The sequence below is a fragment of the Pedobacter sp. PF22-3 genome, from assembly GCF_026239555.1.
Classification (GTDB): Bacteria; Bacteroidota; Bacteroidia; order Sphingobacteriales; family Sphingobacteriaceae; genus Pedobacter.
In genome coordinates, this window is the sequence record NZ_JAPIVP010000001.1 from 115,344 (window position 1) to 346,029 (window position 230,686).

The 230,686-nt window shown below is 37.3% G+C and carries 202 protein-coding genes, 1 other RNA gene and 2 riboswitches (2 of these 205 only partly in view); of the genes, 92 read left to right on the forward strand and 111 right to left on the reverse strand.

Annotated elements, in window-relative coordinates; genetic code table 11:
• A protein-coding gene (locus tag OQX63_RS00510; RefSeq protein ID WP_265848937.1) for a GNAT family N-acetyltransferase crosses the window boundary here: on the reverse strand, positions 1-27 show its start. The gene continues 420 nt to the left of window position 1, outside the view; the window shows 27 of its 447 coding nt (coding positions 1-27); the start codon lies at positions 25-27; its stop codon lies beyond the left edge, outside the window.
• A gap of 128 nt (positions 28-155) precedes the next feature.
• Positions 156-647: a YajQ family cyclic di-GMP-binding protein gene (locus OQX63_RS00515; protein WP_265848938.1), complete on the reverse strand. Its 492-nt coding sequence runs from the start codon at positions 645-647 to the stop codon at positions 156-158.
• Between the two features lie 75 nt (positions 648-722).
• Between OQX63_RS00515 and OQX63_RS00520 the strand changes: the two genes are divergently transcribed.
• The 3 genes from OQX63_RS00520 (at position 723) to OQX63_RS00530 (ending at position 4,335) form a co-directional block, all read left to right on the forward strand.
• Positions 723-1,292 (forward strand): hypothetical protein, encoded by a 570-nt coding sequence (locus tag OQX63_RS00520; protein ID WP_265848939.1) that lies wholly within the window; start codon positions 723-725, stop codon positions 1,290-1,292.
• Between the two features lie 101 nt (positions 1,293-1,393).
• Complete coding sequence (ppk1, locus tag OQX63_RS00525; RefSeq protein ID WP_265848940.1) at positions 1,394-3,454, forward strand: polyphosphate kinase 1; 2,061 nt, start codon at positions 1,394-1,396, stop codon at positions 3,452-3,454.
• Positions 3,454-4,335 (forward strand): exopolyphosphatase, encoded by an 882-nt coding sequence (locus tag OQX63_RS00530; RefSeq protein WP_265848941.1) that lies wholly within the window; start codon positions 3,454-3,456, stop codon positions 4,333-4,335. Before ppk1 ends, OQX63_RS00530 begins: the two co-directional genes overlap by 1 nt.
• 376 nt (positions 4,336-4,711) lie before the next feature.
• Here OQX63_RS00530 and pgl read toward each other — a convergent pair whose 3' ends face one another.
• The 4 genes from pgl to OQX63_RS00550 all read right to left on the reverse strand — a co-directional run bounded on the left by pgl (position 4,712) and on the right by OQX63_RS00550 (position 9,338).
• The gene (gene pgl / locus OQX63_RS00535; RefSeq protein ID WP_265848942.1) at positions 4,712-5,437 is read right to left on the reverse strand and encodes a 6-phosphogluconolactonase; all 726 of its coding nucleotides are present in this window, start codon (positions 5,435-5,437) and stop codon (positions 4,712-4,714) included.
• 95 nt (positions 5,438-5,532) lie between these two features.
• On the reverse strand, positions 5,533-7,047 hold the full coding sequence (gene zwf, locus OQX63_RS00540; protein WP_265848943.1) for a glucose-6-phosphate dehydrogenase: 1,515 nt from the start codon (positions 7,045-7,047) through the stop codon (positions 5,533-5,535).
• A gap of 29 nt (positions 7,048-7,076) precedes the next feature.
• Positions 7,077-8,492: an NADP-dependent phosphogluconate dehydrogenase gene (gene gndA, locus OQX63_RS00545; RefSeq protein WP_265848944.1), complete on the reverse strand. Its 1,416-nt coding sequence runs from the start codon at positions 8,490-8,492 to the stop codon at positions 7,077-7,079.
• Positions 8,493-8,576: 84 nt separating this feature from the next.
• Positions 8,577-9,338 (reverse strand): ROK family protein, encoded by a 762-nt coding sequence (locus OQX63_RS00550; RefSeq protein WP_265848945.1) that lies wholly within the window; start codon positions 9,336-9,338, stop codon positions 8,577-8,579.
• A 164-nt stretch (positions 9,339-9,502) separates the two neighbouring features.
• Between OQX63_RS00550 and OQX63_RS00555 the strand changes: the two genes are divergently transcribed.
• The 9 genes from OQX63_RS00555 to OQX63_RS00595 all read left to right on the forward strand — a co-directional run bounded on the left by OQX63_RS00555 (position 9,503) and on the right by OQX63_RS00595 (position 22,933).
• Positions 9,503-10,738 (forward strand): sterol desaturase family protein, encoded by a 1,236-nt coding sequence (locus tag OQX63_RS00555; protein ID WP_265848946.1) that lies wholly within the window; start codon positions 9,503-9,505, stop codon positions 10,736-10,738.
• Positions 10,739-10,802: 64 nt separating this feature from the next.
• Positions 10,803-11,369 carry an RNA polymerase sigma factor gene (locus OQX63_RS00560; protein ID WP_265848947.1) on the forward strand — a complete coding sequence of 189 codons (567 nt, stop codon included), beginning with the start codon at positions 10,803-10,805 and terminating at the stop codon, positions 11,367-11,369.
• Between the two features lie 507 nt (positions 11,370-11,876).
• On the forward strand, positions 11,877-12,881 hold the full coding sequence (locus OQX63_RS00565) for a FecR family protein (RefSeq protein WP_265848948.1): 1,005 nt from the start codon (positions 11,877-11,879) through the stop codon (positions 12,879-12,881).
• 118 nt (positions 12,882-12,999) lie between these two features.
• On the forward strand, positions 13,000-16,503 hold the full coding sequence (locus OQX63_RS00570) for a SusC/RagA family TonB-linked outer membrane protein (protein WP_265848949.1): 3,504 nt from the start codon (positions 13,000-13,002) through the stop codon (positions 16,501-16,503).
• A 7-nt stretch (positions 16,504-16,510) separates the two neighbouring features.
• A complete protein-coding gene (locus tag OQX63_RS00575) occupies positions 16,511-18,091 on the forward strand; it encodes a SusD/RagB family nutrient-binding outer membrane lipoprotein (protein ID WP_265848950.1) in 1,581 nt (526 codons plus the stop codon).
• Positions 18,092-18,099: 8 nt separating this feature from the next.
• Positions 18,100-19,638: a DUF5689 domain-containing protein gene (locus OQX63_RS00580; protein ID WP_265848951.1), complete on the forward strand. Its 1,539-nt coding sequence runs from the start codon at positions 18,100-18,102 to the stop codon at positions 19,636-19,638.
• A gap of 83 nt (positions 19,639-19,721) precedes the next feature.
• Positions 19,722-21,131: a calcineurin-like phosphoesterase family protein gene (locus OQX63_RS00585; RefSeq protein WP_265848952.1), complete on the forward strand. Its 1,410-nt coding sequence runs from the start codon at positions 19,722-19,724 to the stop codon at positions 21,129-21,131.
• A 181-nt stretch (positions 21,132-21,312) separates the two neighbouring features.
• Positions 21,313-22,212, forward strand: a complete 900-nt coding sequence (locus OQX63_RS00590) for a glycerophosphodiester phosphodiesterase family protein (protein WP_265848953.1) — start codon at positions 21,313-21,315, stop codon at positions 22,210-22,212.
• 25 nt (positions 22,213-22,237) lie between these two features.
• Entirely contained in the window at positions 22,238-22,933 is a 696-nt protein-coding gene (locus OQX63_RS00595; RefSeq protein ID WP_265848954.1) for a GDSL-type esterase/lipase family protein, read from the forward strand.
• Positions 22,934-22,984: 51 nt separating this feature from the next.
• Here the strand turns inward: OQX63_RS00595 and bioD are convergent, their stop codons facing one another.
• The 4 genes from bioD to OQX63_RS00615 all read right to left on the reverse strand — a co-directional run bounded on the left by bioD (position 22,985) and on the right by OQX63_RS00615 (position 26,097).
• A complete protein-coding gene (gene bioD / locus OQX63_RS00600; RefSeq protein WP_265848955.1) occupies positions 22,985-23,593 on the reverse strand; it encodes a dethiobiotin synthase in 609 nt (202 codons plus the stop codon).
• Positions 23,593-24,714 carry an aminotransferase class I/II-fold pyridoxal phosphate-dependent enzyme gene (locus tag OQX63_RS00605; protein ID WP_265848956.1) on the reverse strand — a complete coding sequence of 374 codons (1,122 nt, stop codon included), beginning with the start codon at positions 24,712-24,714 and terminating at the stop codon, positions 23,593-23,595. The genes bioD and OQX63_RS00605 overlap by 1 nt, the downstream gene beginning before the upstream one ends.
• Positions 24,715-24,787: 73 nt before the next feature.
• The gene (locus tag OQX63_RS00610; RefSeq protein ID WP_265848957.1) at positions 24,788-25,240 is read right to left on the reverse strand and encodes a hypothetical protein; all 453 of its coding nucleotides are present in this window, start codon (positions 25,238-25,240) and stop codon (positions 24,788-24,790) included.
• Between the two features lie 80 nt (positions 25,241-25,320).
• Positions 25,321-26,097 (reverse strand): XRE family transcriptional regulator, encoded by a 777-nt coding sequence (locus OQX63_RS00615; RefSeq protein ID WP_265848958.1) that lies wholly within the window; start codon positions 26,095-26,097, stop codon positions 25,321-25,323.
• A 133-nt stretch (positions 26,098-26,230) separates the two neighbouring features.
• On the opposite strand from OQX63_RS00615, the gene OQX63_RS00620 reads away from it, so the two are divergent.
• Positions 26,231-26,581 (forward strand): GIY-YIG nuclease family protein, encoded by a 351-nt coding sequence (locus OQX63_RS00620; protein ID WP_090496344.1) that lies wholly within the window; start codon positions 26,231-26,233, stop codon positions 26,579-26,581.
• Positions 26,582-26,743: 162 nt separating this feature from the next.
• Here the strand turns inward: OQX63_RS00620 and OQX63_RS00625 are convergent, their stop codons facing one another.
• Together OQX63_RS00625 and OQX63_RS00630 are read right to left on the reverse strand one after the other, a co-directional pair.
• Complete coding sequence (locus tag OQX63_RS00625) at positions 26,744-29,917, reverse strand: peptidase MA family metallohydrolase (RefSeq protein WP_265848959.1); 3,174 nt, start codon at positions 29,915-29,917, stop codon at positions 26,744-26,746.
• A gap of 174 nt (positions 29,918-30,091) precedes the next feature.
• The gene (locus tag OQX63_RS00630; protein ID WP_265848960.1) at positions 30,092-32,548 is read right to left on the reverse strand and encodes a transglycosylase domain-containing protein; all 2,457 of its coding nucleotides are present in this window, start codon (positions 32,546-32,548) and stop codon (positions 30,092-30,094) included.
• A 141-nt stretch (positions 32,549-32,689) separates the two neighbouring features.
• Here OQX63_RS00630 and OQX63_RS00635 point away from each other — a divergent pair, with 141 nt between their 5' ends.
• Positions 32,690-33,571: a polyphosphate kinase 2 family protein gene (locus OQX63_RS00635; RefSeq protein WP_265848961.1), complete on the forward strand. Its 882-nt coding sequence runs from the start codon at positions 32,690-32,692 to the stop codon at positions 33,569-33,571.
• On the opposite strand, the gene rnpB is transcribed toward OQX63_RS00635, so the two are convergent.
• The 9 genes from rnpB to OQX63_RS00680 form a co-directional block, all read right to left on the reverse strand.
• Positions 33,571-33,952, reverse strand: an RNA gene (rnpB, locus tag OQX63_RS00640) — RNase P RNA component class A. The genes OQX63_RS00635 and rnpB overlap by 1 nt on opposite strands.
• A gap of 170 nt (positions 33,953-34,122) precedes the next feature.
• A complete protein-coding gene (locus OQX63_RS00645) occupies positions 34,123-34,545 on the reverse strand; it encodes a c-type cytochrome (RefSeq protein ID WP_265848962.1) in 423 nt (140 codons plus the stop codon).
• Positions 34,546-34,626: 81 nt separating this feature from the next.
• Positions 34,627-35,277, reverse strand: coding sequence for an SCO family protein (locus tag OQX63_RS00650; protein ID WP_265848963.1), 651 nt, complete (start codon positions 35,275-35,277; stop codon positions 34,627-34,629).
• A gap of 133 nt (positions 35,278-35,410) precedes the next feature.
• Positions 35,411-35,671: a YHS domain-containing protein gene (locus tag OQX63_RS00655; protein WP_265848964.1), complete on the reverse strand. Its 261-nt coding sequence runs from the start codon at positions 35,669-35,671 to the stop codon at positions 35,411-35,413.
• Between the two features lie 86 nt (positions 35,672-35,757).
• On the reverse strand, positions 35,758-36,189 hold the full coding sequence (locus tag OQX63_RS00660) for a hypothetical protein (RefSeq protein WP_265848965.1): 432 nt from the start codon (positions 36,187-36,189) through the stop codon (positions 35,758-35,760).
• A 10-nt stretch (positions 36,190-36,199) separates the two neighbouring features.
• Positions 36,200-37,153 (reverse strand): transporter, encoded by a 954-nt coding sequence (locus OQX63_RS00665; protein ID WP_265848966.1) that lies wholly within the window; start codon positions 37,151-37,153, stop codon positions 36,200-36,202.
• Entirely contained in the window at positions 37,140-38,150 is a 1,011-nt protein-coding gene (locus tag OQX63_RS00670; RefSeq protein ID WP_265848967.1) for a cytochrome-c peroxidase, read from the reverse strand. Before OQX63_RS00670 ends, OQX63_RS00665 begins: the two co-directional genes overlap by 14 nt.
• A 27-nt stretch (positions 38,151-38,177) precedes the next feature.
• Entirely contained in the window at positions 38,178-38,948 is a 771-nt protein-coding gene (locus tag OQX63_RS00675; protein WP_265848968.1) for an MbnP family protein, read from the reverse strand.
• A 200-nt stretch (positions 38,949-39,148) separates the two neighbouring features.
• On the reverse strand, positions 39,149-39,433 hold the full coding sequence (locus OQX63_RS00680; protein ID WP_265848969.1) for a hypothetical protein: 285 nt from the start codon (positions 39,431-39,433) through the stop codon (positions 39,149-39,151).
• 280 nt (positions 39,434-39,713) lie between these two features.
• Between OQX63_RS00680 and OQX63_RS00685 the strand changes: the two genes are divergently transcribed.
• Positions 39,714-40,451, forward strand: coding sequence for a hypothetical protein (locus OQX63_RS00685; RefSeq protein WP_265848970.1), 738 nt, complete (start codon positions 39,714-39,716; stop codon positions 40,449-40,451).
• Between the two features lie 122 nt (positions 40,452-40,573).
• Here OQX63_RS00685 and OQX63_RS00690 read toward each other — a convergent pair whose 3' ends face one another.
• A complete protein-coding gene (locus tag OQX63_RS00690; RefSeq protein ID WP_265848971.1) occupies positions 40,574-42,310 on the reverse strand; it encodes a phospho-sugar mutase in 1,737 nt (578 codons plus the stop codon).
• A 343-nt stretch (positions 42,311-42,653) separates the two neighbouring features.
• On the opposite strand from OQX63_RS00690, the gene OQX63_RS00695 reads away from it, so the two are divergent.
• Both OQX63_RS00695 and lysA read left to right on the forward strand, forming a co-directional pair.
• Positions 42,654-43,967, forward strand: a complete 1,314-nt coding sequence (locus tag OQX63_RS00695) for an aspartate kinase (protein ID WP_265848972.1) — start codon at positions 42,654-42,656, stop codon at positions 43,965-43,967.
• Between the two features lie 318 nt (positions 43,968-44,285).
• Positions 44,286-45,452, forward strand: a complete 1,167-nt coding sequence (gene lysA, locus OQX63_RS00700; protein WP_265848973.1) for a diaminopimelate decarboxylase — start codon at positions 44,286-44,288, stop codon at positions 45,450-45,452.
• A 295-nt stretch (positions 45,453-45,747) separates the two neighbouring features.
• Here the strand turns inward: lysA and OQX63_RS00705 are convergent, their stop codons facing one another.
• The 3 genes from OQX63_RS00705 to OQX63_RS00715 are packed head-to-tail and all read right to left on the reverse strand — an operon-like array spanning position 45,748 to position 50,894.
• Entirely contained in the window at positions 45,748-48,003 is a 2,256-nt protein-coding gene (locus OQX63_RS00705; protein WP_265848974.1) for a TonB-dependent siderophore receptor, read from the reverse strand.
• A 34-nt stretch (positions 48,004-48,037) separates the two neighbouring features.
• Positions 48,038-49,462, reverse strand: a complete 1,425-nt coding sequence (locus tag OQX63_RS00710; protein WP_265848975.1) for a DUF3526 domain-containing protein — start codon at positions 49,460-49,462, stop codon at positions 48,038-48,040.
• Positions 49,449-50,894: an ABC transporter permease subunit gene (locus OQX63_RS00715; RefSeq protein ID WP_265848976.1), complete on the reverse strand. Its 1,446-nt coding sequence runs from the start codon at positions 50,892-50,894 to the stop codon at positions 49,449-49,451. Before OQX63_RS00715 ends, OQX63_RS00710 begins: the two co-directional genes overlap by 14 nt.
• Before the next feature lie 88 nt (positions 50,895-50,982).
• Here OQX63_RS00715 and OQX63_RS00720 point away from each other — a divergent pair, with 88 nt between their 5' ends.
• From OQX63_RS00720 to OQX63_RS00735, 4 genes are read left to right on the forward strand one after another with little or no spacing between them, the layout of a single operon-like run.
• Positions 50,983-53,184, forward strand: a complete 2,202-nt coding sequence (locus OQX63_RS00720) for a peptidase domain-containing ABC transporter (RefSeq protein ID WP_265848977.1) — start codon at positions 50,983-50,985, stop codon at positions 53,182-53,184.
• A gap of 8 nt (positions 53,185-53,192) precedes the next feature.
• Complete coding sequence (locus tag OQX63_RS00725; protein WP_265848978.1) at positions 53,193-55,826, forward strand: lantibiotic dehydratase; 2,634 nt, start codon at positions 53,193-53,195, stop codon at positions 55,824-55,826.
• Positions 55,827-55,833: 7 nt separating this feature from the next.
• Positions 55,834-56,661 (forward strand): thiopeptide-type bacteriocin biosynthesis protein, encoded by an 828-nt coding sequence (locus OQX63_RS00730; RefSeq protein ID WP_265848979.1) that lies wholly within the window; start codon positions 55,834-55,836, stop codon positions 56,659-56,661.
• An 8-nt stretch (positions 56,662-56,669) separates the two neighbouring features.
• Entirely contained in the window at positions 56,670-58,544 is a 1,875-nt protein-coding gene (locus tag OQX63_RS00735; RefSeq protein WP_265848980.1) for a lanthionine synthetase LanC family protein, read from the forward strand.
• A 242-nt stretch (positions 58,545-58,786) separates the two neighbouring features.
• Here OQX63_RS00735 and OQX63_RS00740 read toward each other — a convergent pair whose 3' ends face one another.
• The 6 genes from OQX63_RS00740 to OQX63_RS00765 all read right to left on the reverse strand — a co-directional run bounded on the left by OQX63_RS00740 (position 58,787) and on the right by OQX63_RS00765 (position 64,525).
• Positions 58,787-58,978: a pinensin family lanthipeptide gene (locus tag OQX63_RS00740; RefSeq protein ID WP_265848981.1), complete on the reverse strand. Its 192-nt coding sequence runs from the start codon at positions 58,976-58,978 to the stop codon at positions 58,787-58,789.
• A 242-nt stretch (positions 58,979-59,220) separates the two neighbouring features.
• Positions 59,221-59,436, reverse strand: coding sequence for a hypothetical protein (locus OQX63_RS00745; protein ID WP_265848982.1), 216 nt, complete (start codon positions 59,434-59,436; stop codon positions 59,221-59,223).
• A gap of 49 nt (positions 59,437-59,485) precedes the next feature.
• Positions 59,486-60,298 (reverse strand): hypothetical protein, encoded by an 813-nt coding sequence (locus tag OQX63_RS00750; RefSeq protein WP_265848983.1) that lies wholly within the window; start codon positions 60,296-60,298, stop codon positions 59,486-59,488.
• A 12-nt stretch (positions 60,299-60,310) separates the two neighbouring features.
• A complete protein-coding gene (locus tag OQX63_RS00755) occupies positions 60,311-60,691 on the reverse strand; it encodes an SRPBCC domain-containing protein (protein ID WP_265848984.1) in 381 nt (126 codons plus the stop codon).
• Positions 60,678-63,332 carry a DUF3857 domain-containing protein gene (locus OQX63_RS00760; RefSeq protein WP_265848985.1) on the reverse strand — a complete coding sequence of 885 codons (2,655 nt, stop codon included), beginning with the start codon at positions 63,330-63,332 and terminating at the stop codon, positions 60,678-60,680. The genes OQX63_RS00755 and OQX63_RS00760 overlap by 14 nt, the downstream gene beginning before the upstream one ends.
• Positions 63,333-63,334: 2 nt before the next feature.
• Positions 63,335-64,525 (reverse strand): acyl-CoA dehydrogenase family protein, encoded by a 1,191-nt coding sequence (locus OQX63_RS00765; RefSeq protein WP_265848986.1) that lies wholly within the window; start codon positions 64,523-64,525, stop codon positions 63,335-63,337.
• A 114-nt stretch (positions 64,526-64,639) separates the two neighbouring features.
• Here OQX63_RS00765 and folB point away from each other — a divergent pair, with 114 nt between their 5' ends.
• Both folB and OQX63_RS00775 read left to right on the forward strand, forming a co-directional pair.
• Positions 64,640-65,008, forward strand: a complete 369-nt coding sequence (gene folB / locus OQX63_RS00770; protein WP_265848987.1) for a dihydroneopterin aldolase — start codon at positions 64,640-64,642, stop codon at positions 65,006-65,008.
• Between the two features lies 1 nt (position 65,009).
• Complete coding sequence (locus OQX63_RS00775; protein ID WP_265848988.1) at positions 65,010-66,413, forward strand: FAD-binding oxidoreductase; 1,404 nt, start codon at positions 65,010-65,012, stop codon at positions 66,411-66,413.
• 93 nt (positions 66,414-66,506) lie between these two features.
• Here OQX63_RS00775 and OQX63_RS00780 read toward each other — a convergent pair whose 3' ends face one another.
• Positions 66,507-66,992 carry an acyl-CoA thioesterase gene (locus OQX63_RS00780; RefSeq protein ID WP_265848989.1) on the reverse strand — a complete coding sequence of 162 codons (486 nt, stop codon included), beginning with the start codon at positions 66,990-66,992 and terminating at the stop codon, positions 66,507-66,509.
• A 77-nt stretch (positions 66,993-67,069) separates the two neighbouring features.
• On the opposite strand from OQX63_RS00780, the gene OQX63_RS00785 reads away from it, so the two are divergent.
• Complete coding sequence (locus tag OQX63_RS00785; RefSeq protein WP_265848990.1) at positions 67,070-67,504, forward strand: Hsp20/alpha crystallin family protein; 435 nt, start codon at positions 67,070-67,072, stop codon at positions 67,502-67,504.
• A gap of 278 nt (positions 67,505-67,782) precedes the next feature.
• Positions 67,783-69,099, forward strand: coding sequence for a nicotinamide mononucleotide adenylyltransferase (locus OQX63_RS00790; protein WP_265848991.1), 1,317 nt, complete (start codon positions 67,783-67,785; stop codon positions 69,097-69,099).
• Between the two features lie 90 nt (positions 69,100-69,189).
• Here OQX63_RS00790 and OQX63_RS23340 read toward each other — a convergent pair whose 3' ends face one another.
• The 4 genes from OQX63_RS23340 to OQX63_RS00810 form a co-directional block, all read right to left on the reverse strand.
• A complete protein-coding gene (locus OQX63_RS23340; protein ID WP_323670615.1) occupies positions 69,190-69,372 on the reverse strand; it encodes a Txe/YoeB family addiction module toxin in 183 nt (60 codons plus the stop codon).
• Between the two features lie 81 nt (positions 69,373-69,453).
• Positions 69,454-69,663, reverse strand: a complete 210-nt coding sequence (locus OQX63_RS00800; RefSeq protein ID WP_265848992.1) for a DUF2683 family protein — start codon at positions 69,661-69,663, stop codon at positions 69,454-69,456.
• 92 nt (positions 69,664-69,755) lie between these two features.
• A complete protein-coding gene (locus tag OQX63_RS00805) occupies positions 69,756-70,772 on the reverse strand; it encodes a S66 peptidase family protein (RefSeq protein ID WP_265848993.1) in 1,017 nt (338 codons plus the stop codon).
• Between the two features lie 834 nt (positions 70,773-71,606).
• Positions 71,607-71,768, reverse strand: coding sequence for a hypothetical protein (locus tag OQX63_RS00810; RefSeq protein WP_265848994.1), 162 nt, complete (start codon positions 71,766-71,768; stop codon positions 71,607-71,609).
• Between the two features lie 333 nt (positions 71,769-72,101).
• Between OQX63_RS00810 and OQX63_RS00815 the strand changes: the two genes are divergently transcribed.
• Positions 72,102-73,403: a DEAD/DEAH box helicase gene (locus OQX63_RS00815; protein WP_265848995.1), complete on the forward strand. Its 1,302-nt coding sequence runs from the start codon at positions 72,102-72,104 to the stop codon at positions 73,401-73,403.
• Between the two features lie 144 nt (positions 73,404-73,547).
• Here the strand turns inward: OQX63_RS00815 and OQX63_RS00820 are convergent, their stop codons facing one another.
• From OQX63_RS00820 to OQX63_RS00830, 3 genes are all read right to left on the reverse strand, one after another.
• Entirely contained in the window at positions 73,548-74,888 is a 1,341-nt protein-coding gene (locus OQX63_RS00820; RefSeq protein WP_265848996.1) for an OmpA family protein, read from the reverse strand.
• 311 nt (positions 74,889-75,199) lie between these two features.
• Entirely contained in the window at positions 75,200-75,730 is a 531-nt protein-coding gene (locus OQX63_RS00825; RefSeq protein ID WP_265848997.1) for an RNA methyltransferase, read from the reverse strand.
• A gap of 77 nt (positions 75,731-75,807) precedes the next feature.
• Entirely contained in the window at positions 75,808-76,959 is a 1,152-nt protein-coding gene (locus OQX63_RS00830) for a galactokinase (protein WP_265848998.1), read from the reverse strand.
• A gap of 76 nt (positions 76,960-77,035) precedes the next feature.
• Between OQX63_RS00830 and OQX63_RS00835 the strand changes: the two genes are divergently transcribed.
• Together OQX63_RS00835 and OQX63_RS00840 are read left to right on the forward strand one after the other, a co-directional pair.
• Positions 77,036-78,085, forward strand: a complete 1,050-nt coding sequence (locus OQX63_RS00835) for an aldose epimerase family protein (protein ID WP_265848999.1) — start codon at positions 77,036-77,038, stop codon at positions 78,083-78,085.
• Between the two features lie 3 nt (positions 78,086-78,088).
• A complete protein-coding gene (locus OQX63_RS00840) occupies positions 78,089-78,484 on the forward strand; it encodes a DUF1398 domain-containing protein (RefSeq protein WP_265849000.1) in 396 nt (131 codons plus the stop codon).
• Positions 78,485-78,672: 188 nt separating this feature from the next.
• Here OQX63_RS00840 and OQX63_RS00845 read toward each other — a convergent pair whose 3' ends face one another.
• The 4 genes from OQX63_RS00845 to ribD all read right to left on the reverse strand — a co-directional run bounded on the left by OQX63_RS00845 (position 78,673) and on the right by ribD (position 82,210).
• A complete protein-coding gene (locus tag OQX63_RS00845; RefSeq protein WP_265849001.1) occupies positions 78,673-79,533 on the reverse strand; it encodes a nucleoside phosphorylase in 861 nt (286 codons plus the stop codon).
• A gap of 154 nt (positions 79,534-79,687) precedes the next feature.
• The gene (locus OQX63_RS00850) at positions 79,688-80,302 is read right to left on the reverse strand and encodes an IMPACT family protein (RefSeq protein WP_265849002.1); all 615 of its coding nucleotides are present in this window, start codon (positions 80,300-80,302) and stop codon (positions 79,688-79,690) included.
• The gene (locus OQX63_RS00855; RefSeq protein ID WP_265849003.1) at positions 80,289-81,158 is read right to left on the reverse strand and encodes a DMT family transporter; all 870 of its coding nucleotides are present in this window, start codon (positions 81,156-81,158) and stop codon (positions 80,289-80,291) included. Before OQX63_RS00855 ends, OQX63_RS00850 begins: the two co-directional genes overlap by 14 nt.
• Positions 81,155-82,210: a bifunctional diaminohydroxyphosphoribosylaminopyrimidine deaminase/5-amino-6-(5-phosphoribosylamino)uracil reductase RibD gene (ribD, locus tag OQX63_RS00860; RefSeq protein WP_265849004.1), complete on the reverse strand. Its 1,056-nt coding sequence runs from the start codon at positions 82,208-82,210 to the stop codon at positions 81,155-81,157. Before ribD ends, OQX63_RS00855 begins: the two co-directional genes overlap by 4 nt.
• Positions 82,211-82,291: 81 nt before the next feature.
• Between ribD and prmC the strand changes: the two genes are divergently transcribed.
• A complete protein-coding gene (gene prmC, locus OQX63_RS00865) occupies positions 82,292-83,176 on the forward strand; it encodes a peptide chain release factor N(5)-glutamine methyltransferase (RefSeq protein WP_265849005.1) in 885 nt (294 codons plus the stop codon).
• A 173-nt stretch (positions 83,177-83,349) separates the two neighbouring features.
• Here the strand turns inward: prmC and xerD are convergent, their stop codons facing one another.
• Complete coding sequence (gene xerD, locus OQX63_RS00870; RefSeq protein WP_265849006.1) at positions 83,350-84,249, reverse strand: site-specific tyrosine recombinase XerD; 900 nt, start codon at positions 84,247-84,249, stop codon at positions 83,350-83,352.
• 49 nt (positions 84,250-84,298) lie between these two features.
• On the opposite strand from xerD, the gene aroQ reads away from it, so the two are divergent.
• Entirely contained in the window at positions 84,299-84,715 is a 417-nt protein-coding gene (aroQ, locus tag OQX63_RS00875) for a type II 3-dehydroquinate dehydratase (RefSeq protein WP_265849007.1), read from the forward strand.
• A 116-nt stretch (positions 84,716-84,831) separates the two neighbouring features.
• On the opposite strand, the gene OQX63_RS00880 is transcribed toward aroQ, so the two are convergent.
• Positions 84,832-85,845 carry a glycosyltransferase family 2 protein gene (locus OQX63_RS00880; protein WP_265849008.1) on the reverse strand — a complete coding sequence of 338 codons (1,014 nt, stop codon included), beginning with the start codon at positions 85,843-85,845 and terminating at the stop codon, positions 84,832-84,834.
• Positions 85,846-85,851: 6 nt separating this feature from the next.
• Complete coding sequence (locus OQX63_RS00885) at positions 85,852-86,724, reverse strand: lysophospholipid acyltransferase family protein (RefSeq protein ID WP_265849009.1); 873 nt, start codon at positions 86,722-86,724, stop codon at positions 85,852-85,854.
• Positions 86,725-86,763: 39 nt separating this feature from the next.
• Between OQX63_RS00885 and OQX63_RS00890 the strand changes: the two genes are divergently transcribed.
• The 6 genes from OQX63_RS00890 to bioB all read left to right on the forward strand — a co-directional run bounded on the left by OQX63_RS00890 (position 86,764) and on the right by bioB (position 91,602).
• Complete coding sequence (locus OQX63_RS00890; protein WP_265849010.1) at positions 86,764-87,375, forward strand: WbqC family protein; 612 nt, start codon at positions 86,764-86,766, stop codon at positions 87,373-87,375.
• 3 nt (positions 87,376-87,378) lie between these two features.
• Positions 87,379-88,500 (forward strand): magnesium/cobalt transporter CorA, encoded by a 1,122-nt coding sequence (corA, locus tag OQX63_RS00895; RefSeq protein WP_265849011.1) that lies wholly within the window; start codon positions 87,379-87,381, stop codon positions 88,498-88,500.
• Positions 88,501-88,551: 51 nt separating this feature from the next.
• The gene (locus OQX63_RS00900; RefSeq protein WP_193420728.1) at positions 88,552-88,794 is read left to right on the forward strand and encodes a type II toxin-antitoxin system ParD family antitoxin; all 243 of its coding nucleotides are present in this window, start codon (positions 88,552-88,554) and stop codon (positions 88,792-88,794) included.
• Positions 88,794-89,090, forward strand: coding sequence for a type II toxin-antitoxin system RelE/ParE family toxin (locus OQX63_RS23435; RefSeq protein WP_416276522.1), 297 nt, complete (start codon positions 88,794-88,796; stop codon positions 89,088-89,090). Before OQX63_RS00900 ends, OQX63_RS23435 begins: the two co-directional genes overlap by 1 nt.
• A gap of 51 nt (positions 89,091-89,141) precedes the next feature.
• Positions 89,142-90,491 (forward strand): magnesium transporter, encoded by a 1,350-nt coding sequence (gene mgtE, locus OQX63_RS00905; protein WP_265849012.1) that lies wholly within the window; start codon positions 89,142-89,144, stop codon positions 90,489-90,491.
• A 109-nt stretch (positions 90,492-90,600) separates the two neighbouring features.
• Entirely contained in the window at positions 90,601-91,602 is a 1,002-nt protein-coding gene (bioB, locus tag OQX63_RS00910) for a biotin synthase BioB (protein WP_265849013.1), read from the forward strand.
• 174 nt (positions 91,603-91,776) lie between these two features.
• Here the strand turns inward: bioB and OQX63_RS00915 are convergent, their stop codons facing one another.
• Both OQX63_RS00915 and OQX63_RS00920 read right to left on the reverse strand, forming a co-directional pair.
• Positions 91,777-92,187, reverse strand: a complete 411-nt coding sequence (locus OQX63_RS00915) for an organic hydroperoxide resistance protein (protein ID WP_132397738.1) — start codon at positions 92,185-92,187, stop codon at positions 91,777-91,779.
• A 212-nt stretch (positions 92,188-92,399) separates the two neighbouring features.
• Positions 92,400-94,559 (reverse strand): FUSC family protein, encoded by a 2,160-nt coding sequence (locus OQX63_RS00920; RefSeq protein ID WP_265849014.1) that lies wholly within the window; start codon positions 94,557-94,559, stop codon positions 92,400-92,402.
• A 753-nt stretch (positions 94,560-95,312) separates the two neighbouring features.
• Between OQX63_RS00920 and OQX63_RS00925 the strand changes: the two genes are divergently transcribed.
• Entirely contained in the window at positions 95,313-96,665 is a 1,353-nt protein-coding gene (locus tag OQX63_RS00925) for a PhoH family protein (protein WP_265849015.1), read from the forward strand.
• 181 nt (positions 96,666-96,846) lie between these two features.
• Here the strand turns inward: OQX63_RS00925 and OQX63_RS00930 are convergent, their stop codons facing one another.
• Positions 96,847-98,058, reverse strand: coding sequence for a TCR/Tet family MFS transporter (locus OQX63_RS00930; protein ID WP_265849016.1), 1,212 nt, complete (start codon positions 98,056-98,058; stop codon positions 96,847-96,849).
• A 513-nt stretch (positions 98,059-98,571) separates the two neighbouring features.
• On the opposite strand from OQX63_RS00930, the gene gyrA reads away from it, so the two are divergent.
• The 7 genes from gyrA to OQX63_RS00965 all read left to right on the forward strand — a co-directional run bounded on the left by gyrA (position 98,572) and on the right by OQX63_RS00965 (position 107,413).
• Entirely contained in the window at positions 98,572-101,166 is a 2,595-nt protein-coding gene (gene gyrA / locus OQX63_RS00935) for a DNA gyrase subunit A (protein WP_265849017.1), read from the forward strand.
• Positions 101,167-101,192: 26 nt separating this feature from the next.
• The gene (locus OQX63_RS00940) at positions 101,193-102,281 is read left to right on the forward strand and encodes a tetratricopeptide repeat protein (RefSeq protein WP_265849018.1); all 1,089 of its coding nucleotides are present in this window, start codon (positions 101,193-101,195) and stop codon (positions 102,279-102,281) included.
• A gap of 97 nt (positions 102,282-102,378) precedes the next feature.
• Complete coding sequence (locus OQX63_RS00945; RefSeq protein WP_265849019.1) at positions 102,379-103,524, forward strand: tetratricopeptide repeat protein; 1,146 nt, start codon at positions 102,379-102,381, stop codon at positions 103,522-103,524.
• A gap of 128 nt (positions 103,525-103,652) precedes the next feature.
• Positions 103,653-104,666: an AraC family transcriptional regulator gene (locus OQX63_RS00950; RefSeq protein WP_265849020.1), complete on the forward strand. Its 1,014-nt coding sequence runs from the start codon at positions 103,653-103,655 to the stop codon at positions 104,664-104,666.
• Positions 104,667-104,845: 179 nt separating this feature from the next.
• On the forward strand, positions 104,846-105,700 hold the full coding sequence (locus OQX63_RS00955; protein WP_265849021.1) for an alpha/beta hydrolase family protein: 855 nt from the start codon (positions 104,846-104,848) through the stop codon (positions 105,698-105,700).
• Positions 105,701-105,839: 139 nt separating this feature from the next.
• Positions 105,840-106,277: a hypothetical protein gene (locus OQX63_RS00960; RefSeq protein WP_265849022.1), complete on the forward strand. Its 438-nt coding sequence runs from the start codon at positions 105,840-105,842 to the stop codon at positions 106,275-106,277.
• A gap of 437 nt (positions 106,278-106,714) precedes the next feature.
• Positions 106,715-107,413, forward strand: coding sequence for an endonuclease V (locus OQX63_RS00965; protein ID WP_265849023.1), 699 nt, complete (start codon positions 106,715-106,717; stop codon positions 107,411-107,413).
• A 145-nt stretch (positions 107,414-107,558) separates the two neighbouring features.
• Here the strand turns inward: OQX63_RS00965 and hemF are convergent, their stop codons facing one another.
• The 3 genes from hemF to OQX63_RS00980 form a co-directional block, all read right to left on the reverse strand.
• The gene (hemF, locus tag OQX63_RS00970) at positions 107,559-108,473 is read right to left on the reverse strand and encodes an oxygen-dependent coproporphyrinogen oxidase (RefSeq protein WP_322974191.1); all 915 of its coding nucleotides are present in this window, start codon (positions 108,471-108,473) and stop codon (positions 107,559-107,561) included.
• 109 nt (positions 108,474-108,582) lie between these two features.
• On the reverse strand, positions 108,583-109,815 hold the full coding sequence (locus OQX63_RS00975; protein WP_265849024.1) for an MFS transporter: 1,233 nt from the start codon (positions 109,813-109,815) through the stop codon (positions 108,583-108,585).
• Between the two features lie 102 nt (positions 109,816-109,917).
• Positions 109,918-110,127 (reverse strand): coproporphyrinogen III oxidase, encoded by a 210-nt coding sequence (locus OQX63_RS00980; protein WP_265849025.1) that lies wholly within the window; start codon positions 110,125-110,127, stop codon positions 109,918-109,920.
• Positions 110,128-110,474: 347 nt separating this feature from the next.
• Between OQX63_RS00980 and OQX63_RS00985 the strand changes: the two genes are divergently transcribed.
• From OQX63_RS00985 to OQX63_RS01000, 4 genes are all read left to right on the forward strand, one after another.
• Positions 110,475-110,960 (forward strand): DUF4442 domain-containing protein, encoded by a 486-nt coding sequence (locus OQX63_RS00985; protein WP_265849026.1) that lies wholly within the window; start codon positions 110,475-110,477, stop codon positions 110,958-110,960.
• A gap of 10 nt (positions 110,961-110,970) precedes the next feature.
• Positions 110,971-111,600, forward strand: coding sequence for a helix-turn-helix domain-containing protein (locus OQX63_RS00990; RefSeq protein ID WP_265849027.1), 630 nt, complete (start codon positions 110,971-110,973; stop codon positions 111,598-111,600).
• Between the two features lie 15 nt (positions 111,601-111,615).
• Positions 111,616-112,812 carry a serine hydrolase domain-containing protein gene (locus OQX63_RS00995; RefSeq protein WP_265849028.1) on the forward strand — a complete coding sequence of 399 codons (1,197 nt, stop codon included), beginning with the start codon at positions 111,616-111,618 and terminating at the stop codon, positions 112,810-112,812.
• 211 nt (positions 112,813-113,023) lie between these two features.
• Positions 113,024-114,382 (forward strand): MATE family efflux transporter, encoded by a 1,359-nt coding sequence (locus OQX63_RS01000; RefSeq protein WP_265849029.1) that lies wholly within the window; start codon positions 113,024-113,026, stop codon positions 114,380-114,382.
• Positions 114,383-114,523: 141 nt separating this feature from the next.
• On the opposite strand, the gene OQX63_RS01005 is transcribed toward OQX63_RS01000, so the two are convergent.
• The 8 genes from OQX63_RS01005 to OQX63_RS01040 all read right to left on the reverse strand — a co-directional run bounded on the left by OQX63_RS01005 (position 114,524) and on the right by OQX63_RS01040 (position 120,794).
• A complete protein-coding gene (locus tag OQX63_RS01005; RefSeq protein WP_265849030.1) occupies positions 114,524-115,258 on the reverse strand; it encodes a hypothetical protein in 735 nt (244 codons plus the stop codon).
• 38 nt (positions 115,259-115,296) lie between these two features.
• Entirely contained in the window at positions 115,297-115,980 is a 684-nt protein-coding gene (locus OQX63_RS01010) for a pseudouridine synthase (RefSeq protein WP_265849031.1), read from the reverse strand.
• 41 nt (positions 115,981-116,021) lie between these two features.
• Positions 116,022-116,924, reverse strand: coding sequence for a histone deacetylase (locus OQX63_RS01015; RefSeq protein ID WP_265849032.1), 903 nt, complete (start codon positions 116,922-116,924; stop codon positions 116,022-116,024).
• The gene (locus OQX63_RS01020) at positions 116,924-117,784 is read right to left on the reverse strand and encodes a bestrophin family protein (protein ID WP_265849033.1); all 861 of its coding nucleotides are present in this window, start codon (positions 117,782-117,784) and stop codon (positions 116,924-116,926) included. Before OQX63_RS01020 ends, OQX63_RS01015 begins: the two co-directional genes overlap by 1 nt.
• Before the next feature lie 13 nt (positions 117,785-117,797).
• Complete coding sequence (gene kynU / locus OQX63_RS01025; RefSeq protein ID WP_265849034.1) at positions 117,798-119,087, reverse strand: kynureninase; 1,290 nt, start codon at positions 119,085-119,087, stop codon at positions 117,798-117,800.
• Between the two features lie 65 nt (positions 119,088-119,152).
• Positions 119,153-119,641 carry a pyridoxamine 5'-phosphate oxidase family protein gene (locus OQX63_RS01030; RefSeq protein WP_265849035.1) on the reverse strand — a complete coding sequence of 163 codons (489 nt, stop codon included), beginning with the start codon at positions 119,639-119,641 and terminating at the stop codon, positions 119,153-119,155.
• A 54-nt stretch (positions 119,642-119,695) separates the two neighbouring features.
• Positions 119,696-120,301 (reverse strand): DNA-3-methyladenine glycosylase, encoded by a 606-nt coding sequence (locus OQX63_RS01035; RefSeq protein WP_265849036.1) that lies wholly within the window; start codon positions 120,299-120,301, stop codon positions 119,696-119,698.
• 13 nt (positions 120,302-120,314) lie between these two features.
• A complete protein-coding gene (locus tag OQX63_RS01040) occupies positions 120,315-120,794 on the reverse strand; it encodes a GAF domain-containing protein (protein ID WP_265849037.1) in 480 nt (159 codons plus the stop codon).
• A 129-nt stretch (positions 120,795-120,923) separates the two neighbouring features.
• Here OQX63_RS01040 and OQX63_RS01045 point away from each other — a divergent pair, with 129 nt between their 5' ends.
• Both OQX63_RS01045 and OQX63_RS01050 read left to right on the forward strand, forming a co-directional pair.
• Positions 120,924-121,613 carry a DUF3291 domain-containing protein gene (locus OQX63_RS01045; RefSeq protein ID WP_265849038.1) on the forward strand — a complete coding sequence of 230 codons (690 nt, stop codon included), beginning with the start codon at positions 120,924-120,926 and terminating at the stop codon, positions 121,611-121,613.
• 16 nt (positions 121,614-121,629) lie between these two features.
• A complete protein-coding gene (locus OQX63_RS01050) occupies positions 121,630-121,881 on the forward strand; it encodes a hypothetical protein (protein ID WP_265849039.1) in 252 nt (83 codons plus the stop codon).
• Between the two features lie 534 nt (positions 121,882-122,415).
• Here OQX63_RS01050 and OQX63_RS01055 read toward each other — a convergent pair.
• The 10 genes from OQX63_RS01055 to OQX63_RS01100 form a co-directional block, all read right to left on the reverse strand.
• A complete protein-coding gene (locus OQX63_RS01055; protein ID WP_265849040.1) occupies positions 122,416-122,754 on the reverse strand; it encodes a Dabb family protein in 339 nt (112 codons plus the stop codon).
• 94 nt (positions 122,755-122,848) lie between these two features.
• Positions 122,849-123,346 carry a YMGG-like glycine zipper-containing protein gene (locus tag OQX63_RS01060; RefSeq protein WP_265849041.1) on the reverse strand — a complete coding sequence of 166 codons (498 nt, stop codon included), beginning with the start codon at positions 123,344-123,346 and terminating at the stop codon, positions 122,849-122,851.
• Positions 123,347-123,477: 131 nt separating this feature from the next.
• The gene (locus OQX63_RS01065; protein WP_265849042.1) at positions 123,478-124,200 is read right to left on the reverse strand and encodes a diphthine--ammonia ligase; all 723 of its coding nucleotides are present in this window, start codon (positions 124,198-124,200) and stop codon (positions 123,478-123,480) included.
• On the reverse strand, positions 124,193-124,876 hold the full coding sequence (locus OQX63_RS01070) for an SIR2 family NAD-dependent protein deacylase (protein WP_265849043.1): 684 nt from the start codon (positions 124,874-124,876) through the stop codon (positions 124,193-124,195). The genes OQX63_RS01065 and OQX63_RS01070 overlap by 8 nt, the downstream gene beginning before the upstream one ends.
• A 6-nt stretch (positions 124,877-124,882) precedes the next feature.
• Positions 124,883-125,824, reverse strand: coding sequence for an ABC transporter substrate-binding protein (locus OQX63_RS01075; RefSeq protein ID WP_265849044.1), 942 nt, complete (start codon positions 125,822-125,824; stop codon positions 124,883-124,885).
• A 122-nt stretch (positions 125,825-125,946) separates the two neighbouring features.
• A complete protein-coding gene (locus tag OQX63_RS01080) occupies positions 125,947-126,537 on the reverse strand; it encodes a DUF6580 family putative transport protein (RefSeq protein WP_265849045.1) in 591 nt (196 codons plus the stop codon).
• A 40-nt stretch (positions 126,538-126,577) separates the two neighbouring features.
• Complete coding sequence (locus OQX63_RS01085) at positions 126,578-128,446, reverse strand: TonB-dependent receptor plug domain-containing protein (RefSeq protein WP_265849046.1); 1,869 nt, start codon at positions 128,444-128,446, stop codon at positions 126,578-126,580.
• Between the two features lie 97 nt (positions 128,447-128,543).
• A riboswitch (cobalamin riboswitch) is annotated at positions 128,544-128,740 on the reverse strand.
• Between the two features lie 140 nt (positions 128,741-128,880).
• A complete protein-coding gene (locus tag OQX63_RS01090) occupies positions 128,881-130,002 on the reverse strand; it encodes a PKD domain-containing protein (RefSeq protein WP_265849047.1) in 1,122 nt (373 codons plus the stop codon).
• An 18-nt stretch (positions 130,003-130,020) separates the two neighbouring features.
• Positions 130,021-131,124: a YncE family protein gene (locus OQX63_RS01095; RefSeq protein ID WP_265849048.1), complete on the reverse strand. Its 1,104-nt coding sequence runs from the start codon at positions 131,122-131,124 to the stop codon at positions 130,021-130,023.
• Positions 131,125-131,143: 19 nt separating this feature from the next.
• Positions 131,144-133,177 (reverse strand): TonB-dependent receptor plug domain-containing protein, encoded by a 2,034-nt coding sequence (locus tag OQX63_RS01100; protein WP_265849049.1) that lies wholly within the window; start codon positions 133,175-133,177, stop codon positions 131,144-131,146.
• 94 nt (positions 133,178-133,271) lie between these two features.
• Positions 133,272-133,467, reverse strand: a riboswitch (cobalamin riboswitch).
• A 434-nt stretch (positions 133,468-133,901) separates the two neighbouring features.
• Between OQX63_RS01100 and OQX63_RS01105 the strand changes: the two genes are divergently transcribed.
• Positions 133,902-135,308 carry a sigma-54-dependent transcriptional regulator gene (locus tag OQX63_RS01105; RefSeq protein ID WP_265849050.1) on the forward strand — a complete coding sequence of 469 codons (1,407 nt, stop codon included), beginning with the start codon at positions 133,902-133,904 and terminating at the stop codon, positions 135,306-135,308.
• Between the two features lie 203 nt (positions 135,309-135,511).
• Here OQX63_RS01105 and OQX63_RS01110 read toward each other — a convergent pair whose 3' ends face one another.
• The 5 genes from OQX63_RS01110 to gatB form a co-directional block, all read right to left on the reverse strand.
• Complete coding sequence (locus tag OQX63_RS01110) at positions 135,512-137,302, reverse strand: chloride channel protein (protein ID WP_265849051.1); 1,791 nt, start codon at positions 137,300-137,302, stop codon at positions 135,512-135,514.
• Between the two features lie 76 nt (positions 137,303-137,378).
• Positions 137,379-138,101, reverse strand: coding sequence for an RluA family pseudouridine synthase (locus OQX63_RS01115; RefSeq protein ID WP_265849052.1), 723 nt, complete (start codon positions 138,099-138,101; stop codon positions 137,379-137,381).
• Positions 138,102-138,325: 224 nt separating this feature from the next.
• The gene (locus OQX63_RS01120; RefSeq protein ID WP_029274338.1) at positions 138,326-139,015 is read right to left on the reverse strand and encodes a response regulator transcription factor; all 690 of its coding nucleotides are present in this window, start codon (positions 139,013-139,015) and stop codon (positions 138,326-138,328) included.
• Positions 139,016-139,118: 103 nt separating this feature from the next.
• Entirely contained in the window at positions 139,119-140,231 is a 1,113-nt protein-coding gene (locus tag OQX63_RS01125; RefSeq protein WP_265849053.1) for a TlpA disulfide reductase family protein, read from the reverse strand.
• The gene (gene gatB / locus OQX63_RS01130) at positions 140,231-141,694 is read right to left on the reverse strand and encodes an Asp-tRNA(Asn)/Glu-tRNA(Gln) amidotransferase subunit GatB (RefSeq protein ID WP_265849054.1); all 1,464 of its coding nucleotides are present in this window, start codon (positions 141,692-141,694) and stop codon (positions 140,231-140,233) included. The genes OQX63_RS01125 and gatB overlap by 1 nt, the downstream gene beginning before the upstream one ends.
• Positions 141,695-142,205: 511 nt before the next feature.
• On the opposite strand from gatB, the gene OQX63_RS01135 reads away from it, so the two are divergent.
• Together OQX63_RS01135 and OQX63_RS01140 are read left to right on the forward strand one after the other, a co-directional pair.
• Complete coding sequence (locus tag OQX63_RS01135; protein WP_265849055.1) at positions 142,206-142,799, forward strand: hypothetical protein; 594 nt, start codon at positions 142,206-142,208, stop codon at positions 142,797-142,799.
• A 123-nt stretch (positions 142,800-142,922) separates the two neighbouring features.
• Complete coding sequence (locus OQX63_RS01140; protein WP_265849056.1) at positions 142,923-143,429, forward strand: hypothetical protein; 507 nt, start codon at positions 142,923-142,925, stop codon at positions 143,427-143,429.
• 79 nt (positions 143,430-143,508) lie between these two features.
• On the opposite strand, the gene alaS is transcribed toward OQX63_RS01140, so the two are convergent.
• Positions 143,509-146,127, reverse strand: a complete 2,619-nt coding sequence (gene alaS / locus OQX63_RS01145) for an alanine--tRNA ligase (protein ID WP_265849057.1) — start codon at positions 146,125-146,127, stop codon at positions 143,509-143,511.
• 116 nt (positions 146,128-146,243) lie between these two features.
• Between alaS and OQX63_RS01150 the strand changes: the two genes are divergently transcribed.
• The 6 genes from OQX63_RS01150 (at position 146,244) to OQX63_RS01175 (ending at position 154,763) form a co-directional block, all read left to right on the forward strand.
• Positions 146,244-146,579 (forward strand): MerR family transcriptional regulator, encoded by a 336-nt coding sequence (locus OQX63_RS01150; protein WP_029274329.1) that lies wholly within the window; start codon positions 146,244-146,246, stop codon positions 146,577-146,579.
• Positions 146,580-146,725: 146 nt separating this feature from the next.
• The gene (locus tag OQX63_RS01155) at positions 146,726-148,957 is read left to right on the forward strand and encodes a helix-hairpin-helix domain-containing protein (RefSeq protein WP_265849059.1); all 2,232 of its coding nucleotides are present in this window, start codon (positions 146,726-146,728) and stop codon (positions 148,955-148,957) included.
• Positions 148,958-148,960: 3 nt separating this feature from the next.
• Positions 148,961-151,048, forward strand: a complete 2,088-nt coding sequence (locus OQX63_RS01160) for a ComEC/Rec2 family competence protein (protein ID WP_265849060.1) — start codon at positions 148,961-148,963, stop codon at positions 151,046-151,048.
• A gap of 1 nt (position 151,049) precedes the next feature.
• On the forward strand, positions 151,050-151,826 hold the full coding sequence (locus OQX63_RS01165; protein ID WP_265849061.1) for an enoyl-CoA hydratase/isomerase family protein: 777 nt from the start codon (positions 151,050-151,052) through the stop codon (positions 151,824-151,826).
• A 22-nt stretch (positions 151,827-151,848) separates the two neighbouring features.
• Complete coding sequence (locus tag OQX63_RS01170) at positions 151,849-152,496, forward strand: DUF4412 domain-containing protein (RefSeq protein ID WP_265849062.1); 648 nt, start codon at positions 151,849-151,851, stop codon at positions 152,494-152,496.
• 98 nt (positions 152,497-152,594) lie between these two features.
• Complete coding sequence (locus OQX63_RS01175) at positions 152,595-154,763, forward strand: S9 family peptidase (RefSeq protein ID WP_265849063.1); 2,169 nt, start codon at positions 152,595-152,597, stop codon at positions 154,761-154,763.
• A gap of 138 nt (positions 154,764-154,901) precedes the next feature.
• Here the strand turns inward: OQX63_RS01175 and OQX63_RS01180 are convergent, their stop codons facing one another.
• Positions 154,902-155,615: a DUF3307 domain-containing protein gene (locus OQX63_RS01180; protein WP_265849064.1), complete on the reverse strand. Its 714-nt coding sequence runs from the start codon at positions 155,613-155,615 to the stop codon at positions 154,902-154,904.
• Entirely contained in the window at positions 155,615-156,226 is a 612-nt protein-coding gene (locus OQX63_RS01185) for a SatD family protein (protein WP_265849065.1), read from the reverse strand. The genes OQX63_RS01180 and OQX63_RS01185 overlap by 1 nt, the downstream gene beginning before the upstream one ends.
• Before the next feature lie 155 nt (positions 156,227-156,381).
• Here OQX63_RS01185 and OQX63_RS01190 point away from each other — a divergent pair, with 155 nt between their 5' ends.
• The 4 genes from OQX63_RS01190 (at position 156,382) to pdeM (ending at position 162,384) form a co-directional block, all read left to right on the forward strand.
• Positions 156,382-157,410 (forward strand): ligase-associated DNA damage response exonuclease, encoded by a 1,029-nt coding sequence (locus tag OQX63_RS01190; RefSeq protein WP_265849066.1) that lies wholly within the window; start codon positions 156,382-156,384, stop codon positions 157,408-157,410.
• Positions 157,411-157,412: 2 nt separating this feature from the next.
• The gene (locus OQX63_RS01195; RefSeq protein WP_265849067.1) at positions 157,413-159,002 is read left to right on the forward strand and encodes an ATP-dependent DNA ligase; all 1,590 of its coding nucleotides are present in this window, start codon (positions 157,413-157,415) and stop codon (positions 159,000-159,002) included.
• Positions 159,003-159,193: 191 nt separating this feature from the next.
• A complete protein-coding gene (locus OQX63_RS01200; protein WP_265849068.1) occupies positions 159,194-161,671 on the forward strand; it encodes a ligase-associated DNA damage response DEXH box helicase in 2,478 nt (825 codons plus the stop codon).
• 74 nt (positions 161,672-161,745) lie between these two features.
• On the forward strand, positions 161,746-162,384 hold the full coding sequence (gene pdeM / locus OQX63_RS01205) for a ligase-associated DNA damage response endonuclease PdeM (protein WP_265849069.1): 639 nt from the start codon (positions 161,746-161,748) through the stop codon (positions 162,382-162,384).
• Here the strand turns inward: pdeM and trxA are convergent.
• The 5 genes from trxA to OQX63_RS01230 all read right to left on the reverse strand — a co-directional run bounded on the left by trxA (position 162,381) and on the right by OQX63_RS01230 (position 169,376).
• Positions 162,381-162,677, reverse strand: a complete 297-nt coding sequence (gene trxA / locus OQX63_RS01210; protein WP_265849070.1) for a thioredoxin — start codon at positions 162,675-162,677, stop codon at positions 162,381-162,383. The two genes, pdeM and trxA, sit on opposite strands and share 4 nt — an antisense overlap.
• Before the next feature lie 695 nt (positions 162,678-163,372).
• Complete coding sequence (locus OQX63_RS01215) at positions 163,373-163,987, reverse strand: hypothetical protein (protein ID WP_265849071.1); 615 nt, start codon at positions 163,985-163,987, stop codon at positions 163,373-163,375.
• A gap of 76 nt (positions 163,988-164,063) precedes the next feature.
• Positions 164,064-165,419 carry a dihydrolipoamide acetyltransferase family protein gene (locus OQX63_RS01220; protein ID WP_265849072.1) on the reverse strand — a complete coding sequence of 452 codons (1,356 nt, stop codon included), beginning with the start codon at positions 165,417-165,419 and terminating at the stop codon, positions 164,064-164,066.
• 56 nt (positions 165,420-165,475) lie between these two features.
• Positions 165,476-166,720 carry a competence/damage-inducible protein A gene (locus OQX63_RS01225; protein WP_265849073.1) on the reverse strand — a complete coding sequence of 415 codons (1,245 nt, stop codon included), beginning with the start codon at positions 166,718-166,720 and terminating at the stop codon, positions 165,476-165,478.
• Between the two features lie 4 nt (positions 166,721-166,724).
• Entirely contained in the window at positions 166,725-169,376 is a 2,652-nt protein-coding gene (locus OQX63_RS01230) for a putative LPS assembly protein LptD (protein ID WP_265849074.1), read from the reverse strand.
• A gap of 74 nt (positions 169,377-169,450) precedes the next feature.
• Between OQX63_RS01230 and OQX63_RS01235 the strand changes: the two genes are divergently transcribed.
• The 3 genes from OQX63_RS01235 to OQX63_RS01245 all read left to right on the forward strand — a co-directional run bounded on the left by OQX63_RS01235 (position 169,451) and on the right by OQX63_RS01245 (position 172,227).
• A complete protein-coding gene (locus tag OQX63_RS01235) occupies positions 169,451-170,314 on the forward strand; it encodes an N-acetylmuramoyl-L-alanine amidase family protein (RefSeq protein ID WP_265849075.1) in 864 nt (287 codons plus the stop codon).
• Positions 170,315-170,326: 12 nt separating this feature from the next.
• Entirely contained in the window at positions 170,327-171,103 is a 777-nt protein-coding gene (locus tag OQX63_RS01240) for an N-acetylmuramoyl-L-alanine amidase family protein (protein WP_265849076.1), read from the forward strand.
• A 170-nt stretch (positions 171,104-171,273) separates the two neighbouring features.
• On the forward strand, positions 171,274-172,227 hold the full coding sequence (locus OQX63_RS01245) for an MlaD family protein (RefSeq protein ID WP_265849077.1): 954 nt from the start codon (positions 171,274-171,276) through the stop codon (positions 172,225-172,227).
• A gap of 446 nt (positions 172,228-172,673) precedes the next feature.
• On the opposite strand, the gene OQX63_RS01250 is transcribed toward OQX63_RS01245, so the two are convergent.
• The 4 genes from OQX63_RS01250 to OQX63_RS01265 form a co-directional block, all read right to left on the reverse strand.
• A complete protein-coding gene (locus OQX63_RS01250) occupies positions 172,674-173,579 on the reverse strand; it encodes a ribonuclease Z (RefSeq protein WP_265849429.1) in 906 nt (301 codons plus the stop codon).
• A 69-nt stretch (positions 173,580-173,648) separates the two neighbouring features.
• Entirely contained in the window at positions 173,649-174,026 is a 378-nt protein-coding gene (locus OQX63_RS01255; protein WP_265849078.1) for an STAS domain-containing protein, read from the reverse strand.
• A gap of 43 nt (positions 174,027-174,069) precedes the next feature.
• On the reverse strand, positions 174,070-175,014 hold the full coding sequence (locus OQX63_RS01260) for a phosphoribosylaminoimidazolesuccinocarboxamide synthase (RefSeq protein ID WP_265849079.1): 945 nt from the start codon (positions 175,012-175,014) through the stop codon (positions 174,070-174,072).
• A gap of 96 nt (positions 175,015-175,110) precedes the next feature.
• On the reverse strand, positions 175,111-176,070 hold the full coding sequence (locus tag OQX63_RS01265) for a PhoH family protein (RefSeq protein WP_265849080.1): 960 nt from the start codon (positions 176,068-176,070) through the stop codon (positions 175,111-175,113).
• A 103-nt stretch (positions 176,071-176,173) separates the two neighbouring features.
• Here OQX63_RS01265 and OQX63_RS01270 point away from each other — a divergent pair, with 103 nt between their 5' ends.
• Together OQX63_RS01270 and OQX63_RS01275 are read left to right on the forward strand one after the other, a co-directional pair.
• A complete protein-coding gene (locus tag OQX63_RS01270) occupies positions 176,174-176,953 on the forward strand; it encodes an SAM hydrolase/SAM-dependent halogenase family protein (protein WP_265849430.1) in 780 nt (259 codons plus the stop codon).
• Between the two features lie 290 nt (positions 176,954-177,243).
• The gene (locus tag OQX63_RS01275) at positions 177,244-177,762 is read left to right on the forward strand and encodes a hypothetical protein (RefSeq protein ID WP_265849081.1); all 519 of its coding nucleotides are present in this window, start codon (positions 177,244-177,246) and stop codon (positions 177,760-177,762) included.
• Between the two features lie 303 nt (positions 177,763-178,065).
• Here the strand turns inward: OQX63_RS01275 and OQX63_RS01280 are convergent, their stop codons facing one another.
• The 4 genes from OQX63_RS01280 to rpe form a co-directional block, all read right to left on the reverse strand.
• Positions 178,066-179,016, reverse strand: a complete 951-nt coding sequence (locus OQX63_RS01280; protein WP_265849082.1) for a D-2-hydroxyacid dehydrogenase — start codon at positions 179,014-179,016, stop codon at positions 178,066-178,068.
• A gap of 76 nt (positions 179,017-179,092) precedes the next feature.
• Positions 179,093-180,166 (reverse strand): 3-phosphoserine/phosphohydroxythreonine transaminase, encoded by a 1,074-nt coding sequence (gene serC, locus OQX63_RS01285; protein WP_265849083.1) that lies wholly within the window; start codon positions 180,164-180,166, stop codon positions 179,093-179,095.
• A gap of 217 nt (positions 180,167-180,383) precedes the next feature.
• Positions 180,384-182,804 (reverse strand): TonB-dependent receptor, encoded by a 2,421-nt coding sequence (locus OQX63_RS01290; RefSeq protein WP_265849084.1) that lies wholly within the window; start codon positions 182,802-182,804, stop codon positions 180,384-180,386.
• 100 nt (positions 182,805-182,904) lie between these two features.
• Positions 182,905-183,576, reverse strand: coding sequence for a ribulose-phosphate 3-epimerase (gene rpe / locus OQX63_RS01295; RefSeq protein ID WP_265849085.1), 672 nt, complete (start codon positions 183,574-183,576; stop codon positions 182,905-182,907).
• A gap of 359 nt (positions 183,577-183,935) precedes the next feature.
• On the opposite strand from rpe, the gene OQX63_RS01300 reads away from it, so the two are divergent.
• Positions 183,936-184,301, forward strand: coding sequence for a hypothetical protein (locus tag OQX63_RS01300; RefSeq protein ID WP_265849086.1), 366 nt, complete (start codon positions 183,936-183,938; stop codon positions 184,299-184,301).
• A gap of 131 nt (positions 184,302-184,432) precedes the next feature.
• Here OQX63_RS01300 and pnp read toward each other — a convergent pair whose 3' ends face one another.
• The 3 genes from pnp to OQX63_RS01315 all read right to left on the reverse strand — a co-directional run bounded on the left by pnp (position 184,433) and on the right by OQX63_RS01315 (position 187,369).
• Complete coding sequence (gene pnp / locus OQX63_RS01305) at positions 184,433-186,568, reverse strand: polyribonucleotide nucleotidyltransferase (protein WP_265849087.1); 2,136 nt, start codon at positions 186,566-186,568, stop codon at positions 184,433-184,435.
• Positions 186,569-186,743: 175 nt separating this feature from the next.
• Positions 186,744-187,028 (reverse strand): 30S ribosomal protein S15, encoded by a 285-nt coding sequence (rpsO, locus tag OQX63_RS01310; protein WP_025146265.1) that lies wholly within the window; start codon positions 187,026-187,028, stop codon positions 186,744-186,746.
• Between the two features lie 137 nt (positions 187,029-187,165).
• Positions 187,166-187,369, reverse strand: a complete 204-nt coding sequence (locus OQX63_RS01315) for a hypothetical protein (protein WP_265849088.1) — start codon at positions 187,367-187,369, stop codon at positions 187,166-187,168.
• Between the two features lie 114 nt (positions 187,370-187,483).
• Here OQX63_RS01315 and OQX63_RS01320 point away from each other — a divergent pair, with 114 nt between their 5' ends.
• The 6 genes from OQX63_RS01320 to OQX63_RS23440 all read left to right on the forward strand — a co-directional run bounded on the left by OQX63_RS01320 (position 187,484) and on the right by OQX63_RS23440 (position 193,537).
• Positions 187,484-187,903 (forward strand): acyl-CoA thioesterase, encoded by a 420-nt coding sequence (locus OQX63_RS01320; RefSeq protein ID WP_265849089.1) that lies wholly within the window; start codon positions 187,484-187,486, stop codon positions 187,901-187,903.
• Positions 187,904-188,147: 244 nt separating this feature from the next.
• Positions 188,148-189,572, forward strand: coding sequence for an MATE family efflux transporter (locus OQX63_RS01325; RefSeq protein WP_265849090.1), 1,425 nt, complete (start codon positions 188,148-188,150; stop codon positions 189,570-189,572).
• A 390-nt stretch (positions 189,573-189,962) separates the two neighbouring features.
• Complete coding sequence (gene lepA, locus OQX63_RS01330) at positions 189,963-191,750, forward strand: translation elongation factor 4 (RefSeq protein ID WP_265849091.1); 1,788 nt, start codon at positions 189,963-189,965, stop codon at positions 191,748-191,750.
• An 83-nt stretch (positions 191,751-191,833) separates the two neighbouring features.
• A complete protein-coding gene (locus OQX63_RS01335; RefSeq protein ID WP_265849092.1) occupies positions 191,834-192,715 on the forward strand; it encodes a bifunctional 5,10-methylenetetrahydrofolate dehydrogenase/5,10-methenyltetrahydrofolate cyclohydrolase in 882 nt (293 codons plus the stop codon).
• A 137-nt stretch (positions 192,716-192,852) separates the two neighbouring features.
• Positions 192,853-193,113: a DUF6364 family protein gene (locus tag OQX63_RS01340; RefSeq protein ID WP_265849093.1), complete on the forward strand. Its 261-nt coding sequence runs from the start codon at positions 192,853-192,855 to the stop codon at positions 193,111-193,113.
• A gap of 115 nt (positions 193,114-193,228) precedes the next feature.
• Positions 193,229-193,537, forward strand: coding sequence for a hypothetical protein (locus OQX63_RS23440; RefSeq protein ID WP_416276524.1), 309 nt, complete (start codon positions 193,229-193,231; stop codon positions 193,535-193,537).
• Between the two features lie 230 nt (positions 193,538-193,767).
• Here OQX63_RS23440 and OQX63_RS01345 read toward each other — a convergent pair whose 3' ends face one another.
• Positions 193,768-194,106, reverse strand: coding sequence for a Rieske (2Fe-2S) protein (locus OQX63_RS01345; protein WP_265849094.1), 339 nt, complete (start codon positions 194,104-194,106; stop codon positions 193,768-193,770).
• Positions 194,107-194,212: 106 nt separating this feature from the next.
• On the opposite strand from OQX63_RS01345, the gene OQX63_RS01350 reads away from it, so the two are divergent.
• The 3 genes from OQX63_RS01350 (at position 194,213) to OQX63_RS01360 (ending at position 197,623) form a co-directional block, all read left to right on the forward strand.
• The gene (locus OQX63_RS01350; protein ID WP_265849095.1) at positions 194,213-194,836 is read left to right on the forward strand and encodes a 7-carboxy-7-deazaguanine synthase QueE; all 624 of its coding nucleotides are present in this window, start codon (positions 194,213-194,215) and stop codon (positions 194,834-194,836) included.
• A gap of 38 nt (positions 194,837-194,874) precedes the next feature.
• The gene (locus OQX63_RS01355) at positions 194,875-196,761 is read left to right on the forward strand and encodes an OmpA family protein (RefSeq protein WP_265849096.1); all 1,887 of its coding nucleotides are present in this window, start codon (positions 194,875-194,877) and stop codon (positions 196,759-196,761) included.
• A gap of 217 nt (positions 196,762-196,978) precedes the next feature.
• Entirely contained in the window at positions 196,979-197,623 is a 645-nt protein-coding gene (locus OQX63_RS01360; protein WP_265849097.1) for a YceH family protein, read from the forward strand.
• 594 nt (positions 197,624-198,217) lie between these two features.
• Here OQX63_RS01360 and fabF read toward each other — a convergent pair.
• From fabF to OQX63_RS01375, 3 genes are all read right to left on the reverse strand, one after another.
• Positions 198,218-199,468, reverse strand: coding sequence for a beta-ketoacyl-ACP synthase II (fabF, locus tag OQX63_RS01365; RefSeq protein WP_265849098.1), 1,251 nt, complete (start codon positions 199,466-199,468; stop codon positions 198,218-198,220).
• Positions 199,469-199,685: 217 nt separating this feature from the next.
• Positions 199,686-200,456, reverse strand: a complete 771-nt coding sequence (locus tag OQX63_RS01370; RefSeq protein WP_265849099.1) for an SDR family oxidoreductase — start codon at positions 200,454-200,456, stop codon at positions 199,686-199,688.
• Positions 200,457-200,543: 87 nt separating this feature from the next.
• Positions 200,544-201,131, reverse strand: coding sequence for a TetR/AcrR family transcriptional regulator (locus OQX63_RS01375; RefSeq protein ID WP_265849100.1), 588 nt, complete (start codon positions 201,129-201,131; stop codon positions 200,544-200,546).
• Positions 201,132-201,278: 147 nt separating this feature from the next.
• On the opposite strand from OQX63_RS01375, the gene OQX63_RS01380 reads away from it, so the two are divergent.
• The 3 genes from OQX63_RS01380 (at position 201,279) to OQX63_RS01390 (ending at position 204,061) form a co-directional block, all read left to right on the forward strand.
• Complete coding sequence (locus tag OQX63_RS01380; protein WP_265849101.1) at positions 201,279-202,190, forward strand: helix-turn-helix domain-containing protein; 912 nt, start codon at positions 201,279-201,281, stop codon at positions 202,188-202,190.
• 88 nt (positions 202,191-202,278) lie between these two features.
• A complete protein-coding gene (locus OQX63_RS01385; RefSeq protein ID WP_322974200.1) occupies positions 202,279-203,112 on the forward strand; it encodes an SDR family NAD(P)-dependent oxidoreductase in 834 nt (277 codons plus the stop codon).
• Positions 203,113-203,209: 97 nt separating this feature from the next.
• Entirely contained in the window at positions 203,210-204,061 is an 852-nt protein-coding gene (locus OQX63_RS01390) for an SDR family oxidoreductase (RefSeq protein ID WP_265849103.1), read from the forward strand.
• A 627-nt stretch (positions 204,062-204,688) separates the two neighbouring features.
• On the opposite strand, the gene OQX63_RS23445 is transcribed toward OQX63_RS01390, so the two are convergent.
• From OQX63_RS23445 to OQX63_RS01415, 6 genes are all read right to left on the reverse strand, one after another.
• Complete coding sequence (locus tag OQX63_RS23445) at positions 204,689-205,009, reverse strand: DUF5763 domain-containing protein (protein WP_416276523.1); 321 nt, start codon at positions 205,007-205,009, stop codon at positions 204,689-204,691.
• 85 nt (positions 205,010-205,094) lie between these two features.
• Entirely contained in the window at positions 205,095-206,159 is a 1,065-nt protein-coding gene (arsB, locus tag OQX63_RS01395) for an ACR3 family arsenite efflux transporter (protein WP_265849104.1), read from the reverse strand.
• Between the two features lies 1 nt (position 206,160).
• Complete coding sequence (locus OQX63_RS01400) at positions 206,161-206,580, reverse strand: arsenate reductase ArsC (protein ID WP_265849105.1); 420 nt, start codon at positions 206,578-206,580, stop codon at positions 206,161-206,163.
• Between the two features lie 17 nt (positions 206,581-206,597).
• Positions 206,598-207,164, reverse strand: coding sequence for a DUF6428 family protein (locus tag OQX63_RS01405; RefSeq protein WP_265849106.1), 567 nt, complete (start codon positions 207,162-207,164; stop codon positions 206,598-206,600).
• A gap of 36 nt (positions 207,165-207,200) precedes the next feature.
• Positions 207,201-207,530: an ArsR/SmtB family transcription factor gene (locus OQX63_RS01410; RefSeq protein WP_265849107.1), complete on the reverse strand. Its 330-nt coding sequence runs from the start codon at positions 207,528-207,530 to the stop codon at positions 207,201-207,203.
• Positions 207,531-207,943: 413 nt separating this feature from the next.
• The gene (locus OQX63_RS01415) at positions 207,944-210,229 is read right to left on the reverse strand and encodes a GH92 family glycosyl hydrolase (protein ID WP_265849108.1); all 2,286 of its coding nucleotides are present in this window, start codon (positions 210,227-210,229) and stop codon (positions 207,944-207,946) included.
• Positions 210,230-210,669: 440 nt separating this feature from the next.
• On the opposite strand from OQX63_RS01415, the gene mnmA reads away from it, so the two are divergent.
• The gene (mnmA, locus tag OQX63_RS01420; RefSeq protein WP_265849109.1) at positions 210,670-211,761 is read left to right on the forward strand and encodes a tRNA 2-thiouridine(34) synthase MnmA; all 1,092 of its coding nucleotides are present in this window, start codon (positions 210,670-210,672) and stop codon (positions 211,759-211,761) included.
• A 201-nt stretch (positions 211,762-211,962) separates the two neighbouring features.
• Here mnmA and OQX63_RS01425 read toward each other — a convergent pair whose 3' ends face one another.
• Positions 211,963-212,277: a hypothetical protein gene (locus OQX63_RS01425; RefSeq protein ID WP_265849110.1), complete on the reverse strand. Its 315-nt coding sequence runs from the start codon at positions 212,275-212,277 to the stop codon at positions 211,963-211,965.
• A gap of 291 nt (positions 212,278-212,568) precedes the next feature.
• On the opposite strand from OQX63_RS01425, the gene OQX63_RS01430 reads away from it, so the two are divergent.
• Positions 212,569-212,931: a response regulator transcription factor gene (locus OQX63_RS01430; RefSeq protein ID WP_265849111.1), complete on the forward strand. Its 363-nt coding sequence runs from the start codon at positions 212,569-212,571 to the stop codon at positions 212,929-212,931.
• 104 nt (positions 212,932-213,035) lie between these two features.
• Here the strand turns inward: OQX63_RS01430 and OQX63_RS01435 are convergent, their stop codons facing one another.
• From OQX63_RS01435 to OQX63_RS01445, 3 genes are all read right to left on the reverse strand, one after another.
• On the reverse strand, positions 213,036-213,632 hold the full coding sequence (locus OQX63_RS01435) for an FMN-dependent NADH-azoreductase (RefSeq protein WP_265849112.1): 597 nt from the start codon (positions 213,630-213,632) through the stop codon (positions 213,036-213,038).
• 243 nt (positions 213,633-213,875) lie between these two features.
• Positions 213,876-215,780 carry a glycoside hydrolase family 97 protein gene (locus tag OQX63_RS01440; RefSeq protein WP_265849113.1) on the reverse strand — a complete coding sequence of 635 codons (1,905 nt, stop codon included), beginning with the start codon at positions 215,778-215,780 and terminating at the stop codon, positions 213,876-213,878.
• A 243-nt stretch (positions 215,781-216,023) separates the two neighbouring features.
• A complete protein-coding gene (locus OQX63_RS01445) occupies positions 216,024-216,710 on the reverse strand; it encodes a DUF4142 domain-containing protein (RefSeq protein WP_265849114.1) in 687 nt (228 codons plus the stop codon).
• A gap of 167 nt (positions 216,711-216,877) precedes the next feature.
• Between OQX63_RS01445 and OQX63_RS01450 the strand changes: the two genes are divergently transcribed.
• A complete protein-coding gene (locus OQX63_RS01450) occupies positions 216,878-217,189 on the forward strand; it encodes a hypothetical protein (RefSeq protein WP_265849115.1) in 312 nt (103 codons plus the stop codon).
• Positions 217,190-217,240: 51 nt separating this feature from the next.
• Here OQX63_RS01450 and OQX63_RS01455 read toward each other — a convergent pair whose 3' ends face one another.
• Together OQX63_RS01455 and OQX63_RS01460 are read right to left on the reverse strand one after the other, a co-directional pair.
• A complete protein-coding gene (locus OQX63_RS01455; protein ID WP_265849116.1) occupies positions 217,241-218,065 on the reverse strand; it encodes an ion transporter in 825 nt (274 codons plus the stop codon).
• 32 nt (positions 218,066-218,097) lie between these two features.
• Positions 218,098-218,949, reverse strand: a complete 852-nt coding sequence (locus OQX63_RS01460; protein ID WP_265849117.1) for an SDR family oxidoreductase — start codon at positions 218,947-218,949, stop codon at positions 218,098-218,100.
• Positions 218,950-219,139: 190 nt separating this feature from the next.
• Between OQX63_RS01460 and OQX63_RS01465 the strand changes: the two genes are divergently transcribed.
• The 3 genes from OQX63_RS01465 (at position 219,140) to OQX63_RS01475 (ending at position 221,636) form a co-directional block, all read left to right on the forward strand.
• Positions 219,140-220,489: an alpha-L-fucosidase gene (locus tag OQX63_RS01465; RefSeq protein ID WP_265849118.1), complete on the forward strand. Its 1,350-nt coding sequence runs from the start codon at positions 219,140-219,142 to the stop codon at positions 220,487-220,489.
• A 132-nt stretch (positions 220,490-220,621) separates the two neighbouring features.
• On the forward strand, positions 220,622-220,873 hold the full coding sequence (locus OQX63_RS01470) for a hypothetical protein (RefSeq protein WP_265849119.1): 252 nt from the start codon (positions 220,622-220,624) through the stop codon (positions 220,871-220,873).
• A gap of 43 nt (positions 220,874-220,916) precedes the next feature.
• Positions 220,917-221,636, forward strand: a complete 720-nt coding sequence (locus tag OQX63_RS01475) for a DUF481 domain-containing protein (protein WP_265849120.1) — start codon at positions 220,917-220,919, stop codon at positions 221,634-221,636.
• A gap of 249 nt (positions 221,637-221,885) precedes the next feature.
• Here the strand turns inward: OQX63_RS01475 and cobA are convergent, their stop codons facing one another.
• Positions 221,886-222,650 (reverse strand): uroporphyrinogen-III C-methyltransferase, encoded by a 765-nt coding sequence (cobA, locus tag OQX63_RS01480; protein WP_265849121.1) that lies wholly within the window; start codon positions 222,648-222,650, stop codon positions 221,886-221,888.
• Positions 222,651-222,882: 232 nt separating this feature from the next.
• On the opposite strand from cobA, the gene nirB reads away from it, so the two are divergent.
• The 5 genes in view from nirB to OQX63_RS01505 are tightly spaced (at most 58 nt apart) and all read left to right on the forward strand, a layout consistent with a single transcriptional unit that may run on beyond the window.
• Positions 222,883-225,396 (forward strand): nitrite reductase large subunit NirB, encoded by a 2,514-nt coding sequence (gene nirB / locus OQX63_RS01485; protein WP_265849122.1) that lies wholly within the window; start codon positions 222,883-222,885, stop codon positions 225,394-225,396.
• 33 nt (positions 225,397-225,429) lie between these two features.
• Complete coding sequence (gene nirD, locus OQX63_RS01490; protein ID WP_265849123.1) at positions 225,430-225,780, forward strand: nitrite reductase small subunit NirD; 351 nt, start codon at positions 225,430-225,432, stop codon at positions 225,778-225,780.
• Between the two features lie 58 nt (positions 225,781-225,838).
• Positions 225,839-226,234 carry a hypothetical protein gene (locus tag OQX63_RS01495; protein ID WP_265849124.1) on the forward strand — a complete coding sequence of 132 codons (396 nt, stop codon included), beginning with the start codon at positions 225,839-225,841 and terminating at the stop codon, positions 226,232-226,234.
• 34 nt (positions 226,235-226,268) lie between these two features.
• On the forward strand, positions 226,269-227,636 hold the full coding sequence (locus OQX63_RS01500; protein ID WP_265849125.1) for an MFS transporter: 1,368 nt from the start codon (positions 226,269-226,271) through the stop codon (positions 227,634-227,636).
• Positions 227,637-227,672: 36 nt separating this feature from the next.
• Positions 227,673-230,686, forward strand: the 5' portion of a protein-coding gene (locus OQX63_RS01505; RefSeq protein ID WP_265849126.1) for a nitrate reductase. 535 nt of this gene lie beyond the right edge of the window; 3,014 of the gene's 3,549 nt are visible here — the first part of the coding sequence; it begins with the start codon at positions 227,673-227,675; the stop codon falls past the right edge of the window.

The following is a 230,686-nucleotide window of genomic DNA, read 5'->3' on the forward strand; positions in this document are numbered from 1 at the left end:
TATAAAACCGTTTTCGCTGATTTCCATTTTGATTAATGATTGAATTTTGAATGATAAATGAGTGAATTCTTTCAAAACTCATTTAAAGAATTAGCTAAGTTTTCTAAGCCCCTTCCGCAGTTAACCGATTAACCAGTTCAGATAGTTAAGCCTTTCTAGTTACGCATATTAATAAACTGCAACGGCTGATCGAAATCTTCATTTCTACAAAGGCTGATCACAGCTTGTAAATCATCAATTTTCTTTGCAGTAACCCGAACCTGATCATCCATAATAGCGGGCTGCACTTTTAAGCCGCTGGCTTTGATTTTTGCCACCACTTTTTTCGCTGCTTCTTTATCCAAACCTTCTTTAATGCTGATTTCTTTTCTGATCATGTTGCCAGAGGCCTGATGCTCATCACCAAAATTTAAACTTTTCGGATCTAAGTTCTGCTTCATCATCCGGGAAATGATAGAACCTTCGATAGCTTTTAAACGCATATCGTCTTCAGTAACAATGGTTATTACATTTGTTTTTTTATCCAGATCGATCGTGCTTTTTGATCCGTTAAAGTCGAATCGGTTAAGGATTTCTTTTTTAGCGTTGTTAACGGCGTTGTCTAATGTTTGCGCATCAACTTTACTTACAATATCAAAAGAAGGCATGGTTTTAGCTTTAAAGTAAAAAAATAAGTAGATTTAATAGAAATTAATCCAGTCTCACAAAAAAACGAAAATAATATGAAAACCACTAAGCCCAAGTCTGAAAAAAAGATCATAAAAAAAGAAGCTAAAAAACAACTTGAACAGTCAATTACCACTCAATTCTTAGATGTAATTAAAAGTTTAGGCCATGATGTATCTGAAATTAGCACAGAGGTGGGTAAAGCCAGTAAGCGGGTAGCTAAAAAATTAACCAAAAAATTTACCGTTGTAAAAGCTGATGTGGGGCAGAAAATTGACGATTTATTACATGCATCTAAAGAGAAAGCAAAAGAAGTAAAAAAACCTGTTGCCAAAGCGTTAAGTAAATCTGAAAAATCTGCTGAAAAAGTCGTTAAAAAAGCATTAGCAAAATCAAAACCAGTAGTACAGAGTATTAAAGTTGCAACAATAGAAACGGAAGAAAAAGCCGAGAAAGTATTGGCAAAACCGGTGGCTATAGCAAAAGAAACTGTAAATCAGGTAGCTAAAACAACTAAAAAAGCCATAAGTAAGGCGCCAGACAAAGCAACTGAGACTGTTAAAAAAACAGTTGCAAAAGCAACTCCTGCTGTTAAGAAAATTGTAAAAACACCGGCTAAAAAATAAATTTGTTAACGTTAACGTGTAAATGAATTAACATCGATTTAACAAATTAATGTGCAGTTTTGAACATCCCTGTTTTGGCAGGGATTTTTTATTTTTTTTAAATGACCAGTAAGAAACCCCCATTTTTTAACCGTGAAATTAGTTGGCTTTACTTTAATGAACGTGTACTACAAGAGGCGGCTGATGAAACTGTTCCACTGATTGAACGGATTAAATTTCTATCTATATTTTCTTCCAATTTAGAAGAGTTTTATCGGGTAAGAGTAGCCACCATAACCCGGTTAACCAATCTGAATGATAAGGCGAAGGCACTTTTGGGCTTTAATCCTAAAAAAATCCTTAATGAGATTAAAAACATTGTTGTAAAACAGGAAAGAAAGTTCGATCAGCTTTTTCAGGCTACTTTAATTAACGAACTCGCTCAAAACAGGATTTTTATTTTAAACGATACTCAACTGAATGTAAGCAGGGGAGAATTCGTAAAAAATCATTTCAGGGATAAGATTTTATCTAACCTGGTGCCTATTATGCTGGATATGGATAAACCCTTTCCAGAATTGAAAGACCGGTATCTTTACTTCTTTGTTAAACTTTCCAAAAAGGATACAAAAGTTAAAGAGAAATATGCGCTTATTGAAATCCCACCAAATTTGCCACGGTTTTTGGTGCTGCCCGAAACAAACGACTTAAAGTTTATTATTCTTGCAGAAGATATCATCAGGTATTGCCTGGACGATATATTTTACGTTTTTACTTACGATAATTTAGAGGCTTATTCCATTCAGTTAACTCGAGATGCAGAACTGGATATTGATAAAAACATCAATGATAAATTTATTGATGATTTAAAAAACAGTTTAGAAAAGCGCAAAAAAGGGAAACCCATGCGTTTGCTTTACGATTCGGCCATGCCCCTGAACATGCTTACGGTACTGGTAAATAAGCTCAAGCTGGAAGCTGAAAGTTTAATTCCGGGAAACCGCTACCACAAGTTCGGCGATTTTATTGCCTTCCCAAATGTGGGTAAAAAGGAATTGGAATATGCGCCGAATATACCGCTTAAGGTTCATGATCTGCATAGGACGCAAAGCATGTTCAATAAAGTTGCAAAGCGCGATTATTTGGTAAATCTGCCGTATCAATCTTACGATTACATTATTTTGTTCTTGCGCGAGGCGGCAATTGATCCGAAAGTAACCGAAATACAGATTACTTTATATCGGTTAGCAGAAAACTCAAAGGTAATCAACGCCTTAATCAACGCCGCCAAAAATGGTAAAGCCGTTTCTGTTTTATTAGAACTTAAAGCCCGTTTTGATGAACAGGCTAACATTTACTGGACAAGTCGCTTAATGGAAGAAGGTGTTAAAGTAAATTATGGTTTAACGGATTACAAAGTGCATTCTAAAATTTGCCTGGTTAAACGGATCGAAAAAGATAAACCTGTATACTACGCAAACCTGGCCACAGGAAATTTTAATGAAAAAACTGCAGGTTTATACTGCGATCATAGCATTTTCACGGCAAAGAAAGAGATTACTAACGATCTGGTTAAACTTTTTGATGCGTTGAGCAAGCGTACCGTAACCAAGGGCTTCAAGCACCTGATCGTTTCTCCACTGGAGAGCCGCTCTAAACTGGTTAATTTTATTAACCGCGAAATCAGAAATGCCAAGCAGGGTAAACTTGCTTATATCATGTTAAAAGTAAACAGTTTAGCTGATGAAGGTATTATTTCCAAACTTTATGATGCGAGCAATGCCGGAGTTAAAATTCAACTCATTATCCGCGGGATCTGCTGTTTGGTGCCTGGTGTAAAGGGATTTAGTGAAAATATTACGGCTATTAGTATTATCGATAAGTTTTTGGAGCATGCCCGGGTTTATATCTTCGGTAACAATGGCAAAAACGATATGTATTTATCATCTGCAGATTTAATGAGCAGGAATTTCGAACACCGCGTTGAAGTTGGTTTTCCAGTGCTGGATCATGATGTGAAACAGGAGATCCAAGACATTATCGACCTACAGCTACAAGATAACACCAAATCGAGGCAAATTAATGCCTTAAACAATAACAAATACCATAAAAACAGATTAAGTAAAAAGATAAGGGCGCAGGTAGACATCTACAACTATTTAAAAACCAAGCATCAATTATAATGTTAAGATACGCAGCTATAGATATCGGTTCGAATGCCGTGAGGTTACTCATCGCTGATATTAGCAAACAAGACGGGAAATATAAATACAAAAAAAACACCCTTATCCGTGTGCCGCTCCGATTGGGAGATGATGCATTCCTGGATCAATATATTTCCGAGAAAAAATCTGCAGACCTGGTAAAAACCATGACTGCTTTTAAAAATTTAATGGATGTTTATCATGTTTCTGAATATCTGGCTTGTGCAACATCTGCCATGCGTGAGGCCCGAAACGGAGAAGATATTGTGAAACTGATTAAAAAAGAAGCCGATATTACCTTAGAAATTATTGAGGGGCAGCGCGAAGCCAATATTATTTATGCCAATCATATAGAAGAAGCATTAGATGAAAATAAAACTTACCTGTACATTGATGTGGGTGGTGGTAGTACGGAGTTATCTGTTTTTGTAAAAGGTACGCCCGAAGCATCAAGATCTTTTAATATCGGTACTATCAGAATGCTTGATAACCAGGATAAGGAAGAAACCTGGGAAGAGATGAAAGATTGGGTAAAAGAGCATACGAAAGCCTATAAACATTTGGCTGGCATAGGTACTGGCGGCAATATCAATAAATTATTCCGCATGTCTGACGAGAAGGAAAATGCGCCATTATCTTTGCAGAAGCTAAACTCGATGTATAACAAATTAACCAGTTATTCATTAAAAGAAAGGATTAATACGTTGGGGTTAAATCCCGATCGTGCTGATGTAATTATCCCTGCCTGTGAGATTTATTTGACCTTAATGAAGTGGACCGGTATAAAGCAGATTTATGTACCTAAAGTGGGTATGGCTGATGGGATTATTAAATTATTGATAGAAGAGAAGTTAGACTAAGGCAATTTTCTCCATCAGACCCGTCATTTCGACGGTAGCAGATAAATCTATCACATAATCTTTGCTGTAAAGATTGCTTCGTCGGCTGAAAAAGCCTTCTCGCAATGACGAATTTGGTGTAGAACGATAACACCTGAAGAAAATTCTCTCCGCCTCGTCATCCTGAACTTGTTTCAGGATCTTTCTGGTCTAGAAATGCGTTATGTATACGAAGGGCATTTTAGATTCGATGGCCATCATCGATTTAGTAGCATGGAAGTTAATTTCCGCCGATTTCGATCAATTGCTCCATAAAAAAACGGAATAACACTATGGTATATTCCGTTTTTTCATTTAAAAAGTCTGATAATTATTTTTCTTCAGACAACATCATCTCTTAGTCTTCAAGCAATTTCGTTGCCGCTACGTCGGTAAACCAGGTTAATTTACCTTCAATAGGATCAATTAGCTGAGAAGGGTACAGATCAGGATTTTTTTCTGTATCGCCAATTACGTGTTTAAGTGCTTCAGCTTTATTCTCACCGAATACCAAAAAGGCTACATTATCTGCTTTGTTAATTAATGGTGCCGTAAAACTAATGCGATACGTATCTAGTTTTTCAACATAAACAGCCGCTACATTTGCTTCTTCATCCTTCACCAAAGTAGTATGCGGAAAAATTGAAGCAGTATGTGCATCATCGCCCATGCCCAACAGGATTAGATCGAAAACAATGTCTTCACCATCAAAATGTTTGTCAATTGCTTTTTTATATTCAATAGCTGCTTTTTCTGGTGCCAGGGTTGTATCTACATAAAAGATATGATCTTCCTTAACACCTAACGGATCTAAAATGGTTTTCTTGGCCATTAATCCATTATAGTTATCATCATCGGCCGGAACATTACGCTCATCGCCAAAAAAGAAGTATACTTTTTCCCAATCAATTCTGTGCTGCCCTTCGGTAGCCAGAAGGTTGTAAAGTGCTTTAGGAGAACTACCGCCCGTTAGCACGAAATTAAAGCGATCGTTTTCTTCAATAGACATTTCTGCAATTTTAATTACATAATCTGCCAGGTCCTGGTTTAGTTCTTCTAATGTTTTGTATATGAGTAGATTCATTCTGTCAATAATAAAATTCGTCATGCTGAATTTATTTCAGCATCTATTTTGATAAGACCCTGAAATAAATTCAGGGTGACGACTGGATAAAAATTTTATTCCTTATTCTTTAACGGCAGGTTAAACCAGTGGAAACCATCTCTCGCAATAAGCGCTTCAGCTTCTTCTGGTCCCCAGCTATCCGCAGGGTAATTAGGGAAGTTGATTGATTTTTTGCTTTCCCATGTATTTAAAATAGGCATCACCAACTCCCAGGCTGCTTCTACCTGATCGCCACGCATAAATAAGGTTTGATCACCCATCATGGCATCCAATAATAAGGTTTCATAAGCTTCTGGCGTATCGCCCTCATAAGTTCCTTTATAATCAAATACCATATCCACAGGGTTTAATACCATATCTAATCCAGGTCTTTTGGCCTGTACCTGCATGCGGATACTCATTTCTGGCTGTATACTGATAACCAACCTGTTTTGTTGCCAATTTTCAGTTACATCTGAGGAGAAAATCTGATGTGGCACATCTCTAAACTGGATGGTAATCAACGATGAAGTTTGGTTCAAGCGTTTTCCTGTTCTTAAATAGAAAGGAATACCCTGCCATCTCCAGTTATCGATATGGAATTTAACTGCTGCAAAAGTTTCAGTATTAGAGTGAGGATCAACACCTTTTTCCTGGCGGTATCCCGGAACTTCTTTGCCTTCAACCCAGCCTTTGCTATATTGGCCGCGAACGGTGTGAAAACGGATATCTTCTGCAGAAAAAGGACGCATTGCTCTTAAAACCTCCACCTTACGGTTTCTGATTTCATCGGCATCAAAATTAATAGGTGCTTCCATTCCCACCAAACAAAGTAATTGCAAGAGGTGATTCTGAATCATATCTCTTAGCGCACCAGAACCTTCATAATAACCTCCGCGATCGCCCACACCTAATTGTTCGGTTACCGAAATCTGAACGTGATCGATATAAGACCTGTTCCATAATGGCTCGAACAAAGCATTGGCAAAACGGAAAGCCATCATATTTTGTACCGTTTCTTTACCCAGGTAATGATCAATACGATAGATCTGCTTTTCGGTAAAAATGGTGCTCAACAGTGCATTCAGTTCTTTTGCTGATTCTAAATCATGGCCAAAAGGTTTTTCGATAACAATACGGCTATTGTCTTCATCTTGCGTCAATTTATATTTCTGCAAACATTCTGCAATAATTGGAAAGAAATTAGGCGCTACTGCAAGGTAAAAAATCACCTGTGTACCTGCACCAAACTCTTTTTGATATTTTTCTACAGCCGCTTTTAGGTTTTCGAAAGTTTTTGGCTGTGCAAAATCAGTAGGGCAGTAGTGAATTGTATTTCCAAAATTTTCCCATTTATCTTTTTTAACTTTTCCGGTACGCGAAAACTCGTTCACCGCTTCTTCCAATGCCGTTTTGTAACTATCATCGGTAAATTCGGTTCTTCCTGTTCCTATAATGGCAAATTGATCAGGCATGTAGCCCTCCATAAACAGGTTATACAGCGCAGGTGCTAATTTTCTTTTATTTAAATCGCCTGTTCCACCAAATATTACAAAAATGGTCGGGTTTAATGCGGTTTTGGCTTTCATTTTATGTTTTTGTTCGTGAGTGTAATAGGTTAAGATAATTTATTCCAATCGGCATGGAACACGCCTTCTTTATCAATACGCTCAAAAGTATGTGCGCCAAAGAAGTCTCTTTGTGCCTGAATTAAATTAGAAGGCATTCTGCCGGTAGTAATCGTATCGAAATAGGTTAGGGTAGAAGCAAACGCAGGGATACCTAAGCCTGAAGTAATACAGGCACTAATGGTTTTCCGCGTGCCAGCTAAAGTTCCTTTAATGATGTTCTGAATAGCTGCATCACCAAATAGATGCTCAAGAGCATTGTTTTTTTCATAAGCCTGATAAATATCTTCTAAGAATTTAGCCCTGATGATACAGCCACCACGCCAGATTTTGGCAATTTCCTGCAACTGTAAATCGTATTGATATTCTTTTGATGCCTGAACCAATAAATGCATTCCTTGTGCATAAGCACTGATCATCGAGAAGTAAAATGCATCTTCCAGCTCCTCAATAGTAACCTCAATTTTAGCATCTTTTTTGCCAAAGGCTTCCTCTAGTGAAACCCTAAGGGCTTTAAATTTAGATAAATCGCGGTTAGAAACGGCTTCATTAATGGTTGGTATAGGTAACTGAAGTTCCATTGAAACTTCCGAAGTCCATTTTCCGGTACCTTTTGAACGCGCTTCATCTTTAATCTGATCTAAAAGATCGTTTTGTGTTTCGGTATCTTTAAATAAAAAGATTTCTGCAGTAATCTCCAGTAAGAATGATTGCAGCCTGCCTTCATTCCATTTTTTGAATACTTTATAAATTTCTTCGTTTGAATAACCTAAGCCATTTTTTAGGATGCCATATACCTCTGCAATAAGCTCCATAATAGCATATTCAATACCATTGTGTACCATTTTAACAAAATGACCAGAAGCACCCGGACCAATATAAGTTACACAAGGATCTGTTCCAACTTTTGCAGCAACAGCATCAAAAACATCTTTTACTACATTGTATGCTTGTTTATCGCCACCGGGCATCATACTCGGACCAAAACGTGCACCTTCTTCGCCACCAGAAATGCCCATTCCGAAGAAGTGTAGGCCATCTTTTTCTAACTCGTCAACACGGCGGTTGGTATCGGTAAAATGAGAGTTTCCGCTATCAATAATGATGTCGCCTTTGCTTAAAAGTGGCTTTAATTCGGCAATAACGCTATCTACAATCGGGCCTGCAGGTACCAATAAAATCAGGGTACGCGGAGTTTGTAAGCTGGAAATAAAGCTTTCAATATCGTTAAAGCCTTCCAAATGATGTGCTTTGCCTTCTTCTTCAAGCTTAGCAATCATTTTGGTATCTTTATCGTAACCGGTTACCGAGAAGCCTTTATCAGCCATGTTTAATAAAAGGTTTCGGCCCATAGTGCCTAACCCGATCATTCCCAATTTATATTTTTCAGAATCGTTATTTGCCATTTTTTATGTTTTAGAATATACCCAAAATTAGGGTTTACAAATTAATATTGGAGTTATTGTTGTTAAATGATTGTAATAAAAAGATCAATTATTTTTTGGTTCAACGGTGAAAATATTATACTTATCGGCCAGTTTCCAAAGCTTTGCGCCGCCTTTAATCCCGTCTCTGTTGGTTACGATTTTAATATTGTCTTCCAGCTTAAAATTGATCTGTTTCGAATTTCCGCCACCTATATATAAGGTATCGTAATTGAAAACCGTTTTATAAATTTCGATTACCTTTCTTAACCTTTTGTTCCAGCGTTCCGTACCAATTTTTTCGAATGCCTTGTTACCGATATAATCGTCGTAATCTTCCTCTTTATTGATTGGGAAATGCGCCAGTTCCAGGTGAGGAAGCAGTTCTCCATCAAACAATAGCGCTGTACCAAAGCCTGTACCCACTGTAAAAACAATTTCGAAGCCCTTGCCATCAACAACCCCTAAGCCTTGCTGGTCGGCATCATTTACCAAACGCACAGGCTTACCAAGCTCGTTGGCCACGCGTTGTGCAAGATCTACATCGGCCCATTTATTTTTAGCCAGGTTGGGAGCAGTTTTTACAATCCCATTTTTAACGTAACCCGGAAATCCGATTGATATACGATTATAACTGTCAGGAAAAGGCTTAATTAGTTCTACAATACCTGTTACAATATCTTTTGGCGTAGCTTCTGGCGGGGTTTTGCTTTTTAAATATTCGGTAATCATATTTCCGCTTTCATCTAAAAGAACCGTTTTAATACTGGTACCGCCAATATCTATAGATAATATATTGTTGTTTTCAGCTTTTTTCTCTGTAGCCATAATTCTGTATTTATAATTCCGAAGTTCTGCAAATAAATTAAAACAACAAACATTAAATGAATATGGAAGTAATTTAGGTGTAATAATATATTCTATAAAATCTATATATTTAGTAGAATATATTTAAGTTTGTTCCGTTAAAGTTAAAAAAGATATAAATTGTTATGACGGTAAACTACCTTGCATTTGCTATACCAGCATTTTTTATTTTTGTATTTATTGAATTTAAGATTGCCCAACACCAAAAGAAGGCTAAAATCTTTAAATATGAGAGTACAGTTGCAAATTTTAGTGTAGGTATTGCCGAAAGGTTGCTCAATTTATTCATTGCGGCAAGTTTTTACCAGGTGTACCACTGGGTATATGCCAACTATGCTATTTTCGATATTTCTACTCAATGGTATGTTTGGATCTTGTTGTTGCTCTCCACCGATTTCGTCTGGTATTGGTACCATAGACTAGGACATGAAATCAATTTTTTGTGGGCTGCACATATTGTGCATCACCAGAGCGAAGAGTTTAATTTATCAGCAGCAGCCCGGATTACTACTATTCAGGCTATTTTGCGTAATGTTTTCTGGTGTACCCTACCATTGCTAGGTTTTCATCCCAACATGATCATTACCATCCTTTTGGCCCATGGTGCTTATTCGTTTTTTACGCATACGCAATTGATAGGCAAATTGGGCTGGCTCGAAAATATATTGATTACGCCTTCGCTGCATGGGGTCCATCATGCATCAGATGAGAAATACCTCGATAAAAACTATGGTGACGTTTTTGTTTTCTGGGACAAATTATTCGGCACTTTCCAGGCGGAAGAAGAGGCTCCTAAATATGGCTTAACACATCCTATTAAGAGTTATAGTTTCCTTTGGCAGCACTTTCATTATTATTTAGAAATAGGAGAGGCCTATAGGCGCGCAAATGGATTTAAGGCCAAATGGGATGCTATTTTCGGGAGTCCGGCTTTAATGGATCAAAACATCAGGCCGATTTTAGAAGAACGTTATTATCAAAATAAATTACAACATGATGCGAAACCTAAGCCCAGGTTTAAAATTTATCTGAATATCCAGCTCATTATGGTGGTATCGATGCTTACAGGCACAACCATGTTTTACGAATCGTTAACTTTAGTACATAAAGTAGCGATATTGATTTTTATCCTGGTTACCCTGATCAATATCGGCGCCCTGTTAGAGCAGCGCAAGTGGATTTATTACCTCGAATGTTTCAGGTTGATATTGGTATTCGGTTACCTCTTCTATAGTTTTAATATTATTGAATTTTTAATATTCCCTGTTGTAGGATTGATCATTCTCGAACGTAACTTTTCTTTGAATAGCTTGTATAAGAAACACGTTTTAAACTACCAATCCAACACAATTAATACATAGGTAACCTAAATGAAAAGATTATTTAATATTACCGTAACGTTGCCGGGCTACTTTTGCTGGCAAGATGATGGATGTATATTTAAGTAAAAGTGATGAAGACTTAATGTCTTTAGTGGCAAATCGGGACAGCCTGGCATTGGAAACACTTTTTAACCGGTATTATCCTGCTTTATGCAAATTTACCTCTATTTACATTAAAGATTATAACAAGTCTGAAGAACTTATTGCTGATCTTTTTATGAAGCTTTGGGATAAAAGAAACGAACTTCAGATAAAATCGATCAAAAAATACCTGTTTACTGCAGCTAAAAACTTGGCCTTTAATGAAATTCAACGTGTAAAACTCCATATTTTAAGCATCAATGATCGTGAAGATACACTTGATTACCCGGATACTTATTTAAATCCCCAAGAACAGCTTACCAGCAGGGAATCCTATGCTGAAATTATGGATCTCATAAACCTTTTACCCGATCGGCAGCGGGAAGTGCTTTTAATGAGCCGCATCGATATGCTGGAGAAAAACATTATTGCCGATTTATTGGGCATTTCGGTAAGAACGGTAGAAACTTTACTCTATCAGGCGGTGAAAAACTTTAGATCGCTCACAACTGACCGATTGGAAATCTAATTCAATTTCTTCTTTTGCTTGAAAGGACACTTAATTAACTCTCATTTTCCTTGAGAAGATCATTTATCGAAATATTACTTACATTAGTTTTTGGAAAGGCAGGTTCAGTTTTCCATCTGTGTTTTCACCCCGCTTTTTGGTACGAGTTCCGATGAAGGATCGGGTTTATTTAACCCAGGCAGGTGCTCAGAAACCTAAATTCATTTGTACCGGAAATCAGGATAATTTGATTTTGCTATAGGCTGTTGTACCTATACCTGACAGGAGCGGATCCCGGTTTTTTCAATCTGGATGTAGTGGGTGCCGGGGCTGTAGTACCTATGAAATACTGGCCTTTCATTTCCAAATCAAAAGAATTTATATTTTTCCATAATGAAACAAGGCTTCAATATTATTGATTTATTTAAGTCGCTCTTTATGCTTAACAATTTGTTAACAATAACTTGATCTTTTTCGATACGTATCGGCATCCGATAATCTGTCTTACACACAGAACAGCATGACTAAATGGACCAACGTTATTACAAACTAATAGAAGATTACAGCAAGAAAACCATAGGCAGTGAAGATTTAACTGATTTATTGATGTGGGTGGGCAGCAGCCAGGAGAACCAGCAGATTTTCAGGGAAACCTTACAGGCTTTTGAAGCAGCAGATTATTCCTTTAATAAACCTGTTAATCAGCAAAAAAGCTGGTCGGCCATTCAACAGCATATTGAAAATAATGCTGAACACTCGCAAATTATAAAAAAAATCAATTACCGCAGGTATTTTACAATAGCAGCTGCTATCATGGTGATCGCTTTGTTGCCAATACTTTACTTTAATAATTTTCATTCAAAAGCAAAAGAAGTTATTGCTTATAACGAAATTTACAATCCGCGTGGACAGAAAAGACTGGTAACCATGCCCGATGGTTCTAACATCTATTTAAACGGCGACAGTAAAATCCGCTACGCGCTAAATTTCAATACAGGCAAACGTGTTGTTTATTTATCAGGAGAAGCTTTTTTTGATGTGCAGCACCGCAGCAAACAGCCTTTTATAGTAAATACAGGAAAAGTAAGCACCACCGTGCTGGGTACGTCATTTAATATTAATGCTTATCCATCTTTAAAAGATATTACCGTTACGGTACAGACCGGAAAAGTTGGGGTAATATTCTCAAAAAACGGTAAAAACAGCCTAGTGCGGTTTTTACTGCCGAATGAACAGCTCACCATCGATAAAAACAGTGGCAAGCTTAACAAAATGCAGGTAAATGCCACCGATTTTAACGGTTGGAGGGAGTATAAGCTTTTTTTCTATGACAAACCTTTAAGTGAAATCGCCGAGGTAATTGCCCGTGAATATGATCTTGATATTGAAATTAAAACCGAAGCTTTAAAAGGTATTAAGCTTACGGCAAAATTTGATAAATGTTCGGTAAAGCAGATTATGGATGTAATTGCTAAGCTATCTAACTCAAAATATACAATCTATGAAAATAAAGTAATCATTTATGAACGATAAATTATAAAGATAGATATGATATAAAATTACTAATCCGAAAAAATGGCTCGAAATGCTGGACACATTTCAAGCCTTGAAAACTGTATACTCATTTGACAAAGTAAAACTTAGTAAAGTTATGAAAATTAATACCAGGTGGATTAAAAATTTCCATCAGTATCCCTCAAAAATTATGGTTTTTATCACCATAATTATGTTGAATATGCTCTCTTTCTCCTTATATACCTATGCACAAAGCGACAGGAAAATCCTCTTCGAAGCTGATGGCATTACCCTTAAAAAAGCTTTCGAAAATTTGGAAAAGCTTAGTGGAAACAGTATTGCCTATAACAATAATCAGCTTAACGACCAGAGAAAAGTATATGTACCGCGCGGACAGCGATCGGTTAGCGAGATACTGGATCTGCTGTTAAAAGGATTGCCTTTTAACTATAAATTAAGTGGAGCGGGTAATATCCTGATTACGGCAAAAAATACTAATGCAGGTAAACTTAGTGGTAAGGTGGTAGATGAAAATAACCAGCCGATTCCGGCAGCAACCATAAAAATAGTTGAGTTAAGCCGCGTTACACAAACCGATAATGAGGGTAATTTTAACATTTCTGTGGTGCCTGGAACATACACTATTGAAGTAAGCTTTATTACTTACCAAACTAACAGGGTTCAGAATTTACTGGTAACCAACAATAATATAACCAAAGTGGGAACCATTAAACTTAAGTCATCTGATAACTCGTTAGATGATGTTGTGGTTACAGCTTTAGGGATTAAACGTTCGGAACGCGCTTTGGGCTATGCCATTGCCTCTTTAGATAGTTCTGCATTTACCAACGCAGTTGCAACCAACTGGACAGATGCATTATCAGGAAAAGTTGCAGGTTTGAACCTGGTTCGTAACAGTGGCCTCGCCGGATCTAATAAAATCATCCTTCGTGGAGAAAATAATTTAACCGGCGACAATGAAGCTTTAATTGTTATTGATGGTGTTGTGGCCAGCAGTAGTGCAAAACGTACTGCAGGCACAGGTGGTGGCGTGTACGGAACATCTGGAGATATTTTGCCGACAGATTTTGGAAGTGCACTTAACGACTTAAATTCAGAGGATATTGAAAATGTTACGGTATTGAAAGGCCCGGCAGCATCAGCCCTTTATGGTCAGCGTGGTGCCAACGGAGCCATTGTAATAACCACTAAATCGGCCGGTAGCAAAAAGAGAAAATTCAACATCACATATACTTCCAATACAGCTTTTGAACAGATCAACAGAGGACCGGATATTCAGCAAGAGTATGGTGCAGGTGTTGGCGGTGCAAGTTATTACAGTTTCGGAACAAATGCCGATGGTGCAGATACACATGCAACCAGTTCTACTTATGGGCCCAGGTTTGATGGTACGAGTATGTTTTTTCAATATGATCCTACTACACAAAAAGGAGGAACTGTACGCACCCCCTGGGTTGCTTACCCAAATGCACTGGACGCATTTTTTAAAACAGGTGTTGAAACCACCAATTCGGTAAGCCTGGATGGCAACGCCGGAAAAGTAGGTTTACGTTTTATGGCAAGCCACGGCAACAACGACTGGATTGTTCCGAATACCAGTTTGGAACGCACATCTGTTTCTTTATCAGGCAACAGCAATGTAACCAAAAAACTGAGCATTGTTTTTAAAGCCAGTTATAATAACAGGCATAGTGATAACTTACCTGCCACAGGTTATGGTAATCAGTCGTTGATGTACTGGTTTATGTTTGCACATCCAAATATGAATCTCGACTGGTTTAAAAACTATTGGGTTGCCGGACAGGAGCAACGAAAATTTCTTGACTTAACTTCCAGCTTCCCCGAAGGCCCGTATGCCATTTCTGAACAATATCTGAACGGACAAAGAAGAAATGGTATTCTTGGGAATATTCAGGCTACTTATAAGTTTACCAATGATTTAACTTTGCTGGTACGTTCATCTATTGATTATAATCGCGATATCCGCGAAACAAGTCGCCCTTGGGACGCCGCAGGCGCAAAATTTGCACAGGGATCTTATCGTGTACAGTATATTAATTCGTACGAAGTAAATGCCGATTTCCTATTAAGGTACAACAAGGACTTGAGCAGAGACCTTAAACTTTCTGCAACAGTGGGCGGTAGCCAGTTAAGAAACCGTTATTATAAATCGGAGTTACGTGCCGATGGATTGATTATTCCGGGATATTATAGCTTGGATAATAATCAGAATCCACTGATCTCGGTGCCTGACACTGCACGTTATAACATCAACAGTTTGTATGGCACCATGTCGCTATCGTTAAAAAACTACCTTTATCTGGATTTAACGGGCAGACAGGATTGGAACAGTACTTTGGCATCGCCGTTGCGTACTGATAATGTTGGCTTTTTCTATCCATCAGCAAGTTTATCTTTTATTGCTTCCGATTTTTGGAAAATGCCTTCTGCCATCAGTTATTTCAAACTGCGCGGATCGATTGCTCAAGTGGGTAGCGGCGGTACAACACCATACCGAACAGCATATAACTATACTTTGGCTGCAAACGGAATTTATCCGGGTGGGGCAATGACAAACCCAGGTATACTTCCAAACAATAACTTAAAGCCGTTATCTACTACCACCATTGAGGTAGGTGCAGAATTAAGATTATTTAAAAGCAGGTTAAATTTTGACTTTGCTGCATATACCGGAAGTACGAAAAACCAGATATTAAGCCGGTCGATAGATCGGGCCACAGGTTATTCGGTTGCTATATTCAACGCCGGCCGTGTAGATAATAAAGGTTTGGAAATGTCGGTAAACGCAACACCTTTACAAACCCGCTCATTCAAATGGACCGTTAACGGAACCTTTTCTGCAAATAGAAATACCATTAAAGAACTCGCGGATAGCGCTGTTATATTGCGAACTGGTCCTATTGGCGGAACGCAGATTGTAGCAAATATTGGAGGTAGTTTGGGCGACATGTACGGTTTCGGACTGAAACGTTCGCCTGACGGACAGGTGATATTCGATAATACCGGTAAAGCTATTCCCGATCAAACGCAGTTAAAATACCTTGGAAATACCATGCCTAAATTCAGGTTCAGCTTTGGCACGGGTGTAACTTACAAAGGGTTTGCTGCCAATGTGTTATTTGATGCACAATTGGGTGCTGTAGCCCACTCGTTAACATTTGCAAGGATGGCTGGTTTGGGTAAATTGAAGCTAACCTTGCCGGGAAGATATGGAGGGCTCATTGGAGAGGGTGTAGTATTGAACCCTGATGGCGTTACCTACAGTCCAAATAAAACAGTAGCAACTGATATCGGTGCGTTTTACGAAGCCATGTACGGCTCAAACAATGCCGAAGGAAGTACTTTCAGAACCGATTACCTGAAATTCAGAGAGGCCAACATCAATTATACCTTCTCTAAGAGATTGGTTTCGAGTTTAGGATTAAGCCGCATCACCATCGGCGTGTACGGACGTAACCTCTATACCTGGTCGCCATGGCCAGCCTTCGATCCTGAATTTGGTACACTATCCGGTAGCGATATTGTAACCGGTTTTGAAGTAGGGCAGCTGCCATCAACCAGAACCTTTGGTGCACGTTTAGTAGTGGGTATAAACTAATAAGAAAATGAAAAAGATTAAAAATATTACAGGCTACGCTTTCTTACTGGTACTGGGGACCTCTTTTTTCTCCTGTAAGAAAGATTTCGATAAAATTAATACGGATCCGATAGGTGTACCCAAAGTAACAGCTGATAAGCTGCTGGCACCTACTTTAACCAACGTTTTGGGAGCCAACCTGATCCGTAACCGAAGCATTAACAACGAACTGATGCAGGTTACCGTTTCTACATTGGATGAGGTACTGGAAGGCAGGATTTACAGGTACGATATCAGACGTCAGTTATCTGATGCGATGTGGAATTCGTGGTATTCGGAGCTTACCAATATCAAGGATATCAATACCGTGGCCAGCGGAACCGATTCAGTTAGTGCTTCCTACAGGGCAATTTCGAAAATTGCCGAAGCCTGGACCATGCAATTGCTTACCGATACCTACGGCGACGTGCCTTACACACAGGCCAATCAGGGTAAATTCGGTGTGCTTGAACCCGCTTTTGATAAGCAGAAAGACATTTACATGTCGCTGCTAAGTAAACTGGAAGAGGCAAATACCTTGTTAGCTTCCGGAAAAAATATTGTAGCCAGTAGCGATCCGGTATATAATGGTGATATCAATAAATGGCGCAGGTTTGGTAATTCGTTGTATTTAAGATTATTGTTGCGTATCTCTGGCAAGGCCGAGGTAAGTGCACAGGTAATTGCCAAAATCAAAGAAATCGTTGATACCAACCCTGGCAAGTATCCGATTATGATGGATAACAGCCATACCGCCCGCATTCTTTGGAACGGTACAAACAGCAGTACCGCGGTATATTCATCGCCGTTTATGGTAAACGTTAGGCCGGCTGATTTCAGGGCCTCTGCCATTGTCGACTTTTTTATCAATAACCTGACTAGCTGGGGCGATCCACGTATCAATCCTGCTTATGGAAAGAACGGGATAAACAGATGGGGTATTGCTGCTGGCCCGGCCGGATATGTTGGCATACAGAGTGCTTATCCGATAGGAAGTGGGGCACCGATAAAACAGGCATATTTTTATTCTGATGCACAATCAGGTAATCCGGCAAGCCTGCAGACCGATGCTTCAACAGGTGTGATGATGGATGTGGCCGAAGTCGACTTTATCTTGGCAGAAGCAGCTGCCAGAGGCTGGATAAGCGGCACAGGCGAAAATTATTATTATAAAGGTATAGCAGATGGAATCAATTACTGGATACCAAGCTTGTACGCAAACGGTAATGATGCCGCAGTAAGGGATTATGCATTGAAAGGCGATTTTGCCTGGAATAATGCATTGCCTTTGGACAGTAAAGTTGTAGGGGCCAACAGTAAAATGGAACAGATTCACCTGCAGAAATATTATGCTTTGTTTTTGGTCGATTTTCAGCAATGGTTTGAGTACAGAAGAACCGGTCACCCTTTACTTCCAAAAGGATCAAGTTTGTTAAACGGTGGAAAAATGCCGGTGCGTTTGTACTATCCGATACTTGCCCAGTCAACAAACCCGACAAATTATAAAAATGTGCTGGTAGCGCAGGGACCAGACGATGTGAATACATTAATGTGGTGGCAAAAACCTTAAATAAATTGATGATGAAAACTAAATTAAAATATTTTCTTTTGTTTGCCCTTGTTGTAGCGATTTACACAAGTTGCAAACGGGATGACGACTATCGCTATAAATTTTCGGAAAGTGGCTTCATTTCCAACTTCGATTTGAGAAGATACTATAAAGGAGGAGAGCTTGCACTCAATCCGGAGGCTATCGGCGGTGCCACAAGCATCAGGGGAGTAGTAGTGTCAGACTTTAGATCGGGCAATTCGATACCCGGATTAATAGCTTTACAGAACAGCCGGATTAACGGTACCGCAGATTCGCTCAGGGGAATCTCTTTCAATATCGGAACTGCCGCTTCAAATTATGTGCCCGGCGATTCGTTGCACATCAAGCTTAATGGCGGTGTATTAAAAAGGGTTGACGGAATTTTACAGATTACCGGTTTAACAGATTTATCCATAACCAAAGTTGCGTCCGGAAGAATAATCAAATTGCAGGCCGCCAATACCAATACCATTTTAACCAATCCAGACCGTTACGAAAGCACATTGGTGGCCATCAACAACGCGGTATACGATCCAGAACCTGCTGCTGGCAGTGTGTATGCCGGAGATAAGATCCTGAACGACGGTTTCGGTTTGGCCACCCTGCGTACCAGCGCCAATGCCACTTTTAGCAACACGGCTATACAACCATCAGGTAATTTTACCGGAATTGTATATGTTACCGGTAGCGGAAATACAAAAAAGATTGAATATAGGATGCGGGCAGCAGATGACTTTTTCTATGTTCCGATGCCCAAACTGTCTCCTGCAATTATCTCGGGGTTCCTTGTCGATCCCAATAGTACTGACGGAAATTACGAATACATTCAGTTTTTGGCCACAAGAGATATCAATTTTGCAGCCACACCTTTTTCGGTTTACACTAACAACAATGCAGGTGCAACTTCTTTTCCTACATTAGGCTGGAATACCGGTGCACTCAGAACCTATAAATTCAACCTTACTTCCGGATCAGTGAAAAGAGGCGAGTTCTTCTATGTAGGAGGTGCCGGTGGGCGCATTAATGGTTCTGCTTCTACAGTTATAGCCGCATCGAAATGGATATCGCCTGTAGATTATACCAAAGTACCTGGCGCAAACGGCGTGGGTGATGTAACCGGTAACCTCTTGGCCAACAGCGGAAACGTTGCCGGTATCGCCATATTTGAAGGCACAAACGTTACACCGAACACCATACCTTTGGATGTAATTTTTTATGGTGGTGCTGGTGGAAGTTTTTATACTGCAGGGCCTCCAGAGTATGGACTAAGGGTTACCATTACCGACAAATTTGCGACATACGCAGGAAAAATCCCACAGGAATATTATGGAAAAGGAACAAATGATATTTCCAAACGTTTTGCGGGTTTTCCAACAGCTACAAGTTTTGCAAAGCTCGGCGGTATTTATAAAGCAACCAAAGGCGGATGGGATGCGGTAAGAACCATGACTAGTGTACAGTTAACCAATACTTCGGTACTCGGCGATATTGAAACAGGAGGTGTAACCACCCTGATCGATAAATAGAACAGCTACATGAAGGCCGGTTAAAACCGGTCTTCATGATTCGACACGTAATTAAACACAATGATTGACTCCCAATTAAAATCATGAACAGAAGATCTTTTATACAAAAATCAACTTTATTAACCTCTACCTTATTTATTAGCTTAAAATCCTTTCCTTCATCCTTATTTTCTATTGATGGACTGGTAAGCGGTACCGTAACCAGCAAAGGCAAAGCCGTGGCTGGTGCTGTCATTTCTGATGGCTACAGCGTAGTACAGACTGATAAAAATGGGAATTATGAGATTAAACTCAACGAAATGGCCCGTTTTGTTTGGATCAGTACACCTTCTGGTTATGAGTTCAAAACTGAAAGCAGCATTGCGCGCCACTATCATAAACCGGATACAGCAGGTAAACTGAACTTCGACCTTAAACCATTAAAACAGAACGACAATAAACATAACTTTATCATTTGGGCCGACCCGCAGGTGAAGAATAAAAAAGATGTTCAACAGATGATGAAAACTTCAGTGCCAGATACGCGTGAGGTAATAAAAGGAATGGGCAAAACACCTGTTCATGGCATTGGTGTGGGTGATCTGGTATGGGATAACTTAGCACTTTTTCCAGCTTATGACGAAGCTATTGCGCAAATCGGAATTCCTTTTTTCCAATGCCTTGGCAACCACGATATGGACTACCGCATGGGTGGCGATGATACCTCTGATCGTACTTTTCAGGCACATTATGGGCCAACATATTATTCTTTCAACAGGGGTAAGGCACATTATGTAATTTTAGATGATGTACGTTACCTGGGTGTAGAGCGTACTTATGACGGATACATTACGCCAACACAGTTAGAATGGCTGGCCAAAGATTTACAGCTGGTACCAAAAGATGCCCTGCTAATCATTTGCCTGCATATTCCTGTACATAATTCCGTAAAAAACAATGATGATTTCTACGCTGTTTTGAAAGATTTCAAAAACGTGCATATTATGTCTGGCCATACCCATTTTAATAAAAACGTGATTAAAAATGGCATTTATGAGCATAACCATGGTACAGTATGTGGTGGTTGGTGGACAGGTCCCATTTGCGGCGACGGAACCCCGCGCGGTTATGGCGTTTACGAGGTAAATGGAACAGATTTAAAGTGGTATTATAAATCAACTGGCGAAGACCGGAAAAAACAGTTGAGCATTTATGTAGATACCCTAACCAATCAGAAAAGATTGATCGCCAATGTTTGGAATTATGATCCAAAATGGAAAGTAGAATATTTTTTAGATGGTAAAGCGATGGGCACTTTGGCTATCCAAGATGGATTTGATCCTTTAGCAGTAAAATTGTACAAAGGCGATAAATTGCCAAACCCCAGGTCATTTGTTGAACCTGAATCTACAGATCACTTATTTTTGGCACACTTTGAACCTTCAGTTAAAAAAGTAAAAGTTGTAGCCACTGATCGTTTCGGAGAAAAATTTGAAGCGGAAATGAATACGTAACATGCTGTTACAGAATGTAATTACAAAATTTACTATCTGCTGTTGGATGTGACTATCCGACGGTGAGCGAAATGAGACAAATACTTTTAAACGTCAGGTGGTAACACCTGACGTCACAAAGTAAGGTGACAACACCCGACATTATGATTTCTAAAGACTTTTATAAAATCCCTATTTTGATATGAAATTTAAAAAAACAGCAGTGATTATTCTTTTGGCTTCATTTGCGATAAAATCGCAAAGTCAGGAAGTTAAATTCCCTGCGTTTAGTGCAGAAGCACACCGTGGCGGACGTGGTTTAATGCCTGAGAATAGTATTGAGGCCATGTTAAATACCATAAAAATTGATGGCATCACCACTTTGGAAATGGATACACATATTTCAAAAGATGGTAAAGTAGTCGTAACCCATGATGATTACCTGAGTCCAGCTTTTATGCTTACACCTGATGGAAAGGATATTCCCTTAACTGATGCTAAGAAATATCCGATTTTCGGAATGGATTATGCTGAAATTAAACAATTTGATTTAGGAACAAAATATTATGATCTTTTTCCTCAGCAAGTAAAAGTAAAAACGCATTTACCTTTACTTGCTGATTTGATCGATGCCGTACAGCGCGATATAAAAAAAAATAAACGTAAGCAGTTTTTCTATAACATCGAAACTAAATGCAGCGAAAGCGGTGACGGGATTACCAATCCTAAACCTGAAAAATTTGTTAAACTCTTGATGGATGTAATTTTGAAGAAAAGGGTTGCAGATTTTGTGGTGATCCAATCTTTCGATAAAAGGACTATCCAGATTATCCATGAGAAATACCCCGAAATGAAAACTTCTTTTTTGGTGGCCAATAAAAAAACATACGAAGAGAATATGGCTGATCTGGGTTTTAAGCCATTTATTTTGAGCCCGGTTTGGCAAATGGTTAATGAAGAACTGGTTAAAAAGGCACATGCCGATGGTGTAAAGGTTATTCCATGGACAGCTAATACCTTAGCCGACATTCAAAAACTAAAAACTTTAAATGTAGATGGGATTATTTCCGATTATCCTGATATTTTAGTTCAGGCAAAATAGTATTTAGACTTTATAGAAACACAACATGAAAGCACTTTTAAATAGATTACTAATCACCAATATTTTATTTATTTTTATTTTCACAGCAGCTTCTGCCCAGGTGGTTAAATGGGACAGTACCTATCGTCCGGGAAAATATATTGAGTTGGTGGCTAAATTTAAAGCGGATACAAAATCAAAAAAAGACATTATTTTTTTAGGCAACAGCATAACTGCCGGAGGAGACTGGGCTAAACTTTTAGATCTTCCACAGGCAAAAAACAGGGGAATTTCTGGCGATATTACTTTTGGTGTGTTGGAGCGTTTGCAAGATGTGATTGATGGTAAGCCAGCAAAAATTTTTATTTTAATCGGTATTAACGACATATCCAGGAACATTCCGGATAGTGTGATCTTAAGGAATTATAAAACCATGATTGCCAGAATCAGAAAAGGATCGAAGAAAACAAAAATTTACTTTAATACACTTTTGCCTGTTAATACGGCTTTCGAAAAGTTCAAAAAACATTATGGTAAAGATGAGCACATTCTTTGGTTGAATAATGAAATCAGAAAATTTGAAGCTAAAAATGTAACCGTGATCGATTTATACCCAAATTTTACCGATGAGGACAAACATTTAAAAGCAGAGCTTACTAAAGATGGTTTACATCTTCTTCCGGCCGGATACCAGATTTGGGCTGATTTTCTTAAAAAAAGCGGATATTTAACAGAACGTTAATTTAGATTTCTCAGGTTTTAAACCTGAGAAGTCTTTTAATTTTTTGCGTTTTTAAAGCGAAATATACTCGCCAGCAATTGTTACCTGATCCTTATCAAGATGGCTTAATTGAGGTACATGGCCCAATGTTTTTACCTTGCTGTACTGCTGGATATATCTTTCGGTCTCCGTATTTTCATCGCCGTTAAAAATGATACCCTTAATCGGGATTTGGTACTGTTTAAGCAGGTTGACCGATAACAGTGTATGGTTAATACTGCCCAGATAATTTTGTGAAACTAATATCACTTCTACTTCCAGTTTCTTGATCAGGTCTACAATTAGTTCGTTTTCGTTTAAGGGTACCATCAAACCGCCAGCGCCTTCAATAATTAAGTTATTATCAGTTAAGGGAATCTGGATTTTATCCAGATCAATGTCAACACCATCTAAACTGGCCGATAAATGCGGCGATAAGGGTTTTGTTAACCTATAACTTTCCGGATGAATAACGGTTTGTGTGTTACCAATTAAATTACCTATTGTGATACTATCGCTGGTATCTAAATCTCCTGATTGGATCGGTTTCCAATAATCGGCCTTTAACTTTTCGGTTAAAATAGCGCTCACCAATGTTTTTCCGATACCTGTTCCTATGCCTGTTATAAAATATTTATCCATTAATTTAATTCTTTAAGGTGATTAACCAATGAGACCATTTCTTCGCTGGTATTAAAAGTGTGAAGGCAGATTCTGAGCCTTTCTTTGCCTAGTGCTACTGTTGGGCTTAATATTGCCCGTACATCAAAACCTTTGCTTTGCAAGTTGGCAGCAGCCTGTTTGGTTGCTTCGTTTGATGAAAACAAAATACCCTGGATGGTACTTTCACTGTCAAGCGCCTTGATCTGATATTTTTTTAATGCTTTTCTGAATAATGCAATTTTTTGATGGATGAGCTGCTGGTCAACTTGATATAAGTATTGATATGCACAATTAACTGCAACAATATTATGAATCGGGGCCGCAGTGGTATAAATGAATGATCTGGCAAAATTAATAAGATAATGGCGCAGATTTCTACTGCCCAAAACAATAGCTCCATGCATGCCCAAGGCTTTTCCAAAAGTTACAATGCGTGCAAATACCCGATCATTTAAGTTAAGTTGATTGATTAATCCTCGTCCGTTTTCACCAAAAATGCCTGTAGCATGGGCTTCATCCACAATCAAATTGGCAGAATAACGCTCGCAAAGATCAGATACCGTTAATAAAGGTGCTATATCTCCATCCATTGAATAAACGCTTTCTACCACCACAAATATGTTCCCTTTGGCGAGTTTAAGCTTATCCTCCAGATCGTTTATATCGTTATGGTGAAATTTAAAACGCGTAGCATGGCTTAATCTACAGCCATCTATAATACTCGCATGAATCAACTCATCAGTAATAATGGTGTCGCCACGTTGCGGCACGCTAGATAAGAGCCCAACATTGGCATCATAACCTGAGTTAAAGATTAATCCACTTTCAGCCATATGAAAATCGGCAATAAACTGTTCAGTTTCTTCTGTAAAATGTGTATTTCCGCTTAATAGCCTCGAACCACCAGCGCCATTCAGATAATCGGGCATTGACGCCAGGGTAGCGTCAATCAAATGCTTTAATTCACCAGATCTCGCAAAACCTAAATAATCATTAGAACAAAAATCAACAGGAGGGGTGTTTGTGGATAAATTCCTGATCGAAAGCTTATCTTTCCGTTCCTGAAGCTTACTGCCAATAAACTGTTCAATTTTACACATCGCTCAAAAGTAAAAAAAGCGTCCCGAATAATCGAAACGCTTTCAAAAATATAATTAATTACTGTTTTACTATTTATCCTTGCGCAGGAGGATTAGACACTACCGGTGCTTTGTCTTTTCTACCGCTGTTACCCATACCTTTTCTCATTTTTTCACCTCTCTCTTTGGCTTCGGCACGGAAAGCGTCCATTTTAGTTTTTTGATCTGCAGTTAAAACAGCATCTATTTTAGCTTTTTGCTCATCCATTGCTGCTTTCCGTTCTTTCATCTTGCCTTTCATATCGCCTTTATCAGCAGATCTCCAGGCTTCCATTTTCTTTGCATTTTCTAACTCAATGGCGTAAATCTTGCTTTTTTGATCAGTAGTTAAGCTAAGTTGTTTCTCCATTCTGGAAGTTACCTTTTCTGCTCTTTGCTCGGCAGTCATTTTAGGCATTGCCCTTCTTGCATGTTTTGTTGTGTCTTGAGCAAATGCAGCGGTTAAGCCCATTACTGCAATTGCTACTGTTAAAATCGCCTTTTTCATGTTATGTGTTTTTTATGTGTTTGTTATATCAATAGATAGATAAAAACACAAACGGTTTAATCGGCACTTGTTAAAAAATGTTAATTTTTATTCAATTGGGAAATTGATTTCTGCATCTGCGCCATCATTTGCGTCAATGTTTCCATAGTTGGGTCTGGTGTAGGTTCAGGTAATGATGTCGATATATAGGCTTTAGCTTTCCAGATTTCGAGGATATCGTCAGCAGCTATCGTATAAGCATCGTATACTTTATTATCTGATATCAATTTCAAATCTTTATTTTCCCTGAAACGATTGCCTGCTCTTTTATATACTACACCTTCATTTTTACTAATCACAATATAAGTTTCGCCAGTTTTTACTTCATTCCAGTTATCCATATACTCACCGATAATTACACTCCCTGGCTGAACTGGTAACATACTATCGCCCATGATTTCGAAAGCCCTGAAAGTGCCTTGTCTTAATGCAGCCAAAGGCAGTTGAAATTTAGGCAAATCGCTAATATATTGAGGATCTGAGAAACCGTTCAAATAACCAGCACTGGCTTTAACCGGAACCAGTTCGATGTTTTCGCGATCGTTCTGATCAACAGAAATACTCAACACCCTTAGGTTAGATCCCTGGCTTTTTGGTTTGGGTTTCCAGCTGTCAGATATTTTTTCATTGATGAATTCATCAATGGTAAGATCAAAGTATTCGGCTATTTTTTTTAGTAAATCATATTTAGGTTCCGCACGGTCTTCCTCGTAAGCCCCGATAAGCGATCTCTTGATTTCCATAATATCAGCGAAATTCTGCTGTGTATGGCCTTTTTTCTTTCTGAGGTACTTTAAATTATTTGAAATATTTGACATAAAAATAAATTTTAAAATAAATTTGGAATTGCTAAAATAGTTAGTAATTTTATGCTCATAAAGTTAGTAATATTATTTTGATTTGCAAGAGTACATACTAAATAGTTTAGTTTTAAATTTTAAACATAAAATCATGAAAAAGTTTGTTTATATCGTTACCGACAGAAATCGTACAAGTATGCACGTGGGCATGAGCTCAGATTTAATAAAGACCCTGGATTTCTACAAACAGATGCCAAACTTATTTTTTGATAATGGGCAGCAGTTAACCCGCCTGGTTTATTTTGAAGAATTTAAAACAGAAGCACAGGCTTTGGTGCGCTTTAAGTCAATTAGCCGGTTTACACGCATGCAGAAGGAACGCCTGGTAAGATCGTGTAATCCAGATTGGATTGATTTAACTATAGGCCTTGATTTCGAAAATATTCTTTTACATCGGAATATCAATAATCAGGTTAAGCTATCATTTACAAGCCTGTCTTAGTCAGTTTTAAGCTTTGATGTTTACAGATTGAATTTTATTAGAAATCATGATTTATAAATATGCGTTTAAAAAAATGCTTGAATGAAAAGGATTTTTGAGCCTCATCATTCAAGCAGTAATTATATTTATGATCTATTTATTTAATCAGTCATGATTCAATTCTTACCATCCTGGTGCAAAAGTTAAACCAAATACTCCGGTTTTAACATCTTTTCTTTGAAAAGGAATTGCATAATAAGGTTCTAATACAAAATAACCAAAAACATTCACCCTTAAGGATATACCAACACTCATTGCCGGTACCCGCTCTGTTGTAGCCTGATAGGTAACCGGGTTTCCTTTGTCATCAACAACGGGTTGTTTATTTGCATCTAAAACAGGTTCAGTAGTGTAAGTTGGCTCACTTTTAAATTTCACTTTAGTATCGTTGGTCCAGGCCAATCCTGCATCGAAGAATAAATTCAGGTCAGAGAACAAAAACTTAGAAGGTATAGCAGCCAATTTTTTAGGTCCTGTAAATGGCAAACGAACTTCAAAATTAAATACAGCTATTTTACTTCCTGTTAACTGGTTGATATCAAAAGATCCTGTTGATCGAGCGGAAGTGCTTTTGTAAATGGAGTTTGATTCATAACCCCTTATCAGATAAGGATAACCCAGATACATGGGATAAAGCCTATCTGCATCTTTACCGATTCTTAAGGTATTATAGCTTCTTACCGCAAATGTTACCGGCTTAGCCCTCCAATATTTACGAAGATCTGCCGTTACACCCGCAAAATTATAAGTACCAAAATATTTTTCACCACTTACACGATATCTGAAACCATCTAATGGACCGGTAAGGCCAAATATTGAATTATCACCTACAAAGCCTGCATTTAATTGATATAGCGTAAACGAGTTGAATGGAATACCGTAGTCATTAGAAGCTACATCGTTAGAAATTCTGCTACGGTCTGAACCAATGTAGTTACCGGCCGAATTATAAAAATTACTATATCGATCTACCCTGTAACTATAATGAGAAAATGCACCGCCCAACTCAAACCGGTGTATTTTACTAAAGGGATAGGCCCCATAAACCTGCAGCTGATCTTCGAAGGTTCTAATAATGTCGGTTCTGTCTGCCAGGGCATTAATAGTCGTATTATCGCCTGTGGGTATATTTTGATAACCATAAGATCTGAAACCAGAAACGTATGGAATATGCGAAACGGCGGCACCCCAGTTTATTCTGCTTTTCTGATTAATATAACCCACCAAGCCGCCAAAATCGTAGATTTCTCCATTTACCGATAAATTAGCTATAATCTGGTTCGTACCCAATATATCGCTGAACATGCCTACGATACCACCAGAAACACCAGTTCCAAAACGGCTGGTTGAAACACCTACACCGCTATTCGCTAAATAATCTAACCGAAATTTTGGTTTGTAAGGCACAGTTTTCATCGAATCGGCCACTATTTTTTCGAAACGGTCAAAGTTATTTAAATTGGAATTGATAATGTTTACACCAATATTTTCCATTGGAGGTAGTATAGCCGCATCAAAATTTTCTTCCTGATTACCAATCCTTTTTGCCTTGAAACTGCTTAGCTTAGCATTATACAAGGTATAACGTTGGTAGCGATAATAGCTGTATACAATATCATCTGTTGCAGAGACAGAAATTGCAGGCGAAAATTCGGTAATTCCACTAATTCCTGTAAAATAATCCGTTAATTGATCAACAGTGTTATCTGCAAAGTTGTATTTGTATAAATTTCTAAAGCCATCTCTGTTAGACAGGAAATAGATGTTCTGACTGTTAGCAGAAAATTGTGCATTTAAGTTATTCGCTCCTGGAAAAACGTCCAAATTGCTTACCGTTTTAGCTGCAATATCATAAACGGCGAGGTTTATTGGCAATACGGCATTATTAACATTGGCCTGAATGGCTGCTCGATCTGATGAAAACACCAATTTTTTACCATCTGGAGAGTAATTTGGCGCATAATCAGAATACACATCATTAGTAATCTGAGTAACGGCTTTGGTATCCAGATTATAAGAGAAGATATCACTCTGTCCTTCAACCATACCAGAAAAAGCGATATCTTTTCCATTTGGCGACCAAGTTAAATTACCAAATTGTTGTACCTGACCCATTGCTGTTTGAGAAACTGTAGTTCCGTTTGAAACATTGATGATCATCATCTGGTTTTTACCATGACTGAAGATACTAAAGGCAAATTGTTTACTATCCGGCGACCACGCACCGGCTGATTCTATAAAGTTGAAATCATCAATATGGCCATTGGAGATCTGGCTGCTGAGTTTTCTGATAATCCTACCGGTTTTAGCATCTGCGAGAAATAAATCAATGCCAAAAAGGTCTTTCTCCGACATAAATGCTAAATATTTTCCGTCCGGACTTAGGGCAGGGGCAACGTTCATATTGCCTGCATTTTTATTGTCGATAATTTTTGTACCTGTAATTTTAATCTGCGAACTATCTGCTTTCAGCATCGGCTTGTAATGTGCATCGATTGAATTTTTCCATAAGCCCGATAGTGTTTTATCATCATAACCGAAAGTGTACCTGATGGCATTTTCATAACCATATTTTGCTGTATTCTTAAACAGCGGAACAATGGTCGTATCGCCATACTGCGAACCGATGTAAGTCCAAAATGCCTGACCATAACGGTAAGGAAAATATTTATTAGAATTGGTTAAATCTTTTAATGAAGGAATATCACGGTTCAACATGGCATCTCTCATCCACATGGAAGTAAATGCGTCTTTCTTTCCGATTGATAAATACTCGGCCATCCCTTCAACCATCCATAGTGGTGTTTGTCCAACGTTTTCTAAACTAATCGAATCTTTTTCGAGTAGGAGATGGTATTGAAAAGCATGAACAAGCTCATGGCCTAAAACGTGCCTTGTTTGGCTATTTAACTCCATAACAGGCATAATTACCCGATTTTTTAATGCCTCGGTTACTCCACCGGTACCAATTCCAATTTCGCCGTTAAGCACAGTTGTCTGTTGAAAATCGGGGTGGTTATTATATAGGATTATAGGGTTTTTCTTTAAAAAAGTATCTCTAAAAACTTCCTGATGCATTTTGTACCAGGTTTCGGCATCTTGCGAAAAACGTTTTAAAAGTTTATCATTTTTGATATAATAATAGATTTCAAAATGGGGTGTTTGCAACACCTTAAAGTCTAGTTTTTTATATCTTACCTTATTTTGTCCGAAGTATTGGGCTTTAACTGAAAAAGAAAGAATAAGCAGGAGCAATAAAGAAAAATATCGCCTTAATAAAGTAGAGCCTATTTTCATATATGTGTTTTTAGTAATAATTGTTCAAAATTTACAAAAATGAAATGGTAATAAATCTGGAAATAAAAGTAATAATTGTTTAAAAGAGTATTAAAAATTTAACACTTTTTTAAAATCCTATTATCTAATTCACATATATAGCGAACTATTTCTACTTGTTTCGATCCAAAAAAACTATTGCTGATTGGTTTCTTCGTTTTTCTTTTTTTCCTTTTCTTCCTGACGTTGTTTTCTTCTCAGTTCTCGTTCTTCTTTTCTGGTAAGTGGAACCGTAGGGGTAACGGGACTTTGAGCAGGCTCTGCCTTCTTTTCCTCTTTTTTAACTTCAGGTTCATTGTTTACCGGTTCAGTAGTAACTGGTATTTCGGTGGGAACAGTAAAATCAGTAGAATCAACAGCTACACTATCGGTTGATGTCGTATCTCTAATAATTCGTGGGCTAGGGCAGTTGTAGGTTCTGGTAATATTAACTGTTGCTTTTGGAAATGGACCATAAGTATACCCTGAATTTGGATCGAGGTATACTTTTTCCATAAACTTAGCAAAAATAGGTAGCGCCGTTCTTGATCCTTCTCCTTGTTCGCCATTTTTAAAGTGTGCCGTCCTTTCATCGCAACCTACCCAAACACCGGTTACCAAATCTTTGGTTAGCCCCATATACCAGGCATCTACATAATCAGATGAGGTACCTGTTTTACCACCAATCTGATTGTTTTTTCTAAAGAGATCCGGCCATTCCCAAAGTGCTTGTGAGGTACCTTCCGGCTCTTCCATACCACCACGGAACATATAAGTCATTAACCAGGCAATTTCTTCTGTTAAAACCCTTTTTGTTTTAGGCTTAAATTCATCTATTAAATTATTGTCCTGATCGGTAATTTTTTCTACTAAAATAGGGTCTGTTTTAATCCCCTTATTCATAAAGGTAGCGTAGGCTTTTACCATTTCGTAAACAGTAACATCATTTGAGCCTAAACTTACAGATGGTACAGACTCTAAATGGCTATCAATGCCACATTCATGCGCATACTTTACTACATTATCCCAGCCCACCTTTTCGGTTACCTGTGCAGTAATGGTATTTACTGATTTTGCCATTGCCCAGCGTAAACTCATTTCGCGGTAAGAAACACTGTAATCGGCATTTTTAGGCTCCCAATATTTTGTTTCACCCTTATCCTGATAAGCTATTTTAACTGGTTTATCGGTAAATTTATCGCAAGGACTCATTCCTTGTTCTAAAGCCGTTAGATAAGCAAATGGTTTAAAGGTTGAACCTGCCTGGCGTTTAGATTGATTAACGTGATCGTACTTGAAAAATTTGTGGTCTATACCACCCACCCAAACTTTAATTTTACCACTTGCAGGCTCCATGGTCATCATTCCGGTATTCATGATTTTTCCGTAATAACGGATCGAATCTAAGGTAGAGAATAAAGTATCGCGATCGCCTTTATAGGTAAAAATCTGCATCCTTTTCTTTTTATTGAAATAGGCGGCAACAGAATCTGGATGATTAGGAAACTTCTTTTGCAAAAGCGTATAAATCGGCAGATTTTTCATCGCTCTGTCCGGATAATCCACTTTTTGTTTTTCCGAATCGTACCAGGGATCTTCGTTCCCCCAAACGCTATAAAACCTGCGCTGCAAAATTCTCATCTGATCTGCAACGGCTTCTTCTGCATATTTTTGGAGCTTAGAATCGATGGTGGTGTAAATTTTTAGTCCATCCTCATAAAGATCATAACCATTATCAGTACACCATTTCTCCAAATATTTTGCCACAGCTGCCCTTAAATAAGAATCGCCATCGCTACCATCCTGCATTTTACCTTCTTTTAGCTTAATAGGCTCCTTTGATAGTTGTGTTAAGCTATCTTTGCTAAGGTAATTGTACTTGTTCATCTGCGCAAGCACCACATTTCTTCTTTCTAAGGCTTTTACAGGATTTTTGGTTGGATTATATAATGTTGTTCCCTTTAACATGCCCACCAGCATAGCCGCATCTGTAGTAGCCAAATCTTTTGTTTCTTTATCAAAGTAAATCCGGCTGGCGGTTTTTATGCCATAAGTATTGTTACCGAAAGATACGGTATTCAGATACATGGTAATGATATCATTTTTAGAGTAGTTAGCTTCTAACTTTACGGCTGTCATCCACTCCTTTAGCTTTACAATTAATGTTCTTACCAAAGGGATTTTAATTAATAAGCCCTGCGATTTGTTATAACGTGTACGGTAAAGATTTTTGGCCAATTGCTGAGTAATGGTACTCGCACCGCCATCTTTTCCTAAACCTATAACAGCGCGGCCAACGGCCTGAACATCAATACCCCAATGTTTGTAAAAACGCACATCTTCGGTAGCAACCAGTGCATGTATTACGCTAGGTGCAATATCACTATAATTTACAGGCGTTCTGTTTTCTTTAAAGTATCTTCCAATCAGTTTTCCATCGGCTGTGTAAAGCTCTGAACCCACACGCAGGGTAGGTGCTTTTATATCACGAACACTTGGTGAATAACCAAATAACCATAAAAAGTTTAATTGCAGGGCAGAAAAGAAAATTATTATAAAAAATAAAACGATTGCAAAATAACGTAAGTACTTGTTTTTTATCTCTTTAAACATATTGGATAAGATAATCTTTAGGTAAAAGCTGTGGCGTTAAATATAAAAAACTCTATATGCAAATTAACGTATTTAATTTACTTATTTTTTAGTTCTATATTTAAATTATCGACGCATCGATTTAGCTAAAAATAATATATAATGATGAAAAACGAATTTAAAGGATTAATTATACAAGGAGATAAGAAATTTTCTTTAAAAAACCATAAAACTGATTTTACTGGCAGTTATAATAAAGAAAAAGCTAAAGATGCATTGGTGAATTCGAAAATAGAGCTGAACCACTTACAGGAGAAATTATATGCTTCTGGTAAACATTCTGTTCTGATTATTTTTCAGGCAATGGATGCCGCTGGTAAAGACAGTGCCATTGAACATGTAATGAGCGGACTAAACCCTCAGGGATGCCAGGTATACACTTTTAAAGTGCCCACATCAGAGGAATACGAGCATGATTTTTTGTGGAGACATTATAAAGCCTTGCCTGAACGCGGTAGGATAGGGATCCATAACCGTTCTCATTATGAAAACGTTTTGGTCTGCAAGGTGCATCCCGAATATATTTTAAGCGAAAATATTCCGGGTTTTCAAGATGTTAAGAAGATCAACAAAAGCTTTTGGCAACAGCGTTATAAGAGTATCAAAAATTTTGAAGAACATTTAACAGACAATGGAACGGTAATTTTAAAGTTCTTTTTAAATGTGAGCCGGGATGAACAAAAAAAACGTTTTTTAGAACGTATTGATGATCCTACTAAAAACTGGAAATTTTCTTCGGGAGATATTAAAGAAAGAGCTTTGTGGGATAAATATATGGATGCATATGAGGATGCAATTAACGAAACCAGTACAACAGCATCTCCCTGGCACATCATACCTGCAGATAAAAAATGGTTTACAAGGCTCGCCATAAGCGAAATTATTGAACATAAGTTAAAAAGCCTTGATCTGAAATTTCCTGTATTAGATGAGGAGGAGGAAGCTAAGCTTGGCGAAACCAAACGTATTCTATTAGACGAATAAAAAAATGCAGGTCTATAAGCCGGGTTCTGTTTCCTGATTGCTCAGGATTTCTATCATTTATCTACTATAAACGTTGCCGTTTATCTCTAACGACCTACCCACTAACATCGGACGGGCAGCCCTACGTACGTTAGCCTATTTGGTCTTTCAACTCCCGGGGTTTACAAACCACTACAGTCGCCTGCAATGCTCGTGCGCTCTTACCGCACGTTTTCACCCTTATCCCGATGTAAAATCGGGACGGTATATTTTCTGTTGCACTAATCCGTGGCTCAGGTTTTCATTCCTGAACCCCTTTCCGTTAGAAAGCGGGATGCCCTGCGTTGCCCGGACTTTCCTCTCTTCCGATTTATTCGAAACAGCGATAGAACAACCTGCATTTTGTGCAAAGATGGTTTTTTTTGATCAGAAAGACATAAAGAAACTATAAGATTTTATCTCTTGATATCGTCATGCTGAATTTATTTCAGCATCTTTATTGTACATAAGACCCTGAAATAAATTCAGGGTGACGACCGTGATGATGAATATCTAATTGATCATCAACCTTGCTATTTACAATTCTGCAAATCTTTTGAAACCTGCGAATAAGGAACAAAGCCCTGCCTGTTGCCAAATGAATTGGTTACAAAAACCATTACCTGTGCTACATCTATATCTGCCAGTTCGGGGAAAGCAGGCATTTTTTCCTTGTATTCTTTACCGTGGATGATCAAAGTTTCATTTGCACCGTTTTTGATGAAGCAGGCCAAACGAGATTTGTTTGCCTTTAAAAATACAGAATCAGTTAACGGAGGTGCCAGCTGACCTAAACCTTCACCATTTTCACCATGGCAATTCTGACATTTAGTTTTGTAGATATCTTTTCCATTCGACATATAATTTTGCAGATCGATGGTTTCCTGATTTTGGCAGGAAATGATTACAACAATAATTGAAAGTAAAAAAAATGAACTGGTGATATATTTGCGCATGGGTTTGTTAGATTAGCTTTGACAACTTTAATGGCAAATTTGCTATTAAAGTTGTCAAAGTTTTATAATGCTAATAAAAATCTATTTTTTATACTCCGCTAATAAAACCGGAATATCTTTTTTCAACTGCGCCACCTGTTCTTCCTTGGTACCATCATAAGCGCCGCGGATCCGTCTGTCTTTATCAATCAAAACCAGATATCCCTGGTGGATATAACCATCTTTAGCAGTGCTGTCTTCACCCACAGCTACCAAGTAGTTCTTTTCAGCCAAAGTATATACACTATCTTTGGTACCGTAAAGAAACTGCCATTTCGGACCATCTACGCCTAGTTTTTGAGCATATTTTTTCAAAACATGAGGCTTATCATATTTAAAATCAATCGTGTGTGATACAAACATGATATCTGGATTGGTTTTAAAGTCATTGTAAACTGTCATTAAATTACGGTGCATGGTAGGGCAGATGGTTGTACATGAGGTAAAGAAGAAATCGGCTACATAAATTTTGCCATCTGTTGCTTTATTGGTTGTTACAACACTATCCTGGTTTAAGAAAGACCAAGCAGGAATGGTTTGGTAAACCGTATCAATTTTTTCTACGCCTGCAGCATCTTTAACGGTTTCAGCATGGCGCTCCCCATAAAATGGAAGTTTTCTTTCTTGTTTGCATGCAGTAAATATAGAAACAGCTAGTAGAGATGTAGCTAAATAAGCAGTGATTTTATTCATGATGTTATTTTAAAGTGTAAATATACAAGGTAATTTTGTGTCGAGACATCGTCATACTGAATTTATTTCAGCATCTATCTAGCATCAAAGACCCTTATAATAAATTCAGAGTGATAAACACTAGACTTCAGAATTATTTTTTTATGTATTTAGATGGTTCCGCTACAAACTTTTGCTTACAGCTTTCTGAACAAAAACCATATGTAATTTTATTATAAACCGCATTTTTTGATGTACCAGCCTTCACCTTCATTTTGCAAACAGGATCTGTTACTACTTTTTTTGCTGAATCGATCAGGCTTGTTTTTGGCTGGTCGATTATGTTATTAGCATTTGATTTGATTACTATTGTAATTAATCCAATTAGGATTATTATAAAATTTAATTTTTTCATTTCGATTTTCTTAAAGTTTGTGATCAAAAAATTGAAATTAGGACATCTTATATATCCTAATTCATAACTTCATGATCCCCAACTACTTATTTAACATTATATATTCTTAGCAATGAATCAGATGCTTTGGTTACTTTGATATAACTATCTTCAACTGCTCTTATTTTCACCATTTCTGCTTTATAATAGTCAAGATCTTCCTGTGCGGTTTTTCCTTTAAAATCATCTTTAAAGAAATGCATCCAATCCATCATTTTTTCATCAGCAGCATTTAATTGTGTGATTAAGTCTGCAATTTTTTGTTTTAGTATAGCCGAATCTGCCGAAAGTTTAATCTGGTCTGAAACCAAAAGCGTATCTAACTTCATTTTATTCTTAATTACCTTTTCGCCATCAATCATCAATTTATCATGGATATTTAATACTTCCTGGCGAACTGCTTTAGCGTCTGGTTCAGTTTTGCATGAAATAAACAAAACGTTTAGCAAACCTAGTAGTGCAATATTTAATTTATTCATATTCTTTAATTTAAAAATTGTAAGAAATTCCAACGTATACTTTACCAGCACTCATCGGGTGATCGGTTTCTGCTTCCCAGATATTCTTTTGTAATCCGGCATTTAACGACATATTTTTATAAAAAACATCAATACCTGCACCCCCCATCAGGTTATTCATTACATGTTCACCTGTTTTTTGGCCTTTATACTTTTCGCCACCAGAATACTCGTAAAAAAACTGCGCAGATGGCATGATCTGAACATCTTTACCAATTCTTTGGACGTAAAAGATATTTAAGAAACTGGTCGTACTGTTCGCAATGCCTTCATCGCGACTATTGGTTCCGTTAACCTTATATGATGTGTTCAGGCTTGCACCAAATTTGCCCAATCCAACCATATAATTCAGATACACAAAACCATCAGTACTTCCCGTTCCAGCCTGCATCAGCGAAGAATAGCGGATCCCCGCTGTATTTTTGAGATCATTTTTACCAGTAGGTAATTTTATTCCTGCACCGGCAATTAATTGTTGTTTGAAATTATCTTCCAGTTTCTGCACAAGGTGATAGCCCGCATATAAATTGACATCACCAACACTTGAGATAGAAGAGGTATATCCGTTATAGCGCTCACTATTGGAAACATAGGGTAAAATGGCGTTGATTTCGAGTTTACTATTGATGAAATATTTACCCCTGATTTCTAAAGAGCGGTAAAGTTCATAGTCACTGGGATTGCCATCATGATCGGTTAATGGTGAATCCTGGCTTCTGGCCGGTATAAAGAAACTTCCACCATTTGGGAATAAGGAATGTGATTGCCCTTCATAACCATTGAAGGAACGGTAACGGTATAAAAGGCTGATGCTGTTTCGATTATAATAGGGCGTGATACCCATAAAACAGCCGCAGATATCGCAGGCAATTACCTGGCTGCTCGTGAGTAATAAAATTATAATTAATAATTTACGACTCAGCATATAATTTATTTTTGATAAATTCATTATCTGTTAGTGTTTTTAAAAATGCTTTAATCTGTTCTTTTTCTGTTATACTTAAAGGGATGCCTGTTTTCAATTGTACATCAAGATTGGCTGATGCTTTTACGCCAGAATTATAATGCTCCAAAACTTCATCCAAACTGTAAAAACGGCCATCGTGCATATAAGGACTGGTATATTCGATGTTGCGCAAAGTAGGTACACGAAACTTTCCAAAATCTGAAGCTACACCTGTAATGTGTGAACGTCCTTCATCACTACTCATTAAATCCAATCCGTTACTTCGGTAAGAAAAATCAGTAAAAAACGGCTCTGCATGGCAGGAGGTACATTTATCTTTAAATAGATTATAACCAGCCTGCTCTGTTGAAGTGAAAGAAATGCCAGCTTCTTTACGCATTACTTTATCGTATTTCGAATTACCCGATACCAATACCGCTGTAAACTGGGCAATCGACTTTAAAACCAGCTGTGAGTTAATTTCTGTTGAACCAAAAGCCTGTTTAAATAAATCGGGATAGGGTGCAGTATTTTTTAGAAATGCAATTATAGTCTGTATATCTGTACCCATTTCACAGGCATCGGTAATGGCATTTAATGGTGAGGTTTCGATGTTTTTTACTCCACCATCCCAAAAGAATGCTTTTTGCCAGGCCAGGTTAAAAAGTGGCGGGGTATTACGCTTTCCCTGACAGTTGTTTACACCATGGCTTACCTTATGATCTAGTTGTGTAAAGGCTGCAAATTGCTGATGGCAACTTCCACAAGAAACGCTTTTATCTGCAGATAATCTGGCATCATAAAATAATTTTTTACCTAATGCAAATCCCGCATTACTTAATTTATTGTCTTCAAAATTATATACCGGAGCTGGAAAGTTGGAAGGAACCGAGAAAGTAATTTTCTTTTCTTCCGGTGTTACCTCATCTTCACTTTTACTACAGGCATACATCAACGCAATGCTTAATAGAAGCATTGCGAAGACAGTTATTTTCCTTGGCATTTAATTGTGAATGTGATCTAAACGAAACAGGCCGTCTGCGTAGTTATTGGCTACGATTACTGAATTTGCTCCCCCCATTGTGAAGTACAAGGTAGAGAAACTAATATCTGTTTTACCTGTAAATAACGCAGCTGCATTTACAATAAAATGCATGTTTGGTTTGCCATCTGTACGTACACGAAGTGGATTTGCTGCATTAATCTCAGTAGCAAATGTTCTGATCGTATTGTTTGGATCGGTAACACCTCCAATATGAAAAGTAAGTGCATTTGCGGTTGCCGGCGATTGTGGCGATGTTCCTTCAAATTTAACGAAAATATAGCCGCTGTTCCATGTCCAGAACATGCCATTGATCGGGTCCAAAGCCCCTGTTTGTGCACCAGCAAAATTACGGGCATAATCTACACCAATCGTGTATTCAATTTTGGTATAATCACCTACAGGCACATCCTTTAATGTAATATTTGTCGATTCTGCTTTTGAAGCATCAATTAAAAAATAGCTCTCTGGTATGAGGTAAGTCGTTCCATCGGCTTTGCTTAATTTGATATTACTTACATAATATTTAAATACGTTGATTTTGAAATCTTCGCCTTTGGCATTTTGGTAAGTGTTGGTATTCAAAACTAAAGGGCTTCCGTTTACCTGATTTTCAAACTCGATCGAGAATGTAGATTTAGCATCTGCAGTAACTTCATTGCTGTCTTTTTTGCAGGAAGATAATAGTATTATAGGGCATAACAATGCCAAAAAGTATGGTGATAATTTCATTTTGAGAAAATTGGATAAGTAAAAAATAATTTACTGTTATTCTGAATGCAATGAAGAATCTTTCACATTGAATAGAAATTAGCAGTAAAAAAAATAAAAGATCGTTGTTTTTACGTAACGGGTTCATAGCCACGCTCAGCACGACAAATAGTCAAAACTGTACGAGACCGACACCAACGTGTTAAAACAAAAGAATTTACTTAAACCGTTTTCGGTGGATGAAAAATAGAAATAGAAAGATCTTTAACCGGTTTTTCGATGTAAAGATTTTCTGGAGTGATAATGAAATAAGGTAGATAGTGATTTAGTGCTACTGTTTGAAGTTTAGGTTCGGCCTCTACAACTCTTTTAAGGTTTTCTTGTACCTGTTTGTTTTTGCCGTCTAAATCTTTCAACTTTTTAGCCAGGAAACACTGTCCGTCACAATGCAGCTCAGGATGAGCTTTATTAACACAAAATACGCTGGTAATATATTCTTTGTTCATTTGATAACCTGAATAAATTACCAGTTGCATGAAACCGTTGCTAACAGTACATGTAATGATCAGATATATTAAGATTTTTTTGAACATGATATTGAGCTGCAAAAGTATTAAAGAAATTGATTGCAGCAAAGAAAAGTTATGCAATTGTTTTCACTCACTCGTCTTAGCTTTTCTTTAAGAATGAATTAAGCAAAATTTGAAAACTTCGTTATAATTAACTCCCTGTGTTTTTAGTTTAAACGTAAATTTACTTATCTTGCCATACACAAAAATGAAACCTATGAAATTATTTAAAACTATCGCGGTAATGATGGTATTGTCATCATGCGCCAAAAAAGAAATTCCAGATGTACCTCCAGCCTTTAGTGATCCAGATTGGACCAGGCTCGAGATTGCTGATGGGAGAGAAGCCCATGCTGTTTACGGGAATATTGATGATACATTAATGGTATCTACCCTAACTGAAATTTATCAAACTACTGATAAGGGCAAGACCTGGAAAAAAACAAAAGTAAATAATCAACCGATTTATGGTTTTCTATCTGTAAAGGATACTATTTTTGGCTTACAGTCTAATAATTTACGAAAAAACAACCTGCAATTGGCAACTTTTAGTCAGTATTTTAGTCTGGATAAAGGATTTACATGGAACTGGTGCAGAAAATTCGGTATTTCTGAGCAAAGGTCTCAAGAATTTGCCACTATTTATTTAGATAATAACCTGAAAATTAAGCTGAAAGAAAACATAGAAGCTTTTGACGGTGGTCCAACCAATGGCTCAGGTTATGTTTTAAAAAGTGATATTGAAATTTTTAAAAACGGAACTTCAAAAATACTTCCTGTTCCTTTTGATAATCAGATTACCAATTTGCATATAGATCAATCGGGAAGATTGTATGTTTCTGCTACAAGGGCTATCCACGATAAAAAAACAGGAAAATATGCTTCTACAGAAAAGAATCAACCTGCGATTATTTACATTTCTAAGAAAAATGTTAGGGAATTGATTAATAAATAATCAAAATAAAACAGCGTCCGTATCTCGATCCGATCGCTATCGGATCGAGATACGGACGCTAAGCAAAAAACACAGATGAAGGTCATTCACCTGTATTTATCCTTTTTATTTGCTATTAAAAACTAGGCTTGCAAATCAGCCATAACTGCTTTGATTTTATCTTCAAGCTGCGCATTAACAGAATCAAAATCTTTTCTATCTGCTAAAGGTGCATTTACGCTGCAATAGAATTTAATCTTAGGCTCTGTACCACTCGGACGTGCTGAAACAATACTACCATCTTCGGTAATAAACTGTAAAACATCCGAGGTAGGATAATCTAGTTTGGTTACTTTTCCAGTTGCCAAATCTGTTTCTTGTCCCAATTCGTAATCTTTTAATACCGATACTTTAGAGCCGCCCAATGTTGCAGGAGGATTTTCTCTAAATTTAACCATCATGGCTTTGATTTCTTCGGCACCAGATTTACCTTTTTTGGTCAGCGAAACCAGATCTTCTTTATAAAGGCCATATTCTACATACATATCCAATAGGGCATTGTATAAACTAGCGCCTTTATCTTTATAGTATGCCGTCATTTCAGAAATGAAAGCGGCAGAAACCACTGCATCTTTATCGCGTACCAAGTCGCCGATCAGGTAACCGTAGCTCTCTTCACCACCACCTATAAAGTATTTCTTACCTTCCAGCTCCGTCATTAACTGACCAATGTATTTAAATCCGGTTAAGGTATTGTAGTATTCTACATTTTTCTTTTTGGCAATTTCTTCGATCAGGTTTGAGGTTACGATGGTTTTTACAATAAACTGTTTACCATCTAATTTACCGCTGTTTTGCCATACCGAGAGCAAATAATTAATTAACAAGCTACCCGTTTGGTTACCGTTAAGCAATACCCATTCACCTTCATTATCCTTTACGGCGATACCCACACGGTCAGCATCAGGATCAGTTGCCAAAACTAAATCAGCATCAATTTCCTTTGCTTTATTCATCGCTAAAGTTAATGCGTCTTTTTCTTCAGGGTTAGGGTATACTACCGTTGGGAAATTCCCATCAGGTGTACTTTGCTCTTCAACAATGGTAACATTCGTAAAGCCAAACTGCGCTAAGGCTTTAGGGACTAATGTAATTCCTGTTCCGTGGATAGGAGAGTACACGATTTTTAGATCGTGCTGTCTTTTTATTGCTTCAGGGGAGATTGAAAGTGCAGTAATACCATCTAAATACAATTTATCAACATCTTCACCAATCAGTTGGATATTTGCATCAACACGGTCGAATTTTACTTCATCTATGCTTTTAATTTTATTTACTTCATCAATTACCAACTTATCATCGGGAGAGGTGAACTGGCCACCATCAGCACCATAAGCTTTATAACCATTATATTCTTTAGGGTTATGTGAAGCAGTTAACATTACCCCACTTTTGCAGCCGAAATGGCGCACAGCGAAAGAAAGCTCCGGGGTTGGTCTTAATGCAGAGAAGAAGTATACATATATGCCGTTTGCTGAAAAAACATCTGCAGTAATTTTTGCAAAATAATCAGAGTTGTTGCGGCTATCATGTGCAATGACAACTTTAATTTTTTCGTTCGGATATTTATTGTTTAAATAATTGGCTAATCCTTGTGTAGCCGTTCCGATGGTATATTTATTTATACGGTTAGAACCTGCACCCATGATACCCCTTAAACCGCCTGTTCCAAATTCTAAACTTCTATAAAATGCATCTGTTAATTCGGTAGTTGCATTTTTATCTACTAGGGCCTGAATTTCTGCCTTGGTATTTTCATCATAATTTCCACTCAACCACTGATTAATGGTGGCCTGTGTTGATTGGTCAATTGCTTGCATTGAACTGTTTTTTTAATTTAATATCTGGTGTTGAACAAATTTTAATGGATGAAGTTTGGTATAAACATGTTTATTTCAACTCATCCAAATTTTATTTTGTTGAGGGTGTTGCTTTTAAGCTGCTTTTGTTTAATTTCACGCCCCGATACAATAATAAAGAAAATCCAGTATTAATGTTAGGCGATTGTAACTTTTTTAAAATAGTTGCAAAACCAGCGAGGTTACCGCTGTTTGATCACGGATTATAAATAGTTTATAAATCAATGAAACATCATAATTTTTAAACCACATGGTGGAATAAAGGCATAATGGTTCATTACCTTTTAAAACAATTGGCAAGTAAATGAAAATATTAAAATTTGGGGGTACTTCTGTAGGTAGTCCTGAGCGCATGACGAAGTTATTGGATATCATTAATCCAAACGAAGAGCAGATTGTAGTTTTATCGGCTGTGTCTGGTACTACAAATAGTTTAGTAGAAATTGCAACACATTTTTTAGCTGGAGATAAGAAGAAGGGGAGCGTTGCGATCGAAAATCTATATCAGAAATATAAGTCGTTCGTGATTGAGTTATTACCTGCTGCAGAATTTCAGGAACAGGGTAATGAAGTAATTGATTATCATTTCAGTTTCTTATCTGGCTTAGCAAATGATATTTTCACTTCAATTGAGGAAAAAGTTGTATTGGCCCAAGGTGAGCTATTATCTACCACTTTATATCATATTTATTTAAAATCTATTGGCGTACCATCGGTATTGTTGCCTGCTTTGGATTTCATGAAAACGGATGAAGATAATGAACCTGACATTCCATTTACCACAAAGCACTTAATGCCGTTGTTGGAGCAGCATAAAGACAATAAATTATTCATTACACAAGGCTACATCTGTCGCAATAGTTTTGGCGAGGTAGATAACCTACGTCGTGGCGGAAGTGATTACACAGCATCTTTATTGGGCGCTGCAATTCTGGCTGAAGAAGTTCAGATCTGGACAGATATAGACGGCATGCACAACAACGATCCGCGCATTGTTAAGGGCACTAAACCAATCGCCCAGTTATCATTTGATGAAGCAGCAGAGCTGGCTTATTTTGGTGCAAAAATTTTACACCCTCAATCTGTTTTCCCTGCCCAAAAGTATAAAATTCCGGTTCGTTTATTAAATACGATGGAACCTTCAGCTGCTGGTACTTTAATTACTCATGATAGCGAAAAAGGCAGGATTAAATCAATAGCTGCCAAAGATGGTATTACGGCAATCCGCATTCAATCAAGCCGTATGTTGCTGGCTTATGGTTTCTTACGCAGGGTTTTCGAGGTTTTTGAACGCTATAAAACTCCAATTGATATGATTACCACATCCGAGGTGGCCGTATCGTTAACCATTGATGAAACAGCCCATTTGCCACAGATTATCGAAGAATTGGAAAGTTTTGGAACCGTTGAGGTAGATACTAACCATAGCATTGTGTGTGTAGTGGGCGATTTCGGTTCAGAGAAACATGGTTTCGCGAGCAGGGTTTTAGAAGGTTTAAAACATATCCCGATCCGCATGATTTCTTATGGTGGAAGTAACTATAATGTTTCGCTTTTAATTTTAAGTGAATATAAGACAGAGGCACTACGAAGCTTACACAATAGATTATTCGAATAAGAGGAAAAAAGCACCTATTAAAACCAGCAATCCGATAAGGCAATGAAAAGCCAGAAAGTTTGCTGGTAATAACCCGTTTTTATATTTTTTGTAAGAATTATACAATCCTGCAGAAAGAATAAGAACGATAAATATGGCTGCTGCTATCTTCATTTTTTGATAAATAAGAGAAACAATATTAGGAGAAGTAGTACGATAAAAAATCGGATTTTTCCATTGTATTGTTTCTGGGTAATTCTTCCATGCTTTAAATCCAGGTAGTTACCCAAATAAATTAGCCCAAAGAATAAAATTAAAATTATAATAAGGAATTTGAACATGTTCGCCGATAAAGATATATCAAAGTTTAACAATATTGAAACGCCTTTTTACTACTACGATACCGATTTGTTGCAAAAAACCTTGCACACCTGTGCAGATGCAGCAGCTCCATATCAATTTCATATCCATTATGCATTAAAGGCAAATTTCAATCCTGTACTGTTAAACCAGGTCAAAGAAATTGGTTTTGGTGCAGATTGTGTGAGTGCTGGCGAGGTAAGAAGAGCTGTTGAAGTAGGTTTCGACAATAAAAAAATCGTTTTTGCCGGTGTTGGTAAATCTGATAAAGAAATTAATGAAGCGCTTGATCTTGATATCTTCTGTTTTAACGTAGAATCTATCCAGGAATTAGAGGTATTAAATGAACTTGCAGTTAAAAAAGGTAAAACTGCTCAGGTAGCCATCCGTATTAACCCAAATGTTGATGCGCATACACACCATAATATTACAACAGGTTTAGATGAAAATAAATTCGGGATCAATTCATGGGATCTACCTGAATGTGCCGATACCTTAAAAGCTTCTCCAAACCTTAAATTTATTGGTATTCATTTTCATATCGGCTCACAGATTACCAATCTGGATGTTTATAAAAACCTGTGTGTTCGTGTAAATGAATTTGCTGCATGGTTTGAAGATAAGGGATTTAAACTTCAGGTATTGAATGTAGGCGGTGGTTTAGGGATCGATTACTACAATCCCGATCATCAAATTCCTGATTTCGGATCTTACTTTAAAATTTTCAATGAATTCTTAACCATTAAACCGGGTCAGGAAGTGCATTTCGAATTGGGTAGGGCCCTGGTTGGTCAATCAGCATCGTTAATTACCCGTGTATTGTATATTAAAAACGGAAAGAAGAAAAACTTTGTGGTTTTAGATGCAGGAATGACCGAATTGATGCGTCCAGCACTATATCAAGCCTATCATAAAATAGAAAATTTATCTCGAATCTCAAATCTCAGATCTCAAACGCCAATCAAATACGATATCGTTGGACCGATTTGCGAGAGTACCGATTGTTTTGGTAAAGAGGTGGAACAACCAGAATCTTTTAGGGGCGATATTTTTGCCATCAGAAGCGCTGGTGCTTACGGAGAGGTAATGGCATCGAAGTATAATTTAAGGGATGCGATAAGATCGGTGTATAGTTACGAGATCTAGTTTTTTCGTCATTGCGAAGTATAAATACAGTCGTCACCCTGAATTTATTTCAGGGTCTTCATACATAAGTTATTTCGCAATGACGATTATTATTTTAAATCTTCTACAGATACAACTGCTGAAGATCAAATGCCAAAATATCCCCGGCATCCAAAGTATGTATAAGAGTTTCCTTTCCCATAATTCCAATCCTGGTCCCTAAATTAAGCGTATCAAAAATATCGTGGGTGGTGATAAAAACACTACGTTCCCCGTGTTTTTTGGATAATCCAATAGCTTCTAGCTTAATGTAAGATTAAAATTTCACGCCTAATGAAAGCCTGATGGTAAAAGGTTCTCCTTCAACAAAGAAATAATTATTGCCAGCATATGGAAAATCAGTTGTAATATCACCAGATGCCATATAGCGTTTGTTGGTTAAATTATCTGCAATTAACCTGAACATATATTTGGGGCTGCTAAAACTTAAACCAGCATCAAATTTGGTGTAGTTGGGTAGGTAGGTATCCCTTTGGCTGATTGCGGAAAGCTTGTTGATGGTGGTTTGCCCTGCACTGATGGAGATTTTATGGTAACCGCTCAAAGGTATGCTATATTGTAACCAGGTATTAAATACTTGCTGAGGTACATCCGGCATCTTTTGCCCTACGATAGATGGATCATCGGCTGTTGGATTAAGATTATTGTCTTTTGTTATTTTGGCATCCACGTAGGTGTAATTCGTGATCACTGAAAGTCGATCGGTAATGTTTCCGATTACGTCTACCTCAAAACCATTGCTTACTACCTCGCCCAATTGAAGATAATAGGCTATTGCCCCCGCAGCAGCCGCATAACTTCTAAAGTCTCTTGCCGCTACATTCCTTTTTACAGTATGGAAGCCATTTACAGTAGTTAACAAACGTCCATTAAACCAGTTCTTTTTTATACCGATTTCAAAATTATTACCCAGTTCGGGTTCAACAGGCTTTGATGCGGTAACAGTTTTTTGTCCCGCCTGGGGTCCATCAACCGTTTCGGTTACTACCTGACCTGTTTTAGGCACAAATGATTGATCGTAAAGCAAATAAACAGATGATGTAGAATCAGGCATAAAACTTAGTGCTACACGGGGAGAAAAAGCATCTTGCTTGTAATAATCTGGTGTACGTGGGCCTTTTGTAGTGGTTAGCATATTGCGGTTGCGGTAATCGGTATAACGCCCGCCAACGGTTAGCAAAAATTTATCAAAAGCTATATTATCATAAAAATAGGCCGCTGAGTAGTGAATGTGATTTTCTTGTCTGATCGACCTTTTAGTTATACCCACGGTATTCGCATCTACATAAAAGATTGGATTATTCCTTTCAAAAGGGAAAGAGTTGATCCCGTAATAGGTTGACAGTGAATCTTTACCTGTGGTATAATCGCTTCCGATTAACAAAGTGTGTTTTAATGCACCTGTTTTAAATTTGCCTGACAGAAATAGGTTGGTGTTATAGGTTTCGCCCAATATATTTGAGTTGCTCGCAATACGGTTGGTTTTGCCCTGAGTGTTTAAGCTAATCGATGTCCTGTTATTTGCCGATACCATGTACCATTGGTTGGCAGGTGCCTTAACAAAGTTAGATTGTGAAGTAAGCTGCCAGTTTTCATTAAATTTATGAACGGCACTGAATCTGAATGTATGTGTTTGCGAAACACTTAAAGGCAAACCGATCCCGGCACTGAAATTTAAGCTGATCGGATCTTGCAGCACATCTTTATCCTGACGCAATTTATTGATTGAAGAACCATTTTTAACCTCTCCACGGATGTAATTGTATTCTGCTATTAAAAATGTACCTGGACTAAAATTATACTGTAAAACTGGGGCAATTACATACTTGGTGGTTTTCATAAAATTGAGATACGAATCCTGGTGCTGAAAAGCCGTATTGAAACGATATGAAAAGCCCTTACTTTTTAAGGCGCTACCAATATCTGCAGTAGCGCGAAAAAAATTATAATTGCCTCCTGTAACCATTATATTTAGCAGTTTTTCTTTAGGCGATTTTGTTACGATATTTAGTGTTCCGCCCGGCTCACCCAATGCACTGATAAATCCTGCCGGCCCTTTAACAAATTCAAGGCTTTCGATGATAGCCTCATCATCAAGCGTTGCGCCTAAAACCAATCGGTTTGGCATCCCATTAATGGTCGTCGAGGCATTAAATCCCCTTACTTTTATAGATGCCGAATTATCGAAAGGCGAACTGTTATATCCAAAATATACACCACTGGCATTTCTGGCCATATCCTTCAACTGCAAACCACCTTGCTGCTGTATCAGGGCAGAGGAAATACTAATAATATTTTGTGGCATCTGTAATAACGGAACCTGCATCCTCAAACCATTAGACAAGGTATCCTTTTTGAGTTTGACTGCTTTCTGACCGTCGATATGGATTTCATTAAGCTGGCGTACTTTGGTAGTAGAATCCTGTACAGATTTGCTCCGCTTTTCCTGCTGGGCATAAACCTGTTGTATAGAAATTAATAAAAATAAGATAAGGTAAAATTTTTTGTTCATTTTTTTGTGCGTGATTGATATATGGTTGTTTGATTTAAATTTTGATGCGGAGTTTTAGAGCAATTAAGATGATCAATAAACTGAAACCGAATAAGTATGAAATATCCCGCAGAATTTGCTGATTTTTATTTGTTATTGGCTTAAGTTTAAATTCAGGTAGTTTTTTTAAGTCACTTATAATTAACTTTTTATCAGATATGATATAGTCGCTCATAAAATCTACCCAGGTTTTTTGAAAAGCATTTACCTGATCCTGATAAGAGAGGTAATCTTTCAGTCCGGTTTCAGCAATTCCATTTAGTATATATTGAGTTTTCATTGCCGGATTAATCCAACTTGCATTATTGACAGCAGCATTTTGTTTTTCAGGATATTGGTTATAATGTTTAACAACTTGTGTCATTCGACGTCCTAAAAGATCATAATACGCTGCAAAACGCTTGTTACTGTTTTCACTCGTGTCTGACGCTACCCTTAAATGTTTGTATTTAGGGTTGTTCAGGTAAAAGGTATCAATGAGGAGTTTGCGTGGCAATGCCCATATCGCTTCACTATTTTCTCTTAATGCAACAGCTGCGTCGGTTTTTAGCGGAATGGGATAATATAAACGTACCATGGCATTACACAACGCGGGCAGAAGCATTAAGAAAAAGCACCACATACCTAAGAGATAAAGGGCATTTTGGGCAGAACTTTGACTCCATCTGATGATGAAAAAAATAACCGCAAACCAAAAGAAAAGATAAGCACTAATGCTCAGCATCCATAATATAGCCGCTAGCGGATCAAAAGAAATCAGTAATGCCGAACAGATAAAACCGATTGTACTGAGCAGCCAGGCCATTACACCAATCAGTATAAACCTAAAAACAAGTTTATAGCTCATTATCCTGCCAAAATAAAGGCCTTGAACGGAAAGTAATCTATCCGTTTGCTGCTCCCTCTCCTTGGATAAGACATTATAACATAATGCGATAGCTAGTAGGGGAAGCAGATAGACAACAACATAAGCCAGATCGAAATTGCCTGATGCAAGCAGCTCGGGATTAGAAATTTCGGCATTTGAGTCTTGCACAAAATTGCGTCTGCGGGTTATCACATCATAATAGGGCGTTAAATCCCGTTGCCCGATGGATAACATACTTAATGAATGAGGTTTATGAATGGCATATAAAGGATTTTTATATTCAATTACTGATGGTATCCCTGCCTGATTAAATAAAGTTTTTCCCTTTGCAGTAGTCGTATCTGCAGAAAAACTGGCCACAGCTTCCTGATACTTTTTTTGATACCCTTGTTTAAGGCTATCAATAGCCAGTAATTGTTTTTGAGTAAAACGATAACCATCATAAATGCTATAAAGCCCTGCTACAAAGAAAAAACCGATTAAAACCAGCATAATTTTTTGTCTGGCCAACAGCCTGAACTCGAATAAGAATATGGTTTTAAACAGCTGCATAATTAAGGGCTAAAGAACGTGAAGTAATAAAATGAAGCAAAAGAATGAGCAGGAGTATCCATCCAATTAAAGAAAGTATCGCAATTTTCTCTAACTGTAATACGGTGGAAAGTTTTGGTAATTGATAGCTGAAATCTTTCATTTGAGCGAAATATTTAGGCCCGACCAAATATTCACCCTTAACATCCTTGCCATGTATGGCCAACTGCATGTTCAGCTTTCTGATGAGATGGTTCCGGTAAATCTGCGCCTGTTTAAAAAATTGTTCATGATGATAAAAATCAGACCCTGCCAGTGCCATCGAAAGGCGTTTGGTTGAGAGAAAGGGATCAAAAATGCCGGATAGACTTAAAAAACGTTGTTGTTGATCAAAACGGTTTTGAACCACCTTGAAATAATGGTTAAAGGCCAGGGTACGGTAATCTTCATTAAACTGAAGGGTCAAGCCATCTATATTGAAAGGCAATGCCTCTGCACGGTCTACCTGATATTTTTTCAATAAACTATTAATATAACGTTCACCGCGGGCGGCGTAAGGATCTTTTCCGTTTAAGCCATTTCTATAACCCTGTTCTACCAAATCGCTAAAAACCGCCCGAGACATTAACGGATAACTACGGCTGGCCGTACCGGTTACTATTTTAGGAAAAATAATGCTCATGAAAATCCAAAAACATAAGCCACTTAACAATGCTTTCCCTGAATGATTGCTAACTGCTGAAATAATTGTACCGAGTAAAGCAATTAGCAGGTAGTATAATAAACAAGTAGCGAAAATCCACAAAAGCCTGCCTAAAAGTAAGCCTGCATCGCCAGAGAAACTAATAGCTAGGGCCATGATTAAAAAAACCGGGAGTATGATCACTATAATCAGCAGGTAATTTGTCCAAACCTTTGCCCACATTATTTTTCGGCTAACTAAACCCTGAGCTAAAAGCATTTTAAGGGTACCGCTTTCTTTCTCGCTCGTAATGCTGGTAGAAGTGATAAATAAAAGAAATAAAGGAACCAAGAACTGTAAAATAAGTGCAAAGCTGAGGTTTCCAAAACGCATGGAAGTGTCATTATGCTCGGCCTCACTATTACTGATCTCATGCTGAATATGTGCTTCTATCCGATAGGTATTCCCGGTATAATCGTTAATACCCGAATCGAAAACATTAAGGAGGTTAATAGGTTTGAAAAGGTATGTCCCAAAATGTGCTGCATCATGCGGATTACGCTGTTGATGCGCCCATTGCTGCCTGAATAGCGCATTAGCTGCTAATCGTTGCTTATGGCTGGCATGGTAATTTAAGAGGGTACAAAACGTAGCGACAATGAATAACGTCCATATGGCAATAGCCGAAATCAGCACTGTTTTATTCCGGTAATTCAACAAAAATTCTTTTTTGATCAGCATCTGCCAGGTGGCAAAACTTTCCTTTCTCATTTAAAATTTTACTATTATTTAATGCATCAAAGTTGCATTATATTTTACATATTTGCAACTGTATTGCATTTACATATTCTTTTTCTCCATGATCAAAGATTTTATCCGTAGAAAGAAGTACCCATTTTATAAGCAGCCCGACGCCATGGATTGTGGTCCGGTTTGTTTAAAAATGGTTGCAGCCTATCACGGTAAAAATCTTTCAATGCAGTATTTAAGAAAGTTATGTGGCATTGGAAAGCAGGGAACAACCTTGCGCGACCTGACTGATGCAGCGGATCATCTGGGCTTTAAAACACTTGCAGCAGAATTACCGTTTTCTAAATTAGAAAATGTTCCGTTACCTTGTATATTACACTGGCAGAAAGAACATTATGTAGTATTGTATGAAGTAAATGATCGGTATGCATATTTGGCCGATCCGGCTTTAAACAGTAAAATCAAACTCAATATTGAGGATTTTTTAACTGCCTGGACAATTAATATAGAAAAGAAAACAGGAAGGGTTTTGTTGCTTCAGCCCAACCAGGCTTTCAAAGATCTGAAAGTGCCCGATGAGCATAAAACTTCTTTATGGTCATTATTACCTTACCTCAAAATGCATCGAAAGGGCTGGCTCCCCATATTAGTCAGCTTGCTTTTGGCCAGTGGTTTTTCATTAATCATTCCGCTACTTACCCAAATGGTAGTTGATAAAGGAATTAACGCAAAAAACACCAATTTACTGTTGCTCATCTGCCTCGGCCAGCTTATGCTTTTTTCTGGCAGGATGTTAATGGATTTTATGCGCGCCAGGATTTTGTTTCGCATTGGGGCCAGAACCAGTATTACGATGCTGAAAGATTTTCTGGCTAAATTGATGAAACTCCCTTTTTCATTTTTTGATAACCGACAGGCCGGCGACAATATGCAGCGGGTAAATGATAACCAGCGCATAGAAGAGTTCCTGACTAATTTTCTGATCAACTTTATCCTGTCGGCCATTACCTTATTGGTGCTTGGTGGTGTGCTCTTCTATTACAACTGGCAAATATTTCTGCTTTTTATTATTGGTGCCGCAATCAGCATCTTATGGTCCAATTCTTTTCAACAGAAACGAAAAATTATTGATCAGAAAAAATTTAAAGTACTATCTGCCAATCAACAGTTGCTTTTAGAAATTTTTTATGCCATGCAGGAAATCAAACTCACCGGGAGCGAAGAAAATAAAAAGCAATTATGGGAAAGTCTCCAGGATCAGTCGTTTGACTTAAAACTGGAAGCACTTCAACTCGATCAACGCATGCAAGGGGTGGGTTCTTTTATTAATGAAGTAAAAAACGTCTTGATTACGTATGCTGCAGCCATGCTGGTGATCAATGATCAGATTACACTTGGCGGCATGCTGGCAGTTACTTACGTCTGTGGTCAGCTGAATGCTCCCGTAAATCAACTGGTAGAATTTGCAAGGGTATCACAAAACACCAAGTTTAGTTTAATGCGGATGGACGAAGTGCAACAGGAGGAGGATGAGGATCTGGAGGGGAAAGAACCCATAAAAAATGTTGGACCTGTTGATATTTCATTAAATAAAGTGTCTTTTAGATATGGAAGCAGGCATGCGCAATATGTTTTAAAGGATATCAATCTATTTATTCAGGCCGGAAAAGTTACTGCTATTGTAGGCACGAGTGGTAGCGGTAAAACGACCCTTATTAAGTTGTTATTAAAGTTTTACTCCCTTACTGACGGCGAAATTGCTATAGGTGGGCAAAAGCTTACACAGGTTAATGCAAAATCGTGGCGGAAACATTGTGGTGTAGTCATGCAGGATGGCTATGTCTTTATGGACACTATCGCAAATAACATTTTTGCAGGCACAACACTAAAAGATTTCGAACGTCTTTATGAAGCTGCAAAAATGGCCAATATGCATGATTTTTTCTCCTCCATGCCTTTTGGCTACGATACGGTGGTAGGAAGAGATGGTTATGGTCTTAGTGAAGGACAGAAACAACGTCTTTTAATCGCCAGGATGATTTATCGTAATCCAGATTATGTTTTTCTGGATGAAGCCACCAACGCACTTGATGCACAGAATGAAAGATCTATAGTGAACAACCTTAATACTTTTTTTAAAGGCAAAACGGTGCTGATTGTAGCCCACAGGCTAAGTACGGTTAAACATGCCGATCAGATCATCGTGTTGCACCAGGGCGAAATAAAAGAATGCGGTACACATGAAACGCTATTGCTAAATAAAGGAAGTTATTATAACCTAATCAAAAACCAACTCGAACTCGGTAAATAAAAACAGATATGAGCTTACAGATTTTTCCTTACTCTTTGGTACGTTATGCCGGATTACATCATCAACTCTTTAATCAGCTTAAATTGAAGGATGCAGAACATCTTCTATCATCCTATACTAAGCAAATAAATGAAAAGGAACAGTTAAAAAACAACCTTTGCAATGTTTTATATACTGTAATAAATCTTCAGTTAAATGATATGGCAAGGCAGCAGTTAATCAATCTTAAACGGCAGATATTTAATGATAAAAACATTAATCAAAGTGCTATCTATCTATTACCAGAACAACTGCAAAACGATATACAGGTTTATTTAAATCAGATAGAAGAGCTTAATCATTTTAAAAATGAGTACGCCTTAAAATTTGAGAAGCAACAACGTATTCAAAAAAAACAGATACAGGAAATAGCACAACTACCTGAGCTGCAGAATGGCCTATTATTATCCAGTCCGTTGATTTATGAGCAATTGGACAGCTTTATTAAAAAAGATGTTGAGCGCTTTAAACAAAAAGAACAACGAATGGTATTTAGCCTGATGCGATACCTCAGCAGGATGGCTTTTAAAACTTCACCTTTCAGTAGTTTTACCTATACCGGTTTAGCCAAATTAAATGAAGTGGTTAAACCGAATACACCCCATGAAGTTTGTTGCCGTTTGAAATTAAATAACGCCATATTCGAATATCTCAAGTCAATATTGAAAAGACATCCCTTATTAAACGAACACTTATTTATTAAACTGAATATAACGGCAGCAATTAAAGAGGATAAAATCTGTTTCTTAAGCAATTTCAATAATATAGAGTCGTTTCAGCAGATTAATACAAAAGGCCTGCAATTAATGGTTTATCAGCACTTAAATAAGCATCAGGAGCCTGTTTCATTTAAACAATTAATCTTAAAGCTTCATCAGGATCTTGAAGGCCCGGATTATGAAAGTATTAAAATATACCTGATTAAGCTGATTGAATCAGGAATGCTTGAATTAAACCTGTCATTTTCGGGTATGGATGAAGAATGGGGCCATAAATTATTAATTTTTCTGGGGTCATTAAAAAAAGTAGAGCCATCAGTACTACCAATTACTATGCTTTTTGAAAACTTACAGACATACAGAGATGAATACCCATCAGCCGTTTCTTTTGCCCGTTATAAGATTCTACAGGAAGCAGAAAAACAATTAAATGAAGTTTTTTCAGAATTACAGCAGGAGGCAGGACTTCCTTTGTACAATAGCCCATCAGATAAAAAAATAGCTGAGGAAAGCCTGGAAACAGAAAAATTTTCGAGCCATAAATTTATGCCCTATTATTTTTCTGCCCGACATATTTTTTATGAAGATTGCTTTACAACAGAAAAAACAGAACTTCCCGAACAAGAGGTAAAGGCTTTTATCAATAAAACAAATCAATTGATCAACCACCTGCTTCCGCTTGATGTTTTGCGGAAAGAGCGGAATAAAATGCGTGATTTCTTTTTACAATACTACCAGGCTGATAAAGCGATCGACCTGATCACTTTTTACAAAGATTACTATTTCTACGTAAAAAAACCGGAAAAGGAACTAGAATTGCTTAATGACACCGATTTTTTAGCTTTAAAGAATTGGAAAGATGCCGTTTCAGGAAAATTGTCAGAAATTGAAGATAAAGATGAAAATCTTATCAATTTAGACAGTAATTTCTTTACAGACCTCCCTGGGGCCTCAGATCTATCTAAAAATTCGACGGCTGGGATGTTTGTACAGTTTGGCGAAGCTGAAAATGATTTTGCCGGCGTTGTAAATGCCTTATTACCAGGAATGGGCAAAGTGAGTGGCCGTTTTTTATCACTCTTTGATCGAAAAATTACCGATAGTTTTATTCAGCATAACGAAAAGCTTCATACGGGAACGATTAAAGTAGAACTGAATGATGCTTCAACGTTTAATGCGAATATCCATCCGCCATTATTGGCTCAGGAACTTGAACTCCCCGGCGGAAATAACATTTACCCATCAGGCAAACAATTGAAAATATGCGATCTAAAAGTAAAATATGATGAGGAAAAAGGCATATTAAAGCTTTATAAAGACGATACTGAATTGTATAGTTATGATTTGAGTTTAGAATCTTTTTATAACAGATCTAATCTTTATCAACTGCTCTCACATTTCAATCCTGATGCCCGCGTATCTCTACAGCCCTTTATTCAATTAATAGATCAGTTTTACCAAGATCAACATCCCGTTCCTTTACCAGATTTATTTGCACTGCCCAGGATCGTTTATGCAAAAAATGTAATTTTAAGACGTAAAACATGGCGTATAAAAACAACCATTGTTCCTCAACAGGATCAGTTTGAAACAGATTTCGAGTATTTCATCAAGTTAAATGATTGGCTCAATAAAAACAACTTACCGCATGAAGTATTTCTCTTTTTAAGAAAACGTGCTTACCAGCATAAATCTGATGATAAAAGGGAAGGCCTGCACGATGATTATAAACCACAATACCTTTCATTCCATAGCCCCTTGTTCTTAGCCCTGTTTAAGAAATTATTGTTGAGGGCCGGTAATTACATTACGCTTGAAGAGGTATTTCCGAAACCAGCCCAAAATAAGGTAAGCGAATACCTCATCCAATGGTATAATAACTGATCAGTTTATGGAAAGTGGACAAGACAAATGGTTATCTCTGTATTTATTCCATCATGGAGATGCCGATCAACTCTTAAAACAGCTTATTTATCCATTTATTAAGCAATGGCGCACACCCTGGTTTTTTATACGTTATTGGGAAGGCGGTGATCATATCCGTTTGAGGTTAAAAGCCGTAAAAAAACATCATCAATTGATCGCTAAGTCGCTTAGTGCAGAAACATCAGTAATCAAATTGATTCAGATGGCCGAGTATGAACCAGAAATAGACAGGTATGGGAATTTAAAGAGTATACTTTGGGCAGAAAGGTATTTTGAATGTTCGTCTGCCTATATCTTAAATTGGATTGCAAATAAGCAAGCCAATCAATCACCTATGGCACAGGCGATAAAGCTGCACCTCACCCTATTATTTTCTACTGGATGGGATAAACAGGCATTAATTAGCCTGTGCAATTCCTTTTTAGAAGGTTGGTTACCTAAACTCTTCAACCAAACAAAACAGAAGGAACAACAAAGGTTATTTTGGCTTAATCAGTTCGAAACTGTTTTTTTAACATCGAAAATCAAAGTACTTAAAGCTGCAGAACACTTTTGGCAAGCGCTAGATGCAAGAAATGTAGATGGTGAATTAAACACTTATTTATCTGAAACTATTACCATAATTAAACTATATAAATCTGCTGGTTTTGAAGAAGATAAATTATTTCAGATCATTTCAAGCTTCATACATATGAATAATAATCGATTAGGTATTTCTAATGATGAAGAAGCCTACATCATGTACTGTATTATGGCTTGCCTTCAGTTTATCCATAAAAAACCCATTCAATAGATTTAATCATGTTCACAGTAAAAGAGACCGAAAAATTTAAAGATCAACTTTACGAAATTTACGATGAACTGTGTCTTAATTTGATAGAAACTGATCAGGAAATCTGGTGGCCAACCCCGTTTTACTTCAATCTTGACGAATATGAATTTAGGGAAAGTTATGACCTCTTTAACGGCAATTGTGGCATCGTTCTCTTTTTTTTGAAATTATATCAGTTTGATGGAAATGCAGATCATCTGAGAATTGTAAGTAAAGCTATGTACCGCATCTTAAATGCAGATGAAGTGCTTTATCCAAAATTCTTTGCATTGTACACTGGCATGGGCGGGGTGATTTACACTTGCCTTATAATTTTTGAAGTTACCCATGATGAATTTTATAAAGCTAAAGCTTTGGCACTAACGCTCCATCATGAAAAACAATTGACTGGATTGTTAAAGGCCGATCTTTTAAGTGGTTATACGGGTAATTTGCTATTGTTCACCTTACTTTATCATCACACCAATCACCCTAAAGTGTTAAGCATGGTGAGCTTGTTGATTGATCGGTTAATTGCTGAAGCACGGATTTCGGAACAAGGCCTGAAGTGGGACTATTCAGGATCAAAAAAAGCCTACGACAGTATGACCGGTTTTTCTCATGGTGCATCAGGCATTGCCTGGGTATTGATGCAGGTTGGTCAATATTTTAGTGCTTCGGGATTAATTTATCTTGCCAAAGAAGCTTTGAGGTACGAAATGAAGTATTTCTACAATCCTGCTAAAAATTGGCTGGATTTACGTCTTGGTCCACACCGGTTAAATAAACCTGACGTGCATCAATGGAAATTGGAAACATTTTTACCGGAAATGACTGATGTAAATGCCTGGGCGCACGGTGCTGCCGGGGTAGGACTGAGCAGAAAATTGGCCATGCAGGTCATTAAAGAAAAAAGCTATATGGCCGATTGCCAAAATGCTTTAGAACGCTGTCTGGATGATTTAAAAAAGCTAGATCGAACTGATTTTACCTTAGTTAGCGGTTATTGTGGAATGATCCCATTTTTATTAAACTATAGCTTAGCAGCTCAAATTGCCTTAATATTAAACCAGGCCAGCGCACTCCATCAAGAAACGAATAGCTACAATACTTACGTTTCATCTGGCGTTAAAGATTATGGCCTGTTATCAGGGAAAGCAGGAATAGGTTACATCTTAGTAACTATTTTAATCGGACAAAATTCGGATAGTATTTTAAGTCCGGCATTGCCAGAAAACAATAACAAATCAATATTGGACGATCAATATGATGAAATTCAAATTAAAAGGTCGGTTTTTTCAAAATATTATCCCAGAACATTAGAAAAATTAAAGTATTTCTCTGCTTTTGAGGCTGAAGATGTTGATGATTTTAAGGAAAAACTACAATCAGCAATTTCGAAAATGCCAAACGATGAAATTGACGCTCTGTTCAATCTGGAAAGTACATTGGTTGATTTATGGAAAAAACACAAAGGTTATTTTAGTTTCGAGCAGAAACATAAATATTGGCTTAAAAGAGCTGAAGAAAGCCTTAAACTGACAGATCAAGAGTTGATCGATAGATTTTTCAGGCTAAGTGATCGGTTAAAACTTTATCGCCCGCTCAAAGGGATAAAAAATGAGCTGCTTTTATTCATTAGTGATGAAAATGGAATAAAAGAAATTAATGTTGGTTTATTTACCGCATTGATTTTAAATGCAATGGAGAAAGAGAAAATAAAAGGAGAGGAGCTTGTAAAATCACTTCACACTACGCTATTTGGAGATGAGCCAAATGAAAAGTCTTTGGTGGAATTAGTGGATAAAGTGGTTCAGCAGATTCGGTTATTGATTGAGGCAGGCTTTATCGAAGTAGTGAGATAACAAATGATTATAAGGTGGTAATTGATTAAACGCTAAATTTAACGTAAATGATAGCTTGTCGAAGTATGTAAATCGGGCAATACGTTGCTGATTTATATCTAATAACTAGATAATTGTGTCCTAACCGCTAAACTTAAATCGCTTAATCATCATAGACGCTGAACGCTTATCACTACACTAACCACCACTTAACAAAACAAGGCGCCCTTAAGCGCCTTGAGATGAAAAATACCGTTTATTAATTAACAGATAACGGTGGTACATCTAACAGGTGGCGTATGGTGGTCATCTGTTTGCTCAGTGTGTGTTGGCTCTGATACACTGCCCAAACCGCCAGATAAACGCATAGCCACTTCGCTATCAATACTGGTTACAAAACTTTCCAACTGAAGGTCTTCTAAGCTCAAAGTGATTTTTTCTGATTGATTTTTCATAAAATAATTGATTAATGTTGATGCCTACTGGTGGTTACGGGGTTTCGGCTTATCCCCGGTTGCAACAGTACTAAGTTAGTTAATTGCAACATAGTTGCAAAATAAAGAGTGCTATTTTCGCAACTATGTTGCAAAAATATTTACAAAAGCAAATAACTAACTATAAATCAAATATTTAAAATATTAAAACAATAGATTTTTACTTAAATTGATAGAGATGGAAGACTAGAAAGATTTGAATATTATTTTCTGTTTCTGGAAGTAACAAACACAATTACCCCCGCTACCAAAATAATACCTCCAGCATAAGGTGGCCAGTTCACAGATTTTTCTTTATCTGCTGATATTTGAATGGGTCCTGCATCAACAATTTTTTCTCTTTTAGTATAAGAGAATCCAGTCCAAATGAGCATAGCGATGCCCACAACCATTAATATAATTCCTAATGTTCTGTTCATAATATCTGTTTTTTATTAATACCAGAACAGCAATCGCATTGATATGTTTTTATTGAAATGAATAGCCAACGCTAATTTTTTGCGCATAATTAACATGATCAGCCATTTCGAGGGAAAGAGAAAAACGTTTAATGTACAAAAAGTAGTTAAAAACCCAACCCAAAGAATTTTTACCTCTTATGACGTCATTTGCTTTAATACCAGACCTAAAGCTATTTGCAAAGTTAGGGGTGCCACCAATAAAAAATCTAAAAGCATGTCGGAAATCATGGTTATCCCTTACCCTCCAGATTACCTCTGTAGATAGTCCTGTGGTCCATAGCACTCTTCTGTCTGTAACGGCTACATCATCCGGAATGTGGTTGTTATAAACCTCCTGCCTGAATTTGGTATATGCTCCGCCTTCAAAGCTAAGTGCATTTTCGAAATTGATGTATCTAAAATCTGTATTTCTGTTAACTGAGGTGTGGTGAAGACCAGCAGAAAATCTTAAGCCAACACCATTTATCGATTTTTTAAAGGATGGAAGATAATTTTTTAAGTTCTCTTCACTAATATCCTTATCTCCACCCGATGCCTTTCCTACATAACCAAAAATTCCATATGAAATATTTGCTTTCTTAAAAGTATGCGACTGACTTATATTTGCCATTCCCAATTCGAAACCAGTACCAGCACTAGGTGAAGCAGCAGCAGCAAAGCTTGCTGATGCATTTGTTAACATTTTAACACTATCTGCAACCATTGCCTTTGGTATATAACCCATATTGTTTCCCAAAATAGCTGGAGTAAGGAAGGATGTGCAAGAAGTAAATGTGGTTAGAAAAAGCAAAGAGAGAAGAGCGATAATTTGATTTTTCATTTTACGCTTTGTTTATTCTTCAAAGAAATCTACTAATCCGCCTAAATAATATTCCTGAATTCCTTCTGTAAAATCTTTATAGTCTTCATCAGGTATATTGGTTTGCCGAAATTCAAGCGATGTTCCTTTCCTATCTTCGTGAAGTTTGATCGTCACAATAGAAGGTTCATTTTCTTCTCCAAAATACCATTGCTGCACAATCTGCTTTCCATAAGTAAATTCGATGTTTTTACCCGTAATATCGCCGTCCCATAAAGAGAATTCCGAACCGGGTTCTTCTTCAAACTCCACTTCGGCACCGGTCCATAGTTTCATGCTGATGGCTTTGGTAAGGGCTAAATAAACTTCTTCAGTCGGGGCAGGTATGTAGGTGTATTTTTTAAAGTCTTTCATTTTCTACTTTTTCTATTGTTTCTTGATTTTTAATAATATTTTCTTCTTGTTCCAGATTGTTAATTCTGAATTTTTCATTTAAATCCTGAATTACTGCCTTTCTCCAGTCAGAATCGGGATAAGAAAATACAAAGGTTTGTTTCACACGTTCCGATTTTAAGAAATAGGTGATCCAAATAGCAGCAAAAATACCAATTCTTAATACAGGATAAAATTCTGAAGCTCCCAAAATTTCGTTATTTACCAGCTTATTAATGTAGATACTTGCTATAGTATCCAGTAAAGTAATTAAGAATGAAAAAATAAGGAATGCAATGTAATATTTTGGAAAAAAATCCCGTCGCTTATAAAACGATACTAATATGAAAATGCTAAAAACTAATAACATCACATTAAATACAACTGTAAGTATTACTGACAAATTAAGTAAAAGCGAATGTCCATTTAGTTGGATCCCTTCCCATATCTTATCAGTATAAATATTTTGCTTTAATGCCGCAACCAGTATAATCAGTGGGTTTAGTGTAATGCCGATGCCTGGTATAGCTAACCAGCCGCCCAATCTCCATGCATTTTTAATAGAATCCAGATTAAATTCAGTTTTTCTGGTGTAAAGATAAATAGCTATAAATATGGAGAGTAAAAGTGTCACAAATCCGATTCCAAGTAATTTGAGATTTAGTCCGTTATTTTCAACAGGGGCTGCGCCACCCCAATAAATACCATAAGATAATGTATTGAGAATTTCTTTACTATCCTTTATATAATCATTTATGCTATTGGTTTGTAAAACAGGAGTGAAATTTTGGTAATAATACGTTAGTGTTAAAGTATTGAATTTTGCGTTTGCACTGTATAAAAACCTGTAGTTCTCATTGTCGATATTTATATTTTCATTCTCGAAATTCCAGATTTCAGGCAAGATAATCCTTACTTCCTGTTCAATGGTACATGGAAATTTTAAAGAGAGCGGAGCATTTCTAAATTTCTTGATCGATATAATCTGGTCATTAATCAGATCGCCGTAAAAGTAAGCCAAACGTTTTGATTGGTCAGTTTCACTACGTGTCCATAAACTATCTATTTCATACGTTTCAGTTACAGATATTATATTTTCAGCTTCATTATCTTTGATCTCAATCGGATCTTTTATGGTTAAGCCAGGATAAAGATTTGAATAATACTTTACATAAGATTTTTCAATATTATCTGCTCCCTCATTGTTTAAGTTCTCTCTAAAATTATCAGCATAATTGTTCGAATACTCACTGGTAATACGAAGCGTAGTTTTGGTTGTACCAGCGGTGTCGCCAACATTAAAAACTACTAATGATTTTAGCTTACCAAGGTTCTGTTGAGCAGTTTCAGTTAGTTCTTTATTGCCATCCTTTATCACCAAAACTTTTGCGCTGTACGGAAAGTAATTATTAAAAATAGGTCCACGCTGATTAGCAACAGTTGGATCGATGTAAATTTTTCTATCCTCAAATTCTACAACTACTACCTCATGATTAAATACGCTGGGGCTAGGTAATAATGATGCTGTTTCTTTCTTAAGATAAGTATTAAGAAATACGGAATATGCGTTAATATCATTGGCTTTTAATAAATTACACAATAAAGTTGATTTATCTTTGCAGTCTCCATATCGCTGTTTTAATATCTTTTCCGGACTATTTGGGCGGTGCGAATATTCACCGATCTCAATGCCCATATACCTTATTTCATCCTGCACAAATCTCGTTGCCAGCTCAAAATACTTTTCTTTATTTCCTTTAGCTTTAAGTTTTAATTCTGCTACTTTTTCATTTATAATTGGAGAATTTTTAGCGTTAAACTGCTGTAAACTCAGTCCCCAGTCTACAACTTCTTGCCAACTATTATATTCTGATATTTGAACCCTTGCAAACGGATCAAAATCAGAAGGCTCAAAATCGTTGGAAGGATAGGTTTTTGACATTGAATTTTGCCACTCAAAAACATTTAAGCCTTTTACCACAGATCTTTTTAAAGGAGGTACACTATTAAAATTCTTAGTCCGGATATTTCTGCCTGGTTTGAATATGATATTGTTATAAACGTTAACAATCTGACTGTTTCCCTCGAAATAAATGGTGTTTGAGTACTTAGGAAACACGGGATTACTTCCTTGGATCGTGTACGCATATTCAATCCGATCACCCTTTCTAATGTCATCCAATATTAAGTAAGCTGTATATAAGCCACTGTATATAAACCTTGATAATTCTTTTTCATTTTGCAGGATTTTGAAATTCTGTAAAATGAGTTTATCTATTGGTTTATTGTCGCGCCAGATCGTCAATTTATGAAATACGAGCTTTTCGTAACTTGGATCATAAGAAACAGATATCTCAGAACCATTTTGAACACCGGTACCATTACTGATTTCTCTTATGATATGCGAATACTGTTCTTTTGTTTCTAAATTATTCTGCTTTTCAAAAAGAAAAAGATAATATCCATCCTGAATATTTTTATAAGCTGGTTTACTATTGATAACCTTTACTGTTTGTAGCCAATCAGGCAATTTCGTATTTATAGCAACCTTTCCTTTTTGTGCAAAAGCCAAATTGGTCATTACTAAAATAATACAAATTAAGAGCGTATTTTTTTTTATCATATTTATTTAAAAGCGTTTAATCCGGTTATATCCATCCCCGTAATCAATAAATGTATATCATGTGTGCCTTCATAGGTAACCACCGATTCTAAGTTCATCATATGGCGCATGATGGAGTATTCGCCTGTAATTCCCATTCCACCAAGCATCTGGCGGGCATTACGCGCAATATCCAGGGCAATTTCTACGCTGTTCCTTTTCGCCATTGATATTTGTTCTGCTGATGCCCTGTTTTCGCTTTTCAGTACACCCAAACGCCAAACCAACAGTTGACCTTTGGTAATTTCAGTCACCATTTCAGCCAGTTTCTTTTGTTGCAACTGGAAACCACCGATGGGTTTCCCAAATTGAACACGCTCTTTTGAATAGCGCAAAGCGGTGTCGTAACAGTCCATTGCTGCACCCAAAGCGCCCCAGGCAATGCCATAACGTGCTTGATTTAAGCAACCTAAGGGACCTTTTAATCCACTGATTTCAGGAAAAACATTTTCTTTAGGAACCTTAACATGATCAAAAACCAGTTCACCGGTTGCCGATGCACGCAAGCTCCATTTGTTATGAGTTTCGGGAGTAGAAAATCCTTCCATTCCACGTTCTACCACCATGCCCCTGATTTTGCCTGATTCATCTTTTGCCCAAACCACAGCAATATCAGCAAAGGGGGCATTGCTGATCCACATTTTTGCTCCGTTTAAAATATAATGGCTACCAGCGTCTTTAATGTTGGTTACCATACCACCTGGATTGGAGCCATGGTCTGGTTCTGTTAAACCAAAACAGCCCATCATTTCGCCACTGGCCAATTTAGGAAGATATTTTTTGCGCTGTTCTTCAGTTCCGTAAGCATAAATGGGGTACATTACCAATGAGCCCTGAACAGATGCGGTAGAGCGAATGCCTGAATCACCACGTTCTATTTCCTGCATCAAAATTCCATAAGCCGTATAATCTAGCCCGGCACCACCATACTCAACCGGAATGGTAGGGCCAAAAGCACCAATATCAGCCAGCCCTTTTATCAAATGTTTTGGAAATTCTGCTTTTTGTGCATAATCTTCAATAATTGGGCTCACTTCTTTTTTTACCCAATCTCTGGCCGTAGCACGGATTAGTTTGTGTTCATCGGTTAACAATTCATCCAACAAATAATAGTCTGGCGCCTCATACAGGTCTTTTTTTACTGATTTGCTCATGTAATTTCGTGTTATTCTGGTTAAGGAACAGCGTTCATTTCAAAGGTAACAATTTACGACAATGGGCATTATATTCATGAATAAAAATTTAATTTAGCAGCTTAAAGAAATTAAATGAGCCGTTTTAAACAAACCGTAGCTTTAAAAGATGTAAAATGCTTTGCTTTGCATGGTTATTACCCCGAAGAGCAACTAACTGGAAATCATTTTATTATAGACCTAACAACCGAATTTACGCCGGCAGGTTTTGATGATGAGCTGGCGCAAACGGTTAATTATGAAGATCTTAATAGCATTATCAGAACGGAAATGAAAAATACCCAAAAGCTGTTGGAAACCGTTTTGAATAATATCATTTTAAAAGTGATGGAAAAGTATCCGTTTGTAGAAAAGATTGATGTAAGTATGAAAAAGCTTAATCCGCCGATGCCCGGACAAATAGGCCATTCATTTGTTAAACTTAGTTATTCAGCAGTCAATTAAAATGAATTTTACCCGTATAAATACCGAAATTTTAGCAGAAATTAATTCAGCAATTGGTGCAGATAAAGTTTTTATCGATACAGAAAGTCTGGATAATTACAGTCATGATGAGACCGAAGATTTGCGCTATCAGCCCGAAGTTGTGGTAAAACCCACTACGCCAGAAGAAGTTTCAGCCTTATTAAAGATCTGCAATGCTCATCATGTTCCGGTTACGCCCCGGGGAGGCGGAACAGGTTTAAGTGGGGCTGCCTTGCCAATTTATGGTGGTGTTTCCCTATCAATGGAAAAATTTAAATCCATCATTGATATTGATACCGAAAATTTACAGGCAACTGTTGAGCCAGGGGTAATTACGGAGGAATTCATTAATGCAGTAGCAGAAAAAGGTCTTCTATATCCGGTTGATCCCAGCAGTAAAGGATCTTGTTTTATTGGTGGTAACGTGGCACACGGTTCTGGTGGCCCAAGAGTAGTAAAATATGGTACCATCCGGGAGTACATTTTAAACCTGGAAGTTGTTTTACCTAACGGTGATATCATCTGGACGGGTGCAAATACACTTAAATATGCTTCAGGATATAATCTAACCCAATTGATGATCGGTTCGGAAGGTACATTAGGCGTTGTGACTAAAATCGTAACCAAGCTTTTGCCAAAACCTGGTCAATCGGTCTTAATGATGGGTTCTTTCAGTACAAACGAAGATGCTTGTGCGGCAGTTTCAGCCATTTTCAGGGCAGGGGTTACCCCATCAGCCTTGGAGTTTATGGAACGGAAAGGAGTGGAGTGGGTTATCAAATTCGACGATATCAAATTTGATTTAAAAGATGAAGTGGCGGCATTGTTAATGATTGAGTTTGATGGCGATGACCTGGATGATATTTTTAAAAATTGCGAGAAAACAAATGTCGTTTTAGAAGAACACAACTGCACGGAAGTCTTATTTGCAGATACTGCTGCACAAAAAGAGGAATTGTGGCGGATGCGCAGAACAATGGCCGAATCGGTCAAATCCAACTCGGTTTATAAGGAAGAAGACACAGTTGTTCCCCGGGCGGCGTTACCAAAGCTCGTTAATGGTATTAAAGAGATTGGTACCAGATATGGCTTTGAGAGTGTTTGTTACGGACATGCAGGGGATGGAAACCTGCACGTAAATATTATTAAAGCAGGCATGAGTGATGAAGACTGGAACAACAAACTCAAATTTGGTATCACTGAAATATTTGAACTCACCACCGCTTTAGGCGGGACATTATCTGGCGAACATGGAATTGGCCTGGTTCAAAAGGAATTTATGCCGATTAAATACTCAGAAATCCACCTTAATTTAATGAGGGGGATTAAAAATGTTTTCGATCCAAATGGGATATTAAACCCTGGGAAGATTATGCCTGATTAATTTTATTCGTCACCCTGAACTTGTTTCAGGGTCTTAATAGTAACCAGTATATTAAGATGCTGAAACAAGTTCAGCATGACGGGTTCTACTCAATTATTTTAACTGTTCAAACCCCAACATTTTCTGTTTTTCTTCTTCAGGAATTGCAGTGGGTTTACCCGTGGCATAGTCTATCGCTATACACACTGTTTTTCCTTTGCTACAAATGACCTCTTCGCTTCCCTTATGTTTAACGATTTGATATTCTAAATCAAAGCTCGTATTACCGATTCGTGATGTTTTGACGTGGATGGCAATTTTATCATTCATCACAATCGGTAAAATATAATCGAGTTCTGCGTGTGCAATCACAATCCCGGTTTTTTTCCAATCCCATTTAATAATTTCCTCCCAATATTTAGTTCTGGCAATTTCGAGGTAAGTAAAGTAAATCGAATTGTTTACGTGTCCCATCATATCAAAATCAATAAAACGCAGATGGATATTGGTTTTATAGTTGAATTTGTCTGAAAAAGACCTTATTTCTGTCAATTTGTCTTTCGATTTAGATTTATTTTGCCAAAATGTCTTAAAAATCATAAATATTTGAATTGGTATATAAGTTGAATACGATGAATTATCAATTTAAAAATTAGAAAAATTAAAAAATAAGCGATATGACACTTGTAAATTTTAACAACAGAACCCGCAACACAGCTCCTTACTTTAACAATGTTTTTGATTCATTGTTTAGCGATGCCGTAAGTAAAAACAAAATGGTTGATAAATCACCAAATGTGAACATTTATGAAAATGAAGCTGCATATGTAATTGAGTTGGCTGCTCCGGGCTTGAAAAAAGAAGACTTTCAGATTAATTTAAAAAAAGATACCCTTTCTGTTTGGGCAGAGGTAAAAAAAGACGAAACCCAGGTAGCTAAAGATTTTACCCGTAAAGAATTTGATTACAGCTCATTCGCTCGATCATTTAATTTACCAGATACTGCCGATGGCGATAATATTACGGCTGAATATAAAGACGGTATTTTATCGATCAACATCAGCAAAAAAGACGATGCTAAATTACAGCACAGAGAAATTGTAGTTTCGTAATAAAACATTTCTCAATAGAAGTTTTTCATAATAGTTTAAGTTTAGGTTTTATAAGGTTAATGCCGGATAGCATTAACCTTATTTTTTTAGACGGGTCGTCATTTCGACCGAAATGAAGAAATCTGTTTAATTGAATAATGGGATTAGATTTCGCTATTCTGCTGCACTTCACTCGAAATGACGCTACCTAAAGGCCGTAGCGCTATCTAAGTATTTAGACTGATTTTAAGTTACATACTTAAAATGAGCTTAACCTCAATTTTTTGTATTTTCGCGGCATGGAAAGAGAAATTCTGGATACTAAACGCAAAGCACTTAAAATAAATCTTGACCCAAGAATTTATGGCACTTTCGCTGAAATTGGAGCGGGACAAGAGGTTTCACGAAACTTTTTTAATGCTGGCGCAGCATCTGGAACAGTAGCTAAAACCATGTCGGCTTATGATATGACTTTTAGCGATGCCATTTATGGAGCAGAAACAAATGGTCGTTATGTGAGTCAGAACCGCCTCTTACAAATGCTTGACCACGAATTTGGCTTACTCAACGAGCGTTTATCAGGCGAAAAATACGAAAGCCGTACCTTTTTTGCCTTTGCTGATACCGTAACTACATTAAACTACAAACGCACCAACGAACCGCATGGTTGGGTTGGCATTCGGTTTCAAAACGAACCAGGAGGTTTCCCGAACGAAATATTCTTTCATGTCCGTTTGTTGGATACTGATGTAAATATGCAACAGCGTGTGCTTGGTATTATTGGTGTAAACTTGCTTTATGCAGCTTTCTATTATTATCACGACCCTAAAATGATGGTCGAATCCCTGGCTGACAATTTAACCATCGGGTCCGTAGAAATCGATTTAATTTCAGTTAAAGGTCCGGCATTTCCAGGCGTAGACAATATCTTACTTAATCTGTATATGATTATGAAAGATTTCTCTGCAGCTGCAATTTTCGATGCTGATGCACATCCTCGCCAGGCTAAAGATCTTTTGTATAAAAAAGACATCATGATTTTAAGGACCAAATATGGCCAAAAATCATTACCTAACTTTAACCTTTTTAACAAAGCTACCGATCAGTTTAAACGTACCAATAAAGTAGAAGAGGGAAACCTAGCGGTAATGATAGAGGTTTTGTTAACCAACGTTTTAACGGATGGAGAAGAAACCCCTGATGATATTGACTTGGAAACAGTGGCTAAAAGAGCACAGGAAATGTGTGATACCGGAAACATTGTGATTGTTTCTAATTTTACCCGTCACAACCGTCTTGCCAAATACCTGGCCAGGTGCAAGCCAAAAAGTGTTGGCTTAGCAACAAACATCAACAATTTAAAGTTCGTATTCAACGCTAAAAACTTTACTGGGGAAAACTATTCTGGCCAGCTATTGAGTTACGTAAACGATATGTTTAACACTAATGTTAGGTTATTTGCTTACCCTTTTCTTGATAAAAAGACCAATCAGGTCATTACAACAGAGAATATGCCGATTACACCGGAAGCGAAACCATTGTTTGATTTCTTGCTAATTAATGGTTATATTACTGATATTAAAGACTATAATGAGGACGAGGTGAAAACAGTTTAAGATGATATTGTCCAAGTAATCACAATTCTATATATATTCTAAATATTGTTGACACCGTTTAGGGAAAGGTTATTCGCCAGCTAATTGTTTTTACCTGTCTCCGTAATGACCTAAAGCGGAGATAATAGTCACAGTTACAACCTCATCCTCTATTTTATAAATTAAACGATCTTTTTGATTGATTCGCCGTGACCAAAGACCCGATAGTTCAAACTTTAACCTTTCAGGATTTCCTACGCCAATTTCAGGATGAATGTGAAGTTCTGCAATAATTTTTTCAACCTTTTTTTATTGACGATTTATCTCCTGACTTTTGGATAGTGAACAAATGTTTTTGGGCCGTATACGATATGATTACTTTATATTCTCCCATACTGATTTGTTGGGGTCAAGTGTTATATAATTTCCTTTCTTTACCTCTGCTAAACTTTGATTTACTATAGTCACAAATTCAGGATTGTAAGGACTTTTTTCTTCTTTTTGAAAAGTAACATCTAAAGCTTTTAGAATCGCTTCTATTGCTGCCTCTTGTTTTTTATTTTTAGGATGTGCGATTATAGTCATGACAAATACTTTATAATCAAAAATACGAAATTATTTTAACAGTAATTATTCGCTAAAATAAAAGCCACAGATTTATAAGTACGATGATGCAATTAAAACGTCCGCAATACCGAGCCATTTTCGTTTACCATAAAAGCATGCTTCACACCGCATTTGAGCGCAAAATTATTGCGTTGGTGACCAACAGGAAAATCGAATGCAACAGGGTAGGTATATTCTTTTACCTTTTCGAGCACAATATCATAAATATTCTTGCCAAACTCTTCGCCTGCATCATCGGGTTTAACTTTAAAACCACCCACAATTAATCCTTTCAGGTTTTTAAGCTTACCACTACGTTTTAAGTTCCATAACATTCTATCAATGCTATAAAGGTATTCTCCGGTATCTTCTATAAATAAGATTCTATCTTTAGTGTCTAGATCCGATGGACTGCCTGCAAGTGTTTCAATAATGCTCAGGTTACCACCAACAAGTATAGCATCAGTCTTACCAAAACGGTTCTTGCTGTTCACCAGAGCACTATAGCCCATTTCTTCACCAATCAAAGCATTCTTGATCGAGAGGATCGTTTCAATCTGTAGGGGCTCTGCCTTGGCCCAATCATCAGGAAAACTGTTGCACATTTTAGAATGGATAGAAGCAATACCAAAATTTTTGGCCAGGTGGCAATGTAACACCGTAATATCGCTGAAACCTATGATCCATTTGGGGTTTCTTTTAAATTCCGAAAAATCGAGCTGATCAATAATGCGGACAAAACCATAACCTCCACGTGCACACATAATGGCTTTAATGCCCGGATCGTTTAACATTCGCTGAAAATCAGCCAGCCTTTCTTCATCCGTTCCACCATAAGTAAAATCGCGCTTACCAATGGTTTCGCCAATTTTTATGTTAAAACCCCAACTTTCCATTTGTACAACCGAAGATTGGATTTGTTCCAGGGTAATGTATCCCGCCGGACTGCTAATTCCAATAGTATCTCCAGGTTTTAAATATGGAGGGATTTTAAACGCCAAACTTTCACTTTCAATAGCTAAAGTTTCAAAGGCTGGAAGCATGGTAGCAGCCGCAATAAACGAAGAAAGGAAATGTTTTCTATTCATCTAAAATAGAGTAATGGAATTGATATGGCTAAATATAGGATTTAAAATTATGGCATAAAAAGAAAAGGGATTTATATCCATAAATCCCTTTTTTAAACCAAACAAATTAATCTGTAAAAGATTAGTATAATGTGAATTATATAAATAACCCTAAATGAAATAAAATGTTTTTGGGATTTTGAAAAAAGTTTTTGTCATTCTGAGGGATAATTTATAAAAATCAATATGATTGACAGATAGTCAAAAAATGGCCTCGAAGTTTCTTCATTTCGACCGCAGTAGAGAACCAGAAGGCTCTGCGAAGCAAAATCTTTTAAACGTAAGGGCAGGCATTTCGCTGCGCCACAGTAGAGATGACGACTTTTTTAAGATTCTGTAAATGGTAGCGCCGCGAAGAATCCATTAATTATCCATAGTTATTGGCATGTTTAATGATTTGATTGTTTGTAAACAAATTTTAAATCACTATACCTACTTAATAGCCCTGATGGAAACGGAAATACTTTTGGGTTTGGCTTATATTTATTATCAGACGCTTCCCGAAAAGATTGCAGTGTACAGCAGGACCAAACCTTTACTAAAAGCACTAAAACTGCGCTTCAAAATAGTTAAGAAACAGGATAGTCCTGACTCGTGTTGCTTTAAAAGTAAAGGCTACCCATCGCGGATAGCCTTTGCTAACAACAAAACAAATATAAGATAACCAAATCTTTCCTGATTGAGCAGAATCAGGGTAAAGTGCTATGAGATACACTTTGTGGCCTAGTAATGGATTCGAACCATTATAAAGAGTTTATGAAACTCCAACCTCCCCATCGGTCAACTGGCCATATGCTACAATTGCTTTAATGATAAATAATCTTTAAGTTCTAAAAACTGTTCTTTATTTAAGCTATCTTCATCCGCTGTGCCTGTTAATTTTTCTGCTTTTATTTGTAAAGGATAAATCAGTTGAGGATATTCATCAATAGCCGGATATTCAAAATAAATGGACATAATTCACTATTTAATTGTTCATCGTATTTAGCAAATGCTTAAAGTTAAGCAAATATATAAATAAGTATATAATATCTATAGATTTAGTAGTTTTTAGTTTTTAAAACAATATAACTCATTAATTTACAGCACAATATTTTTTTTACCTGTATCTTTTTGATATAAAAATCTCATATTTAAGTTAACCTGGTCGTGATATTTTCTAAATAACTTGTGGTGCAGAAGAATGTCTTATCAAGACACATTTAATATCTATTCAATGCCTTAAAATTCAATTTTAGAAAAGATAATTATTTTAAGGATATTTGCAGTTCAAACATTAAAATAGTAATCGTGTCTTTAGATAAATTAAAACTTAGCAAACCACTTGTAGCGGCCATGACTGATGCAGGATTTTTAACTCCAAAGGAAATCCAAACCAGAACAATGTCGCGCATTTTAGGTGGTCAGGATGTTATAGCGGTGGGACCGGAGGGCTCTGGAAAAACAACAACTTATGTTTTAGCTACTTTAATGAAGTTGAAATACGCTTTTGAGGAAGCCCCAAGGGCATTGATTTTAGTGCCGGATGTTGAGCATGTAGATCATGTTTTGGAACAATTTAAACTATTGAACCGCAACAGTACATTCAGAATCTTAGGCATTGACAGCAGGGGTACTATTGAGACGCAAATGAACGAGATTACCGATGGATGCGATATTATTGTTGCCGTACCAGATCGTGCCCGGGCATTGTATTTAAAGCTAGCCCTGAACACCAATAAAATACAATTGTTTATAGTAGATAATGCAGAGCTTATCGTTAAAAAGGGCTTGCAGTTACCAGTTGTAGAATTAGCTAATAGTGCTTATAAATCTCAGCATGTGGTGTTTACTGAGGTAATGCATGAAAAGTTAAACCACATGATTTCGCCTTTTATGAAAGATTCTACCACAACAATTGAGGTTGATGAAATTGGCGAAAAGCAGGCAGAGGTTTATCAACAGATGCTCTACCTGGTACCGAATTTCAGAACAAAGCTAAATCTATTAACTTTGTTATTGAGCGATACTGAAGTTTTTGATAAAGTTGTGGTTTTCGTAAATACACGTTTAACCGCCCAAACAGTGTATAAAAACTTTAATCAGCATAAAGAACGTGAGATCAGCATTTACCGATCGCTGTTTTTTGATGATAAAGGTTATGATGATATTGATGACTTTAAAAACAATCCAAAAGCCAGGGTTTTGATTGTCGCCAATGAAAATTTAGGCGAACTTAATATTGAAGGAATTCCCTTCATTTTTCACTTTGAATTGCCGGAACAGAAAGAGACCTTGATTCAGCGTATTGTTAAGCATGGCGATGAAGATGTGGTGGCCATTACATTTTCTACAGATATTGAATTGATTGAAGTGAAAAAAATTGAGCAGGCTATTGGGCAGAAATTGGAGGTAGTGGAATTGCCAGAAAATTTAAAAATTGTTGATGCGGCTGATAAACCAAAGAAAAAGAAAGGTGCAGTAGAAGATGATGAATCTGCTGATCGTGGTGCTGCATTTCACGAAAAGAAAGCCAGCAATCTAAAAAACTACAACTACAGCGCAGGCGCTAAAGCCAAAATGACTTATAAAAATAAAAAGGGATTGTCTTAACAATGAGGCATCACCCTGAACTTGTTTCAGGGTCTATTCCGCCAATAAAGATCCTGAAACAAGTTCAGGATGAAGATTTCTAATATATGAAAAAGCTCCTCAGAAATTAATCTGAGGAGCTTTTAAGTTAACCGTTACTTGCTATTAGTATAAAGTAAACTCTACACGACGGTTTTGTTGACGGCCAGCTGCAGTTTTGTTTGTTGCGATTGGTTGGTCAGGTCCGTAACCTGTAGCTTCAATTCTTGATGCATTTGCACCTTGAGATACTAAATAAGCTTTTACTGATTCAGCTCTGTCTTTAGATAAACGTAAGTTTAACTCTCTACCACCAGTGTTATCAGTGTGACCAGCTAATTTTAAGCTAAAGTTTTTGTCTACCAATAAACCAGCAACACGATTTAAAGTTGCATATGATTTAGAACGGATAGTTGATTTACCTAAGTCAAACTCTAAGTTAGAAATTGCATCTCTAACTACTTTACGGTCTTCTTCAGTAATTACTTTAGTTTCTTTAATGATTTCGCGTTGAACTTTGATTGGGCAACCAGAACCATCAACAACTGTACCTGAAGGTGTTCCAGGGCATTTATCAAATTTGTTTGCTACACCATCATTATCGTCATCACCAAGGTCTTTAGCATATTGCTCTCTATCGCGTTGTGCATTTTGCTCAGCAGTGGATAATGCTCTTCTTAATTCAGCACTTTCTTCAGCACTTTGCTGACGTAAGTTAGCCAATGAACTGTAGTTTTGTAACTGAGGTTTTTCTTTATTGCCTAAAGCAAATTCTAAACCTGCGTGCGCATAAGCAAATCTGTCGTTAGTACCACTGTTAACTCCATCAAACTTAGCAGATTTAACAAAATTTACATCGTAACCTAAATCTACATTAATACCTTTAGCAACACCTAATTTAAAACCGGCACCTACTGGTACAAACCAGCCTTCTCTGTAATAACCTGCATCTTGTGTGTTAGCTGGCATAGTAGTAGCACCAGATGACATGTAACCAGCACCGGCTTTTAAGTAAGGGATAATTACCGCATTCTCATTATTAATGTTAATGTTGGCAACATTCCAAACTGCTGATAAAGCTCCAGACCATTGGATGTTCGTTTTGTAACCAGTGTTTGCAGCATAAGTTGTATTTCCGGCAGCATCAACACCATTTGCGATTCTTAATTCTTCAACTTTACCAGCCAGGAAATCTGCCTGGATGCCTAATTGAGGTAGAATTTGTTTTTTAATGTAACCACCGTAACCGATGTGTTCTACTGGAGTTTGAAATTGGTGATTAGAGTTGCCAAAAATAGTTCTTGGGGTTAGCAAACCTCCATGTACACCGATCGACCAGGTACGGAACTCCTTAGGAGAGAAACGTCCTGTGGTACTCGTAGTTGTTGGTGTATCTTGGGCAAACAATTGTGATGATAAACCTAATAATGCAACCAACATTGTTGATTTTGTAATGCTCGTATTCATGTTCTTCTATTTTTTTAAATATTAGTGTCTTAACAGTTTTTTTACAGTACTGTTTTGCATGGTCTAAGAAAAAATCTTGCCAAACACCATATATCTTACACAAATAGCATGTTATCAGGATATTAAGAGTATAAATTAATTTCACAAAAATGTTACTATGCAACTGAAATTATGGTAGTTTTTGTATAGTATTCTGAACAAAAACTAAAAAAGGTCATTTATGAAGTCATTAAAATTCTACTTGTCTATTGGGTTTTTCTTATTGCTCAATAACATCTCTTTGTTTTTCGTTGTGAAAAAAGTTGAATAAATTACAACCTCAGTTTTGCAAAGAAATCCCAAAATACTATTCCAGCAGAAATTACGATGTTAAAAGAGTGTTTAGTGCCAAATTGCGGAATTTCAATGCATTCGTCAATTTTAGCCATTACTTCATCACTAACGCCATCAACTTCATTCCCGAATATTAAAGCGTACTTTTTATTGGAATCAGGATTGAAAGTGTTAAGCATGGTACTGTTTTCAGCCTGCTCAATCGCTACTATCTCATAACCCAGGTTTCGCAACGTTTCAACTGCCTGCAAAGTATCAGTATAATGAATCCAATCAACCGATTGTGTGGCACCTAAAGCTGTTTTCTCGATTTCGCGGTGGGGTGGTTGCGCAGTAATACCACATAGAATTACTTTTTCAAGTGCAAAACCATCTGCAGTACGGAATATAGAACCCACATTGTGCATACTACGCACATTATCTAAAACTACTACCACTGGTAATTTTTCCTGCGTTTTGAAAGCTTCAATATCTGGACGGTTTAACTCGTCTAATTTTAATTTTCTCATTATTTTTAAAAGATTACACCGATTGAGGGATTACACCGATTGGAAATTTCTCAAACTGTATCGATCTGTATTTTAATTTATAAAGTGGATGGCCCACCGCCAATCTCGCTAATGTAAATTGCAGTAGGATAACCGATTTTATCTACGTAATAATCTGTTAAGTGTTTTGCGAAATCTTCTTCATAACCTTTCTCTAACAAAGCTATTGCACAGCCACCAAATCCGGCACCTGTCATACGGGCACCAATTACATGTTTATAGTCCGAACAGAAATCTACTACAGCATCCAATTCTTTTCCGCTTACTTCATATAATGTTCGTAAAGATTCATGAGAAGCATACATTAAGCGACCAAAAGCAGTTAAATCACCTCCACTTAATGCTTTAGCGGCTGAATGAACGCGGTCGTTCTCTTTAACTACATGTGTAGCCCTGTTTAATAGGGTTTCATCGTTGATTAAATGGCTGTGTAGCGCAAACTTTTCTGCATTAAGTTCGCAAAGATAGTGAAGTGTAATTTCTTCATTTAGTAAATTTAATGCAGCCTGACATTCTGCAACACGTTCATTGTATTTGGAATCTGCGAGTTCGCGCGGTTTATTGGTATTAATGATGGCCAGAACATAATTGCCCAGATCAACATCAACCATTTTGTATTTTAAGGTCTCACAATCTAAAACAATGGCTTTGTCTTTTTCTCCGAAAGTAACCGCAAACTGATCCATTATACCCGAATTTAAACCAATAAAATCATTCTCTACACGCTTGGCAATTTTAACAAGTGCTAATCTATCGTAACCCAGATTTAAATAGGTATTCAGCGCATAAGCAGTAGCGATTTCTATAGAAGCAGAAGAAGAAAGTCCTGACCCGATAGGAATGTTTCCGTAAAAGAGAAAATCTAAACCATTGATTTCCTTCCCATCTTTTATAAATTCGTTAATTACCCCAACAGGATAATTCGCCCAGATAGTACCATTCTTATCGTTTACAGTGTTGCTGTTTACTGCTGTTTCAATATCGAAGTTTAAACTCTTAAACCTGAATTTACCTTCGTTGTTTGGTGCAATGGCTACCCAGGTGCCTAAAGAGATGGCACAGGGCATAACCAAACCTCCATTATAATCTATATGTTCTCCAATTAGGTTAACCCGCCCAGGCGTAAAATAAATAGCTTCGGCATTTTTATGGTATTGCGCTGCAAATTTTTCCTGTAGGTTAATGTTCATTGGGCTAAAATATATTTATAAAAAGCATTAATAATGGTATGTTTGTTTTGAAAACAAAAGCCCTAAGTTACAATTTATGAGCGTTCAGCAAATACCAACCGGAAAAATTATTGATGGCGAAGAAGTTATCGCAATCGAACTTACCAACAGCAAAGGTACTTACGTCAAAATATTTAATTATGGCGCCATTATCAACCAATTTGTAGTGAAGAATGCGAAAGGTGAAAAACAGGATATCGTTCTCGGCTTTGATACATTTGACGGATACCTAAACCCCGCTTATTTGGCAAAATACCCATATCTGGGAGCTATAATTGGCCGATATGCCAATCGCATAAAAAATGGGAAATTCAGTATTGATGATAAAACCTATCAGTTGGCTCAAAACGCCGGCGAGAATACGCTGCATGGTGGTTTAGTTGGCTTTGATAAAAAAGTTTGGGACATTGTTGAAATTATGGATGGACCGCAATCATCGGTTACTCTGCAATATGAAAGCGTAGATGGAGAAGAAAATTTTCCGGGAAACCTGATTGTTGATTTAACTTTCGAACTCACCGAAAATGATGAATTGATTTTAAGTTATGAAGCAGAAACAGATCAAGCTACCGCTATAAACTTAACACACCATGGTTATTTTAATCTGGCTCCCGAAGGTGGAAATGTCAAAAATCATAAACAACAGATTTTTGCCTCGCACTATTTAGAGCAGGACGATAATTACTCTGTAACGGGAAAGCTAATCCCTGTTGAAGGCACACCGTTAGATTTTACTAAACCAAAAGCAATAGGGCAAGATTGGAATAAAGATGAAGGTTATGATCAAACTTTTGTTTTAGATAAGATTTATGGCGATTTGTCACTGGCCAGCAAAACAATTGAAGAAGAAAGCGGTTTAATTTTAAGCGTTTATACTACAGAACCGGTAGCTCATTTATATACCGCGAAATATTTGGAAGTAAAAAATGGTAAAGGCGGAAGGGATTACGGCAGCTTCGGTGCTTTTTGTGTGGAAACACAGCATCACCCTAATGCAGTAAACATCCCTGAATTTCCAAGTACCATATTAAGACCAGAAGATTTGTACACGCAAACAACCATTTACAAAGTTTCATTAAACAAATAAATTATGTTCACTATCGAAAACATCCTGGCAGCAGAATCAAAAATTAAAACTGGTGCAGATTTCCCGCAGTTTATAAAAGAAATTAAGGAATTGGGTGTGAAGCGGAATGATGTTTACGTAAGTAATGGCTTATCTATTTATTTTGATGATGAGGATAATGCGCAGCAAGTAAGTCCAGATGAGTACCCTACTTTAATTATCAATGAAGAATCATCTGCAGGAAAATTGGAACACGCGCTACAAGTACATCAACAGGGTGAAACAGATTATATTACCTTTTGTAAACAGGCGGCAGATGCGGGAGTGGAAAAATGGGTAACTGATCTGGAAGAAATGACCTGCACTTATCTGGATACAGAAGGAAATGAACTGGTAAAAGAGAAGATAAGAACAGTATAACTATGGAGGCCCGAAATTTCGGGCCTTTTTATTTCTTTACAATCGTCATCTCGACCGAAATACAACGTAGTGGAGAGATCTTTAAAAAGATTTATTCAAGTGGAGTCAGATACTTAGTTTATATTATTGGATATCTCAGCCTTTGTTCATGTTCTCCACGAACCAATAGTTCAGATGTTGTAAATTAATTAAATCCTTTCCAACACTGTTTTAATGGCCTGTTTTACAATTTTATTAGGTTCATTACTGAATTCAAATTTTACACGGCTGGCCAAAATAGCATTTACAGAAAGTGCTTTATGTCCTAAAACTTTTGCTAAAGCATAAATCCCTGCTGTTTCCATTTCTAAATTGGTTATGCGGTACCGATTACTACGGAAGCTATTGATAAGTCCGATAAAATCGGGAATTGCATTTTTTGCCCTCACTATCCTGCCTTGCGGAGCATAAAAACCAGGTGCAGTAATGGTAATACCGGAAACCATATCCTTCCCAATCGTATTTAACAGGCCATCATCTGCAGCTGTTAAATAGGGGTTGATGTTTTTTAAATGACCAAAATGTATCTTGATGTCATCCATCAAAAGCTGCTCATCGCCAGATAGTTGCTGTAGGTAATAATTCATTAAAGCATCCATGCCCAAACCATGGGAGGAGGCTAAAATGGTTCCCATGGGAATATCCGGCTGCACGGCTCCTGATGTTCCTACACGGATAATATTCAATGAGGTCAATTCTTTTTTTACTTCACGGGTTTTGAAATCGACGTTTACCAGCGCATCCAGTTCATTAAAAACGATATCAATGTTATCCGTACCAATACCCGTGGAAAGCACAGTTACTCTTTTTTTACCTATAAAACCGGTATGGGTAATAAATTCCCGTTTCCCTTTTTTAAATTCTATCTGGTCGAAATACTTGCTCACTTCGCCAACTCGGTCAGGATCGCCAACGGTAATTACGGTATCGGCAATATCTCCGGGCAGAAGATTTAAGTGATATATACTGCCATCAGGATTGATGATTAAGTCGCTTTCGGATATTTTCATATTTGGTTTATATTATCCCAGAAGATTTGGCTAAAACAGATTGATCTGTGTTGATCCTCCTTATCTGTGGTTACTAATTGTAATCTAATCCCTTTATACATTTTTCTGTTCCCGCAGATTTCGCTGATCAACGAAGAACTAATATCTGTGGTTATTAAATGGTGTGGAGATATTTTAGTTTAACACCATCAATTTTATCAAATTTATTCAAAACCTGATTGAGTTGCGCTTTTCTCACTTCAAATTTCAATATACAATTGGTATCAAACTGTTGTGCTAAAATCTGTAAATTTTCCTCTTTGCTCAATTTCATTACGTCATTCATCTGTAGGTATTCAAAATGTACTTCATACACATCATTAACCGTTTTAGAAATGATTTTTGAAGCTTTAATAGCTTCTATACTAGCGTTTTTGTAGGCGTTAATTAAACCTGGAACTCCGAGTAAGGTGCCACCAAAATACCGTACAACAACAATGAGTATATTGGTAATATCTTCTGATAATAAACAGTTGAGGATTGGCCTGCCGGCAGTACCAGAAGGTTCGCCATCATCATTTACCCTAAAAACAGAGCGATTCGGCGTTAGACGGTATGCATAACAGAAATGATTGGCCTTTGCATTAGCAGCCCGCAGGCTCATAATGATTGGCTTTACTTCTTCTTCACTGCGGATCGGGTAAGCATAAGCGATAAATTTGCTCCCCTTATCTCGAAATATACCTTCTGAAGCATTTTCGATTGTTTTATAAGAATCATCGAACAGCATGTTGTGATAATGTAATAAAAATGACGGCCGCAATGGCCAGAATTATACCTGCGTAATTTAATTTGCTCAGCTTTTCTTTAAACACCACTACGCCAATTAAGGTACCTGCAATGATTACCCCCAGGTTCATCGCTGCAAAAACGGTAGATGGGTTTTCTGCCAATGCCTTGTGCGCTTTCATATAAAAAAGGATATTTCCGAAGTTAAAAAAGCCTAAAATCAGTCCACAAACAACATTAACCAATTGTAATTTTATTTTGCCCGAAATCACCATGGTGATCACAATGAGCAGCGATACAATGAATGAAAGGCAGAAAACGGTAAAAAGCGAAGTTGTATAAGGTAATTCTTTATATAGGGCAATTTGTTTAAAAAGAACATCGATTATGCCAAAGCCCACAAAAACCATAATGGGATAGAGGAGACTTTCCTTACCGGCTTCCTGATGATTAGATTTTCGGAGGAAAGTTAATACAATAGCAACAAAACCGATTACCAGACCAATAATTTTTAGGTTATTAAAATCTTCTTTAAAAATAAAATAAGCCGCCAGGATAGGAATAAATAAAGATAAACGTTGGGCAATGTCAGTTTTAACAATGCCAAGTTTTTTTACTGATGCAGCAAGAAATAAAAATATCGACGGCAATAGAATAGCCAGCGCAATATAAATAGGCCATGGTCCGGCAGAAGTAATCAGTTTAACATCGGGCTTAAAAAAAAGAAAACATAAGGTTAATGCAACCAGATAATTAATTGTAACGGCCTGAATGATACTGATCTGGTACCGTTTGGCTAACTTTAATAATATCGCAACCGTAACGCTACAGCAAATGCTTAAAATAATGTAGATCATTTATTTATGTCGTTTATATAGATAGCGAGTTTATCGTTTCCAACTTGCATTTGCTCTTTCAAATTTCCGTTTATAGTAGGAGAAGGAACACCGTCCGTCCAGCTGTTTGATGAGGTGAAGATACGCGCTTCATCCCAAAGGTTAGTGGATAAAAACTGATTTAGGATATTTGCACCACCTTCGATAATTACCGATTGTATGTCCATTAAATAAAGCTGAAACGCAATCTTTTGTGCCAGGTAAAAATGCATGTCTTCCATCTGGATATAATGGATATTCTCAACTACATCGGTTTTAATTTCGTTAAATATGATGGTTTTGGCTTCTGCATTGAAAATGTGATTCGATAACGGCACCTGAAGGTTTTTATCGATTACCAAACGAATGGGGTTTTTACCCGGCCATTCTCGTGACGTTAACTGCGGATTGTCCATGATAGCAGTTTGTTTGCCAATCAAAATGGCATCTTCTTCAGTACGCCATTGGTGTGCCAAACGTTTAGCCAGAGCACCGCTGATCCACTTTTGATGTCCGTTTTTTGTTGCGAAGTAGCCATTGGCGGTTTCAGCCCACTTTAGAATAATATAAGGTCTTTGTTTTTGTATCCTGGTAAAAAATCTTCTGTTGAAATAACGGCATTTATCATCCAAAACACCGCTTACCACTTCAATACCTGCATTTTTGAGTTTTTCTATACCTTTGCCATCAACCCCTGAAAAAGGATCTCTATTGCCAATAACTACTTTTTTTAGCCTATGCTTAACCAACAGATCGGCACATGGAGGTGTTTTCCCAAAATGTGCACAAGGCTCCAGATTAACATAGGCAGTAGCTTGTTTCAATAGATTTTCGGCCTCATTGCCATAAGCATCAAATACAGCTTTGATAGCAGTGGGTTCCGCATGTGCCTTTCCATATTCCTGATGATAACCTTCGCCGATAACTTTACCGTCTACAACAACAACACAGCCAACCATTGGATTAGGGCTAACATTCCCTGAAGCCAGGGCTGCAAGATCAAGACATCGGTTGATATAAAATTCATCACTCATTAGCGCAAAAGTAGTAAAAAAAGAGTCATGGCCTTATCAAAAGAATGCGGTTATCATCTCAAATAAGTAATTTTGCTGTTCATGAACATCGGAGCACTCGAAGAGCATTATAAATTGGAACTTGCACCCTTATACGAAAGCGATGAGGCTAAAATATTATTTAGCCTGGCTGCTGAGCAGGTTTTAGCTATGTCTACCAGTAGGTTAATGATGCAGAAAGATGAAGCTATCAGTTTTATCAACATGCAAAAACTATTGAGCATCCTTAACGACCTGCAGATCGGAAAACCAATTCAGCACATTTTAGGAGAAGCCCATTTTTATGGTTTGGTTTTTAAGGTAAACGAAAATGTATTAATACCGAGGCCTGAAACAGAGGAATTGGTAGAATGGATCATATCAGTTTGCAGTACACAGTTTTCAGTAAACAGTTATGAGTCACCGAAAAAGCTAAGTATGCTTGATATTGGAACTGGATCTGGTTGTATACCAATAACCCTTAAAAAACACTTACCAAACACTCAGGTAACTACTTTGGATATATCTGCTGATGCTATTGCAGTTGCAAAACAGAATGCCATACAAATTGGTGTTGAAATCAATTTTATTACAGCAGATATTTTAACATTTCAATCTGAAGAAAAATTTGATTTCATCGTAAGTAATCCGCCTTATATCAGAGATTTAGAAAAAATTGAAATGCATAACAATGTACTTTTGCACGAACCTCATTTGGCTTTGTTTGTAAGCGACCAAAATCCATTAATTTTTTATAAAGCCATCGCTGATTTTGCAAAAACCAATTTAAAACCTAATGGAAAACTTTTCTTTGAAATTAATGAATATCTAGGTAAAGAAACAGTTGATATGTTATTTAGTAAAGGTTTTAATGATATTGAGTTAAGAAAGGACATGCAAGGAAAGGACAGGATGGTGAAAGCAGGGATTTTGATGGAAGAGGTGTGATGGAAAATGGATGATGGAGGGTAAATAATCAATGACCAATTTTCAATGATCAAACTAGCAGAGTTCAATAAAAAGGGCGTCATCTCGACCGGAGCAATGCGAAGTGGAGAGATCTGCTTCGATATATCTATCGACATCCAGCTTACGTACGCGCCTTAACCATCCATCAACACCTAAGACCTTGGATGAAACTGCGTAATTACCTCTCTTAAGTAATCTCTATCAATGTGCGTATAAATTTCTGTGGTGGTAATGCTCGAATGGCCCAGCATCTCCTGAACCGCACGTAAATCGGCACCGCCTTCAATTAAATGTGTCGCGAATGAATGCCTTAATGTATGTGGACTAATCGTTTTTTTTATTCCTGCGGCGATAGCGAGGCTTTTAATTAAGTTAAAAATAGAAATACGGGAAAGTTTGGCGCCAAAACGGTTTAGAAATATAAAGTCTTCATGTCCCTTTTTAATCTTGGCATGTACCCGAACTTCGTTAATATAAATATCAAGCAATTTAAGCGCAACACTGCCAATAGGCACTAAACGTTCTTTGTTTCCTTTCCCAATGATCTTTATAAATTCGATCTGTGGGAAAAGGCCGGAGATTCGGAGTTCTGTTAATTCGGTTACCCTTAAACCGCAGCCATACAAAACCTCCAAAATGGCTTTATTACGCATTCCATCTTGCTTAGAAGCATCTATAACAGCTATAAGTTCATTAATCTCATAAATATTCAAAGTATCTGGCAATTTTCTACTGAGTTTTGGTGCCTCCAATAATGCTGTTGGATCATTTGAAATCAGATCTTCGATCATTAAATAGGCGAAGAAAGCCTTTAAACCGGATATTACCCTGGCTTGCGTACTTGCTTGCATACCAAGTTCATTTAACCATGAGATAAAGGATTTTAAATGGGTTATGGTAATTTCCGTTAATTTGGGTTCTGCATTCAACGATTGGAAATACTGGATCAGCTTATTGATATCGTTCAGGTAGGCATCAATAGAGTTTCCAGATAAAGACCGTTCCAGTTTTAAATACGATTTAAATCCTTTAATATATGATGACCAAAGCATGCTTTTATTTGAGATTTTTTATAACATTGCAACGTTACAACATTATATTATGAAAATACAAATTATTAACGGACCAAACTTAAACTTATTAGGCGTTCGCGAACCATCTATCTACGGAAATACCAGCATTGAAGATTATATCAAAGAATTAAAAACGGTTTATCCGGAAATCGAAATTGAATATTATCAAAGTAATGTGGAAGGCGAAATTATTAATAAATTGCATGAAGTGGGCTTCAGTTATGATGGTGTAGTACTCAATGCCGGTGGTTACACACATACTTCGGTGGCTATTGCTGATGCCATTGCCGCTATTAAAACGCCTGTTGTTGAAGTGCATATTTCAAATATCTATGCCCGTGAAGAATACCGCCATATTTCGCTGACAGGAAAAAACTGTCAGGGCGTTTTAACCGGATTTGGAATGAAAGGTTACCGCCTGGCGATCGAAAGTTTGTTGGTTTAGGTTCAAAAAGATAGGTCGTCATTCCCGCGTAGGCGGGAATCTTAATCTTTAGGCTTATGGCATTAAGACTCCCAATCGACCCGATAGTTATCAGGTTGGTAATGACGATTCGCGATTTATTTCAAATTCGAGAAATATTTAACTTTCTTAATAAAAAATGCCCAAACAACACTTTTGTTGTACACCCCCTTATGTTTGGAGTACTCTCTTTGAACCGCATTCCGCTTTTTATTGGTTTGTGAAAGCGATTTAAGAAAATGCCAGTGTCCTTTAGTAACTGCCATCGTGAATTTAGGTTTACCAGTGAGTAAAAAGTGCCACCAGGCAATAAAATCGATGAACATGCGGATGGTAATCCTGAAAATAGCATCACCAGCAGGCAGGTTTTTTTGCATAATAATCAGGTTGTTCCTGAAATTGAGGTAAGTTTTAAAAGGGTTTTCCGTTTGTAATGTTCCGCCGCCAACATGGTAAACTTCAGCATCCGGACAATACATAATCTTGTAATTCAGGTTTTTTAATCGCCAGCAAAGATCTATTTCCTCCATATGAGCAAAAAGATCTGCATCTAAGCCTCCGGCCTCTATCCAGCATTTGCTTTTAATAAAAAAGGCTGCCCCACTAGCCCAAAAAACCTCTTTTTGTTCATTATATTGACCGTTATCAAACTCATATACATTAAAAAGCCTGCCACGGCAGAAAGGAAAGGCATAAATATCCAGATAGCCTCCGGCAGCGCCTGCATATTCAAACTGGTTTTTATTCAGTTGCCATTTAATTTTGGGCTGCGCTGCTGCAATCTGTGCATCACTTTCCATTAGGCTGACGATAGGTTTAATCCAGTTTGGAACAACTTCTACATCCGAGTTGAGCAAAATAAAATAATCGGCTTCTACACGTTCTAAAACTTTATTGTAGCCTCCTGCAAATCCATAGTTCTGATCGTTTTGGATAATTTTAACAGTTGGGAAATTTTCTTGTAAAAATAAAACTGAATCATCTGTTGAGGCATTATCCCCAACAACAATTTGCAGGTTCTCATATTCTGAAAGCAAAATTCCGGGTAAAAACTGCTTTAAATACGCTTTTCCATTCCAGTTTAAAATTACAACGGCTACTGATGGGTTCATTCTTTGTTATTCGGGTTTAAATTTCCAGCGCTTATGGCTCCAGAGCCAGTATTGGGGCTGTTCTTTTATAATGTTTTCTAAAAATTTAAAGTGCAGGTCAGTAATCTCAAATTCGTCCATTTTTTCAGGTTCGAGGCACATGGGCAACACTTCTATATGGTAATAACCTTTTTTAACCACATTTACTTTAAAATAATATATCGGTCTTTTAGTAGATTTTGCAATTTTTTCTACACCTAAAAGTGCCGCCGTGGGCTGATTTAAAAAATCTGCAAAGTATTTGGTTTCTTCCCTGGTGGGAGATTGATCGCTTGCAAAACACAAAAGCGTAGGTTCATTTTTATAGGCGGCCATGCCGCGTAGTGTTTGCCGCATAGCAATAAAGATGTTTCCATACTTGGTGCGCATACAATCGAACCAGGTTTCGAAGATTTTATTTTTGATGGGTTTAAAAATAACCATGGTTTTGGCCGATATACTTAGTCCAAGTGCCAAAGTGCCTAATTCCCAGTTGCCATAGTGGCCGGTACAGGCTAGTACACTTTCTCCGGCTTTAAAATGAACTTCCAATTGTTCCAAGCCTGTAAACTTTACCCTTTTTAAGGTTTCAGCTTTCGAAATACTGGTCATTTTGATGATTTCAAAAATAAGTTCGGCCAGGTACAGGAAGAATTTTTTCTCAATTGCTTTTATTTCAGCAGCAGATTTTGTGGGAAAAGATTGGGTTAAATTCTGTCTGACAACTTTTTTTCGATAGCCAATTACGTAATAAAGCAGATAATATAGTAATCTTGCAAAAAAAAACAGCAAAGGCAGGGGGAGCAGCGATAACAGGTATAAAAAAAATACGCCAACATGCGCAATCCCTCTTTTAATCATTATTTTTAAAACGTTTCAGCTACAAACATAAATTTTCAAATGCAGAATACAGCTATACTTCCATTATTTTATCTTCCGCCAGTAGGTTATTTTAGTTTATTGCAAAAACTGGGAGAAGATTTTTTAATTGAAAAACATGAACATTTAGCCAAGCAGACTTACCGTAACAGGGCCAGTATTTATTCGCCCAATGGCAAACTTGATATTACCGTTCCGGTGGTTAAAGGCGCTAAAACACATACGAAAATGAAGGATGTACGGATCAGTTACGATTTTAACTGGCAGCGTTTGCATTGGTTGAGTTTAGAAAGCTGTTACCGGAGTTCTGCTTATTTCGAGTTTTACGAAGATGAACTCTCGCGTTTTTATACCAACAAATTCGAATTTCTGTTCGATTACAACTTCGAACTTTTAGAGTGGCTGAACAAAAAGCTAAAATTGAATAAGAGCTTTGGGGTAACGGAGGAATATTTTGACGACATCCAACCAGAGTTGGATTTCCGTTCGGCCATGAGCCCTAAAAAACAAGAAGATATTGTAAACAATAAGTCCTATTATCAGGTTTTTGAAGATAAACATCAATTTTTGCCCAACTTAAGTATTGTTGATCTGTTATTTAACCAGGGTCCACAAGCCCGGCTATATTTATAATATATGGGAAAAAACAAGCCTCGAAACCGTCATAAGCACTATAAAGTTCCAGCGCCCGGCACCAGTCCGGGTTTATATGCCATCGATGAAGACGCACTAAAGCCACAAATTGTATTGCATACTTATAATGAAAAGAGTTATAAGAAAACCGAACTGGAAAACATCAATAACATTGATAAACTGATTGAGAACAAAGATTTTTATTACTGGTTCGATATCAAAGGTTTGGCTGATCCCAATATATTTGAAACTTTATCTACTAAACTAGACATCAGCAGGCTCGTGCTTGAAGATATCACCAGTTCTTATCAGCGGCCCAAACTGGATGAATATGATAATGACAAATACATTTTTTCGGTTAGCAGGCATTTATATTTAAGTGATGATAATGTGCTGTGTAATGATCAGATTTCCTTTATTCTATCAGAACGGACACTCATTACCTTCCAGGAAACTTACGCAGATTGTTTTGAACCAGTCCGCAAACGTTTGGAAATAGGGAAGGGCAACATCCGCATTGGTGGCAGCAGTTATTTAATGTATGCCATCATGGATGTGATTGTAGATAATTATTTTGCGCTTTTGAATTTTTGGGGTGAGGAATTAGATGCGATTGAAGACCGCCTGTACGATCATCCTGATAAAAGGATCATGTACGATACACAGGCCATCAAAAGATCTTTGATCACCATTAGGAAAGTAACCTGGCCGGAAAGGGATAAATTGAACGATATTATCCGCACGGATAGTCCTTTAATATCCGACCTGACCAAAACCTACATGAAAGATGCTTACGATCACTGCATCCAGATCATTGATTTTATCGAATCTTTAAAAGAGATTGCATCTGCCAATATTGATATGAATTTATCGATCATCAGTAACCGGATGAACGAAATTATGAAAGTTTTGACCATCATTTCATCCATATTTATTCCATTAACCTTTATTGCAGGGATATATGGAATGAATTTCAGTAGGGAAGACCCCGCAACCGGAAAAATACTGAAAGATAATATGCCGGAATTATATGCTGAACATGGATATTTATACACTTGGATTGTGATGGCAGTGATAGCTGTTATACAGGTAATTTACTTTTGGCGTAAAGGTTGGTTTAAATAATATTTTTTAAATAATACCAATTATTGGTATATTTAATCAAATAATGTAATTATGGGACGAAATACATCAATCCTGCTAGGCGATCATTTCGATAATTTTATCAACGAAAAAATTGCCTCTGGTAAATTTAATTCTGCAAGCGAGGTGATTAGAACAAGCTTAAGACTTTTAGAAGAAGAAGAAAAGCAGATCGAATTGTTGCGTGAAGCTTTAAAAGTTGGTGAGGAAGGTGGGTTTGTAAAAGATTTCGACCCCGTTAAACACTTGCAAGAGTTACACCGCAAGCATTTATAATGGTTACCTACCATATTAGTAAGCCTGCACAGATAGATCTTGAAGATATTTGGTTATATACATTTAATAATTGGTCTAAAGATCAGGCAGATAGATATTATAGTTTATTACTTAGTGAGTGTGAATATATATCAAATCATTTTGAATATGGAAAAGTAATGGATCATATATTAATGGGATACAGATGTTCGGCAGTTAAATCTCACCTAATATTCTATAAGCTGGGAAAGGATGGCTTAGTGGAAATAATCAGGATTTTACATCAAATGACTAACATTAAAAGTCACTTATTGTAAAAAATCAATTTTTAATATATGTAGCTTTAGGGCGTTTTGGTTAGGTTATAGATGCAGTCATTCGAAATAGATAAAAGCGACGTACTCAAGGTTAAAAATGCAATTTTAGCCGGTGATGAAACTTTAAAAATAGTTTTAGAGGAATATCATGCCTCAGAAATTGCGATTTTGTTCGAACGTTTGGATAAATCCGAACAACGGCATATTATCAACCTTCTTCCGGCAGAGATCGCTTCCGAAATTATTTCGGAAATGGATGAAGAATCTCACCCCGAGGATTTACTCTTTGAGCTTCACCCTGATAAACGTACCGAAATTGTTGAGGAACTGGATTATGATGATGCAACGGACATTATTTCGCAACTGGAAGACCACGAGCAGAAAGAAATTCTGGAAGATCTTACCGAAGATCATGCTTCAGAAATCAGGAACCTTTTAACTTACGACGAAAAAACCGCTGGTGGTTTGATGAACACAGAACTGATTTGTGTAAACATTAACCTCACCAAAAAAGATGCAATTGACGAGATTATCCGCCAGAGTGAAGAAATGGAGGAGTTTTATACCATATATGTGGTAGATGACGAGGAGATTTTTAAAGGCATTGTTTCGTTAAAAGATATTATCAAGGCAAAACATAACGCCAAAATAACCGAACTGGTTAAAATAGATGCCGTTTACGTGCATCCCGATACCGACCAGGAAGAAGTAGCCAACCTTATTTCCCAATATAATTTAACCAGTATCCCCGTAATAGATGATCATCAGAAATTATTGGGAAGGGTAACTTTTGATGATGTGATTGATGTAATGGAAGCGGAAAGTACAGAAGATATCTTAAAAATTTCAGGGGTATCGGAAGATGAGGAATTAAGTGGTAACTGGGTAGAAGCGGTAAAATCGCGTTTGCCATGGTTGATTATCAACTTGGGCACTGCATTCCTGGCATCATCAGTAGTGCGATATTTCGACCCAACCATTAAACTGATTCCTTCCTTAGCAGCTTATATGACCATTATTGCCGGGATGGGTGGAAATGCAGCCACCCAAGCGCTTGCTGTAACGGTGAGGCGTATTTCCCTTTACGATTTAACAGATAAGCAAGCTTACAGAACCGTTTTAAAAGAGTTTACCGTAGGCTTGATTAATGGAGCATCAAACGGATTAATTGTATTTATTTTCGCTTTCTTTTTTGATGGAAATCCGATGCTCGGTTTGGTTATCTTCCTGGCTATGACGGGCAATTTGGTTATTGCAGGTATCACTGGTGCGGGTATTCCACTTATTTTAAAACGTGTAGGTATCGATCCTGCCATTGCATCATCTATAATTATTACTACTTTTACCGATGTTTTTGGCTTCCTATTAATTTTAGGATTGGCCAGCAAACTTTTACTATAATCAGGATTTGCTCGATTTTAGGAATTCGGTATCTTTATCCGAAAGACTGAATTGGCTGCCTGTTAATTAACTAAGACGAATAAAATTAAATCTGTAAAATCTGATCCACATGCAAACAACAAGACACGATTGGACAAAAGAAGAAATATACGAAATTTATAATAGACCGTTTTTGGATCTGGTTTACGAAGCTGCAAGTATCCATAGAGAGAATAAAGATTACAATGAAGTTCAGGTAAGTTCATTAATTTCGATCAAAACCGGAGGTTGTGCCGAAGATTGTTCATATTGCCCACAGGCTGCCCGTTACCATACCGATTTAGAAGTACAGCCCTTAATGCAGGTTGGCCAGGTGGTTAGTGCTGCTGTTAAAGCTAAAGAAGGTGGCGCATCACGTCTATGCATGGGGGCTGCCTGGCGCGAAGTACGCGATAACCGCGATTTCGACCGTGTAATTGAAATGGTTAAAGCAGTTAATGATATGGATATGGAAGTTTGCTGTACTTTGGGTATGCTTACTGAAAATCAGGCGCAGCGTTTAGCTGATGCCGGTTTATATGCTTATAACCACAATATCGATACTTCGGAAGATGATTATAAACGTATCATTTCAACCAGAACTTACGATGACCGTTTAAATACCATTAAAAATGTACGTAAAGCTAAATTAACGGTATGTAGTGGTGGTATTATCGGTTTAGGTGAAACTGTAGAAGACCGTGTCTCGATGTTGCAGACTTTATCGAATATGGAAAAACATCCTGAATCGGTTCCGGTTAATGCTTTGGTTCCTGTTAAAGGGACACCTTTAGAAAATCAACCGCGTGTTCCAATCTGGGATATGGTAAGGATGATTGCCACAGCGCGTATTGTAATGCCAAATTCAGTTGTACGTTTATCAGCTGGTAGAAATGAAATGAGTACACTAGAACAAGCTTTTTGCTTTATGGCTGGTGCAAGTTCTATTTTTGCAGGCGATAAGTTATTGACTACACCAAATCCGGCATTTATAGATGATATGGCCATGTTTGAGTTGTTAGGTCTGAAAACGAGGGATGCTTTCAAAAACGGCAGGCCTGCTAATACAATAATTGAACAGGAAGCTGTTTAGGTAAAAAATATAATCCATATCCTTGTTGTCAGTTGTTTCCAACTGACAGGTAGATAGATTTCAACCCATAGTATTATAAATAAGAAAGTCCCAGATTTAATCCGAGACTTTCTTATTTATGATATTATTTACAATATCAGATAGAAACATCTGACAGCACGACGAAAATTTATCTTATACCGCGGTTACCCTTACTTCAATATTTCCTTTAGTTGCTTTCGAATATGGGCAGGCACGATGTGCCTTATCAGCTAAAGCTTGTGCTTCTTCATGAGAAATCCCTGGAATATGAACATCCAGATCGGCAGAAAGTACAAAAGAGTTTCCATCTTTATTAAAAGAAACCAATACTTTCACATTTGCTTCGCTAATATCAACACCTTCACGTTCCGCAACTGAGCCTAATGCTCCCAAATAACAAGGTCCCCAAGCTGCAGCAAATAATTCTTCCGGGTTTGTAGCACCTCCTTGCCCTCCAAGTTCTTTTGGCTTTCTTAGCTCTAAATCTAAAATTCCATCACTTGATTTAATGTGTCCGTCTCTTCCTCCAGTAGCTGTAACTTCAGCCGTATATAGCTTTTCCATAATATTATATTAATGTGAATAGCTTAACAATCTCCAGTAGTCTTTGTTTTTGATACAAAGTATTTGATAGTTTTAATTCAGGACTAAACTACAATTAATAAATGTGGTCGTCTTTATTGGAGCATAACGAATGGAAAAATCTTTGAAACCAGTTAGTAAAATGCAACTTAAAAAGATTTCTCCACTTGCGGTCGAAATGACAACACTTTGATCTATAGCTTTATTTTTACCGATAGTTTGTAAATATCGTAGGCCACTTTTTGGATCAGATCAAATTGCTCTGGAACAAGATCTTCACCTTTTTTTATTGCTAAACCATTATCGTTTAACCTGATTAAAGGCACATTATCTATTGTACCTTTTCCTTGCTCCAGATTATCAATAGAAGCATCCAATAAATAGTTGGTATTATTGGCGATCGGTTTTAAGTTTTCGAAACTCTCAAATATAAATTGATGTTCTTTATTATAGAGCGAAAGGGTGGCCACATAAGATGACAATAAATGGCTTAATGCAGTAAATTGATGCACTTCCTTGATAAACAGCTGTTTACTTTTTGGCTCAGAGAACATTCTTTGAAAAAGCGAGGCCAAGTTTGCTGTGCTTACATACACCTCTTTACGGGCCAGCTTATATTCCGTTCTGTTATAATTTTTCTCAAAATATAATTTTACTACTTGTTCATAATAAGCTTTGTTTGCCTTTAGCATGTCGATCATAGCCGCTTTTAGCTTCTCATATTCCCAGGTTGGGAATAAAGAATAACTGGCCAATAAAGCAATACCAGATCCTATAAAGGTATCATAAATCCTTTCACGTGCCAATGCTATCGATCCCATACCTAGAAAATCGAACAAGATTAAGATATAAGGGGTCATAAAGAGTACGCTGACTACATAATTTTTTCTTTGGAAACTATAACAGCCAATCATGCAGAATAACAGGATTACAAACAAAGTATTCCGATCGTGGATGTAAGTAATAACACCCATGCCAATGAACGCCCCAACTGTGGTACCGATTAAACGCTGATAATTACGTTCTTTAGTTAAACTAAATCCGGGCTTTGAAATAACGAGAATGGTAAGGAGAATCCAGTAACTATGTGAGAAATCGAGTATCTGAGCCACTATAAAACCTAAAAGCATCACAACAGTAACCCGTAACGAATGCCTGAAAGTGGAAGAAGTATAGGTTAAATTCTCCGTAAACAGTTTGAAATCGAATTTTTGCCTGGTGATAAATTTCTCGGTATCTACCTCGGCTTTACCAATATCCTTGCTGTTTCTGATTTTAAAATAGCTGAAAATAGTTTTAACCCTGGCCAGGATATTTTCGATGTTCACCTCAATATTTTTTAAGGCAATAATACCCAGGGTATTGTATTCCTGGTTTTGGTTGTTCTTTTCCAGATTGTTGATTTTAATCTTTAACCTTTCGATCTCAATTAATAAACGTTTGGAAATAACAGGTATCCCTCCACTTTTGAGGGCAAATGCAATATCATCAAGGGCATACGAGGTCCGCTTTATAGCCATTTCATAATCTGATAAAATACCTGCTTTATCAAACTGATCGTGTAACTGCTGGTAATTATAATAGGTAGACATTACCTGCTCAAACAGATCAACCATATCTACAAATACCAATAATAAAAATCTGCCTTCTGGAGTAGAATCCCTTACGATTTCGCGGGTTCTAAATAAGAGTTCTCTTACTGCATCTTGTTTTTCGTGAACAGAAACCTGAAGTTGTAATAGTTCAGAATATGTTTTATCGTAATTGTTATTTTGATGATAAAATTTGGCTTTCTCTCTTAAAAATTCTGCCACCTCTAAAATAGAATCACTTAACGATTGTTGTACCAAACGAAATGGACGTAAGCGATACACAAAATAGCTTAAACCAGTATACCAAAGGCTACCAGCCAGCACCAAAGCAGCATGTAACAATACCTCTTGCCATGGGCGAATATCATCAATACTCAATACCATGATCAACAAAACGGCAGTACCCACTGATGCTGCCCTGATGCCATAGATATAAAACATCGAAAACACAAAGCTGGATACAGCCAATAAAAAGCCGATAAAATAGTGGTTTTTATTGGTCAAGCCTGTGATGATGGAAAAAGTAAATATGAGTGCTGTGGTAATCAGCATGGCGTTTCTTCGGTGAACCATTGGCCCCGGACTATCTACCACACTTACACATAAAGCACCTAAAGATAAAGTCATGCCATACTTTAACAAGCCAAATTGTGCAAAAATCAGAGAGGGGAGTAGTACACCTATGGTAATACGGAGCCCATCGGCAAAATAGGTACTCAATAAAAAGTCTTGTATATTTCTAATGGGTTGCCTGATCTGCATGTTACAAAAATAACATAATAGCAATGTTTTTTGTTGGGAATAAAATTAAGTTTTTTGCTTTTTTCTTATTTTCACGAATAAAATGCTAATCAATTGATTATTAAATACCTATAAGTATGTTAATAAGTATACTGAGAATTATTGTTAATAAACTTACACCATAGCGCAACAGGCGATTAAAAAGGAACTTTATTTAAATTCAACCTGTTGATAACCAGTATTTTTAAGTGAATAACTTTGTTTATAAAAACATTTATTTTATACTTGACAAATAAGCATTTATGCACTAAATTAGATTATATCAAATACGAAGTACTTTGAATTCTGATAAAACGAGCCAAAAGAAATAAGGAACCGAAAGGGGAATTTTTCGGAACGTTTACAGGGAAAACGATTAATTTCTTAAAGGGGTAAACCAAGTAAGAATATACATGACCACCGCAAGGTTCGGGAATAAGAAAATCGAACAGGCCCAGACAGAGCTTATGGAAAACTAAGAAGTTTACGGACAGAAGAGTTGGAAATAAATTTTCACGGATCGCAAAAGTTGCAAAACCTAACGAAAACGGAAAAATCAAAGTAACAAGAATTAGATGCTTTAAAATACAGCTATGGTTGTTTTTAAAGTTAAAACGGGGAAATGAATCGAAAGAGGAAGGTCCCCGTTTTTATTTTGCCCAGGATTTTGTATGATGGCCAAAAAAGAATAGCCAATTTTTCTGCTAATTATCCTTAAAATATTAAATTTACCAAATGGCCAAAAAAGGTAAATCAATCTCCAATCCGTCAAAAAAAATATTCGTTTTAGATACCTCGGTTATTTTATATGATCATGACGCAATTAATAACTTTCACGAGCATGATGTAGCCATTCCCATTCAGGTTTTAGAAGAGCTTGATCATTTTAAAAGCGGTAATGATACGCGAAATTTTGAAGCCAGAAGTTTTATCCGCCTCATTGATGAAACTTCCAAACAAAAACTCATCAGCGATTGGATCTCGCTAAAAACTCCAGAATCAGGAAAATTTAAGGTGGTTTTAAATGAAAAGCCATTAACTATAAATGCGGAAGAAGTGTATGGAAAAGGAAAAACCGACCATAAGATTTTGAATGCAGCATTAAGTTTAAAAGAAGAATATCCAAATAAAAAAGTAATACTGGTATCTAAAGACATTTGCCTGAGGTTAAAAGCAAAAGCATTGGATTTAAATGCAGAAGATTATGAAACAGGGAAGATCAAAAATGTAGATGAACTTTATGCCGGAAAAACCGAAATAGCAGATTTTCCTGTTGAAATTATAGAGAAGGTAAAAAAACAATCATTTATTGATGTGGCTGAAATAACACTGCCACACAAAAATGGCAATCATTTTTACGTTTTAAAAAATAAAAGGAAAACGGCCAACGTATTTTATAACCATCATTTAAAAACCATTTCGGCAGTTTCTACTGATGCGATATTTAAAATAAAACCTAAAAATATCGAACAGGCATTTGCCATCCATGCGCTTTTAGATCCAGAAATTAAGCTGGTGAGCATTCAGGGCAATGCCGGAACAGGAAAAACCTTATTGGCAGTGGCCAGCGCTTTAGAACAGCGTAAAAACTTTAGGCAGATTTATGTTACCAGGCCGATTGTTTCTTTGAGCAATAAAGATATTGGCTTCCTACCAGGCGACGCAAAATCGAAAACTGATCCTTTTATGGCACCCATTTGGGATAATTTGCGGTTTATTAAAGAGCAATTTATTGGCGACGATAAAATGTCGGAAAAGATTATTGAGCTGATTACGACCGAAAAAATAGCCATTGCACCATTGGCCTTTATCAGAGGCAGAACCCTCACTAAAATCTTCTTCATTATTGATGAAGCACAGAACTTAACACCACATGAGGTTAAAACAATCATTTCGAGGGCAGGAGAGCACACTAAAATTGTTTTTACAGGAGATATTTACCAGATTGATACGCCATACCTCGATTCAGAAAGTAATGGCCTGTCTTATTTAATCGAAAATGCGAAAAACCATCCGCTTTATGCACACATTACTTTGCAAAAAGGCGAAAGGAGTGAATTGGCCAATTTAGCGAATGAGTTATTGTAAGATTCTACTCCCAACCAAGCGATCGTCATTTCGAGCGGACCCGATAGCTATCGGGTGCAACGAAGTCGAGAACCCGAAGGCTCAGCGAAGCTAAATCTATCTCGAGGGTAGATCTCTCCATTCCGCTGCGCTTCAGTCGAGATGACGATTTTCCTTATTAGAGATACAGCCAAATTTGTGACTAATGATATTTCTTTAAACTCCTCAAGCAAATAAACAACCCAATCAATGTTAAAACCGCGCTCAATATAAACGGTGCTCCAGGGAAATAAACCTGTGCTTTCCCTTCTATAAAATAAGCGAAAATATGTGTCATTACCCATGGCGCAAATATGGCTGCCAAACTTTGTAAACCGGTTAAAACACCTTGCATTTCGCCCTGCGCATTGGAAGGCACCTGATTGGAAATGAGTCCCTGCATAGCGGGGCCACCGATTCCGGCCAAACCATAAGGTACCATAAAGGCGAACATCATCCAGCCTTTTGACGCAAAAGCAAAGGCTGTAAAGCCGATTACATATAAAATCAGGCCAAAATAAACCGCTTTCTTTTCTCCAATTTTTGGCAAGATTACCCTGATTAAACCTCCCTGTACAATTCCAATCACCAGCCCCACAAAACCCAGCGAATAACCCACCCATGCCGCATCCCAGTCAAATTTCTCCATTGTATAAAATGTCCAGTTCGATTGCACAGAGTGACTTGCGAAATACAATAAGAATAAAGTAATCATTAAACCCAGTAAGGCCGGGTACTTACCGATACTAACCAGTGAGCCAATCGGATTAGCCCTTTTCCATTCGAAAGCCCTGCGCTTTTCAACCGGTAATGACTCAGGTAATATAAAATAACCATAAAGCCAGTTAATCAAAGATAAACCTGCAGCAATCATAAAAGGAACCCGGGTACCGAAATGGCTAAATGCACCACCTAAAACCGGACCTAAAATAAAACCTACACCAAAAGCAGCACCAACCAGACCGAAATTCTGCGCTCTTTTCTCAGGAGGCGAAACATCTGCTATATAAGCCTGAGCAGTGGTAAAACTCGCTCCGGTAATCCCAGCGATAATTCTTCCTACAAACAACCAAACAATTGAAGGAGCGAAAGCCAGAAAGATATAATCGATACCCAACCCGAATAACGAACTCAATAATACCGGCCGCCGACCGTAACGATCGCTTAAAGCACCAATAATCGGCGAAAAGATAAATTGAACGGATGCATAAGCTAAAGTGAGCCAACCACCGTATTCTGCTGCCAAACCAAAACCACCTCCTGTAAAATCCTGTATAAGTTTTGGTAAAACCGGAATAATGATCCCAAAGCCTGTAAAATCGATCAGGAGAGTGACCATAATAAAACTCATTGCAGATTTCTTTTCGTTTGCCATCTTATAAAAGTTGAAAAGCAAAAGTATCAGAATTACTTAAGAATGTAAATTTTAGTTCTACAAACCTATCAGGTTTAAAAAAGCTGTGAGGTTTAAATCAGTATATCAATACAGAACCCCTGTTCGTAAACCTGATATAGCGAAAAGCCCGCAACCCGATTTAAGCACCGTCTATGTTGTCTCTTATTGAGTGCTTGCTTGTTTCACAGGTTTCATCGGGGAGGACTTGAAGCGGTAGCAGGGCTGCAGACCGCCACCTACATGGTACCCTACATTTCCAAAAAAATATCAACCCAATCTGACGAACCTCGCAGTTTTCAAAACCTAAACAGGTCTAAATCAAAAACTCTTAAACTAGCCTTCAGTAACTTAAAATTACATCGGGACTAAAAAACCTATAACAAAGGTCAAAAATTTTCCACAATGCCTTAATCCGGCTAAATTTTGCTAAATTCGCAAGGTTATAGTAATACCCTTTTTTAATATCGTTTTAAGTAGCGAGAATAATAATTTATGGCAGAAGATTTAGAAAATCAGCAGAACGACAAAATCATTCAAATTAACATAGAAGAGCAGATGAAATCGGCCTACATTGATTATTCAATGTCGGTAATCGTATCAAGGGCTTTGCCTGATGTACGCGATGGATTGAAACCAGTACACCGCCGTGTGCTCTACGGCATGTTGGGTTTAGGTGTAACCAGCGGAAAACCTTATAAAAAATCTGCCCGTATTGTGGGTGAGGTTTTAGGTAAGTATCACCCACACGGTGATGCATCGGTATATTTTACCATGGTTCGTATGGCTCAGGATTGGAGTTTACGTTATCCAATGGTAGATGGTCAGGGTAACTTTGGCCACATCGATGGTGATTCGCCGGCCGCAATGCGTTATACCGAGGCACGTTTTAGCAAACTTGCCGAAGAAATGGTTGCAGATATCAATAAAGATACGGTAGATTTTCAATTAAACTTTGATGATACAGAGCAGGAGCCAACGGTTTTACCTGCAAAAATACCTAACCTTTTAGTTAACGGTTCTTCTGGTATTGCGGTAGGTATGGCCACTAACATGGCGCCACACAACTTAACGGAAGTAATTGATGGCGTGGTTAACTATATTGACAACAGAGACATCACCATTGAGGAATTAATGAAGTTTGTAAAGGCTCCTGATTTCCCTACAGGTGGTATTATTTACGGCTATACGGGTGTAAAAGAAGCATTTGAAACCGGTCGCGGACGTATTGTAATGCGTGCAAAAGCAGAAATCGAAAGCATTAAAGACCGTGAAGTAATTATTGTTACCGAAATTCCGTACCAGGTAAACAAAGCCCAGATGATTGAGCGTACTGCTGAATTGGTTGGCGAGAAAAAACTGGAAGGTATATCGAACATTAAAGACGAATCGAACAAAGATGGTATCCGTATCGTGTACGAGATCAAACGCGATGCCAATGCTTCTATCGTTTTAAATAACCTATATAAATATACAGCCTTACAAACCTCATTCAGTGTAAATAACATTGCACTGGTAAAAGGTCGTCCGCAGATGTTGAATCTTAAAGATTTGATTGTACACTTTGTGGATCACCGCCATGATGTAATTGTTCGCCGTACCAGATACGAATTGGCCGAGGCTGAAAAACGTGCTCACATTTTAGAAGGTTATTTAATTGCTTTAGATCATTTAGATGAAGTAATTAAATTGATCCGTGCATCTGAAACGCCAGAGGAAGCCCGTTTAGGCTTAATGGAGAAATTCGGTCTGAGCGACCTTCAGGCACGTGCCATCCTGGATATGACATTGCGTCGTTTAACCGGACTGGAGCGTGATAAGATTAAAGAAGAATATGCCGAATTAATGAAAACCATCGAATACTTGAAATCTATTTTAGCAGATGAAGGTTTGCGGATGAAGATTATCAAGGATGAACTGGAAGAAGTGAAGCAGAAATTTGGTGATGAACGCAGAACTACAATCGTTCATTCAGCTGAAGACATGAGTATGGAAGATTTCATCGACGATGAAGAAGTTGTGATCACCATCTCTCATGAGGGTTACGTTAAGCGTACGCCGGCAAGCGAATTTAAAGCGCAGGGCAGGGGTGGTAAAGGTTCTAAAGGCAGTACCTCAAGAAATGAAGATTTTATTGAGCACATGCTGGTAGCCACCAACCACAATTATATGTTATTCTTTACCGAAGCCGGAAGATGTTTCTGGTTAAGGGTGTACGAAATTCCGGAAGGCTCGCGAACCAGTAAAGGAAGGGCAATACAGAATATCATCAACATCCCGAAAGAAGAGAAAATTAAGGCTTATATTAAAGTTAAAAACCTTAAAGACCAGGAATATTTAGAGAACAACTTCATCATTATGTGTACTAAAAAAGGTACCATTAAGAAAACTTCTCTTGAAGCATATTCACGTCCACGTGTAAATGGTATCAATGCCATTAACATTAACGAAGGCGATATCTTGTTAGAAGCTTGTTTAACTAACGGACAAAGTGAAATTGTTATGGCATTGCGCTCAGGCAGGGCTATCCGTTTCAACGAAAGTACCGTTCGTCCGATGGGTAGAACTGCTACCGGTGTACGTGGTGTAAGGCTTGCGCACGATCAGGATGAAGTTGTTGGCATGATTGCTGTAAACAATCCTGAAGTTACGGTGTTAGTAGTATCAGAAAAAGGATACGGTAAACGTACCGATATTGAAGATTACCGTGTAACCAACCGTGGTGGTAAAGGGGTAAAAACAATTAACGTTACTGAAAAAACCGGACAATTAGTTTCTATAAAAGACGTTACTGATAGCGAAGATTTGATGATCATTAACCGTTCAGGCATTGTAATCAGAATTCCTGTGTCTGCGCTAAGGGTAATGGGCCGTGCCACACAAGGGGTTCGTTTAATCTCGCTAAAAGGTGATGATGAGATTGCTTCGGTAACTAAAATCGATCACGAGGAAGACGAAGAAGAAACAGTTGATTTAACTGATGTTGTAGTTACAGACGGCGAAGAACTGGAAGCGGATACTACAGCAGAAGCTGATGATACTGAGGAAGAAGAGGGCGAATCAGATAACGAAACGGAAGAAGAAAATTAACTAAAAATAAGATTAGAATAAAAATTATGAAAAGAGTATTTCTAAGTATAGTTTTAGCAGGTGCGGTAAGCGCTGCATTTGCTCAGAAAAGTGAAGTTAATGCCGCGAAAAATGATTGGAACATGTTCCAGCTAACCAATTCTAGTGCAACAACTCCATTAGCAAAGAAACTTGAAGCTTTAGCAAAAGGCATAGCCCATACTGATAAAGCTATTGCTGATGAAAAATCTAAGGTAATGCCTGAAGCTTGGTCTTACCGTGCATTATTTGCTTCATCTGCAGCAATTTTAGATTCAACAAGTACTGCAAATGCTGATGCAAATTTAAAAATTGCTCAGGATGCAATTGTAGAAGCAAAGAAATTAGATACTAAGGGAAGTGAAAAAGATAATATTAGTTTAGCTGAAACAAATGTTAGCAACGCAGTAAGGAATGGTGGTGTAATTGCCTATAACAAAAAGGATTACAAAACAGCTTATGAAAAATTTGTGGCTGCAACAGTAATTAACCCACAAGATACTGCAATGTATTTAAATGCGGGTATTGCGGCTAGGAATATCGAAGATTATCCAGGTATGATTACTCAATTTAAAAAAGTAATCTCTTTAAATTCACCACAGTCTAAAGATTTATATTCTGAGATCATAAATGCTACTTTAAGCAAGCAAAAAGATACAACTGCGGCTTTAGCGGTAATTAAAGAAGCAAGTGCAAAATTCCCTGAAAATACAGACTGGATCAAAACTGAAACACAGATTTATATTGATAGGGGTGATGCAGCAAAATCAGAGCAGATGTTAACAGCGTTGGCCACAAAAGAGCCAAACAATCCTAGCTACCAGGTTTTATTAGGTAATATCTATTTCAGTCAGGCTTTAAAATTACAGGCTGACAGAAATAAAATCGACCCTAAAAAAGTGAAAGAATTTAATGAAGTAACTGGTAAAATGAATGCTTTGTTAGATAAATCGCTTCCTTTTTATAAAAAAGCTTTAGAAGTTGATGCTAAAAACCAAGGAGCCTTAGAAACGTTGAAAACGATCTATGCTTTTAGAAACGATACTAAAAATTACGAAGATATCAAGAAACGTTTAGACGCATTGCCTAAACAATAATTCTGATACGATCTAAAAAAAGAGCCCCGAAATTTCGGGGCTCTTTTTTTTATGTTTATTTTTATGGTTTATTACGGTTTTATCACATTATTAGCCCATGCAAAATTGCTTTAAAATATCATTAATCGCCTTAATTTTCGTCTCTTTTAATGCTGTAGCCCAAAAAAGCCAGATCTTAATTGCCCGGAATGCCGTAGGCAAGTTACAGGCATCTATTGCCAATAAAGAAGATGAGAAAAAGCAATTAAACATTATAAATGAAGGTTTAAAGGCAATTGAAGCTGCGGAAAAAGATAATAAAACTAAAAACTGGGCCGAAACCTGGTCAATAAAGTCTTATCTGATGTCGTTCGCCACCTTAATCGATACCGATCCTAATAATGCGAATAAGTATTATGATAATGCAATTGATGCTGTTGCCAAAGCGAAGTCACTTGACCGCTATGATGACAATTCGGGATTAATTAAGGCTTCCAACCACAATATTCTCATCAAAAAGCAAGAAAAAGGCAACGAAGCATTCTTTAACAATGACTTTAAAGAAGCATTTGCAGATTTAAAGGAAGTTGGCGATAATTTCCCGGCAGATACAACTTTAGCCTTAAATACTGCCATTTGCGCCTTAAATATTCAGGCTTATGATGACGCTTTAACTTATTTTAAGCGCGCTAAAGAAAACGGAATTAAAAATCCATCTGTTTTTCAAAAAATGGCGCAAATGTATGTGGTTAAATCGGAAAGTGAAACTGCGATAAAAACACTGGAAGACGGACTGGCGCTTAATCCATTTAACCGTTTTTTAACCAACGATTATATCAATCTGTTACTTGATACCGAGAATTTCAGTAAAGCACAGGGACTAATTGAAAGCAATTTAAAAGTAGAAAAAGGAAATAAATTACTGTATTTTCTTTATGGATACCTGCAACAGGTTGGCGGAAATGATGCCACAGCAATTTTAGCTTACGATAAAGCATTATCTACCGATCAGAATTATTTTGACGCGCTATATCAACTGAGCTTAGCGTATATCAATACAGCTAACGAAACTCTGAGTAAAAATGAAGCAGATAAAGCGGCTAAATATAATGGATTAATTAACCATGCGCAATTTGCTTTGCAGCGTGCCAATGAGATTAATCCGAACGATAAAAGAACTGTTCAGTTACTGATTGATATCTATACGAGAAAGAAAGCTACCGACAAAGTTCAGGAGCTAAATCGAAAACTTCAGGAATTATAATTGATTGAAATTTAAGAAAATGGGATAGTAATGAAATCTTAAACTTAACATAATATTAATTATGAGACAAAATATAAATTTAGTATTTCTATCTGATTATTTATATTTTTAGTGGTGATTAACTTATAGTGTCCGAAAAAAATTGTGATCTGCTAATAAGACCAATCGTGATAAATTTATCCGATATAACAGCCATTTGCATACACGATAATAAATTTAAGAAAATGATCATCACAGATAAAGAAATACAAGCTGATTATCTTAATAGAATTAACCGAGTGTTTGAATTTATTGACGAAAACCTGGATGCTGATTTGTCATTAAATAAAATTTCAGAAATTGCTTTTTTCTCTCCTTTCCACTTTCATAGGATTTTCAAATTTATTACGGGTGAAACATTGAATGAATATGTAAACAGGCAGAAAATAGAGCAATCAGCTTTAGCCGTGTTGCATAAAAACTTAACAATGTCTGAAATAGCACACAGATACGGGTTTAATGATAATTCTTCCTTTTCAAGAGCTTTTAAAAAGTATTTCGGAACAAGTCCAACAAAATTTAAACTGCAAAATCCAAATAGACATAGCAAGATTTGTCAACTTGAAAGCAAGAACGGACAAGAGTATCCCAACTACGAAAAATACATTTGCATCATTAATGATCTCAAAAGATGGATAAAAATGAACGCAAAAATTGAAATTAAAGAAATGCCAAATATGAATTTGGCTTATGTATCAAGTATTGGAATACAAAACCTTGAATCTGCTTATCAAAAATTAATTAAATGGGCTACGCCTCAAGGTTTGATGAATATGCAAACTAAAATTGTTAGGATTTACCACGACAGTTTTAAAGTTACAGAAGCCAACAAAGTAAGAATGAGTGCTTCGATTTTGCTTAATAAACCAGTTGATGTAAATGCCGAAATCGGACTAACTTCAATTCAAAAAGGAAAATTTATTGTAGGTAGTTTTGAAATTGGCCTGAATGAATTTGAGCAATCATGGACGGGACTGTTTTTATGGATGAACGAAAACGGATATAAAAGCGTGGATAAAAAGCCTTTTGAGATCTATCACAACAACTTTAATGAACATCCTGAGAAAAAATGTATTGTAGATTTTCATATTCAAATCGGATAATATCATATTTAGCTACTAGCGTTAGTTTTCGTATACAAACCAGCATTAATAATGTTATTGAACTTTTATTACCAGGCCAATTTAATGCCTTTTAATGCTCAAACATGATCACAATACTTCGATCTTAATGTCAAAAGTATGTCCATTAAACAGAAAAAATAAAACCTAATATTTAAAAAATGACTGATTTTTTTGTAGGCAGCAAGCAATTGATCATTAGAGATGAAATGAAAAACATTTCCTTCCCTGTTTTATTACATTACCCGACTAATGAAGAATCTAGGCCCATCGCATTTGGACCTTACATAATGAATGTGAGTCCTGATGCAGAAATTATAGAAAAACAATTTCCACTTGTAATTATTTCACACGGTAATGGAGGCTCACATCTTTTATACAGGACAATAAGCACACATTTAGCAAAGAATGGCTACATCGTTGCAATGCTCGAACATTATGGCAATAACCGTAATAACAATACTTTAGAGAACACAACCGAAAATCTTATAAATCGTCCCAGGCACGTAAGTTTGACAATTGATTTTCTACTCTCCGACAAATCGTTTAGCAGAAATATCTTGCAAAACAAAATCGGGGTTATAGGGCATTCAATGGGTGGTTATACTGCTCTGGCATTGGCAGGCGGAATTCCTCGAACAAAGGAAGGGCTTGTGGTTGAAGTTGCATCAGATCCAAGAGTTAAAGCTATAGTATTACTTGCACCTGGTGTGGGCTGGTTTATGAACTCATTGAACAGAGTGGCAATTCCAATTCTTATGCTTACTGCTGAACATGATCCAGTTACACCGAAATGGAACGGTGAGATTGTGATAAACTGTATATCAGACAAATCAAAATTAACATTCAAAGAGATCGAAAATGCAGGGCACTTTTCATTTTTGAGTCCGTTTCCAGCTACAATGAAAAATGTAAATTTTCTTCCTTCAACTGATCCAACAGGATTTGACAGAGAAAAATTCCATGAAGAGCTTCCAATAGATATACTTGACTTTTTAAATGAGAACTTGAATTGAAAATTTGTCTGCTCATATACCATTCAATATTTAGTATTAAATCTACTTTAAAATATTTTAATTAATACTTTTATAATCCTGATTTAACAGATTACCAAAAATATTTTAGGATCTTTATGTTATACTAAAACCATTTATTATGAAAAAGATCATTTCAATTTGCATGCTTGTATTATGTGTTGTATCCTTAACAACATATGCTACACCAGAAGTACCAAAACCAGTTAGCAGCACCAAAGCTAAAGTAACTACTTACAATGTTCGTTTGGGTTACAGGAATCTTGATGGCAGTGTAACCACTTCAGTATCTACAGAATCACCCGGTTTTACCATTTACAATCAGGAAAGCGGTGATGATTATTATGTTGAAAATGGGCCATCTTCGTTCGGAACATTTTTACCTTATCAATTACCTGGTATAATTAACGGTTTACCTGCAGGAACCTATGAGTTTAGCGCAGAAAGAGGTCAGGGAAACTGGACGGGTTATGGATCTATTACCGTAACCTTATCTCCAGAGATGATAGGCGCTGATGGCTATGTAACGATTTATGTTCCTATCGCCTGGGAGGAATAATTTTTTCTGATTAAAGTAAATAGTCCTTAATAAATTAGGACTATTTACATAAATTATTCGTTTTTTAACAAATAGATTAATATTGCGCAGATAATATTTTCAGTAAAACAATGATATTTTTTCTAACCATTAAGTTAGAAAAAATATCATTCTTTTTTTAGCAACAAAGATGGCAACACAATCTTTGATTCCTTTTGCTTATCCTCGTCTTTCCAGTACACTATAAAATTTATCTTCGCTGCAGCTATTTTAAATCCTTTATCAAAATGCTCTTGCAGAACGGTTTTGAATTTTTGGGAATATTTAACGAAGAGCTCACCTTGTGCATTTTTAAGGCCATCATCTGAAGGCTGCAAACGCAGACCGCTGTAAATCGAATATCTAAATATTGCAATTGGTTAACAAAACAATTTACAATCCTCACTTGTACTAAAAACATGTACGACCATTACAGTTTCGAAGAAGCTACTGCTTACCAGATTGAACTCGCCAAACAGTTAAAGTTTCAGCCGCTCCATAAAATGGAGACCATTGCGGGCGCTGACATCTCTTTTAATAAGGACAGTTCAACCATGTATGCCGGAATTGTAATGCTCACTTATCCCGGTATGGTCGTGAAATCTTTCGCTTTAGCAACTTATGAAACTAATTTTCCATATAAGCCAGGTTTTTTAGGTTTTAAAGAAGTACCTGCGTTATTAAAAGTTTGGGAATTGATTGGGCGTAAACCTGATGTTGTGGTACTGGATGGTAATGGAATTTTGCACCCGAGACGAATGGGTGTAGCTTCGCATTTTGGAATTTTGGCCAACCAAGCCACCATTGGCTGTGCCAAAAGCCTGTTATATGGAGAAAATCATGTACCAGAAAACAAGAAGTTAAGTACTTCAGAAATCAATAGTCATGGGGAAACCCTTGGTTTTGCTTTACGCACAAAAATCAATTGTGCGCCTGTGTTTGTATCTGTTGGTCATTTAATTACGAATCATCAGAGCCTGGCCATTATGAAAAATTGTGCGGGAAATTACCGGATCCCTGAACCAACCCGAATGGCGCACAACGTTGTAAATGATTTTAGAACTGGAAAATTAAAGGCTGGTTTCCATGAGGTATTAGCACCCTTGACCTTGTTTTAAATTCATATTCGTTATGCTGAACTTGTTTCAGCACCTTCCTGCAATAAAGACCCTGAAATAAATTACCTTCGGTGAGCTCGCTTAAGGCTCGGCTTACTGCGCAGCTTTCCGCTGCGCTACAGGTCAGGGTGACGGCACAATCAACTTAAATCCATTTAATCCCTTTTTTAAGCAATTGCAGGGTTTTATATTCTTCTGAATCTATGGCTGGCTGCAAATTATAGCCCCAGTTAGCCTGTGGTGGTAAACTCATTAAGATAGACTCGATCCGGCCATTGGTTTCTAATCCAAATTTTGTTCCGGAATCGTACACCAAATTAAATTCTACGTAACGGCTACGGCGTTGATATTGCCATTCTTTATGTGCTTCGGTAAATTCTTTATCCCGGTTACGGTCGATTAATTCCGTATAAATCGGTAAAAATGTTTCACCAATATGAACAGAGAAATCCAGAACCTGCTCCCAAGAAAGATTGGTGTTCTCAGGTTTTAAACGATCGTAAAAAATACCGCCAATACCACGGGTTTCTTCACGGTGTTTAATAAAGAAATAATCATCAGCGTGTGTTTTAAACTTCGGATAAAATTCTGAACTGAAATCATCACAAGCCTGCTTTAACTTGTGGTGAAAGAAACGGGCATCATTTTCGAAAACATAATGCGGCGTTAAATCGATACCACCGCCAAACCAACGCGTTTCTTCATTGAGTTCAAAATAACGGATGTTCATATGGATAATCGGTACCAAGGGATGATTTGGATGGATCACGATTGAAACACCAGTAGCAAAAAAATCATCTTCTGTTACATTAAAGGCTTTTTTAACCGCTTCTGGCAACTTACCATGTACAGCAGAAAAATTTACGCCTCCTTTTTCGATAATTTCCCCATTTTGCATAATCCGGGTACGTCCACCTCCCCCGCCATTTCGCTCCCAAAGCTCTTCTTCAAACTTCCCTTTGCCATCGGCAATTTCCAATCCCCTGCAAATTTCATCCTGTATTTGCTTATACCTTGCTGCTACTTCTTCTTTGAACATGATGATTTTTTCTATTTCCATACAAATCTAAAGGTATTAAAGCAGCTATATTGATTTATGTTTAGATAGTACATTTTATTGACATTGTTTTTAGTCAGGATTCTTGAGTACTTAGAACAGAGTGATACAACTAATGTTCGAGGTAATTAAGGTCTTTATTAAAGCTTTCTTTTAAATAAGCAACAGAGATCATGGCAATTATGGTTACAATCCCCATCACGATAAAACCGGCAGAAACGATGTTATAACGATGCACAAAAAATTCAAAAATAAAAGTAATCGGAATTAAAGCACCGCGTACAAAGTTGGGCGCTGTAGTGGTAACCGTAGAACGGATATTTGTTCCAAACTGTTCGGCAGCAATGGTTACAAATGTTGCCCAATAACCAACCGCAAAGCCCATAAACAGGCAGATCAGAATGAAATTACTTTCGGTTAAACCTGTACTGTTTAAATAAACAAGTACCGTAATTACAGATAAACTTTGAAAAATAAGCACTGTTTTCTTACGCGATCTTAAAACTTGTGCCAAAACCCCGCATACCACATCGCCAATGGCAATACCAAAATAAGTATACATGATACCAGTGCCAGCATTTAATACATCCTTAGCGCCTAATGCTTTACCTATTTCTGGCGATTGGGTAACTAAAATACCCACAATAAACCATAGAGGAAGCCCAAGGCAGATACAGGCCAGGTATTTTAAGAATCTTTTGCGGTCGGAAAAAAGCATAAAAAAATTCCCTTTTGAAACCGCTTTATCCTGCTCGGCGTGTTTAAACATACCCGATTCGAAAGTACCTACACGCAAAAGCAATAAAAGTAAGCCCATGCCACCACCTACGAAATATGAAGTTTGCCAGGTAAAATGTTTACCAATTGTAGCGGCTGCCGCTGCGCCCAATAAACCAATGCCAGCTACCACCATAGTACCATAGCCACGTTTTTCTTTATCCATGGTTTCGGTAACAAGCGTAATCCCCGCACCTAATTCGCCCGCTAAACCAATACCCGCTACAAACCTGATCATGGCATAAGTATGTACATCAGTGGCAAAACCATTTGCTAAATTCGCCAGCGAATACATTAAAATTGATCCGAATAATACTTTGATCCTGCCGAACTTATCGCCGATAATGCCCCAGAGTAGACCTCCAAGCAACAAGCCGAACATCTGCATATTGATGACGTACTCCCCTTCGGTACGCATATGCGCTGCAGAAACACCAATGTCGGTAAAACTTTTTACCCGTACTACAGAAAACAAAACAAGATCGTAAATATCAACGAAATAGCCCAGAGCGGCTACAATTACTAAGAAAATTACATTACGGCTGTTGGTTTTTACTTGATGATCCATTTAATTATTTGGTTTAGACGCTGAAAGTACGCAATAACACAAATATTTAAAATAGATTTCTAAAAATAAAAGCCACCCTGCGTTAGGGTGGCTTTTAAGATCCTACATAGGAGGATTCTTTTTTGTTGTGTCAGTTGGCATTTTTGTTGTCGTGTCTGGCATTTTCTTAGCTGTTGTATCCATTGGTGCCGTAGTTGTCGAATCCGTTTTAGTGCTGTCTGAAGAGCCAGCCATATTTTTTGACGAATTGCATGCTGATGTGGCTATCATAAGAGAACCTGCAAAAGCAAGACTTAAGATTATTTTTTTCATAGTTTTTAATGTTATCTTTCATCCAAAACAACATTACAATCATTTGGTTTTAATTTTTTCTTGAAAAAGAATATTTTTCATTAATATTTACTAGTTATTAAATGTTCACAACGCATAACAGCACCATTTTGAACAGGTTTTATTGCACTAACGGTGATGTAAATATATTTCACCCTATTATTTTGCTAAAAATCAGTTAATTTCATTAAATAGCAAATAATGGCCAAATTCTTAAGCTTTAGTAATGGCATCTTTTAAACAAGCATATTTTGCAGATTACAGAAATTTTACCAAAACAACATCTGCAAAACTTTAAAAGGTGATAAAACTTTCTGATATTAGTAAATATGATTATTTCTCCGAACACCCTTAAATGGGTAATGCGTTTTTACCCACCCCTATTTTTTCAACGCATTTGGGTTCAGAGATTTGAAAATGAATTTAGAAGCTGTACGGTTAAACTGAGCAAAAGTTTTCTGAATAAAAATTACAATGGTTCTATTTTTGGAGGCACTATTTATGCGGCTACTGACCCATTTTATGCACTCTTATTCGATCAGTTGATGCAACGTCGCGGCTTTAAAGTCCGTGTGTGGTTAAAGAGTGCTTCTATACAATATTTAAAACCTGGTCGTTCTACCTTATACTTCACCATAACAGTAACAGATGATATGCTTAATGAAGCAGAACATGCCTTAAAAACTATTGGAAAGTTTGTAAAAGCCTATCCCATGGAAATAACCAACAAAAATGGTGAATTGTGTGCAACCGTAATGAATGAAGTATATATCCGAAACCTGCATCAGGGCGAAACACCCAGGGTTGCTTATTAATTTTTAGATTATGCCGAGTATTAAGAGTTTAATTTTGCAGGGTGAGGGCATGATGCTCGATTTTAAGAAAACCATTACCAGCACCGAGAAGATAGCCAAAAGTTTGGTCGCTTTTGCCAATAACAAAGGTGGCAAATTATTAATTGGCGTTGCAGATGATGGATCGATTAAGGGGGTAAAATCAGAAGAAGAAGAGAAATATATGATCTTGACTGCTGCCCACCAATTCTGTAAACCGGCTATTGAACCTCATTTCGAAGAAATTTACGTGGATGATAAACTGGTTTTAGTAGTTGAAATTCCTGAAAGTGATACAAAACCGCACTACGCACTTGATCAGCAAAAAAAATGGTGGGCCTATATTCGCATTGATGATAAAAGCGTTTTAGCCAGCCGGATTATTCTGGAAGTACTTAAACAGGAATATAAGAACAATGGTGTACTCATCTCCTATTCTGATAACGAAAAAAAATTGCTCGAATACCTGGAGCAAAACGAAAAGATTACCTTAAAAGAATTTAGCAAACTGTTACGCAGTTCTTACCGCAAAGCCCAAAAAGTACTGGTTAATTTAATTTTAACCAATGTAATTAAATCGCATACTACCGAAAAGGATGAGTATTTTACGGCGGTGAGGTAGCAAAAATCATTGAAAATGACATATCTAAAATCAATATTCTTTTTTGTTATTGTTTGCTGTACCTTAACAGTTAAGTCACAAAATTATCAGGATTCTTTGAGACTTAAGCTTAAAGATTATCTTGAAGAAAATAATATACCTGGCTTTTCCGTAGCTATTTTAAATAAAGACAAAATCGTTTTTGAAAGTGGTTTTGGCTATGCTGATATTGCTAAAAAAAAGGTATATACGCCACAAACAATTCAAAATATTGGTTCGGTTAGTAAAACATTTATTGCTGTATCGCTCATGAAAGCTATAGAGCTTGGTTATTTTGATCTGGATACAGATATTAATACAATTCTTCCTTTTAAAGTCGTAAATCCTTACTTACCTGATGAAATTATTAGCATTAAATATTTAACCACTCATACTTCGGGCATTATAGATAACCAGGAAATATACAACCGATCTTATCGTTTTGAGAGACCAAAAGTTCAAAATGAGTTATTAATTAAAATGATGAAGGAGAATAATTATACTTCTGATCTAAATAATACCACCTTAACAACATTTTTAAAAGCTTATTTAACCCCTCAGGGTGCTTTATACAAAAAAGAGAATTTTAGTAATTCGAAACCTGGTAAAAGGGCCTCATACAGTAATATTGGTTCAGCACTTACAGCATACCTTATTGAAGTGAAATCTGGTATATCATTCGCAGATTTTACTCAAAAATATATTTTTAAACCACTTCATATGAATAATACAAATTGGTTTAAAACAAAGCAAAATACTTCTAAACAGGCGGTTCCTTATTTAACAAAAGATATTGCGTTCCCTTTTTATCACCTCACTACTTATCCCGATGGAGGATTAAGAACTTCTGCTGCCGAGCTTTCTTTATACGTGAGGGACATGATGAAACTGCTCAATCATAATGCTGGCCTGATTAAGAACGCATCGGCTATTGAAATGTTTACCCCAGTGTTTACCCCCCAAAGCGTACCCGAGAATATGAGTTTGCAAACACGAAATAAGGGCGTTTTCTGGAATATTTACAATAATGGATATATTGGGCATGATGGAGATGACCCAGGTGCAAGCGCAAACATACTTTTCAATAAAACAACAGGTATTATCTTTATGAGTAATATCTACATTGAAAACAGAAGTAAAATTCTTTCAATACTTCAAAAGTATGCTCCTTTGCTGACAGCTTCTCCAAAGTAGATTTCGGATTTTTTAACCTTCATAAATCTTCAATCTGCATTTTTCTATCTTTTATAGTTGTGGAAAGACTATAACCTAAAGATAAACTTGTTTATAAAACCCGCTGGCTTCGATAATTCAGTGCAACAGAGCTATCGCCTTTTTGAAACCAAAACATTAACTTTTCTACATCCCTACTTTTTGAGCTTTAAAAACGCGACCTTTGCAAACTATGTTTTCTAAAATTTACACCAGATATAAACCTTATTACAAAGAAAATCTCCATTTGGCGCTGCCAATTGTAGGCTCGCAGGTGGGGCATACGCTGGTACACATGGCTGATAGTATTATTGTTGGGCATTTTACCGACACCATCCAATTAGCCGCTGTTTCTTTGGTAAACAGTATATTTATGCTTATCCTCGTAATCGGCCTAGGCATTTCTTATGGGCTAACCCCACTAATTGCACAGGAAAATGGCCGTCAGCACTATGATGAGTGTGGAAAGCTTTTATCAAACAGTTTAATGATCAATATCTGTATCGGCATATTATTATATGTACTTGTGCAATTGGGGATATTTTTTGTTATCGATCGCCTGGAACAAACACCAGAAGTAGTACGCTACGCAAAACCTTACCTCAATCTTTTATCTGTTTCGATTATCCCATTATTGATTTTTCAGACGTTTAAGCAATTTGCAGAAGGTTTAGGCTTTACCAAACAAGCCATGTTTGTTTCGATCTGGGGAAATGCCCTTAATATTATTTTAGGAATCATCTTCGTGAAAGGTATGTTCGGCATCAAATCTATGGGTGTTAGCGGTGTAGGTTTAAGTACTTTGATAGACAGGATTTTGATGGCTACCGTGATGTGCTTTTACGTTTTGCGCTCGAAGCATTTTAGAAAATACCTGACCAGTTTTAAAGTAACATTTTTTGATAAAATGAGGGCAATTAAGATTGCCAAAATCGGAATGCCGGTAGCCATGCAGTATTCTTTCGAAATCAGTGCTTTTAGCGGTGCTGCGGTATTAATCGGTACCATCGGAGCGATAGAACAGGCCGCACACCAAATCGCGATTAGTTTAGCGGCAATGACCTACATGATTGCCAGTGGTGTGGCATCGGCAGCGACCATAAAAACAGGAAATAACTTTGGTAAAAATAATTTTAACGACTTACGGAAATCAGCCATTGCCAGCTATCATGTAATATTGCTTTTTATGTCGTGCACTGCGGTGATTTTTGTACTGGCCAACAACCTAATGCCTTTCATTTATACCGAAGATGCAACAGTAATTCCTATTGCCGCACAACTATTAATTATTGCAGGCTTTTTTCAACTGTTTGATGGCACCCAAGTGGTCGGACTAGGTGTTTTACGTGGCATGGGCGATGTTAACATGCCAACCTTAATTACCTTTTTAGCCTATTGGGTAGTTGGAATCCCTATCGGTTATGTATTGGGCTTTCATTTTAACTTAGGCGTTAACGGAATCTGGTATGGGTTAACACTGGGTTTGCTCACAGCCTCTATCCTGTTGTTTTTGAGATTTCAGAGTAAGACAAAAAGGTTAGCGGCTAGATAGTAGCATACGCTGATATAATCTTCATTGAGAGAAAGCTTTTTCAGCCGACGAAGCAATCTTTATCGTATGGAATTATCTGCAGGTAAGATTGCCTCATCGTTCCTCCTTGCAATGACGACGTTTCTTCGGAATAACAAAAAATTATTTCCCACCAACATTTACCACAACCCCAATGGTAAAGATAGAATTACCGGCAGACATATATTTACGGCTTTTTAAACCAATATTACTGCTGGTGGTATATTGGAGCTGAAAGGTTTTGCTGAGCGCCATGCGGGTAAAGAATACCGGCTCAAAGAAGATATTATCTTCTTTAGGCTGCACTACACCATTTAAAAAGAAACGATCCATTTTAACATGGCTGATTCTTAAAGCAGTGCCATAATTAATGGGAAAATCGGTTCCAAACAAACGTAAATTATTTTTCTTTTTTGAACTGTAGTTTACCTGTAAAAATGTTTTCCTATAATCTACATCCTGCAGTTCAGAACTGATGAGGATATCGTTTTTATAATCACGGTAAGTGATGTCGCTCCAACCTTTACCTACACCTGCATAAACCTCGATTATCCGGTTATTATCCGGACCAAATGTATCAAAATAACCACCTCCAATTTCAACTAGTTTATGTCCGAAATCTTTACTTCTTCTTTCGCTATTCATCCTCGAACCGCTAAACAGTAGACCTATATGGTCAGAAACGGCATAAGCGCCATTAATGCTGGCATTGCCTTTTAAAGAGATGTGTGCACCGCCACTAAATTCGCCTTGTTTACTTAACATGGGTGTATTTGGAACGTTTGGCATATAAACTGAAGAACAACTGGCTGCAAAAAGCGCTAAAACTGGGAGTGTAAAACGTAAGTATTTAATCATAGATGTTATATAAACAGATTTTGGCTGTAAAAATTGTGCTAAAGTTCCATTTTCATGAAATCCATCACCCTTTTAAACTCATCATGCAAACCGGCTTTTAAGTGGATTCTTTCTTTTGTAATGGGATGCACAAATGTTAACTCAGAAGCATGGAGCAACATGGTCGTCATGTCCCATTGTTCTTTAAAAAATTTGTTTTGTTTATTACAGCCGTGTGTCCTATCCCCAATAATTGGATGTAAAATATGGCTGAAGTGTCTCCTTAATTGATGCATTCTGCCAGTTTTAGGTGTGGCTTCTACCAGTGAATACCGGGAAGTTGGGTGTTTGCCAAAAGCCACCGCTACCTCAGCTCTTTGAAGCGTGATAAATGAGGTAAAAGCATCTTGCATGGTTCCGTTTTCTTTAGCCAAAGGATAATCAATATCCATTTCATCTGGTGTAAAACCCCGTAAAATAGCCCAATATTTTTTATCAGTTTCTGCATTCATAAATTGCTGATGCATAGCAACTTCAGAAACCTTATCAAAAGCAAATAATAATATCCCGCTTGTTTTCCTATCTAACCTATGTACCGGACTAACGTGCTTCCCTACCTGATCTCTTAACAACTGAAGGGCGAACTCCGTCGCATCTCTTGCAATGGATGATTGGTGTACCAATAGACCATGAGGTTTGTTAATGGCGATTAGATTTTCGTCCTGATAAATGATCTCCAACATATGGCGGCGAAGATAAGGATATTATAACTTTACAAAAGGACTCATGCAAATAAATCAAAAGCCAGGCGATAGGTATTGCAGTGCGCATCTACAATATCCCTGATATCAATAGAATAACCTCCACCCATACTCACCTGTAAAGGTAAGTTTTTATCTTTACAGGCCTGCAGCACCATCCGATCACGCTCCTTGCACGCAGCTTTGCTCAATGCCAGTTTACCCAATTTATCTGTAGAAAGCACATCTACTCCCGATAAATAAAATACAAAATCAGGTCTGGCGCTTTCAAAAGCCTTTTTCAGATTGACATTTAGTGCAGACAGATATTCATCATCCTGTATACCATCATTTAAGGGAACATCCAGGCTTGAGACTTCTTTTTTAAAAGGAAAATTTTTATCGCCATGCATGGAGAAAGTGAATACCCCTGTCTCATGTTGAAAAATTTCGGCGGTGCCATTTCCCTGGTGAACATCTAAATCGATAATTAAGATACTATCAGATAAATTCTTATTTAACAAATAATTAGCAGTAATTGCCTGATCGTTCAACAAACAAAAACCTTCACCCCAATTGCTACCTGCGTGATGCGTACCTCCTGCAACATTAAAGGCAATACCATGTGCTATGGCAAAATGAGCTGCATCAATGGTGCCCTGTGTAATTCTCAGTTCACGTTCTACAAGTTGCGCATTTAGTGGAAAACCAATCCGTCTCTGCTCTTTAGCAGGAAGTGTTAAATCCCTGAGTTGTTCCCAATATGTTTTTTCGTGAGTAAGGAGAATAATATCTTCCGAAACAGGCTCTGGACTAAATAAATTCTGCGGCGTTATTGTTCCCTCATGCAAAAGCTGCTCAGGGATCAATTCATACTTCAGCATCGGAAAACGGTGTCCTTCAGGTAAAGGGTGTGCGTAAAGCGGATGCCAGGCAATTTTGATCATTAGCCTAAAATCTCTCCTACATGTTTTTCGATATTGATACAGATCTGATCTACAGGAAGATCATTCGCATCGTAACCAAATGGGTTTTCTATTTCTTCAGCTATCAGCTCCAAACTCGCTAATACATAGAGGATAAAGGGCACAATAGGGACTACAAAATAACCTAAACTGAATACCCATCCAAAGGGTAAAGTGATCACATAAACAAAAATAAATTTTTTAATAAATGCGCTGTAAGAAAATGGGATCGGCGTATTTTTAATCCTTTCGCAGGCGCCACAGATATCGGTAAACTGATTAAAGTCGACGGAAAGAACAATAAACTGTTCCTGCGAAATCGAACCTTTTTCCAACAGCCCGTAGAACCTGTTGGTTAAACTACCTGCTATCTGGTTAGGAACATGTTTGCCCTCTTCAACTTCTATCAACAAACTGTTCTTCCCGAAATACATTTTTTCTCTTAGATGTTCTTTTAGCGCAAAAGCATATTTAGGAATACCGTATTCAAAAAAGCGAACATCCTCATCAGTTAGTTTAAGCGCTTTAATCTTTAAAGCCAGGTTACGGCTTACATTGGTTAGTGATCCAAGCAGTTTCCGGCCTTCCCACCACCTATCATAAGCCGTATTAGTTCTGAAAACCAGCAAAAGCGACAAAACAAAGCCCAATAAGCTATGCATCATGCCAATATTGGTTACATTACTCGTTTTAGAAAGCTGAAAGTAGTTTAACTCAGCATAAGCAACCAGCCCAGAAAATACGGCTACCCCAAGCATTAAAGGCCAAAGCTTTCTAAAGGTGTCGCTTTTATCGATATGAAAAATGAAGGTACTCCAGTCTTTAGGGTTGTAGTTAATCATTTTTTATTCTTTTCTACGTTAAAATATCTTTACTCACTTTTAATAATGCCTGTCCTGCTAAGTAAACATCTTCATAAGTGTTATAAAGTGGTACGGCACTTAAACGGATCACATCAGGTTCGCGCCAATCGCCGAGTACATGATTAGCCATTAAGCCATCAAAAATCTGCTTGCCGTTACGTTGAGCAATGATGGATAACTGTGCACCTCTATCTTTAGGATTATTTGGCGTGATAATTTTATATTGCTCAAATCCTAGCTCCTTATTCACTTCATTTATAATGAATTCGAGATAGGCTGTTAAAGTAATACTTTTCTCTCTCAATGGCGCTATGAAACCTGCTTTTTCGAAAATCTGTAGCGACGCATGATATAAGGCCATAGGCATTACCTGTGTGCAACTTACCTGCCATCCGTCTGCCCCGGCTTCTGGAATAAAGCCTTTCTCCATTTTAAAGCGTTTACTTTCCTGGTAACCCCACCAACCTGCAAAACGGTTCAAGTGGGTATTACTGAAATGTTTTTCGTGAACAAAAATTCCGCTTATTCCTCCCGGACCAGCATTTTGGTATTTATATGAGCACCAGCAGGCGAAATCAACATCCCAATCATGTAGCTTTACAGGAACATTACCAGCGGCATGTGCGAGATCCCAGCCCACTATTGCGCCTATTTCGTGGCCAGCTTTAGTAATGGTTTCCATATCATACCATTGACCGGTATAATAATTTATCCCTCCAAATAAAACCAATGCAATTTCATCTGCATTTTCGTTGATTTTAGCTAAGATATCTGCTGTATGCAGTATTTCTTCACCTTCCTTAGGAAAAACCTCTATAATAGCTTCTTTCGGATCGAAACCATGAAACCTTACCTGACTTTCTATCGCATATTGATCGGATGGAAATGCCCCTCCCTCCATAATGATTTTGAAGCGCTTACCTTTCGGCTGATAAAAGCTAACCATTAATAAATGAAGGTTTACGGTCAAAGTATTCATCGGACAAACCTCCGATGGCAGCGCGCCAACAATCGGCGCCATTAACTTTTTAAGCGCCTTATGATAAAACATCCAAGGTTCGTCTCCATCAAACCAACCCTCCACAGCATAGTTCGCCCAGTTGTTAAGCTGACCTTGCAAAACTTCTGCGGCCACTTTAGGTTGAAGGCCTAACGAGTTGCCACACAAATAAATAAAATCTTTCCCGTTGTGTTTTGGAAATAAGAATTGAGACCTGAAATGACGGAGCTGATCAGCCTCATCCTGTAGCTGAGCAAATGATAGGGTGTTTTCGAAATTCATCAGGCCAATATTACAAAAAAAGCAGGTATTGTTTCCAATCCTGCTTTTCAATTATTTAAAATTTATTAGAATTTCATCGTATCATGCTTACCCAGATCTGGCGTATCACCAGTAACTACCGCTTTCAATATACTGAACAACACTACAATTTTTGATGAAGATGAATCCCAGTATTCAGCTTCCTCAGGTGTTACTTTTATCAGAATTAATCTTGGATCCTCAACTCCATCAGGAAACCAGGCTTTTATAAATGGAGAAAAATAAGCCTCTTTACGTACTTTATCATCTACAAGCTCTGCCTTACCCTTAACCGTTAAATACGTGTTTTTCGACGGATCGCTATAAGCTAGCAGCACATTGTTTTCTTTTGAAATCTCTTTCGATTTTAAGGAATACTCATTCGTATAAAACCACAAACTGCCATCATCTTCAATTTTTGCAGTTCCCATTGGCCTGCTTCCAAATTCATCACCTGAAGAAAATGTAGTGAACATACAAGTCCTTACACTTTCTGCCATCTCTTTTAAGATGGCTATATTTTTCTCGTTTTTCATGTTTTTGATTATTTATAGAGAAAAACAGAAAGCTCCTTAAAAGGTTTCTATAAATTAAACCTTATTTGGTTTACTCACATATTTGTTGCCCTTAACAAAGAATCGCCAAGGCAATAATGCATGTTCTTTGGCATAAGCAATGCCAACGCGTGGTGTAGCTGCAATATCTTCTTCAGCATAACGGATACCATTATCCTCGATCCAGATCTCATCATCGGAAAGATTTTTTGCATTGAAGGTTTTATCTATTCCTAATGCTTTTGCCGCTGAACCAGGTCCAGCCGAAATAGCACCTTTTGTACGAGGCATATTCCTCCGCTCTTCAATAATATCTATTCCAATAAGCGGTTCTATCCCTCTGATTAAAACAGCATGAGGATCGTCCTTAACCGAAGTAACCACATTAAATAAATGATGCATTCCGTAACAGAGATACACATAAACAATGCCACCTGTACCATACATGGTTTCGGTGCGGTTGGTACGGCGACCGCCATAAGCATGAGAGGCCTTATCTTTTACCCCAAAATAGGCTTCTGTTTCTACAATGATCCCTGCAGTAATTTCATTACCAATTTTAGTGTACAAAACCTTACCGAGCAAATCTTTTGCAAGACTCACAACATCCTCATTCTGGTAATATTCAGCTTTTAATTTCAATATTTGACCTAAATTATCTATTTAACAAAACTGCAATAACCTGCTCTAAATAAACTTGATCTGTTTCATCAAATTTATTCAACATTTCACTATCAACATCAAGCACGCCAACTACCTCATCATTAACAATGAGAGGCAGAACGATTTCGGATTTTGAAGCTGATGCACAGGCAATGTGACCAGGAAATTCCTCCACATCTGGTACAATGATGGTTTTGGCCTGTGCCCATGAAGTTCCGCAAACACCTTTTCCTTTTTTTATTCTTGTACAAGCCACTGGCCCCTGAAAAGGACCAAGCACCAGCTCATCCTGCTTTACTAAATAAAAGCCAACCCAAAACCAACCAAACTGCTCTTTAAGTGCTGCAGCTATGTTTGCCATGTTAGCCACAAAATCTGTTTCGCCATACAATAAAGCTTCAATTTGAGGAATGATGGATTGGTACTGCGCTTCTTTAGAGGCATCTCTGGTAATAACTAAATCTTCTGCCATTTCTTTTGTTTATATGATCAAAGTTAATAATGAATTGTGAGATGCAAGCCAGACCGGTTTATAATGACAAAAATTTGAATGATAACCTATCTTTAAAATCCTTAGTTTTGATCTCTTAATTGTGTGCTTATGATTGTAGCCTTAACCATTACTAGATTTCGTGGTCTTACCATCCCCTTTGCTTTTATGGGAATGGCAGTTTTAAGGCTGCCTTTATGGTTAAATAAAAAGTGTAAGTTTTGGAAATTAATGGGTAGCGGCAAAGATGCCAGTGTTGATTTACCTCCAGATTATAAACATTGGGCAATTCTCACTACCTGGGATGAACGTAAAGATTATAATGATTTTTATCGGAACTCTTTAGTGATGAAATGGTTTATTTTTTTTGGAATAGAAAGTTTTACTATCTTACTAAATCCTTTAGCCAGTCATGGTTTATGGTCAAAAGAACAGCCATTTAAAGTTGATAATATAAATCAAACATCCTCTGGGAAAATCGCTGTAATAACGAGGGCCGCGATTAAATTTAACAGATTAAAAGAGTTTAGACAGAATATTAAACGGGCGGCCAATGCCATGCGTATTGCGCCGGGATTTATCCTATCTGCAGGTATGGGAGAAAATCCATTTTTTGACCAAGCCACCTTCTCTATATGGGAAGATGCGGAGAGCGTAAAAAACTATGCCTATAAAACCTTTGACCATGCTGATGTGATTAAGCTCACCAGAGCGCGGGAATGGTATAAGGAAGAACTCTTTGCCCGTTTCTCAATCGTTGATAGCTGGGGAACGCTTAACGGTGTATCTGCAGAATTGTAAATAAAAATATAATAAAATGAGAGTAGTAGCAGAACTTCCGCATCCGGAATGTAAGATTACCATTTTTTCGATGAACCAAAAATACATTGTAAAATTTGAACAAGGTACTTTTGAGCAAAGTTACAAGCTTGCAGAACTGGACTTAAGTGGCGGTGGTGTAAATGATGTATTTGAAATTATTGATGAAGAATTTATCCAGACCGTTATTACGCGTTTTAAGGTGATGCGATCAGATTTTAATGCAGCTTACCATAGACATCAATATTAACACCTAATACATGCAAAACACTGACATATAGATACTTATATCTTAATTCAGCATTATATTCTGAATTTTTGATTTAATTATAATTAAAAAACATCTTCTATTGTTTCTTATTATTTAATTAAACATAGTTAAGTTTCTGATATAATGAATTTTATATTTAGCAAAAAAACATAATTTTGTCCTGCTTTTATGCCAAATATATGGGAGGTTTAGTGATTTTGGGATGAAATAAGAATTACTTTATAAAAAAACATCTTCAATAAATTCTAATGAAAAGGTCGTTATTTCGACCGCAGTAGAGAAATCTTTTATCACAGTTTAAAGATTTCTCCATTCGCTGCGCTTCAGTCGAAATGACAACACTTTTTTTAGGATTCTGTCATTATTAGCGTAACGAAGAATCTCTGCATTTTCTTATAGCAAATTCGAAAAAGCATTGCCGGAAAATTTTCAATTACTAAAAGATTCTTCATTGCATTCAGAATGACAGAAAAAGTATTTCTTTTAGTGGTATTCTAAATAACAAAATGGGGGTTAAGCAGAAACCACTGTATCGTGTACCACTACCCTATACCAGTTTTTGGAGAATTTTTCTACAGCATCTAAATGTATTTTATCTTCCTGGTATGCATTGTGATCTTCAATGTTTGCGAAAGTAATCGTTAGCGAATAAGTAAAAGAGTTATCCGTAACCGGACGTACTGGCGTGTTTGCAGCTAATCCAAAACTTAAAGTTTTTATATATTTAATAGGCTTTAAGCTTTCGAAAAAATTAGTAAAATCGGCTATTTCATTTTTGGTTAATTGTGGCTTTAACCAAAACATTACAAAGTGTTGAATCTGTCCTTTATCAGGGGTAGGGATTTCTGTCATGGGTTCTTTTTTCTTTAAATATATTAATCATTTTTTATTAGACATAAAAAAAGTCCTGATGTAAACCAGGACTTTCATATATTTTAAAAAAAAATTAGTTTTTAGGCTGTACCCGACCAGATTTTCTGTCTTCGCCTCTACCGATTAAATAACCTCCACCAGCACCAACCAATCCACCAATAATAGCGCCTCTTCCTTTTTTCTTATCAATTAAAGCACCACCAACTGCACCAGCGGCACCACCAATTACAGCGCCCTTAGCTGCATCACTCCAACCTTTTTTCTTAGCTGTTGGTTGTGTACCACCGTATGCACTGCTAGAACTTCCACCAGAGCTGGCATATGATCTTCTAGTACTTGTACTTGATCTTCTTGCAGCAGCCAATTCTGCCTGGTGTTTAGCTTCTTTCTCTTTTTCTACTCTAGCTACTTCAGCTTTTTTAAAGCTGTCTAAACGTAAACTATCTTTTACGGCTTTAATGGCTAATTGTTTTTCTGCTTCCTGCTGTTTCAATGCAGCATCTTCTTTTGCTTTGTTATTACAAGCAAACATAACAGAACTTAATGCGATTACTACCAATATCCTTTTCATAATTTTTAATTTTAATATGTCTCCAGTTTAGCTACCTAACCTCACTAAACGGGTTTCATTTGTGATATATGATTTAGTTAATTATCACTACTAAAGAAAAAATGATGCCAAAATGTTTTGAAAATGAAAAATTATTCCTCTAAGTCGATATACCAGAAACCAGAAAGCACTGTGGATGAACAAGGTAGATCATCATCTGGTGTGGTTTTGGCGGGTGCATTGTACGTTCGGAATACCTGCTCTCCGATGGTGAATGGTATTTTATTCCTGAAAATAGGTCCCTCAAATGCAAAGGTATGAAACTCTCCATTTTCTCCACAGGGATCAATTTCTGATGGAAGCTGATCAATCAAGTCTTCGCTGATTATTTTTCCACAAATGTCTTTCAGATTTTCCTGTGTACATACAATGATGGTTTTATAGTTCAGCTTAATAAACTCGCTGATCAAATCTCTGGTGTTTTTATGCCATAGTGGAAATATGGCTTTCAAACCAATTTCAGCAAGCTTACTTTCACGGTATTTACGCAGGTCTTCCAGAAAAATATCACCAAAAATAGAATGTGTAATTCCTTCTGCTTTAAATTTATTCAGATGGGTACGCATAGTATTGTCATATGTTTCCATATCGGGCATTTCACCTAAACGGATCTGATATAATGGGATACCAATACTTTCAGCCTGCTTAATCAGCAAAGTTTCCCTTACCCCATGCATCGACACACGGTTATATTGTTCGGTGACTGTAGTAACCAGATAGCGGATTTCGATCGTTGGATCCTGAAGAGCATGATGTAATGCGAGGGTACTATCTTTGCCACCACTCCAGTTAAAAATGCTGTTTTTTTTACCCATTCATTAAGATCCTTTTCAGTTGTTCCATTCCATTCACCGCATTTTGTTCAATCGTAATTACATTATGGTAGCGCTTAACATCTGGAGTTTTTGGATCGATGATGTATTTCTTGACCTCACGAGGTACGAAATCGATAAGTCCGGCTGCCGGATAAACAGCTAGAGAAGTACCAATCAACACAAATAAATCGGCATTTCCACAAATTTTGGCCGCAACTTCGATCATCGGCACCGCTTCGCCAAACCAAACTACATGTGGCCGCAGTTGTGAACCGAACTCGCACAATTCACCCATTTTTATTTCTGAACCTGTAATGGGATAAGTTAAATGAGGTTTAAGGTCGGATTGTGACCGGGTAATTACGCCATGGAGGTGGGTAACTTTGGTAGAGCCTGCTCTTTCATGCAGATCATCGATATTCTGGGTAATGATTTCAATATCAAAATTATTTTCTAGCTCAGCCAGCAAATGGTGTGCCCGGTTAGGCATTGCAGCCAAAACCTGCTTTCTTCTTTCATTATAAAACGCTTGTACCAATTCCGGATTTCTTTCCCAGGCTTCAGGTGTAGCTACATCATATATATTGTAACCTTCCCACAAACCATCCGAATCCCTGAAAGTCTTTAATCCACTTTCGGCACTGATCCCTGCCCCTGTTAATACGACTAACTTCATAAAATATTATACCGATTGGAATGATTGAACGGACTGAGCATGATTGATAAACTTCTTCGCAATATTCTCATCAGCCTTAAAAATATTGGGATGGAACATGCAAGCTAAAGCTTCAATACCTTCTACCAAAGTGCCAATACTTGGCTGTGTGAACATGTCAAAATCAGCAATGTAAACCTGGTTGTTTTTTACCGACTCCAAGTTATTCCAACCTGGTTTTGATGTAAGGAGTTCCATTTCTTCCAGGCTTCTTTTTTGGTCGAAGCCACAAGGCGCAATAACCAATACTTCTGGATTATACTTTATTATCTTTTCCCATGGCGTAACGATGGAATCGCCCGCAGGATTAGAAAGCATATCTACACCGCCGGCAGCAGCAATCTGAAAAGGAATCCAATGTCCACAGTTGTAAATCGGCTCGATCCATTCCATCAGCATCACCCTTTTTAATGGTGATTTATTTTGACGTAGTTTATCTAAAATCTGATCGGTTTTCTGCTGTAAGCCTGCCAGGTAACTAAAAGCTACTTCTTCTTTTCCCAAAGCTTTGGCAATGGTAATGGCGCATTCAAAAACATCCTGCAGATTATTGGGCGAAAGCGGAACCAAAGTTGGCTGCTTACTTAGCTTCATTACAGCGGTTTCGGTACAAACGGTATCAATGTTGCAAACTTCGCAAATGTCCTGTGTGAAAACCACATCAGGTGCAATGCTTTCTAAAAGCGCATCATCTACCCAATACAGGCTTTTACCCTGCGCTTTGGAAGCCGAAAAAATCCGGTCGATTTCTACACTGGAATAGTTTTTACCTTCCAGGATACAGCGCACAACTTTCGGTTGATCAGCGGCCTCCTTCGGACATTCGAAGGTTACCCCATGCAGGTAATCCTGAAGGCCCATATCGTATATCATTTTGGTGGCGGCAGGTAAAAAGGAAACAACTTTCATTTGGATGTAAAATGTAATAGGTAAAATGGAATTGATTTTCTAAGTTAAAAAAAATCCTCTTTTGAATTGAATCAAAAGAGGATTTCTGTTTATTTTTTGTTGGTTAGCCACCAATCACTTAATTATAACTTTTGCGTTTGCAGCTTTAATACCGGGTATTTTGCTTTCAAGATTTCGAAAGCTCCGAAAAGTAATGCGCCATAAATTACCGTTCCTTCCAAGAACCTGATCTCGAATGGAATGGCTTTGACTAAACAAGCCCAAAAACCAGCTAAATCTTGCGTAAAGGCTGGGTTTTTAAACCAAACACCAATATCGCTCACAATCCAGTGGATTAAAACAATTACAAGTGTTGAGGCCAATAAATTCACCACATTAACTTTTTTAAGCAATACCCGACCTACTAATACCATTAAAGCGAATGCAATGTAAGTCCAATACCAGCCCTCGTAAAGAAAGCCGCTGCTGTATTTACTGAAAATAGTAATAGACAAAATGAAATCGCTTAAAAACAAACTCAATATCGGAAAAGCGAAAGCTTTAAGATGATCTTTAAAATAGGCACCACCAAATAAAGCAACAGCTCCGATTGAAGAGAAATTAGCGAATTTCAATTCATCCGAATTAAATGTTACCAGCAAACGGAAAGCCGTTATGGCCAATATCATTAAGAGCAATATTAAGGTGCGTGGATTAAATTTTAAATGAGACATTTTATTTTGGTTAATATATATGCTGCAAAGTTAAATTTTATTAGTGTATATTAAAAATTACGCCTGTATTAAAGTTGAAACCTAAGCTATTGTAACCAATTATCTCATTGTATTTTTTATTCAGGATATTTTTAGCATCAAAGAACAGTTTTACGCTTTTTTTAGCAAGAGCATATTCGGCATAAGCATTTAACAATTGATAAGCAGGTAAATTATCGACTGTATAAGTTGTAAAATTACCATCGGTGCGTTTGCCAAAATAACGGTAATTTGCACTCACATATAAATTGCTGGTAGCCTGTGCACCTGCAGTAATCCCAAATGTATGTTTTGGTCTGCGGAAAAGATAATTGGCAATTGCATTATCAACAAAGTTAAATTCATTACCTTCCACATAAGCATAATAACCGTTAATATTAAACACAATGAATTTAACAGCTGGCTCAACTTCAAAACCTTTGGTTTTCTGACTTACCTGATTAATGTATCCGTTAGGGTAAGCATAAATAATTGCATCGGTTAAATCACGTTTGTAACCTGCTAAACGCAAGCTAAATTTATCATCAGCAAAGCTAAAATTAACACCTGCTTCATAATTCTGAGATTTTTCAGGTTTTAAATCTAAGTTAGCACCAAATTGTCCAAAAAGCATGTTTAAAGTTGGCACCTTGAATGCTGTTGAAACCGTTCCGAACAGTTTTATTTCCTTAATGATGTTAATACTTGGAGTAATTGAATATGTATAGTTTTCGCCATATTGCTCATGTTTATTGTAACGTCCGCCAACTTCCAGGTTAAATACACTTAAATCGTGTAAGAATAATGAAGTATAAGCAGCAAAAATATTGGTTTCAGGTTTATTCGTTGCTGATGATAATTTCATCACACGGTTGTCGATACCGACCAACAAATCCAGTTTATTGCCTAATTTCTGGTTGTAGAACAAATCCAATACTGATACCCTGCCTTCGTTAACGCTAGGATACTGGCTGTGCGCATCATTCCGGGTACTTTCAAAGCTGTAGTTTAAAGTTACTTTACCAGTAGCAAACTCATATTTAGCATTGGTACCTGCAGCAAAGTTTTTCAAGATTGAATAATTATTTGCATCAGTAAATGCACCACCATCGAACTGGTAATTACCGTAATAGTAACGTACAAATGGATTTACAGAGAAATGATTATCCAGCTTAATTCCGAAATTTGCATTTAAAGCATCGGTTTTGAAGCCATCTTTATCAAATACGGATGTATTTCCCACCGGATTAGCTGCCTCAGAAATTCCATCCGTTTTATGATGAGTATAGTTAATATTATAAGAAAATCCTTCAACTCCACCGTTTAAACCAATGGTTCCTTTGTATGTTTCGTAGCTACCTGCACTGGCCACACCATAAATGGTATTCCCTTTTGGACCACCTTTTTTAGTGATGATATTGATTACCCCTGCAACCGCATCAGAACCATAAATGGTAGACTGTCCGCCTCTTAAAATTTCGATGTGATCGATCTGATCAATTGAAATCAATCTTAAATCGAATGCACCTCCGTTTCCTGAAGGATCGTTCTGTACGATACCATCAATCAAAACTATTGAATAAGCACTCCCTGCACCTCTAAAAAACACCGATTTGTTTAATCCGGGATTGCTGCTAGCACCTGCCACAATAATTCCGGCCTGTTCGCTAATAAGTTCGGGCAATGATTTACCGTTACTGCGCTCCAATACTTCGCGACTGATAATGGTAACCACTTTTCCGGTCTGCGATTGTTTCTGGTCATTTTTGGTTGCAGAAATGACAACATCTTTGAGCTGCAAACTGTCTTGAGTTTGCGCATTAGCCACCTGGCTAATCATTAACTGTGCGAGCCCCAGCCCTGCTACAGTTAGCATACTTTTTTTGTTCATTTGATTGTGAGTTTTGCCCACAGCCAACAGATAAGAAAAGGAAATGAAAATACGAACAACGTTAATATCTCAATCCTAGCTTCAATCCCCGAAAGCTATGAAATTAAACGCTAAAGGCAGGTCTTCTGACTTACTCCTGTTTTTTCTGTCTTCCCGCCCAGTAGTTAATTAAGCAGTGACTTATAGATTGAAAAAACATTATAGAGCTTACAGCTGCGGGACAGTTACAGATTTACACTGTATTCCTTTTTAATTCCGGGTGTAAAACTGGAAACCAAAAGCGCCGCAAAGGTAGTAAAAAGAGTACAACAAAAATAAAATATGAAAGTTGTTGAATTTAGTTTTTCAAAGCCTGTTAAAAACAATATAAATGAAAAAGGCCTGCACCAGGCAGACCTTCATATTGAGCTGTTATTTATAGGTAGATAGTAATTTTATTTGATCCCTAAATCAACCGCACCTTTAACTTCGGTAGAAATTTCACCTAAACTACCTGCATCGGCATTTTGTCCGGTGTAAATTTTCACGAAATCAATTGTTTTCAGATCCACTTTACTTCCATTTTTATCAACCGCCCAAGATAAGTCGAAGCTGTTATATAAGTTGGTTTTGTAATCATCGCCAGTAGAATAGCTATCGGTATAACCCCAGTCAAAAGGAGAACTGATTATAATGCTACCTACTTTACCTGTTGATGGCGGTAGCAAAGTTCCCTTAAAAGTTATATTTTCCTGATTTGCAGCAAACTCAGGATAAAAATTGTGTTTATGAAAATTGTTAACCTTTACTTCGCCACTGTTTCCCTGGTTATCTTTCCAGCTTACATTGGCAAATGCTTTAGGGTTGGTATAGGTAATCTCGTAATTTTTAATGGTGTTTGTTTTGGCATATTCACTTCCATCCAGTTCATACCATTCATCATCGGCAAGGCCATTACCATTGCTATCCTGACTAACCATTACAATGCCGGGCTCTGAAAAATGATACGGTGCACCTGACGGATTACCATAGATGGCCAGATCGTTACCCGTGTTATTTACTACGGAATGATCAAAGCCAAAAATGATGTAGCCACCAAAACCACCTAAAGAGATCAGGTTCGTGGTACTTCCAATTAATTTCTGTGCTTGTTCTGGTTTACCTAGTGTTTCATTCACAAACTGACCTGGTGCAGGTAGATAATCCAGGATCCGGCTGATAAATTTGCTGCTATTTGGGGTAATCTCGACCACCGGAACCGGAACAGTGATAGTATAGGTATGTGTAAATTCGCCAGCTTCATTATAACCTTTATATGCCAAAATATAGGTGCCAGCTTTTGCCGCCGCAAAGTTAAAGTTGTATACTGTGCTTACTACTTTACCATCTAATTTCCATTCGTGTTGAAAAGCTTGTCCGTTATTTGTACCCGCACTAAAAGTAGTTGCTACGGCTACTTTAGCTTGTAAAGCATCTGCCTTAATCAGTAAATTTACATCAGGAGCCATTTGTTTATCTTTTTTGCAACTAAATAGGAACAGGCAGAAAAGCAAGGCATAGCTTATTGATTTTTTCATTTTTTGTGTGTTGGTATGTTATTTAAATAAGAATGTAATGTGTGCCGGAATATCACCAGTGGTGAACGTAAACTTCCTTTTCCCTGCTTTATCAAAACAGTAAATGGTGCCCGGTGTAACATAATCTCTGGCATCGGTCACAAAAACATCTCCCGATGTAGAATCTACAGCAATACCGTAAGGAAGCGTAATCAAAGCCTCTGTACCATCGGTTATAAAATTGTTGCTCGCAACCGTTTCATCTTTTACATTAAGTTTTAGGTAGGTTGACTTTGAAGTACTGTAGCTGTAAGAAAACAGGTAGGCATCATCTTCATTAATCCAAAAATCGCTAACCGGGATATTGAAGTTCTTTTTAACGGCATCAGTCTTAGTGTCAATTACATAAAGAGAAGAAGCTATAGCTGCATAATCACCTCTTGAGGTTACATATACATCGCCGTATTTATCGGCTTTTAAGTGGTGCAGGTTAATGGCTACATCAATCTTTTTTATTTCGGTATTGGTAGTTAAGTCAATTACCGATACTGTTCTGTCGTAATTTGGATAGTTATAACCGCCTGAGTTGGCCACATACAGTTTATTGCCTACAACCGCCATTTCTTCAGGTTGGTTACCCACCATGATTTTAGATTTAATGGTGCTTAAAGCGGTAGTATCAACCATGGCTACGTAGCCATCGTAAGAGGTGATGTAAGCAAAGTTCTTATAGAAGGTTACATATCGTGGGTTATTGATATCCAATTTGGCTACCTGCCTGGCATTGCTGGCGTTTAAGATTTCAACCTTATTGCTTCCATTTATCACCACGTACATTTTGGCACCATAAATTTTAATATCGTTACCTACATCACCAAGCCCTAAAGTAACAGTTGGGTTAGCGGCACCAAATATATTCCTGGTGTATTTACCATCATCATAGCTATAATAATCTAACGATGATTTGTTAGAACCCCAGTTTGCTTCATTTAAAACATATAAGCCTTTTACTGTTAACGATGGAGTTTTGGCCCCTTGTTCCGAATCTTCACCTACCGGAGTATCCTTTCTACAGGCAAATGCAAGGGCAGTTAAAAGCAAAAATCCTGTGAGTTTAAAAAAATGTTGTAATTGGTGTTTCATATTTTGATATTAAATTGGTTTAAAAATTAGTGGATAAAGTAAAACGGTAGTTTCGACCCGGCATCGGATAATTCAGTACCACATCGTAATACTGGTTAAAAACATTATTGATTTCAGCATTGAAAAAGAACCTTGTTTGTTGGCAAACGAAATTTACACCAACGGCTAAATCGTGCGTATACCAGGGTTTAACATAGTTAGCCGCGATATTAGCTTTTTGGCTATACCTTTCGCCGGTGTAGATGTAGCTATAATTAAATACCAAGTTTTTATAATCAATACCAAACCTTGCAGATCCACTGTGAACAGGGATGTAAGGGATCTGATCACCGTACCGAAAAGCAGTTGCACTAATATCTATTGCCTGTTCGTAAGTATAGTTGGCATTTGCTTTCAACTTTAGCTGGGCAGCCAAATCCCAAACAGTTTGAATATTGGTTTCGAAACCTTTAATCTGCACGCGATCGAGGTTAACCATTGTCCACCGGCCTAAATTATTACCCGGAATGGCTACAATCTTATCTTTTACCAGATTATAATAGGCATCAGCTTGAATAGATAAATAAGCCAAATGCTTACCATTTGATGTATGTCCGTAAGTAAAGCCTAAGTCGTACTGATTGGTATATTCGGGTTTAAGTTTGGTATTGCCAATAAATGTATAATAGAGATCGTTAAAAGTTGGCATCCGGAAAATAGATTTGTAAAAACTGCGAATGCGGAAATCTTTGGTTTGGAGCGGTTGCCAAGAGGCCATTAAACTCGGTGTATATTCTTGCCTGTTGGCAGATTGATCACCGTTTTTAACCTGCTCCGCAATCAGGGTTGCTAAAATATTGCCTTGTATGATTAATCTGTTTAAGTTTAAGGCACTGGCAAACGCCACTAAACCAGTATTGCGGCTTGGGTAAGCAAAATCGTATAAATTGGCATTCAGTCTTTGTAAACTGTAGTCTGTGGCGAGGGAAAGCTCCCAGATATTCGATATTTTATACAGATTGACTGCAGAAATGTACCATTCGGTTTCGGTATAGCGATTGTCCAAACAGCCATTTTGTATTTTAAATTCCGGATCGAGGTAATGCATAAAACTGTACGCATACTTCGTATTGAACATAAAATTGTAGCGTGCACTTTTTTTATTTTGGTATGAAGCCTGAACAAAACTATTATTATCCCATTGGCGTTGCGTAAAGGTAAACCTGTTCGAAACAATAGCTCCGGGCAATCCACGGGCCGAATTGTAGTTATATAATTTAATGTTCCATTTACTGCTGTCGGGTAATAATCCAAACAAAGTAGCTTCTACCCTTGCCGATTTAACATCGCTATTGTTCCTGATAATGGTCGTGTCGTAAGCCAGTTCCCTATACCTGAACCTATATTTCCCATTTGATTCTAAATAGCTGACATCTACAAGGAAGGAAATTTTATTGCTGATTTTTTGTTTATAACTGAGATTGGGATTAATTAATCCGAACGAACCAGTTTTAAAACTAGCGCCAAAACCATACTTTTTCCCGGAACTAAAAATAGGTTGCGCAGTTTTGAGGTAAAGTGCGCTTGCTGCCGCAAAACCTCTGGCCGGCATTAGTAACTCGGGCTTCTGACCAACGTAAACGGCAATTTCTTCCAGATTATCTAACGAAAATTTGCCTAAATCTACCTGGCCATTTTGGGCATTACCCAACTGAACACCATCGTAAAATACAGCAGTATGGTTACTGCCCATGCTCCTTACATTAATGGTTTTTAAACCACCAATACCTCCGTAATCTTTTAATTGTACGCCCGCAAAATAACGTATGGCATCTGCAACCGACAGGCTGTTCAAGCGTTTTAATTCCGATCCGATGAGGATTTGAACCGGAGTTGGCGATAAGTTAATCCTTGAATTTTTATATTCAGTTATTTTAACTTCCTGAAGTTGATTAGCTTTTGCAGTATCTATCTGCGCAACAGAAATATTGGGCAAAAAAACACCAATACCCAATATGGATACAAAAGCAAAATAAAACCTGATGTTTAATAAAACAACTGTAATTTTAATCATTTGATTGTGAGTTTAACCCACAGCCAACAGATAGAAAAGAAATGAAAATACGAAAAACGCAAGTACCTCACCCCTAGCTTCAATCCACGAAAGCTATGAAATATAATGCTTAGGCAGGTCTTCTGACTTACTCCCGGTTTTCCGGCCTTCCCATCCCGACGTGTCGGAACAGTGGCAAATTGATTGGAAATCCGTTAAGGAGCTTACAGCTGCGGGACAGTTACAGATTTACACTGTATTCCCTTTTAATTCCGGGTGTAAAACCGGAAACCAAAAGCGCTGCAAAAGTAACAAAATTAACCAACATGTAAAATGGACGATGGAAAATGGTGATTTTAACAACATCAGAACCTTTAATAAATAAGGTGATAGCTATGGTTACAGCACTGATAATTTTTATTTCGTTGATTTCAAGAATGGAATTGAGTATTTCTTAACCGCTCTAGTACAAAGCGATGAAGATGGCATATTTAACGATAACAAATATGAATACGATACCTTTTGTTTCCCCTTTATGAAAAACCTGAGCAAAAGCATTTATGAAGTAGAATTAAACCGCAAAAAAATGCACCAACCAGATCTGAGCAAATTTAGACTCGATTATTCCCATTGAGATCAAAACCTTTCAGCCATTTTCAGGTTTATAGCGTAATATTGTATAAAAAACTATACATTAATTAAAAAATAATATATTCGCATTTCAAAATTAAAGAATACATCTCTAATGGCTAAATTATTAATAATTGATGACGAACGTGCGATAAGGAGTACCTTACGCGAAATTCTGGAATATGAAAATTATGATGTTGAAGATATAGATAATGGTATCGACGGCCTCGAAATGATCAAAAAAGGCAATTTCGATTTGGTTCTTTGCGATATCAAGATGAATAAAATGGACGGTATGGAAGTGCTGGAGCAGGCACAGATCATTAAACCCGATTTGCCATTCATTATGATATCCGGTCATGGCACAGTTGAAACTGCCATTGAAGCTAGCAAAAAAGGAGCATTCGATTTTATTTCGAAACCACCTGATTTGAATCGCTTATTAATTACCGTACGTAATGGTTTAGACCGTGGAACTTTAGTTACCGAAACTAAAGTTTTAAAACGCAAAGCCAGTAAAACCCGTGAGATTTTAGGCGAATCGGAAAGCATTTCCAAAATTAAGGAGACCATTGAGCGTGTTGCACCTACCGAGGCCCGTGTATTGATTACTGGTGCAAATGGTAGTGGTAAAGAGCTGGTAGCCCGTTGGTTACACGAAAAATCTAACCGTGCCGATAGCCCTTTAATTGAGGTAAACTGTGCGGCTATCCCATCAGAACTCATTGAAAGTGAGTTGTTCGGACATGAGAAAGGCTCTTTTACTTCTGCAGTTAAGCAGCGTATAGGTAAATTTGAGCTGGCTAACGGTGGAACTTTATTTTTAGATGAGATTGGAGATATGAGCCTATCTGCCCAGGCAAAAGTTTTACGAGCTTTACAAGAGCATAAGATTTCTCGTGTGGGTGGCGAAAAGGAGATTGATGTAAATGTTCGCGTTTTAGCCGCAACCAATAAAGATTTATTGAAAGAAATTGAAGATGGTAATTTCCGTATGGACTTGTACCACCGATTAAACGTAATCAATATCCATGTTCCGCATCTAACTGAACGTACTGATGATATCCCTGTTATTGCCCAGAACTTTTTAGAAAGTATCTGCAGCGATTATGGAATGCCTGTTAAAAAAATAAATGAAGGCGGTATGTTGGCATTGCAAGCTTTACCATGGACAGGTAATGTGCGAGAGCTGCACAACATGATTGAGCGTTTGATTATTTTAAGCGATAAGGTAATTACCGAAAACGATGTACGTGCCTTTGCTAATCCGGGAGGTGGTACAAACATTGGTGCTTCAACCAGTACACAAATTGCTAATGCAGGAGGAGGCGCCAGCCTGGCTTCTTCTTTCGATTCGTTCAATAATTTCCAGGATTACAAAGATTATGCAGAACGCGAATTCATCAAATTTAAGCTGGAAAAAAACAACTGGAACGTATCAAAAACAGCTGATGAAATTGATATTCAAAGAAGTCACTTATATAGTAAAATAGAGAAATTTGGCTTGAAGAGAGCAGAATAAGAAAAGTTGAAAAGTTTGAAGGTTGGAATGTTTGAAGGTTCTCCTGACAATATTCCAACCTTTTTTTAAATTGAAAGGTTTAAAGTTGAATGTTAAAAGAGCAAAATGCCAAATTAAAAAGCTAGCCTGGAATTTTGAAACGTTAAAATCTTCTTTAGCACTGAACTTTACAACATTTCAACTTTTGAATATTAAAACCTCCCTCAACCCATATAATCATTCTGCCTCATCAGCAAAGCCCTGTATTTGTTAAAAATTGCCGTTTTAGAAACAAAGCCTAAATATTGATTCTTTGTGGTTAGCACAGGCAAAATCCATACATTATCCTGCTCCATTTTTTCTAACACTGATTTCAGATCATCATTTTCAGTGATAACATTTGGTGCTGTTTGTACCAGGTAAGAGGCTTTCAAATTTTCCTTATCAGGATGATTAACCATTTCATTAAATAGCTCTTCGATGTAAATTATACCTTTAAAATCTCCAATTCCATCAGTAACAGCAATTACATTCTTGTGCGACTGCATAATTTCATTCATTTTCAACGAAATTAAATCATTCATCTGCAACTGCGGATAGCTTTTTTCGATCAGATATTTTAGCTTCATCTGGTTCAAAACGGTAGTATCCTTATCTTCATGCGACAATAACTCGCCCTTATCTGCAAGTGCCTTGGTATAAATTGAATGTTTTTGCGAACTGCGGTTAATGGCGTAAGAAATGGCCGTTGTAATCATCAATGGTACCATTAAAATATATCCACCCGTAATTTCGGCAATCAAAAAAATACCTGTTAAAGGGGCATGCATAATCGAACCTAATGCCGAGGCCATACCAGCTACAATAAAGTTTGATACGTTTAACTGTGCTAGCCCGGATAGGTTTACTGTATAAGCAAAGATAAACCCAATTAAACCGCCCATAATTAAACTGGGCGCAAATGTACCACCGTTACCACCAGCGCCTAACGTAACCAGGGTGGCGATGGATTTCATAAAAATGGTTACGACGGTAAAAAGTACAACCACAGCCGAAATTGAACTATAATCAGCGAAGATACTATTGTTAATAACCGTCTGATAATCACCTTTTAATAAACCTTTTATGGTAATGTACCCCTCGCCATATAAAGTTGGAAATAGAAACACCAGAGCACCCAACAATAAACCGCCTACGATAACCTTAGTGTAAGGATGTTTTATTTTATAGAATAGTCCCTTTACGGCATAGTTCGCTTTTGTAAAATAAATAGAAAACAAACCAATAAAGCAGGCTAATATTACATAGTAGAATAAAGCATTAACCTTCCATCCTTCTGTAACCAAAAAGAAAAGTTGTTGCGTATAAAATAATCTGGCCACCACGGCCGCAGTCGCCGCGGATAATAAAAGTGGGATAAATGCAGGAATGGTAAACTCTGGCAATAAAATTTCGATCGCAAAAACAATCCCAGCCACAGGACTATTAAAAGCCCCTGCAATACCTGCTGCTGCACCACAAGCTACCAACATGGTAATTTCGCGATAAGATAAGCCCAGTAAACGACCAAGATTTGAGCCTATTGCCGATCCACTGGTTACAATAGGTGCTTCCAAACCTGTTGAACCGCCAAAACCAACTGTAACCGCTGCAGTAATAATCTGCGAGTAAATATTATGTGCTTCTACCTTACTCGATTTTTTTGAAATGGCATAAAGCAAAGGGGTTAAACCTGTTTCGAATTTTGTTTTACGGATAAAGTATTTAATATACAAAACCGTTAACAAAATACCGATCATCGGAAATATAAAGTACAGGTAGTATTTATATTTCCAGTGCCAGTCTGATTGAAGAAATTCTTCGATATGGTGGGTTAAACTTTTTAGAACAGCTGCAGCCAATCCGGCTAAAATCCCAACAATTACGGCAAGGATAACTAAGAAATTACGGTTTGATATTTTAGATTTACGGTATTGGTTAATCTTATCAAGGTAATTTACAAATCTGATGTACATTCTATTGCTTTTTAAATAGAGGGAGGATGCACAAAAGTAAGAAAAACAAAAACAGAAGCCAATTTAAAGACCTCTTTTATGCATCAAATTTATCCAATAGTTTAATTAAGGTTGCAAAATCTTTTGGATAAGGAGCATCAATCACAATATCTTGATCATCTAATCCTTTAAAAACCAAATGTCTGGCATGTAATGCGAAACGTTTCATAATAGGTTGCTCCTCTTCGCCTTTGGTTAATTTATAACCTCTCTTAATTGAAGAAAGAAAAACCGGTTTCCCTTTATACATATCATCACCAACAATGGCTGCCCTTTGTGTGGCCAGGTGAATGCGGATTTGGTGCATACGTCCTGTAATGGGCTTACATTCTACCAAAGTATAGTGTTTATAGTATTTTAACGAGTCGAAAATAGTTTCTGCTCTTTTACCTTCTGCCCTATCAATAGTTACATTTTTATTGCCATCGTTCAAAATCGGGAGATCAACCGTTAACTGGTCAAAAATAACGTGCCCATCTACCACCGCATGATAGGTTTTATTTACCTTTCTTCTCTCGAATTGCATAGAGGCATGGCGATAACCTTCCGGATTTTTAGCAATAATTAAAGCGCCAGAAGTTTCTTTATCCAATCGGTGACAAACCTGTGCATCATCGCTATATTGTTTAGCTAAACGCAACACATTGGTCTCTCCTGATCCCCCACGTTCATCAAGTGAGGCTAAAAACGGAGGTTTATTGATCACAATAAAATCGTTGTCTTCGAAAAGAATAAGGTCTTTAAAATTTGGAAACTTCAAACTGTGTAGTAATTAATGAAGCACAAAAGTACGATTTTATTTTTTCTTACAATTGACGTTACCCTTAATTTATTCATCTTACCAGCACGGTTTATGGTCCTTTCAACTGAAGTGCAGCGAAATAGATAAATCTGAACACCAAATTTCTCTACAGCAGTCTATAAAAAACAAAAAAGCCGCCCTGATGTTGATCAGAACGGCTTAACACCTTTAGATTTTATAATTTAAGAAAGCTCAAACTTATAACCTACCCCTTTTACAGTTGAAACATAAGTTTCGCCCAACTTTTCTCTCAATTTACGGATATGTACATCAATTGTCCTGTTGGTTACCACGACAGAATCTTCCCAGATATTTTTCAGGATCGATTCGCGGGTGTACACTTTTCCAGGTTTTGATGCCAATAAGTATAAAAGTTCAAACTCTTTTTTAGCCAATACCACTTTGTTACCGCCTTGAAAAACCAAATAAGCTTCACGGTCGATTACTAAATCGCCAATTTCCAATTTGTTTTCAGATACTTCTTCCGTACCAGTATTTCTTCTTAAAATCGCATTAATACGGCTAACTAAAGCACGTGGTTTAATCGGTTTTGCGATATAATCATCAGCACCTACATTAAAACCTGCAATTTCTGAATACTCTTCACTTCTGGCGGTTAAGAAAACCATAAATGTATTCTTAAATTCAGGTATTGCGCGCATTAAACGACAAGCCTCAATTCCATCCATTTTAGGCATCATAATATCCAAAATAATCAAATCCGGATGTACCTTTTTCGCAACAGTAATTCCTTCCTGGCCATTGGTAGCTGTAAAAACCTGATAACCTTCTTTTTTAAGATTATATTCAATTAGCTCCAGAATATCTGGTTCATCATCAACAATTAATATTTTCTGACCTGCGTTGTTCATAGTTAAATATTTGTTACGAAAGTAGTGTCTATGATGCAATATTTAGTTAAGTCTAAGTTAAGAAATTGTTAATTACTTAAATTAGTTTAACATGGAATTAGTTTTAACGTAACGTTTTGGCTAAAAATGCATCTAGCTCATCACCACGTAGGTTTTTAGCCACTATTTTTCCGGCAGGATCAACCAGATATGAAGTTGGTATAGCTTGTACCTGGTATTTTTTTACCGTTTCGCCATTAAAATCCTTTAATTCCGAAACATGTGTCCATGCTAAACCATCTGCTTTCACCGCACCTAACCATGCAGCCTTATCCGTATCTAGTGAAATACCAATGATATCAAAGTTCTTATTTTTATACTTATCGTATACCTTAACCACATTAGGGTTTTCCTGACGGCAAGGCTGGCACCATGATGCCCAAAAGTCAATCAATACGTATTTCCCTTTATAATCTGATAAACTTACGGCCTTGTTATCTGCTGTATTAATGGTAAATGCCGGAGCAATCTGCCCAACCTGAACCGCTTTTAAAAGTGCCATTTGTTTTACAAAGGCATCAACTGTGGCATTACCTTTAATTTCTTGTTTAACCTCATCGGCAAATTGCACCAATTCAGCTTCAAATTCTTGCGGACTTAAAGTATTCATAGCATAGAAACTGGCTAGCGTACCTTTATTATCTTTCGCAAATTTTATAATCTGTGTATTTAATTGATTGATATATGATTCGTACTGAGGTTTCATTGATTCTAACACAGCTGCCCTGTTTTGAGGTTGTGTAGCCACTTTTGCTTCAAAATCTGCCTGTAATTTTTCTACCTGTTTGGCGAAATTGTTTCTAATGGCATTTAGTTCGGATAATTTTTCGACTTCATTTGCCCCTGAAATCTTGTAAGACATATTTTTATCGGCCAAATCAGCTTCTAATTTAATTTCATCGCCATTTTTTGCAATTAACATAAACTCATGATTACCTACTGATACCCTAAAGAAATCAACAGACGGCGTTTTACGAATGAATTTAAATTCGCCTTTTTCGGATAAATTGGTTGAATCGACTGCAACCATATTGCTATTTTGCATGCCGTACAAAAACACTTTCTTCTCCTTACCTGGATTTAGAAAAGTTCCGTCAATAGTAAAGCTATCTTTAGATTTGCATGCAGTGAAAGCAATCGCGATCAGCATGATCAGGCTCAATTGTTTTAATCTCATTATTTCAGTTTTTCAAGTATTAATTCATTTAATTTTTTAGCATCGGCTTTTCCTTTGGCCAGTTTCATTACATCGCCAACAAACAAACCTAAAACGCCCTTTTTGCCTTTCTTGTACGCTTCAACCTGTTGTGGATATTTATTTAACACTTCATCAATAAAACTACTTAATTCATTTCCGTTTTCAGAAATCAATAAGTTTAGTGATTGTGCCAAATCGATAACTTTAGCATCATTTGCCAATTCAACAGCGGGTAATAATTGCTGTATCGCTATTTGCTGCGTAATTTTTTTATTATCAACCAGGTTAACAGCTTCTGCCAATTGTGCTGGGTTAACTTTGAAATCGGATATCGTAATTCCTTTTTCATTTAAAACAGCTCTGATCGGGCCGATTAACCAATTAATTAAGCTTTTTTTATTGTTAACAGTTGACCGGGCCGTATTAAAATAGTTTAACAAGCCTAAATCTTCAGCAAAAAGTGCTGCATCTGCTTTACTGATTCCATAATCAGCAACCATTTGCTGCGTAATTTCATTTGGTAAGGCCGGCATTAAAGATTTAATTTCTGCTAACCAATCGTTAGAAATATGAATGGGTTGGAGGTCTGGATCCGAAAAATAACGGTAATCATTAGCCTCTTCCTTAGTACGCATTGGAGAAGTGGTTCCTTTATCAGCATCAAAGTTTAAAGTGCTCTGGATAATTTTTCCGCCATTACTAATCACTTCAATCTGGCGGCCAAATTCGAAATCCATTGCCCTACGCACGTTACGCATCGAGTTTAGGTTTTTCACTTCACAGCGGGTACCAAATTCAGCAGTGCCTTTCTGACGTATAGAAATATTGGCATCACAACGTAAACTGCCTTCTTCCATATTGCCGTCACTAACATTTAAATGCCTTACCAGTTTCCTGATTTCACTTAATAAAACAGAAGCTTCTTCGGAACTACGGATATCAGGCTCGGTAACAATCTCAATTAGCGGTACACCTGCACGGTTCAAATCAACCAAAGAATAATTATCATCCTGATCATGAATGCTTTTTCCGGCATCTTCTTCCAGGTGAATGCGATTGATTCCAACCTTCTTCTTCGTGCCATCTGCCAATTCAAGTTCTAAAAAACCATTTACACAGATGGGTTGATTATCCTGGGTAATCTGGTATCCTTTTGGCAAGTCGGCATAAAAATAATTTTTCCTGTCGAAATGATTGATCTGGTTGATGGTACAATTTAAAGCTAAACCGATACGGATAGCTTTTGACACTACTTCTTTGTTTAACTTGGGTAAAGCCCCAGGCAATGCCAACGAAACAGTAGATATATTTTGATTAGGTAAAGCCCCAAATGATGCACTATCAGCAGAAAATATTTTCGTATTTGTATTTAACTGAACGTGGATTTCTAATCCAGAAACGAGTTCGAAATCAGTTTGTGGGCTTGTTTCTTGTAAAGGCATTTAAGGCTTCCTATTGTTATAAGTTTTATTAACCAAGGTTTTATAGCTTAATAAAGATTCAATCTATGGTTAAATATTAATGTGTCAAATATAGTTATTATTTAGTCTTTCGTTAAAAAAGGCTCGATGGAGAATTTTTAAAATTCCTGCCAGGGCAATCCGCCGACCACCAACCAAAAGCATTTTATCGGGTTTATACATTTTCCTGATAGTATCCATACCCGATGTGCCATGCATTAAGTAATTGCAAATTTTAATTATTTTTAATTCTGATAATAAGATTTATAAGGAGATATCATCAAATTAATTAATTAATTAAAAATTATTACATAAAATACTAAATATAAGAAAGTTACAAGCATTTAAACAATTTACTCAATATATTGAGTAAAATTACTCAGTTGAGTATATTAATAGTTAAAAAATGTTAAAGGGGATCCCGTAATTAAACTGCAACCAAGTATCATAGTCTATCTAACCAACACAAAAGAAACCTTTTAATTAAAAAATTATGAAAAAGTTAGTTTTAATTGCCGCAATACTGATGGTTTCATTATTCGGTATAAACAATGTAAAAGCACAGGTTAGCTTAAATATCAATATTGGTTCGCAGCCTGTTTGGGGACCAACAGGCTACGACCACGTAGACTATTATTATTTCCCTGATATAGATGCTTATTATTATGTTCCTTCAGGCCAATACATTTATTCGAATGGAGGACGTTGGATCTGGACAAACAGTTTACCTGCCCAATATGGGAACTTTGATTTATACCGTGCTTATAAAGTGGTAATCAACGAACCTAAACCTTATTTGAGAAATAATATATACGTAACCAGATATAGTAAATATAAAAACTATGGTGGCCGTCAAACCATTATTAGAGATAGTAGAGATACTAAGTACTATGTGGTAAAAGGACATCCTAATTATAACCAAAGGCCTGTAAGAAACGTTACTATCATCAATAAGCGCCCTAATCCTATAGTGCAAAAACACGTAGTAAGACCTGCTCAAAATAATGGCCGTCCTCAATTTAACAATGGTCACGATAACCGTCCGGAAAGAGATAACAGAAAAGGCCGTGATAACGAACGCCATTAATATTAATATTTAGCTGTGGTTAAAGGAGTTTCAAAAGAGGCTCCTTTTTTATATGTCTGTTACAATAGATGTTTTGGCACAGCGTTTGAATTGTTTGATCTACACACAAATAAATAGATTATTATGAAAAAGTTATTCGTCATCTCCGCGATTTTAGGCATCGTGGCTTTAACATCTAATCAATCTAACGCTCAAGTAAACATTAACGTAAATATTGGTAACCAACCAGCATGGGTTCCTGCAGGTTATCAAAACGTTAATTATTACTATCTTCCAGAAGTACAATCTTATTATTATGTTCCTCAAAGGCAATTTGTTTATTTAAATGGGAACCGTTGGATAAGATCGAGATATTTACCGGCAAGGTATAGCGGTTACGATTTACGTCATGGAAGAAAAATTGTAATGTACGGAAATAGTCCTTACCGAAATTATCACACGCACAGGGTAACCTATGTTAGCCGTAACAATTATTACCGTTCATCTTACGGTGGTGGCAGGATCAGATACCGTGGGCCTGAAAATCATTTCAAGCCTCACCATATAGATCGCGGTCATCATGGAGGAAGATTAAATCCAGGTTTATTCTCCAGGGGACACCGAGAAAAACATGGTCATGGCAGACATTAAAACAAAAAAGAGGCTTAAAGCCTCTTTTTTGTTTTAATAATACGAACCTGCTAATTCAACGCAAGGCATATTTTATTTGTTAGTGCTGTGGTATAAAGCTTTCTGCTTTTTCTAAAACTACTTTTAGTCCGGCCGGATTTTTACCGCCCGCCGTGGCATAAAATGGCTGTCCACCGCCACCGCCCTGGATCTCTTTACCCAATTCGCGAACAATATTTGAAGCATTTAATCCTTTCGTCACCAGGTGATCAGAAAGCATTACTGTTATTCCTGGTTTACCATCAATTTCTGTTGTGAAAATCAGAAACAGATTATCAACCATATCTTTCAAAGAAAAGGCCAGGTTTTTAATGGCTTCGGCACTTTGCAAATCGATGTGTTTAGCAATCAGGTTAACACCATTTATACCTCTTACATGATGTACAATTTCATGTTTTAAAGTATTTACGCGCTCTAGCGTTGATTTTTCTATCTCCTTTTTCAGTTTTGCATTTTCATCCAATAAAGCCTGTACAGAAGCTGATAAATCTTTGCTTCCGTTTAATAACGCTTTTAAGTGCCCCAATTCTTTTCTTTGATCTAGGAAAAACTGCTCTGCTTTATCGGCGGTAATGGCTTCTATACGACGCACACCAGCTGCAACTGCGCTTTCAGAAACAATTTTGAATGAACCGATCTGCCCTGTAGCCTTTACATGTGTACCCCCGCAAAGCTCTTTCGAAAAATGATCATCAAAAGTAATCATACGGACAAAATCACCATATTTTTCACCAAATAAAGCCGTTACACCACTTTCAATGGCATCTTGGTAAGGAACATTACGTTGTTCCTTCAATTTAATGTTTTGGCGGATTTTCTGGTTCACAATCACCTCAATCTGAGCCAATTCTTCTTCAGTTACTTTAGCGAAGTGAGAAAAATCAAAACGCAGGTAATCTGCATTAACTAACGAACCTTTCTGGTTAACATGTTTTCCTAAAACCTGTTTAAGCGCTGCATGCAATAAGTGTGTGGCAGAGTGGTTATCTTCCGTTAAAACACGTTTATCTTCATCTACAACTGCCCAGAATTTGCCTTCCAGATTATCGGGTAATATATCGGTAAAATGAACAGTTAAACCATTTTCTTTTTTGGTATCGGTAATATCTACCCAAAACTGTCGACTATTGTCTTCTAAACGGCCTGTATCGCCAACCTGACCACCGCTCTCTGCATAAAAAGGTGTTTGGCGTAAAACGATCTGATATTGTTCTTTCCCTTTAGCTTTTACTTTACGGTATTTTAAAATCTCGGTTTCGATTTCAAGGTCATCATAACCTACAAATTCGCTCTGATCGTCTGTATTTACGGTAATCCAATCGCCTGTATCAATTGCGGTAGCAGCACGGCTATCGTCTTTTTGTTTTTTCAACGCCTGTTCGTAGCCAGCCAGATCAACGTTCCAGCCTTTTTCTCTAGCCATCAATTCTGTTAAATCGATCGGGAAACCAAAAGTATCTGACAATTCAAATGCAAAACCTCCTTCAACCACATGATTAGCAGCTTGGTATTTTTCGAAACGCTGAATTCCAGTAGATAAAGTTCTCAAGAAAGAAACTTCTTCTTCCAACACCACTTTTTGTACAAAATCCTGTTGCGAAATCAATTCATCAAACACCCCTTTAAATTGCTCTGCCAATAAAGGAACCAATTGATTTAAGAAAGGCTCTTTAAAGTTTAAAAAGGTATAAGCATAACGTACAGCCCGGCGTAGAATCCTGCGGATGACATAACCTGCTTTATTATTGGAAGGTAACTGACCATCGGCAATAACAAAGGAAATGGCACGGATATGATCGGCCATTACACGCATGGCAATATCCGTTTTCTCGTCAGCACCGTATTTAATTCCAGCTTTTTCAGAGATAAACTGAATCAATGGCTGAAAAACATCGGTATCGTAGTTAGAGGTTTTTTCCTGTAAAACACGTACCAAACGTTCAAAACCCATTCCGGTATCAACATGTTTGGCGGGCAAGCTCTGCAATGAACCATTTTTTAAACGGTTAAACTGCATAAATACATTATTCCAGATTTCAATTACCTGGGGATGATCTGCATTTACCAGGGTAGCACCATCAACTAAAGCTTTTTCTTCATCGGTACGGCAATCCACATGGATTTCTGAACATGGCCCGCATGGTCCGGTATCGCCCATTTCCCAAAAATTGTCCTTTTTGTTTCCAGGTAAAATATGGCTTTCATCCACATATTGTTTCCAGAGATCGTAAGCTTCCTGGTCTTTTTCCAAACCTTCTTTCTCATCGCCTTCGAAATAGGTAACATATAATTTATCTTTCGGGATTTTGTAAACCTCGGTCAATAATTCCCAACTCCAGGCAATGGCCTCTTTTTTGAAATAATCGCCAAAACTCCAATTACCCAACATTTCGAACATGGTATGGTGATAAGTATCAATCCCCACCTCTTCCAGATCGTTATGTTTGCCCGAAACACGTAAACAGCGCTGGGTATCAGCAACACGAGAATATTTTATGGCGGCCTCCCCTAAAAACAGATCTTTAAATTGGTTCATACCTGCATTGGTAAACATTAAAGTTGGGTCGTTTTTAACCACAATCGGTGCTGAAGGAACAACATGATGTTGTTTCGATTCAAAAAAACTAAGGAATGCCTGTCTAATCTCTTTTGCTGTCATTTCAATATTATTGGAGGGAACAAAATTAAAATTTTATTGCGTTAATAAGGAAAAATCGAGCTACATTTGAATACTTTAATTAAACGATATAAAACACTCATAATCAACTACAAAATATGCCGTATAAAGAAAGAGACATTAATAAAATGTATTATACCATGGGCGAGGTGACTGAAATGTTTAATGTTAACGCATCGCAGATCCGTTTTTATGAGAAGGAATTTGATATCCTCCAGCCCAAAAAAAACAAGAAGGGTAACCGTCTTTTTACGCCAGAAGATATTGAAAATCTAAAAATCATTTTTAATCTGGTTGATGAGAAAGGCTTTACCTTAAAAGGTGCTAAAGATTATTTAAAGAACAATAAAACAGGTGTTAGAGAGAATCAAAAGATTATTGATTCGTTAGAAAAACTGAAAGGCTTTTTAGTAAACCTTGCTGAAGAACTCTAATCACATATTTATCTTATATTACAATCCAATGTACATTTATGATAACTAAAGAAATACATTTTTTGTAGTTTTTTAATTATTTATCTATATTAGAAATACCAATACAAAAATCACCCTAATTTTTATTAACCAGTTAACCCCTGCTTATGAAAATATGGTGTGTATTATTGCCCGTCTCTTCTCCCTACTCTTCAGTTTCCAAAAAACATTTTGGTATAGTTTCACCTGTATTAACGGATAATCTGCTGTGGCAAACAATTCCTTCTGGAGAAACCTTTTTTCGTAGCCAAAACATAATCATTTCGTGGTTTACAGATCTTTATCATAAATTATTAATTGGAGGTAATTATGCATTAAAGATACTAACTGTTGCATTTGTAATGATCGGGTTTGTGGCAAATGCCCAAACCAATACGCAAGAGACAGATATACGTGATGTTTTGGAAAGTATGGCTGAAAATCTGCCGGATGATTACGATATGACCGAGCTAGTTGATGTACTGGAAAGATATCGTAAACACCCAATTAACCTGAATCGAACTTCTGTAGAAGAATTAAATACTTTGGTATTCTTATCTCCCCTACAGATTGCCAATTTCTTTACTTATATAAAGGAAAACGGTCCGCTTGCCGATGTGCTGGAATTACAAAGCATTGCTGGCTTTGATATTAAAACGATTCAAATGCTGCTCCCATTCGTAACATTAACCAATATCACGGAGTATCAGCAGCTCAGTTTTAAGAACCTCGTACACGCTGGTGAAAACGATCTGATGATGCGTTGGGCGCAAACTTTACAAAAACAAAAAGGCTATAACGATCTGCCTGGAAATAGGTATTTAGGTTCGCCAGAAAGATTTCAGATGCGATATCGGTATCAATACAGTTCAATTCTATCAGCAGCCCTTACGTTAGATAAAGATGCGGGAGAAAAATTTATCGGCAAGCCTTTCGATTTTTATTCAGGAAATATTGCCCTATTTAAATTGGGCAAATTAAAAAAAATGGTAGTTGGCGATTATACACAACAATTTGGCCAGGGTTTAACCTTATGGTCTGGTTTTTCTTTTGGTAAAGGTCCTGATGTAACGAGCGTAGCTAAAAAAGATTTGGGTTTAAGACCTTACAATTCTACCAACGAATATTCCTTTTTTAGAGGCGCCGCCGCAACAATTAATTTATTTAAAAATGTAGACATTACGCCTTTTATTTCATTCCGTAACCTTGATGCAAGTCAAAAGTTAGATGCTGAAGGAAATCTAGTTCAGTCTACGATCAATCAAACTGGCTTGCATAGAACGCCTACTGAACTTAAGAATAAAAGTGTTTTGGCACAGACCGCATTTGGTACAACCGTTCAATATTCCAACAATGACCTTGCTATTGGTGCAATTGCCTACCATACCATTTTTAAGAATAGTTTTATTACGCAAACAGCGGCTTACGACCGGTATAGTTTCACAGGAAAATCGCTGACCAATTTGGGCCTATTCTATAATTATACCTATAAAAATATGTACCTCTATGGTGAGGGAGCAAAAGGTTTAGGTGGCGGCTTTGCATATATTAATGGTATGCTGGTTAGTTTATCGTCATCAGTCTCTGCAGCCATAACCTATCGCAATTATGCCAAAGATTATCATAGTTTCTTTAATCAGGCTGTATCTGAATCGAGCGAAGCGGTAAACGAAAGGGGATTTTACGCAGGTTTAAATATTAATCCAAATAAATATTGGGCATTTTCTTTCTACGCTGATTTATTTCGGTTTCCCTGGTTAAAATACCGTGTTGATGAACCTTCAAAGGGCTACGAAGTTTTAGCTCAGGCCATTTATACGCCCAGCAAAACCTTTAAAATTTTAGTTCGGTTTAAATCAGAAAATAAGCAACAGAACACCGATCTGGATGTCCCTGTTAATTTTTTAGATGACGTAAAAAGAGAGGGCTACCGGGCAGAGACAAACTGGCAACTAAATAATAATTGGCACTTTCAAAACCGGCTGGAGGTTTCTCAATATAAAAAAGGAAGTGCAAAAAGGGAGTTTGGCTATCTTATTTATCAGGATGTAGATTATTCGCCAATGTTTGCTAAGCTTACTGGAAATGTACGATTTGCCTATTTCAATACGCCAAGTTATAACAGCAGAATTTACGCATATGAAGATGATGTTTTGTACAGTTTTGCTTTTGGAATGTACAACGGAAAAGGATTCAGGACCTACCTCAACATGAAATACAACATCATCAAAAAGCTAAATGTGTGGTTTCGCTATGGCTTGTTTATTTATAAGGATGTGGAAACAGTAGGCACCTATCTGGACGAAATAAAGGGTAATAAAAAATCGGAAGTTAAAATTCAGGTGCGCTATCAATTTTAATCCATGTTCAAGACCGAATATATTTTTGTAAGAATCCTGTTTCCCTTTATTTTGGGCATCTGTATTTTTTATTTCTTTCCGGCATTAGCATATGTTAAATGGTTGACCATCACCCTATCCGTAATTTTATTGATCCTTTTACTTTTAAATACTACTTATAAAAAGTTCAATGTATATCGTCACAGGGGCTTAGTTGGCACTTTAATTTACATGCTTTTTTTCAACCTTGGCAGTTTGTTTTGCCTGCTCAATAACGAAAGTTTAAACCAAAATTACTTTGCAAAAACCAGATGCGATTATTTAAAAGTTTGGGTCAATAATGAACCTCAGCAAAATGGCAATATTTTGCGATTTAAAGCAAATGTAATAGCTGGATATCTAAAAGATAAGCAGATAAGCTTGTCGGGCCAAATATTGCTTAACGTAAAATTAGATAGCCTAAAACCAATTAAATTAAAGTATGGCGACGAATTGATGATCTCGGTAAAATACACAGAAGTAGAACCTCCATATAATCCTGCAGAATTTGATTTTAAAGCCTGGTTGAGCAATCAGAATATTTATCATCAGGGATTTATAGATCAGAATCATATCGTGAGCACCAAAAACAATGTAGGTAATCCGATTATAAAAATGGCCTTGAACATAAGAGAAAAGCAAGTAGCAAAATACAGAAGCTTGATTAAGAGTGATGAAGCTTTTGCTGTAGCCTCTACTCTTATTTTAGGTTACCGTGCCGATTTAAGTAAAGAAACTTTATCGGCATATTCCAAAACAGGAACTATTCATGCTTTGTCGGTATCAGGGGCGCATGTAGCTATTATCTATGTCGTTTTAGATTTTATGTTCTTCTTTTTAAATAAGAACCGAGCATTAAGAATGATAAAATTACTGCTTATTTGCGCTCTGATCTGGGGATATGCCTTGCTCACCGGATTATCACCTTCTGTAGTCCGTTCAGCGATTATGATCAGCATTTTAATAACCGCTAAAGTTTTATCTAAAAAAACCAACAGTTATAATGTTTTGGCCTTTTCAGCATTTTGTCAACTCGTTTACAATCCATTTTTAACCTGGGATGTTGGATTTCAACTTTCTTACCTGGCCGTATTTGGATTAATTTATCTTCAGCCTAAAATATACAAGCTTTTTTACACTGAGCGTGTTTGGGTAGATAAATTATGGAGTTTTACCTCCATGTCTTTAGCGGCACAAATTGTCACGTTTCCATTGAGTATTTATTATTTTCATCAATTTCCGCTTTATTTTCTGTTGGCTAATCTTTTCATTACCATTCCATTAATATTAATGATGTATTTGGGGATTGGCGTATTAATCCCATCATTCAGGTTTCTGGCTCCGGTTTTCGAATGGATCATAAATTTTACCAACGCCGTGCTAAATTGGATCGCCAATTTACCATATGCAAGCTTTTCATCAATATGGATTAATCTGTCCGAATTTATATTATTGAGTTTCTCACTAGGCATCTTTATTTATGCATTGACCAAATTTAATAAAGCGCTTTTGTTTTCTTCATTATTTCTATTTGTTTGTTATCAACTTTTAATTCTGCGCGATGATCTGAAGGTTTTTAACCAGCGGAAAATCATTTTCTTTTCCCTGAGAAAAAATTACGCGGCTGCATTTATCAATGGAAAAGAAGCTGTTTTGGTTTCAGATTTAAATAGTGAAGATAAAAACTATACCTTTTCCGTTGAACCGGCATTATCTCAGCTGCAAGTAGACAAAATACGTTTGATCAGTTTCAAGAAAGATACTGTTTTAGGGCACTTTATATCCAAGAACAGCCAGATTGTCTTTTTTCAATATAAAATACTCTTGATTGATGAAAATCTGAATAACAAAGAGGTAAATGGAAGGGCTAACTTTTCGAGCATATGGTTAAGTGGAAATACAAAATTTAATTTAGCCAAAATACACCCAGATGTAAAATATGAAACGGCAATAATAGATGCCACGAATAAAGATTATAAAATTCAGATCCTAAAAAAAGAAATGGAGAATAATAATAAAGATGTTTATATTTTAAAGAAAAATAAGGCATATTTGGTGCAACTAAGCCAATAACATGGAAAATCTGGTTTTATATCAGGTTGCTCAAAGAATAGCAACAATAACAATCAACAGGCCCGAAAAGAGAAATGCGCTAAACCCTCAACTTATTGCTGAATTAACTGAAGCATTTATAAAGGCATCAGAAGATGATCTGGTAAAAGTGGTTATACTAAACGCAAACGGTGAAACATTTAGCGCTGGTGCCGATTTAGCCTATCTTCAACAATTACAACACAATACATTTGAAGAAAACGTAGCCGATTCCAATCATCTAAAAAAACTCTTTACAACCATTTACTATCTGCCAAAAGTAGTTATTGCCCAGGTTGAGGGGCATGCTATTGCCGGTGGTTGTGGTTTAGCAACCATATGTGATATTGTTTTTGCTACTCCTGAAAGTAATTTTGGTTACACTGAAGTAAAAATTGGTTTTGTGCCTGCTATAGTTTCATGTTTTTTAAAACAGAAGGTGAGCGAGTCGATCGCCAAGGAAATTTTACTCACCGGAAAAATTTTCTCTGCTGAGCAGGCATTGAAATATAATTTGATAAATTTTGTAACAAATTCTTCCGATATCTATCAAAAAACAAGAGAATTTGCATTAAGTTTGTGTACGGAGAGTTCTGGCAATTCATTAATGATTACTAAACAGCTGATTACCCAAACGGTTAATCCACACTTAGAAAAGAGTTTGGAAACCGCAGTACAGATCAATGCGAGGGTAAGAGAAAGTGAGGATTTTAAAAAAGGGATTTCTTCATTTTTAAAAAAAGAAAAAATTAATTGGTAAATAACTTAAACTAAAATAAAACATGTTCAAATCAATCAAAACTAGCATCGTAGCTTTAATCTTAGTTAGCACAGCTATAATTGCCCATGCGCAAAAGAAAATTGCTGAAGGTACTTTGGTATTTGCTGTAACTGCCAATGGTACAACAACTGACGTTAAAACTAAATTTAATGGAAGCTTAACCAAAATAGAAATTGAAAATGGTCCTGCCTTAGTAAATATCATTTCTAATACGGCTGATAAAACCGGATTATTATTAATTGATGTTCCGGTAGCTCAAAAACAATTTGCAGTAAAGGTGAGCAAAGCAGAAACAGAAACACAGGAAGCTTTGATGCCGAAATATTCTGATTATAAAGCAACTGGCGAAAAACAGACCATTGCTGGATTTAATGCAGAAAAATATACTTACAAAGATGACAAAGGCGGAGCACATGAATTATGGGCAACAAAAGATGTTGATATTGCTGCAATTACAACTGGTGGTCTCTTTAAAGGCTTGGGTGCACTTCCTGTAAAATATTCGGCATTGATTAATGGTGTAAATTCAGATCTTGTTTTAAAATCTCTTTCTGAAGCCAAAGTAGGCGTCATTAATACTGAAGTTCCTGCCGGTTACGAAGTAGTAACTATGGAAGACTTGAAAGCCATGCAAGGCGGTGGTGAATAATTAGCCAATTCAAGGTAATTTACAGCTTTTTAACTGCAGGCTTTTTATTTAAATTAGCCCGAAAGTTGAAAAGCTTTTTTTATGTCCAAAAATTATATATGATTAAAAAATTATTATTCAGATTATCAGTTGCTTGTATAGCATTTTGCTCGCTAATTGATGCAAAAGCTCAAAATATCAATTGGGCAAAAGACGGTAATTCCTACTATCAGATTGCAAATGGAGAAATTATTTCGGTTACCCTCCCTAAAAGCGACAGAAAAACAATTATATCCAGGGCGCTTTTAACACCAGCCGGAAAAGCTAATGCCATTCCGGTAAGGAGCTTTCAACTGTCGGATGATGGTACAAAAGCATTAATCTACACCAACAGTAAAAAAGTTTGGCGTTATGATACCCGTGGCGATTATTGGTTGGCTGATTTAACAGCTAACAAAATCACACAGATCGGAAAAGATAAGCCGGCCTCGTCCTTGATGTTTGCTAAATTATCGCCAGATGGCAGTAAGGTAGCCTATGTAAGCAAGCACAACCTATACGTAGAAAATATTGATGGCACTGGTGCCAAAGCTTTAACTATGGATGGTACAGAACGATTGATTAACGGTACTTTCGATTGGGTTTACGAGGAAGAATTCGATTGTAGGGATGGCTTTAGATGGAGCCCTGATGGTAGATCTATCGCCTATTGGCAGCTGGATGCAACGAAAATCAAAAATTTCTTAATGATCAATAATACCGATTCTATTTATCCATTTACCATTCCTGTAGAATATCCAAAAGTAGGCGAAAATCCTTCTGCCTGCAAAGTTGGCGTAGTTGATATTGCAACAGCCAAAACAAACTGGCTAAATGTTCCTGGCGATAATATGCAGCACTACATTCCACGTATGCAGTGGGTACCCAATAGTAATGATATTATTTTACAACAACTTAACCGTGAGCAAAATGAGAGTATAGTATTTATCTGCAATGCAGCTACAGGATCATCCAAGGCTGTTTATACAGAAAAAGCTAAAGCCTGGATTGATGCACAGAATGAATGGAAATGGTTAAATGACAATAAGGAGTTTACCATTGTATCCGACAAAGATGGTTGGAACCACCTATATAGGATTAGTTTGGATGGAAAGAAAGAAACATTGGTTACAAAGGGCAATTATGATGTGATTGACGTAAAATTGATTGATGTAAAAAATAACCTGGTTTATTTTCTGGCCTCACCAACAAATGCGACTCAGAAATACCTTTTTAAAACTAAATTAGATGGCAAAGGCAAATTAGAACAGGTTACGCCATCTGTTTTACCAGGAACGCACAATTACGATATTTCACCTAACGCTGCTTTTGCACGCCATTCGTACAACAGTTCGGTTGTTAGATCCATTACAGAGTGGATGAACTTTACTACCGGGAATCCATTTACAATGGATGGAAGCATCACAACGCAACTGGCGAAACAACCGGCAACGAAAAACAAAGTGGAGTTTTTTAAAGTAACTACCGAAGATGGGATTGAAATGGACGGATGGATGAAAAAGCCTGACAATTTTAATCCAGATAAGAAATACCCGGTTTTATTTTATGTTTATGGGGAGCCCGCAGGTGCAACGGCAAGTGATGTTGAGGGCGCAGGTATAAATCATTTATACAATGGCGATATGGCTAAAGATGGTTATATCTATATATCAATGGATAACAGAGGTGCACCTGTTCCGAAAGGAAGTGCATGGCGTAAAAGCATTTATAAAAACATTGGTGTAATTAATATCCGCGATCAAGCTATGGCTGCTAAAAAATTATTGGCCACCCATGCCTATATGGATAAAGACCGTGTAGCTGTTTGGGGCTGGAGTGGAGGCGGTTCTTCTACGTTGAACCTGATGTTCCAATATCCAGAGATTTATAAAACAGGTATTGCAATTGCAGCGGTTGGTAATCAATTAACTTACGACAATGTTTATCAGGAACGGTATATGGGCACCCCTTTTCCAAGCAAAGAGGCTTATATTAAAGGTTCTCCAATTACTCATGCTAAAAACTTAAAAGGTAATTTGTTATATATTCATGGAACTGGCGATGATAATGTACATTACCAAAATGCCGAAATGCTGATTAATGAGTTAATCAAAAACGGAAAGGTTTTTCAATTGATGAGTTATCCAAATCGTACCCACAGTATTTCTGAGGGCGAAGGAACCAGTAAACACTTGTCTTTAACTTATACTAAGTTTCTAAAAGAAAATTGCCCTCCGGGAGCAAGATAGAAAATTTTAAAAGCAGCTTTCGGGCTGCTTTTTTTATGCAATATCTATTTTAAATTCCTTATCTGGTCAAAAAAATGGCTAAAGGTTGATGTAGTTATGCCAGTATAAAGATAACGAATCTTTCAAGCTGTTGAGCTGTTATGAAAAAATCATCATTTGAATAAGCATGGCAGTTACAATGGCTATACCAAAGCTTAACAAAGTTCCAATCAGTACATATTCTGTTAATTTAAGATCGTGTTTTTCTTTTAAATCACCGAACCGAAATATCGATTTTGCTGCAAGTAAAAAACCAACGGCCTCAAAATGATTGGTAAGAATAAACAGAAAAATCAATGTTCTTTCCAATATCCCGATATATTTTCCCGCATTCTCTAATGATTTTGGGCTGTCAGGCTGATTATCCGGAATCCATTTAGCAATGATTACCTTCATTATAATTGATGTAGGCAGAGTTAAAAACAAAGCACCAGAAATTAATACCCAGGTATGCGGATTATTTAAAAAACCAATATTTAAACTTCCTTTGTAGAAAAGGTGCCATACCGCTACAATTGAGCTAAAATGCAAAACCTGATCGGCAAAAAACAGTATCCGGGCATTTTTGTTGGTTTGAAAGGTAGATTTTAATCCGTCAATAATCAAATGGATTACACCTATTATTAATGCCGTTTTCCAGACATCAAAACTTAAAAAAACAACAAATATTAAAGCTACATGTATCATTACATGTAAATAGAGCTTGGTTGATTTTAACTTTCTCCTTTCCTTGTCTTTTACCCAGGTATTTGGCTGCAAAAAGAAATCGCCAATTAAATGGGCAAGAATAAGCTTGATTAAATAGATATCCATTATTTTAAAATCATTTGGTTCAATTTTTTACGATAAATCCTGTCCATTTCCATAATTTCGGTGTAATGTGCACGTTTTAATGCCTCACTTACAGATGATTGTGTCCGGCCAGAAATAGCTGCCAGTTCGCTCTGCAACAAGTCGTTATTTTCCAATGCAAGTTTTACCATTTCTGCAGCTACCACTCCCCAGCTATCCATTGCAATGAGAGATAACTTGATCAAAACGTTAATTTCTTCGTCAAAATCGGCAGAATTTGTTTTAACAGCTAAATTAACCTTGCCCTGTTTTAAACTATCAAAAGCTGCCCCTGAATGCACAAAAGCATCTCCACTGGATTCGGAAAGCTTTTTCCGTTTGTTTTTTAGATCTCCAATCCCGATCCCCATTCTTACATCTGCGGGTTTATCTACCTTAATGCACGCTTTTAAATAGGCCGCGGTTTTGATGGCATTTTCCGGCTCTACTTCTAACTGAAAACTATCTCCCCGATAGATTTCCCACTTATGGCTACGACCAGAAACCACTTTTAAGGCGGTTTTTAAATTTAATAACCAGCTATCTTTAATCTTTCTTGAGCCTATAATATCACCTGTTATAATGCAAATCATATGACAATATCGAATTAATTATTCATATTTCAAAAATAATATCGGCTAATTAGCCGATATTTCCATTTATCGGGTATTTAGCCGATATTTTAATTTATCGGGTAATTAGCCGATAATACGCTAAAACTAATTATAAATTTTATTGTTTATTAGCTATGGCATTAATAGAATTTACCAAAAGAGGAATCTACTGTAAACAGGGCGATTTTTATGTAGATCCCTGGTGGCCTGTAGATTATGCCGTAACCACACATGGACATAGCGATCATGTGCGTTTTGGAAACAAATATTACCTCTGTCATACTTTAACCAAACCCATCATCAAACGCAGAATCAGTGAAGATTTAAATGTAGAAACACTGGAGTATGGAGAAAGCATTACCCGTAATGGCGTAAATATTTCTTTTTTTCCTGCCGGGCACATTATTGGCTCTGCACAGGTACGCCTGGAATATAAAGGTGAAATCTGCGTCATCTCTGGTGATTATAAAATTGAAGATGATGGCATCACAGTGCCATTCGAACCTGTAAAATGCCATTCTTTTGTTTCAGAAAGCACTTTTGGACTACCAGTTTACAAATGGCAAAAACAGGAAATTGTTTTCAATGGAATTAAGAATTGGGTAAATGATAACATCAATCAACAGAAAACAAGTGTATTAATTGCCTATAGTTTGGGCAAAGCACAGCGTTTAATTAAAAACCTGGCTGGTGATACCCCTATTTATGTACATAATAGCATTGCCAACCTTAACGAGGTGATTATAGAAGCTGGTGTAAACCTTCCAAAAACCATTAGGATTACCCCTGAAACTACCAAAGATGAGTTACAGAAAGGAATTGTAATTGTACCGCCAGCCATGCGCGATAGCCGATGGATCAAAAACTTATCCCACCCGGTTACCGGTATATGTTCAGGCTGGATGCAGGTAAGGGCACATCGCCGCTGGCAGAGTGCTGACGCTGGTTTTGCACTGAGTGATCATGCAGATTGGCCAGGTTTAATGGAAGCCATTACCGCAACAGGTGCCGAAAAAGTATATGTTACCCATGGTTTTACAGCTGCTTTTAGTCGCTTTTTAAATGATGAAGGTATAGAAGCGGCAGAAGTTTTAACCAAGTTTGGCCAGGAAGATGACGAAGAAAACAAAGTTGATTTAGCTGAGCAAAACGAAAATAAATAGCCATGAAACGTTTTGCAAAACTGATCCAACAGCTCGAACTGAGCAATAAAACCAATGATAAAATCGCGGCTCTGGTTGATTATTTCAATTATGCAGACGATAAAGACAAAGTGTGGGTAATCGCCTTATTTACGGGTAAAAAACCTAAAAGACCAATTAAATCAGCTTTGTTGAAATATTGGGCGATAGCTATTACCGAAACTCCTGAATGGCTATTTGCCGAAAGTTATGCCAATGTTGGAGATTTAAGTGAAACCATTGCTTTATTGTTGCCTCCTTCCGAAAACACATCAGATTTTCAATTGCATAAGTGGGTTGAAGACTTGCACGATTTAGAAGGTAAAGATGATGAAACCAAAAAAGATTTTATTTTAAGTGCATGGAACAAACTCGAAACTCAAGAACGTTTTATTTTTAACAAACTGATTTCGGGCAATTTCAGGATCGGTGTTTCCAATAAAATGTTGGTGAATGCCCTGGCCAAACAAAGCAGCTTAGATAGTGCCCAGATTATGCACAGCATTATGGGAAAATGGAATCCTTACGAAATTACTTTTCACGAACTGATTAACGGTATCCATGTAAATACAGATAATTCCTGGCCTTACCCCTTTTGCCTAGCGTATGCCTTAGAGCAAGAACCCGAAAAACTGGGAGATATTTCTGAATGGCAGGCAGAATGGAAATGGGACGGTATCCGTGGGCAGATTGTAAAGCGGAACGGAGAACTCTTTATCTGGAGCCGTGGCGAGGAGCTGGTTACAGAACAGTTTCCCGAATTGCATTTTATGATCGATGTTTTGCCAGATGGCGTAGTTTTAGACGGCGAAATACTGGCAGTACAAGATAAACAGGTTTTATCATTTAGCACATTACAACAGCGTTTAAACCGCAAAACGATTAATAAAAAACAATTGGAAGATGCACCCATTGGATTTTTTGTTTATGATATTTTAGAGTATGAAGCCAGGGATTTTAGGGAAGAACCGTTAAGTGTAAGGCGTAAGACACTGGAACAATTGATCGGTAGTTTGGAGGAAAGTCCGGTGATTATATCTCCTGTGATCAACTGCAGCTCATGGAAAGAGTTGGCAGATTTAAGACAAACCTCGCGTTCGATAAACAGTGAGGGCATCATGCTTAAAAAGCTAACTTCTCATTATCACAGCGGAAGAAAACGTGGCGATTGGTGGAAATGGAAAATTAATCCGTATACGGTTGATGCGGTAATGATCTATGCGCAAAAAGGAAGTGGCAGAAGGGCTAATTTTTTCACTGATTATACCTTTGCTGTTCGTGATGGTGAAAATTTAGTGACGATTGCCAAAGCCTATTCTGGCTTAACTGATAAAGAAATTAAAGAAGTAAATTCTTTTGTAAACCGTAATGCAATTGAAAAATTCGGGCCTGTACGTACCGTAAAACCTGAACTGGTTTTCGAAATTGCCTTTGAAGGAATTGCTGAAAGTAAACGACATAAAGCAGGTTTAGCTTTACGCTTTCCGCGCATATTGCGATGGCGAAAAGATAAAAAAGCAGATGAAATTAACACTTTGGAAGACTTGAGGCAGTTGCTGCAATCTACCCTATAGTGCCGCCATGGTCTGTGTCCCCACAGACCATTACATCAACTTGAAGATTTCGGTCTGTGAGGACGCAGACCGAGGAGTTGTTGCAAAAAAGGTAAAGCGTATGGTGGGGCTACTGTAAAAAAAGAACTACTGTTATTGCTTTTCAAAACAATAAAGCTTATCAATATAAAACCTATAAGGAAATAAATTGCATGGACCAAACCAAAACCAAAGGTTATAAAAAGATAAAAGCCTGGTTAAAGGCAAATAAACGCAGGCCTTTTCAATTTCAGGAAGATGCCTGGCAGTATTATCTTGATGGCTATAGCGGTTTGGTAAACGCACCTACGGGTTTCGGAAAAACATTTTCACTTTTTTTGGCTGTCGTAATTGAAGCTTTAAACGCCTCTGAAGCGAACAACAAAAAAGCGAAAGACCGCTTGCAATTGATCTGGATTACACCACTCCGATCTTTAGCCAAAGATATTGCCAGGGCGATGCGGGAAACTTTATTGGAACTGGAGTTGGATTGGCACGTAGGCGTTCGCAATGGCGATACTTCGCAAGCAGAAAAATTACAGCAGAAAAAATCGATGCCTGAAATTTTATTGATTACTCCGGAAAGCATGCATCTGTTGCTGGCACAAAAAGGCTCGTCAACCCTATTCAGGAATCTTAAATGTATCGTTGCGGATGAATGGCATGAACTTTTAGGCAGCAAACGGGGTGTACTGGTTGAGTTGGCCGTTTCTCGCATTAAAGGCTTGCAAAAGCTAGAAAAAAACCAGTTTTTAAGAATCTGGGGAATCTCAGCAACAATTGGAAATATTGAGGAGGCTTTAGATGTATTAGAGCCAAATATAACAGCCAAAAGAATTATTGTTAAGGCCGATCTGGAAAAGAAAATCCAGATCAAATCAATCTTACCTGATGATATTGAAACATTGCCCTGGGCCGGGCATTTGGGCTTGAAACTAGCCTATAAACTTTTGCCAATTATCGAAAAAAGTAAAACGACCTTAATTTTTATCAATACCCGGGGGCAATCGGAAATGTGGTACCAGCATTTGCTGAATATCGAACCCGAACTTGCCGGACGCATTGCCATCCATCATGGATCAATAGATTTCGAACTTCGCAACTGGATTGAAGAAGCATTACATACCGGACAGCTTAAAGCTGTTATTGCTACTTCATCGTTAGATTTGGGTGTAGATTTTAAACCTGTCGATACCGTAGTTCAGGTAGGATCGCCAAAAGGTGTTGCCAGGTTTTTACAAAGAGCAGGACGCTCTGGCCACTCCCCTCACGAAATCTCTAAAATATATTTTCTACCCACACATGCTTTAGAACTGGTTGAGGCGGCAGCGATTAAAGAAGCTGCCAAAACAAATAATATTGAGAGCCGTGAGCCCTTTATTATGGTATTTGATACTTTGATTCAGTATTTGGTTACGCTGGCCATAGGCGATGGATTTGATGATAAGATCATTTACGAGGAAATTAAGAATACCCATGCCTTTAAACTGATCTTACCTGAAGAATGGGCCTGGGTAATGCAATTCATCACCTCTGGAGGGGATAGTTTAAGTGCCTATACCGAGTTTAAAAAAGTAACGAAGGATGAAGACGGGCTTTGGAAGGTGAAGAGCAGGCAATTGGCCATGCGGCACAGGTTACATATTGGAACAATTGTAAGTGACGCCATGTTGAAAGTAAAATTCATTTCCGGTGGTTACATAGGCATGGTAGAAGAATATTTTGTGACCCGTTTGAAAGCTGGCGATAATTTCCGCCTGGCCGGGCGGGTTTTGGAATTTGTACAGGTAAAAGACATGACCGTTGTAGTACGGGTGAGTAAACAGAAAAATGCCATCTCTCCGAGCTGGAATGGCGGCCGCTTACCCCTATCTTCTAATTTAGGGTCTGTTTTAAGGAAAAAATATAACGAGGCTTTAGACAAAACCCATCAGGATGAGGAACTGGACTCCGTGTACCCACTATTTTTATTGCAAGAAAAACGTTCTCATGTACCCAAAAACGACGAATTACTGATAGAACTCATTAATAATAAAGAAGGTTTTCACCTCTTCGCCTATCCTTTTGAAGGCCGTTTGGTGCATGAGGTTTTGGCCGCGCTTGTAGCTTATCGCTTAAGTAAATTACTGCCTATCAGTTTTTCTATTGCCATGAATGACTATGGTTTTGAACTTTTGAGTGAAACGGAAATCCCTATGGACGAATCGATTGCTTACGAAGTTTTTTCACCTAAGAATTTAACTGAGGATATTACGCTGAGTATCAATTCAACTGAAATGGCCAGAAGGAAATTTAGAGATATTGCCTGCATATCCGGACTCGTTTTTCAGGGCTATCCTGGTAAATATGTAGCTAATAAACACCTGCAGTCATCTGCTGGTCTATTTTTTAATGTTTTTAGCGATTACGATAAACATAATTTACTTTTGCGACAGGCATATGATGAGGTTTTTTACCAACAATTGGAGGAACCCAGATTGGCAGCCGCTTTAGAAAGAATTCAGAATGGAGCGATTATTATCACCAATCCAAAAAGTTTTACACCGCTGTCTTTCCCTATTAAAGTAGACAGTTTACGTGAAAATATGAGTTCGGAAGAGTTAGAGCAGCGAATTGCCAGAATGAAAGCCGAAGCAGAGAGAATTAAATAGATCCATCTTCTTGTGACTCGTCGAAACCTAAAAGATTCTTCGACAGGTCTAAGAATGACAATAACATCGAATAAATGACCATTACAAGCCAGGGTGAAGAACTGATTTTAGATAAAGAAAGGGCTTTGTTCTTACCGAAACATCAGTTGTTAGCTATAAGCGATTTGCATTTGGGTAAATCTGCACATTTCCGCCAATCAGGCTTACAAGTGCCGGCAACAATTGCTCAAACAGATTTACAGCGTTTAAGTTTATTAATTAAGCAATATCATCCTAAAACATTACTGATCAACGGTGACATGTTTCACCACGGTTTAAATACAGATATTGAAGCGTTTTCCATTTGGAGAAAGCAATATCAAGAACTTAATTTCTTATTGGTAAAAGGAAATCACGACCGGCTTTCTAGCGCGAATTATGCAGCAATGAATATCGAAATACATGAGCCCAGCTTTTGTCTGGGGCCGTTCTGTTTTATTCATGATGCACCAAATTGTACTGAAGAAGAATTATACCCCATCAGCGGGCATATTCATCCAGGTGTTACCATTGTAGGAAAAGCAAAGCAAAGATTAAAATTTCCTTGTTTTTATTTTGGCAAGGAATATGCCGTTCTGCCTGCCTTTAGTTTATTTACGGGGCTTTACAACATCTATCCTAAAACAAGCGAGCGTATATTCGCAGTTACCCCCAAGAGCGTATTGGAAGTTTAAGCGTGGGCATCAATTACCTGTTTCAACTGCGAAGCCTGTAAAACGCCACTTTGTCTCCATACCTGCTTTCCTTTTTTGAACAAAATTAGTGTTGGAACGCTCTGAACATTAAATGATGAAGCAGCCTGTTGATTTTTGTCGATATCTACCTTAATAATCGATACCGAATCGCCAACTTGTGATTTTAACTGTTCCAAAATAGGTTTCATCATTTTGCATGGACCGCACCATTCAGCAAAAAAATCTACCAGAACAGGTTTATTCCCATTAATTAAATCTGAAAATTTAGCCATGATTTTTATCTTTATTTAGAAACAAAGATTAACTGGATTGGTTTTTAATGAAAATTGGCAGTTTGAGAACCGATAATAAAACTTTTCTATGATTGGATCTCTACCCGAACGCACCTATTGTGTGGACACATTATATTAGTGATTATCATGAGCACATATTCTTAGGGTCATCGTCGTGCTGAATTTATTTCAGCATCTAACAAGCTTTAATATCTCAAAAAATATAGTTGAATATAACTGTTGGATTTATTTTCGTTCTATGCCGCGGTGGCATGGTACTTTAGAGCGCCAAAGTACCTAAAGCGCTCTGTCAATCAAGCAATGGGCCTATTACACAGTCCTAAAAACACATCAAAAAAACAATGGCACTTTGTTTAATCAGTTGTATTTGTGTGTTTTTTGGTCTGATTGAGCCCTGCGGGGTTTGTGTTCAGTAATCTTTCAGCATTTAAATAGCATCTATGAACACAAAACCACTTCATTTTAGTTTTGGTTGTGCTATTTGTAACTTCCTACAACTTTTTTTTTGATTTCTCCGGCCCTTGGGATTGACGGCGTTCTTCGGTTAAAACAATGTGTTATTTGCGAAAGCCAGCAAAACGCCAAAAATTATTATTAAAAAAATGTGTGTATACGATAGGAACGTCTGCACTTAAGTCGAGATGGCGAACGTATGTAATCAAGCTATAACTACGCTAAACACTTACAGGTAATTCTGCCGCTAAGGCAGTAACCCAATTTTCAAATAAAGCTTTTTCAATTTTTATGACTTCGGCTGCATGGTGTTCCCAATCATCAGAAAAACTAACCAACTGGTTCATCATTTCCTCTAAGTGGCCTTCTTCTTCCAGAATGATCGATTTTACATTTACCTTGCTTTTCGCCTCATCTAAAACGGCTTGGTAAATTGGATACAACTCATCTGCACGTACTTCAATTGCGTAAGTCACAAATAAATAAGCAGCGAATTTTAAATCATAACCAGAAAGATGAAATACAGCTTTTAAATAACGGCAAACGGCGATATCTAAAGCATGTAAATAGTATTTGGTCTGATTTGGCGATAACAACTCGGCATTGGTATAAGTTTTACAAAGTGCCTCGTCAACCTTCGAAATCTGCTTTTTTAAATAGTAGGCATGACGGTGTTCTTCTGCAGCGTGTTTAAGAATAATCAGATTTACATTTTCTTTATGCTCTGAAGCAGAAATCTTCTTAGCACCTGCATTTTCCATATAAGACAACGTATTTAACCATTTGGCATGCAGCACGTTATCAGAAACTATTGATTTTAAATTTGACGCTAACATTCTTGATTGTTAAACTGTTTTTTAAATTTTTGGCATTATACCAAATGAAAACTGTTAATTGAAAACTGCGAATGAATTAAATTTCCCTGTTCAGATCCCAGCCTTCTAAATAATCTGCAACTCTCCGCACAAACATTCCCCCTAAAGAGCCATCTACAACCCTGTGGTCGTATGATAATGATAAGAACATCATATGTCTGATCGCAATCACATCACCATGCTCGGTTTCCAATACAGCAGGTTTCTTTTTTATAGCACCTACCGCCAAAATAGCCACCTGAGGCTGGTTAATAATTGGTGTCCCCATCACATTTCCAAAACTACCTACATTGGTTAAGGTAAAAGTTCCACCTTGTGTTTCGTCAGGTTTTAGTTTAGAGTTTCTTGCTCTGCCTGCCAGATCGTTAACCGCCTTGGTTAAACCAACCAGGTTTAACTGATCAGCATTTTTAATTACCGGAACGATTAAGTTTCCACTTGGTAAAGCCGCGGCCATACCGATATTGATGTTTCCTTTTTTGATAATCTGCGTTCCATTTACAGAAACATTAATCATTGGAAAATCCTTTATAGCTTTGGCAACTGCTTCTACAAATATTGGGGTAAAAGTAATTTTTTCGTTTTCACGTTTTTCAAAGCTGTTTTTAACCTTGTTGCGCCACAATACCATATTGGTTACATCGGCCTCAACAAATGAAGTTACGTGTGGGGAAGTTGTTTTGCTCATTACCATATGATCGGAAATGAGTTTACGCATCCTATCCATCTCTATAATCTCATCTGCACCATTAACGCTTGTTGTAGATGGTTTACTTGTAATTGGAGCCTGCGAAGATGATTCAGTTTTTTGCGCTACCACTTCGTTAACTTGCGGCGGAGGCGGAGTTAATATAACTGTAGCCGTTTTTACGTCACCGCCATTTTTCCTGGCGATATAGTCCAACAGGTCATCTTTATTTAAACGTCCATCAACCCCAGAACCTTTTATGGTATCCAACTCAGCCAATGAAATATTTTCCTGGGCTGCAATACTTTTAACCAATGGGGAATAAAAACGATCAGATGAGCTGAAATCGGTGGTTGTTGTGGTATTATTATCTGGTAGTTGCTCAATTCCAGGGATAGCATCTACTTTTTCTTGTACTGTTGTTTTTTCTGTGACTGGTGCTACAGCTTCAGCGGTATCTCCACCCTCAGTTTCAATAATGGCAATTATATCGCCTACCTGGACAACTACACCTGCAGGAAATAATTGTTTTATCAATTTACCTGCAACCGGAGATGGAATTTCAGAATCTACCTTATCAGTAGCGATTTCTAAAACGGTATCGTCTAATTCAATAGCATCACCAGGTTGTTTTACCCATTTAATAATTGTTGCTTCTGCAACACTTTCACCCATTTTTGGTAACACTAGTTCGTATTGAGCCATATTAAATTACAGTATTTTATATTGGTAACGCTACAAAAATACAGTTTTTATTCTTTTTAAACTGTTTCCTTAAGGAGATTTAATAACATGCCCATTGCCGAAGCAGCAGAACGTTCTATGTTTTGAATCCGTTTGTTACTGAAATTAAACACCTTAGCTACAGTTTTGTGTTTTGAAGAAATTGCAATCCATACCGTACCAACTGGTTTTTCTTCTGTTCCACCATCGGGACCAGCAATGCCACTAACCGCAATGGCATAATCAGTTTTGAAATGTTTAATTGCTCCTTCTGCCATTTCTGTTACAGTTTGCTCACTCACGGCACCAAAAGTGTTTAAAGTGCTTTCGTTTACACCAAGAATAGATTCCTTAAGTTCATAGGCGTATGCTACTGCCCCGCCCCAATAAACAGCAGAACAGCCAGGATGTTGTGTAATTAAATGGGCGATATATCCACCTGTACAACTTTCTGCTGTTGATAAAGTCAAGCCTTTACTTTTCATCAGGTCTAGAATCGCTTTTTCCAAAGGAATGTCTTCATCCGTTACCACAAACTTATTCACTTTTGAAATGATCTGTCGGGCATAAACCTCCACTTCTTTCTTCAATTCCGTTTCGTTATCACCTTTGGCTGATAAGCGTAAGCGTACTTGTCCTAATTTTGGCAAATATGCCAATTTGATATGTGCAGGTAAGCTATCTTCGATTTCCTCAATCTCTTTAGCCAGAAATGATTCACCGATATTTGCTGTAAGAATGGTTTTATGTACAATAAACGGCAGCTTAAACCTACTAGTAATTCTGGGAAGGATTTCGTCATCCATCAAATACATCATTTCATAGGGCACACCGGGCATAGATACAAAAATGGTGTTGTTTTGCTCAAACCACATGCAAGGCGCAGTGCCATTTTTGTTTACGATAACCTCACAACCATCAGGAACATCGGCTTGCTGTATATTGATATCTAATAGTGGACGTTTGTATTTTTCGAAAATCTGGCGAACCATTTCCAATGCAGCTGCATCATTACGGAAACCCATATTAAAATACTTCGCCAAGGTTTTTTTGGTAATATCATCCTTGGTTGGCCCAAGGCCCCCAGTGATTAAAATTAAATCTGCACGTTTTTCTGCAAGTTCGAGCGCTTCTAAAATATGCTGCTCATCATCAGAAACTGAAGTAACCTGCTTAACAGAAACCCCAATTAAATTTAACTGTTTAGCCATCCATGCAGAATTGGTATCAACGATTTGGCCAATGAGTATCTCATCACCAATGGTAATAATTTCGGCTAGCATAAATTTATCGGTATGTGTTGTAAAAACCCTGTCTTTTGCTCAATTTTAAATCCTGCAAGATCGATGCCTTAACTTTGATGGTAACAGAATAACTTTTATAAGCACCGTATGGAACCCAGTTTACACTCATGTCCCAGCAATGCAAATCGCGGTAAATCGCTAAATTCATAGGGGTTAAGCCATTGTTCTTAAAATCGTATCCTGAGTTAAAGGTAACTTTCCATTTCGGTGTTAAATTAACATCGCCATTAAAGTTTAATGTATTCGAAATGGTACTCATGTTTCCATCATTTGAATATTGAAAACTGTAGGCGAACGAGAAATTCCATGGGATATTAAAATCGACGAATGCGTTTGGATCACGGCTTATAGCCGCCAATTGTTCAGACTGTATATCAGTTAATCCTTTTTTGTTGGCTGCCGCCCCTAATTTATCATTAGCCTCATTTTTACGTTTTAATGCCTCTGGGTTTAAACTGTAATCGAATGAGAAGCCAAAATTAGCCAGGCGAGGCAGAAACTTACCACTTTGCCAGAAATAACGGTCTTGTCTGATCCGGCGTGTAGAACCGGGTATAGTATCAGCCTCTAGCGAATAAGGATCTAAAGTTCCATTATAGTTTATACCTAATTTATCGGTAAACTGAGATCGGCCACTAAAACCAATAGTAGATAACTTATAAGATGTAGCCAGAAAATTGTATGAGCCACTAAAACTCAAACCCTGGATAATCGGGATCTTTTTAGAACCTGTTCCGGTTGTATCGTTCTTATTCCTTACTTTTAGCTCTACTGTATTATCCAGGCCAAAACCGATAGATGCATTAGGCCCACCAAAAGAGCCTGGCTGTGCCATACCATCAAAAATAGAATACTTTAAAGGTTGCCCGCTGATATAAATCTGGTTCCCATTCTGATCTACAGCAGGTCTGTAAGGCCCTGCGCCTGCTTTGGTAAAATCAGGTGAGTAAGAAAAAGAGACATTGGGGGTCATTACATGACGCATCGCCTGGATTTTACCAGCTGGGTTAAAGTCTCTTCTACCATATATTTTAGTAGACATACTTGTTGACAAGCTATAACTACCTGCTCTTTTAAAACTACTTGTGGTATCTTCCCTAAAAGAATAAGTATTATCAGCATAACTGGTATATCTTCTATTTACACTCTGAAAATTCCAAACCTCGTTATAGGTGCCGCCTAAGCTAAAGTTAAGATATTTCAAGGCCGTAAACGACATGTTTACAGGAATACTGTGCGCAAAACCACTTCTTAAGCGTTTTAAACCATCATTTTGAAAAAGCAAACTATCAAATGTATCAATACGGTTTGTTCCTTGCAGACTGTAACCTACCGTAATTTTTTGATACCATTTTTGTTCTCCAACTATATTTTTAGGGCTAAATGGATTAAATGTAGGTACGTTAAATGTCATTTCTGGCAGCCTAAGTGATATTGACCTTGTACTTAAGGTCTGGTCACTTGATGCAGCCAAAGAGAAATTCATACCGTTTGAATAGGCTTTTGCATAACTAACACTACTACTTGTTGAGTTGGTTGCGATTGTTCTAATATCGTAAGTACTACCTGCTGCAGTATTTCTATAATATCCTGATGATACCAATCTTACACTGGCACTAAAGGTTGTACCCGGATTGGCATTGGCATTTTGGCTATGGCTCCAGTTAATACTAAAGTTTTTGGTAGGGTTATTAAAAGCATCAGTGCCTTCTAAACCATTTTTAAAACTGGCATAGGCCAGGTTTATATTGCCATTAAATTTATATCTTTTAGTATAATTACTCAATAAACTTGTTTCATAAGAACCATTGGTATAAATCGAACCTATCAGTTTAGCATCCCAGTAATCGTTTAAGCCTAGATAATAACCACCGTTTTGCAAGAAAAACCCTCTGGTTGCATCTTCACCTGGTGTAGGTAGAATAACCCCCGAAGTTCGCTTATTCGGTTTAGGAAAAAATGCAAACGGTAGTCCCAGAAACGTCGGTACATCCTCAATAATCATGTAAACAGGACCTGTAATAATCTGTTTCTCTGTTACTACTCCTTTAGAAATCATTAACCCAAAATGTGGATGTGGAAGATTACAAGTACTGTACATCACATTTTTAACATGCAGCTCATCATCTATTTGCTTTTTACTCTGCCCGCCAGAGAAAAAACCTCCTTCCTGCTCAGAAAAAACACCATATACTTTCGCCCGGGTTGTTTCTGAATTGTAAAAAATAGAATCTGCTATAGCAGTACCTTCAGCTCCTGATTTAAAAATTGGTTTCCCGGTATACCTTCCGGTTTTTGGATCTTTGACACCACGGGCAAAAATAGAATTTTGCTTTTTATCGTACTTGATATATGCCGCATCTAGCTCAAAATCACCATATACCACCCTGGCGTTTCCGTATAAATAGACAATACTTTTATCGGCACTCATTTTAACAGAATCCTCAGCTTTGTATTCTACCTTCTGGTCAATACTGCTATTATTCTTACCTGTTTTTTTAACCGTATCCTTTTTAGTGGTGTCTTGCCGGATGATCTGTTGCAATGAAAAATGAGAAAATGCGTTAGCTTTACCAACAACATGTGTTAATAAAATGACAGATATTAGTAAAATAGAACTCTTGAGGGGTTTCAAATTCGTATTTGAATGTTACTTTTGCACAAATGTTTAATCAAAAACGTCCAAAATTACTGAAAAATATACCATTGATGTATCTTAAATCCATTTTAACTATTATTATTTATTTAGCACTATCAAATTCCATTGATAATCAAGCATTTGCGCAGGGATATAAAATTAAAACAATTGTGATTGATGCTGGTCATGGTGGTAAAGATGGTGCAACCCATGGCGTGTATTCGAAGGAAAAAGATGTGGCACTTAAAACAGCATTAAACCTTGGCCGTGCACTTCAGGATAGCTTAAAAGATATTAAGGTTATTTATACTCGTGAGTCGGATGTATTTATTCCTTTATACGAACGTATCAATATCGCAAATAATGCAAAAGCCGATTTATTTATTTCCATTCACTTAAATGATATGCCGGTTAGGGTATCGAGAGTGGTAGATTATTATAAAAAAGTAAGGGGCAGAAAAGTACCTGTTTACCAAACGATTACCTCTAAAAGCACATCAACCAAGGGAACAGAAACCTTTGTATCTGGAACACGCCGTTTAGGTGAGCAAGATGAAGTGATAAAAAGAGAAAATGCATCCATGTTTCTGGAAGAGAATTATCAGAAAAACTATGAGGGCTTTATAGCAAACACCCCTGAAAGTGATATTATGTTATCCTTGATGAAACAAACCAATAGAGAGCGGAGTTTAAAGTTTGCTTCCCTGCTTCAACAGGAGTATGTTAATGCTGGCCGTATTAACAGAGGCGTACAAGAGAAAAGCCTTGCAGTATTGGCGCGAGCCGCAATGCCTGCTGTATTAACAGAAATAGGTTTTGTGAGTAACCCTGAAGAAGAAGACTATATGAACTCTGCTGAAGGACAAAATGAAATTGTAAGTGGAATTATCAAAGCAATTAAAAATTATAAACGTATAGCCGAAACATCATTTTAATATCCTGCATGCATGAAGATTAAACTTCTGATTACAATCATCTTATTTTCGTTACTGGCTGTTGAAAAAGCACCTGCTCAAGGCTATAAGATCAAAACAATTGTTATTGATCCCGGCCATGGCGGAAGAAAACCAGGAGCATCAGGCAGTTTTTCTAAAGAAAAGGATATTGCATTAAAGGTTGCATTGAAATTAGGGAAATTGTTAAATGAAGAAATGCCAGAAATTAAAGTAATTTTTACGCGTAAAACGGATATTGATGTTGATTTATACAAACGTGCAGAAATAGCTAACGAAGCCAATGCTGACCTTTTTATATCCGTGCATTGCAATTCTATGCCGCCAGGCAACAAGCATATTAAAGGAGTGGAGACATTGGTTGCAGGGTCTCACCGTTTAAAGGAACAAGATGCAGCTATACGAGAGAATGCCGATATTAAATTAGAGAAAAACTACAAAAGTAAGTATGATGGCTACGACCCAAGTGACCCGAGTAGTTTTATTCTTTTATCGCTTTTAAAAAATACCTTTCGGGACAAAAGCATTAAATTTGCCAAATTAATACAGAACTGTTACATCAAACGGGATGAACGACTTAGCCGCGGAGTTAAAGAACAGGGTGTTTTGGTATTGCAACGCTGTGGTATGCCCGCTGTTTTAACGGAAGTAGGCTTTATCTCAAATACAGAGGAAGAAAAATATATTAATTCACAAAATGGACAAAATGAGATTGCGAGTTCTATTTTGGAAGCAATAAAAACATACAAAAAAAATATTGAGGTTAAATAAGTGGCATTATAAATGATAGTTATTTTAACTTTGTAAAAAATATAAAACAGATACCAAACAAACAGTGCTGCCTTTGTGTATTTATAGGGTTTAGCACAATAAAAAATATTTACGCTCTTACAAGTGAAGAAAGAATATTTCAACACTTGTAACCATTAAATAAAACACTCATGAAGATTAAGAACGAAACCAAAGTAGGTATTTTAGCTGCATTTGCCATTGCTTTATTAATAATTGGATATAATTTTTTAAAAGGAAATTCAATTTTCTCAAATGAAACTACATTATATGCAAAATATAGCAGGGTTGATGGTTTAACTGTATCAAAGCCTGTCCTTATTAATGGTTATCAGATTGGCCGTGTGGCTAAATTAGAACTACAGGGAGATGGGAGTATTATTGCTACTTTAAACATAAACAGCAAGTACGAAATTCCAGAAAACAGTATCGCCCGTTTAGAAGGTACAGATCTTTTAGGTAGCAAGGCGATTGTAATGTCGTTAGGTAACTCTAAAAAAATGGCCGAAGATGGTTATACTTTAAATGGTAATGTAGAGAAAGGCTTACTGGAACAAGTGCAACCAGTTCAAAAGAAAGCAGAATTAATTATCGGTAAAATGGACTCTATTTTAAGCAGTGTGAATTCTATCCTAAATCCTAACTTTCAGAAAAACGTTGATAAAAGCTTCAATAGCATAGCAGGTACCTTAGCTTCTTTAGAAACAACCTCTAAAAAAGTGGATGGTTTAGTAGGTTCAGAAAGTGCGCGTATTGAAGCCATATTCAAAAATGTAGAAGGCATTACTGCTAACTTAAATAACAACAATCAAAAAATCAGTGATATTTTAACCAATATCAATACCGTTACTGATAAGTTTGCTGCAGCTAATTTTAAACAGACTTTAGATAATGCAAACAATGCTATCGCTGATTTACAAAGTGTCATATCAGGAATTAAGAGTGGAAAAGGCAGTTTAGGATTATTATTGAATGATGATAAAATGTATCAGAATTTAAATAATGCTTCGAAAAATCTCGATGAATTAATGATCGATTTGAAAGCTAACCCTAAGCGTTATGTACACTTCTCTGTATTTGGCGGAGGTAATAAAAAAGATAAATAATTTAATTTTTATAATTCAGAAAGCCTTGCAGTTTAAATTGCAAGGCTTTTTTTTTGTGAATTTATATACTGTTTTATCGTAGAAGCAAATACGCACTGAAAATGGATATTTACTCTTTTTTACCACAGAGAACACCAGAAATAAACACAGAGGAAACGACGCTAAACAATAATACATTTTTAACCGCAAAGTGTGCAGATAGCGGCCACAGAGATCGTCAAGTTTTAAAATGAATTAGCTTGCGTAAATGAATATAACTGCCTTCCCCTCTTCATGTACTCGGTGTACTTTCTCTGTTCTCTCGGTGTTTAAACTGAATTAACTTATCTTAAAAATATTTTTTATTTTTTTACCACAGAGTGCATAAGAATAAACACAAAGAACAAGTATCAAATCAGAATCCCGATCTGTCCTGAACGCGGAGCAGGATATTTAAACGGATAAACTTAAAGCTGGAAGGTCCTGCCTTCAACAGCTAGTTCAGTATTTTCGAAAACAGATTGGGCTTCTTCGAAAAGCATCTGTAATGTTTTATAGCGTGAGGAAAAATGTCCGATGAGTAATTTCTTTGCTCCGGTAATTTTAGCTACCTCTCCTGCCTGTAAAGCAGTTGTGTGATGTGTTTCTTTGGCTCTTTCCAATAAGTCGTGCATAAAAGTGGCTTCGTGATATAGGGTATCGCAACCTTTTATGGTGTCAAAATAACGTTCATCGAACAAGGTATCTGAGCAATAAGCATAACAGCGCGGTGCATCCGCTTCTGTGGTGTAATCTTCACTACGTAAAATATCACCGTTTGGCAGTTCTACATCAATCCCTTTTTTTAAGGCTGTGTAATAAGCCATTGGCACCTGATCAGTCTTTTCTTTTATCAGTTTGCGCTGGCGTTTCTTTTGCTGAAAAATAAAGCCGGTAGTTGGAATGCGGTGATTTAAAATAATTGTTTTCACTGTTAAATCACTATTCTCGAAAATCTGTACGGACTGATCGGCTTCAATTGGAAAAAATTCAATTGGATACCTCAGCACAGTATCAGAGTATTTGAACTGGATCTCTAAAATCTCCAATAAAGGTTTAGGCCCAAATATCTGTATCGGTTTTATACGGCCGTTTAAATGTAAACTGGATAACAAGCCGATTAAACCAAAATAATGATCACCATGTAAGTGACTGATGAAAATATAATCGATGCGAGCTGCTTTAAGATTGTATTTAGTCAATTGCTGTTGTGTACCTTCTCCACAATCAATCAGGTAATATTTTTCATTACAATTTAAAAGCTGCGCAGAAGGATTTCTGTTAAATACAGGTGTTGCAGAACTACTTCCTAAAATTGTAACTTCAAATTTCATCATGATAAGATATAAAAAGCCCCGTAGATTTTTAGAAACTACGAGGCCAGAATGTTATTTTAATATTTGTTATTTGGCGCCTCTAAACTCTTTCTCCAACTCCTCCATAAAGATAAAATCAGTAGCTTCATCTATTGTATTAACAAACATTACAGATTGAAATATGTTTGACAATTCGATAATGGACGCCAGTTCGTCATTGATTCCGGTTACAATAAATAATCCGCCTGCTGATTTGCAAAGTCTGTCGCCAACTAATAAACAGCTTAAATCCTGCGCATCATTACACTCGGTAACATAACTTAAATCAACAACTATATTTTTAAAACCCTGTGAATTAAGCAAATAAAACTCTGCTTTCAAACCTGGGGCATTATCATTTGTAAACTTATTTTCTTCTAACTTTAAGGTTACATATTTATCGTGTTTATCAACTGAAAATTTCATCTCTCTAATCTTTATTTCACTAATGTATAAATTTCTTTCGAATTTAAAGTGTTTCTAAAGCCTTTAAAACATTAGTTTCAATACGGCTGGAAATTGCATCAGCATCAGCTTTTATAAAGGTCTCCCCTACAATTTTTTCATATAGCTCAATATAGCGCTCAGAAATAGAATTTACTATTTCAGGCGTCATTTCCGGTACAAGCTGACCATCTTTACCTTGAAAGCTATTTTCAATTAACCATTTACGAACAAATTCTTTTGAAAGCTGCTTTTGTGGCTCATTATTATCCTGACGTTCCTGATAGCCTTCTGCATAAAAATAGCGTGATGAATCTGGCGTATGGATTTCATCAATCAGGTAAATCACACCATCGGCCCTGCCAAATTCATACTTTGTATCTACCAGAATTAATCCGCTTTTAGCAGCAATTTCGGTTCCGCGCTGATAAAGTGCATAGGTATATTCTTCCAACTGCTCATAATCCGTTAATGAAACAATTCCTTTTGCCAATATATCTTCTTTTGAAATGTCTTCATCATGCCCTACCGAAGCTTTAGTGGTTGGAGTAATAATTGGCTGAGGCAATTTGTCGTTTTCTTTCAATCCATCAGGTAAAGAAACGCCACACACTGAACGTTTTCCAGCACTGTACTCGCGCCAGGCATGACCGGCTAAATACCCTCTGATTACCATTTCTACTTTAAATGGCTCACAGATACGACCAATAGTAACCATTGGATCTGGAACGTCTAAAACCCAATTGGGAACGATATCCTGTGTAGCTGCTAAGAATTTAGCCGCAATCTGGTTTAAAACCTGACCTTTAAATGGAATAGCTTCAGGCAATACAACATCAAAAGCAGAAATACGGTCTGACACCACCATTACCATAAACTGGTCGGCTATAGTATATACATCGCGTACTTTACCCTTGTAAAAATTACTTTGATTTGGGAAATTGAAATGAGTTTCTTTAAGTGCTTTCATGAGGCCGTAAAAATAGGAAAAAAGTCCGAAAGTCTTTAGTCCATAGTCCCAAGTTGATTTTGACTTAAGACTACAGACTCGCGACTTTGGACTGAACTACTGAATATCGCCGTAAGCTTTCAAGATATCTTTCACCAATTTATGTCTCACCACATCCTCTCCACTTAAATAAATAATATCAATTCCTTTAATACCTTCTAAAATCCTCAAGCCATTGAATAAACCCGACATTTGTTTTTTAGGTAAATCGATCTGTGTAACATCACCGGTAACAATAAATTTAGCTGTTGGTCCCATCCGGGTTAAAAACATCTTTAACTGCATATCGGTGGCATTTTGTGCCTCATCTAAAATCACAAAACAATTATCTAAGGTACGTCCACGCATAAAAGCCAAAGGCGCAATTTCTATTGTACGGTTTTCGATATAGAATTTCAATTTCTCTGCCGGAATCATATCATCCAAAGCATCGTATAGCGGGCGTAAATATGGATCGATTTTCTCCTTTAAATCACCTGGTAAGAAACCGAGGTTCTCTCCTGCCTCAACTGCAGGTCTGGTTAAAATAATCCGTTTAATTTCTTTATTTTTCAATGCTCTTACAGCTAAAGCTACAGCTGTATAGGTTTTTCCGGTACCGGCTGGACCAATGGCAAATAGAATATCATTTTTAGCAATACTATTCACCATTTTGCGCTGATTTGCCGTTCTGGCTTTTACCAGCAGACCGTTCGTACCAAAAACAATTACCTCCCCACCACCACCTGTTGGTTGTTCTGCATCTTTTTTTGCAACACCAGAAGCCTTTGCCCCCAGTATGGTTTCTACATCATTATTGCTTAGCGAGCTATATTTTTCAAGGTGTGCAATCAGTTGGTTAAACTTTTCCTCGAAAGCCTTAAGTTCCTGTTCATCACCGAGAACCTTAACATCGCTACCTCTCGCCACCAGCTTTAACTTCGCGAAAGCACCTTTAATCATTTCGTAATTCTCATTGTTTGCCCCCCAAAAGTGAGCAGGATTTACGCTATCCAGGGTTAATTTTAATTCGTTCAAACTGTAGTATTTTAAAAAGTTATCGGGGTATATTAATTAAAATTTGAATATTTGCAGACGCTTAGGCCTGTACACAAGAATAAGCAATAATAATGAATTTTTAATGGGGATAATTACTTTAACAACAGATTTAGGTTCAAAAGATTTTTACCAGAGTGCCCTTAAAGGTAGTCTGTTGAGTCTTATGCCTAATGTTAATTTAGTTGATATCACCCATGATGTGCCATCATTCAACATTTCCTACGCGGCCTTCGTTTTAAAAAACGCTTATCCTTACTTTCCAAAGAATACCGTACACTTAATTGGTATTGACTCTGTATACAGCGAGAACACAAAATACATTGCTGTAAAGCATCGCGATCACTTCTTTGTAGGGGCTGATAATGGCATCTTCTCCCTGCTTTTTGATGATGTTCCTGAAGATGTGGTGGAGCTGAATATTATGCAGGATCTGAAATATCTGCACTTTCCCTTGGTTGATATTTTTGTTAAGGCGGCAACACACCTGGCCAAAGGTGGCAAACTGAAAGATATTGGTTTACCTGTAGCGGGGATTGAACAAAAGATGCTTTTGCACCCTGTAATTGAACGGGATATGATTCGCGGCAGTGTGGTTTATATTGACACTTTTTGCAATGTAATTACCAATATTACCAAAGACCTTTTTACCAAAATACAGAAAAACAGGGAATTTACCTTATATTTTAGAAAGAGTGAAACCATTACGCAACTAAGCTGGCATTACAACGAAGTGCAGGAAGGCGAAAAACTTTGCCTCTTTGGAATTAGTAACCATTTAGAGATTGCCATAAATAAAGGCAAAGCAAGTGGTTTGTTAGGCTTACATCTTGGTGATATTGTAAGGGTCGAATTTCATTCTTAGAAAGCTGAAAGACTAAAGCGAAAAGATTAAGGAGGAAACTTAAAGCAAGGGGCTTAAAATATAATTCATCGTGATTTCAAGCTGAGCACAGCGAAGAGCAGAGAACCAAGTAAGTGCTAAGCAAAGCTAAATATACTTCAGGGACTTATTTCCAAATCAATATCTCAGTTTCGTAGCACTCAAGTCGAGATGATGAATATTTTTGGTGTTTTGCATTACCAATAAACAAATGACTAGTGAACGATTGTACTAATCAAAAACAACTTCTATCCTTTTTGCGTTTATAGCACATGAAGAAATATGTTTTCCTGTTCTCAGTTATCTTGTTCAGCTTTAAAGCTTTTGCCCAACAGGATTCTGCTGCTTATGCAGCACAACGGGTTAAAGTAAATGCTTTGCTTCAAGAACGAAGTGCAAAATTTGGTCAATATGATGAAAGTTTAACGCAGCGTTCGGGTATTTTTGGCTGGCAAACGAAGAAAGACATTAAAAATTCGAATGAAATTCTCCGTCAAGTGGTATTGACAGATAATAATATTTTTAAGGAGCTGAAAATTTTAATGGATTATAAAGATCTGCAAAATCAGCAGAAAGTAGCTGTTGCAGATCATTCTCAAGAGCGGATTGAAGCTTATATGGCCACCATTAAAAAATTACAAGATCAGAATGCACAGTTGAAAGAATATTTAGAGAGAAAGAATAAAGGTAGTCTATCAACTTACATTATTGCATTTTTGATTTTGATAATGGCCGGTGGATTTTATTTCTTCAATAAAAAATTGCGGAGTTATGAAAAAAGGACTATTTAAAATCCTAGCGAAGGTAAACAAGGTGGTTTTGCCAAGTTTATATAAAAAGGATCCCAATAAGCTGACTACCTTTCAGAAAGCGATTTTAGGCTATCGTTACTGGGTTACAACAAATGCGTTAGATTAAAATGTAAAGACCAATCAATCGATTGGTCTTACACTAAATTCGTCATGCTGATCCGATAGCTATCAGATTTATTTTACGCGTAGAGGTAATGTTTTCAATTGCCTTGTAGCTACTTCCTGGTCAGCATCTATCTGCAGTAGAAGCCCCTGAAACAAGTTCAGGGTAACAACATTATTTTATTTTTTAAAATGCTCAATAATCAATGTAGCGAGTTCAGTACCAATACGTTCCTGAGCTTCATTCGTAGAAGCACCGATGTGTGGTGTTAATGAAATTTTTGGATGGGTTAAAATTTCAGCTAATGGTGTAGGTTCATTATCAAAAACATCTAAACCAGCAAAAGAAACCTGCCCAGAATTTAGTGCTTCAATTAAAGCCGGCTCATCAATTGTTCCACCGCGAGAACAGTTTACAATACCAACACCTTTTTTCATTTTAGCAAATTCTTCAGCACCCAAAATAGGCTTTTCAGCAAATGGCGTGTGTAAGCTCAAGAAATCACTTCCGGTAATTACTTCTTCTAAGGAAACGGTTTTAATCGGAATACTTACTGATTTTCCACCTTGAAATGCTAAAGTGACTTCTGATTCTGAAGGATATAAATCGTAAGCCAAAACATTCATTCCCAAGCCTAAAGCCACTTTTGCTGTCGCACGGCCGATACGTCCAAAACCAATAATACCGATAGTTTTACCGCTTAGCTCAGTTCCTTTAGCATAAGCTTTTTTAAGATTATTAAACTGGGTGGCACCTTCAACAGGCATTTTACGGTTGGCATCCTGTAAAAATCTGATACCGGTAAATAAGTGCGAGAATACTAATTCAGCAACTGACAGTGAGGAAGCAGCTGGCGTATTTACAACTGCAACACCTTGACTACGTGCATATTCTACATCAATATTATCCATACCAACGCCACCTCTACCAATTAATTTAATATTGGGTACAGCATCAATCAGTTCTTTTCTAACTTTTGTGGCACTACGAACGGTAATGGCATCATAGTTTTTTAAAGCTTCAGCTAATTGATCTTGGGCAATAGTTTCGGTATCTACCTGAAAACCTGCTTTTTCTAATAATTCTTTTCCGATCGGATCAATTCCGTCGTTTGCTAATATTTTAATCATGGTATGTATGATTGCACAGATTAAAACGATTACACCGATTAATAATCACAGTAATCTTCTGTGGTGATAATTTAAATTAATTTGCTTTTGCCTGTTTTTCTTCGAATGATTGCATAGCATCAATCAAAGCATGTACACTTGTAATTGGTAAAGCATTGTACATTGATGCACGGAAACCTCCAACACTTCTGTGCCCTTTAATGCCCACAATCCCCTGCTCTTCAGCAAATTTCAAAAATGGTTTTTCCCACTCCGGATTTTCCATTACAAAACAGATATTCATTCTAGAACGGTCTTCAACAGCGCAAGTTCCTTTAAACAAAGGATTACGATCAATTTCCCTGTAAAGTGCTTCAGCTTTTTGTTTGTTTTCTTTTTCAATTTCAGCAACACCACCCTTAGATTTTAACCAACGAAGATTTAATAAAGCCACGTATATAGAGAAAACCGGAGGAGTATTATACATTGAATCATTGTCAATATGTGATTGATAATTCAACATCGACGGGATTTTACGGTCGATTTTCCCTAATATCTCATTCTTTACTATAGCGATAGTTAAACCAGCCGGACCTACGTTTTTTTGAGCACCTGCATAAATTAGGTCGAATTTAGAGACATCGATTACGCGGCTCATAATATCAGAAGACATATCGCAAACAACCGGAATGTTTGTTTGAGGTACTTCGAAAAGCTCAGTTCCGTAAATTGTATTGTTTGAGGTATAATGGAAATAAGCACTATCAGCAGGGATTTCAAAATCCTTTGGAATGAAAGTGTAATTTGCATCTTTAGATGATGCAACTACATTTACATTACCGATAAATTTAGCTTCTTTCAAGGCTTTGGTTGCCCAAACACCAGTATCTAAATAACTTGCTGTTTGTCCATCGCCCAATAAATTCATTGGCACCATGGCAAATTGTAAACTTGCACCACCTTGTAAAAATAAAACGGAATAACCCGACGGCACATTTAATAATTCTTTCACCAACTTACCAGCTTCAGCAACAACTGCCTCAAATTCGGTTGTTCTGTGCGAAATTTCTAAAATTGATAATCCATCGTTAAAATCTAAAACAGCCTGAGCTGCTTGTTTAAACACTTCTTGAGGTAAAATACAAGGACCTGCGCCAAAATTATGCTTCATGTTATTATATAATGTTTTATGGGCGTAAATGTAAAATTTTTAAAGCAGTTATACCCACAAAATCGTCACCTAAAAAATTAAATTTTGTTAAAAAAAAGCTATAAAATGATTGATTTATTGCAGTTTTTACAATTAAACGAATTAATCTAACATTCAATATTTAGGTTATCAGTAAAAGTTGTATCCGGATTAAATCTTGAAAATCCTTTCGCCTTGGCTAATTCTTCAACTTCACAATCAACTTCAGGTTAAACTGCCTACCTGTTAAATAATTCGGAACCGCGTATTGAACATTATCTACATCTTTTAGCCACAGATAAGAAACCGTATTATTAATATTCAGCATATTAAAAACCTCGAAAAACAGAATTACAGCATTAAAATTTCTATCCAGGAATTTTGGTTTATGCATGGCTGCATCATCTAAAAAGTCTTTCGAAAAACCTATATCCACCCGCTTGTACGATGGAATATAAAACTTATCTAAATATCTTGGTGTTTGTGAAGGACCGATTGGCAACCGCGAGCCATAAAGTGCATTCAGGTGAACTTTATAAGTTGGGCTATTCAAGAGCCTATCCTGAAAAAATATAGAAAAATTTAGGCGTTGATCTGTAGGCCGTTTTAAATAACCAGGATAAATTGTCGTTCCATTCTGAACATAACTATCACCTAAAATATCTTCATTGGCGTGCATCACCGACATTCTGAAATAAGACACCAGATCTTTAACAAATTCGCCGCCGATACTAAAATCAGCACCGTAAACGTAACCACGCGACGCTTCGTTAGCCAGGTATTTAATTCTGAGATTATCAATTTTGTAGGGAATTAATCGGTCTGAATATTTAAAATAAAACTCTGATGTAAACTTTAATCGGGTTCCAAAACCATCGAAAGCATAATCATAACCTATAGAAGTGTTATAAGAACGCTGTGCCTTTTGATTTATATTTAATACCCCTGAAAAATCGCGGATAGTTCTGTAAGAAGGTGGCTGATTATAAATACCTGCAGTAAAGCGCAATATTTTATTGTTGGAGTTTGGGCGGTAAGCAATTAACATCCTCGGACTGATCAGCAATTGTTTACTTAAAGAACTATAAGTAGCTCTTGCGCCTAACTGTAGTTCGGCTAAACTGGAAAGCGAATAACTATCCTGAATATAAGTGCTATAATTTTTAATATCAAGGTTATTCTTAACATTAATAACATCCTGTAAAGTAATATTTTTCGAATTATTGGGCAAAATATATCCTGCAGAATCGATATAGCTATATTCATTCAACTGATCTCTGTACTTAGACTGGTCGAATTTCAGTCCCCATGAAAAAACATGATTGTTAAAATTCTGGTCGACTTTTATTTCTGAAGAAAAAACCTGGGTATTTAAACTATTTCGTCCATAATTATAATAACTCCCTAGTCCCCTGCTTTTGCTGATTTGTCCAAAATTTTCGCCGTAAAAATTCTTATCTACCTCTGCAAAAATGTAGCTTCCGTTAATATCGAAACGCTCCCGTTCAATGGTATTGAAATAGCTATTAATAAATTTAACTACCAAATTTGGCTTAGGAGAATAAGCAACAGTAATGGCACTGCCAAAAGTCTGATAATCATCTATTTCCTGCCCTGTATAGTCAACATCTAATTTATATGTAGTGCTTAAGGTACCAAACTGGGTTTCGCGATTGGTAGGTACCAACTTAAACTGACCAATATTAAAATTGCTTAAAAAGCTGATGTTAAATTTAGGCGAGAAATTGTACTGGTAAAGCACTTGTGCATCGGCATAATTAGGACTGTAGCTTCCTTTCTCATCCTGCTTAATTAAAACACTTGTATTATTTTTGTATCGCAAACCTGCAAGTAAAAAACTGTTCTTAAATACTCTTTTTGTGCTTAATGAAGTGTTTAAAAAACTGGTACTCAATATCGTTTGATTACTATCTGGCTGATCGTACCTGATATCTAAAACCGATGAAAGTTTATCGCCATATTTTGCTTCAAAGCCACCGGCAGAGAATTTTGCTTTGCTCACCAGATCTGAATTGATGAAACTTAAGCCCTCCTGCTGTCCATTGCGGATCAATACAGGCCGGTTAATTTCTACATCATTAATATAAATCAGATTTTCATCAAAATTACCTCCCCTAACGCTATACTGAGCGCTTAATTCGTTATTGGTAGATACCCCCGGCAAGGTTTTAAGCATGGTTTCGAAATTACCAGAAACCAATGGCATAGCGGAAACATCGCCAATGTTGATGGTAGTGGCATTACTTAACTGATTCTGTTTATTGGCGATATTAACCTGTTCTAATTCGTTTATGTTCGCCATTAAGGTTATCTGTCTGGTAATCCGCGATCCTGAGCGCGCACTAAACTCAACTGTTTGAGGCTGGTAGCCCAAGAGCGAGTATTTGATACTAAACGTTTTTGATTTGGAGTAAATGGTATATACCCCAAATTCATCGGTAACTGTAGATTGCGCTTGTCCTAAAACAGTTAAGGTAACCTGTGCTAAGGGCAACTTTTCATCACTATAAACTATTCCTGATACCCTAACTAAAGGCTGAGCGACAGCAAAACCGCAACCAGCAATTAAAAGGAAAAGGATTAGCCTAAATTTGAGCATTTTTAGTAGCGAGATGTAAAAGTATCAAGATAAAAGTATTGAGTATCAAGATGATTACAACTCTACCCCCCTATCATTGGAACAATTTAGCAATAAACAATTAAATGCTTATAGTACTGGTTAACTCTTGTTTCATCTTAGCAATCGTTTCGGTTGGATTATCCGTTGCAAAAATTGCATTTCCGGCCACGAAGGCATTAGCACCTGCTGCCATTAATGTAGCAATATTCTGTAAGCCCACGCCACCATCAACCTCAATAATTAAGTTTTCGTTTACCCCCTGAATCATGACTTTTAAATCCTTTATTTTCTTGTAGGTATTGTGAATAAATGCCTGCCCACCGAAACCTGGATTAACGGACATAACGAGTACCAGATCAAGATCTTCAATCACATCCTGCAGCAAAGTTACCGGTGTATGTGGATTTAAGGCTACACCCGCTTTACAACCAGATGCTTTAATTAACTGGATCGTTCTGTGCAGGTGTGTACAGGCCTCATAATGCACCGTAATTCTATCTGCACCTGCCTTGGCAAAATCCTCAATGTATTTATCGGGCTCTACAATCATCAAATGTACATCCAATGGTTTAATGGCATGTTTTTTTACAGCAGCCATTACTGGAAAACCAAAAGAGATATTTGGAACGAAAACACCATCCATCACGTCAACGTGGAACCAGTCGGCCTCACTTTGATTAATCATTTCAATATCGCGCTGTAAGTTGCCAAAATCGGCAGAAAGTATGGATGGGGCTATAATGTATTTCATTTAATTATCTTTTAGTCTTTTAAATTTAAAATTCCGCTATTGGTTTTTAAAGCAAAGTTTATCAATGGCCATCACCCTGAATTCATTTCAGGGTCCTAATAGCAGGAAAGATGCTGACCACGAAGTAGCTACGAGGCAATTGAAAACATTACCTCTACTCGTAAAATAAATCCGATAGCTATCGGATCAGCATAACGCTATGAGGCAAGTTACAAAAGAACTCTGAAAGTTTTTAGCCAGAAGATTAAGTTAGTTAGCACAAAGAAAAAAAATAAAAATTCTAGGCATCAATTTAATGCTTTGAAGTAACTGGGTTTATTAAAAAATAGCTAACTTAATAGCAACTAAATCATATACTTATGAAAACAAAACATTTAATTTTTGCTGGTTTCGCGATTTTTATCATGAGCATCGCTTTTGGTTTTACCATCCACAAGCCTAAAACACCTCCAAAATTCGGCACTTCTAAAAAAGCGCTACACCCACCCGGACCAGGATTTCTGATCACCGCAATGGCAGGCAGTGATTATGGCGATTATCACTGTGCAGAAGTTGTTTCTGTTTTTGTAGCTAATTCAACTAATAAAATTATAACCGGTACATCAATTTTTACGAATTCACATTTAACAACTCCATGGCCTGATGGAATCATAACAAATATTACAACAGGTAAATCTTACTTTGTTGTTAATGGCATTATTAAGGGCACAGCAATTCCTTGTTAAGGAATACACACCTAACAAAAAGCCCTTTCAGTGTAAAACTGAAAGGGCTTTATTATTTGTGCGTCACTCTGAATTTATTTCAGCGTCTACCAAACAGATGCTGAATCAGGTTCAGCATGATGTATCGATTATTATGCTTGTGGCGCTGCTGGTTTTTCTGGTCTTGGTAATAAAACTTTACGAGAAAGTTTCATTTTACCTTGTTTATCGATATCTAACAACTTAACCTCGATTTTATCACCTTCTTTCAATACACCATCCATGGTTTCTAAACGTTCCCATGAAATTTCAGAGATGTGTAATAAACCATCTTTACCTGGCATAACCTCAACAAATGCACCAAACGGCATAATTGATTTTACTTTACCCTGATAAATTTCACCAATTTCAGGTTTAGCTACAATATTACGGATACGCGTAACTGCTGCATCAATTGCTGCTTTATTATCAGCAAATACTTCTACAATACCTTTACCATCAACTTCTTCGATAGAGATTGAAGCACCGGTTTCGCGTTGCATTTCTTGTATAATTTTACCTCCAGGGCCGATAATTGCACCAATAAATTCTTTATCAATAGTTAAAGAAACAATACGCGGAGCATGTGGTTTATAATCTTCGTTAGGTGCTACGATGGTTTTTTTCATCTCGTTTAAGATGTGTAAACGACCTTCTTTAGCCTGTAACAAAGCTTTGGTTAATACTTCGTAAGATAAACCATTGATTTTTAAGTCCATTTGACAAGCAACAATACCACGTTCGGTACCGGTTACTTTAAAGTCCATATCACCTAAATGATCTTCATCACCTAAAATATCAGAAAGAATAGCATATTTACCAGTTTTCTCATCAGTAATTAAACCCATTGCAATACCGGAAACCGGAGCTTTGATTTTAATACCTGCATCCATAAGTGCTAATGTACCTGCACAAACAGTTGCCATTGATGATGAACCGTTAGATTCTAAAATATCAGAAACGATACGGATGGTATAAGGATTTGCTTCACCTTGAGGCAATACTTTTTTCAACGAACGTTGTGCTAAAGCACCGTGGCCAATTTCGCGACGGCCAGCGCCTCTGTTTGGTCTAACTTCACCAGTTGAGAAACCAGGGAAATTATAGTGCAATAAGAATTTGTTGTAACCATTAAAGAAAGCACCATCAATCATTTGCTCATCATCTTTGCTACCTAAAGTAACCGATGTTAACGATTGAGTTTCGCCACGAGTAAATACAGCTGAACCGTGAGCAGCAGGTAAATAACCAACTTCACTCCAGATTGGGCGGATTTCTGTAGTCTTACGGCCATCTAAACGAATACCTTCATCTAGTAATAAATTTCTAATGGCATCATACTGAACATCATGGTAATAATGTTTAGCCATTGCTTTGGTTAAATCGGCAGTATCTTCTGGCATAGCCTCGAAGAATTCGTTGATGATTGCTGTAAAACCTTCTTTACGAACATCTTTATTACCACCAGCTTTAGCTACTGCATAAACTTTATCGTAAGTATCGGCATAAACTTTCGCTTTTAAATCAGCATCGTGATCTTCGTGGCTGTATTCGCGTTTAACCGTTTTGCCGGTAGCTTCAGTTAATTCAACCTGAATGGCACATTGAACTTTAATTGCATCATGTGCGAATTTTAAAGCTTCAACCATTTCGTCTTCCTGAATTTCATCGCACTCACCTTCAACCATGCCTATATCGTTGGCCGAACCAGCAACCATGAACTCTAAAGTTGCGCGTTCTAATTCGCTGGCTTTAGGATTGATAATTAATTTACCATCAATTTTAGCAACACGTACTTCAGAAATCGGGCCATTAAAAGGAATATCAGAAACTGATAATGCAGCAGATGCTGCTAAACCTGCCAAACAATCCGGCATAATATCTTTATCAGCAGAAATTAAAGAAATCATCACCTGTGTATCAGAGTGATAATCACTTGGGAACATTGGGCGTAAAGCTCTATCCACTAAACGTGAAATCAATACCTCATAATCAGATAATCTTGCCTCACGACGTAAAAAGCCTCCCGGAATACGGCCTGTAGCCGCGTATTTTTCCTGATAATCAACCGATAATGGTAAAAAATCAGTACCTGGTTTGGCACCAACAGTAGATACAACTGTTGCCAGCAACATGGTATCGCCCATTTTCACTACAACCGAACCATCAGCTTGTTTAGCCAGTTTACCAGTTTCAATTTCTACAATTCTGCCATCGCCCAAATCGAACGATTTTTTTATTACATTCATTTAATTAGAATTATGGTGTGTTTTCCTCTTTCTACACACCGTTGTTTATATATGTTTTTGTTTTTGCAAACGAAGATAGGATTAAAAAAGCCTATCATAACAAATCCCGTTAAAAAAATTAACAGGAAAGTAAAAAGCCACTCCCTTAAGAATGGCTTTCGCTGATAAAATTCGCTTATTTTTGTTTAATGATATCACGAAGCGATAAAGCTTTGATGATAGCACGGTAGCGCTCAATATCTTTTTTGTATAGGTAAGCCAAAATACCGCGGCGTTTACCTACCAATTTTTGAAGTGACAACTGAGTAGAAAAATCTTTACGATTTTTCTTTAAGTGTTCTGTTAAGTGCGCAATACGGTATGTAAATAACGCTACTTGACCTTCTGCAGAACCCGTATTGGTTTCTACTTCGCCGTGTTGTTTAAAGATTTCGGCTTTCTTTTCTGGACTTAAATACATTTCTTGAATAATATTAAAGCAATAAAAATTAATTAATTGTGGCGCAAAGATAAGGCTAATTTTATTTATTAGCAAGTGTTTACTAGATGATGAATAAAAGTTTCTCTCGGCGGACTAAATCAAAAGACATAATGCAATTATATGGCAGGCTTACGGATTATAAGCCCTTTGCCTTGCGGAGATTTTAATGGCTTACCACCGTTCATGGTAACTGAAATGTAATTAAGCTGTATAACGTTAAAAAAACGCTGCTCGGGGGTACGGCTCAAATAAATAGCATCACGTTCCGCAACGATTGATTCGCGTGGAATATTAATATCATATAATTTGAGTTTTCCCATTTTCATATCAAAAATAGGAAAAATCGGCAACTAATACATTAATTTTTTTCCGCATTAAGCAAGTAATACCTTACAATCAAGCTTTATTTATACTTTTGCTGCAAACGTTTAACCTTGGAAAAAAATCAATACAGCATATTTGAAAGCGAATTACGTGTCCGTCCGGATGATATAGATATGTTTAACCATGTGCATAATAGCAAATACTTAGATTATGTACTGGCGGCCCGTTACGAGCAGATGGAAAGGTTTTACGGCATGCCCTGGGAACATTTTACCAAACAGGGTTTAGGCTGGGTGGTAAGCCACGTGGATATCAATTTCAAACGCCCGTTATTAATGAACGATTTAATGTTGATCAGGACAGGCATTTTAGCCATGAACGATAAAGGCTGCTCGGTACAATTCGAGATTATTAATCAGAAAACTGGTAAGATAGCATCAGATGGTATTTTTGATTACGTGCTTATCGACTTAAATACAGGCAGAGGAACAAAAGTTAGCGAAGAAATGATTAAAGCTTATAGTATATAAGAAAAATTGCCATGAAGAGATAAACCATTGATTAATAATCTATTAAAAAAAATTATCTAAAAAAAATCAGTCATCAAATTTGACGTTTAGATTTTTTCTTTATCTTTGATTTATCAAAAAGACCAGAGCCATGATAGTATCTGCAATCCGTTTGAGGTTCTAAGCAACCGAGGATTCCCTCCTGTTTTAATTTAGGTATGTGCGCTCAATAGCGTTCATTGGTTTATAAATCATTATATATTATATGTCACAGTCTACAAAGGCACAGGGCAAACTATCATCTTTTTTTGATATCCTGGTACAGTCTTTAAAAGGTCATGAAGTTGACTTAACTTCAATCAGTATTAAACGCGCTATTATTTTATTAGCCATTCCGATGATGCTGGAAATGGCCATGGAATCGGTTTTTGCCCTGGTCGATTTATACTTTGTTGGCCACCTGGAAAATAGTAGTCATGCCATACAAACCGTTGGTTTAACAGAATCGGTATTAACTATTATTTATTCCTTAGCCATTGGCTTGAGTATGGCCGCTACGGCTGTGGTTGCGCGGAGAATTGGTGAGAAAAACCCGGAAGCGGCATCAAAAGCTGGCATGCAGACCATTGTAATAGCTGTTTTTATAAATATTATCATCAGCATCCTGGGCTTAATTTATGCAAAAGATATCCTGTTGCTCATGGGCGCTTCAATAGAAACAGCAAATCAAGGCGTTACATTCGTTCGCATTATGATGGGCGGAAGTGTCATTATTGTCCTGCTATTCTTAATTAACGGAATTTTTCGTGGCGCTGGTAATGCAGCAATCGCCATGCGGAGTTTGTGGATCGCCAACATTGCCAACATCATCCTCTGCCCTATTTTGATCAATGGTTTAGGTCCGATACCGGCTTTCGGTTTAACAGGTGCTGCAATTGCAACTACCATTGGCCGAGGTTTGGGCGTTATCTATCAGGTGTACAATTTATTCAGTGGCAAAAATGCTTTAAAAATACAGATCAGTCACTTTATTCCAGATTGGGAACAGATTAAAGCCATTACAAAAATTGCTGCTCCAGCTATCTTTCAGTTTGTGATTGCCAGCTGTAGCTGGGTATTTCTGGCCGAACTGGTGGCTACCACAGGTGGCGATACCGGCTCGGCAGGTTATCAAACCGCGCTACGCCTCATGATGTTTTTTATGTTACCAGCTTGGGGCCTAAGCAATGCAGCGGCTACTTTGGTTGGACAAAATTTAGGTGCAGGTCATATAGATCGTGCAGAAAAATCGGTATTCCAGACCTTGAAATACATTATTATTTTTATGGCAGTGGTAAGTGTATTGTTCTTAACCTGCGGACATTTATTCGCTGCATTCTTTACTTCAGATGAAAAAGTAATCGCCATTGCAACTCAGGCTTTAAAAATTCTAAGCATTGGTTTTGTAATTTATGGAGCCGCCATGGTATTCAATAGTGCATTTAACGGTGCCGGAGATACCTGGACGCCCACCAAAATTAATATTTTTGCCTTTTGGCTCTTCCAGATCCCATTGGCATACTTTTTAGCGAAATATTTAGAAATGGGTCCAACAGGTGTTTTTATTGCCATCCCAACAGCGGAAGCAGGTATTGCAATAGCAGCATTTATTTTGTTTAAAAAAGGAAAATGGAAAAAAACGAAGGTTTAGTTTTTATTTGCCACGCAAACATGGATTTATACCGAATTGATTTATAAACATTTAGCGAACTAACGTTCCGTGATTTTGTATTTCTGCAGCAAAAATAGTTTAGGTGATTAGAAAGAAACCATTAAAAAGAACTGATGCTTTGAGGTAAATAAACCTGATTAAAGTGGAAATACTTTTTGTTCATTTATAGCAGTAGATTGCCGCGTCGTTCTTCCTCGCAATGACGGAAATTTTGAACACAACGCAATGACAAAAAGATTGCAACGGAAAACAGACTGTATTAACCGATAAACTACTGCTTTTACTCTTCAAAACAATATAAATTCAGCCTCTGTAGCATTCCATTTTCCCTCTTATATTTTCCATTAAAAAACATATCTTTGCGCAAAGATGAAGCATATACGTAATTTTTGCATTATTGCACATATTGACCATGGTAAAAGTACTTTGGCTGATAGGTTATTAGAATATACAGCGACAATTTCGCAGCGTGAAGCGCAGGCGCAATTGCTCGATAACATGGATTTAGAGCGTGAGAGAGGCATAACGATTAAAAGTCATGCCATACAAATGAACTATAAAGTTGGTGATATTGAATACAATTTCAACCTGATTGATACACCCGGACACGTGGATTTCTCCTATGAGGTTTCACGTTCTATCGCAGCCTGTGAAGGTGCATTATTAATTGTAGATGCTTCGCAAGGTATTCAGGCTCAGACTATTTCAAATTTATATTTGGCTTTAGAGCACGATCTTGAAATTATCCCGATTTTAAATAAAATGGATTTACCTGGGGCCATGCCTGAGGAAGTTAAAGACCAGATTATTGATTTGATCGGTTGTAAACGTGAAGATATTATTCCAGCTTCGGGCAAAACAGGATTGGGTATTCCTGATATTATCCAGGCTATTGTTGATCGTGTGCCAGCTCCGGTTGGCGATCCAGAAGCACCATTACAAGCTTTAATTTTCGACTCCGTTTTTAACTCATTCAGAGGGATTATCGCTTATTACAAAGTGGTTAACGGTGAAATTAAAAAAGGCGATAAAGTAAAATTTATTAACACCGGTAAAGAATATTTAGCTGATGAAGTTGGGATTCTTAAACTGGATATGGCCCCACGCAGTGTGGTTAAAACCGGTGATGTAGGCTATATTATTTCCGGAATTAAGGAAGCGCGTGAGGTAAAAGTTGGTGATACCATAACAACCGTTAGCAGGCCAGCAGATGGTGCCATTCAAGGTTTTGAAGAGGTTAAACCAATGGTTTTCGCCGGTATTTATCCTGTTGATACAGATGATTTTGAAGAACTACGCGAAGCAATGCATAAATTGCAGCTCAATGATGCTTCGATTGTGTTCGAACCGGAAAGTTCTGCTGCTTTAGGCTTTGGTTTCCGTTGTGGTTTCCTGGGCATGTTGCACATGGAGATTATTCAGGAGCGTTTAGAACGCGAATTCGACATGACGGTAATTACAACCGTACCTAACGTTTCGTACATTGCGCATACCACCAAAGGTGTCGAAATTACAGTGAATAACCCATCTGATTTACCAGATCCAAGCAAATTGGATTCTGTTGAGGAGCCTTTTATCAAAGCAAATATTATTACCAAAGCAGAATTTGTTGGTCCGGTAATGTCGCTTTGTATTCAAAAACGCGGAATTATTGTTAATCAATCCTATTTAACATCTGATCGTGTTGAATTGGTTTTTGAAATGCCAATGGGCGAAATCGTATTTGATTTTTACGATAAATTAAAAACGATTTCTAAAGGTTATGCCTCATTCGATTATCATCAGGTTGGTTATCGTAAATCGGATTTGGTTCGTTTAGATATGTTAATCAATGATGAACCTGTTGATGCATTATCTTCATTGATCCATAGAAGCAACGCTTACGATTTCGGCAAGAAAATTTGCGAGAAATTAAGAGAATTGATCCCCCGTCAACAATTTGAAATCAAGATACAGGCATCCATTGGAGCAAAAGTTATTGCCCGCGAAACATTGAGCGCTTTACGTAAAGATGTAACTGCGAAATGTTATGGGGGTGATATTTCACGTAAGCGTAAGTTATTGGAAAAGCAGAAAAAAGGTAAAAAACGCATGCGCCAGGTGGGTAACGTAGAAATCCCTCAATCTGCATTTATGGCAGTTTTGAAATTAGATTAAATTAGATTTGAGATGTTAGATTTGAGACGTGAGATGATATTCTAGCCTCAAATCTAATATCTGGTATCTCACATCTCATAAAAATGAAATTATTAGACGGTAAATACGTATCAGAAAAAGTTAAAGTTCAGATTGCTGAAGAGGCAACTGAGTTTTTGAATAAAACAGGACGCAAACCGCACCTTGTAGCCATTCTAGTTGGTAACGATGGTGGCAGCGAAACCTATGTAGCCAGTAAGATGAAAAACTGTGAAAAGGTTGGTTTTAAATCTTCCCTACACCGTTACGACAATTCGGTTACCGAAGCTGAATTATTGGCTAAAATTGAAGAAATTAATCAAGATGCTGACGTAGATGGATTAATTGTACAATTGCCTTTACCTAAACACATCGATCCTGAAAAAGTAACCGAAAAAATCGATTATCGTAAAGATGTAGATGGTTTCCATCCGGTAAATTTAGGTAGAATGATGCGTAACCTACCTTGCTTTATCCCTGCTACACCTTATGGTATTTTGTTAATGTTACAAGAATACAATATCGATACGACAGGAAAACACTGCGTAGTTGTAGGTCGCAGTAACATTGTAGGCAGCCCGATGAGTATTTTGATGGCCCGTAATGCCAATCCTGGTAACTGTACGGTAACGCTTACCCACTCGCGCACCAAAGATTTGAAAGAACAGGTTTTACAGGCTGATATTGTGATTGCGGCAATTGGTAAAAAGAACTTTGTTACTGCCGATATGGTAAAACCTGGTGCAATTATTATCGATGTAGGCATTAACAGGGAAAACTCTACCGAAACCAAATCAGGTTTTAAGTTATATGGTGATGTAGATTTTGAAAATGTTGCACCAATATCATCATACATTACTCCTGTACCTGGCGGTGTAGGCTTAATGACCATTGTTGGGTTATTGAAAAATACGCTGGCCTCAGCGAGGAAAGAAATTTATTCCTAGTTAAAAGCTAAAGACTAAAGCGAAAAACAAATTGCGATAGATATAAAAATCGGCTCCAATATTTGAGCCGGTTTTTTTTACGTGTAATATTTTTAATCCTTACGTACAATTATTATATTTGATTAAAATTTAATCAGATGGACACCAAGTTAACTTTAAGTTTTAATCAGGATGTTGTAGCAAGGGCAAAAAAATATGCCGCTGAAAATAATATCAGCTTGTCACGATTAATAGAGCATCTTTTAACTCAGGTAACTGCTAAAGAATACAAATCTTTAGAAGATTTTCCGATTTCAGATTGGGTGAGCATGGTTGCTGAGGGTGAAGTAGAATACAAAAAAACGCCGAGGGCAACCCGTAAAAATTCAAAAGATGAATTTTTTTCTTCTAAAAAGTAATTGATGAAGATATTTCTAGATGCCAATATTTTAGTTTCAGTGTTAAATAAAGAATACCCACTTTATACCTTACTCATCAAGAATTTTAAGTTTAGCAGCTCATCCTAAATTTGAAATATATACTTCTCCACTTTGTCTGGCTATAGCATTTTATTTTGCTGAGAAAAAACATAAAGCACAGTTAGCCAAACAAAAAATCGATTTGCTTTGCCAATATCTTAAAATTGCTGGCAATTCATCAAAAGGTGTATTGGATACGTTATCGAATAAGAAAATACACGACTTTGAAGACGGCCTGGAATATTACGCTGCGCAATCCGTTGATTGTAAATGTATCATCACAGAAGATGTGGAAGATTTTTATTTTTCTGAAATTGAAGTTTTAAACTGTCAGGATTTTTTTAAAAGACATCTGCTTAATTAACATTAGCCATAATGTATAGCGCATCATCCGTTAGTTGTCCATGGGTCTGTCATCCTGAGGGATAATTTATTTTATAAAATCAATATAAATGACAGTAGTATTTAATAAAATAAACCTCCCATAGGGATAATGGTCATTGCAAAAAGGCTTTTCCAGCCGACAAAGCTATCTCTAATGCAAGGATCATTAGCGTGAAAGATTGCTTCGTCGTTCCTACTCGCATCTGATAGCTAACTACCCCAAAGTTTACTCCACCAACTTTCTTCGAAACCAATATAAAGACCATCTTCTCTTAATTCTGTTGGGTAGATTCTAACGTAATCGCCCTGCCCTTCTGCTCCCCTTCCAGTTTCGAGGCTGTATTCGTAGCGATGGATTGGGCATACCAGGTTTCCGTTTTTACACCAGCCACCACTAAAATGGCCACCCGCATGCGGACAATGAGATTGGGTAGCGATAATTTTATCGTCATTATTGATCACGCAAAGTTGTTTCCCTGCAACCTCGACAGTCTTAATCGTATCTAGGCGAGGTATCTGGTTAATATTTAGCGCCTTAAACCACTTCATTATGCTAAAATACAGCAAATAAATATCACTCGTATTTCATCTTTCTATTAAATTTCAAAAGAGCGCAGCATCACCATATTTTTTTAGGATATTTGCAACCTCAAAAATGAAACAAGCAATACCAGAAGACGGCACATTACTTCCTTTAATGGAAGAATTTTACACCATACAAGGCGAAGGATTTAACACCGGTAAAGCGGCTTATTTTATACGTTTAGGGGGCTGCGACGTAGGTTGCCATTGGTGTGATGTTAAAGAAAGCTGGGATGCCGAGATGCATCCGCTCACTACTTCGGATGTTATTGTAGAAAATGCCGATCAATTTCCCGGCAAAGCTGTTGTAATCACTGGTGGCGAGCCCTTAATTTATAATCTGGATTACTTAACCAAAAAGTTAAAGGAAAGGGGAATTCTTACCTTTATCGAAACATCAGGTGCCTACCCCCTTTCAGGTAACTGGGATTGGATTTGCCTATCGCCCAAAAAGTTTAAAGCGCCAAGACCAGACATTACACCTTTTGCCAACGAGCTAAAAGTAATTGTCTTTAATAAAAGTGATTTTAAATGGGCTGAGGAATATGCAGCAATGGTATCTCCCAACTGCAAACTATATCTTCAGCCAGAATGGTCCAAATCAAAAGAAATTACACCATTAATTATTGAGTATGTAATGGCCAACCCTAAATGGGAGATTTCTTTGCAAACACACAAATTTTTAAATATTCCTTAAATTAGTTTACATTAGCTTTGTTACCAAATGTTAATGTAATGAAACTTTGTTTAATCCTCTTCTTTAGCATACTGAGTATTTATTGTTTTGGACAAAGTTCTGCGAATAAAAAAGCGCAGGTTTACTTTGAAAAAGCAGGGCCACTTATTGATAAATTTGATTATGCTGCCGCCGAGCAAGTTTTAAAGAGTGCGGTAGAAGCAGATCCCCTATTTCAGAATGCCTACATCGCACTCGCTGGAGTTTATAAAGCTCAAAAAAAATATCAGGATGCCAGAATGGTTTATGAAAGAGCCATATTGATCAATAAAGTGGTGGCTCCCGAAGTAATTTACAGCCTTGCAGAAACTGTATTTGCTACGCAGGATTATTTAAAAGCAAAGCAACATTTTACAGATTTTTTGACACTCGATTCGTCATCTGAAAAAGCAAGAAAAGCAAAAAAATACCTTTTGGATTGCGATTTTGCAACCATTGCAATAAAAAAGCCTGTAAAATATAGTCCAACAAATTTAGGCGAAGGCGTAAATACAGTTGATGCCGAATACTTCCCTGCAATAACTGCTGATGGCGAAACTTTAATTTTTACCCGACAGGTAAATGGCAATGAAGACTTTTGGACCGCTCAGTTTAAAAATAATACCTGGAGTACGGCCACACCATTATCAAGTAAAATAAATACCACGAGATATAACGAAGGCGCACAAACCATTTCTCCTGATGGAAAGTACCTGTTTTTTACAGGATGTAACCGGCCCGATGGTTTAGGGAGGTGTGATATTTATGTATCTCATCGTGAGGGAAAAGATTGGGGTGAACCCTATAATGTGGGTCAGCCTGTTAATTCTGAGTTCTGGGAATCGCAGCCCGCCATAAGCCCTGATGGGCGGACATTATATTTTATCAGCAACAGACCAGGCGGATTTGGCGGTTACGATATATGGAAAAGTACCATTACGGATGATGCCAAATGGGGACCCGCCATTAATCTTGGACCTGAGATCAACACCGCTTTCGATGAAAATACGCCTTATCTACACGCAGACGGCAAAACATTGTACTTTTCTTCTAATGGCTGGCCAGGTTTTGGGAATAAAGATATTTATTTTAGCAGACAGGGAAATGATGGCAAATGGCAAAAATCAATTAACATTGGCTATCCGATCAATTCTTTTGAAGATGAAAGCGGTTTAGTAGTAAGTGCCGATGGAAATTTAGGACTATTTTCTTCAAATTTAAAAGGTGGTTATGGGATGCAGGATATTTACAGTTTTGGTATTCCGGAAACAGCTAAGCCCTTAAAGGTTTCTTATGTAAAAGGAATTGTAAGAGATCGGGACACCAAAGAAACGATTGAAAGTAATGTGCAGGTAATAGATTTGAAAACCAATAAGACTGTTTTTGATGATTATACCGATCCCGAAACAGGTGAATTTTTAGCAGTAATGCCCATTGGAGGTAATTACCTTTTTAATGTAAATGCCGAAGGTTATCTATTTTACTCTGAAAACTTCGAACTCAAAAGCGGCGATATCACCAAACCTTACCAGATTGAGGTTTACATCGAAAAAATAAAACAAGGTGGAAATGTAACTTTAAAAAATATTTTCTTCGACACCAATAAGTTTAACCTTTTGCCAGCTTCTATCCGGGAATTGGATCTGTTGATCGATTTTTTGCATCAAAATGAAAACGTACAGATTGAAATTCAAGGACATACGGATAATGTTGGCGATGATAAATTAAATGAAAAATTGTCTTTCAATCGGGCGAATGCCGTTTACGAATACCTGGTTAAAAACAGTATTGATGCAAAAAGGCTTACTTTTAAGGGCTTCGGGGCCAGTAAACCTATTGCTGATAATAAAACGGAAACCGGAAGAAAGAATAACAGAAGAACTTCTTTTGTGATTACGAAAATATAGTTTTTTCTGTGCCCTCTTTATTCTTAACTTTTTACAGCATAATACTCCATGTTATAAAGTCGCTGAAATAATAGACCTACGGTTATTTCGGTCAAGTCTCTTGTTTCAATTTGCAGTTCTATACTGTACTAAAACTATTTTTTTAATATAACTCCTTACAAACAAGCCATTAACAAAATAATTTTCAAAAAGCTCAACCAATTTATACTTTTATAATATGGATAATGTAAAACCCCTACCCGACTTATCAGCAGAAGAACAACGTGTTTTGGGCTCATTAATAGAAAAAAGCCGCACCACACCCGATTATTACCCAATGACTTTAAACAGTTTAATGGCTGCATGTAACCAAAAAAGTTCAAGAAATCCTGTTGTAAATTATGATGAGGAAACGATAACTTTAACGCTAAACCAACTTAAAATAAAGGGTTTAATATCCACAGCTACAGGAGGATCTAGCCGTGCAACTAAATACAAACATAATTTAGCCATTGTTTATCCATTACTACCTTCTGAGTTGGCAATCATCTGCCTTTTGCTTTTACGCGGACCATTAACACCTGGAGAAATCAATAGCAATTCAGGAAGGTTATATGAATTTGAAAGTATAGAAGAGGTTTTAGCGCAACTTCAAAAACTTTCGGATGAAGAACCAGCTTTTGTAAAACAATTGGCTAAGAAAGCTGGTCAGAAGGAAGCCCGTTTTGTTCATCTTCTGGGCGAACAGGCTGAAACCGCAACCGAGCTTGAAACATATACAGCACCTCAAACTGATACCACTGAATTGGAAAATCGCATTGAAAAGCTGGAATTGGAAGTGGAAGAACTTAAAGAGCTGGTGAATTTGTTGATGGATAAGTAGGTTAGCTAGTTCATTGGTCATTAGTTCAATGGTTTTCTATCCATAGCTTTAACTAAAGTGCTTGTCAGTCTGAGCATAGTCGAAGACCCTTAAAAATTAATTTTCTGCACTTCTATGTTTTCGCGACAAAAAACTATTGTAACAAAAAATTAGGCCTCAGCGCGATGCTAAGACCAGTAGTTTTTTGTCATTCTGAGGAATAATTTATGGTATAAAAATCAATATGCTTGACAGATAAATTTTAATTAGGTATAACTCTCGAGAGATCGTCATTCACAACTTGATTGGGAATCTTAATATAAGCGCTTTAAGATTAGCTACGCTGAGCACTTCGTGGTTCCCGCATACGCGAGAATGACGACTGCAAAGTGGATTCTGTCAATGGTAATGCAACGAAGAATCTTTTCTTTACCATAGTGGCTACAAAGAATTATTGCCGGTAACCTTTATATTATTAAAAGATTCTTTACTGCGTTCAGAATGACAGCACAGGAATTTAGAGGAAAAAACGAATAAATTACAGCCATAAAAAAGTGCCTGGCGATTAACCAGGCACTTAATAATCTCCAGAAAAATTGGAAGTTATAGAACTAATTAAGCTTCGTACTTTTTAAAAATAGTACTCGCGGTATGACCACCGAAACCAAATGTGTTGTTTAATACATAATTGATTTCCTTTTTAATCGGCTCACCCAAAACAATATTTAATCCCTTTGGAATATTTTCGTCCAGATTTTTGGTGTTAATGGTAGGTGGAATTATATTATCCCTGATCGAAAGAATACTGATTACACTTTCAATTGCGCCTGCAGCACCCAATAAATGACCAGTCATTGATTTGGTTGCCCCAATGATTACAGGTAAACCATTAAAAACAGTATTGATACCCTGCAATTCACTCAAATCGCCCAATCCGGTTGAAGTAGCATGTGCATTAATGTAATCAATTTTATCCGCACTAATTCCGGCATCTTTCAATGCCTTTGTCATCCCTAAAGCAGCTCCAATCCCATCCGGAGGCGTTCCGGTAAGATGATAAGCATCTGCAGCCATCCCTCCTCCAACAATTTCAGCATAAATATGCGCACCACGCTGTAAAGCATGATCCAGTTCTTCCAAAACCAGAGCGCCTGCCCCTTCACTCATGACGAAACCATCTCTATCTTTATCAAAAGGTTTAGATGCACCTTGAGGATCGCCGTTATTTTTTGATAAAGCTTGCGCAGCGTTAAATCCGCCAACAGATGATTTGGTAAGCGCTGCTTCAGAACCACCGGCAATCATCACGTTTGCTTTACCTAAACGGATCGTATCAAAAGCATTCACTATAGCGGTGTTGGACGATGCACAGGCCGAAACCGTACAATAATTTGGTCCTCGCAATTTATGACGAATAGAAATGGCCCCGGCAGCAATATCAACAATCATTTTAGGGATAAAATAAGGGTTAAATCTTGGCGTGCCATCACCGGCATGAAATTCTTCTAATTGTGCTTCGAAAGTACCTATGCCACCGTTTCCGGTTGCCCAGATTACGCCAACTTCTGCCAATTGACTATCATTCATGCTAATGAAATCCAATCCCGCATCTTTTATTGCCTGATCACTCGAAGCAATAGCATACTGCGTAAAAAGGTCGTATTTTTTAATCTCCTTTTTCTCCAGGTATTCTTCCGGATTAAAATCCTTTACTTCACCTGCAAATTGCGTTTTAAATTTACTCGAATCAAATTTTGTAATGGGGCCAATGCCGCTTTTTCCAGCTAATATCTGTTGCCAAAATAGTTCAACAGTATTGCCAAGCGGGGTTATCGCACCTAAACCGGTTACTACTACTCTTTTCATTTTATTGTTTTTTAGTCACCTCCCCTGGATAAAATCAACCGTTAATTATCCAAAAGGTATTTTAATATAGCTGGAACAGCTATAATGCCCCTATCGTTTCATTAAGATTGAGTAAACCCAGGATTTATACTTAATGGCGCGAAAGTAACAATTACTATATTGAAAACTGTCATCTAAATGGAAACAACAATTTCTTTTGCTTTCCAGCTATATCATTTTATTGCTCAACAGCATCGATCCAGGCTTTTCTATTGGCATTCATTACATTTAAAGCATCAACTGGCGACTGCCTAAAGAGTTCGTAGATCTTAGCCGTATCGCCCACCCTGATCTCATATTCATCATTGGCCAAGGCAGTTAAGAGCTCATCGGCCACAACAGAAGGTTTAATCCCGTTATGGCCACCAATTTCTTTTGAAAATTCAGTATCAACCAATGGAGGCATTAATTCGAAAACCTTAACAGTTGTTTCTTCTAAACTTAACCTTAAAGAAGTGCTGTATGAATGTAATGCTGCTTTACTGGCTGCATAAGTTGGCAAAGTAATCCCTGGCACATACGCTACTATAGATGAAACGTTTACGATGGCTGAAGCTTCCTGTTGTTTTAACACAGGTAACAATTTTTGATTAATCCTGATGATCGATAAATAATTGGTTAGCATTTCATCCGCTGCATGAGCAAAAGCATCCTGGTTTGGATCGGCTAAATTATAAAGCAATGCTCTTCCAGCGTTGTTGATTACCATGTTCAATTGAGGAAATTCTGATCTAATTTTTTCTACCAGAAGATCTATATCATCAGCCTTACTCACATCAGAGAGAACGGTGGTTACATTATTTAATGATGAAGCTGCTGCATATAGCCTTTCCTGATTTCTACCCGTAATAATTACATGGTTATCCAAAGCGGTTAACTGTTTTGCGATTTCTAAACCGATACCAGCAGTTCCGCCGATTAATAAAACGGTATTTTTTGAAGTTTTCATTTTTATATTTTTTTTTAAATTTTAAGATTAGTAATTGCAGTTTAAAACAAATAATACCAATCGGTATATTTTGGCTCAAATTTTTTTTTAGCCGAGGCTATTCACGTATTTTTTTAAAGAATCCATAATTAAATTCCAATAAGCAGGTTTTGCAGTCAATCTTGAGATCATAATACCGCCTTCTATTATGGCAATAATGGTGAGTGCAATCTGCTCCGGGTTGTGATCTGCATTGATTTCTTTGGCAGCGATACCAGTTTCAATCAGTTCCATAATACCGTTCTTCCAACCGAGCACAGCTTTCACGGCTCGTGCTTTCAAAGCCGGGTGGGTATCGTCAGCATCAATAGCAGTATTTAAAATCGGACAACCGCCTTCTGCTACCGTACCGCTAAGAAGATTTTGATAAATATTAATGTAAACCAATAATTTACCCTTCACATCTTTTTGTCTGTTTATTTCCGCTTCTACCCTCGACACCACATTTTTTAGATTATAATCAAAAGCAGCCAATGCTACTTCATCCTTATTGGCGAAGTTGCCATAAATACTGCCCTTGGTTAAACCTGTAGCAGCAGTAATATCATTTAGAGACGTACCAGCATAACCTTTCATATTAAAAATGGGTGCTGTTTTCTCTACAATAAAATTTCTTGTTTTTTCTGCCTTGGTCATGTTCTTCTAAATCGACGATGCAAATATATACCAATCGGTATATTAAATACAATTAATTTTATCATCGTAATCTCCTTTTAATTTAAGCAATGACTCTCCTTTAATCTCATTAATTTATTTTAGGTTTGAATTTTGTAACTTTGATTTATGAACAAACCAGAAACGATAGAAGATTTTTATCAGAACAAATTCAGGTTCCTGCCTGATAACCTGCAAAATGGCATAGGTCATTTTAACGTTTTCAAACTGGAAGATTGTTTAAGGGATGATCACAAGCCGATGAGTTATAACCGCAGGGATTATTATAAAATCTGCCTTACGCGCGGCCATAATGTTTACCACTATGCAGACAGGAGTATTGAGATTAATGGCACAGCTTTAATCTTTTTTAATCCGCTTGTACCATATACCTGGGAACTGGGCAGCGGTAAACAAAATGAGGTGACAGGTTATTTTTGCATTTTTACAGAGGCTTTCTTCACCGAAAAGATTCGTGGGAACATTGGTGATTTACCGATGTTTACCCATGGAGGGAAACCCGCATATATTTTAAATGAACAACAGGACAGGTATATCGAAGCTATTTTTGCTAAAATGTTTGATGAAATTAATTCTGATTATATTTATAAATATGATCTGCTCCGCAATTACATTACTGAAATAACTCATTTTGCTTTAAAAACAGAGCCTTCCGAAAATTTATTCAAACATACGGATGCCAATGCCAGGATTACTTCTGTTTTTACGGAATTATTAGAGCGCCAGTTTCCCATCGAAACCACTACCCAAAGGTTTACCATGCGCTCGGCAAAAGATTACGCATCACAGCTTTCGGTACACGTAAACCATTTAAACCGTGCGATAAAAGAAACTACTGGCAAAACGACTACACATTACATTACAGAACGTTTGTTAAGCGAAGCTAAAGCATTACTGAAGCATACAGACTGGAATATTTCAGAAATAGGTTATTGCCTGGGATTTGAAGAACCTACCCATTTCAACAACTTTTTCAAAAAACTAACCAACCATACGCCAACTTCTTACCGAATTGTTTGAATTTCGTAATAATCAGTTTGATTAACGTAATAGCATAAATTCATCTGCGACGTAATTTTGTCTTAACAAAAAGGATAAAACTATGGGCATGAAAAAAGTTTGGTTTATTACCGGGGCTTCAAAGGGCTTAGGATTATGTTTAGTTCATCAACTATTAAAAGCTGGCCAATCCGTTGCGGCCACCTCAAGAAATATCAGTGAACTTAAAAAAGCAGTAAATAATGACACTGGAAAATTTCTTCCACTGGCCGTTAACCTGGCGGATGAAAAAAGTGTAGAAGAGGCTATACAGGCCACCATTGCAAAATTCGAAAGAATTGATGTGGTAATCAATAATGCAGGTTATGGCATTGGAGGTAGCATAGAAGAATTAAGTGATGCAGAAACGCGCAATAGTTTTGATGTAAACGTTTTCGGAACAATCAATGTCATCAGAAAAGCTTCACCTTATTTAAGGGCACAACATTCGGGGCATATCATCAACATTGCATCAATTGCAGGTATTGCAGGCGCAACAGGCTGGGCAATATATGCCGCAACAAAATCGGCAGTTATTGCATTATCGGAAGTATCGGCCGAAGACCTTAAAGAATTTGGCGTAAAAGTAACTGTGGTTGCACCTGGAGCATTCAGAACCAGTTTCCTAACTGCTGATTCCTTAATTTTGGCTAAAAATCCCATTGCCGAATATGAAGAAGTGCGGGCAATACACAGCAAATACCTAAAAATGGACGGTCAGCAGATCGGCGACCCTGAAAAGGCTGCAGCAGCTATGATCTCATTGGCTAGTATGCCTAATCCACCGGTACATTTACTATTAGGAAATGATGCTTTCCAAAGGGCAAACACTAAGGTTGAGGCTTTATCAAAAGAGTTTAAAGACTGGAAAGCCATCACAATTTCGACAGATTTCGACAACTAAATGATGAGCTAATAGCGAATTAGCATTCAAACGGTTGCAGTCCCGAAATATTTTGAGACTGCCTTCCAATCAATTCAATTCATCTAAAAATAATATTATGGAAAATCAAAAAGTATGGTTTGTAACAGGCGCATCAAAAGGTCTGGGATTAACATTAGTAAAAACATTATTAAACAACGGCATTAACGTGGCCGCAACTTCAAGAAATTTAAAGGATTTGACAAAAGCCGTGGGCGAACACGAAAACTTTTTGCCTTTGGCAGTTGATCTGATCGACGAAAGCAGTGTAGAGGCCGCAGTAAGTCAAACCATTAGCAAATTCGGCCAGCTGGATGTAGTGGTAAACAACGCTGGTTATGGCATGGTTGGCGCATTGGAAGAATTAAGCGACAAAGAATCGCGTGAAAATTTTGATGTAAACGTTTTCGGATCATTAAATGTGATCAGAAAAGTGCTTCCCCAATTAAGAAAACAACAATCTGGTCATATTTTCAATATTTCATCGATAGGTGGATTTTCGGGAAATTTCCCAGGCTTCGGAATCTACTGCGCCACCAAATTTGCAGTAGTTGGCTTTACCGAATCGTTGGCTGCAGAAGTAAAATCGATGGGCATAAAAGCAACAGTGGTAGAACCGGGTTATTTTAGAACTGAGTTCCTTACAGCAAGTTCATTAGCAGTGCCAGGTTCCCCTATCGATGCCTATAAAGAGGTACGTGACACCCAAGCTGCACACCAAAACGACATCAACAACCAACAGCCAGGTGATCCGGCTAAAGCAGTTGAAGTGATTATTGAGGCTTCGAAAAGCGAAAATCCGCCGCTTCATTTATTCCTAGGCCCAGACGCATATCAGATTGCGGATGCTAAAATTGCGGACGTACAAAGAGATATGGCCAATTGGAAGTATCTGGCGACTGCCACAAACTTTGAAGAGGTTGGTGCTTAATTATTATTTCATCAAGAACCGGCAGCTAGTCGGTTCTTGATAATTATGTTAAAGACTCGTTTCTAAATCTTTTCCATCTATCCATGAAGAATTGGATAACGACCATCATCATTAAATAAATACTCAAATTGATCAAATAAAAGACAGCAAGATTTACTTGTTCAATGCTCAAATATGTACTATAAGAAGTCGCGTCGTACCATTCCAAGAATCTGTTTATCAAAAAAAGTGGAATAATCGCTAGCAAGCCATTGAAAAGCCTGTACCATCGGGATTTTAATAAAAAATTGATCCAAAGTAATTGGCTTAATATCAGGTACCAGATCACATCGATCCATGAAATGACCCAACCAGGTCCAAAATAAAAATCTACATAGCCATATCTTTCATCAGCTTTAGCGGAGAAAATATTAAATAGGGCTAAACTTATTTTGACGATAAAATAAATACATGCCGCATACTTGATTACTAAACTAGGTGTGCGATCTAATTTTTGTATAGTTGGAGATACATGAAAAACACAATACCAGATGCTCCAAAACCCAAAGCCTATAAATTGCGCCTTAACAAAAAGTGACATCAGTAATTGGAACATACAGATAAATTTTAATGAACGATAAACTGTATTTATTTACTGTGTTGCCAGCAATAGCCGCTGCTTCCCCCACTCCTTTTACACCTTGTTCCTTTTTTTGTTAACGCTTTACATTGCCCTACATAAACAGATGCAGAAGTAGTATTTTTCTTAGGTGAAACATAAAATCTTTCAGGTTTAGTACTTCTTGAACTACATATACCGCAGGTACCACCACTATTGCAATATTTACAGTATGAACAACTTGAACATGCACCACAAGGATTTAGTCCATAGCAAGTAGCAACAGGTTCTTTTCTTAGATTTGTTTTTGGCGAAAAACTACCAAACAGCAATAAGCTACCCAATAGCAAGATGTAAATTGTTTTCAGAGATAATCAGATTAAAGAGCTAAGGATAAAATTTAGATTTGTAATTTAGCATTAAATATTGATAATCTTACCCTTCAAAATATCTCCTTCTAAACCATTGCGCCAAATTAACCAGCGCAATCAAAGCAGGTACCTCTACCAACGGACCAATAACACCGGCGAAAGCCTGTCCGGAATGAATACCAAATACACCAATGGCCACAGCAATTGCCAACTCGAAGTTGTTACCGGTAGCGGTAAAAGCAATAGCAGTACTTTTGCTATAATCTGCACCAAAATATTTGCCGGCAAAGAAACTGATCACAAACATTACCACGAAATAAATAACCAAAGGCAAGGCAATCCGCAGCACATCCATTGGGATCTGCACAATTAGTTCTCCTTTTAAACTGAACATTACCACTATGGTAAATAATAGTGCGATTAAAGTTATGGGAGAAATCATTGGGATAAAAATTGAGCGGAACCACTTTTCGCCTTTCCATTTAATCAGTATTTTTTGACTTAAAATACCCAACAAAGAAGGAATTCCAAGGTAAATCCCTACACTTTTCGCAATCTCTACAATAGAAATGGATACAGCCAAGCCTTTTAACCCGAATAACGGAGGTAAAACTGTAATAAAAAAATAGGCAAACAGGCTATAAAACAATACCTGAAAGATACTGTTCAGGGCGATTAAACCTGCAGCGTAGTCGCGATTACCATCGGCAAGATCATTCCAGACCACCACCATGGCAATGCATCGCGCCAAACCGATCATAATTAAGCCGACCATGTATTCAGGATAGTCATGTAAAAATGCAATGGCCAGGAAAAACATCAGCATTGGGCCGATTACCCAGTTTAAAACGAGCGATGTGCTTAATATTTTTACGTTTTTAAATACTTCACCTAAATTCTGGTATTTAACTTTTGCTAAGGGAGGGTACATCATCAGGATTAATCCGATGGCTAAAAGAATGTTGGTACTTCCAATGGAAAATGAATTGATTAATAGCGCAGACGAAGGAAATAAATAGCCCAGCGATACCCCTAAAAGCATCGATAAGAAAATCCAAATGGTTAAATAGCGGTCTAAAAAACTAAGCTTTTTTCGTTTAACTACAGGCGTACAATTGTTTGCTGACATGTTATTCTTTTAAATTTTCATTTACAAAATCCTCCATGTAAGCTTTAACCAAATCTCTCGTACTGCTGAATTGCGCCATGATTTCGCTTTCAGTACCTACCGCTTTAGCCGGATCGGGAAAATTATGGTGCAGTTTTATGGCCTGCGTTGGGAAATACGGACAACTTTCTTTCGCATGATCACATACGGTAATCACATAATCGAAAGGAACATCAAAGTATTCTTCGATATTATTCGAAGTCTGATCTGAAATATCGATCCCATCTTCCGCCATTATTTTAACCGCCCTGGGGTTTACGCCATGCACTTCAATACCTGCGCTGTAGATTTTAGCTTTATTTTGAGCAAAATATTTCAAATAACCTTCTGCAAGTTGACTACGGCAACTGTTTCCAGTGCAAAGCACCAATATATTTTTCATTGTTTTAAATCTAAATCTTAACAACAACCGCTGCCTGGTGTGCAACTATTTTGATCAGCAGCGAGGTTAACCAACTCAATTTTTCTTTTTTCAGGCTGAGCAGGCGCACAACATTCCTCACCCGTTGCAGTGGTACCACAACTTCCACCGCGGCTGATCGCCTTACATTGTGTAGCATCGGGTGTGAGGTTTATAATCAGATTGTCGCCATCAATCTTGAATTCAGCGGGATACATTTGCCTGGTATCAAATGCTGAATTGCCGAATTCAATTTTCACCATACCTTTGGGGTTTAGCGACATTTTACTTTCTACCAGTTCGATGATGGATAATGCTTTTTTAACCTGCATTGCCCTACCCTTTTCCTCTTCAGTAGGCTCCCATAACTGCACAATAATTTCTGTCCAGGCGTTCATTACGCCACCACAATCTACCGAGGTAATTGGCGCTTGTTTAATTTCAGTAATGTGGTAATTGGCATTTACCCATTGATCAGTAGCATATTGGAACTGCAGCAGCAATTCTGAATGTTGTAGAAGTTCAGCTTTGAAGCTGCTCCATTCTCTAGATAAAATATTAATCATAATATTGCAATTTAACGATTGATTTATATAAAATTTTTAACAGCAGTTTTGCTCGCCTTTATACGATGAGAAGAAATTACCCAACTGATTTTGAAGCAATTTCCACGTTTTAGGTTCAATACAATAACAAACGCTTACTCCTTCAATAGTTCCCTGGATAATACCGGCATTTTTAAGCTCTTTTAAATGTTGGGAAATGGTCGCCTGTGCTAAGCCCAATTCATCAACCAGATCACCACAAATACAGGTATTTGATTTCAGGATCCGCTGAAGAATGGCTATCCGCGCAGGATGTGCCATCGCTTTTAACAAAGCTGCCATTTGATTTTGTTCTTCGGTGAATATTTCTGTTTTGGTAAGTCCCATAATTTTACATCGCAATATTACGATAGATAGTTTAGATATCAAAATTTATTTTTAAACCTGTGCTAAATAGTTGCTGTAGTTTTTAGCCACGGAAAACACGGAAATTTGGTTGATAATGAACTTAGACTATGCCCACACTGACATATCCAAAAGAAAAATCATCATTTTACCGCTATTAATTACCCATGATAAAAGACCCTGAAACGAGTTCAGGGTGACGACTTCCTAAAAAGATCGTCATCTCGACCGGAACGCAGTGGAGTGGAGAGATCTATCTCGAGACAGATTTAGCTTCGCTAAGCCTTCGGGTTCTCGGCTAGGTCGCACTGCGCTCGAAGTGACGACATTCTGAAGATAAAAAAAACCGTCGACTAAAAATAGCCGACGGTTTAATTTGTACAGGGATGAGAAAATTATTTCTTGGGTTTTGCGCTCATGTAAAAAGTAAGTTTTCCACCATTGGTGATATCAGCATGCTTAATTTTATGATCGGTAATTTCCTTGCCGTTCAATAAAACTTTCTCTACATAAACATTTTTATCGCTTTGCTTAATAGCCTCAACTGTGAAAGTTTTGCCGTTCTCTAAATTGATTACCGCATGGTTTACCAAAGGACTACCTAACGAGTACACATCAGAACCTGGTGCTACCGGGTAAAACCCTAGTGAAGAGAACATGTACCAGGCACTCATTTGTCCGCAGTCGTCATTTCCACCTAAGCCATCGGCAGTAGGTTTGTATTGCATGTTTAAGATGTGGCGAATCTGAGCCTGAGTTTTCCATGGCTGGTCGGTCCAGTTGTAAAGGTAAGCGATATGGTGCGCAGGCTCATTACCATGCACATAGCCGCCAATAATACCTTCGCGGGTAATGTCTTCAGTATGCGCAAAAAACTCGTCAGGCAAATGCATCGTAAACAAAGTATCTAAACGTGTAGCGAATTTCTTTTTACCGCCCATCATTTCGATCAAAGTAGCTGGATCTTGTGGCACAAAGAAACTATAGTTCCAGCTATTACCTTCAATAAAACCTTGCCCTTCGGTATCTTTTGGATCAAATTGTTTTTTAAATGTTCCATCTGCCAATTTCGGACGCATAAAACCTGAAGCACTGTCATAGTTGTTTTTCCAGTTGTTAGCACGTTTGATAAACTCATCGTAAACATCCATCCTATTTAATTTTTTTGCCAATTGTGCAATCGACCAATCATCATAAGAATATTCTAAATTATTGGAAACCGAAATGCCCGATTTTTCTGCCGGGATATAACCTTTGTCCATATAATAGCCAATCCCTTCATAATCGCGATGTTTGGCTGTTGCTACACAAGCATCTAAAGCTTTGTTCGGATCTCCCGTATAAGTACCTTTTATAATCGCGTCAGAAATTACCGAAACACTATGGTAACCGCTCATACACCAATTATCGTTTGCATAATGCGACCAGATGGGTAACATGTGCAGGCTGCTCTGATCGTAATGTGCCAACATCGATTTCACCATATCATTACTACGGCCTGGCTGGGTAATATTAAAAAATGGATGTAAAGCCCGGTAGGTATCCCAAAGAGAGAAGGTGGTGTAATTGGTAAATCCATCTGCTTTATGCACGCCCTGATCTAAACCCTTATACTCTCCATTTATATCAGTATATGTTGTTGGGTTAATATAGGCATGATATAAGGCAGTATAAAAGTTTATTTTATTATCATCAGATGTGTTTACCTGAATTTTATTCAATTCTTTGTTCCAAGTGGCCTGTGCCTGTGCTTTTACTTTTTCAAAATCCCAGCCCGAAATTTCTGCACGCATATTCTGCAGGGCATTTTCCTGACTAACCGGAGATAAAGCAAATTTAATTTTGATTTTCTCCCCTTCCTGGGTATCAAAATCGAAGAACATTTTTAACTTCTTGCCTGCAATTTCAGGGAAGTTCTGCTCCTGGTTAAACTTTCCCCAAAAGCCCCTGTAAGCTTGTTTAGCATCATAGCTTTTGCGCCCGTAACTTTTAAAAGGTTTAGAAAAACTCATCGCAAAATAAACGGTTCTGGTCCTCGCCCATCCATTAGTCTGGCGATAACCGGTAACCAAAGTATCGTTAACTACACGAACGTATGTCCAAACGGTTTTTTCTTCATAATTGTAAATACCGGCCATCAAATCGAGGATAATATGGGATTGATCTGATTTAGGAAAAGTATACTGGTGCATGCCTACCCTGGTGGTTGAGGTTAATTCGGCGGTAATGTTATCATCATCTAACTTCACTTTGTAATAACCTGCCTCCGCAACCTCATTTGCATGAGAAAATGCAGACCGGTAACCACCTTTAGGATTTGATGCCGTACCAGGATTTAATTGCAGTTTTCCTTGTGTAGGCATAATGAGAAAATCGCCCAGATCAGAGTGACCGGTACCGCTAAAATGGGTATGACTAAACCCCGTGATGGTTTGATCTTCGTACTTGTACCCTGCACAATATTTATATACATCGCCATTGTATTTTCCGTTTACTTCGTAGGATAAAGTATCCGTTTCGGGGCTTAGCTGCACCGCGCCAAAGGGAACGGTTGCACCCGGATAAGTATGTCCCATTTTAGAAGTGCCGATAATGGGTTTAACATACTGCACTAAGTTCTGCTGTGCCGATGCCATCATGGCTGAAAGCAAAAGACAAGGCAGGATAACTTTTTTAATCATATTATTTAAAATTAGCTTGTTTTTGTTGAAAATTCTAAGGTATAAATTTATCTTTAAATATGCATAAAACACAACACTAAAACGTTTAAGCAAAACGAAAATTCATTTTAGACTCTTGAAGATACAATTTATTATATTTCAAACCTCGCAGGTTTTTAAAACCCGCGAGGTTTATGTTGCTTAGACTACAGGCGCTGTTCAATAAACCTGATAGAACGAAAAGCCCACAGCGCAGCGAGGACTTGAAGGGATAGCAGGACTGCAGACAGCCATTAACACATACCGCTCATTTTCAAAATAATATTAACTAACTAAGCCACCTGTGAGCATAACTAAGAGATAATTGCAAACTGTTTAGTCTCCGCTTTTTACAAGTAACTGACTTCCTTTAAATAATTTCAGCTAAATAAACCTTATTTTTGCAACCTTATATTTTTAAGATGAGTAAACACGGTAGAATTCTGGTAGCCATGAGTGGCGGGGTTGATAGTTCGGTAGCGGCTGTAATGTTGCATGAGCAGGGTTATGAGGTTATTGGATTAACCATGAAGACCTGGGATTATGCTACTTCTGGCGGTAGCAGTAAGGAAACTGGTTGTTGCTCACTGGATAGCATTAATGATGCCCGGACGCTTGCCGTAAATTATGGATTCCCCCATTATATTCTGGATATCAGGGATGAATTTGGCGATTATGTGATAGATAATTTTGTAGATGAATATCTTGCCGGAAGAACACCAAATCCTTGTGTTTTATGTAATACGCATATTAAATGGGAAGCACTTTTAAAACGTGCCAATAAACTGGATTGCGAATTTATTGCAACGGGGCATTATGCCAATATCCGCCAACAAGATAGCGGCCGTTATGTAATTTCTAAAGGTAAAGACGAAAATAAAGATCAATCTTATGTACTGTGGGGTGTTTCTCAAGAAAACCTTTCGCGCACTAAATTCCCATTGGGCAGTTTTGCGAAGTCTGAAATCAGACAGATGGCTTTGGATATGGGGCAGGAAGAACTGGCCAAAAAATCGGAAAGTTATGAAATCTGTTTTGTACCGGATAACGATTACAGGGCTTTCTTAAAACATAAAGTAGCCGATTTAGAAGACAGAGTGGCTGGCGGAAATTTTATTTTAAGTAATGGAATGGTCGTTGGACAACATAAAGGTTATCCTTTTTATACCATCGGTCAACGTAAAGGATTAGGTGTTGCCTTTGGTGAGCCTATGTTTGTAACGCAGATCCTACCAGAAAGCAATACAGTTGTTTTAGGCAAAGCTGATGAGCTTGAACGCCGTGAAGCTATGGTGCGTAATATTAATTTAATTAAATACGAAAGCATTGAGGAACCAATGAGTGATGTGATTACCAAAATCCGTTACAAAGATGCAGGTATGTTAAGCACAATTGTTCAGGAAAAAGATAAAATGCGCGTGGTATTCGATCATCATGTTTCAGCAATTGCTCCTGGCCAATCGGCTGTATTTTATGAAGGCAATGATTTATTGGGTGGAGGATTTTTGGTTTAGTCTGATCGTCTGCATAGACCCTGAAATAAATTACCTTCGGTGAGCTCGCTAGGGCTCGGTTCAGGGTGACGACATACCGATACAATCCGTCATGCTGAACTTGTTTCAGCATCTTTTGCAATTATACTACTCAATATACATTTGCTAATCTCATGACAGATCGATAATGAATAAAAAATTAAATCAAGGTAACATCCATTATTATTCACTTCCCTTAAAAACATTAATTGATGCGGTTTTCCATTGAATGTAACCTAAATTACCGCAAGTTTGGGCTACAAAGTTTTCTACATCTTCTGGCACATCATTAACAACACGCCACCTGATTTTATATTTTGGGTTATAACTGATGTAAACCACCAAATCATCACTACGTTGCCCAATTGCATGTAAATGTTGTAAATGAATATCCTGCAGATCTGCAGCAGCCACCTTTAGTCTTTCATTCATAATTCTACCTAATGAAAGATCTGGTTTAAAATCTGTTTCGAGTATGGCTAAAACGGTAACGGTCATAGAAAAAATAAATATATCAGCAAAAAAACCGAGAAAGATGTCTTTTGTTTAAAATCATTCATTATACATCGAATAAACTCGATGATAATTTTTTTATTCTGTTTCTCCAAAAGCAAATCTATACTAAAAAAATTAGTATCAAAATTTATTTTTATGTTTTTTTTAGTCAAGGTAAAAATTATAGAAATGCATGACATGAGCTAAAATGAGGTTGATAACTCATAAATTGTGCATAAATATCTTAAACATCTGATAGTTAGATCAGTTATCCATATAACAAAAGTTGAGCTTATGAAAAAGTGCATCTATGTAGTGGAAGACAATCCGAATATTAGAGAAATTATCGAATTTCTATTAATCGAAGAGCTTCACGAGGTAAAAGCCTGTCCAAACACAAAGGAGTTTTGGTTTCAAATGAGTAAACAGCTACCAGACATGGTCATTCTTGATATTATGTTACCTGATGGAAACGGCCTGGAAATCTGTAATGCATTGAAAGGAAATATTAAAACACATCATATTCCGGTAATGGTGATGTCGGCCAATAATCACCTGAGTGCAGTTAAGGCTAAATGCGATGCGGAAGATTTTATTAACAAACCATTCGACCTGAACGATTTTGCTTACAGGGTTGAAAAGTATCTGGCAGCCTAGTTTAGTACAGAGTCATTAGTCCATAGTCATTAGTCAAAAGTTTTCAGTAGAATGAAAATCTAATAATTAAACCAATAACAATGAACTAATGACTAATAAACTGCTTAAATGGCTATACTTTCGATTGCTTTATCTAAAGCCAGATCTTTCAAATCTGGAATGCTTACGCCTTCTGCACGGTATGCAGTGATATCGGTCATACCCATAAAACCAAGAACAGATCTTAGATAAGATTCTGTAAAATCATAAGGTTTCATCGGTCCTTCTGAATATACACCACCGGAAGAAATCGCCAGATATACTTTTTTGTTTTTCACCAAACCTTCAGGGCCTTTTTCTGAGTAGCTAAATGTTTGACCGGCACGTGCAATATGATCGATCCATGCTTTTAAAGTAGAAGGGATACCGAAATTATACAACGGCGCACCGATTACAATCACATCAGCATCTTTAAGTTCGGCAATGGCCTCATTTGAATGTTTTATTGCTTCCGTAAATTCTGCGGTATGATTTTCTTGCGGTGTAAAAAAAGAATTGATGTGTACCTCTTCCAAATGTGGAAATGGGGTATTGGTAAGGTCGTGAGTTGTTAATGTACTACCGGGATTTGCAGCCTGTAATTTTTCTACGATGGCATTTCCCAATTTAATACTGAAAGATGCCTTGCCTCTAGGGCTTGATATAAGATGTAATATTTTCATTTTTTGCCTTTTTATGTCTGGCAAAATTATGGATACAAAGTATCAAAAAGCTATTACTATACCAAAGGATAGTGCTATCCTTTAGTATAGCGGCTATTCTTTCATAACGAAAAAGAGAGTTACTATGATTTATTGAAAAGTCGTCATTCCCAACTTGATTTGGAATCGTAATACATTAAGGTATGATTTTATTTGCATTAAGATCCCCGCGTGCGCGAGAATGACGATTTATTTATAATTACACTACTTAACCGGCTCAATCACTGCTACAAATCCGCCGTCTTTTACCATATTGATGTCGATTGTTTCTCCTGCTTTGATTGGTTTTACGATACGTTTAAAATCCATCGCCTGAAAATCAGCATTAATGCCATCTTTGATCAGGGTGATCTGGTAGTTTGTATTTGGTTTCAAAAAACCAGCCTCAACTTTCAGGTCGTGTTTTTGATCGTTGCCCATAGCACCAATAAACCATTTTTCGCCTTTACGTTTTGCGGTAACGATATATTCGCCAACGCTGGCATCCAGAATTCTGGTTTCATCCCAGGTTACGGGAACGCTTGTAATGAACGATGTGGTTTCAGGCTCTCTTAAATAGTTAAAAGGATTATCGGCCAACATTTGAAAACCACTTTCAAAAACAATATACATAGCCAGCTGATGTGCCCTTGTACCAATGCTCATGGTATTTACCCAGCTGGGTTTATAATCTTGCTTATGTGCCGAACGCATAGCTCCCGGAGTGTAATCCATAGGCCCTACTGCATTACGCAAAAATGGAAGAAACAAATTGTTGTTTGGGGTAGCCAGACCGCCTCCAATGTTTTGCTCCATTCCGATAACCCCTTCATAAGAAAGTACGTTTGGATAAGCCACCTCTAAACCTGCAGGTTTAAATGCTCCATGGAAATCGACTAAAATATGGTGTTTGGCCGCTTCTTTGGCTACGCGTGTATAATAATTCACCATCCACTGGTCGCTCCTATCCATGAAATCAATTTTTACCCCTGCAATGCCCCATTTCTCCAGGGTTTCGAAAATATTAAAGTTATTCTCTACCGCTAGCCAGGTAAACCAAAGTACAATTTTTACATTTTTTTGTTTGCCATAAGCAATCAGTTCCTGCAGGTTGATAGTTGGATTTGGCTCGAAAGGATTTAAGGTGGTTTTTGCCCATCCTTCGTCCATAATGATGTAAGGAATACCAAATTTTGAAGCAAAATCAATGTAATATTTATAGGTATCCTGATTATAACCTGATTTAAAATCTACCCCATAAACATAGGCGTTGTGCCACCACTCCCAGGTCACCTGACCAGGTTTTATCCATTTCGTATCCTGCAACTGGTTAGGGGTACTCAGTTTATACACCATTTGGTTGGCTGCCAATTGGGTGTCTTTATCGCTAATGACCAAAAAGCGCCATGGAAAGGATCTTTTTCCGGTAGTTGCGGCAATATAATCGGCTTCTTTTAAAATCTTCTTGCTTCTGTCGCCATCTTCTCCAAAAGCCAAAGGCACTTTCGGAAAAACGGCATCAATACTTTTATCGTTTACTGCTTTTACAAATAAACACGGGTAATCGTAGAGATCAGCTTCTGATAATAGTGCTTTATATTTACCGGTATTGAATAAAATTGGCAGCACACTCATTTTATCCTTATTTACTTTTCCAAGTTCATCCTGACGGTACAGAATTTCGTAAGCGGTTTTAAAACTACCCGTTTCCAGATATGCGGCTTTTACATTATCATTAAAATTGAGGTGCACATCTTCACTGTTTATCCTGATTGAATCTTTTTTATTGGTAATGAAGCGATAAGCAATCCCATCGTTATAAGCCCTGAATTCGATACTGAAATCGCCTTTAAAATCGAGTTTCAACAGGTTATAATGGTTTACCACCGTACTGTTTTTAAGTGGAATTACCGGGTTAGAAATAGTATTGACTGTAGAAAGTGTCTTTTTGATCAGTTTTGCATGAGCACCCAGTTTAGCTTGATCCAGATTTAACTGAAGATATGAATCGGTTAAAAACGGATCGCCATTAAAAGTAACAGCATAACCGATCTTATCTTTAATATTTACCGATATTTTAATACGCTTATCGGGCGATAATAGTTCAATAGGTGCGCTAAATAGTTTCATTGTAAAACACAGCAAAAAAATAGATAGCAATAGGTATTTTTTCATATTTGATTAGTTTTTTACATCAAAAAGCTTAATAAATCGTTTTAGTTTAATAAAGTTAAACAAGTTTTTGATTTCGCAAGAGATTTCTTTGTGATACTAATAAATTTATAAGGAAAAGATTGAAAAACATCATATATGCAAAGAGCCGGCTTAATACATTAAACCAGCTCTTCTGTTTCCTTAAAATGTTATTAAAAACTATTTTCCAGCTAAAGCACTCACTTGCTTTAAATGCTTTTTTAGTATGGGTAAACATTTCCCGGCATATCTTTTAATATCAGCGTCAGAAGATTGAGCTGCTTTTTCAAACAAGGAAACAGCTTTTTGATGATCCGAAACCATCATTTCTACATAAGTTTTATCAAACGCACTTCCACTTAAATTATTCAACTGATTTATCGCTTGGGTTACTTCAGCTTCTGTTGTTTCATTAATCGTTTTTTGTGCCAAACCGGTATTACCCGCTTCGCCACCGGCATTTTTGGTACGGGAAGTATCTTTCAAATTATCAGGAGCAGAATCAACCCTGCCGTCAGGCCGTTGCCCACCCTCCGGATTACTCATAGGCAGCGCTACTTTTTTGAGTTTTGCTAATAACCTTAATTCTTCATTGGCCTTAATATGATCATCAACCATCATTTGGCCAAATGCTTTAATTTTTTTATCGGTTGCTTTATCTGCAGCAAGCTTTCCTGTTAAAACCTCTTTCATTCCTGCAATTGCCGCCTGTTGCAAAAATTGCGCAGTAGTTATGGTATCTTGCCTTTGTGTATAATCAGTTAAGGTTGAATAATGCCAATCGGTTTTTGCAATTGCATTAAATGAAGTAGCTGAAATAATCATTCCCACTACTGCTATTTCCCTGGTTTTGAAACGGTTTTTCATAATTAAGTAATTAAGGTATAACGCATTTATAGAACCCTGGCAACATTTAAAAAGTTTCAACAATAAACTTTCTTATTTAACTACCATACAACATCAGGGGGTTAAGATTTTAAATTTCCACTAAACTTAATCCAATTTTACCCTGTTCTATTATAAAAACTTACACTATGGAAAATCAAGAAAACAACCAACCAGAAGAAGAAATTCAAAATATTGAACAATTCCAGATCAATCGCTCTGAAGGAAATGCATCTGAAGGTCATGCTACTCCGGAACCATCTGAAGATGATGAGTATACCGAAGATGAAATTCCTTTTGCTGATGGCGAAGGCACACAGCTTAATGAAGAGATTGAAGACCCTGAAAATGAAGATGATGACGCTTTGGAAAGTGATTCGGAAGACTACAACGAATCTGATGTAACGGAATTGGACAAAGATCCAAACACTTATGAAAAGGAAGACGATGAAATGTTATAAGACATTTTAAATCGAGGGTATAAGATGCCAGGCAAAAATTGTCTGGCATTTTTATTTAAACAAAGATGATCCACAATATTTACAGAATAAGGCATCGCTATCATGTCCTTCCCTGCTACAGCCCGGACAAGATTCGGCCATTTCTTTTTTCTGCCTTGCTGCAAGCGCAATATCATGGGTAATAATCCCTGTAGGTACAGCAATAATGGCATAACCAATTAACATCACAACGGAAGCTACAAATTTACCTAATGGTGTAATAGGCGAAATATCGCCATATCCCACAGTTGTGATGGTTACAATAGCCCAATAAATACTTTCGGGGATGTTTGAAAAACCATTTTCCCGTTTTTCTACCAAATACATAATAGAACCCAAAATTACCGTGATGGTTAACACAGTAAGCAGAAATATGCTAATCTTGCGGACACTACTTTTTAATGCCTGAGTTAAGAAATTAATCTCTGTTAAAAAATGTCCGAGTTTGAATATCCTGAAAACACGAAGCAGCCTTAACGCCCTGAAAACCAGCAAAGATTGTGCACCAATAAGAAATATACTTAAATAAGATGGTAATAAAGCGATCAGATCAATGATTCCTAAAGGGCTGATTACATATCGAATCGGTTTTCTGATACTGATCAACCTTAAAATATATTCGATGGTGAAAAGCGCGGCAAAAATCCATTCGGTAATGTTAAACAATTTGCCATATTGCTGATGGATACTGACCACACTATCAAGCATCACCACAATAATGCTGGAAAAAATGGCAATTAACAGGCCCACATCAAAAGCTTTACCAGCCGGTGTATTCGATTCGTAAATAATCTCGTGAAGCTTAAAACGCCAATTTTTAGATGAATCTGATGCCATAGTTTTTCAAGTAGTTTTAAAGGTAACAGAAATTACCCATTTACCACTTCCCCGCCATTAACGTGTATTACCTGTCCCGTAATAAAGGAAGCATCTTCTGAGGCCAGAAATACATAAGACGGTCCAAGCTCTGAGGGCTGGCCTGCTCTTTCCATTGCTGTTTCAGAACCAAATGATTTAATTTTTTTTTCATCAAAGGTAGATACAATAAGTGGTGTCCACACCGGGCCAGGTGCCACAGCATTTACGCGGATACCGGTTTTGGCTAAATTTGTAGCCAGCGAACGGGTAAAAGATGTTATCGCTCCTTTTGTTGAAGAGTAATCGATCAGATTTGGCGAAGAACGGTAAGCCGTTACCGACGTGGTATTGATAATGGTATCGCCTGCCTGAAGATACGCCAACACCTCGTGTGCAAAGTAAAAATAGCCAAATATATTGGTACGGAAGGTGTCTTCCAATTGTTTATCGTCGATATTTTTTGGATCTTTCTGTGGAACCTGCATTCCGGCATTATTAACCAAAATATTGATCTTTCCAAACTTTTTAACCGTTGTTTCTACAGCTTTTTTACAGAACGAAGGCTTTTTTACATCTCCTTTAATCAATAAACAACTTTTACCTTCAGCTTCAACCATTTTCCGGGTTTCTTTTGCATCAATATCTTCATCCAGATAAACAATGGCCACATCAGCACCCTCTCTGGCAAAATGGACAGCCACCGAACGGCCGATCCCACTGTCTCCACCTGTAATTAGCGCAACCTTATCATTCAGTTTACCGGCACCCTTATAGTTTGCTTTAATTACTTCAGGTTTTGGATCCATTTTCGCTTCTATCCCCGGTTGTTTATTTTGTTTGGCAGGTATTTTTTTTGTTTTCATCGCTTCTTGTCTAATTAAGTTTCAATACTGCCAATTAAACAAGAATATCTTCTTCAAAGTTTTAAGAACCTAAACCTTGCCCGTTAGCATTTAAACCAATTTAACTTAATATTTTGCTCATAGGCCGCCATTTTGAAAGGATATACCTCAGTAAATTAGCCTATTAAATGCTAACCAAAAGAAACCGAAAATGAGAAAAACAATTTTATCCGCTTTGTTTATATTGGGCTTAACCTTACCTGGTTTTGCTCAAAAAAGATTAGGGAATGAAACTGCTGCCGAAAAAACCAAAAGAATGGAATGGTGGACAGATGCCCGTTTTGGCATGTTCATCCACTGGGGTTTGTATGCATTGCCAGCGCGCCACGAATGGGTTAAAAGCAATGAACACATCACCAACGAAAACTACCAGAAATATTTCGATCAGTTTAATCCTGATTTATTCAACCCCAAACAGTGGGCAAAGGAAGCTAAAGCGGCAGGAATGAAATATGCCGTACTCACCACCAAACACCATGAAGGCTTTACCTTGTTTGATAGCAAATACACCGATTATAAAGCCATCAATACACAGGCAAAAAGAGACCTGGTAAAAGAATTTGTGGAAGCTTTCCGCGAAGAAGGCATCAAAGTAGGGTTTTATTATTCGCTTATTGATTGGCACCATCCTGATTTTACAGTTGATAGGTATCATCCCTTAAAACCCAATAATGATAACGAAGCTGAATATGCAGCATTAAACAAAAACAGGGATATGGCTAAATATCGTAAATATCTATACGATCAGGTAACGGAACTGTTAACCAGGTATGGGAAAATCGATATTCTATGGGCCGACTTTTCATATCCCGGCAAACACGGTAAAGGCCGTGATGATTGGGGCTCGGTTGCATTACTTAAGCAAATTAGAAAACTGCAGCCACAAATTATTGTAGATAACCGTTTGGATCTTAATGATTATGAAGATGGTACAGATTTTGAAACACCCGAACAGGTTAGTCCGAAAGAATTGGAAAAATACCGCGGAAAAGTTTGGGAAACCTGTCAAACCTTTTCAGGCTCATGGGGATACCATCGCGATGAAAACACCTGGAAAAGCAATAGAAAATTACTGGACCTATTAATTACTTCGGTAGCCAATGGCGGCAACCTATTGTTAAATGTTGGTCCTACTGCCCGCGGCGAATTTGATAACAGAGCAAACATTGCTTTAGATAGCCTAAGCCTTTGGATGCACGCGAATTCGAAATCGATTTATCACTGTACTTTTGCTTCATCCGAATTTAAAGCACCTGAAGGGGTAAAACTTACCTATAACAAAGACACCAAAAAATTATATGTGCACTTGTTCGAATATCCTAATACTGATTCCATTACTTTAGAAGGTTATAAAGACAAAACGAAATATGCACAGTTTTTACATGATAATTCGGAGGTACAGATCGACAATGAAAAATCAACTGGTAATACGCTGGTATTAAAGCTACCCAAGAAAAAGCCTGATTTTGAAATTCCTGTAATTGAATTAACGCTAAACTAATCAACCCATATTAATCATCGGAAGCCTGCGAGTTAAATCCTGCGGGCTTTTTTGTTGATCGGGCTTTATGTTCTCTAATCAAAATCGAACAAAACATATCATGGTTTTTATTGTCTTACATTAAAAACTATCATGAAAGTAAAAGGTGCATTTATTTATACCCTTAAAACAGGCGAAAATGCTTTGATTCTATTAGCAGATAATAAAATAGAACAGGATAAACTTTATCAGCATTTAGCCGTTGATGCTTACCAGTTTAAAAAAGAAATTGTAGCAGAAGAGCCACGTATCGTATTGATATCCGCCGGTTATAAAAATGAAAATAATGAAATAATCTGGAACAGGGAATATATACCAGTACCAAAATGGTACGACCAGAATTAAATTCTAACTAAACATATTGATAGCGATAAATGTTAAGTTGCTTATGAAGTTTATAGTACTGCCATTTGTCTTTTTTATATGCTATTTTAAATCAAACGCTCAATATGCCGATAGTACCAATTACCATGTACTGCTTACTTCAACCGGATCGATTAACCGCACCAATGAAGACCGTGCCTATTTATTAAACAATGCGCTTAATTTTGGTATGAAAAAGAAAAGTTTTGTTTTAAATTCAACTACCGCATGGCTTTATGGCAAGCAGAATAGTGATTTAACCAACAACGATTTTTCGACCACCTTAAACTTTAACCTATACAAAACCTTCCCGCACTTTTATTATTGGGGTTTGGTAAATTATAATACCAGTTATTCGTTAAAATTAAAAAACCAATTGCTGGCTGGCGGAGGCATCGCCTATAGCGTATTAGACAAACCCAATGCCTATATCAACCTGAGCGACGGGGTATTATTTGATCAAAGTAGTTTAATTGTAGGCGATAGCTACCACACTTATCGGAATTCATTAAGGTTACAATATCATTTTGCCATAAAGGAACTGATTACGATTGACGGGAATCATTTTTTACAAAATTCTTTCGATAGAAAAGGCGATCACATCATCCGCTCTACCACTACACTTGGTTTAAAACTCCGCAAATGGATAAGCCTCACTACGGCACTGAATTATAATAAATTGAATATTACGCGTAGCGAAAACCTGAACCTTACCTATGGGTTAACGCTTGATAAGTATTTTTAGGTTAGTATTCAGTCCGAAGTCCTCAGTCTGTAGTCCAAAGTCTTGAGTAGATTATTTAGATTGGTCACCCTGAGCGGAGTCGAAGGGCTGTTTAGTTTGGTGCTGGGAGTCAATTAACCAATTTAAACACTTAACCCATTAGCTGACCATTAAGAACTTAAGAGAGTTAAGATGTATCAATTAACAGGTTAACCAATGACTAATGAACCAACGACTAATGAACCAATGACCATTGAACTAATAAACTATCTAAGCTGACAATAATTCTGCCTGATTTAAATTCGCATAGGCTTTAGCTTGCACCACATTACCTATAATAATAATAGCCGGATAAGTTAAACCCGCCTGTTCTGCAGATTCCTGTAAATTTTGCACTGAACATACTACTTGCTTTTGATTGGGTAAGGTAGCATGCTGAATAATTGCGGCAGGCATATCACCTAAACCCGCATCGCAATAAGCTTTAGAAATTTCGCCAACTTTTTTCATCCCCATATATATCACCACTGTAGCCGAACTTTTCATGGCACATTTTAAATCGTTGGTTAAGCTCCCGTCCTTTTTAGTTCCGGTAAGTATCCAGACACTTTCACTAATTCCCCGGTGAGTTAAGGGCACATCAATAAAACCTGCACCCTGCATACTACTTATACCTGGGATATAATGACATTTAATGCCCCTGGCCTCCGCATAAATCAGTTCTTCGAAACCTCTGCCAAAAATAAAAGGATCTCCACCCTTTAAACGCACTACTACCTGGTAATTTTGGGCATTTTCGACTATTAATTCATTTATTTTCTCTTGTGGGGTGTATTTTTCATAGGGTTGCTTGCCAACATAGATCATTTTGCATGTTTTCGGAGCAATTTCCAGTAATTTTTCATTACTTAAGTTGTCATAAAGAATAACTTCTGCTCTTTTTAACACATTAAAAGCTTTCATTGTGATTAATTCAGGATCCCCTGGACCTCCACCCATTATAAAAAGTCCAAAATCAGTATTTTTTTGATTCATAATTTTAATTATTTAACTATTTAAATATAAAAGTGATGATAATTTATTAAAAAGTTAAATATTTTATGATAAAAATCATGATTTAATAACTTTTAATTTAATTATAACCTATATTTGAATATTAAAAATCATATAAACATTAAATTATGTGTTTGTATATCGATTTTTTTAATAAAAACCACATCAAAACAAATAATCAGGAACTAAAAAACACTAAACACCTTTAAGATTTATGAAAGAACCACAAATAATCGTAATAGGAAATGGAATGGTGGGATATAAATTCTGCGAAAAGATTAGATCAAAAACTTCTTCTTTTAATCTTGTTGTTTTTGGAGAGGAACCCCGTAGAGCTTACGATCGTGTTCATTTAAGTGAATATTTTAATGGCAAAACCGCCGATAACCTCTCCCTTTCTACAGAAAATTGGTATCAGGAACAAAATATTAGCCTATTTCTCAATAACCCGGTTACTAAAATAGACCGCGACCTTCAAAAAGTTTATACTGCCAATGGTGTGGATTACAACTACGATATTCTTGTTTTTGCTACTGGTTCAGGCGCTTTCGTTCCTAACATCCCTGGCATTGAAAAAGAAGGCGTTTTTGTTTACCGTACTATAGAAGATCTTGATCTCATTAGTAGTTACGCAAAAAAGGCTAAAACAGCTTCAGTTATAGGAGGCGGTTTATTAGGACTAGAAGCCGCTAAAGCCTTAATTGATCTGGGGATTGAAAAAACGAGTATTATTGAATTTGCACCGCGCTTAATGCCCAGGCAAATTGATGCTGCAGGTAGCGATATGCTTAAATCGAAGCTGGCAGATTTAGGCTTACAGATCCATTTAAATAAAAATACCACGAGCATTGAAGGTGATGCCTGTATTAGTGCATTAAAGTTTAGTGATGATACCGCTTTAGATGTCGACATGCTGGTGATCTCTGCCGGCATAAAACCACGCGATGAACTAGCGAAAGCCTGCGGCATTGAAGTTGGTCCACGGGGCGGAATTGTAGTTGACAAAAAAATGCAGACCAACGATCCAGCGGTATTTGCCATTGGCGAATGTGCTTTATACGATGGAATGATTTATGGTTTGATTGCGCCAGGCTACGAAATGGCCGAGGTATTGGCCGCAAATCTTTGCGAAGGTGATAAAACATTTACCGGATTTGATATGAGCACCAAACTCAAACTAATCGGCATTGATGTGGCCAGTTTTGGAGATAATTTTATCACCGAGCCGGATTGCCGTACCATCATCTTCGAAAACAAACACAAAGGAGTTTATAAAAGAATAAATGTTAGTAATGACGGGCAATACCTTTTAGGAGGTATATTAATTGGAGATGCAACAGCATATAACCTGCTGTTGCAAACCTCTAATAACCGGATTGTATTACCAGAAAACCCTGAGGAACTAATTCTGGGTGCACGTGGCGGAAGCGAACCTGCAGGCGGAGCCGGAATTACAGGTTTACCAGACGGTGCATTGATCTGTAGCTGTGAAGGTGTTAGTAAAGGCGACATCTGCTCGGCAGTTGCTGATGGCTCTTGCGAAAACATCGATGACCTGAAGAAATGCACCAAAGCAGGCACAGGCTGTGGTGGTTGTTTGCCAATGGTTAAAGATTTAATGACTTATACTTTAAAATCGCAGGGCAAATACATTAAAAACGTTATCTGTGAACACTTTAATTATAGTAGGCAAGAACTTTTTGACCTCATTCATATTCATGAATTAAAAAGTTATGATGAAGTACTAGATACATTGGGCAAAAATGATGGTTGCGAAGTATGTAAACCATTGGTATCATCGCTCCTAGCCAGCCTGTGGAATGAAATGATCCTTAAAAAAGGAAACGATGTGGCACAGGATAGTAACGACCGTTTTCTGGCTAACATTCAAAAAGGCGGCTCATATTCTGTAGTACCTAGGGTTCCGGGTGGAGAAATTACGCCTGATAAATTGATAGTAATTGGCGAAGTAGCTAAAAAATACAACCTCTACACCAAAATTACAGGTGGTCAGCGGATTGATATGTTTGGGGCACACCTTAACGACCTTCCTATTATCTGGGAGGAACTAATCGCAGCAGGTTTTGAAAGCGGGCATGCTTACGGAAAAGGCTTAAGAACAGTTAAAAGCTGTGTGGGCAGTACCTGGTGCAGATTTGGTTTGCATGATAGCGTGAGTTTTGCCATCAGAATCGAAGAGAGATACAGAGGTATCCGTGCGCCGCATAAATTTAAATCAGCGGTAAGTGGCTGTATCAGGGAATGTGCAGAAGCCCAAAGTAAAGATTTTGGGATTATAGCCACAGAAAAAGGCTGGAATTTATATGTATGCGGAAATGGAGGAAGCAAGCCTCAACATGCTCTTTTACTGGCAACAGATCTCGACAGCGAAACCTGTATCCAATACATCGACAGATTTTTGATGTTTTACATCCGCACAGCTGATCCTCTTACCCGAACCGCAACCTGGCTGAACAAAATGGAAGGTGGAATAGATTACCTGCGGAACGTAATCATCAACGATAGTTTAGGGATGGCCGCTCAATGGGAAAATGAAATTGAAAATTTAATCGCTTCTTACAAATGCGAGTGGAAAGAAGCCGTTGAAAATCCTGCCATCAGAAAGCGGTTCTCTCATTTTGTAAATGCACCGGAAGACAAAGACCCAACCATAGAATTTGTTGAAATGCGCGGACAAAAAAGAACAGCCGAATGGAAAACAGTTTAATCAAGAACCGTTACAAACCTAATAAACCCCTAAATGATGAATGAACAATCAAATTGGCTTGCAGCCTGCCGAGTCGAAGATGCCATTGAGAATGGTGGCGTTTGCGTAAAACATGGTGAAGATCAGATTGCACTTTTCTATTTCACCAGGAGAAATGAATGGTACGCCACACAAAATGAATGCCCGCACAAAAAGCAAATGGCATTAAGCCGTGGAATGATTGGCTCTACTACTGATGAACCTAAGGTAGCCTGCCCTTTCCATAAAAAAACATTCTCATTGAGTACCGGCGAATGTTTAAGCGGCGACGAATGCGCCATAAAAACCTATCCTGTAAAGATAGAAAACGGAACTGTTTATATTGGTACAACGCCAAAATCTTAACCTGACCACTTAAGATTTAAACTTTTCGGGATTAAAATTTAACCCAAACCAAACCGACATGAAAATTTCTAATTATGTAGCCATAACAGGCTGCCTCGCACTTACCTTGTTCTCTTTTTCAGCTAAATCGCAAACTAAAGCTGTTTTATTCGACGGTACTATTGTTGCCGGATATGTTGATCATGGTGCTTTTATAAACTGTACAGGCCCGGGCATCAAATTCAGTAAAAAACCTTACACCGTTTTATTGGGACTATTGCCCAGTTTAAGAATTAAAGAAGATAAAGTGGCTGCCGGAGCGCCAAAAAATGCAGCCCTAACCCCTAATCTTGGTTTTGGCTTAACAACAGCCTTTCGCCATATCGCTTTACAAGTGCCCTTATATTACAACCCTAAAACTGCAGTCAAAAATGGCGAATGGAACGTTGGTGTAGGTTTTGGCTATAAATTTTAAAAGAACCTATTCATTTACGCTTAAACCGAACGTTATGACACTAAGCACCATTACTAAACCGCTAGATAAATTAAATATATTTTCGCTCAAAGGTGTTCAGATGAAGACCTTTCATATTACCTGGTTAACTTTCTTCTTCTGTTTCTTCGCCTGGTTCGGAATGGCGCCTTTGATGAAGATAGCAAGAGAACAGCTTCACCTTACCAAAGATCAGGTGGGTAACATTCAAATTGCCTCGGTATCGGCTACTATTATTGCCCGCTTACTCATTGGCAGATTGATTGATAAATTTGGCCCAAAACTGATCTATACCTGGCTTCTGGTGCTTTGCGCGATTCCGGTTTTATTAATCGGAACCAGTCACTCTTACACTTCTTTTTTGCTTTTCCGCCTGGCCATTGGCGTAATTGGTGCATCATTCGTCATTACCCAATTTCATACTTCGATTATGTTTGCACCCAATATTAAAGGGACAGCCAATGCAACGGCAGGAGGTTTTGGAAACGCTGGCGGTGGTGCAGCCAATTTATTTATGCCATTAATTGCATCCGGTTTTACGGCTCTTGGTTTTTGCAGTACTGAAGACAGCTGGCGTTATGCCATGATTTTTCCTGGCGTAATGCTTTTGATCTGTGCTTTTTTATATCACCGTTTCACATTGGATAGCCCCCAGGGAGATTTTAAAAACCTGAAAGATGAAGACGTAAAAAGCAACAAAAATACCTTCTTGCTCGCTGCAAAAGATTACCGTACCTGGATTTTAACCATTGCCTACGCAGCCTGTTTTGGTGTAGAAATTACGGTAGACAACTTTGCACCGATCTTTTTTACAGATTCATTTGGCGCAACCATAGCTGTGGCCGGAATGGTTGCAGGCATTTTTGGCTGGATTAATATTTTCGCCAGACCATTGGGCGGAATTGTTGCCGATAAAATTGGTAAAACCTGGGGATTTGATGGCAAAACACTTTTGCTCGCCTTGTTGCTTTTGGTAGAAGGGGTTGGTTTAATCTGGTTTGCAAAATCGGGCAATATCGGGATGGCCATTTTCATGATGTTTGTTTTCGGCTTAAGTTTAAAAATGGCCAATGGTGCAACTTACAGCCTTGTTCCATTCATTAATCCGCTTGCAGTTGGTAGTGTAGCAGGTATTGTAGGTGCTGGTGGAAATATCGGCGCCATGCTTATCGCCTTTATGTTTAAAGCTAAGGCCAGTCACGCGTCTAAAAATGTAATTGAAAACGGACTTAGCGTTCAAAAAGATCTGATCGATTATACCAGCGCGTTTACCTTACTTGGCTTTATTATCCTCGGAATTGGCGTGGCAGTATTCATTTTCAGAACCGTTATGGCACAAAAAACATCACAAATAGAAGACCTGGTGCTTACCCCTGGCAAATAAATAACGTTAACAAAATCTACTATACAAGCCGATCATTTGAAAGAAGAAAAAAACATATCGCCTAACAAAACAACCACCTGCTGTTATTGCGGAGTGGGCTGTGGTATTGTGGTAAATAAAGATATCCATGAGCGCATAACTGTTGAAGGAGACAAAAACCATCCTGTAAACAAAGGTATGCTGTGCAGTAAAGGCATGAATCTTCATTATACAGCAAATGACAAAAGCGACAGGCTGCTCTACCCCGAAATGCGCTACAACAAAAACATGCCTCTCCAAAGGGTAAGCTGGGATACCGCACTGGAAAGAACAGCAGCCGTTTTTAAAGCATTGATTAAAAAACACGGTCCGGATAGCGTGGCCTTTTATGCCAGCGGACAATGTTTAACAGAAGAATATTACGTAGTAAATAAATTAATCAAAGGTTTTATCGGCAGCAATAACATCGATACCAACAGCCGCTTATGTATGAGCAGTGCGGTTGTTGGTTATAAAATGAGCTTAGGTGAAGATACCGTGCCCATTAGTTACGATGATATTGAAACTGCCGATTGTATTTTTGTTGCAGGCGCAAATCCAGCATGGTGCCATCCTATCCTGTGGCGCCGTGTTGAAGCCGCAAAACAGAAAAATCCTCATTTAAAAATTATTGTTAGCGACCCCAGGAAAACACAAACCTGTTCAATCGCCAATGTTCATTTACAGATTAATCCGGGTACCGATATTACCCTACACCACGCCATTGGCAGATGTTTGATTGAAGATGGAAAAGTTGATCTTGATTTTATCACTAACAGTACTAATGGTTATGAAAAATACCGTGCTACTGTTTTCGGGACCTCATTGGCAGAGGCAGCAGCTATTTGTGGTATCGAAGAAAGTGATATCCGTTTGGCTGCGTCTTATATCGGCAATGCAAAAGGTTTTATCAGCATGTGGACGATGGGACTTAATCAAAGTGTGGTGGGCACGAACAAGAACCTTTCGCTCATTAACCTGAACCTGATTACAGGTCATATAGGCAAACCAGGAAGCGGACCTTTTTCACTTACCGGGCAACCAAATGCCATGGGTGGACGAGAAGTTGGCGGTTTAAGTAATTTATTACCGGCACACCGTGTTTTAGGCAATGAGAATCACCGCAATGAGGTCGAGAAATTTTGGCAGATCCCCTTGGGTACTATAGAGTCTAAACCAGGGTTAACTGCCACCGAAATGTTCGATGAGCTGAATACCGGTAAATTGAAAGCAATATGGATTTTATGTACCAATCCTTTAATCAGCCTGCCTGATGTCCGAATGGCCGAAGAAGGCTTAAAAAAAGCAAAATTTGTAGTTGTTCAAGACATTAGCAATACTGTAGAAACATTAAAATATGCTGATGTAGTTTTACCAGCAGCAGCCTGGGTTGAGAAAGAAGGCACCATGACTAACGCTGGGCGTTATATTTCTTACCTCAGCAAAGTAACCGAAGCACCTGGAGAAGTGCTGCCAGATTCGGAAATCATCTGCCGGTTTGCAAAAAAAATGGGCTATCATGGTTTCGGTTTTAAAAATGCAAGCGAAATATATGATGAACATGCAGCCCTTACCGAAGGAACCAATATCGATATTAGTGGCCTTAATTATGAAATTTTAAGAGAGAAAAGAGCCGTTCAATGGCCGTATCCGAAGCAAGAAAAGGCATTTGGAACAGCCAGGTTATTTACCGATCATCAGTTTTACACACCTGATAAAAAAGCCAATATTCTATCATTTGATGATCAGAACCAATCGGAAGCTTTAACACCGGAACATCCATTGATTTTAACTACGGGAAGAATCAGGGATCAATGGCATACACGCAGCAAAACAGGTAAGGTAAATAAACTGAACCAGCACATTAGCGAATCTTTTTTAGAAATTAATCCTATTGATGCCAGAACACGGAACATTAAAGACAATGAAATTATCGAAATTTCCAGTTTACGTGGAAATGTCCGTGTAAAAGCAAAATTTTCGGAGGATATTAAACCCGGAGTAGTTTTTATGCCCATGCACTGGGGTAAAATCTTAAAAAGTGATTTAAACCGGGTAAATAATCTCACCAATAACCTGGTCGATCCGCAGAGCAAAGAACCCGATTTTAAGTTTAGTGCAGTAGAAGTAAAACTATATCAAAAAGCCCGGCAAAAGATTATCGTGATTGGTGCAGGTGCCGGTGCCTGTGGTTTTGTTAAAAGCTACAGGGCTTTAAATACCGAAGATGATATTGAGATCTTTAGTAAAGAGGATTTCCCATTTTACAACAGAGTGCTTCTCCCTGATTATATTATTGGCACTTTACCCTGGCATAACCTCATTAAAATGAGTGACAGTGAGGAAACGGACTACAGAATAAAACTACACCGTGGTTTAGGTATCGACAAAATTAATAAAGAAGACAAAACCGTTACCGATAGCAACGGAGAAGTTCATTATTACGACATTCTGCTTCTGGCTACCGGAAGCAGGGCTTTTGTGCTTAAAGATCTCCCGAAACTAAACGGCATATTTACCATGCGCAGCCGTAACGATGCCGACAGTTTTAAAAAACACGTGGATACCACCAATGGAAAAGTAGTGATTGTAGGTGGTGGTTTATTGGGAATTGAACTGGCTACATCTTTGGCTGAAACAGGATCAAAAGTGACGATTATCCAACGGATTTCGAGATTAATGGGCCGTCAGTTGGATGCATTGGGCAGTCAATTACTACATGAAGAACTGACCAGCAAAGGCATTGAGATTTTTTATAATGATGAAGCCGACCGGATTATCGGAGAAAAAAACATTTCAGGCATCCGTTTAAAAAGTGGTCTATTGATCTACTGCGAATCTTTGGTGATCGCCATAGGGACAGTCCCAAATACCGAAATGATTAAAGAAGCAGGAATTGAATGCAAACGAGGAGTTGTGGTTGACGAATACCTGAGAACCAATGAAAAAGACATTTATGCTATTGGTGAAATTGCAGAATTTAAAGGTCAGATGTACGGTATTACCGCGGCAGCAGAGCAACAGGCAGAAAT

What these genes read in the sequence shown, in the direction of transcription:
- OQX63_RS01315 (WP_265849088.1), bottom strand. Translation starts at nt 187,369, where the DNA reads ATGGGAAAACTCAAATTATATGATATTAATATTCCACGCGAATCAATC.
- OQX63_RS01380 (WP_265849101.1), top strand. Translation starts at nt 201,279, where the DNA reads ATGAACAAACCAGAAACGATAGAAGATTTTTATCAGAACAAATTCAGG.
- serC (WP_265849083.1), bottom strand. Translation starts at nt 180,166, where the DNA reads ATGAAGCATAATTTTGGCGCAGGTCCTTGTATTTTACCTCAAGAAGTG.
- trxA (WP_265849070.1), bottom strand. Translation starts at nt 162,677, where the DNA reads ATGGCTAAATTTTCAGATTTAATTAATGGGAATAAACCTGTTCTGGTA.
- OQX63_RS00750 (WP_265848983.1), bottom strand. Translation starts at nt 60,298, where the DNA reads ATGAAAAATCAAATTATCGCTCTTCTCTCTTTGCTTTTTCTAACCACA.
- OQX63_RS00710 (WP_265848975.1), bottom strand. Translation starts at nt 49,462, where the DNA reads ATGCAGCTGTTTAAAACCATATTCTTATTCGAGTTCAGGCTGTTGGCC.
- OQX63_RS01175 (WP_265849063.1), top strand. Translation starts at nt 152,595, where the DNA reads ATGATTAAAAAATTATTATTCAGATTATCAGTTGCTTGTATAGCATTT.
- gatB (WP_265849054.1), bottom strand. Translation starts at nt 141,694, where the DNA reads ATGCCTTTACAAGAAACAAGCCCACAAACTGATTTCGAACTCGTTTCT.
- OQX63_RS00550 (WP_265848945.1), bottom strand. Translation starts at nt 9,338, where the DNA reads ATGGCTACAGAGAAAAAAGCTGAAAACAACAATATATTATCTATAGAT.
- OQX63_RS00565 (WP_265848948.1), top strand. Translation starts at nt 11,877, where the DNA reads ATGGACCAACGTTATTACAAACTAATAGAAGATTACAGCAAGAAAACC.
- OQX63_RS01435 (WP_265849112.1), bottom strand. Translation starts at nt 213,632, where the DNA reads ATGAAAATATTACATCTTATATCAAGCCCTAGAGGCAAGGCATCTTTC.
- OQX63_RS00515 (WP_265848938.1), bottom strand. Translation starts at nt 647, where the DNA reads ATGCCTTCTTTTGATATTGTAAGTAAAGTTGATGCGCAAACATTAGAC.
- OQX63_RS01160 (WP_265849060.1), top strand. Translation starts at nt 148,961, where the DNA reads ATGTTCAAGACCGAATATATTTTTGTAAGAATCCTGTTTCCCTTTATT.
- OQX63_RS01095 (WP_265849048.1), bottom strand. Translation starts at nt 131,124, where the DNA reads ATGAAACACCAATTACAACATTTTTTTAAACTCACAGGATTTTTGCTT.
- OQX63_RS00585 (WP_265848952.1), top strand. Translation starts at nt 19,722, where the DNA reads ATGAACAGAAGATCTTTTATACAAAAATCAACTTTATTAACCTCTACC.
- OQX63_RS01120 (WP_029274338.1), bottom strand. Translation starts at nt 139,015, where the DNA reads ATGAACAACGCAGGTCAGAAAATATTAATTGTTGATGATGAACCAGAT.
- OQX63_RS01390 (WP_265849103.1), top strand. Translation starts at nt 203,210, where the DNA reads ATGGAAAATCAAAAAGTATGGTTTGTAACAGGCGCATCAAAAGGTCTG.
- gndA (WP_265848944.1), bottom strand. Translation starts at nt 8,492, where the DNA reads ATGGCAAATAACGATTCTGAAAAATATAAATTGGGAATGATCGGGTTA.
- OQX63_RS01460 (WP_265849117.1), bottom strand. Translation starts at nt 218,949, where the DNA reads ATGAAAACAAAAAAAATACCTGCCAAACAAAATAAACAACCGGGGATA.
- OQX63_RS00560 (WP_265848947.1), top strand. Translation starts at nt 10,803, where the DNA reads ATGATGGATGTATATTTAAGTAAAAGTGATGAAGACTTAATGTCTTTA.
- OQX63_RS00675 (WP_265848968.1), bottom strand. Translation starts at nt 38,948, where the DNA reads ATGAAATTATCACCATACTTTTTGGCATTGTTATGCCCTATAATACTA.
- OQX63_RS00580 (WP_265848951.1), top strand. Translation starts at nt 18,100, where the DNA reads ATGATGAAAACTAAATTAAAATATTTTCTTTTGTTTGCCCTTGTTGTA.
- OQX63_RS01045 (WP_265849038.1), top strand. Translation starts at nt 120,924, where the DNA reads ATGATTGTAGCCTTAACCATTACTAGATTTCGTGGTCTTACCATCCCC.
- OQX63_RS00705 (WP_265848974.1), bottom strand. Translation starts at nt 48,003, where the DNA reads ATGAACAAAAAATTTTACCTTATCTTATTTTTATTAATTTCTATACAA.
- OQX63_RS00965 (WP_265849023.1), top strand. Translation starts at nt 106,715, where the DNA reads ATGTACGACCATTACAGTTTCGAAGAAGCTACTGCTTACCAGATTGAA.
- OQX63_RS23435 (WP_416276522.1), top strand. Translation starts at nt 88,794, where the DNA reads ATGGTTACCTACCATATTAGTAAGCCTGCACAGATAGATCTTGAAGAT.
- OQX63_RS00825 (WP_265848997.1), bottom strand. Translation starts at nt 75,730, where the DNA reads ATGAGAAAATTAAAATTAGACGAGTTAAACCGTCCAGATATTGAAGCT.
- OQX63_RS00650 (WP_265848963.1), bottom strand. Translation starts at nt 35,277, where the DNA reads ATGAATAAAATCACTGCTTATTTAGCTACATCTCTACTAGCTGTTTCT.
- OQX63_RS01155 (WP_265849059.1), top strand. Translation starts at nt 146,726, where the DNA reads ATGAAAATATGGTGTGTATTATTGCCCGTCTCTTCTCCCTACTCTTCA.
- OQX63_RS00995 (WP_265849028.1), top strand. Translation starts at nt 111,616, where the DNA reads ATGACATATCTAAAATCAATATTCTTTTTTGTTATTGTTTGCTGTACC.
- OQX63_RS00845 (WP_265849001.1), bottom strand. Translation starts at nt 79,533, where the DNA reads ATGAAAATATCCGAAAGCGACTTAATCATCAATCCTGATGGCAGTATA.
- OQX63_RS00670 (WP_265848967.1), bottom strand. Translation starts at nt 38,150, where the DNA reads ATGCTTCTATTAAGCATTGCGTTGATGTATGCCTGTAGTAAAAGTGAA.
- xerD (WP_265849006.1), bottom strand. Translation starts at nt 84,249, where the DNA reads ATGCTTTGGTCATCATATATTAAAGGATTTAAATCGTATTTAAAACTG.
- OQX63_RS00740 (WP_265848981.1), bottom strand. Translation starts at nt 58,978, where the DNA reads ATGAAAAATCAATCAGAAAAAATCACTTTGAGCTTAGAAGACCTTCAG.
- OQX63_RS01050 (WP_265849039.1), top strand. Translation starts at nt 121,630, where the DNA reads ATGAGAGTAGTAGCAGAACTTCCGCATCCGGAATGTAAGATTACCATT.
- OQX63_RS00975 (WP_265849024.1), bottom strand. Translation starts at nt 109,815, where the DNA reads ATGGATCATCAAGTAAAAACCAACAGCCGTAATGTAATTTTCTTAGTA.
- ppk1 (WP_265848940.1), top strand. Translation starts at nt 1,394, where the DNA reads ATGACCAGTAAGAAACCCCCATTTTTTAACCGTGAAATTAGTTGGCTT.
- OQX63_RS00890 (WP_265849010.1), top strand. Translation starts at nt 86,764, where the DNA reads ATGCAGAATACAGCTATACTTCCATTATTTTATCTTCCGCCAGTAGGT.
- OQX63_RS01030 (WP_265849035.1), bottom strand. Translation starts at nt 119,641, where the DNA reads ATGAAAAACGAGAAAAATATAGCCATCTTAAAAGAGATGGCAGAAAGT.
- zwf (WP_265848943.1), bottom strand. Translation starts at nt 7,047, where the DNA reads ATGAAAGCCAAAACCGCATTAAACCCGACCATTTTTGTAATATTTGGT.
- OQX63_RS01170 (WP_265849062.1), top strand. Translation starts at nt 151,849, where the DNA reads ATGTTCAAATCAATCAAAACTAGCATCGTAGCTTTAATCTTAGTTAGC.
- OQX63_RS00900 (WP_193420728.1), top strand. Translation starts at nt 88,552, where the DNA reads ATGGGACGAAATACATCAATCCTGCTAGGCGATCATTTCGATAATTTT.
- nirD (WP_265849123.1), top strand. Translation starts at nt 225,430, where the DNA reads ATGATGAATGAACAATCAAATTGGCTTGCAGCCTGCCGAGTCGAAGAT.
- OQX63_RS01105 (WP_265849050.1), top strand. Translation starts at nt 133,902, where the DNA reads ATGGCTAAATTATTAATAATTGATGACGAACGTGCGATAAGGAGTACC.
- nirB (WP_265849122.1), top strand. Translation starts at nt 222,883, where the DNA reads ATGAAAGAACCACAAATAATCGTAATAGGAAATGGAATGGTGGGATAT.
- cobA (WP_265849121.1), bottom strand. Translation starts at nt 222,650, where the DNA reads ATGAATCAAAAAAATACTGATTTTGGACTTTTTATAATGGGTGGAGGT.
- OQX63_RS01165 (WP_265849061.1), top strand. Translation starts at nt 151,050, where the DNA reads ATGGAAAATCTGGTTTTATATCAGGTTGCTCAAAGAATAGCAACAATA.
- OQX63_RS00920 (WP_265849014.1), bottom strand. Translation starts at nt 94,559, where the DNA reads ATGCAGATCAGGCAACCCATTAGAAATATACAAGACTTTTTATTGAGT.
- lysA (WP_265848973.1), top strand. Translation starts at nt 44,286, where the DNA reads ATGTTCGCCGATAAAGATATATCAAAGTTTAACAATATTGAAACGCCT.
- OQX63_RS01195 (WP_265849067.1), top strand. Translation starts at nt 157,413, where the DNA reads ATGAAACGTTTTGCAAAACTGATCCAACAGCTCGAACTGAGCAATAAA.
- gyrA (WP_265849017.1), top strand. Translation starts at nt 98,572, where the DNA reads ATGGCAGAAGATTTAGAAAATCAGCAGAACGACAAAATCATTCAAATT.
- OQX63_RS01355 (WP_265849096.1), top strand. Translation starts at nt 194,875, where the DNA reads ATGAAACTTTGTTTAATCCTCTTCTTTAGCATACTGAGTATTTATTGT.
- OQX63_RS01360 (WP_265849097.1), top strand. Translation starts at nt 196,979, where the DNA reads ATGGATAATGTAAAACCCCTACCCGACTTATCAGCAGAAGAACAACGT.
- OQX63_RS00855 (WP_265849003.1), bottom strand. Translation starts at nt 81,158, where the DNA reads ATGATCTACATTATTTTAAGCATTTGCTGTAGCGTTACGGTTGCGATA.
- OQX63_RS01190 (WP_265849066.1), top strand. Translation starts at nt 156,382, where the DNA reads ATGGCATTAATAGAATTTACCAAAAGAGGAATCTACTGTAAACAGGGC.
- OQX63_RS01055 (WP_265849040.1), bottom strand. Translation starts at nt 122,754, where the DNA reads ATGACAGAAATCCCTACCCCTGATAAAGGACAGATTCAACACTTTGTA.
- OQX63_RS01150 (WP_029274329.1), top strand. Translation starts at nt 146,244, where the DNA reads ATGCCGTATAAAGAAAGAGACATTAATAAAATGTATTATACCATGGGC.
- OQX63_RS00820 (WP_265848996.1), bottom strand. Translation starts at nt 74,888, where the DNA reads ATGAATACGAGCATTACAAAATCAACAATGTTGGTTGCATTATTAGGT.
- OQX63_RS00885 (WP_265849009.1), bottom strand. Translation starts at nt 86,724, where the DNA reads ATGATTAAAAGAGGGATTGCGCATGTTGGCGTATTTTTTTTATACCTG.
- arsB (WP_265849104.1), bottom strand. Translation starts at nt 206,159, where the DNA reads ATGTCAGCAAACAATTGTACGCCTGTAGTTAAACGAAAAAAGCTTAGT.
- OQX63_RS00945 (WP_265849019.1), top strand. Translation starts at nt 102,379, where the DNA reads ATGCAAAATTGCTTTAAAATATCATTAATCGCCTTAATTTTCGTCTCT.
- OQX63_RS01450 (WP_265849115.1), top strand. Translation starts at nt 216,878, where the DNA reads ATGGAAAATCAAGAAAACAACCAACCAGAAGAAGAAATTCAAAATATT.
- OQX63_RS01005 (WP_265849030.1), bottom strand. Translation starts at nt 115,258, where the DNA reads ATGATTAAATACTTACGTTTTACACTCCCAGTTTTAGCGCTTTTTGCA.
- OQX63_RS01275 (WP_265849081.1), top strand. Translation starts at nt 177,244, where the DNA reads ATGAAGAAATATGTTTTCCTGTTCTCAGTTATCTTGTTCAGCTTTAAA.
- OQX63_RS00720 (WP_265848977.1), top strand. Translation starts at nt 50,983, where the DNA reads ATGATCAAAGATTTTATCCGTAGAAAGAAGTACCCATTTTATAAGCAG.
- OQX63_RS00980 (WP_265849025.1), bottom strand. Translation starts at nt 110,127, where the DNA reads ATGAAAAAAATAATCTTAAGTCTTGCTTTTGCAGGTTCTCTTATGATA.
- OQX63_RS01430 (WP_265849111.1), top strand. Translation starts at nt 212,569, where the DNA reads ATGAAAAAGTGCATCTATGTAGTGGAAGACAATCCGAATATTAGAGAA.
- OQX63_RS00695 (WP_265848972.1), top strand. Translation starts at nt 42,654, where the DNA reads ATGAAAATATTAAAATTTGGGGGTACTTCTGTAGGTAGTCCTGAGCGC.
- OQX63_RS01220 (WP_265849072.1), bottom strand. Translation starts at nt 165,419, where the DNA reads ATGGCTCAATACGAACTAGTGTTACCAAAAATGGGTGAAAGTGTTGCA.
- OQX63_RS01065 (WP_265849042.1), bottom strand. Translation starts at nt 124,200, where the DNA reads ATGGGTAAAAAAAACAGCATTTTTAACTGGAGTGGTGGCAAAGATAGT.
- OQX63_RS01260 (WP_265849079.1), bottom strand. Translation starts at nt 175,014, where the DNA reads ATGAAAGCACTTAAAGAAACTCATTTCAATTTCCCAAATCAAAGTAAT.
- OQX63_RS00765 (WP_265848986.1), bottom strand. Translation starts at nt 64,525, where the DNA reads ATGAGCAAATCAGTAAAAAAAGACCTGTATGAGGCGCCAGACTATTAT.
- OQX63_RS00940 (WP_265849018.1), top strand. Translation starts at nt 101,193, where the DNA reads ATGAAAAGAGTATTTCTAAGTATAGTTTTAGCAGGTGCGGTAAGCGCT.
- OQX63_RS00635 (WP_265848961.1), top strand. Translation starts at nt 32,690, where the DNA reads ATGATGAAAAACGAATTTAAAGGATTAATTATACAAGGAGATAAGAAA.
- OQX63_RS00785 (WP_265848990.1), top strand. Translation starts at nt 67,070, where the DNA reads ATGACACTTGTAAATTTTAACAACAGAACCCGCAACACAGCTCCTTAC.
- OQX63_RS00840 (WP_265849000.1), top strand. Translation starts at nt 78,089, where the DNA reads ATGTTCACTATCGAAAACATCCTGGCAGCAGAATCAAAAATTAAAACT.
- OQX63_RS00915 (WP_132397738.1), bottom strand. Translation starts at nt 92,187, where the DNA reads ATGGAAAAGCTATATACGGCTGAAGTTACAGCTACTGGAGGAAGAGAC.
- OQX63_RS01080 (WP_265849045.1), bottom strand. Translation starts at nt 126,537, where the DNA reads ATGTCTCATTTAAAATTTAATCCACGCACCTTAATATTGCTCTTAATG.
- OQX63_RS00790 (WP_265848991.1), top strand. Translation starts at nt 67,783, where the DNA reads ATGGAAAGAGAAATTCTGGATACTAAACGCAAAGCACTTAAAATAAAT.
- OQX63_RS00755 (WP_265848984.1), bottom strand. Translation starts at nt 60,691, where the DNA reads ATGAAAGACTTTAAAAAATACACCTACATACCTGCCCCGACTGAAGAA.
- OQX63_RS01335 (WP_265849092.1), top strand. Translation starts at nt 191,834, where the DNA reads ATGAAATTATTAGACGGTAAATACGTATCAGAAAAAGTTAAAGTTCAG.
- OQX63_RS01350 (WP_265849095.1), top strand. Translation starts at nt 194,213, where the DNA reads ATGAAACAAGCAATACCAGAAGACGGCACATTACTTCCTTTAATGGAA.
- OQX63_RS01000 (WP_265849029.1), top strand. Translation starts at nt 113,024, where the DNA reads ATGTTTTCTAAAATTTACACCAGATATAAACCTTATTACAAAGAAAAT.
- OQX63_RS01300 (WP_265849086.1), top strand. Translation starts at nt 183,936, where the DNA reads ATGAAAACAAAACATTTAATTTTTGCTGGTTTCGCGATTTTTATCATG.
- OQX63_RS01100 (WP_265849049.1), bottom strand. Translation starts at nt 133,177, where the DNA reads ATGATTAAAATTACAGTTGTTTTATTAAACATCAGGTTTTATTTTGCT.
- OQX63_RS00610 (WP_265848957.1), bottom strand. Translation starts at nt 25,240, where the DNA reads ATGAAAAAGGCGATTTTAACAGTAGCAATTGCAGTAATGGGCTTAACC.
- OQX63_RS01090 (WP_265849047.1), bottom strand. Translation starts at nt 130,002, where the DNA reads ATGAAAAAATCAATAAGCTATGCCTTGCTTTTCTGCCTGTTCCTATTT.
- OQX63_RS01225 (WP_265849073.1), bottom strand. Translation starts at nt 166,720, where the DNA reads ATGCTAGCCGAAATTATTACCATTGGTGATGAGATACTCATTGGCCAA.
- OQX63_RS01075 (WP_265849044.1), bottom strand. Translation starts at nt 125,824, where the DNA reads ATGAAAGTTGTTTCCTTTTTACCTGCCGCCACCAAAATGATATACGAT.
- OQX63_RS00730 (WP_265848979.1), top strand. Translation starts at nt 55,834, where the DNA reads ATGGAAAGTGGACAAGACAAATGGTTATCTCTGTATTTATTCCATCAT.
- OQX63_RS00810 (WP_265848994.1), bottom strand. Translation starts at nt 71,768, where the DNA reads ATGTCCATTTATTTTGAATATCCGGCTATTGATGAATATCCTCAACTG.
- OQX63_RS01250 (WP_265849429.1), bottom strand. Translation starts at nt 173,579, where the DNA reads ATGAAATTTGAAGTTACAATTTTAGGAAGTAGTTCTGCAACACCTGTA.
- OQX63_RS01325 (WP_265849090.1), top strand. Translation starts at nt 188,148, where the DNA reads ATGTCACAGTCTACAAAGGCACAGGGCAAACTATCATCTTTTTTTGAT.
- OQX63_RS01290 (WP_265849084.1), bottom strand. Translation starts at nt 182,804, where the DNA reads ATGCTCAAATTTAGGCTAATCCTTTTCCTTTTAATTGCTGGTTGCGGT.
- OQX63_RS00665 (WP_265848966.1), bottom strand. Translation starts at nt 37,153, where the DNA reads ATGCTGAGTCGTAAATTATTAATTATAATTTTATTACTCACGAGCAGC.
- OQX63_RS01455 (WP_265849116.1), bottom strand. Translation starts at nt 218,065, where the DNA reads ATGGCATCAGATTCATCTAAAAATTGGCGTTTTAAGCTTCACGAGATT.
- alaS (WP_265849057.1), bottom strand. Translation starts at nt 146,127, where the DNA reads ATGACAGCAAAAGAGATTAGACAGGCATTCCTTAGTTTTTTTGAATCG.
- rpsO (WP_025146265.1), bottom strand. Translation starts at nt 187,028, where the DNA reads ATGTATTTAAGTCCAGAAAAGAAAGCCGAAATCTTTAAACAACACGGC.
- pnp (WP_265849087.1), bottom strand. Translation starts at nt 186,568, where the DNA reads ATGAATGTAATAAAAAAATCGTTCGATTTGGGCGATGGCAGAATTGTA.
- OQX63_RS01500 (WP_265849125.1), top strand. Translation starts at nt 226,269, where the DNA reads ATGACACTAAGCACCATTACTAAACCGCTAGATAAATTAAATATATTT.
- OQX63_RS01185 (WP_265849065.1), bottom strand. Translation starts at nt 156,226, where the DNA reads ATGATTTGCATTATAACAGGTGATATTATAGGCTCAAGAAAGATTAAA.
- OQX63_RS00805 (WP_265848993.1), bottom strand. Translation starts at nt 70,772, where the DNA reads ATGAATAGAAAACATTTCCTTTCTTCGTTTATTGCGGCTGCTACCATG.
- corA (WP_265849011.1), top strand. Translation starts at nt 87,379, where the DNA reads ATGGGAAAAAACAAGCCTCGAAACCGTCATAAGCACTATAAAGTTCCA.
- OQX63_RS00555 (WP_265848946.1), top strand. Translation starts at nt 9,503, where the DNA reads ATGACGGTAAACTACCTTGCATTTGCTATACCAGCATTTTTTATTTTT.
- OQX63_RS00595 (WP_265848954.1), top strand. Translation starts at nt 22,238, where the DNA reads ATGAAAGCACTTTTAAATAGATTACTAATCACCAATATTTTATTTATT.
- bioD (WP_265848955.1), bottom strand. Translation starts at nt 23,593, where the DNA reads ATGGATAAATATTTTATAACAGGCATAGGAACAGGTATCGGAAAAACA.
- pgl (WP_265848942.1), bottom strand. Translation starts at nt 5,437, where the DNA reads ATGAATCTACTCATATACAAAACATTAGAAGAACTAAACCAGGACCTG.
- OQX63_RS01235 (WP_265849075.1), top strand. Translation starts at nt 169,451, where the DNA reads ATGTATCTTAAATCCATTTTAACTATTATTATTTATTTAGCACTATCA.
- OQX63_RS01385 (WP_322974200.1), top strand. Translation starts at nt 202,279, where the DNA reads ATGAAAAAAGTTTGGTTTATTACCGGGGCTTCAAAGGGCTTAGGATTA.
- hemF (WP_322974191.1), bottom strand. Translation starts at nt 108,473, where the DNA reads ATGGAAATAGAAAAAATCATCATGTTCAAAGAAGAAGTAGCAGCAAGG.
- OQX63_RS01340 (WP_265849093.1), top strand. Translation starts at nt 192,853, where the DNA reads ATGGACACCAAGTTAACTTTAAGTTTTAATCAGGATGTTGTAGCAAGG.
- OQX63_RS00520 (WP_265848939.1), top strand. Translation starts at nt 723, where the DNA reads ATGAAAACCACTAAGCCCAAGTCTGAAAAAAAGATCATAAAAAAAGAA.
- OQX63_RS01345 (WP_265849094.1), bottom strand. Translation starts at nt 194,106, where the DNA reads ATGAAGTGGTTTAAGGCGCTAAATATTAACCAGATACCTCGCCTAGAT.
- kynU (WP_265849034.1), bottom strand. Translation starts at nt 119,087, where the DNA reads ATGAATTTCGAAAACACCCTATCATTTGCTCAGCTACAGGATGAGGCT.
- OQX63_RS01010 (WP_265849031.1), bottom strand. Translation starts at nt 115,980, where the DNA reads ATGTTGGAGATCATTTATCAGGACGAAAATCTAATCGCCATTAACAAA.
- OQX63_RS00955 (WP_265849021.1), top strand. Translation starts at nt 104,846, where the DNA reads ATGACTGATTTTTTTGTAGGCAGCAAGCAATTGATCATTAGAGATGAA.
- OQX63_RS00985 (WP_265849026.1), top strand. Translation starts at nt 110,475, where the DNA reads ATGATTATTTCTCCGAACACCCTTAAATGGGTAATGCGTTTTTACCCA.
- OQX63_RS00930 (WP_265849016.1), bottom strand. Translation starts at nt 98,058, where the DNA reads ATGGCAAACGAAAAGAAATCTGCAATGAGTTTTATTATGGTCACTCTC.
- OQX63_RS01270 (WP_265849430.1), top strand. Translation starts at nt 176,174, where the DNA reads ATGGGGATAATTACTTTAACAACAGATTTAGGTTCAAAAGATTTTTAC.
- OQX63_RS00690 (WP_265848971.1), bottom strand. Translation starts at nt 42,310, where the DNA reads ATGCAAGCAATTGACCAATCAACACAGGCCACCATTAATCAGTGGTTG.
- OQX63_RS01410 (WP_265849107.1), bottom strand. Translation starts at nt 207,530, where the DNA reads ATGGGACTTACCAAAACAGAAATATTCACCGAAGAACAAAATCAAATG.
- OQX63_RS01475 (WP_265849120.1), top strand. Translation starts at nt 220,917, where the DNA reads ATGAAGTTTATAGTACTGCCATTTGTCTTTTTTATATGCTATTTTAAA.
- lepA (WP_265849091.1), top strand. Translation starts at nt 189,963, where the DNA reads ATGAAGCATATACGTAATTTTTGCATTATTGCACATATTGACCATGGT.
- OQX63_RS01440 (WP_265849113.1), bottom strand. Translation starts at nt 215,780, where the DNA reads ATGAAACTATTTAGCGCACCTATTGAACTATTATCGCCCGATAAGCGT.
- OQX63_RS01370 (WP_265849099.1), bottom strand. Translation starts at nt 200,456, where the DNA reads ATGAAAACTTCAAAAAATACCGTTTTATTAATCGGCGGAACTGCTGGT.
- OQX63_RS00605 (WP_265848956.1), bottom strand. Translation starts at nt 24,714, where the DNA reads ATGTGTAAAATTGAACAGTTTATTGGCAGTAAGCTTCAGGAACGGAAA.
- OQX63_RS01255 (WP_265849078.1), bottom strand. Translation starts at nt 174,026, where the DNA reads ATGAAATTTTCAGTTGATAAACACGATAAATATGTAACCTTAAAGTTA.
- OQX63_RS01445 (WP_265849114.1), bottom strand. Translation starts at nt 216,710, where the DNA reads ATGAAAAACCGTTTCAAAACCAGGGAAATAGCAGTAGTGGGAATGATT.
- OQX63_RS01015 (WP_265849032.1), bottom strand. Translation starts at nt 116,924, where the DNA reads ATGATCAAAATTGCCTGGCATCCGCTTTACGCACACCCTTTACCTGAA.
- OQX63_RS01415 (WP_265849108.1), bottom strand. Translation starts at nt 210,229, where the DNA reads ATGATTAAAAAAGTTATCCTGCCTTGTCTTTTGCTTTCAGCCATGATG.
- aroQ (WP_265849007.1), top strand. Translation starts at nt 84,299, where the DNA reads ATGAAAATACAAATTATTAACGGACCAAACTTAAACTTATTAGGCGTT.
- OQX63_RS01465 (WP_265849118.1), top strand. Translation starts at nt 219,140, where the DNA reads ATGAGAAAAACAATTTTATCCGCTTTGTTTATATTGGGCTTAACCTTA.
- OQX63_RS00645 (WP_265848962.1), bottom strand. Translation starts at nt 34,545, where the DNA reads ATGCGCAAATATATCACCAGTTCATTTTTTTTACTTTCAATTATTGTT.
- prmC (WP_265849005.1), top strand. Translation starts at nt 82,292, where the DNA reads ATGAACATCGGAGCACTCGAAGAGCATTATAAATTGGAACTTGCACCC.
- pdeM (WP_265849069.1), top strand. Translation starts at nt 161,746, where the DNA reads ATGACCATTACAAGCCAGGGTGAAGAACTGATTTTAGATAAAGAAAGG.
- OQX63_RS01135 (WP_265849055.1), top strand. Translation starts at nt 142,206, where the DNA reads ATGAAAAAGTTAGTTTTAATTGCCGCAATACTGATGGTTTCATTATTC.
- OQX63_RS01040 (WP_265849037.1), bottom strand. Translation starts at nt 120,794, where the DNA reads ATGGCAGAAGATTTAGTTATTACCAGAGATGCCTCTAAAGAAGCGCAG.
- OQX63_RS00830 (WP_265848998.1), bottom strand. Translation starts at nt 76,959, where the DNA reads ATGAACATTAACCTACAGGAAAAATTTGCAGCGCAATACCATAAAAAT.
- OQX63_RS01405 (WP_265849106.1), bottom strand. Translation starts at nt 207,164, where the DNA reads ATGATTAATATTTTATCTAGAGAATGGAGCAGCTTCAAAGCTGAACTT.
- OQX63_RS00685 (WP_265848970.1), top strand. Translation starts at nt 39,714, where the DNA reads ATGAAATTATTTAAAACTATCGCGGTAATGATGGTATTGTCATCATGC.
- folB (WP_265848987.1), top strand. Translation starts at nt 64,640, where the DNA reads ATGAGCCGTTTTAAACAAACCGTAGCTTTAAAAGATGTAAAATGCTTT.
- bioB (WP_265849013.1), top strand. Translation starts at nt 90,601, where the DNA reads ATGCAAACAACAAGACACGATTGGACAAAAGAAGAAATATACGAAATT.
- OQX63_RS01140 (WP_265849056.1), top strand. Translation starts at nt 142,923, where the DNA reads ATGAAAAAGTTATTCGTCATCTCCGCGATTTTAGGCATCGTGGCTTTA.
- mnmA (WP_265849109.1), top strand. Translation starts at nt 210,670, where the DNA reads ATGAGTAAACACGGTAGAATTCTGGTAGCCATGAGTGGCGGGGTTGAT.
- OQX63_RS00880 (WP_265849008.1), bottom strand. Translation starts at nt 85,845, where the DNA reads ATGAACCCATCAGTAGCCGTTGTAATTTTAAACTGGAATGGAAAAGCG.
- OQX63_RS00775 (WP_265848988.1), top strand. Translation starts at nt 65,010, where the DNA reads ATGAATTTTACCCGTATAAATACCGAAATTTTAGCAGAAATTAATTCA.
- OQX63_RS01215 (WP_265849071.1), bottom strand. Translation starts at nt 163,987, where the DNA reads ATGTTAGCGTCAAATTTAAAATCAATAGTTTCTGATAACGTGCTGCAT.
- OQX63_RS01240 (WP_265849076.1), top strand. Translation starts at nt 170,327, where the DNA reads ATGAAGATTAAACTTCTGATTACAATCATCTTATTTTCGTTACTGGCT.
- OQX63_RS00715 (WP_265848976.1), bottom strand. Translation starts at nt 50,894, where the DNA reads ATGAGAAAGGAAAGTTTTGCCACCTGGCAGATGCTGATCAAAAAAGAA.
- OQX63_RS00780 (WP_265848989.1), bottom strand. Translation starts at nt 66,992, where the DNA reads ATGATTTTTAAGACATTTTGGCAAAATAAATCTAAATCGAAAGACAAA.
- OQX63_RS01020 (WP_265849033.1), bottom strand. Translation starts at nt 117,784, where the DNA reads ATGATTAACTACAACCCTAAAGACTGGAGTACCTTCATTTTTCATATC.
- OQX63_RS01125 (WP_265849053.1), bottom strand. Translation starts at nt 140,231, where the DNA reads ATGAGATTAAAACAATTGAGCCTGATCATGCTGATCGCGATTGCTTTC.
- OQX63_RS01245 (WP_265849077.1), top strand. Translation starts at nt 171,274, where the DNA reads ATGAAGATTAAGAACGAAACCAAAGTAGGTATTTTAGCTGCATTTGCC.
- OQX63_RS00800 (WP_265848992.1), bottom strand. Translation starts at nt 69,663, where the DNA reads ATGACTATAATCGCACATCCTAAAAATAAAAAACAAGAGGCAGCAATA.
- OQX63_RS00960 (WP_265849022.1), top strand. Translation starts at nt 105,840, where the DNA reads ATGAAAAAGATCATTTCAATTTGCATGCTTGTATTATGTGTTGTATCC.
- OQX63_RS01470 (WP_265849119.1), top strand. Translation starts at nt 220,622, where the DNA reads ATGAAAGTAAAAGGTGCATTTATTTATACCCTTAAAACAGGCGAAAAT.
- OQX63_RS00615 (WP_265848958.1), bottom strand. Translation starts at nt 26,097, where the DNA reads ATGTCAAATATTTCAAATAATTTAAAGTACCTCAGAAAGAAAAAAGGC.
- OQX63_RS00850 (WP_265849002.1), bottom strand. Translation starts at nt 80,302, where the DNA reads ATGCTGTTCGATGATTCTTATAAAACAATCGAAAATGCTTCAGAAGGT.
- OQX63_RS00735 (WP_265848980.1), top strand. Translation starts at nt 56,670, where the DNA reads ATGTTCACAGTAAAAGAGACCGAAAAATTTAAAGATCAACTTTACGAA.
- OQX63_RS01180 (WP_265849064.1), bottom strand. Translation starts at nt 155,615, where the DNA reads ATGGATATCTATTTAATCAAGCTTATTCTTGCCCATTTAATTGGCGAT.
- OQX63_RS00625 (WP_265848959.1), bottom strand. Translation starts at nt 29,917, where the DNA reads ATGAAAATAGGCTCTACTTTATTAAGGCGATATTTTTCTTTATTGCTC.
- OQX63_RS00570 (WP_265848949.1), top strand. Translation starts at nt 13,000, where the DNA reads ATGAAAATTAATACCAGGTGGATTAAAAATTTCCATCAGTATCCCTCA.
- OQX63_RS00680 (WP_265848969.1), bottom strand. Translation starts at nt 39,433, where the DNA reads ATGAACAAAGAATATATTACCAGCGTATTTTGTGTTAATAAAGCTCAT.
- ribD (WP_265849004.1), bottom strand. Translation starts at nt 82,210, where the DNA reads ATGAGTGATGAATTTTATATCAACCGATGTCTTGATCTTGCAGCCCTG.
- OQX63_RS00590 (WP_265848953.1), top strand. Translation starts at nt 21,313, where the DNA reads ATGAAATTTAAAAAAACAGCAGTGATTATTCTTTTGGCTTCATTTGCG.
- OQX63_RS01060 (WP_265849041.1), bottom strand. Translation starts at nt 123,346, where the DNA reads ATGAAAAGGATATTGGTAGTAATCGCATTAAGTTCTGTTATGTTTGCT.
- OQX63_RS01495 (WP_265849124.1), top strand. Translation starts at nt 225,839, where the DNA reads ATGAAAATTTCTAATTATGTAGCCATAACAGGCTGCCTCGCACTTACC.
- OQX63_RS00835 (WP_265848999.1), top strand. Translation starts at nt 77,036, where the DNA reads ATGAGCGTTCAGCAAATACCAACCGGAAAAATTATTGATGGCGAAGAA.
- OQX63_RS01200 (WP_265849068.1), top strand. Translation starts at nt 159,194, where the DNA reads ATGGACCAAACCAAAACCAAAGGTTATAAAAAGATAAAAGCCTGGTTA.
- OQX63_RS01425 (WP_265849110.1), bottom strand. Translation starts at nt 212,277, where the DNA reads ATGACCGTTACCGTTTTAGCCATACTCGAAACAGATTTTAAACCAGAT.
- OQX63_RS00575 (WP_265848950.1), top strand. Translation starts at nt 16,511, where the DNA reads ATGAAAAAGATTAAAAATATTACAGGCTACGCTTTCTTACTGGTACTG.
- OQX63_RS01070 (WP_265849043.1), bottom strand. Translation starts at nt 124,876, where the DNA reads ATGAAGTTAGTCGTATTAACAGGGGCAGGGATCAGTGCCGAAAGTGGA.
- OQX63_RS00990 (WP_265849027.1), top strand. Translation starts at nt 110,971, where the DNA reads ATGCCGAGTATTAAGAGTTTAATTTTGCAGGGTGAGGGCATGATGCTC.
- OQX63_RS00660 (WP_265848965.1), bottom strand. Translation starts at nt 36,189, where the DNA reads ATGAATAAATTAAATATTGCACTACTAGGTTTGCTAAACGTTTTGTTT.
- OQX63_RS01375 (WP_265849100.1), bottom strand. Translation starts at nt 201,131, where the DNA reads ATGACCAAGGCAGAAAAAACAAGAAATTTTATTGTAGAGAAAACAGCA.
- OQX63_RS00725 (WP_265848978.1), top strand. Translation starts at nt 53,193, where the DNA reads ATGAGCTTACAGATTTTTCCTTACTCTTTGGTACGTTATGCCGGATTA.
- OQX63_RS01400 (WP_265849105.1), bottom strand. Translation starts at nt 206,580, where the DNA reads ATGAAAAATATATTGGTGCTTTGCACTGGAAACAGTTGCCGTAGTCAA.
- OQX63_RS01280 (WP_265849082.1), bottom strand. Translation starts at nt 179,016, where the DNA reads ATGATTAAAATATTAGCAAACGACGGAATTGATCCGATCGGAAAAGAA.
- OQX63_RS00925 (WP_265849015.1), top strand. Translation starts at nt 95,313, where the DNA reads ATGGCCAAAAAAGGTAAATCAATCTCCAATCCGTCAAAAAAAATATTC.
- OQX63_RS01085 (WP_265849046.1), bottom strand. Translation starts at nt 128,446, where the DNA reads ATGAACAAAAAAAGTATGCTAACTGTAGCAGGGCTGGGGCTCGCACAG.
- OQX63_RS01110 (WP_265849051.1), bottom strand. Translation starts at nt 137,302, where the DNA reads ATGTACATCAGATTTGTAAATTACCTTGATAAGATTAACCAATACCGT.
- fabF (WP_265849098.1), bottom strand. Translation starts at nt 199,468, where the DNA reads ATGAAAAGAGTAGTAGTAACCGGTTTAGGTGCGATAACCCCGCTTGGC.
- OQX63_RS00630 (WP_265848960.1), bottom strand. Translation starts at nt 32,548, where the DNA reads ATGTTTAAAGAGATAAAAAACAAGTACTTACGTTATTTTGCAATCGTT.
- OQX63_RS00655 (WP_265848964.1), bottom strand. Translation starts at nt 35,671, where the DNA reads ATGAAAAAATTAAATTTTATAATAATCCTAATTGGATTAATTACAATA.
- OQX63_RS00745 (WP_265848982.1), bottom strand. Translation starts at nt 59,436, where the DNA reads ATGAACAGAACATTAGGAATTATATTAATGGTTGTGGGCATCGCTATG.
- OQX63_RS00760 (WP_265848985.1), bottom strand. Translation starts at nt 63,332, where the DNA reads ATGATAAAAAAAAATACGCTCTTAATTTGTATTATTTTAGTAATGACC.
- OQX63_RS00530 (WP_265848941.1), top strand. Translation starts at nt 3,454, where the DNA reads ATGTTAAGATACGCAGCTATAGATATCGGTTCGAATGCCGTGAGGTTA.
- mgtE (WP_265849012.1), top strand. Translation starts at nt 89,142, where the DNA reads ATGCAGTCATTCGAAATAGATAAAAGCGACGTACTCAAGGTTAAAAAT.
- OQX63_RS00620 (WP_090496344.1), top strand. Translation starts at nt 26,231, where the DNA reads ATGAAAAAGTTTGTTTATATCGTTACCGACAGAAATCGTACAAGTATG.
- rpe (WP_265849085.1), bottom strand. Translation starts at nt 183,576, where the DNA reads ATGAAATACATTATAGCCCCATCCATACTTTCTGCCGATTTTGGCAAC.